This window comes from Paenibacillus polysaccharolyticus, assembly GCF_900102085.1.
Taxonomy (GTDB): domain Bacteria; phylum Bacillota; class Bacilli; order Paenibacillales; family Paenibacillaceae; genus Paenibacillus; species Paenibacillus polysaccharolyticus.
The window spans coordinates 1-203066 of record NZ_FMVM01000014.1 but is presented as its reverse complement, the minus strand read 5'-3'; the positions used below and the strand labels follow the sequence as shown (position 1 = coordinate 203066).

General features: G+C 44.9%; 159 protein-coding genes and 2 pseudogenes. 120 read left to right on the top strand and 41 right to left on the bottom strand.

The window, feature by feature from the left end; translation table 11 throughout:
* The first annotated feature begins 44 nt into the window (after positions 1-44).
* From BLQ13_RS28580 to BLQ13_RS19900, 18 genes are all read left to right on the top strand, one after another.
* The gene (locus tag BLQ13_RS28580) at positions 45-197 is read left to right on the top strand and encodes a hypothetical protein (RefSeq protein ID WP_167375797.1); all 153 of its coding nucleotides are present in this window, start codon (positions 45-47) and stop codon (positions 195-197) included.
* Positions 198-245: 48 nt separating this feature from the next.
* A complete protein-coding gene (gene purS / locus BLQ13_RS19980) occupies positions 246-491 on the top strand; it encodes a phosphoribosylformylglycinamidine synthase subunit PurS (protein WP_090923368.1) in 246 nt (81 codons plus the stop codon).
* Positions 492-495: 4 nt separating this feature from the next.
* Entirely contained in the window at positions 496-1185 is a 690-nt protein-coding gene (purQ, locus tag BLQ13_RS19975) for a phosphoribosylformylglycinamidine synthase subunit PurQ (RefSeq protein ID WP_090923362.1), read from the top strand.
* A complete protein-coding gene (purL, locus tag BLQ13_RS19970) occupies positions 1163-3406 on the top strand; it encodes a phosphoribosylformylglycinamidine synthase subunit PurL (RefSeq protein ID WP_090923360.1) in 2244 nt (747 codons plus the stop codon). Before purQ ends, purL begins: the two co-directional genes overlap by 23 nt.
* The gene (purF, locus tag BLQ13_RS19965; RefSeq protein WP_090923359.1) at positions 3391-4869 is read left to right on the top strand and encodes an amidophosphoribosyltransferase; all 1479 of its coding nucleotides are present in this window, start codon (positions 3391-3393) and stop codon (positions 4867-4869) included. Before purL ends, purF begins: the two co-directional genes overlap by 16 nt.
* 12 nt (positions 4870-4881) lie before the next feature.
* The gene (locus BLQ13_RS19960; RefSeq protein ID WP_090923357.1) at positions 4882-5325 is read left to right on the top strand and encodes an immunity 26/phosphotriesterase HocA family protein; all 444 of its coding nucleotides are present in this window, start codon (positions 4882-4884) and stop codon (positions 5323-5325) included.
* A gap of 248 nt (positions 5326-5573) precedes the next feature.
* On the top strand, positions 5574-6614 hold the full coding sequence (purM, locus tag BLQ13_RS19955) for a phosphoribosylformylglycinamidine cyclo-ligase (protein WP_090923355.1): 1041 nt from the start codon (positions 5574-5576) through the stop codon (positions 6612-6614).
* Positions 6614-7231: a phosphoribosylglycinamide formyltransferase gene (purN, locus tag BLQ13_RS19950; RefSeq protein ID WP_090923353.1), complete on the top strand. Its 618-nt coding sequence runs from the start codon at positions 6614-6616 to the stop codon at positions 7229-7231. Before purM ends, purN begins: the two co-directional genes overlap by 1 nt.
* A gap of 335 nt (positions 7232-7566) precedes the next feature.
* Positions 7567-9114, top strand: coding sequence for a bifunctional phosphoribosylaminoimidazolecarboxamide formyltransferase/IMP cyclohydrolase (gene purH, locus BLQ13_RS19945; protein WP_090923352.1), 1548 nt, complete (start codon positions 7567-7569; stop codon positions 9112-9114).
* A 223-nt stretch (positions 9115-9337) separates the two neighbouring features.
* On the top strand, positions 9338-10603 hold the full coding sequence (gene purD, locus BLQ13_RS19940; RefSeq protein WP_090923350.1) for a phosphoribosylamine--glycine ligase: 1266 nt from the start codon (positions 9338-9340) through the stop codon (positions 10601-10603).
* An 813-nt stretch (positions 10604-11416) separates the two neighbouring features.
* The gene (locus BLQ13_RS19935; RefSeq protein WP_090923349.1) at positions 11417-12754 is read left to right on the top strand and encodes a hemolysin family protein; all 1338 of its coding nucleotides are present in this window, start codon (positions 11417-11419) and stop codon (positions 12752-12754) included.
* Between the two features lie 47 nt (positions 12755-12801).
* Positions 12802-13884, top strand: coding sequence for a hemolysin family protein (locus BLQ13_RS19930; protein WP_090923348.1), 1083 nt, complete (start codon positions 12802-12804; stop codon positions 13882-13884).
* A gap of 343 nt (positions 13885-14227) precedes the next feature.
* Positions 14228-15175: a ring-cleaving dioxygenase gene (locus BLQ13_RS19925; protein ID WP_420848949.1), complete on the top strand. Its 948-nt coding sequence runs from the start codon at positions 14228-14230 to the stop codon at positions 15173-15175.
* A 14-nt stretch (positions 15176-15189) separates the two neighbouring features.
* Positions 15190-15795: an alpha/beta hydrolase gene (locus BLQ13_RS19920; RefSeq protein WP_090923416.1), complete on the top strand. Its 606-nt coding sequence runs from the start codon at positions 15190-15192 to the stop codon at positions 15793-15795.
* 328 nt (positions 15796-16123) lie between these two features.
* On the top strand, positions 16124-18424 hold the full coding sequence (locus BLQ13_RS19915) for a beta-glucosidase family protein (RefSeq protein ID WP_090923347.1): 2301 nt from the start codon (positions 16124-16126) through the stop codon (positions 18422-18424).
* Positions 18425-18688: 264 nt separating this feature from the next.
* Positions 18689-19555 carry an alpha/beta fold hydrolase gene (locus BLQ13_RS19910; protein ID WP_090923337.1) on the top strand — a complete coding sequence of 289 codons (867 nt, stop codon included), beginning with the start codon at positions 18689-18691 and terminating at the stop codon, positions 19553-19555.
* Between the two features lie 260 nt (positions 19556-19815).
* Positions 19816-21048 carry a threonine ammonia-lyase IlvA gene (gene ilvA, locus BLQ13_RS19905; protein WP_090923415.1) on the top strand — a complete coding sequence of 411 codons (1233 nt, stop codon included), beginning with the start codon at positions 19816-19818 and terminating at the stop codon, positions 21046-21048.
* 21 nt (positions 21049-21069) lie between these two features.
* Positions 21070-21675, top strand: coding sequence for a GNAT family N-acetyltransferase (locus BLQ13_RS19900; RefSeq protein ID WP_244159389.1), 606 nt, complete (start codon positions 21070-21072; stop codon positions 21673-21675).
* A gap of 595 nt (positions 21676-22270) precedes the next feature.
* Here BLQ13_RS19900 and BLQ13_RS19895 read toward each other — a convergent pair.
* Positions 22271-23245: a hypothetical protein gene (locus BLQ13_RS19895; protein WP_090923336.1), complete on the bottom strand. Its 975-nt coding sequence runs from the start codon at positions 23243-23245 to the stop codon at positions 22271-22273.
* A gap of 308 nt (positions 23246-23553) precedes the next feature.
* Between BLQ13_RS19895 and BLQ13_RS19890 the strand changes: the two genes are divergently transcribed.
* Together BLQ13_RS19890 and BLQ13_RS19885 are read left to right on the top strand one after the other, a co-directional pair.
* Complete coding sequence (locus tag BLQ13_RS19890; RefSeq protein WP_167375796.1) at positions 23554-26697, top strand: copper amine oxidase N-terminal domain-containing protein; 3144 nt, start codon at positions 23554-23556, stop codon at positions 26695-26697.
* A 248-nt stretch (positions 26698-26945) separates the two neighbouring features.
* Positions 26946-27815 carry an AraC family transcriptional regulator gene (locus BLQ13_RS19885; RefSeq protein ID WP_090923330.1) on the top strand — a complete coding sequence of 290 codons (870 nt, stop codon included), beginning with the start codon at positions 26946-26948 and terminating at the stop codon, positions 27813-27815.
* 117 nt (positions 27816-27932) lie between these two features.
* Here BLQ13_RS19885 and BLQ13_RS19880 read toward each other — a convergent pair whose 3' ends face one another.
* Complete coding sequence (locus tag BLQ13_RS19880) at positions 27933-28805, bottom strand: hypothetical protein (protein WP_090923328.1); 873 nt, start codon at positions 28803-28805, stop codon at positions 27933-27935.
* A gap of 411 nt (positions 28806-29216) precedes the next feature.
* On the opposite strand from BLQ13_RS19880, the gene BLQ13_RS19875 reads away from it, so the two are divergent.
* The 3 genes from BLQ13_RS19875 (at position 29217) to BLQ13_RS19865 (ending at position 31655) form a co-directional block, all read left to right on the top strand.
* Positions 29217-29450, top strand: coding sequence for a hypothetical protein (locus tag BLQ13_RS19875; protein ID WP_090923327.1), 234 nt, complete (start codon positions 29217-29219; stop codon positions 29448-29450).
* 474 nt (positions 29451-29924) lie between these two features.
* Complete coding sequence (locus tag BLQ13_RS19870; protein ID WP_090923326.1) at positions 29925-30755, top strand: alpha/beta hydrolase; 831 nt, start codon at positions 29925-29927, stop codon at positions 30753-30755.
* 114 nt (positions 30756-30869) lie between these two features.
* Positions 30870-31655, top strand: a complete 786-nt coding sequence (locus BLQ13_RS19865; RefSeq protein ID WP_090923325.1) for a DODA-type extradiol aromatic ring-opening family dioxygenase — start codon at positions 30870-30872, stop codon at positions 31653-31655.
* A 144-nt stretch (positions 31656-31799) separates the two neighbouring features.
* Here BLQ13_RS19865 and BLQ13_RS19860 read toward each other — a convergent pair whose 3' ends face one another.
* Together BLQ13_RS19860 and BLQ13_RS19855 are read right to left on the bottom strand one after the other, a co-directional pair.
* Positions 31800-32012, bottom strand: coding sequence for a hypothetical protein (locus tag BLQ13_RS19860; RefSeq protein ID WP_090923324.1), 213 nt, complete (start codon positions 32010-32012; stop codon positions 31800-31802).
* Between the two features lie 231 nt (positions 32013-32243).
* Complete coding sequence (locus tag BLQ13_RS19855; protein ID WP_090923322.1) at positions 32244-32783, bottom strand: DoxX family protein; 540 nt, start codon at positions 32781-32783, stop codon at positions 32244-32246.
* Between the two features lie 346 nt (positions 32784-33129).
* Between BLQ13_RS19855 and BLQ13_RS19850 the strand changes: the two genes are divergently transcribed.
* The 4 genes from BLQ13_RS19850 (at position 33130) to corA (ending at position 37460) form a co-directional block, all read left to right on the top strand.
* Positions 33130-34203 (top strand): DUF3048 domain-containing protein, encoded by a 1074-nt coding sequence (locus BLQ13_RS19850; RefSeq protein WP_090923321.1) that lies wholly within the window; start codon positions 33130-33132, stop codon positions 34201-34203.
* A 357-nt stretch (positions 34204-34560) separates the two neighbouring features.
* Positions 34561-35178 (top strand): DUF47 domain-containing protein, encoded by a 618-nt coding sequence (locus tag BLQ13_RS19845; protein WP_090923319.1) that lies wholly within the window; start codon positions 34561-34563, stop codon positions 35176-35178.
* 14 nt (positions 35179-35192) lie between these two features.
* A complete protein-coding gene (locus BLQ13_RS19840; RefSeq protein ID WP_090923317.1) occupies positions 35193-36182 on the top strand; it encodes an inorganic phosphate transporter in 990 nt (329 codons plus the stop codon).
* Positions 36183-36500: 318 nt separating this feature from the next.
* A complete protein-coding gene (corA, locus tag BLQ13_RS19835; RefSeq protein WP_090923316.1) occupies positions 36501-37460 on the top strand; it encodes a magnesium/cobalt transporter CorA in 960 nt (319 codons plus the stop codon).
* A 186-nt stretch (positions 37461-37646) separates the two neighbouring features.
* Here the strand turns inward: corA and BLQ13_RS19830 are convergent, their stop codons facing one another.
* On the bottom strand, positions 37647-38735 hold the full coding sequence (locus tag BLQ13_RS19830) for a DNA alkylation repair protein (protein ID WP_090923315.1): 1089 nt from the start codon (positions 38733-38735) through the stop codon (positions 37647-37649).
* Between the two features lie 126 nt (positions 38736-38861).
* A complete protein-coding gene (locus BLQ13_RS19825; protein WP_090923314.1) occupies positions 38862-39497 on the bottom strand; it encodes a hypothetical protein in 636 nt (211 codons plus the stop codon).
* A gap of 474 nt (positions 39498-39971) precedes the next feature.
* On the opposite strand from BLQ13_RS19825, the gene BLQ13_RS19820 reads away from it, so the two are divergent.
* Complete coding sequence (locus BLQ13_RS19820; protein ID WP_017690665.1) at positions 39972-40262, top strand: YerC/YecD family TrpR-related protein; 291 nt, start codon at positions 39972-39974, stop codon at positions 40260-40262.
* A 3-nt stretch (positions 40263-40265) separates the two neighbouring features.
* Complete coding sequence (locus BLQ13_RS19815) at positions 40266-41045, top strand: sirohydrochlorin chelatase (protein WP_090923313.1); 780 nt, start codon at positions 40266-40268, stop codon at positions 41043-41045.
* A gap of 111 nt (positions 41046-41156) precedes the next feature.
* On the opposite strand, the gene BLQ13_RS19810 is transcribed toward BLQ13_RS19815, so the two are convergent.
* Positions 41157-41855, bottom strand: a complete 699-nt coding sequence (locus tag BLQ13_RS19810) for an NPP1 family protein (RefSeq protein ID WP_244159393.1) — start codon at positions 41853-41855, stop codon at positions 41157-41159.
* A gap of 566 nt (positions 41856-42421) precedes the next feature.
* Between BLQ13_RS19810 and BLQ13_RS19805 the strand changes: the two genes are divergently transcribed.
* Both BLQ13_RS19805 and rlmD read left to right on the top strand, forming a co-directional pair.
* Positions 42422-43306: a diacylglycerol kinase gene (locus tag BLQ13_RS19805; protein ID WP_090923311.1), complete on the top strand. Its 885-nt coding sequence runs from the start codon at positions 42422-42424 to the stop codon at positions 43304-43306.
* Between the two features lie 311 nt (positions 43307-43617).
* Positions 43618-45348, top strand: coding sequence for a 23S rRNA (uracil(1939)-C(5))-methyltransferase RlmD (gene rlmD, locus BLQ13_RS19800; protein WP_090923310.1), 1731 nt, complete (start codon positions 43618-43620; stop codon positions 45346-45348).
* Positions 45349-45573: 225 nt separating this feature from the next.
* On the opposite strand, the gene BLQ13_RS19790 is transcribed toward rlmD, so the two are convergent.
* Positions 45574-46911 (bottom strand): MFS transporter, encoded by a 1338-nt coding sequence (locus BLQ13_RS19790; protein WP_090923409.1) that lies wholly within the window; start codon positions 46909-46911, stop codon positions 45574-45576.
* A gap of 525 nt (positions 46912-47436) precedes the next feature.
* Positions 47437-47591 (bottom strand): annotated as a pseudogene (locus BLQ13_RS29205) (IS256 family transposase); the annotation flags it as partial.
* A 234-nt stretch (positions 47592-47825) separates the two neighbouring features.
* Here BLQ13_RS29205 and BLQ13_RS19785 point away from each other — a divergent pair.
* The 14 genes from BLQ13_RS19785 to BLQ13_RS19720 all read left to right on the top strand — a co-directional run bounded on the left by BLQ13_RS19785 (position 47826) and on the right by BLQ13_RS19720 (position 62003).
* On the top strand, positions 47826-48065 hold the full coding sequence (locus tag BLQ13_RS19785) for a phosphopantetheine-binding protein (RefSeq protein ID WP_167375795.1): 240 nt from the start codon (positions 47826-47828) through the stop codon (positions 48063-48065).
* Positions 48062-49555: a class I adenylate-forming enzyme family protein gene (locus BLQ13_RS19780; protein WP_090923307.1), complete on the top strand. Its 1494-nt coding sequence runs from the start codon at positions 48062-48064 to the stop codon at positions 49553-49555. The genes BLQ13_RS19785 and BLQ13_RS19780 overlap by 4 nt, the downstream gene beginning before the upstream one ends.
* Before the next feature lie 49 nt (positions 49556-49604).
* A complete protein-coding gene (locus BLQ13_RS19775; RefSeq protein WP_090923306.1) occupies positions 49605-50657 on the top strand; it encodes a hypothetical protein in 1053 nt (350 codons plus the stop codon).
* Between the two features lie 513 nt (positions 50658-51170).
* Entirely contained in the window at positions 51171-51422 is a 252-nt protein-coding gene (locus BLQ13_RS19770; protein WP_090923305.1) for an acyl carrier protein, read from the top strand.
* A complete protein-coding gene (locus BLQ13_RS19765) occupies positions 51419-52777 on the top strand; it encodes an ATP-grasp domain-containing protein (RefSeq protein WP_090923304.1) in 1359 nt (452 codons plus the stop codon). The genes BLQ13_RS19770 and BLQ13_RS19765 overlap by 4 nt, the downstream gene beginning before the upstream one ends.
* 44 nt (positions 52778-52821) lie before the next feature.
* A complete protein-coding gene (locus BLQ13_RS19760) occupies positions 52822-53937 on the top strand; it encodes a UDP-glucuronosyltransferase (protein ID WP_090923408.1) in 1116 nt (371 codons plus the stop codon).
* 27 nt (positions 53938-53964) lie between these two features.
* Positions 53965-55053: a radical SAM/SPASM domain-containing protein gene (locus BLQ13_RS19755; protein WP_090923303.1), complete on the top strand. Its 1089-nt coding sequence runs from the start codon at positions 53965-53967 to the stop codon at positions 55051-55053.
* Positions 55054-55095: 42 nt separating this feature from the next.
* Positions 55096-56274: a radical SAM/SPASM domain-containing protein gene (locus BLQ13_RS19750; RefSeq protein WP_090923302.1), complete on the top strand. Its 1179-nt coding sequence runs from the start codon at positions 55096-55098 to the stop codon at positions 56272-56274.
* Positions 56275-56306: 32 nt separating this feature from the next.
* Positions 56307-57311 carry an ABC transporter ATP-binding protein gene (locus BLQ13_RS19745; protein WP_090923301.1) on the top strand — a complete coding sequence of 335 codons (1005 nt, stop codon included), beginning with the start codon at positions 56307-56309 and terminating at the stop codon, positions 57309-57311.
* The gene (locus BLQ13_RS19740) at positions 57289-58098 is read left to right on the top strand and encodes an ABC transporter permease (RefSeq protein WP_167375794.1); all 810 of its coding nucleotides are present in this window, start codon (positions 57289-57291) and stop codon (positions 58096-58098) included. Before BLQ13_RS19745 ends, BLQ13_RS19740 begins: the two co-directional genes overlap by 23 nt.
* Before the next feature lie 4 nt (positions 58099-58102).
* On the top strand, positions 58103-58915 hold the full coding sequence (locus BLQ13_RS19735) for an ABC transporter permease (RefSeq protein WP_090923295.1): 813 nt from the start codon (positions 58103-58105) through the stop codon (positions 58913-58915).
* Positions 58916-58953: 38 nt separating this feature from the next.
* The gene (locus BLQ13_RS19730; protein WP_167375793.1) at positions 58954-59802 is read left to right on the top strand and encodes an FkbM family methyltransferase; all 849 of its coding nucleotides are present in this window, start codon (positions 58954-58956) and stop codon (positions 59800-59802) included.
* Between the two features lie 5 nt (positions 59803-59807).
* Complete coding sequence (locus BLQ13_RS19725; protein ID WP_090923293.1) at positions 59808-60764, top strand: class I SAM-dependent methyltransferase; 957 nt, start codon at positions 59808-59810, stop codon at positions 60762-60764.
* A 204-nt stretch (positions 60765-60968) separates the two neighbouring features.
* On the top strand, positions 60969-62003 hold the full coding sequence (locus BLQ13_RS19720) for a hypothetical protein (RefSeq protein WP_090923292.1): 1035 nt from the start codon (positions 60969-60971) through the stop codon (positions 62001-62003).
* A gap of 156 nt (positions 62004-62159) precedes the next feature.
* Here BLQ13_RS19720 and BLQ13_RS19715 read toward each other — a convergent pair whose 3' ends face one another.
* Positions 62160-63095 carry a ketopantoate reductase family protein gene (locus tag BLQ13_RS19715; RefSeq protein WP_090923291.1) on the bottom strand — a complete coding sequence of 312 codons (936 nt, stop codon included), beginning with the start codon at positions 63093-63095 and terminating at the stop codon, positions 62160-62162.
* Between the two features lie 158 nt (positions 63096-63253).
* Between BLQ13_RS19715 and BLQ13_RS19710 the strand changes: the two genes are divergently transcribed.
* Both BLQ13_RS19710 and BLQ13_RS19705 read left to right on the top strand, forming a co-directional pair.
* Positions 63254-63829: a TetR/AcrR family transcriptional regulator gene (locus BLQ13_RS19710; protein ID WP_090923290.1), complete on the top strand. Its 576-nt coding sequence runs from the start codon at positions 63254-63256 to the stop codon at positions 63827-63829.
* Between the two features lie 83 nt (positions 63830-63912).
* Positions 63913-64614, top strand: coding sequence for a CPCC family cysteine-rich protein (locus BLQ13_RS19705; RefSeq protein WP_090923289.1), 702 nt, complete (start codon positions 63913-63915; stop codon positions 64612-64614).
* Positions 64615-64682: 68 nt separating this feature from the next.
* On the opposite strand, the gene BLQ13_RS19700 is transcribed toward BLQ13_RS19705, so the two are convergent.
* A complete protein-coding gene (locus tag BLQ13_RS19700; RefSeq protein WP_167375792.1) occupies positions 64683-65663 on the bottom strand; it encodes a serine hydrolase domain-containing protein in 981 nt (326 codons plus the stop codon).
* A gap of 268 nt (positions 65664-65931) precedes the next feature.
* On the opposite strand from BLQ13_RS19700, the gene BLQ13_RS19695 reads away from it, so the two are divergent.
* On the top strand, positions 65932-66525 hold the full coding sequence (locus BLQ13_RS19695; RefSeq protein WP_090923287.1) for an InlB B-repeat-containing protein: 594 nt from the start codon (positions 65932-65934) through the stop codon (positions 66523-66525).
* A 134-nt stretch (positions 66526-66659) separates the two neighbouring features.
* Here BLQ13_RS19695 and BLQ13_RS19690 read toward each other — a convergent pair whose 3' ends face one another.
* Positions 66660-68429, bottom strand: coding sequence for a leucine-rich repeat domain-containing protein (locus tag BLQ13_RS19690; protein WP_338060884.1), 1770 nt, complete (start codon positions 68427-68429; stop codon positions 66660-66662).
* A 376-nt stretch (positions 68430-68805) separates the two neighbouring features.
* On the opposite strand from BLQ13_RS19690, the gene BLQ13_RS19685 reads away from it, so the two are divergent.
* Positions 68806-69378, top strand: coding sequence for a TetR/AcrR family transcriptional regulator (locus tag BLQ13_RS19685; protein ID WP_090923263.1), 573 nt, complete (start codon positions 68806-68808; stop codon positions 69376-69378).
* A gap of 112 nt (positions 69379-69490) precedes the next feature.
* Positions 69491-70234: a CPBP family glutamic-type intramembrane protease gene (locus tag BLQ13_RS19680; RefSeq protein WP_090923407.1), complete on the top strand. Its 744-nt coding sequence runs from the start codon at positions 69491-69493 to the stop codon at positions 70232-70234.
* A gap of 202 nt (positions 70235-70436) precedes the next feature.
* Here the strand turns inward: BLQ13_RS19680 and BLQ13_RS19675 are convergent, their stop codons facing one another.
* Positions 70437-71321 (bottom strand): GNAT family N-acetyltransferase, encoded by an 885-nt coding sequence (locus BLQ13_RS19675; RefSeq protein ID WP_090923262.1) that lies wholly within the window; start codon positions 71319-71321, stop codon positions 70437-70439.
* A 425-nt stretch (positions 71322-71746) separates the two neighbouring features.
* On the opposite strand from BLQ13_RS19675, the gene BLQ13_RS19670 reads away from it, so the two are divergent.
* The 20 genes and pseudogenes from BLQ13_RS19670 to BLQ13_RS19580 all read left to right on the top strand — a co-directional run bounded on the left by BLQ13_RS19670 (position 71747) and on the right by BLQ13_RS19580 (position 95071).
* Positions 71747-74344 carry a hypothetical protein gene (locus BLQ13_RS19670; RefSeq protein ID WP_090923261.1) on the top strand — a complete coding sequence of 866 codons (2598 nt, stop codon included), beginning with the start codon at positions 71747-71749 and terminating at the stop codon, positions 74342-74344.
* A complete protein-coding gene (gene glf / locus BLQ13_RS19665) occupies positions 74344-75444 on the top strand; it encodes a UDP-galactopyranose mutase (RefSeq protein ID WP_090923260.1) in 1101 nt (366 codons plus the stop codon). Before BLQ13_RS19670 ends, glf begins: the two co-directional genes overlap by 1 nt.
* Before the next feature lie 64 nt (positions 75445-75508).
* Positions 75509-76819, top strand: a complete 1311-nt coding sequence (locus tag BLQ13_RS19660; protein ID WP_167375791.1) for a metallophosphoesterase family protein — start codon at positions 75509-75511, stop codon at positions 76817-76819.
* Entirely contained in the window at positions 76819-77547 is a 729-nt protein-coding gene (locus tag BLQ13_RS19655) for a glycerophosphodiester phosphodiesterase (protein WP_244159392.1), read from the top strand. Before BLQ13_RS19660 ends, BLQ13_RS19655 begins: the two co-directional genes overlap by 1 nt.
* On the top strand, positions 77537-78379 hold the full coding sequence (locus tag BLQ13_RS19650; protein ID WP_208606810.1) for a LicD family protein: 843 nt from the start codon (positions 77537-77539) through the stop codon (positions 78377-78379). Before BLQ13_RS19655 ends, BLQ13_RS19650 begins: the two co-directional genes overlap by 11 nt.
* A gap of 63 nt (positions 78380-78442) precedes the next feature.
* Complete coding sequence (locus tag BLQ13_RS19645; protein ID WP_090923257.1) at positions 78443-80008, top strand: hypothetical protein; 1566 nt, start codon at positions 78443-78445, stop codon at positions 80006-80008.
* Positions 79992-81143 (top strand): LicD family protein, encoded by a 1152-nt coding sequence (locus tag BLQ13_RS19640; protein WP_090923251.1) that lies wholly within the window; start codon positions 79992-79994, stop codon positions 81141-81143. The genes BLQ13_RS19645 and BLQ13_RS19640 overlap by 17 nt, the downstream gene beginning before the upstream one ends.
* 47 nt (positions 81144-81190) lie before the next feature.
* A complete protein-coding gene (locus BLQ13_RS19635; protein ID WP_244159387.1) occupies positions 81191-81976 on the top strand; it encodes an adenylyltransferase/cytidyltransferase family protein in 786 nt (261 codons plus the stop codon).
* A pseudogene (locus tag BLQ13_RS29200) lies at positions 81973-82344 on the top strand (adenylyltransferase/cytidyltransferase family protein); the annotation flags it as partial. The gene BLQ13_RS19635 and the pseudogene BLQ13_RS29200, both read left to right, overlap by 4 nt.
* Positions 82345-83310 carry a Gfo/Idh/MocA family protein gene (locus BLQ13_RS19630; protein WP_420848951.1) on the top strand — a complete coding sequence of 322 codons (966 nt, stop codon included), beginning with the start codon at positions 82345-82347 and terminating at the stop codon, positions 83308-83310.
* 58 nt (positions 83311-83368) lie between these two features.
* Positions 83369-84727: a glycosyltransferase family 2 protein gene (locus tag BLQ13_RS19625; protein ID WP_090923247.1), complete on the top strand. Its 1359-nt coding sequence runs from the start codon at positions 83369-83371 to the stop codon at positions 84725-84727.
* Positions 84728-84750: 23 nt separating this feature from the next.
* The gene (locus BLQ13_RS19620) at positions 84751-86091 is read left to right on the top strand and encodes a glycosyltransferase family 2 protein (RefSeq protein ID WP_090923246.1); all 1341 of its coding nucleotides are present in this window, start codon (positions 84751-84753) and stop codon (positions 86089-86091) included.
* A gap of 76 nt (positions 86092-86167) precedes the next feature.
* Complete coding sequence (locus tag BLQ13_RS19615; RefSeq protein ID WP_090923244.1) at positions 86168-87526, top strand: glycosyltransferase family 2 protein; 1359 nt, start codon at positions 86168-86170, stop codon at positions 87524-87526.
* A 45-nt stretch (positions 87527-87571) separates the two neighbouring features.
* On the top strand, positions 87572-88954 hold the full coding sequence (locus BLQ13_RS19610) for a CDP-glycerol glycerophosphotransferase family protein (RefSeq protein WP_090923242.1): 1383 nt from the start codon (positions 87572-87574) through the stop codon (positions 88952-88954).
* 3 nt (positions 88955-88957) lie between these two features.
* The gene (locus BLQ13_RS19605; protein ID WP_090923240.1) at positions 88958-90079 is read left to right on the top strand and encodes a glycosyltransferase; all 1122 of its coding nucleotides are present in this window, start codon (positions 88958-88960) and stop codon (positions 90077-90079) included.
* A gap of 80 nt (positions 90080-90159) precedes the next feature.
* Entirely contained in the window at positions 90160-90543 is a 384-nt protein-coding gene (locus BLQ13_RS19600; protein WP_090923238.1) for a hypothetical protein, read from the top strand.
* A complete protein-coding gene (locus tag BLQ13_RS19595) occupies positions 90458-91054 on the top strand; it encodes a DUF1919 domain-containing protein (protein ID WP_476739424.1) in 597 nt (198 codons plus the stop codon). Before BLQ13_RS19600 ends, BLQ13_RS19595 begins: the two co-directional genes overlap by 86 nt.
* 213 nt (positions 91055-91267) lie before the next feature.
* A complete protein-coding gene (locus BLQ13_RS19590; protein ID WP_090923234.1) occupies positions 91268-93232 on the top strand; it encodes an ABC1 kinase family protein in 1965 nt (654 codons plus the stop codon).
* 11 nt (positions 93233-93243) lie between these two features.
* Positions 93244-94095 (top strand): hypothetical protein, encoded by an 852-nt coding sequence (locus BLQ13_RS19585; RefSeq protein WP_090923232.1) that lies wholly within the window; start codon positions 93244-93246, stop codon positions 94093-94095.
* Between the two features lie 160 nt (positions 94096-94255).
* Positions 94256-95071 (top strand): VanW family protein, encoded by an 816-nt coding sequence (locus BLQ13_RS19580; RefSeq protein ID WP_090923230.1) that lies wholly within the window; start codon positions 94256-94258, stop codon positions 95069-95071.
* A 158-nt stretch (positions 95072-95229) separates the two neighbouring features.
* Here BLQ13_RS19580 and BLQ13_RS19575 read toward each other — a convergent pair whose 3' ends face one another.
* The gene (locus tag BLQ13_RS19575) at positions 95230-95436 is read right to left on the bottom strand and encodes a DUF2536 family protein (protein WP_090923228.1); all 207 of its coding nucleotides are present in this window, start codon (positions 95434-95436) and stop codon (positions 95230-95232) included.
* Between the two features lie 110 nt (positions 95437-95546).
* The gene (locus BLQ13_RS19570) at positions 95547-96020 is read right to left on the bottom strand and encodes a DinB family protein (RefSeq protein WP_090923226.1); all 474 of its coding nucleotides are present in this window, start codon (positions 96018-96020) and stop codon (positions 95547-95549) included.
* A 212-nt stretch (positions 96021-96232) separates the two neighbouring features.
* On the opposite strand from BLQ13_RS19570, the gene BLQ13_RS19565 reads away from it, so the two are divergent.
* Positions 96233-97234, top strand: coding sequence for a tRNA dihydrouridine synthase (locus BLQ13_RS19565; protein ID WP_090923224.1), 1002 nt, complete (start codon positions 96233-96235; stop codon positions 97232-97234).
* Between the two features lie 261 nt (positions 97235-97495).
* Here BLQ13_RS19565 and BLQ13_RS19560 read toward each other — a convergent pair whose 3' ends face one another.
* Both BLQ13_RS19560 and BLQ13_RS19555 read right to left on the bottom strand, forming a co-directional pair.
* Positions 97496-98182: a response regulator transcription factor gene (locus tag BLQ13_RS19560; RefSeq protein ID WP_090923222.1), complete on the bottom strand. Its 687-nt coding sequence runs from the start codon at positions 98180-98182 to the stop codon at positions 97496-97498.
* A 4-nt stretch (positions 98183-98186) separates the two neighbouring features.
* The gene (locus BLQ13_RS19555; RefSeq protein ID WP_090923220.1) at positions 98187-100337 is read right to left on the bottom strand and encodes an ATP-binding protein; all 2151 of its coding nucleotides are present in this window, start codon (positions 100335-100337) and stop codon (positions 98187-98189) included.
* A 229-nt stretch (positions 100338-100566) separates the two neighbouring features.
* On the opposite strand from BLQ13_RS19555, the gene BLQ13_RS19550 reads away from it, so the two are divergent.
* The 8 genes from BLQ13_RS19550 (at position 100567) to hemG (ending at position 110407) form a co-directional block, all read left to right on the top strand.
* Positions 100567-101136 carry an SF0329 family protein gene (locus BLQ13_RS19550; protein WP_090923218.1) on the top strand — a complete coding sequence of 190 codons (570 nt, stop codon included), beginning with the start codon at positions 100567-100569 and terminating at the stop codon, positions 101134-101136.
* A gap of 67 nt (positions 101137-101203) precedes the next feature.
* Positions 101204-102679 (top strand): Eco57I restriction-modification methylase domain-containing protein, encoded by a 1476-nt coding sequence (locus BLQ13_RS19545; protein WP_208606809.1) that lies wholly within the window; start codon positions 101204-101206, stop codon positions 102677-102679.
* A 12-nt stretch (positions 102680-102691) separates the two neighbouring features.
* The gene (locus tag BLQ13_RS19540) at positions 102692-104842 is read left to right on the top strand and encodes an ATP-binding protein (protein ID WP_090923216.1); all 2151 of its coding nucleotides are present in this window, start codon (positions 102692-102694) and stop codon (positions 104840-104842) included.
* Positions 104835-105431: a hypothetical protein gene (locus tag BLQ13_RS19535; RefSeq protein ID WP_090923214.1), complete on the top strand. Its 597-nt coding sequence runs from the start codon at positions 104835-104837 to the stop codon at positions 105429-105431. The genes BLQ13_RS19540 and BLQ13_RS19535 overlap by 8 nt, the downstream gene beginning before the upstream one ends.
* The gene (locus BLQ13_RS19530; RefSeq protein WP_090923212.1) at positions 105428-106099 is read left to right on the top strand and encodes an HNH endonuclease; all 672 of its coding nucleotides are present in this window, start codon (positions 105428-105430) and stop codon (positions 106097-106099) included. The genes BLQ13_RS19535 and BLQ13_RS19530 overlap by 4 nt, the downstream gene beginning before the upstream one ends.
* Before the next feature lie 191 nt (positions 106100-106290).
* On the top strand, positions 106291-107451 hold the full coding sequence (locus BLQ13_RS19525; protein WP_090923210.1) for a cobalamin-independent methionine synthase II family protein: 1161 nt from the start codon (positions 106291-106293) through the stop codon (positions 107449-107451).
* A 187-nt stretch (positions 107452-107638) separates the two neighbouring features.
* A complete protein-coding gene (locus BLQ13_RS19520) occupies positions 107639-108829 on the top strand; it encodes a TIGR04053 family radical SAM/SPASM domain-containing protein (protein WP_420848950.1) in 1191 nt (396 codons plus the stop codon).
* Positions 108830-108853: 24 nt separating this feature from the next.
* Positions 108854-110407: a protoporphyrinogen oxidase gene (hemG, locus tag BLQ13_RS19515; protein WP_090923207.1), complete on the top strand. Its 1554-nt coding sequence runs from the start codon at positions 108854-108856 to the stop codon at positions 110405-110407.
* 143 nt (positions 110408-110550) lie between these two features.
* Here the strand turns inward: hemG and BLQ13_RS19510 are convergent, their stop codons facing one another.
* The gene (locus BLQ13_RS19510) at positions 110551-111159 is read right to left on the bottom strand and encodes a GNAT family N-acetyltransferase (protein ID WP_090923398.1); all 609 of its coding nucleotides are present in this window, start codon (positions 111157-111159) and stop codon (positions 110551-110553) included.
* A gap of 119 nt (positions 111160-111278) precedes the next feature.
* Complete coding sequence (locus tag BLQ13_RS19505) at positions 111279-112109, bottom strand: TVP38/TMEM64 family protein (RefSeq protein ID WP_090923205.1); 831 nt, start codon at positions 112107-112109, stop codon at positions 111279-111281.
* A 159-nt stretch (positions 112110-112268) separates the two neighbouring features.
* Between BLQ13_RS19505 and BLQ13_RS19500 the strand changes: the two genes are divergently transcribed.
* The 4 genes from BLQ13_RS19500 to BLQ13_RS19485 all read left to right on the top strand — a co-directional run bounded on the left by BLQ13_RS19500 (position 112269) and on the right by BLQ13_RS19485 (position 118499).
* Positions 112269-112967, top strand: coding sequence for a response regulator transcription factor (locus tag BLQ13_RS19500; RefSeq protein ID WP_090923203.1), 699 nt, complete (start codon positions 112269-112271; stop codon positions 112965-112967).
* A 1-nt stretch (position 112968) separates the two neighbouring features.
* Entirely contained in the window at positions 112969-114285 is a 1317-nt protein-coding gene (locus BLQ13_RS19495) for a sensor histidine kinase (protein WP_244159390.1), read from the top strand.
* 177 nt (positions 114286-114462) lie between these two features.
* The gene (locus BLQ13_RS19490) at positions 114463-117843 is read left to right on the top strand and encodes a HEAT repeat domain-containing protein (protein ID WP_090923198.1); all 3381 of its coding nucleotides are present in this window, start codon (positions 114463-114465) and stop codon (positions 117841-117843) included.
* Between the two features lie 77 nt (positions 117844-117920).
* Entirely contained in the window at positions 117921-118499 is a 579-nt protein-coding gene (locus tag BLQ13_RS19485; protein ID WP_090923196.1) for a DUF4256 domain-containing protein, read from the top strand.
* Between the two features lie 125 nt (positions 118500-118624).
* Here BLQ13_RS19485 and BLQ13_RS19480 read toward each other — a convergent pair whose 3' ends face one another.
* Positions 118625-119461 (bottom strand): MerR family transcriptional regulator, encoded by an 837-nt coding sequence (locus BLQ13_RS19480; RefSeq protein ID WP_090923194.1) that lies wholly within the window; start codon positions 119459-119461, stop codon positions 118625-118627.
* 130 nt (positions 119462-119591) lie between these two features.
* Here BLQ13_RS19480 and BLQ13_RS19475 point away from each other — a divergent pair, with 130 nt between their 5' ends.
* Positions 119592-121328 (top strand): ABC transporter ATP-binding protein, encoded by a 1737-nt coding sequence (locus BLQ13_RS19475; RefSeq protein ID WP_090923192.1) that lies wholly within the window; start codon positions 119592-119594, stop codon positions 121326-121328.
* A complete protein-coding gene (locus BLQ13_RS19470; protein ID WP_090923190.1) occupies positions 121321-123138 on the top strand; it encodes an ABC transporter ATP-binding protein in 1818 nt (605 codons plus the stop codon). Before BLQ13_RS19475 ends, BLQ13_RS19470 begins: the two co-directional genes overlap by 8 nt.
* 206 nt (positions 123139-123344) lie before the next feature.
* Here the strand turns inward: BLQ13_RS19470 and BLQ13_RS19465 are convergent, their stop codons facing one another.
* A complete protein-coding gene (locus BLQ13_RS19465; protein ID WP_090923188.1) occupies positions 123345-124880 on the bottom strand; it encodes a carboxylesterase/lipase family protein in 1536 nt (511 codons plus the stop codon).
* A gap of 198 nt (positions 124881-125078) precedes the next feature.
* Between BLQ13_RS19465 and BLQ13_RS19460 the strand changes: the two genes are divergently transcribed.
* Positions 125079-125915 (top strand): AraC family transcriptional regulator, encoded by an 837-nt coding sequence (locus tag BLQ13_RS19460; RefSeq protein ID WP_090923184.1) that lies wholly within the window; start codon positions 125079-125081, stop codon positions 125913-125915.
* Here BLQ13_RS19460 and BLQ13_RS19455 read toward each other — a convergent pair.
* The 3 genes from BLQ13_RS19455 to BLQ13_RS29195 all read right to left on the bottom strand — a co-directional run bounded on the left by BLQ13_RS19455 (position 125912) and on the right by BLQ13_RS29195 (position 127750).
* Positions 125912-126115: a hypothetical protein gene (locus BLQ13_RS19455; RefSeq protein ID WP_090923182.1), complete on the bottom strand. Its 204-nt coding sequence runs from the start codon at positions 126113-126115 to the stop codon at positions 125912-125914. The two genes, BLQ13_RS19460 and BLQ13_RS19455, sit on opposite strands and share 4 nt — an antisense overlap.
* Positions 126116-127285 carry a glycoside hydrolase family 27 protein gene (locus tag BLQ13_RS19450; protein WP_208606808.1) on the bottom strand — a complete coding sequence of 390 codons (1170 nt, stop codon included), beginning with the start codon at positions 127283-127285 and terminating at the stop codon, positions 126116-126118.
* A 384-nt stretch (positions 127286-127669) separates the two neighbouring features.
* Positions 127670-127750, bottom strand: a complete 81-nt coding sequence (locus BLQ13_RS29195) for a putative holin-like toxin (protein ID WP_418792770.1) — start codon at positions 127748-127750, stop codon at positions 127670-127672.
* A gap of 204 nt (positions 127751-127954) precedes the next feature.
* Between BLQ13_RS29195 and BLQ13_RS19445 the strand changes: the two genes are divergently transcribed.
* Positions 127955-129127 carry a DUF4317 domain-containing protein gene (locus tag BLQ13_RS19445; RefSeq protein ID WP_090923180.1) on the top strand — a complete coding sequence of 391 codons (1173 nt, stop codon included), beginning with the start codon at positions 127955-127957 and terminating at the stop codon, positions 129125-129127.
* 96 nt (positions 129128-129223) lie between these two features.
* Here the strand turns inward: BLQ13_RS19445 and BLQ13_RS19440 are convergent, their stop codons facing one another.
* Both BLQ13_RS19440 and BLQ13_RS19435 read right to left on the bottom strand, forming a co-directional pair.
* Positions 129224-130342: a response regulator gene (locus tag BLQ13_RS19440; RefSeq protein ID WP_090923178.1), complete on the bottom strand. Its 1119-nt coding sequence runs from the start codon at positions 130340-130342 to the stop codon at positions 129224-129226.
* Positions 130339-133476 (bottom strand): ATP-binding protein, encoded by a 3138-nt coding sequence (locus BLQ13_RS19435; RefSeq protein ID WP_167375788.1) that lies wholly within the window; start codon positions 133474-133476, stop codon positions 130339-130341. The genes BLQ13_RS19440 and BLQ13_RS19435 overlap by 4 nt, the downstream gene beginning before the upstream one ends.
* 220 nt (positions 133477-133696) lie before the next feature.
* Here BLQ13_RS19435 and BLQ13_RS19430 point away from each other — a divergent pair, with 220 nt between their 5' ends.
* From BLQ13_RS19430 to BLQ13_RS19420, 3 genes are read left to right on the top strand one after another with little or no spacing between them, the layout of a single operon-like run.
* Positions 133697-134398, top strand: a complete 702-nt coding sequence (locus BLQ13_RS19430) for a S1 family peptidase (protein ID WP_167375787.1) — start codon at positions 133697-133699, stop codon at positions 134396-134398.
* A gap of 34 nt (positions 134399-134432) precedes the next feature.
* Positions 134433-139589, top strand: coding sequence for a hypothetical protein (locus tag BLQ13_RS19425; protein WP_090923172.1), 5157 nt, complete (start codon positions 134433-134435; stop codon positions 139587-139589).
* 21 nt (positions 139590-139610) lie between these two features.
* Positions 139611-147329 carry an S-layer homology domain-containing protein gene (locus BLQ13_RS19420; RefSeq protein ID WP_090923170.1) on the top strand — a complete coding sequence of 2573 codons (7719 nt, stop codon included), beginning with the start codon at positions 139611-139613 and terminating at the stop codon, positions 147327-147329.
* A gap of 108 nt (positions 147330-147437) precedes the next feature.
* On the opposite strand, the gene BLQ13_RS19415 is transcribed toward BLQ13_RS19420, so the two are convergent.
* Entirely contained in the window at positions 147438-148412 is a 975-nt protein-coding gene (locus BLQ13_RS19415; protein ID WP_090923168.1) for an AraC family transcriptional regulator, read from the bottom strand.
* 177 nt (positions 148413-148589) lie between these two features.
* Between BLQ13_RS19415 and BLQ13_RS19410 the strand changes: the two genes are divergently transcribed.
* The 10 genes from BLQ13_RS19410 to BLQ13_RS19365 all read left to right on the top strand — a co-directional run bounded on the left by BLQ13_RS19410 (position 148590) and on the right by BLQ13_RS19365 (position 162907).
* The gene (locus tag BLQ13_RS19410; protein WP_090923166.1) at positions 148590-149618 is read left to right on the top strand and encodes a glycoside hydrolase family 88/105 protein; all 1029 of its coding nucleotides are present in this window, start codon (positions 148590-148592) and stop codon (positions 149616-149618) included.
* Positions 149619-149620: 2 nt separating this feature from the next.
* Positions 149621-151798 (top strand): 1,3-beta-galactosyl-N-acetylhexosamine phosphorylase, encoded by a 2178-nt coding sequence (gnpA, locus tag BLQ13_RS19405; protein ID WP_244159386.1) that lies wholly within the window; start codon positions 149621-149623, stop codon positions 151796-151798.
* A gap of 436 nt (positions 151799-152234) precedes the next feature.
* Positions 152235-152942: a DNA alkylation repair protein gene (locus BLQ13_RS19400; RefSeq protein WP_090923164.1), complete on the top strand. Its 708-nt coding sequence runs from the start codon at positions 152235-152237 to the stop codon at positions 152940-152942.
* An 81-nt stretch (positions 152943-153023) separates the two neighbouring features.
* The gene (locus BLQ13_RS19395; protein WP_167375786.1) at positions 153024-154826 is read left to right on the top strand and encodes a sensor histidine kinase; all 1803 of its coding nucleotides are present in this window, start codon (positions 153024-153026) and stop codon (positions 154824-154826) included.
* Between the two features lie 11 nt (positions 154827-154837).
* A complete protein-coding gene (locus BLQ13_RS19390; protein ID WP_090923160.1) occupies positions 154838-156442 on the top strand; it encodes a response regulator transcription factor in 1605 nt (534 codons plus the stop codon).
* 152 nt (positions 156443-156594) lie between these two features.
* On the top strand, positions 156595-158268 hold the full coding sequence (locus BLQ13_RS19385; protein WP_244159385.1) for an extracellular solute-binding protein: 1674 nt from the start codon (positions 156595-156597) through the stop codon (positions 158266-158268).
* 321 nt (positions 158269-158589) lie between these two features.
* Entirely contained in the window at positions 158590-159564 is a 975-nt protein-coding gene (locus BLQ13_RS19380) for an ABC transporter permease (protein WP_186811797.1), read from the top strand.
* 15 nt (positions 159565-159579) lie between these two features.
* Complete coding sequence (locus BLQ13_RS19375) at positions 159580-160479, top strand: carbohydrate ABC transporter permease (protein WP_186375587.1); 900 nt, start codon at positions 159580-159582, stop codon at positions 160477-160479.
* Entirely contained in the window at positions 160476-162056 is a 1581-nt protein-coding gene (locus BLQ13_RS19370; RefSeq protein WP_090923157.1) for a glycoside hydrolase family 43 protein, read from the top strand. Before BLQ13_RS19375 ends, BLQ13_RS19370 begins: the two co-directional genes overlap by 4 nt.
* A gap of 26 nt (positions 162057-162082) precedes the next feature.
* Positions 162083-162907: a hypothetical protein gene (locus BLQ13_RS19365; protein ID WP_090923155.1), complete on the top strand. Its 825-nt coding sequence runs from the start codon at positions 162083-162085 to the stop codon at positions 162905-162907.
* A gap of 189 nt (positions 162908-163096) precedes the next feature.
* On the opposite strand, the gene BLQ13_RS19360 is transcribed toward BLQ13_RS19365, so the two are convergent.
* A complete protein-coding gene (locus BLQ13_RS19360) occupies positions 163097-163804 on the bottom strand; it encodes a suppressor of fused domain protein (protein WP_090923153.1) in 708 nt (235 codons plus the stop codon).
* A 132-nt stretch (positions 163805-163936) separates the two neighbouring features.
* Here BLQ13_RS19360 and BLQ13_RS19355 point away from each other — a divergent pair, with 132 nt between their 5' ends.
* From BLQ13_RS19355 to BLQ13_RS19345, 3 genes are all read left to right on the top strand, one after another.
* Positions 163937-164266 (top strand): ArsR/SmtB family transcription factor, encoded by a 330-nt coding sequence (locus BLQ13_RS19355; protein ID WP_090923150.1) that lies wholly within the window; start codon positions 163937-163939, stop codon positions 164264-164266.
* Positions 164267-164451: 185 nt separating this feature from the next.
* Complete coding sequence (locus BLQ13_RS19350) at positions 164452-166224, top strand: SulP family inorganic anion transporter (protein WP_090923148.1); 1773 nt, start codon at positions 164452-164454, stop codon at positions 166222-166224.
* Between the two features lie 75 nt (positions 166225-166299).
* Positions 166300-167340, top strand: coding sequence for a phosphotransferase (locus BLQ13_RS19345; protein ID WP_090923146.1), 1041 nt, complete (start codon positions 166300-166302; stop codon positions 167338-167340).
* A gap of 145 nt (positions 167341-167485) precedes the next feature.
* Here BLQ13_RS19345 and BLQ13_RS19340 read toward each other — a convergent pair whose 3' ends face one another.
* Positions 167486-168478 (bottom strand): DUF4003 family protein, encoded by a 993-nt coding sequence (locus BLQ13_RS19340; RefSeq protein ID WP_090923144.1) that lies wholly within the window; start codon positions 168476-168478, stop codon positions 167486-167488.
* 28 nt (positions 168479-168506) lie between these two features.
* A complete protein-coding gene (locus tag BLQ13_RS29110; protein ID WP_090923142.1) occupies positions 168507-168875 on the bottom strand; it encodes a DUF6713 family protein in 369 nt (122 codons plus the stop codon).
* A gap of 303 nt (positions 168876-169178) precedes the next feature.
* On the opposite strand from BLQ13_RS29110, the gene BLQ13_RS19330 reads away from it, so the two are divergent.
* Together BLQ13_RS19330 and BLQ13_RS19325 are read left to right on the top strand one after the other, a co-directional pair.
* A complete protein-coding gene (locus BLQ13_RS19330) occupies positions 169179-170555 on the top strand; it encodes an amino acid permease (RefSeq protein WP_090923391.1) in 1377 nt (458 codons plus the stop codon).
* Positions 170556-170731: 176 nt separating this feature from the next.
* Positions 170732-171634, top strand: coding sequence for an SDR family oxidoreductase (locus BLQ13_RS19325; protein ID WP_090923140.1), 903 nt, complete (start codon positions 170732-170734; stop codon positions 171632-171634).
* 181 nt (positions 171635-171815) lie between these two features.
* Here the strand turns inward: BLQ13_RS19325 and BLQ13_RS19320 are convergent, their stop codons facing one another.
* Positions 171816-174254, bottom strand: coding sequence for a transglutaminase domain-containing protein (locus tag BLQ13_RS19320; protein WP_090923138.1), 2439 nt, complete (start codon positions 174252-174254; stop codon positions 171816-171818).
* A gap of 325 nt (positions 174255-174579) precedes the next feature.
* Entirely contained in the window at positions 174580-175338 is a 759-nt protein-coding gene (locus tag BLQ13_RS19315) for a GNAT family N-acetyltransferase (protein WP_090923136.1), read from the bottom strand.
* Between the two features lie 163 nt (positions 175339-175501).
* Between BLQ13_RS19315 and BLQ13_RS19310 the strand changes: the two genes are divergently transcribed.
* From BLQ13_RS19310 to BLQ13_RS19300, 3 genes are all read left to right on the top strand, one after another.
* A complete protein-coding gene (locus BLQ13_RS19310) occupies positions 175502-176161 on the top strand; it encodes a M48 family metallopeptidase (protein ID WP_418792769.1) in 660 nt (219 codons plus the stop codon).
* Positions 176162-176717: 556 nt separating this feature from the next.
* Positions 176718-177089 carry an iron chaperone gene (locus BLQ13_RS19305; RefSeq protein ID WP_090923134.1) on the top strand — a complete coding sequence of 124 codons (372 nt, stop codon included), beginning with the start codon at positions 176718-176720 and terminating at the stop codon, positions 177087-177089.
* A complete protein-coding gene (locus BLQ13_RS19300) occupies positions 177086-177631 on the top strand; it encodes an isochorismatase family protein (RefSeq protein WP_090923132.1) in 546 nt (181 codons plus the stop codon). Before BLQ13_RS19305 ends, BLQ13_RS19300 begins: the two co-directional genes overlap by 4 nt.
* Before the next feature lie 111 nt (positions 177632-177742).
* Here the strand turns inward: BLQ13_RS19300 and BLQ13_RS19295 are convergent, their stop codons facing one another.
* The 3 genes from BLQ13_RS19295 to BLQ13_RS19285 form a co-directional block, all read right to left on the bottom strand.
* Positions 177743-179194 carry a CAP domain-containing protein gene (locus BLQ13_RS19295; RefSeq protein WP_090923130.1) on the bottom strand — a complete coding sequence of 484 codons (1452 nt, stop codon included), beginning with the start codon at positions 179192-179194 and terminating at the stop codon, positions 177743-177745.
* A gap of 280 nt (positions 179195-179474) precedes the next feature.
* Positions 179475-181709, bottom strand: coding sequence for an S-layer homology domain-containing protein (locus BLQ13_RS19290; protein ID WP_090923128.1), 2235 nt, complete (start codon positions 181707-181709; stop codon positions 179475-179477).
* 196 nt (positions 181710-181905) lie between these two features.
* Entirely contained in the window at positions 181906-182508 is a 603-nt protein-coding gene (locus BLQ13_RS19285) for a hypothetical protein (protein WP_090923126.1), read from the bottom strand.
* Positions 182509-182659: 151 nt separating this feature from the next.
* Here BLQ13_RS19285 and BLQ13_RS19280 point away from each other — a divergent pair, with 151 nt between their 5' ends.
* The 5 genes from BLQ13_RS19280 (at position 182660) to BLQ13_RS19260 (ending at position 186572) form a co-directional block, all read left to right on the top strand.
* Positions 182660-183238, top strand: coding sequence for an RNA polymerase sigma factor (locus tag BLQ13_RS19280; RefSeq protein ID WP_244159384.1), 579 nt, complete (start codon positions 182660-182662; stop codon positions 183236-183238).
* Positions 183207-184058 (top strand): hypothetical protein, encoded by an 852-nt coding sequence (locus BLQ13_RS19275; RefSeq protein WP_090923124.1) that lies wholly within the window; start codon positions 183207-183209, stop codon positions 184056-184058. Before BLQ13_RS19280 ends, BLQ13_RS19275 begins: the two co-directional genes overlap by 32 nt.
* The gene (locus BLQ13_RS19270) at positions 184039-184914 is read left to right on the top strand and encodes an ABC transporter ATP-binding protein (RefSeq protein ID WP_090923122.1); all 876 of its coding nucleotides are present in this window, start codon (positions 184039-184041) and stop codon (positions 184912-184914) included. The genes BLQ13_RS19275 and BLQ13_RS19270 overlap by 20 nt, the downstream gene beginning before the upstream one ends.
* Complete coding sequence (locus BLQ13_RS19265) at positions 184911-185978, top strand: ABC transporter permease subunit (RefSeq protein ID WP_090923120.1); 1068 nt, start codon at positions 184911-184913, stop codon at positions 185976-185978. The genes BLQ13_RS19270 and BLQ13_RS19265 overlap by 4 nt, the downstream gene beginning before the upstream one ends.
* A gap of 144 nt (positions 185979-186122) precedes the next feature.
* Complete coding sequence (locus BLQ13_RS19260; protein WP_090923118.1) at positions 186123-186572, top strand: SMI1/KNR4 family protein; 450 nt, start codon at positions 186123-186125, stop codon at positions 186570-186572.
* A 76-nt stretch (positions 186573-186648) separates the two neighbouring features.
* Here the strand turns inward: BLQ13_RS19260 and BLQ13_RS19255 are convergent, their stop codons facing one another.
* The 5 genes from BLQ13_RS19255 to BLQ13_RS19235 form a co-directional block, all read right to left on the bottom strand.
* Positions 186649-187887, bottom strand: a complete 1239-nt coding sequence (locus BLQ13_RS19255) for an alginate O-acetyltransferase AlgX-related protein (protein ID WP_090923116.1) — start codon at positions 187885-187887, stop codon at positions 186649-186651.
* A gap of 14 nt (positions 187888-187901) precedes the next feature.
* Positions 187902-189323: an MBOAT family O-acyltransferase gene (locus tag BLQ13_RS19250; protein WP_090923114.1), complete on the bottom strand. Its 1422-nt coding sequence runs from the start codon at positions 189321-189323 to the stop codon at positions 187902-187904.
* A 41-nt stretch (positions 189324-189364) separates the two neighbouring features.
* Positions 189365-190552 carry a carbohydrate binding domain-containing protein gene (locus BLQ13_RS19245; RefSeq protein WP_090923112.1) on the bottom strand — a complete coding sequence of 396 codons (1188 nt, stop codon included), beginning with the start codon at positions 190550-190552 and terminating at the stop codon, positions 189365-189367.
* A gap of 18 nt (positions 190553-190570) precedes the next feature.
* Positions 190571-192847 (bottom strand): glycosyltransferase, encoded by a 2277-nt coding sequence (locus BLQ13_RS19240; protein ID WP_090923110.1) that lies wholly within the window; start codon positions 192845-192847, stop codon positions 190571-190573.
* A 384-nt stretch (positions 192848-193231) separates the two neighbouring features.
* Positions 193232-193636, bottom strand: coding sequence for a CBS domain-containing protein (locus BLQ13_RS19235; RefSeq protein ID WP_090923108.1), 405 nt, complete (start codon positions 193634-193636; stop codon positions 193232-193234).
* Positions 193637-193811: 175 nt separating this feature from the next.
* Between BLQ13_RS19235 and BLQ13_RS19230 the strand changes: the two genes are divergently transcribed.
* Complete coding sequence (locus tag BLQ13_RS19230) at positions 193812-195977, top strand: penicillin-binding transpeptidase domain-containing protein (RefSeq protein WP_090923106.1); 2166 nt, start codon at positions 193812-193814, stop codon at positions 195975-195977.
* Between the two features lie 122 nt (positions 195978-196099).
* On the opposite strand, the gene BLQ13_RS19225 is transcribed toward BLQ13_RS19230, so the two are convergent.
* Positions 196100-196855: a class I SAM-dependent methyltransferase gene (locus BLQ13_RS19225; protein WP_090923104.1), complete on the bottom strand. Its 756-nt coding sequence runs from the start codon at positions 196853-196855 to the stop codon at positions 196100-196102.
* Positions 196856-197130: 275 nt separating this feature from the next.
* On the opposite strand from BLQ13_RS19225, the gene BLQ13_RS19220 reads away from it, so the two are divergent.
* The 6 genes from BLQ13_RS19220 to BLQ13_RS19195 all read left to right on the top strand — a co-directional run bounded on the left by BLQ13_RS19220 (position 197131) and on the right by BLQ13_RS19195 (position 202562).
* Positions 197131-197556 (top strand): VOC family protein, encoded by a 426-nt coding sequence (locus BLQ13_RS19220; protein WP_090923388.1) that lies wholly within the window; start codon positions 197131-197133, stop codon positions 197554-197556.
* 348 nt (positions 197557-197904) lie between these two features.
* Complete coding sequence (locus BLQ13_RS19215) at positions 197905-199113, top strand: hypothetical protein (RefSeq protein ID WP_090923102.1); 1209 nt, start codon at positions 197905-197907, stop codon at positions 199111-199113.
* A gap of 12 nt (positions 199114-199125) precedes the next feature.
* Positions 199126-200277 carry a S1C family serine protease gene (locus tag BLQ13_RS19210; RefSeq protein WP_090923101.1) on the top strand — a complete coding sequence of 384 codons (1152 nt, stop codon included), beginning with the start codon at positions 199126-199128 and terminating at the stop codon, positions 200275-200277.
* 123 nt (positions 200278-200400) lie between these two features.
* Complete coding sequence (locus BLQ13_RS19205) at positions 200401-201012, top strand: TetR/AcrR family transcriptional regulator (RefSeq protein WP_090923099.1); 612 nt, start codon at positions 200401-200403, stop codon at positions 201010-201012.
* A gap of 21 nt (positions 201013-201033) precedes the next feature.
* Positions 201034-202254: an MFS transporter gene (locus BLQ13_RS19200; RefSeq protein WP_090923097.1), complete on the top strand. Its 1221-nt coding sequence runs from the start codon at positions 201034-201036 to the stop codon at positions 202252-202254.
* Positions 202255-202394: 140 nt separating this feature from the next.
* Positions 202395-202562, top strand: a complete 168-nt coding sequence (locus tag BLQ13_RS19195) for a DUF3934 family protein (RefSeq protein WP_090923095.1) — start codon at positions 202395-202397, stop codon at positions 202560-202562.
* Positions 202563-203066: the final 504 nt, after the last annotated feature.

Sequence of the window (203066 nt, the reverse complement as noted above, 5' to 3'; positions counted from 1 at the left end):
AGGCCTTTAAAAAATAGCGCCGCAGGATCAAGCGTAGGGGTGGAATGGTTCACGAAGGAGCGAAGCGTCCGCCTTTGTTCCCGGGTTTTGACCGCGGCGCGGGCCAAAACGAATCAGAAAAACCGGGGAACAACCCGCGGCCGGAGGAACTATCCACACCGAAGCAAGCGTCCCAAGGCTACAGCAACTTTTTTTAACAGCATAAAGCATTTATCCCGTTCATTACTGAGGAGGAACATCAGATCATGATCAAAGCAACCGTATATGTCACTATTAAACAAAGCGTACTCGACCCGCAAGGCGTAGCTGTTCAAGGAGCCCTGCACTCCATGGGATTTAACGAAGTGGAAAGTGTACGGATCGGTAAAGTCATGGAACTGAATCTGGATACAACAGATCGTGTGGAAGCGGAAAAACGATTGAAAGTGATGTGTGAGAAGTTGCTCGCCAACACCGTTGTTGAAGATTACCGCTACGAATTGGAGGGTTAATCTCATGAAATTTGCAGTTCTTGTGTTCCCTGGCTCCAACTGCGACATCGACTGTTACAAGGCGGTAGAAGATGCGATTGGACAAGAGGTTGATTATGTATGGCATACGGCTACGGACTTGTCCGCGTATGATTGCATTCTGGTTCCGGGTGGTTTCTCTTACGGAGACTACCTGCGTTGCGGAGCAATTTCCCGTTTCGCACCCGTAATGAACGAAGTGGCTAAAGCTGCAGAGCAAGGCAAATATGTACTGGGCATCTGTAACGGATTCCAGATTCTGACGGAAGCAGGTCTGCTCCCGGGAGCATTGATCCGCAACACGTCCCTGAAATTCCGTTGCCATGACACGGTGCTGAAAGTGGCTAACGCAGACACACCTTTCACACGCGACTACGCACCAGGCGAAGAGATTGTTATTCCGATTGCTCACGGTGAAGGTAACTATTACTGTGACGAAGAAACACTGGCAAGTTTGCAAGCAAACAATCAGATTGTATTCACATATGGCAACAACCCGAATGGTTCCCTGGGTGATATCGCAGGGGTTTGCAACGAGGCGGGCAACGTAGTGGGCATGATGCCGCATCCAGAGCGTGCAGTGGATTCACTGTTCGGCTCGGAAGACGGCAAACGGATGTTTACATCAATTTTGAAAGCATGGAGGGATCGGCATGACGCAGCAGCTATCCGCTAAGGAGCCAACAGCAGAACAGGTCGCAGAACATAAACTATACGCACAGATGGGCGTGTCTGACAGCGAGTATGAGCTGATCTGTGAGTTCATGGGCCGCAAGCCAAACTACACGGAAATTGGTGTATTCAGCGTTATGTGGTCTGAGCACTGTGCCTACAAAAACTCCAAGCCACTCTTGCGTCGTTTCCCGACAAGTGGTCCACGTGTCCTGATGGGACCGGGTGAAGGTGCCGGAATCGTGGATATCGGTGACAACCAGGCCGTTGTTTTCAAAATTGAAAGCCATAACCACCCTTCCGCGGTAGAACCTTATCAGGGGGCGGCAACAGGTGTAGGCGGCATTATCCGTGATATTTTCTCCATGGGTGCAAGACCAGTAGCGCTTTTGAACTCCCTTCGTTTCGGTAAGCTGGAGAGCGATCGCGTAAAATATCTGTTCGAGCATGTGGTAGCGGGTATTGCGGGATACGGTAACTGTATCGGGATTCCGACCGTTGCAGGTGAAGTGATGTTTGATGAGAGTTATGAAGGCAATCCGCTCGTGAATGCGATGTGTGTGGGTCTGATCGATCATGACAAAATCCAGCGCGGTGTAGCCAAAGGTGTAGGTAACCCGGTTTATTACGTTGGCCCACCAACAGGTCGTGACGGTATTCACGGTGCAACGTTTGCATCCGTTGAGCTGACCGAAGAATCCGAGTCCCAGCGTACAGCGGTCCAAGTCGGTGATCCATTCATGGAGAAGCTGGTTATGGAATCCTGTCTGGAATTGATCGATACGGGCATCGTGCTCGGTATTCAAGATATGGGTGCAGCAGGTCTGACGTGCTCCAGTGCGGAGATGGCAAGTAAAGCAGGTAACGGTCTGGAGCTATATCTGGATCAGGTGCCGCAGCGTGAAGAAGGCATGACACCTTACGAGATGATGCTTTCGGAGTCTCAGGAGCGGATGCTGTTTGTTGTTGAGCCGAAGGATGAGGCGCAGGCGATGGAAATTTTTGAACGTTGGGGTGTCATCTGTGCCAAAGTTGGTAAAGTTACAGACGATGGTCGTCTGAAACTGATCCACCACGGCGAAGTGGTTGGCGATATGCCTGTAACGGCTTTGGTTGACGAGTGCCCGGTATATGACAAGCCATCTTCTGTACCTGCGTATTATGAAGCGAGTGCTTCCATCGACACGCTTCGTTATGACGAAGTGTCGGATCTCGGCGGTGCATTGAAACAAGTGCTGGCTTCCCCGACGGTGGCGAGTAAAAAATGGGTCTATGACCAATATGACTATATGGTGCGTACAAGCACAGCCGTTCGTCCAGGTTCGGATGCAGCAGTGGTGACGATTCGTGGCACGCGCAAAGGTCTTGCGATGACAACGGACTGTAACGGTCGTTACGTTTACCTTGATCCTGAGGTAGGTGGACGTATTGCCGTAAGTGAAGCAGCGCGTAATATCGTATGTTCCGGTGCGGAGCCGCTCGCAATTACGGATAACCTGAACTTCGGTAACCCGGAGAAACCGGATATTTTCTGGCAAATGGAAAAAGCCGTGGACGGTATGGCGGAAGCTTGCCGTGTGCTGGATACACCGGTCATCGGTGGTAACGTGAGTTTGTACAATGAAAACGCCAAAGGCTCCATCTATCCAACGCCAGTGGTCGGTATGGTAGGTCTCGTTCATGATACGGATCATATCACGACACAAGCATTCAAATCCGAAGGTGATGTCATTATCCTCCTCGGTGAAACCAAAGCGGAACTCGGCGGCAGCGAGCTGCAATACGCCGTACACGGCGTGACCGAAGGGCGTCCGCCGGAGCTGGACCTGAACACGGAGAAGGCGTTGCTCAGCACCGTGCTGGAAGCCATCCAATCCGGACTTGTTCGCTCCGCGCATGACTTGTCCGAAGGTGGTCTGGCGGTTGCACTGGCAGAGTCTTGCATCAGCGGTAACGTAGGCGCGCAAGTGAATGTAGAGACTGCACTCCGTGCAGATCATGCACTGTTCAGTGAGAGCCAATCCCGTATTCTGTTGTCGGCTTCTCCAGAGCAAGCGAGTAAACTGGAAGCTTTCGTACGTGAACGCGGAGTGCCAGCAGCTGTGATCGGACGTGTTGAAGGAAGTAACCTGACGATTGAATTGAACGGAACATCAGCCGTGAACGAACCTGTAGGAGGTTTGGCTAAGGTCTGGGAGGATGCGATTCCATGTCTCATGAACTGATGACGGAACCGTTGTGGACAGGCGATTATTATAACGAAGGGTCCGGCAAGGAAGGACTCGATAAATTAAAGGAAGAATGCGGCGTATTCGGGGTGTATCGGCACCCTGATGCGGCTTCCCTTTCTTACTACGGTCTGCATGCCCTGCAGCATCGCGGGGAAGAAAGTGCAGGCATGTGTGTAAGCGACGGCACACAGTTTAACTATCACCGCGGTATGGGACTCGTGAAAGAAGTGTTCACCAAAGATCTGATGCAGACACTCACAGGTGATATTTCGATTGGTCATGTACGTTATTCGACAAGTGGAGATAGCAAATTGACCAATGCACAGCCGCTCGTATTTAAATACCGCGATGGCGACCTAGCCGTTGCAACGAACGGCAACATCGTGAATGCACCAACGATCCGGCGTGAGCTGGAGCAGAGCGGTTCTATTTTTCAGACGACGAGCGACACTGAAGTTATTGCTCACTTGATCGCACGTTCTTCGAAAGGTCTTGTTGAGGCGGCAAAAGATGCATTCCAGCGTATCGTCGGTGGTTATGCCTTTCTGATCATGACAAATGATAAGTTGTTGGTTGCTTCTGACCCGCATGGGCTTCGTCCACTAACGATGGGTAAGCTTGGGGACGCGTACCTGTTTGCGTCTGAAACTTGTGCACTTGAGACGATCGGCGCAGAGTTGATCCGTGACATAGAGCCAGGGGAACTGCTTGTGCTGGATGCAGACGGATTACATGAAGATCGTTTCGATGATCATAAACACCGCAAGGCACTTTGTGCGATGGAATATATTTATTTTGCCCGACCTGATAGTGATATGAACGGTGCTAATCAGCATGCTGCTCGTAAACGCATGGGTAGTCGGATGGCCATTGAGGCGTTTGTGGATGCGGACTTGGTTACGGGGGTACCAGATTCCAGCATCTCGGCGGCGATTGGATACGCTGAACAGACAGGTATTCCATATGAGATGGGTATGATCAAAAATAAATACACTGGACGTACGTTTATCCAGCCAAGCCAGGAACTGCGTGAGCAGGGCGTGAAGATGAAGCTCAGCGCCGTGCGCCGTGTCGTGGAAGGTAAGCGTGTAGTGATGATCGATGACTCGATCGTACGTGGGACAACATCCCGCCGGATTGTGAATATGCTGCGTGACGCAGGGGCAACGGAAGTGCATGTGCGGATTACTTCGCCGCCATTTAAGAATCCGTGCTTCTATGGTATTGATACACCGGATAGCCGTGAGCTTATTGCATCTGCTCTGTCCGTTGAAGAGATTTGCCGTGAGATCAATGCAGACTCTCTCGCATTCCTCAGCCCGGACGGACTGATTGCTTCCATCCAGGGAGATAATCAGGACGACTACAAAGGCGGATTATGCCTGGCATGCTTCGATAATGACTATCCGACGCGTCTTGACTTCGACGGTGAAGAGAAGTTTGGCTGCAGCTGTTAGGAGGCAAGGCTTATGGGAAGAAAAAGCTATAATGAGGGCGATGTTTTTCTGATTCCAATGCATGATGGACGGTTTGCCGTGTGTCAGGTGATATGTGCACTGAGAGACCGCTTCAAAAAGGCATTTTCATTCGGCGTGATGAGCATTCAGCGTGACGAAACTGTAAGTTTGGAAGACGGCGAATTCCTTATCTATTCTTATGGCAAACGTAAGAGCAACGTGATCTTCACGTCACCCAAGTTACTGAAAGATGGAACTTGGAGCATTATTGGTAACATCCCGCTGACTCCGGCGAAAAAAGAATTGCAAGTATTCCAGTGTGCTGGTGCGGTATACAACGGTGACGAATACATTCGAATGGTTCCACCAGAAGAGTACAGTCAGTACATTACAATGGGTGTAGCGGGATTTGAATTGGTACAGATTCATCTATTAGAGATGAGTAGCAATAAATGAGTTGGAATTTTGATTTACACATAAACGGAGAGGACAGAAAAAAACCTGAAGAAGCGAAGCTAAAAGCTTTCTGAAAGAAAGCTACATCGGAAGCATAGGCTGTGCCTTTATCACCGGATTTTCCCTTTAAAAAAAGGGAATCAAAAAATCTGGGGATAACCGCTACTCTCCAGGTTATTCTGTCATCGGAGTGTACGGTGTAAATATTTTCAACTCAATTTATATAAGATACGAAGGGTGTGAGGGTTGTGTCCGAAGCATATAAAAAGGCCGGCGTCGATATCGCGGCAGGAAACGAAGCGGTTGAACGGATGAAAAAACACGTAAAGCGTACCTTTCGTCCGGAAGTGATGACGGATTTGGGTGGATTTGGTGCCCTGTTCGGATTGAACAAAGACAAATATGATGAGCCGGTATTGGTTTCCGGTACAGATGGTGTGGGAACCAAGCTGAAAATTGCTTTTGCCATGGATCGTCATGACACGATTGGTATCGACGCAGTAGCGATGTGTGTCAACGATATCGTTGTACAAGGAGCAGAGCCACTCTTTTTCTTGGACTACCTCGCTTGCGATAAGGTCATCCCGGAGAAGATTGAAGCGATCGTTGCGGGTATTGCGGAAGGCTGTCATCAGTCCGGCTGTGCGCTCATCGGCGGGGAAACAGCTGAGATGCCGGGTATGTACAGTGAAGGTGAGTATGATATCGCAGGTTTCACCGTGGGTATCGTGGACAAAGCAAAAATCATTAATGGCACAACCATCGCACCTGGGGATACGGTCATCGGCCTCGCTTCCAGCGGCGTGCACAGTAATGGATTCTCTCTAGTTCGCAGATTGCTGCTTGAAGAAGCTGGCTTGGATCTGCACTCCGAAGTGACAGAACTGGGTGGCAAACTGGGCGATGCCCTGCTGGAGCCAACGAAAATTTATGTAAAACCATTACTGTCCCTGCTGGAGAATGTCAAAGTTAAAGGGATGGCGCATATTACTGGCGGTGGATTCATCGAAAATATCCCGCGTATGCTGCCAAGCAACGTGAACGTAGATATCAATTATGGTTCATGGCCGATCCTGCCAATCTTTAATCTTTTACAGCAAAAAGGCGATGTATCGAGCCGTGATATGTTCACGACGTTTAACATGGGTATCGGACTTGTCTTGGTTGTGAACGAAGCGGATGCAGCAAAAGCATTGGAGCAACTAAAAGCTTCCGGTGAAGAGGCGTACATCATTGGCCGTGTAACTGAAGGAGATGCGCGAGTAACCTTCACGGGAGCGGATGTTTAATGACGAACTACCGCATTGCTGTATTTGCCTCAGGGACGGGGAGCAACTTTCAGTCTCTGGTTGATGCAGCACGTAATGGTGATTTGGGTGCATCGGTGGAATTACTCGTCTGTGATAAACCTGCTGCACGCGTTGTGCAGCGAGCACAGGATGCAGGAGTAGACTGCCATCTGTTTACGCCCAAAGCGTATGATTCGCGTGAAGCATACGAGGCAGAAATTATTGAAGTGCTTGAATCCAAACAGATTGATCTGGTTGTGCTGGCGGGTTATATGAGACTGCTGACCTCCGTAATGGTTGAGCGTTACGCGGGTCGACTGATCAACATTCATCCATCGCTCCTGCCAGCCTTTGCTGGCAAAGATGCGATTGGACAAGCACTTGATTATGGTGTGAAAGTGACAGGTGTAACCGTTCATTTTGTGGACGGCGGCATGGATACGGGGCCGATTATAGCCCAGCATCCTGTGCCTGTCCAACCAGGGGATACGGCGGAAACGATCAGCAAAGCTATCCATGCTGCCGAACAGCAGTTATACCCTGAAGTGGTGTCCTGGTTCGCGCAAGGCTTGGTTCAATTAAACGGACGCCACGTCACCGTTACCAAACCGGTTTGATATAAGTTGAAATTTTTTTCGCACATGAACGGAGAGAACAGAAATAAGCTGGAGAAGCGGAGCGTTCGCCTGAAAGCTTTCTGAAAGAAAGCTACATCGGAAGCATAAGCTTATTACTTGATTTTTACCATTATAAAATTGTTCAAAAAATCCAGGAATAACAGCGATCAAAAGATTATTCTGTTCTCGCAGTGGCTCAGTGTGGGAATCGTTTATCAACTTATATAACAGAAGTCGATAATTGGTACGCATTTTGTGATATTTCTCGGGAAATAAATCGGCTGTGTTTCGTCAGGAAACGCGAAGCTTATGGGATAATAAAGGAGGAGCATATTGTGAGTATCAAAAGAGCGCTGGTCAGCGTATCGGATAAAACAGGCATCGTGGACTTTTGCCGCGAGCTGTCGCAAATGGGTGTGGAGATTATTTCGACAGGAGGTACAAGTAGCCTGTTGTCGAAGGAAGGCGTACCTGTCATCGGAATTTCGGACGTAACCGGGTTCCCGGAAATTATGGACGGACGTGTCAAAACATTGCATCCGGCAGTTCACAGCGGCTTGCTTGCTGTTCGTGATAACGAAGAGCATACACGCCAAATGCAGGAGCTTGGTTTGGGTTACATCGATCTGGTTGTTGTGAACCTGTATCCTTTCCAGGAAACCATCGCTAAACCGGATGTAGCCTATGAAGATGCGATTGAGAACATCGATATTGGTGGTCCAACGATGCTTCGTTCAGCGGCTAAAAACCATGCTTTTGTTAGCGTTGTTGTTGATGCGGCCGACTACAGTCAAGTGCTGGAGGAAGTGCGCAGCGGCGGAGATACGACGCTGGAAACACGCAAACGGCTTGCGGCAAAAGTGTTCCGCCATACGGCGGCTTACGATGCACTCATCTCCGATTACCTGTCCAACGTTAATGGCGATCCATTACCAGAGCGTCTGACCGTTACTTACGAAAAGCTCCAAGATCTACGATATGGCGAAAATCCGCACCAACAAGCGGCATTCTACCGCAAACCGCTGGCTGCGCAGGATACATTGACTACAGCTGAGCAATTGCATGGTAAAGAGTTGTCTTACAATAACATCAACGATGCCAACGCAGCACTGCAGATTGTCAAAGAATTTGAAGAGCCAGCAGTCGTTGCCGTAAAACATATGAACCCTTGCGGTGTAGGAATTGGCGAAAGCATCTATGAAGCCTACAGTAAAGCTTATGCTGCTGACCCAACATCGATTTTCGGTGGCATTGTGGCAGCAAACCGCATCATCGACAGCGATACGGCGAACAAGCTGAGCGAGATTTTCCTGGAAATCGTACTCGCTCCTGATTTTACCCAAGAAGCACTGGATATCCTGACGAAAAAGAAAAATATTCGTTTGCTCAAAACAGGTGAACTGAACGCAGCTCGCAACCGTGAAAGCCAATTCGTGGTTACATCGATTGACGGTGGTATGATCGTGCAACAATCAGACGTACACTCCATTGAAGCGAGCGAGCTCAACGTGGTTACAGATCGTGCACCTTCCGAAGAAGAAATGAAACAGCTATTGTTTGGCTGGAAAGTCGTTAAACATGTGAAGTCCAACGCGATTGTACTTGCTGCGAACGACATGACGGTAGGTGTAGGTGCAGGGCAAATGAATCGTGTCGGCGCGGCCAAAATTGCAATCGAGCAAGCTGGTGATCAGGCAAAAGGCGCTGTTCTCGCTTCCGACGCATTCTTCCCAATGGGGGATACTCTTGAACTGGCAGCAAAAGCTGGCATTACAGCAGTTATTCAGCCAGGCGGCTCGATCAAAGACGAAGAGTCCATCAAAGTAGCCAACGAATATGGCATCGCTATGGTATTCACAGGCGTGCGTCATTTTAAACACTAGAACAAGTGATAAACAGATTGGAGAGTTATAGGACGAACGGAAGCATTTAAAAAATACTCTCTCATCAAAAAGTGGCAAGTGTTAAAAAGGGGTGTCACCTGTCATGCTGATGACGTATGGGGCACTCCTTTTTTCAGGAAATAGATCAATAAAAATAGATCACTTAATGTTTTTGAAGTGTAGGAACATCACAATCCAGTAAAGCGTGGAGGGAAACAGACGAATGGATATTTTGGTAGTCGGCGGCGGCGGCCGCGAACATGCAATTATCTGGGCACTGGCGAAGAGTCCAAAGGCAGGCAAGATTCATTGTGCGCCCGGGAATGCGGGGATTGCACAGTTGGCAGAGTGTCACCCGATTGCGGTACATGAATTCGATAAACTCAAAGCACTGGCAGTTGAACTAAAAGTAGACCTCGTCGTTATTGGACCAGATGATCCGCTCGCAGACGGCATTGTGGACGCATTTGACTCGACAGGAATCCCGGTCTTCGGCCCACGCCGTAATGCAGCGGAAATCGAAGGCAGCAAAACATTTATGAAGGATCTGCTACACAAATACAATATCCCTACGGCTGCATACGAGAAGTTCGACAACTACGAGCAAGCTCAGACATATTTGGACGGGCAAGCAATCCCGGTTGTTATCAAAGCGGACGGACTCGCTGCAGGTAAAGGGGTTACCGTAGCATACTCTCGTGAAGAGGCGAATCAAGCCCTTCGCAGTATTATGGTTGATAAGGTGTTTGGTGAAGCTGGAGCGAAAGTGATTGTCGAAGAATTCCTCGCCGGACAGGAAATGTCGATTCTGGCCTTTGTTGACGGTGAGACGGTTCGTCCAATGGCTGCTGCGCAGGATCATAAACCTGTGTTCGACAATGATCAGGGGCCAAATACGGGCGGCATGGGTACGTACTCCCCACTTCCACATATTCCAGCCTCCATTATTGAAGAAGCGGTGGAAACCATCATTAAGCCAACAGCGAAAGCAATGGTATCCGAGGGACGTCCATTCCGTGGTGTATTGTTTGCGGGTCTGATGATCTCCCCGGATGGCAAACCCAAAACAATTGAGTTCAACGCTCGTTTTGGAGATCCGGAGACCCAAGTCGTGTTGCCACGTCTGAAAACGGACCTGCTCGACATTTTCTGGGCAACCGTTCATGGTAAGCTGGCTGATCTGGAGATTGAATGGAGCGAAGAAGCCGCTGTATGTGTCGTGCTTGCTTCAGGCGGATATCCCGGCCCTTATGCGAAAGGTGTTGTGATTGAGGGACTGGATCAAGCCCAAGAGGGTGTTGTGTTCCATGCAGGAACAGCGCGTAATGAAGCTGGGGACTGGGTGACAAACGGTGGACGTATTCTCGGTGTTGTAGGCCTAGGTGCTGACATTGCAGAAGCAAGAGCCAAAGCATATGCTCAGGCAGAGCACATTCATTTTGAAGGCAAACATCAACGCTCCGACATTGCTGCCAAAGCTTTGGTGTAACAATTAAGCCAGCCCGTAGGATGGGTACCGCAAGGTATTTGCATCCTGCGGGCTTTTTGCGCGTATTACATATATTATGTGTAAAAAAGACAGCTACAATCCTTAACATAGCCTTGAGAGTGACAATTAGCCGCTATGCCAGTGAGCCTCTGGATCTGTTTGATACCCAAATGAAACGGGTAGTTTTTTAATAAACTGCATTATTCTATAACAGGAGGGCTGTATCAATTCGGAAGAGCCTTTTACATAAAAGCCGGAAATGTAGGTAGTCTGTCTGTAGAAAGATAGGCGATAAATCCATCTCTTAATTACAGGATCACACTGGTTAAAAAGCCAGAGGATAACATACATATAGACTATTCTGTGAACAATAGACTGTAAGCTTGTACCAAACCATGACGTGCAACTGGATGGTTTGGATCAAAACATGATATACTTTTCGGAAACAGGAATCGATACGTTGGGAGGTGGATATCTATTGGGTAGGCGATATTGTAAATTGTCCAAATGGCGAATCTAGGTGGAGTTGATTAAGGAACAATAGACAGCATGAGGGGTAACCCGTTTTGATTGAAGTCGTTTCTACACGTCATTGGCGTTATTGACTTCATCTTGGATTCCTGTTTTAGATTTACAAGGTCATTATGCGACTTATACAGAAGTGATCATGAACTGATTTTTTTATATATTTTTTAATAGTCACTGGCTCTTGGCATCATACATCAAACAGCGCATGAACAGTTAACGGCATGAACGTTAACACATCACGCTGTAACTATCTTGGAGGTGAATCCCTGACTATCGGGGAAGTCTTTGGACATAATTACCATATTAAATATCGCATTACTTATCATCTTGATTGTACTGACTGCATTTTTCGTTGCGTCGGAGTTTGCTGTTGTGAAGATTCGTACATCAAGGGTAGATCAACTGGTTGCCGAAGGCAATAAAAAGGCAGTGCTTGCTAAAAAGGTCGTCTCGGATCTGGATTATTATTTGTCCGCCTGTCAGCTAGGTATTACCGTTACAGCCCTCGGACTCGGGGCATTGGGTAAACCGACCGTGGAGAGATTATTGTATCCGGTGTTCAGCTATTTTGACGTACCTGCCTCGGCCTCGGCGATTGCTTCTTATGCGATAGCTTTTATACTCGTTACGTTTTTGCATGTCGTTGTTGGAGAGATGGCACCCAAAACGTTGGCGATTCAATTTTCCGAAAAGTTGACTTTGTTACTCTCTCCGCCGCTGTACTGGTTTGGTAAAGTCATGTATCCATTCATCTGGGCACTCAATGGTGCATCGCGTGTAATCCTGCGTGGATTCGGTGTGAAACCTGCCGGACATGATCAGGCTTATTCCGAGGATGAGATTAAGATCATTATGAACCAGAGCTATGAAGGCGATGAGAGTAATCAGACCAAGCTTTCCTATTTGGAAAATGTGTTTGTGTTCGATGAACGTGATGCCAAAGACATCATGGTTCCGCGTACCGAACTGATTACACTGAATCAGGATATGACTTATGACGATATTATTCCTATATTGGATGAGCATAACTACTCCAGATATCCCGTCATCGAGGATGGAGATAAAGACCGCATTATCGGTGTCGTGAATGTGAAGAAGATTTTGCCGGACATGGTTGCGACCCGGGCACATCAATTGAGTGAATTCGTGCGTGAGATCCCATTTGTATCGGAAGTGACATCCATTCAGGATGCGATGATCAAAATGCAACAGGAACGTGTGCATATGGCTGTCGTCGTGGATGAGTATGGCGGTACTTCGGGAATCATTACGATGGAGGATATCCTTGAAGAGCTGGTTGGCGAGATCCGGGATGAGTTCGATGCTGATGAAGTAGCGGACATTCAGGAGACCGGGGAAAACCAGTATCTAATTAGTGGCCGTGTGCTGCTGGATGAACTGGAGCGTCAATTCGGAATTATATTCGAAGGTAATGAAGAGATGGATACGGTTGCCGGATGGATTCAGTACCAGAAGGGTGTCGGTGTGGAAAAAGGAGATACCGTTGAACACGGCGACTATGTCTGGACGGTAGTGGATGCCGAAAACTATCACATCAAGCAGGTGCTGCTTGAACGTGTTAACGGTATTGAGGCCCAAGAAGCCGCCAGCGATCTGGCTTAAACATTTCAAAACTTAATGGAGGTGAATCCCTCACCTGAGGGAAATCATTGGACGGAATAATAGCCTTAAACTTATTTTTAGTAGCTGTATTTATCGGTTTGACCGCGTTTTTCGTAGGAGCCGAGTTTGCTATTTTGAAAGTGCGGATGTCCCGTATTGATCAATTGATCTCGGAAGGCAACAAAAAAGCAGTGGTCGCCAAAAAAGTAGCACATAATCTGGATTATTATCTGTCTGCCTGTCAACTGGGTATTACGATTACTGCGCTCGTACTGGGTGCTTTGGGCGAACCGACCGTAGAGAAAATGTTGCATCCGTTATTCCAGAGTCTGGAAGTGCCTGCTGCACTGTCCACCGTACTCTCTTACGCGATTGCATTGGCATTTATCACCTTCTTGCATGTCGTAATCGGCGAGCTTGCACCCAAGACACTTGCCATTCAGTTTGCTGAAAAGATGACGTTGTTGCTTGCAACACCGCTCTACTGGTTCGGTAAAATCATGAACCCGTTCATTTATGCGCTGAATGGTGCAGCACGTTTATTGCTTAGCATTTTCGGTATCAAACCGGCCGGGCATGATACGGTTCACTCCGAAGAGGAATTAAAGCTGATCATGGCGCAAAGTTATGAGAGTGGCGAGATTAACCAGACGGAGCTGGATTACCTCAAAAACATTTTTGCCTTTGATGAGCGTTTGCTTCAGGAGATCATGATTCCCCGAAATAAAATCGTTACGCTGAATAAAGAAATGCCGCTGGAACAGATTATTGAAGTGCTGAATCAGCATGAGTATACGAGGTATCCTGTCATTACAAACGGGGATGCAAACCATTTTGTCGGGTTTATTAATACCAAACAGACGTTAACGAGTGTAGCTGCGGGCAGAACGTTCAGCATGAACACGTTCATGCACCCAATGCCGAGCTTCTCGGAGCGTTCACCGATCAAGGATGTACTCGTTCAGATGCAACATAGCCGCGTGCATATCGCTTCTGTCAAAGACGAAGCTGGCGCAACGATCGGAATGGTGACCATGGAGGATATTCTCGAAGAGATTGTCGGGGATATCAAGGATGAATATGAGCATAAAGATCTGGTTAATCCACCGAAGAAATTAAAATTGGTGTAAGAATCAGAATCAGAAGTAGGCTTCATTTTGGTGAGATACACGTTATGAAAGACAGGTTCCCGTACTTCGGTTCGGGGACCTGTTTTTTTATGTGAAAAGCAGTTCAGAGCGATACGTTTTAACAAAAACAAACGAGTCTATTTAAGGTTCATTGAAGTAATATCTTAATTTTGAAATAAATGCTTGCATATTACTCGGTTATGGATTAATATGAATTTAAAGAATCTTAATTTAAAGATAAATAACGAAGCTAAAGTAAGTTAATCCTCAGAAGCAGTAAATAAAACAACCGTACAACAACCAAGATAATGAGTAATAAACGAAAACTAAGGGAGTGGAGATTATGTTCAGAACTTCAGGCATTCATCATATTACCGCTTTTGTCGACGACGCACAGAAAAATGTAGACTTCTACGCAGGGGTGCTGGGACTTAGACTGGTGAAAAAAACGATCAACTTTGATGCACCGGATGTGTATCACTTGTACTACGGCAATGAGCAAGGCGCGCCAGGTACGATCATTACGTTTTTCCCGCAGCAAAATTCAAGAAGAGGTGTGATTGGCTCAGGTCAGACCGGAGTTACCGTCTATGCGGTACCGATGGGCAGCCTGTCGTTCTGGAAAGAACGTCTTGCATCCTTCGATATTCCATATGAAAATAAAACGAGATTCGGCGAACAATATATTCGTTTCTTCGATAAAGGGGGATTGCTCCTTGAACTGGTTGAGCGCGAAGGCGGCGAGCCGAGCCAGTGGGCATTTAACGGGGTGACACCTGAGCATGCGATCAAAGGTTTTGGCGGTGCGGTATTGTACAGTCACGTGCCTGAAAAAACGATGGATGTGCTTGTCGGCAAGCTTGGCCTGGAACAGGTTGGAGAAGAGAATGGTCTGATCCGTCTGCGGGCGAGCGGTGATCTGGGACAGATCATCGATATTCAATCGACAGGTATCCAGCGCGGTATCGGTGGTGCAGGAACGGTACACCACATTGCATGGCGTGCCAAAGATTACACGGAGCATGAACAAATTCAACAGGACCTGGATCAAACGGGGTATCATCCAACACCCGTAATTGACCGTCAATACTTCAACGCGGTATATTTCCGTGAACCAGGCGGTATTTTGTTCGAGATTGCGACAGATCCTCCAGGCTTTGCACGGGATGAACCGCAAGAGACGATGGGCGAGAAATTGATGCTGCCTGAATGGTACGAACCACAGCGTGAGCAGATCGAACAATTGTTGCCACCAATTCAAGTACGGGAATGGAAAGGGGAGTCTAATTGATGAGTACAGCGACCATGAAACATATCTACAAAGCAGGTGCGCAGGCAGATGCGGCGACAATATTGTTGCTCCACGGTACAGGTGGAACGGAGAATGATCTGATCGGACTGGCAGAGATGATTGCTCCGGGGGCGGCGATTCTTGGAGTGCGAGGTAACGTTTCCGAGAATGGGATGCCACGTTTCTTCCGCCGCCTTGCAGAAGGTGTCTTTGATGAAGAGGATCTGATTGCACGGACAGCAGAGCTGGGAGCCTTTATCGATGCCGCTGCGGTGGAATATGGATTCGACCGTTCCAACGTGTATGCCCTGGGTTATTCCAATGGTGCCAACATTGCCGCAAGTTTGATGTTCCATCAGGCAGATGTATTCAAGGGAGCAATCTTGCACCATCCGATGGTGCCGCTTCGCGGACTGACACTGCCTGATCTGAAAGGACTGCCCGTGTTCATCGGTGCAGGAGAGAATGATCCAATTGTGCCAAGACGTGAAACGGAGGAACTGGCTTCCCTGCTGAGCGGGGCGGGTGCCGATGTGCATATGCATTGGGAACGTCAGGGGCATCAACTGACACGTACCGAGGCAGAAGCCGCGGCAGCATGGTATACAACACAGGTGTAATACAGGTACAGTACTTGTGGATGTATTGCATCACGAGATCTAGCACATATCGACATATATAAGAAGTTCGCAGGCAGCCTGATCGTTGAGATCGGGCTGTTTTTTCATTTTATTAATCTATATAGGATAACAGCGATTGAAGGTTATTCTGTCATCGGAGTGCACCGTGTAAAATCTTTAAGTTAACTTATTTGCCTCACGAAAAATGAGCACATCTGTTATGTAAACGTGCCAAACCGGGTAAGGATTTGAAATAGTGAGAGTCCACGCAGTATGCTTGTTATATAGCTTCGACACTACACGAATATCATGAACTGGAGGGGTTAATGTGGAACGTAACATCAAAGATTTGGTACAGCAGATGACACTGGAAGAAAAAGCGGGAATGTGCTCAGGGCTCGACTTTTGGCATCTGAAAGGGGTGGAGCGTCTCGGCATTCCATCTATTATGGTAACGGATGGTCCTCACGGATTGCGCAAACAGGATACCAGTGCAGATCACTTGGGTCTGACCGCAAGTGTGCCTGCAACCTGTTTCCCGTCTGCGGCAGGGCTGGCGAGTTCGTGGGATACCGAGCTGGCGCGTCAGGTGGGCGTGGCTTTGGGTGAAGAATGTCAGGCCGAAGATGTGGCGGTACTGCTTGGACCGGGTGTAAATATTAAACGTTCTCCCTTGGGCGGACGGAATTTTGAATACTTTTCCGAAGATCCGCTGTTATCTACTCAGATGGCTACCGCTCATATTCAGGGTGTGCAGAGTCAGGGCGTGGGTACGTCTCTCAAACACTTTGCGGTGAATAACCAGGAAGAGCGCCGTATGTCGATTGATGCGGTGGTAGACGAACGGACGCTGCGCGAGATTTATCTGGCCAGCTTCGAAGGCGCAGTGAAGGATGCACAGCCTTGGACGGTCATGTGTTCTTATAATAAAGTAAACGGTACGTATGCGGGTGAAAATGAGTGGCTGCTGACGGACATATTGAAGGATGAATGGGGCCATGAAGGTCTGGTTGTCTCGGACTGGGGTGCAGTGAATGAGCGGGCGGATGCCCTTGTAGCTGGACTGGAGCTGGAGATGCCAGCAAGCGGCGGTATTGGAGAACGTAAGGTGATCGATGCGGTAGAGAGCGGAAAGCTGCCCATGGACAAGCTGGATCTTGCGGTGGAGCGTTTGCTGACCTTAATTTTCAAAGCGGTGGATCATAAGAAAGAAGGCGCTTCGTACGATAAAGATGAACATCATCAGCTTGCACGTAAAGTGGCATCCGAGAGTATGGTTTTGTTGAAAAATGAAGCCGGGCTTCTTCCGCTAAAGCGTGAAGGTAGCGTAGCCATCATAGGTGCTTTTGCGCGTAAACCTCGCTTTCAGGGAGGGGGAAGCTCCCACATTAATCCGACCAAGGTCGATGATATTGTGGAGGAGATGACTCTTGTGGCAGGCGACGGAGTAACCATCTCGTATGCACCAGGGTACCGGATTGAAGAGGACGATGTGGATGAGACACTGTTGCAGCAGGCTGTTCAGGCTACACAAGCGGCAGATACCGCTGTGGTATTTGTTGGATTGCCGGATCGATACGAATCCGAAGGGTATGACCGTGCCCACCTGCGTCTGCCGGACAACCACATTCGTCTGATTGAAGAGGTTGCCAAGGTGCAGTCTCGTGTAGTGGTTGTGCTAAGCAACGGTTCTCCAGTGGAGATGCCTTGGCTGTCGCAGGTCCAAGCTGTGCTTGAAGCTTATCTTGGCGGACAGGCCGTAGGAGGCGCAATCGCCGATCTGCTCTACGGTGAGGTGAACCCGTCCGGTAAACTGGCAGAGACCTTCCCGGCTAAGCTTAGCCACAATCCGTCCTATCTGAACTTCCCTGGTGAGGCAGATCGTGTGGATTACCGAGAGGGGATCTTCGTCGGTTACCGTTATTATGATAAAAAAGAGCTGGACCCGCTATTCCCTTTTGGATACGGCCTCAGTTATACCACGTTTGAGTACAGCGATTTACAAGTAGATCGCACAGCGCTAACGGATCTGGACGAGGTGCAGGCACAAATACGCGTCACCAATACCGGGGAGCGTGCAGGGAAAGAGATCGTACAGTTGTACGTTAGTGATGTTGAGAGTACAGTGATTCGTCCGGATCGGGAGCTGAAAGCTTTTGCGAAGGTGGCACTGGAGGCTGGCGAGTCCAAAATAGTTCACTTCACGCTGAATAAGCGTTCGTTCGCGTATTACAACGTGGATATGAAAGACTGGCATGTCGAGACGGGGGAGTTCGATATACAGCTCGGTAGCTCTTCGCGTGATATTCGTATGCAGACTCGGGTAAGCGTAGAGTCTACTGCGACGTTCATTCCAACGTATACACGCAATAGTACCCTTGGCGATATTCAGCGCGACCCCGAGAATAAAAAGCTGATTGAGCAGGCTTTGCAGCAATTCCAGGAAGCGAGCGGTTTTGGTGGCGGTGACGATTCCGGTGATCATGATCATGTGGACATGATGAACGCGATGATGAAATATATGCCGCTACGTGCCCTTGTGGCTTTTAGCGGTGGAGCGATGACCGAGGATACGATGAATCAGTTACTGGATCAGATGAATAACAAGGATCACGGCATTCGCGGATAAGAGAATTTCATCCCGATTCTGCTTCATGACCTGTGATCTGTGAAGAAGTAATGAGGCTATGCGCGAGGAAAAGGGCGCGAGGCCGTAAGTTTTATATTGTACGTTCAGCCCCTGCAAGGCTGGGAAGGATACCCGATCCGATGATGGATCGGGTGTTCTTTTTTTACAGGGAAAAAGGTATAATTAGTAATTGATAATCATTTTCATTTAGAAGCGTGATGAGAGACGGGATACTGTGGATCAGTGGGGAGGGAAGGTGAAGCAATGGGTCATGATGCTGGATTACATACGCTGGGTTCAAGTGCATATATTCAGACCCGGGATGGCCGGAAGTTGCATTACATGTCGAAGGGTGCTGGAGAAGTGACCGTCGTTTTTGAGTCGGGGATGGGCGTTTCCAGATCTACATGGGGGCTGGTTGTGCCGACGATTGCGGAGCATGCACGTACCGTTGTGTACGACAGGGCGGGAGCGGGACGAAGTGATGTTGATTTTTCTCCACGCACGCTCGCCCGGATTGCAGAAGACCTGAATGAACTGCTAGCGGCGATGGGGCCGGGGCCGATTATTCTGGTGGGGCATAGCTGGGGAGGGCCAATTGTACGTGCAGCGGCCACTAGTAATCTGTCACGTCTGCAAGGTATCATTCTTGTTGACCCGTCGGATGAGCATTGTGAGTTATATTTTTCCCGTATGGCCAAGGTCGGTTTTGCGATAAATGGGGCACTTATTCCCGCTCTGGCTCGTGTGGGCCTGTATCGGTTTCTTGGCATCAAAGACTTTCTTAGTCAGCCTGATGACGTTGTAGCAGATCACCGCCGGGAGGACTTTACGGTACAAGCTGCTCGGACGATGGCTGCGGAGGGAAAGAATTTTTTGCAAGATTTAAAGGGGTTACAGGAGCAACCTCCCAAGCTGGGAGATCTGGAAGTTAGCATAATTTCGGGTACGTTGCCGGGCAAGGGAGAACGTAAAATCAGACCTGCCATTGTTGAAGCTCACCGTCAGACGGTGAGTAAGCTATCCAATGCGAGATGGGTAGAAGCTGCGCGTTCGGGTCATATGGTGATGTTTACAGATCCTGAAGTGATCATCAATGAGATCATGCGGATGATACACGATGCGGAGTAAGAGTAAGAGTAAGAGTAAGAGTAAGAGATAAGAAAGTGGGAAATGTGAAGTATTTGAGTACGGTCGTCATAGTGAGTAGAAGATTGTTCCTTCCGGTGCCGGGCGCAAGGATAGAGCAAAAGTGATACAATAAAAAGAAAAAGCAATGAATGACATTGCTAGACCATATAAGCGGAGTGTGGAGACAGATGAAACCAGAGAATCAAGAAACAACAGGAACGGGAGCCGGAAACGAAGGTGCTAGAAATGTCCATGTAGGCATGGAAGATATCGTACGCGCACATCATGTGCTGCGTGAAGTGATTGTCAGAACGCCGCTACAGCGGGATGCTGTACTGTCGGCTAAATATAACTGTAATGTGTATCTGAAACGGGAAGACCTTCAGGTGGTGCGTTCATTTAAAATTCGAGGGGCTTACAATATGATACGCAGTCTGACCCCTGCCGAAATGGAGAAAGGCATCGTCTGCGCCAGTGCCGGCAACCACGCACAGGGTGTAGCTTTTAGCTGTAATGCACTGGGCATTCACGGCAAAATCTTTATGCCAAGCACAACACCGAACCAGAAAGTGAAACAGGTACGACGTTTTGGCGGCGATAATGTAGAAGTTGTCCTGATCGGTGATACGTATGATGATGCGTATGCGGAAGCGATGCGGGCATGTGACGAGCAGGGCATGACCTTTATCCATCCGTTTGATTCACCGAAGATTATTGCAGGGAACGGTACAGTTGCGATGGAGATCATGGAAAGCCTTGATGAGAATGCAGACTATGTATTTGTCACCATTGGCGGCGGCGGATTAGCGGCTGGGGTAGGAACCTACATGAAAACCGTTAGTCCTGAAACACAAATCATCGGCGTTGAGCCGCTTGGAGCAGCTTCGATGAGTGAAGCAATGTTCCGCAAACAAGTGGTTACGCTGGATGATATCGATAAATTTGTGGATGGGGCAGCGGTGAAACGGGTCGGTGATTTGACTTATGACATCTGTAGCAACATCCTGAATGACATTGTGAAGGTGCCAGAAGGCAAAGCCTGCACAACCATTCTGGAATTATATAACGAAAATGCGATCGTGGTGGAGCCTGCGGGCTCGCTGGCTGTAGCTGCACTGGAGCAATACCGGGAACAGATCGCAGGCAAGACGGTGGTCTGTGTCATCAGCGGCGGTAACAATGATATCGACCGGATGCAGGAGATCAAAGAGCGTTCCCTGATCTACGAAGGTCTGAAATATTATTTCATGGTGAATTTCCCGCAACGTGCGGGAGCGCTACGTGAGTTCCTGGAGGAAGTGCTCGGTCCGAATGACGATATCGCCAGATTTGAATATACGAAAAAACATGACAAGGAAAATGGCCCTGCCTTAGTCGGCATCGAGCTCATGTACAAGGAAGACTACCAGCCACTCATCGAACGTATGAACCGCAAAGGTATCGCCTACACTGAGCTGAACAAAAACTTGAATCTGTTCAACATGTTGATCTGAGAGAGAGGTGTCTTTTTACAAGTGAAACCTACTATAGGGTCAGAGCAACAGAAGACAGTGCCTCAGATCCGACCTGCACGGAAGGAAGATGTGGATCAGATCATCCCGCTGCTGGTGCAGGCGATTGGGGATATCGCTTATGCACTTGCGGGGGAGGCGGACAATGAGCGGGCAATGGACATCTTACGTGAGTTTGTTACACAGGAAAATAACCGGATCAGTTATCAAAATATCACTGTGATGGAGCAGGACGGCCAGATTGCTGGCATGTTGGTAGCGTATGCCGGTGATGATGTGGATCGTCTGGATCAGCCGCTTCTGAATCGTCCCGGACGTGATGGGGATGAGAAATATGCTCTGGTAAAAGAAACCCGCCCTGGGGAGTATTATCTCGATACTCTTTCGGTAAGTGAGCCATTTCAGGGGCAGGGCATCGGCCGTGCACTGATGGCTGCTTTTGAGCAGCAGGGAAGAGAACTCGGGCACACGCAGGTTGCCCTGATCGTGGAGCAGGACAATGGCCGCGCCATGCAGCTCTATGAACGGCAAGGCTATGTTCAAGATGAAGTGATCCTCATCGGTGGACATGAGTATTACCATATGGTCAAAGAGCTCTCAGTTCTATAGATTGGCTGGAATGCATTCGAGCTTCGCACTCAAAAGGAGCCAACGCTTGAGTGATGGATGCTTACGTATGTAAGAGTGAGGGACATCATCTGTATCATGAACCCGTAACAACTATATTTAGTCAGTTAACAGCAGATACGCCAAAAAAGACGAAGCAACGCCGAGGGCGGTGGGTTCGTCTTTTTTTGATAAAGCGGCGGTGGAGCAATATAAGCTGACAGGCTAACGATCTCAGATGACGCTATTTGGTCGATTTCAACTCATTTAAAATTCTAACGATCAGGAGAAACGTTATTTCCCCATTTCAGACGAGAAATCATTAATTTTTGCTCATTTCAGAAGAAATAGCGTCTCTGGTGATCGTTAGATCACTGAACACCTCTAAATCGGCCAAATAAGGTCTGTGGTGATCGTTAGAATTTTTTTCATCCGTACAACCTTCTACGCGACTAGCACAAGGAACGGTGTATGAAAAATGTTGACTATTCCAAGCTTACCATTGCATGCACACATCTATTTAACCTAACTCCCTTGCTCTACCTCCAGCTTATCCAGGCCATTGGCTGATTGTTACCGTTAGATTGATCTAAAACTTTTATATACCGTACTCCGGCAGATATTCATCCCTAGATACGTTCTGTTCCAGCCATTGGTCGACAGCCTCTGTTCTTTCAAACTTGGATTCAGCGACGACATCCATGAACGCATTCAGTTTTTTCAAAAAAGCACTGTCCTCGGAAGTATTCCGCTGTAAGACAGCTTTGTACCCTTTTTGAGCATTTGGCACCATTACGTTGGTGTCGTAATCGAACAGCGGGGTATTATCGAGCCCGTAAAAGGTGTACAAGGTGTATTGATTCATCAACATCTGTACCTGGTTTTTCCGGTTAGACTTAGGAAAATCATTCAGGAACCGCTCTTGATTCAGCGCACGGTTCAGCATATCCTGATATCCGATCATGAGGCCCCCATCTTCAGAGGCGATATTGCTCGTTTCGACTGCCATGATGCGAATGTACTGTTTGATATCTTCATTTACATAAGAAGTATATTTTTCAAATGCGGCATAATTCATGATTGGATAGAGATAACCCTCGATCATCGTAAGACGATAACCGCTGTCTCTGGCCTGTTGCAGCAGTGAGCGGAGACTCGTGTCCTTGGTGCGGGACATCAGCTGGGTGAAGCTGTCATTCCATTTGTATATTTTCTGCATCTGATCCTGAACATTGGGCACAAGCATGCGATCCGTTATGGCCGTTAGCGCTTTGAAGCGGGCATTTTCCAATTGAAGCACCATCAAGGTTGCATGATAAGGAGTCACCTGGCTGATTTTAGACTCCAGATAACGGTCTGCCGCGGGCAGGCTATTTTTTTTATAGAGCATGGTCTGAAAAGATTTGTAGATTGCGGTTGAATTGGCCGATGTTACTTTGCTATCCGTAGCAGGGGCAGCAGAAGCGATGCCAGTGACTGGGGAAACCGCTGTTTGTAACAATAGAGTAATAGCCGTAGCGGTAAGCAGTGTACGCATACCTTTCTTTTTATAAAAATACAAAGATGATGTCATGGATATTAACCTCCTGTAATTTTGGAATGAACAGATAAGGATGAAAAGTAGACTTGATTCACTATTACACACAGATTAAAGCAATTGGCACTAGAAGTGGTTTCGGAATGATGACAAAATCTTCTGTTAATTTTAACCTTTACAGGTGGATGCAAGGCCAATGTTTCTGCGAAAATAATTTTGGGGAATCCGGAAACTTTTTAACGAATCGGAACGTCTTAGTTGTGCATAGGAAAATACAGGAATTATTGAATCGCACAGCTAATCTATAAGAGTGTACTAATTATAGGAGAATGGGGATAGGGTCTATGAGGAAAGCAGGAGGAAATCAAGTCAAAAAAGTGATGTCAGCACTGGCCGTATCAGCCATGCTTATGTCTGCACTGCCAACATCGGTGATGGATGCAGCTGCAAGAATCAGCATTTATATTAACGGTACTGAGGTGCCGGCGGTTCAAGCCCCTGTGATGAAGGCTGGACGTGTACTCGTTCCACTCCGGTCGATTTTTGAAGGAATTGACGCGGAAGTGCAGTTCAACAATAAAACGAAAACCATTACAGCAACCCGTGGGGATCAGGAAGTGAAATTAACACTTGGTTCCAAGGCTGCGTATATCGATGGTCAACTGAATGTGATGGATGTTCCTGCGAGTACGATTAAAGGTAGTACGATGGTACCCATTCGTTTTGTGAGCGAAGCTTTCGGGGAAAAAGTATTCTGGAACTCACGCAGCCAACGTGTTGATATTAAAACAACATCGTCTACACCGGAACCGCCGGTTGATGATACGCAGTTTTCTGCTTGGAATATTTATGGATCCGTATCTGGCAGTAACGGAGATGGCCGTGACCTGACGGTAAGCTTCACACGTGCCAAGTCAGAGAGAACAGTGTCAGCTTACAGGGTGATGCTAGTCAAAAGTGGGGATATCAACAGCTTTAAAGAATCCGTTGCTACAGCCGTATCTCCGGCGAACTACACTTCAATTACACCAAACGGCACCAATCCGAAGCTGACACTTAACGCTCAGACACGCGACGTTAACGGTGATTTGCTGAATAGCAATGAATCCTATCGATTGTATGTACTGACTGTAGGTAACAGCAACAATAACAACCAAAACTATCTAGGCTGGTCTTCACAGGTTCTGAAGCTGAACCAGGTGAAACCTTCTGTTCAAGCTGTGACGGGACTGCGCATTGCCGATGTTAGCGATAATGGCGACGGAAGGGATCTGGAGATCAACTTCACACAGCCAAGCACCAATTCGAATATTACGAGTTACCGTGCATTTGTTGTGAAGGCGAAGGACGCATCCTCATTTAACCAAGCTGCTGCGAGCAAGGTATCCAGCGCGAATTACACGATCATCAATAAAGGGAATTCCAGCACAGTCAAAAGCATACTGAACTCTTCATCGCGGGATACGTCGGGCGAGTTGATCAAAAACGGAACCGCGTATGTTGTATACATTATGTCTGTAAGTGCGAATACAGCAACAGATAGCAAGCTGTCTGCGGCTTCGTCTTCCCTGACGTTGTCCTTGAATTCAACTCCGGCTCCGGTCATTACACAAGTGAGAGACATCTCGGATTATGGAGATGGACGCGATATTCAGGTGAGCTTTAACCGTGTATCGGATGAATCGAAGGTAACGAACTATCGTGTGTTTGTTGTACGCAACTCGGTAGCCAGCAGCTTTAACTTGCCTACAGCAAGTAATCTGTCTTCCAGTTTATATTATACCGTGAACAAAACAGGTAATAACCTCGTGGTTACATTGCCATCGAATATGCGGGATACCAGCGGTTATAACATCACAAACTTGCAGGATTATCGCATCTTTGTCATGGCAGCAGGCACTCAGCAGAACAACTATACCCATGCGTTGTCAGCTTCCTCCAATGTCTTGAGACTGACCTCCAATAGCAATGCAGGTGTGGCAACGAACCTGTCTGTTACAGATATTGCGGATAACGGAAATGGAACTGACATGCGCGTGTCGTTTAGCAGAGCCAGCGATGAGTCCAATGTTTCTCACTATCGAGTATTCGTCGTACCTGCCAATAACGTAGGAAGCTTCAACCTGAACGTTGCCAATGCGTCGAACAATTATACACAAGTGAATAAAACAGGTGGTAATCTGACCGTAACACTTTCGAGTAACTCGGTTGATACCAATGGCTATAGAATTGCGAACTACAACGCTTATCGTGTATTTGTTCTGTCCGTAAATAGTAACGGTAACTGGAGTCAGAACGCACTTTCCTCATCTTCGGCTCAAATTACGCTAACACCGAATGCAACGGTTATCGCACCGACCAGTGTGAGTGCAACCGATGTTGCGGATAACGGGAATGGCAGTGATCTGCGTGTAACATTCAACCGGTCAACGGATGAGAATAATGTGAATCATTATCGTGTGTTTGTTGTGAAAAATACGGCTGTAGGAAGTTTTAATCTGAATACTGCATTGAATAACGGCTTCTACACCTATAGAAGTAAAAGTGGGAGTAATCAGGCTTTCACATTAGCAAGTGATGCTAGAGCAACGGATGGCAGCCTTATTGGTGATAATGTTGATTATCGGGTATTCGTCCTGGCGGTGAATAATAATTCATCTCAATCTAGCGCGCTGTCTTCAGCATCGCCTGTAGTTAAATTAGGTAGTGCTTCTCCTGTAATAGCAGTGGGCAGTGTAAGTGTAGCGGTTAAAAATCAGGGACAACAAGCGGGTAACGCTTCTGATGTAACCGTAAATTTTGCCAAAGCATCGAATGAAACAGGCATTGCCAAATATCGTCTGTTTATTGTCCCGGCTGATCAGGTACCTGGTTTTACGCTAAATACAGCGATGAATATTAATTATTATAATGATTTGGATAAAAGCAGTGCAGGCACTACTTTCGCATTGAGCGATGGATACCGGGATATTAATAACAGATCTATCGAGATCGGGAAAAAGTATAGAGTGTTTATTATGTCTGTATCCGACAGTACAACTCGTTCATCAAGTCTTTCAGTGGCTTCCGACGAATTTAGTATTAGTAACATAGTACAATCTGTTCAAGCAGCCGTTATTACGGGTCTACAGAAATCAAGTACTGTAACTGAAGCAATCTACAAGTTGACTTTCACCAAACCATCTAATGAAGCTGGCATTTCCTCATATCAATTGTATATTGTGAAGGGAAGAGGATCTGTTGATCCGGCTACAGCTACTTCCAGCAGTAACTATTCAGTAGGAGATCCCAAAGCGGTTGAAGTTACTTTGAATACCAATGCTAAAGATACTACAGGGGCTAGTCTTGTGGAAGGAGAAGAGTACACCGTATATATTGTGTCAGTTGCGTCTAATACAACAACCAATAGAAGTACGATCTCTAATCCATCTGAAGCATTTAAGCTCGAAAAAGCTCCAGCAGCTACACAATCAACTCCTCCGCAGTAAACTACGGCACAAAGTTAGCAATAGAATTGTAATGCTTAACTCCCTTTCCCTCCTTGGAAAGGGAGTTTTTTCTTTGCATCCGTTAATGCCGAGGAAAGGGAACCGCTCTCGGTACGACCTATGTCCCTATTTTTCCATATTTAGACAAGCTCAAATAGGTTCCTAAGGCCATTGCTGGTCTTGGATCAAACCATGGATAATAAGAGTCATAGAGCGTGACTAGCTCATGAGCCGAAAGGAAGGATGCAATGTTACCATTTCGTTTGACGGGGCAGCCGGATTCCCGGATGCCGCTATACCTGTACGGTGTGGGCACACAGGAAGAGAAAGGACTGCATCGACCGGAGGGATTTCCAGTATATCAGTTATTTTTGGCACGCGATGGTGGAGGACTGTTTAACATTTCTGGCAAAGGAACGATCATAGTGGGCTCGGGGCAACTGTTTGCTCTGGAGCCGGGCATTGCTCACGAATATACCCCGCATAAAAGAACGTGTGGAGAGCTGGGGTTTATTGGGATCGGCGGCGAATCAGCAGAATCAGTGCTTCGGACGACAGGCATCATGTGCGAAAGACCTCGCACATTAACCGGGTTTGACCTGATTTGGTCACAGATGACGGAACTGTGGAAGGGGTTGGATCAGGGCGGGATGTCGATGTGGCAAATGTCCACTTTGATTTACCAGCTGATTCTGGACTTGGCTCAGGCTATGGCTCCAGTTGGTTATGTTTCACATGTACATGGGAGTTCCGAAGCTGGTCTGGAGGGACTCAACCGGGCAATCGTTTTGATGCAGGCTCATTATCAGGACGATCTGTTATTGAAACATGTGGCCGAGGCAGTTGGTTACTCTGTGCAGCATTTGAATCGTTTATTTCATCAGCATTATGGCGTGACTGGACATCAGTATATGCAACGCTGGCGTTTACAAAAGGGACTGGAGTGGCTTAATGAACATCCTGAGGCTAGTGTGAAGGAAGCTGCGGAGAATGTAGGCATGGAAGTGAATTATTTTATTCGTATGTTCAAGCGTGAATTCGGGGAAACGCCAGGCAAAGGCATGAAACTACGCAATCAGCTCAGACTGGAGCAGGATCACCACCCCCGTCACAAATAAAATACGAATCTGCAATAAAAAAAGAGACCTGACGGTCTCTTGAATGGAATTTCTTATAAAGTAAAAGAACATCTATGTGTACCACGAAACAACCACATTCGACATTGCCTTCTTCAATCACGCCTGCTTTTTTTGCCCGAAAATAGGCCGGATTAAAGCAAGACCAACAATACCAATAACGGCGCTAACCCATGGAGCCATGTAGAACACAGGAAGTTTATCCCGAAGTGGATAACCCACAAAAAGAACAAGTACAACGATCACGATATAAATGATAATGCCTCGAACGTTAACTTTGGGCATGACATGTTTGTCTGTCCCCTGATCGTCTGGACGTTCTGCTAATCGGCGCAGCATCTCTACGAGCGCAATTCCGCCTACAGCGCTAATGATGAGAGAGAACAAGCTGATATGTTCGAAAGCCTCCGTATCGCCGTCTGTTAGGCCGAAGAATAGTCCTGCACATCCTTGAATGAACAGGACAACGGATATGGCTGCCCAGGCAATCATAACATACCATTTTGGTGTCCGTTTCACAGGTTCTGGTGTATCCGATTGATCGTCAGACTGAGCGATGCTGGATTTGATGTTCTTTTTAGAATCTCCAGCAGAACGGGCATGTTGTTTCGGATAAGCTTGATTTTTTTCGAGAGGGACACTTCCGCTACGGTTTTCCCTGCTTGAATCTTTCCCTGTGCTTGCCCCTGATTGCGCATATGTATCTGCTGAGCCTACTCCAAGTTGGGTATAAATATCTTCTTCCAGATCAGAGCCGTACAATTCGCGTGCAGATTTGTTATCTTTCTGTGCTTGTACGATGGCTTTTCCCGCAGCGAGAATCCATTCTTCCTGTGTTTTCTCGTCTGCTGGCGCTTGCCTTGCGATGGTGCTGATCTGGTTATACAATTGTACGTTGTCTGGTGTCATACGGCTCATCTCTGTGATTTGCCGATTTTGTATTTCTTTCAGCTTTTTATAGGAAATCCCCAATGCTTGCTCCCCCTGTCTCACACGTTCTGCTCTTCCATTCCATGAAGACCCTGACGATATTTTAGTATACGGGAAGGGCTCTCGTTTCGCAAAGTCATTCCTTATAAAACAACTGCTTGTGATTTACCCATAGCCCGATACAGGCTAACACAACACAAGTGCATAAGAGCACCAGTTTTCCATGATGCTGAATCCATCCGAGTAGATGTGCCATGAGTTCATTCCTTTCGGTAACAGGCTTCCGGGATAGGCGTGCCTGAGATTTTGGTTTTATTTTCCCCTGTGAAGTTGTGAATATACATGGCTTGCTTGGAAGAAGCAACGATTCTGTGAACCGTGAATAAAGAGCTGCCCAATCCATCACAATAGTAGCATTTCCAAACTGAAATGATGGATAGGAGTGTGGTTAGCATGGATAAACAATCAGATCTCACACGAAAGATGCTGCTCAACAGTAATTCCCGTGGTGCCATGGATGAAGTGGTACCGATGGAAGAGGCAGTGGAGGATACTGAGTTCGGCGAAGAGTTGAATGATGATAACTGGCAGGGAAGAAGCTTCTGGGACAACGAGGGAGCAGGTCAGCAACATGAGTGGAACGGACGTATTGAGACTCATGCGATGTTTCGCAGGAGCTATGAGTAGGATCGTGCAGATATAACGCAAGAATACAGGAATGAATCAGAAATTTTCGGAGCCCTGCTGAATATAGCGAGGCTCTTTTTTTACGGATAATGCTTACGAAAAGAGAACAGCTTTACATGACCTAAGGTGTTCATTTCTCGCGTTGACTTGGGGGTGAGGGAATGATAATATACTAATATCTTCTTAATACTCATTAAACTTATCGGATTAAATACAATTAATTAAAATACGTTGATTATATAACAAGGAACTGCTATATAATTTGAACTCTTCTTTTACACTCTAACGGAGAGGACAGAAAAAACCTGAAAAAGCGAAGCGTTCGCCTTTATCACCGGATTTTCCCCTTTGGAAAAGGGAAACAAAAAATCTGGGGATAACAGCGATTGTAAGGTTATTCTGTCATCGGAGTGGGCTGTGTAAAAACTTTAGTTCAACTTATATAACAAGGTCACCATGAAAGGGGAAATCCGTATGGAACGTCAGATCAGCATTCGTCACGGGGAAGAGGAGTTAACTGCGACCATTCACTACCCGGTTGTCAAAGATATTAAAGAGGAGACACGTCAGCAACGTGTTCCTCTGGCTGTCATCTGCCACGGTTTTGTGGGAAGCCGAATTGGAGTGGATCGGTTGTTCGTGAAGACAGCTCGTGAACTCGCGGAAGACGGATATCTGGTGCTACGTTTTGATTACATCGGTTGCGGAGAAAGCAGTGGGGAGTACGGAGCAGAAGGATTAGAGTCGATGATACTGCAGACTCGTTCTGTGCTGGATTATGCTGTGAACTGCAGTGATGTCGACCCTACACGTGTAACTCTGATCGGACATAGCTTGGGCGGAGCAGTTGCGCTGTTGACTGCTGTACGTGACAAGCGGGTTAAAAATCTTGTCATGTGGTCGGCTGTCGGTTATCCGTTCAACGATATCGTGAAGATTACGGGCAGGGATGTGTATGACGAGGGTGTGAGAGCAGGGGCTTCCGACTATCTTGGCTATAAATTTACGCCTAAATTCTTTGACTCTTTGGCGGAGCATCAACCATTCCAGGAAGCTGTGAAGTTCAGCGGAGATGTGCTGGTTGTGCACGGTACTTCCGATGAAGTCATCCCTGTGGACTATGCGTTCTTGTATCAAAAAGTGTTCTGGATGCGCCAGGAAGGGCGCTGCGACAAGGAAATCATTTTCCAGGGCAATCATACCTTCTCATCTGGTAAAGAGCGCGAACAACTGATTACACGTACGAGAGAATGGCTCGGGGAGCGTCAGAAGATTGAAGAGAACTGGCAACACTGGATGATCTAAGAGATAAAGCCTTACGACATCAATCAAAAGTCACGGGTATTAACTTGGAAAAGCGCTTGCTTCGGGGTAAAATAGAGAGGTAAGCATCCTATCCGTGTCTGGAGGTTGGCAGCGATGACATTACCTGCACTATTCATTGCGCATGGTTCTCCTACGCTGGCGTTGGAGAGCAGTGATTACACTCAATTTTTGAACGAGCTTGGAGACAGGCTGCCGGCTCCAAAGGCCATCGTTGTATTCACCGCACACTGGGACTGTCCCGAGCCTTCGGTGACGATGGATGAGTCCCATCAGACCTTGCATGATTTTTACGGATACCCTTCAGCGTTGTATACCATACAATACCCTGCAGTCGGGCAGACCGATGTCGCGAGCGAGATATGTGCGTTATTTTCCCGTAGTAACTTGCCGCATCGACCTGTTCGTGGGCGTGGACTGGATCATGGCGTATGGGTGCCACTGCTGCATATGTACCCTGAAGCAAGCATTCCAGTGATTGCTGTATCGGTGGATTCGCTACGTTCTCCGCAAGAGCAGTATGATATCGGGCGTATGCTGGAGCAACTCAGGCATGATAACGTGCTTATCATCGGCAGTGGTGGAACCGTGCATAATTTAAGAATGCTGGCACAGGATGATGAGCCACAAGACTGGGCTATCGAGTTTGATGATTGGCTCGGAGAGCGTCTAGAGCAATGGAATACCAGAGAATTGTTTCTGTATGAAAAAAAAGCTCCTCATGCGCGGACGGCCGTTCCGTCTTATGGCATGGAACATCTTGCGCCATTGTTCTACGCAATGGGCACAGCAGATATGTCTCGCACAGCGAAGCGATTATTCCAGTCGTATGCCTGCGGCACGTTAAGTTTGAATTGCTGGCAGTTTGGCGACGGCATATAACTTGGGGCAGATGAGAACAGAAATATCAATTCAGATAGCGAAATGAAGAATACAGTCGTAAGATTATAAATAAGCAAAAAGGTTCCTGCGGTCAGTTGATTGACTGCGTGGAACCTTTTTTTGGGTTTGGGTGTTCAGCGGTGATTATTTGCGAAGTTCGAACAACTCACATTCGGTACGTGAGTGATAGGCCAGTTCACTGACACTGGATTGAACAACAACGGTTCTCTCGTCAAAACGAATGATGATACCTCCAGAGTCAATCTGGTGGTTATCTTTGAATACCCGGATTTTATGTTTTAAGGTCATGGCTTCCTGAAAATCGGCGTCGGTCTCGAGACGGCGCTGCGTCGGCATAGGGATACTCCTTTGTACTGTTAGACTTTATAACCATCATAATATGGGATTCTACTGGTGAGCAAGTGTAGAGACTCGGATGCACAAAGGTTGAAGAATATGGAAGAGGGGGGGGCAATAAGAGCAGATCAGCATAGGTTGTCAGGTTCTGAACAAATGAATGAAAATCATGCAATACAAAGCCCTGCTCCAAGGGGGGAAGCAGGGCTGAGTTTCTTATATTTTTAATGATTAAGCCGTTTTCTTAGTGGGTGTAATGGTTGGTGTGTCTGTTGGCTGAATGGTTCTGTCCTTTTTGAACAATCCGCGAAGGTAAGGAAGTACCCAGTGATCCAGACCAATTTTACCAGCATTTGCACCAGCTACGACGATGAAGATTTCCAATAATACCAGTTGAGCATTCGTGCTTACTGTACCCGAGAAGAGGAACGCGAAGTTCATGACCATCGCCATCAGAGCTGCCAGCGTTGTGAAGCATCCAAGAATGAGTCCCAGACCTACCAGGAATTCACCGAGCGGGATCACGAAGTCGAATAATCCGGCATTTGGAATAGCGAACTTTTCAAGGAACGTTGCCCACCAAGCTTGAACCGCTGGATGATCGCCTGTTGCTTTTTCCAGTGCCCCAGTGAGGAACCCGCCAGCTTGGAATCCGCCGGTCAATTTGCTCCATCCGTGAGTCATCCAGTCATAACCGATATACACCCGAAGTACTGTCAAAATCCACATTGCCACTTTGTTTTCTCTAAGCCATTGATTGAAGCTGAACATATAAACCACTCCTTTTATGGAATCTAGTGTGTGTTGTTTTTGTTTTTCTAAGTGATCACCTTTGATGTCTTTATTGTATATTCCGAATGGTGTTTTGTTTGTGATTAAAATCACAATCTAGTTCAAATTTTAAGTAAGGTTTAAGAAGTTCACATTTAGGACATATTTATTTGCTTATTTCAAGATTCAAAGATAACTTGTGAGATAAGACAAGGCTTAGAAGGCGCAGACAAAACGGAAACGTTGTGATTAAATGGAAAGAAATACGTGAGATGGTTGCCTGCATGAGAGGAATATCACATGACGAGCAGAAGAAAGTCAGCCAAATCGTTCAGGAGGTCCTATATTGAAGTTATTTTCTTGGAACAAAGCTATATCAGCAGCATCAATCTGCCTTCTTACCGTTAGTCTTGTTGCTTGCCAGAATAAAGAGGTAGCCCAAATTCCCCAGCCGGAGCCCACACCTGCACCGGTTCAAGAAGAGAAGCCTGTGGAGGAGCCTGTTCATTCTGGCTTTACAGCTCCTTTCACGGGACTAGCCGTGGAGAAAGCGTCTACGCAGCGGCCACTAGCGGTCATGATCAACAATGCACCTGCCGCCCGTCCCCAATCGGGACTCAGCGCAGCCGATATTATCATTGAGGTGCTTGCCGAAGGTGGGATTACGCGGTTCATTGCTATATTTCAGAGTGAAGGTGGAGCAGAAACCGTCGGCCCAATACGTAGTATTCGTCCATACCTGATCGAGCTTGGTGAAAGTTATGACGGGGTGCTTATTCATGCCGGAGGCAGTCCGGAGGCCTATTCCATTTTACAAAAACAGCAAAAACAGCACATGGATGAGATTTCGAATGGCGGGCCTTACTTCTGGCGTTCCAAAGAACGCAAGGCGCCTCACAATCTATATACATCTGTGGACAAGCTTAGAGAAGGTACGGACAAGAAAGGGTACAGCCATGAATTCCAATCACCAGTGTACAAGTATGACGAGGCAGGAGCGACCTCCACGGGAGAGAGCGTGAAGCAGTTTGAGATCCAGTATTTATTGAATAGTTATAAAGTAACGTATGATTATGATGAAGTTAGCGGACGATATATGAGAATGGTGAACGGGAAGCCAGATGAGGATAAAGATAACGGCAGTCAGTTAGGTGCAGCCAATATCATTGTTGCTGGGGCAGACCATAAGGTGCTCGACGATGTAGGCAGGTTATCCGTAAACGTGGATCATGGCGGTGAAGCGATGCTGTTTCAGAAGGGCAAGATGATTCGCGGGCAATGGGTTAGAAAAGAGGGAGATATTATTCGTTTTGTGAAGGATGGGCGTGAAATGAATCTGGTGCCCGGGAAAACTTACATTAGCATTGTGCCGAACCATCCACAGTTTGCAGATCATGTGAAGCTGGCAGAACAAGAATAAGCCATATACAACGATTGGCACAACGAAATGAATCACTTTTGCAGGCTGAAATGAAAGAGAGCGATGAAAAGGGTTAAGATTGGTGATGATGTGTTGTCGTATCATAGCGCTTTTTATGAAAATTGTGACGGGTCACGCGTCGACTTATGTGGAGTTTTGTAAACGCAGTGTAAAATCGGAGTCTGATTTTGCCATAATTCCAAATAATTAAGATTCATTTCAGGTTAATATGAGAAGAATATAAAAAAGGATCGCAGCTTTTGTACAAACCATGAAACAAATATGATAAGATATCAAAGGTTGTCATTTCATGTTTCATCGGTTATCGGCGCAATTTCTCGAAGAGGGGATAGAGCTATGAAGATTAAGAAGAAGAAGGACATATTTTTTGAAACACTGGAGAATATGGCAGATACGGTTGTTCAAGCGGCAGATTATTTCTCCCAGCATGTTTCCAACCTTCAGGATGTAACTCTTTTTGCTAATGAAATGAAGAAGTACGAGTCGCAATGTGATGACTACGTGCACACGATCATTACAGAACTCAACAAAACATTTATCACGCCGATCGAACGCGATGATATTATGGAACTGACAACAACTCTTGATGACGTATTGGACGGCATTGAAGCTACAGCTTCCCGTTTCTATATGTACAATTTGGTGGACCCGGACGAATATATCGTTCAATTTGCAGAAATTTTGCGTCAATCGGCTTACGAAATTCAGAAGGCGATTCATTTGCTGTCCCAGAAAAAATTGCTGGCGATTCGTGAATATACGATTCGTCTGAATGATTTGGAAAACCAAGGCGACGAAGTATTGCGTAACTGTATCAAGAATCTATTCGCTACGGTGTCCGATCCGATTGAATTGATCAAGCGCAAAGAGATCTACGAACGCCTTGAAACAACAACGGATGATTGCGAGCATGTTGCGAACGTTCTTGAATCCATCATCATGCGTAATTCTTAAGGAGCCAGAGAATAATGGAAACAACGATTTGGGTATTAGGTATAGTCGTCTTCCTTGCACTGGCGTTTGACTTCATCAACGGTTTCCATGACACGGCTAATGCCATTGCCACATCGGTATCCACACGTGCACTGACGCCGCGCCGCGCCATTATTTTGGCGGCCGTGATGAATTTTGTTGGTGCGATGATGTTTACGGGTGTTGCGAAGACGATTGGGGGGAGCGTGACGGACCCCACCAAGCTTGATAACGGGATCGAGGTTGTCATCGTCACCTTGATTGCCGCGATCATCTGGAATTTGGTTACCTGGTGGTTTGGGATTCCTTCATCTTCTTCACACGCGTTAATCGGAGCGCTCGCAGGTGCAGTGCTCGTTGGAGCAGGCTCGGACAAAGTGAAATGGAGTGGATTCATTGATATCGTCGGAGGTTTGCTGTTGTCACCTCTGATTGCCTTTGCCATTGGTTATATCGTCATGACGATTCTTAAATATGTGTTTGCCAAACGCAGTCCGCACAATGTGAATAAAGGCTTCCGTACGGTACAGATCTTCACGGCTGCCCTGCAGGCATTCACTCATGGTACCAACGATGCGCAGAAAGCGATGGGGATTATTACATTTGCACTCGTAGCAGCCAAGGTACAGGATCATCTTGAAGTACCACTGTGGGTTAAAATCTCAGCAGCAACAGCTATGGCCCTGGGGACATCGGTGGGTGGTTGGAAAATCATCAAAACGATGGGGACTAAAATTTTCAAAATCGAACCAATTAACGGCTTTGCTGCCGATTTATCTGCTGCATCCGTTATTTTCACAGCAACATTGTTGCACCTTCCGGTAAGTACGACACACGCAATCACATCCGCGATTCTGGGTGTAGGTTCGGCGAAACGTTTCTCGGCTGTAAAATGGGGACTGGCTGGACGTATCATCATTACGTGGTTCATTACGATTCCAATTACCGGAGCACTTGCAGGTCTGTTGTACTGGATTATTTTCTAAATAGTTGTCAACAGAAGGGCCGGGTATCCATGGATCGGATACAGTAAGTGAAGGACGAACCTGTTCATAACGATGTGAATATCGGGATATGTGGATAAATATACAATGAGTTGAAGAAATGCCTGTGCACGAAGATGTGGACAGGCTGGATATGTGGATAGCCATCCGTGGAATGATAAACCAAAAGAAACCTTCCTGTGGATACAGGGAACTGTGGATAGGGGAAATGAGAGAAGCCAACAGGGTTGGCTTTTTTTGTTTTTCATAGTATACAATGAAATCAGAACTTCGATAAGAGACAAGGACGTGGTCTAATCCATGATTCGTACACTTGCGATTACACGGGATCATCAAGTCACGGTGAATATGCCGCTTGAACAGCTGGATTTAAACGATTATGCCTGGGTATGGGCAGATTTCAACCAGCCTACCGAAGAAGAAAGTCGGCTACTGGATACATATTTTCATTTTCACCCACTTGCCATTGAAGACTGTCTGCATGTATTGCAACGTCCCAAGCTGGATTATTATGAGAATCTGCAGTTTCTTGTGTTACATGCGCTGAATCCAGCCACGCTTGAGGCAGAAGAGGTAGATCTGTTCCTGGGACAGAACTTTTTGGTGTCATTCCATCATGGAAGATTGGAAGAAGTGGACGAAGCCTGGGACAGACTGCTGAAACACGCGCATGAGCGTACCATCTGGGCAAGAGGGCCGGTGGCGGCAGCTTATACAGTGATGGACAAACTGGTCGATCATTATTTTCCATCGCTATTTTCCATCGAGGATGAACTGGCTGAACTGGAAAATCGGGGCGGTCAGGAGTCTGTAGAAGAATTGATGAATCAGGTGTTTGACCTGCGTAGTCGACTCCTGAAGCTTAGACGCACTGTTGTCCCTATGCGGGATCTGCTCTACCGGGTCATTAATTCGCAACATGTACAGCGAACAGGGGAACATACGGCATATTTTACCGATATTTATGACCACCTGCTCAAACTGACGGATATGATCGAAGCCGATCGGGAGATGACGGCAGACTTGCGCGATAGCTATATCTCACTGAATTCGAATCGAATGAATCAGATTATGAAAACACTGACGGTCATTACGACGGTATTTATGCCACTCACTCTAATTGCAGGTATCTACGGCATGAACTTCGCCCATATGCCGGAGCTTCAGTGGAGGTATGGTTACGGTGCTGTGTTATTGCTGATGTTTGTCCTTGGAGGCTGTATGGTGGCCTGGTTTGTGAAGCGCGGCTGGTTTAAATAAACAGGATAACTTGATAATAAAGAGAAAAAGGCCGTCAGGCGAACCTTGCGGAACACGAAATCCGTTGCTCCCAAGGTTGTTTGTTGCCTGACGGCTATTCTCTGTCTATTCTTCTATCCACATGTGCATAAGTGATTCAATCATAGAGACTTGTGCATAACTAAAGTGAAATTTCCATTTCGAAGTTCAGTCTAACGTAAGCACAAAAGAAGCGGATTCCGTATTTTGCCCGTTCACAACGATCGTGAGCGTATGCAGCCCTGCGTAATATTTCCGTGTCGTAATGAGTTTGAATGATTGTTTGGTATTGACGGTACTGCGACCACTGGCATACATCTTGTCCGAGCACTTAAAGCGTTTGGGTGCCTGTTTGCCGTTAGCCTTCATATAACCAATCTCATATTCAAGCCTCAGCATCTGCGGTTCGCCGCTCGTATTCACCACATCGAATGAAAAATGAAGATCCTCTCCCGTAGCAATCTGCTCCCGATCCAGCTTCAGGTTTTCAATATGAACAGCCTCCTGCTTGTGATAGCCGAACAGGCTCAGTGCAACAGGGTGCCCCTTCTTCAGCAGCGAACGACTTGCGTGGCGGATAATCCAGTCGGTATGCGCGTTCTGACCGTACCAAGCTTGAGCTAAGTCGAGAACAAGATCAGGGTGATCCTTGGAAATATCGTTCAGATGATTCGCTACACTTTTTCGTACATAGAGGGATTCATCCTGCCTGAGTGTATGCAGAATCGGAAGCGCGGGCGTCGGATCAACGATCAAATCCCCAAGCTTGGCTCCCCATGGCAAACGAGGGCGACTGCCTTCGCTAGCAAGCCTGCGAATATGCTCGTCACTGCTTTCTGTCCATTCCATCAACTGTTTCAACGTCTTAAGCGGGTAACGCTGGATGAACGGGCGCACCGCAAATTCAGAACTTGAATAAGGTGTGAATACCTTAAGATATTTCATCGATAACTCGTAGTTTTCGGGGGCAAGTCCATTCACTTCAATGAAATCAGGCACAAAAAGGTACTCAACCCCGCGCAACTGTGGAGCTGCCTGTTCAAGGATATGTAAGGCTTGTTCGTAATCGGCGGGCAGAACATGGGTCAAAGATTCCGTAATTCGGCGTATCCTTGCCTTGAACTCCAGCGCTTCCCAGCCTTCAGCGAAAACCAGTTCGCGGAATCGCTGTGTTTGTAAATCTGGATAGAATTGATGCAACTGATTGGCGGTTCGATCAATGAGAGCAGGTGTATATTTATCTTTGAACAGTTCCATGGTCTGCCTCCTTATATGTAGTCTCTAGTATACCCCATTTTCCAGAATAAGAACATAAGTTCTTGCTTTTTAGTTGTTCAAAAAGGTTAAGGCACCCGCCTTCGTAAGGGGAGTGCCTGAATAGAGTTAACTTTTGCGTCTTTTGGGACGCGGTTTGGATGTTGCGTTTTTCCGGCGCGCTGGGGAAGAGGTGCGTTTCCGCTGTGTACCTGTCGTTTTTTTGCGGCGTTTGCGCGGGCGAGGTTTCGAGTATTCTTCATAATCAGCGTCGGCTTCGCTGCTACTGTTTTTATTTTTTCCAAAAGGCAGAATGCCCATCACCAGTTTCATCATCGGGGCCATCTGCTGAATACCGCCGACGACCTTTTGCATTTTGGCCACGCCGCTCATAATGCCGTCAATGCCGCCGAAGCGGTCAATCATGCCTTTTAACTCACCTAAGTTGGCAAGGGAAAAGCCTGAGCTGCCTGAAGAGGCAGGTGTTTGAGCCGGAACGACTGGAGTAACGGGCACGACGTCGCTTCCATAAAGTCCTCCGCTGGGTGCGCCCTGCCCATAGGGCACAAGACCGGAGGCTTCAACCTCGGCGAAGCCCGGGTAAGTCGGATGAACTCCGGGGTACATCGGCTGGATCTGGGCTTCATTGAGAGAGCGTGGCACATTTCCATACGGTGCATAAGCTGAGGTGCGAGCCTGCTGCTGGCCTTGAGGAGCCGGACGTTGTCGTGTTCCTGGCGGGCGATGATAGTAATGCTGTGGCATGAACGATCACGTTCCTTCTATATTAGATTTTTCGGAATTGCGTTCCACCGAGAAATCAATCCTGTAAAAATCATGGTACAACAAGCAGGGTGGAACTCCCTTTTGATATACTGTATGTCATTCGCGGAGAGGCGGCGTAGGCGGGTATCACGGAAAACGGGATATTTGCGGAAATGGGCGCAAGTCATGCCGGCGTTTATAAGATGGTTTTCAGGAAGAAAAATGAATTTCGGACACAAATTTGTAACAATTTACAGGTATAAAATCCTAGATAAATAATCGGAAATGTTCCCCCTAAAGGGGCGATTATCGCAGTTTTTATGCTCGTTGTCCGCCTCTGGAGGACAATAGTATGTTTTGTAAGCGGTAACATGTGTTTTTGTTCTGTAGTGCGTGAAATCGTTAACGCTTGAAATACCAACTCAGGCTAGGTACAATGGATGTACACAGTAACCGCTAGGGGATGATGATAAAATGCAGCTGAAAAAGCTAAATGATAAAAGCATTGAACAACTATTTGAGGCAATCCTGACACTTAAGGATATTGAAGAGTGTTATGTCTTTTTTGATGACCTCTGCACAGTGAACGAGATTCAATCCATGTCCCAGCGGCTGGAAGTAGCACGTATGCTTGGCAAAGGCAACACGTATAACCAGATTGAAGCAGAGACGGGCGCGAGCACGGCTACAATTTCGCGTGTTAAACGTTGTCTGAATTACGGGAACGACGGTTATAAAATGACGCTGGAACGCCTGGGGCGCTAAGTCATGAAGAAGCCGGGTGTACTCATCATTAGTCACGGTTCTCAGGAGAAAACCTGGGTGGAATCCGTCGATGACGCGATTTCCCGGTTGAATCTGCCTGATCCGTTACCCGTTGAAGCTGGATTTCTGGAATTGGTGGATGGGCGTTTAATTCAGGACGGTATTAACCGACTGGAGGCGCAAGGTGTAACCGATTTGTTGGTTGTACCGTTGTTTGTTTCCTCTGGTAGCACCCATGTGGATGAGATCGAATATGCGATTGGGGCGAAGGATGCACCTGAGCGTGAAACCGATCTTGAACCATTTGAGGTGAGGGCGCGGGTACATTTTGGCTATCCAGTAGATAATGATCCTGATATTGCAGTGATGGTATGGGACAAGGTTCGGTCATTATCAGAGCAACCTGAGCAGGAAACGATTCTGCTTGTCGGACATGGCAGTATCCACGATGGATTCCGCCAGCGTTGGGAAGCAGGGATTTCTTCGCTTGCGGAACGAGTGCAGCAAATCAGTGGAGTCGCTCATACAGACTATGCATTGCTTAATCCGGAAAGTGTATATGACAAGGCGAAATACTGGTCCGAAGAGCGTGGCAGTCGCGTCATTGTGGCACCGCTGTTTTTGAGTGCCGGTTATTTTACCCAGCATGTTATTCCAGGTCGACTTAAAGAGTTGGAATATGCATATAGTGGGGAAACGTTGTTGCCTCATCCTTTGCTTGGGCAGTGGCTGGAGCGCCAGATTCAGTTTTTGCTGAAGAAGTGTGATGAGGTTGAAGATTGAAGTCAGTTTAAGATTTAAAGATTGAAGTTATAAATAGAATCTTCTATTTGTGCATAACGTAAAACCACGCTCTAGAGCGTGGTTTTTTTGTGTGAATCCATGATCTAACCATTATCTAAACCAAGCTTTATTCAGATTGTTCGCAAAGTTGTTATCGTTAAATGGTACATTGGCGCTGCCAAAGTCCGTTGTATTCAGGGCATTACGTGCAGCTGGAGTCAGATCATCCCAACCGATTAGCGGCTGAGTTCCCCCAACTACGTTGGTTACACCAAGCTCGTGGTTGAGCGGCCAGGTGCTATTATAGGAGATTTTCGGATGATCGCCCTGCATATTGCTGTTGCTTGGTGCCACTTTGGTGAATTGCCCGTGACCTGAGTAGGCGATCGAGAGTACTTTCGGGTTGGCAACCGCCGGGTTGTCTACCCATACGACGATGCCTTCCCAATCATGCCGATGTCCAAATCCCGGAGATGGGTTGTCTTTAGGGAAGTACCATGCGTACATGATCGCCCAGACGCCATTATGCCAAGCAGAACGTGAATAGACCTGACCCAGGTTGGAGCCGCATCCGCCATTGTGTGATCCGGACGTTGCCAAACCTGCGCTGGTGTTACCTTGTGCATCAACGGCTGGGAAAGGCACGCATCCATGATAGACCTTCAGGAAAGGTTGAAAACGTTTGGCTGTGATTTGCGTGGCTGTTACGGGTGTTACTTCTTGAAAACCGACGACCTGGTCATGATTAATGACGGCTGCTTCCGCAACGGTGCCTATCGGTAAATAGGCGAGGAGGGTAACCATTAGCATCAGTACCAGTTTTTTGGTTTTTTGCATTGTGCAATTCTCCTTTGTAAACGTAGTAGAGTGAGGTCAGTTATGTATGGATGTGTTCTGTATATCCATGGTACTGGAAAAATATTGATTTAGGTTATATTTTTATATTGAGATTTGTAAATTTGCTGTATATTTTTGTCATAATATAATTAGTTGTGGACAGCAGATAGTATGGAGATTAATTCCGGTGCAAGCGGGCAGAATGGAAGATCAGTGGTTTTTTTGCAAAAGAAGATGGAAAGATCGGTTTCAAGATGACTTTGGATGTTTATTAGGGTAGGGAAGTTTTGGTATTAGGATTTATGAAAAAGTCACGGCTGGAATAGGCTAGGACATCTTTACATTTGATGATATGATAGAAGCAATAGCTTTTGGAATGGGACGTCATTCCTCTGGCATAGTTATATATAGTGTTTGGGCAGGATTAACGAAAGTTCATGGTTGTGTTAATTATAATGATGCCCCTTGGTGGACTGATGCAGCGTAAGAAGATGAGGACATTCGGACTCATGGATAATGTGGAATAGGTGGCGTATCAGATGAAAAGAGCTCGATTAATATATAATCCGACTTCAGGCCGGGAAGAAATGAAGAAACGTCTAGCTGATATTTTGCAACGTTTGGATCAAGGCGGTATTGAGGCTTCGTGTCATGCTACAACGGGGGAAGGCGATGCGACCCGGGAAGCGGAACTGGCGATTGAACGCGGATACGACATGATTATTGCTGCTGGCGGAGACGGTACGTTATATGAGGTCATTAATGGTATGGCTGAGCGGGACAATCGCCCTCCACTGGGTGTGTTTCCTCTGGGGACGACCAATGACTTTGCGCGTGCGCTCGGCATTCCGAGACAGTGGGAAGATTATGTGGATCTGGTTATTCAGCAGCAGACGCGCCCTCTGGATCTGGGCAAGGCGAACGATAGGTATTTTATCAACATCGCCGGCGGTGGATCGTTAACCGAATTGACCTATGAAGTACCGAGTCGTTTGAAAACGATGATCGGGCAACTGGCCTATTATATGAAGGGGATTGAGAAAATGGCAAGCCTGTCCCCGCAGGAATTAATCATTCGTGCGAATGGCCAGGAAGAAATTCATGATGAATTCATGCTGTTCCTCATTGCCAATACGAACTCCGTTGGCGGCTTCGAGAAGCTGGCTCCGGGGGCAACCATTGATGATGGGTTGTTCGATGTCATTGGTGTACGCAAGTGTAATCTGGCGGATATGATTCGTCTTGTTACTTTGGCGCTGCGCGGAGAGCATCTGAACGACAAAAAGGTTGTTCATTTCCAGACGGATCACATGGAAGTCAATTCACCAGGTTATGTACAACTGAATCTGGACGGTGAGCTAGGCGGCACGTTGCCTGCGACGTTTACGAATCTAAAGCATCATCTGCAGCTGTTCCATCGGTAAATAAATGTTACAATGAAATAACGTTTCTGAGATTCGTTAGAATTTTGGAACGTTATTTTTGGCGTGAAGAAGGAAATTTTTTATTAAGATTATGAAAATTACGGAACAGATCGAAACAGATGTAAAAAGATCGAAACAGATCGAAACAGATCGAAACAATTTAAAAAGCCTAGGTTACTCAATTCAGATCAGCTCAATTCGAGCGAACTCGATTCAGATCAACACAATCAACAATGCAACACAGTCAACATATTAATTTAACTCACCGTCATTGCAGGCGGTGTACTATATAAGAAAGAAGTGAATGTACGTTGTCTAATACGAACCGCAGCGGTCGTGGAAAAAACCGCCGGAATTCGGCTGCTCCTCAAGGGAAAGGGAATGCTTCAGCTTCTCGTCAGCCAAGTCAATCCATGCAATCAACTCGTCCATCTACAAGTCATTCAGGTAAAGAGGTGCGGCCACGCAGTGCATCTATTTCTGGTGTGCGCTCCAAAGGCAGAACGCGTGAATCCGCACCAATCGAAGGATTGCCCGTTAGCAAAAATGAAGAAACCGTCATTGAGATCATCGGCATGAATCATGACGGCGAGGGTGTAGGCCGTGCGGACGGTTATACACTATTTGTGCAGGGTGCTCTTCCTGGAGAAACTGTGCGCGTGCGTGTCATGAAAACCAAGAAGCAATATGGCTACGCCAAGTTGCTTGAGATTGTCAAAGCCAGTCCAGATCGTGTATCCGCACCATGTCCGATCTACGATCAATGCGGCGGGTGTCAGATTCAGCATATGAGCTACGCTGGCCAACTGGCGTGGAAACGTCAGCTTGTGATCGATAATTTGCAGCGGATCGGTAAGCTGAACGTGATGGTGGAGGATGAGACTCAGGCAAACCATTCGGAACAATCTCCATTCGATGAACAGATAGAAGAACAAACTGTGCAAACCAACGAAAGTAATCGCATTCGTTTGCGGCTTGAAGGTGTCATGAGTGAAGAAGATACAGAACACGCGATTCGTGTACTGCCAACGATGGGAATGGACGAGCCGTGGCGTTACCGGAATAAGGCACAGGTGCCGATTGGTGTAACCGAAGGTGGTTTGGTAGGTGGTTTTTATGCCAAAGGAAGTCACCGAATCATCGATATGGAGACCTGTCTTATTCAGCACGAGCACAATGACGAAGTCGTGGCGAAGGTGAAGGAGATCGGCAGCCACCTCGGCATCAGTGCATACAACGAAGAAACTGGCCGCGGCCTGCTGCGTCATGTCGTAGTAAAAAAAGCGTTCCGTACAGGCGAGATGATGCTCGTTCTGGTGACGAATGGCCGGGATATTCAACATAAAGACGAGTGGATCGGCAGTATCCGCGAAGCGATTCCTCAGGTGGCGAGCATCTGCCAGAACGTGAACAAAAAGCAGACGAACGTTATTTTCGGTGATGAGACCCGTGTTTTGTGGGGCCGAGATGTAATCTATGATTTTATCGGGGATGTGCAATTTGCAATTTCTCCGCGTTCGTTCTATCAGGTCAATCCGGTGCAGACCGAAGTGCTGTATGGAAAAACGGTAGAATACGCTGGACTGAGCGGCAAAGAAACCGTAATCGATGCGTATTGCGGCATCGGAACGATCTCTCTTTTCCTGGCGCAACATGCGGATCAAGTGTATGGGGTAGAGATTGTGCCTGAAGCCATTGAGGATGCGCGTAGCAATGCGATGCTGAACGAGATGAAGAACGTCAAGTTCGAAGTGGGTGCCTCCGAGGACGTCATCCCTCGCTGGAAGGAACAAGGCATCGAAGCTGATGTCATCGTCGTTGATCCCCCGCGCAAAGGCTGCGACCCGCGTCTGCTGGATACTATCCTTGAGATGAAGCCGGAACGTGTGGTATACGTGAGCTGTAATCCGAGTACGCTGGCACGCGATCTGCGCGTGCTGGAAGATGGAGGTTATCACACGGTGGAGGTCACTCCGGTGGATATGTTCCCGCATACGGTGCATGTGGAGTCGGTGGCGATGTTGGTTAGGATTAAAGAATAAGCAGAAGGGTTCGAGAATTTATAAAAGATTCTCGAACCCTTCTGCTTTAATTTCAATTCGATTAATGGGTCGGTGCAAGATCTCTGGAGTCAACTCCCTGAAGGATAAAAATGATTCGAGAATTTGTTTTAATTCGGTGAACACTGAAGTATTATTGTTGTTTTTCAAAGACTCTTCAATGTTGCATTCCTTTTCTATTAACTCGTTCAGTCTTACATTAGGCATTTACCCCTTTTCAGAATGAGAGGTTGAATTTTTTCTCCATGACCAGGCCACCACCGGAATAAGCAGCAGGGACATCAATCCTCCGGCAAGGGAAAGCATGGAGTAGCCAACGCCAGCCATAACCATGCCTGACAAAGCGCCGCCGGACGCGCCAGCCAGCGCAATCAGAACGTCAACCGTGCCTTGTGTCTTCGCGCGAACCTTCGGCGTTGTGGAGTCGATAATGGCTGCCGTTCCGCTAATTAGTCCAAAGTTCCAGCCTAGGCCGAGAAGCGCCAACGCTACAATAAGCAAACCCATGGATTCGCCTGGTGCAAAAGCCGCGGTTAAACCTGCCAGCAGCAGCGTAACGCCTGATGCACAGGACATAAAGGTACGGCCAAGCTTATCCACCAGCACGCCGGTCAGCAGGGAAGGCAAATACATGAATGCGATATGGATGCCAATCACCAGACCTGCATCTCCAAGCCCATGACCATGCTGCTTCATATGAACGGGCGTCATGACCATGATACCCACCATTACGATTTGGGTAAGCACCATAACCGTTGCCCCCACAATGAGTCCTTTTCGGTTATGAGAGCTCTCCGGGCGGCTTGTGTCTACCCTTGCCTGAAGACTTTTGCCGTCTTTCACTTGCGAACCTTTATTCAATCTTTCCTCTTCGTCAATCGCCTTGGCAACGATAAATGGATCAGGATGAAGAAACAGCAGCAGTACCAGGCCCGCTATCAAATATGCAACTGCCGCTAGAATAAAGGGCCCCGACAAAGCAGGAAGACCGATGGAGGTCGCCATGCGGCCAGTCGGCTCTACCAGATTGGGACCTGCCACCGCGCCAATTGTCGTAAACACCAGCGCTGTGCTGATTGCTTTGGCCCGCTGATTCGGCAGCGCCAGGTCCGTACCCGCATATCGGGCTTGCAGATTGGTTGCCGTGCCAGCTCCATAAATCAACAAAGACACAAATAGGAGCGCTATTTGATCCCAGAGCGCGGCAAACACAACGCCAGTTGCTCCAACTCCACCCGCTATAAATCCGGCAGCCAGCCCGACTCTGCGTCCAAATCGCTGTGAAAACCTTCCCACGATCAGCGCCGCCGCCGCAGAGCCTAGCGTAAACAAAGCTGCGGGAAGACCGGAAAGGCTGTCGCTGCCTAGCATGTCCTGCGCAAGCAGCGCTCCAACAGTAAGCCCGGCAGCCAGCCCCGCTCCTCCGAATATTTGTGAGACCACAACAAGCCATAACGTTTTTTTATACAGCTTCTTCTGCTTCTCTGGCGATTTTACATACTCATTTACTCTGTCAGAGCGGCTTTTTTGCCGTTTCGGAGCCATTGATGTGTGATGATTCATATGCATCCCCCTTTTCGGTACCCTTGCCGCTATCTAAATTAACTTTAATCCAATATCTGAATTATAGTGATATACGCAATCACTCTTCAATCCCTCAAAGTTGGGATAGCTATTCCAACCCTTTTAGTGATTCGATCATAGTGATCCGAGACATTTTTCATTGTAGTAGCAGGTTAGCACAATATGGTGAGCATAATAGCTTAAGTCTTTGAGCGTAGTGAGCTCTCGGTTTCTTCGAAGATTTTAATGGAAGATTGTTGTAGGTAGTGCCAAACGAAAGAAACACGATTGCATTAACCGAAGGTGATCTCCCATCAAGCAAAGACAAAATTCCTGAGGGCATCAAAGGGCTTTTTCAAAACTGTTGACAATTGGCATATATGTAATTATATTTAATATATCAATCAATTAGTGCTGTAAATCACTAGTGTAAACGCTCTCCAAGCAAAATTTTACGCAATATAATTCGATTCCGTCGAGGAAGAAAATGGAGAGGTGATGAGGGACTTAGTCCCAGTTTTGTACTAAACCTATCCATTTACGAATGATATTTCTCTTCGTTTTGTAAAGCATTTTCAGCAACGCTTCATTGCTTGGGAAAATGCTTTTTTTCTTTAGGCTTTGCGATGTTGACGATGGTAACCCTCAATTATTTCCGTCGTTGTACTCTTCGCGTCAAGCTGTTTATGTCCTGCATCGTGTCATACTCCGCCTCCAACATGAATTGCAGCATCCCTGCAAACAACTCTGTAAACAACTCTGTAAACAACTCTTTCAGTACAAATTCACCTTGTTTATCGTTATGAACTTATTCACAATCACTCTCACTTGCTCATCACGTATATGATCCTCTTTAATTAGCCTTTTTCTAAAGATTATCTAACGGGGGAAACATGATGTCTAAATCAATAGAATTGATCTTGAAAGACGAAATTTTTGCTGAGCTGGACATCGAGTATCCGGAAGACCACGATACCCGTTTGTTGGACCAAGGGATCGATTCCGTAGGCTTCGTCAAGCTTATTGTTTTAGTGGAATCGAAGTTTAACATCTCGATCCCTGATGAAGATCTGTTATTTGAGAAGTTCTCCACGGCTGGATTAATCCTTAATTATTTGACTGAGAAAACGCTATGATGACGATCATTCAGCGTCTATTTCTGGAGGCCTCTAATCGCCAAGATCATATTATCCTTGAAGATCTAAAGCAGCAATGGACTTACGGAGAGGTGATGACAGAAGCTTACTTGATTGCTTTATATATCCGCAAGAATTTTAAGCTTGAGCCTGGAAGTCATGTTGCATTATACACAAATAATGAGCCCTTGTTCATTTTTGCGGCGCTTGGCATTCAATTCTGCGGTTATGTGTTAGTACCGATTCCTTATTCGGCATCCAATACTGAAATTGAAAATATTTTAAATGCCAGTGACGCCAAATTAGTTATCAGCAAATCTGCACAGCCTGCGCATTTAAATTGTGACATTCCTTGGGTTACCGCTCAGGATGTATCGCAAGAACCCATGCCTTCGTTCGAGTCGATCTCGTTAACCAATCAGTCCGATCCCAATCAATGTGCGATTCTCCTTCCTACATCGGGCACAACCGGAAAATCTAAAATCGTTATGTTATCCCATTGGAATGTATTAACGAATGCGCTCGCACACGGCGGAAAGGTGGGGTATACGAATCAAGATTCGTTTCTGGTAACGATGCCCGTTCATTTCAGTTCTACGATTGTCACGCAATTGATTTCTTGCATGTTATATGGAACCCGAATTAAACTTATCAGCTTGCCCTTGTTGCCGCGCACCGCGTTTAAACTGTTTCAGAATAAGGCGGTCACGGCATTCTCGGCGGTGCCTACGCAATTGATGCACTTTGTTTCCGATTTCCATCAGACAAAGAACTGGGGTGCCTTTGATTCCATTGAATGTATTGTAATTAGCGGCGCGGCGACTCCCGCGAAATTGGTAGACCATCTTCAAACTATATTTCCTCATGCGGACATTATTCAAACCTATGGATTGACCGAAGCTTCTCCGCGGGTGAGCATGATGGAACGGGGAGAGCGCTACTTATCCTGTGGAACACCCATCAATGACGTTTCGATTCGTCTTGTTGACGAAGAAGAGAATGAGGTTGAAGGAGCAGCGATCGGAGAAATTTGGGTCAAGGGCCCGAATGTGATGCTCGGTTATTACAAAAACCCGGAGTTAACGAACGCTACCATTGTTGAGGGGTGGTTAAAGACAGGGGATCTGGGATATTGGAATGAATCAGGGTGTCTTATACTGACAGGTCGAAAGAAGAATATCATTATATCTGGCGGTATCAATATCTATCCGGAAGAAATCGAGGATTTTTTGTACGGCTTGAAAGAAGTGGAGGAGGTCATGGTTGTTGGTGTACACGATGATCTGTTAGGCGAGGTTCCCATCGCATTTCTAAAAGTTTTTAATGAATGCCTGATTGATATAGATGCACTGACACGACATTGCAAATTGCATTTGTCATCGTATAAAGTGCCTAGGCAATGGAGGATTATAGATAACATTCCAAAAACAAAAACAGGAAAACTGGACAGGGCAAGTACGAAGCACTTATTGCTAAATGAGATATACTGATTCGGAATCTTTAAGCCATTTAACCAAATAACCAGGGGTGAATGAAAGGTTGAAAAATTCAACTCAAACGTTAGGCAGAAAATTATTGCCGGTCAGTTATCCGATGATTACAACCTATACGCAACATGCTCATCTCTTGTCCATACTTACCCATTACGAGTGCGCTCACCCATGGATATTCAACAATTATGTCCAATTATTCATTAACAAAGATTATAAACATCATTGGGGAGATTTTTATTTCCCTGTGACTTATGAGCTGCGGCCTTCGGATTCGTGCAAATGGATTACTACCCAAAAGATACATAGAGATACTGTAACAACTAAATGGGACTCTGTTATTCATTTTATTATAGAAAATATTAATGCGAATAACTATGTCCACACCATGGTCAATTATTTCTACGTGCCCCTAAGCGATCGCTACAATAAACTTCAATTGCATCATGACATATTTGTTTACGGCTATGATTTGAATAGAGAGATATTTTATGTTTCCGATTTTTTTAAGAACGGGGTATATAGTCAGGCTGAGATATCATTTAATGATTTCAATCTAGCGTTTGACATGAATCATCTAACAACGAATCATGATTATCTAAGAGAAATGGTTTATCTGTATACATTTAATAATCAATATCAGGATAAATTCAGTGCAGATACCCTAGTGAATTCGATAAGAAATTATTTCACTAACAAAACGCCGGAGTATTGGGAGATGTTCAACTATGGGGGCGACAGGCATAATCTTGACTTCGGCATGCAAATATACACAACTCTATTTAATTATGCGAAAGAGACATCCGAACATAAGGCTATGCTTGATATAAGACCCTTTCATTTACTTTATGATCATAAGAAGATCATGACGCTAAGACTCAAGTACTTGTACGATAATCGGCATTTGATTGAATTAAATCAAGAGCATATCGATGAATTCACAGCCATTGAACTTAAAGCAAAGATCCTGGTGAATCTAGCGATTAAATATAATTTGACAAGGGATACGAGTATTTCCGAAAACTTACAAACGCTGATTACGAATATAGAAAATGAAGAATCCATATTCCTTGAACGATGGCTGAAGAAGGTAGGCAATTAGTAATGTTGCGGGAGCCAATGATGTTAATTGTGGATATCTCTTCTGCACTCGAATAGAATCCTTAACCCGAAGCCCGTGGTGAACAGGGCATATTCATGGAGGGAGTGATGCTGGGATTATAATCGTTGCGATGCAACGTATTGCGTAAGCCAAACCTTTGCTCTTGTCTTAAAGATTCCGTTTGCTGGCAGCCTAATGCCGTCTTAGGTTTCAACGATCCGCATTGCTTCAAGCGCTTTTTCCGGCACAACCACACCACAGTGAGTCCAATCACCTCAAGAATCTCTCCTAGTATTTGACCCGACATCTTGTGAATCATGCATAGAACCATTCCTATTTCGTTTGGGAGCAACGCAACGCTCACCAACCTTACGTATGAACAGTCAGTTTATTTGAAGAATCTTCCGGAAGCCACCATCGTGGACTTGGAACCGGCGATCAGTTTGCATAATGCACTCACTTGAACGATCCATTATCACCAGGGTCAATATATCCATTAAACGGGAGGTACCTATGCAGGAACAAATCATAGCGATGATAAGCGAAGTCAAGGATGACGCCCAGCTGGAGAACAGCTTGAATGGGCATTCCAGCATCATGGAAGACGGGGGGATGGACTCTTTACAGCTAATTACTTTCTTATTGAAGGTGGAGGAGAACTTCGGCATTGAAATCGATTTTGAACAATTCGACTTCGATTGCATGGAATCGGTTACAATCTTCTGCAATTATATCTCGGAGCTGCAGAAGACGGCATCTGTATGAACGATAGAGGCAAGTCCGAGCTCATTATCGGGATGTTTGACGCGGAACGCTTCTGGCGCGACCCTAATCAAGCCAAACTGCCGTCGGTTCACGATCCTGAAATGGAGAATGTCGTGATGGCCATGGATGAGCTGCTCTTCCCTTTTTGCGGGGCGCAGGATAGGCTCATTACCCGTTATCGAATGAACGCTTCTCATAAAGCGTATTTGCATGAGATCGGATTCCAATTTCTGTCCAATTCAACCGATCTTGAGAGTCCTGATGGAGGAAGCGCAGGCAGAACCGCCAATATATTCGACCTGCTCACCTCAACGGATCAAGTGGGTGACATAGATCCAGACTGGCTGAACGGCGCCCGGTTATCGCCCTTTGCGGTCATTCCGGGAGTGGACCGTGCTACTGCGCGTTTCGGGCTGGAACAGGATTGTCCAGCTGTCGAGACGGTTCAGACGGTTAATTCTAAGCTGTATTCAGCCGAATTGAACCGTCGCCTTGGGCTTCAGTGTGACAGCCAGACGGTCTATTCTCACGAAGAGTTGCTATCAAGCGGCTTGGCTCTGCTGAAACAAGGCCCCTTTCTGATCAAAGATGAGTTTGGGGTATCCGGGAAGGGGAATTTGTTAATCGAGTCGGAAGCGATTCTGCAACGGGTTACCTCTTATCTCGCCGATCAGTGCAGAAAGGGAAGAACGGTTCGGTTTATTATTGAGCCGTTTCTCCTCAAAGAGCTGGATTTCTCTTGCCAATTCCACATCGATCCGGACGGTGCGTACCGTCATGTCTCTGTGCAGCAAGTGGTCAATCACAATTTCGCGTACCAAGGCTCCTATACAGCCGATGACAGGCTACTTCATACGTTACACGAAGCAGAGTACTTTGGTGTAATGAAGCTGGTAGCCCGCGAGCTTTATCAGTCGGGTTATCACGGCGACGTATGCGTCGATTCGATGCTACTAAGAGACGGCCGTATCGTTCCGATTGTTGAGGTCAACGCAAGAAAATCAATGAGTCTGATCAAGCATTACGTTGACCGGTATCTCGAGAAGCACGATACGGCCGGCAGTATGACACATGCGACCTTACAGTTTGCAGGGGATGTATCATTTGATCAATTGCTGGAATTGCTGGACCGCGAGGGTGTTCTATATAAGCCTGATCGAGGGTTTGGCATGCTACCGTTAAGCGCGAATACACTCTTTATTAACAAGGTCGTCAGCGAGTGCAAGGGAATCCGGAATAAGCAAGTGAAGGGCAGATTGTATTATTCGCTGATCGAGGGGACAGGGGATAACGAACGATTGTCCGCGAAACTTAAGGAGGTTCTGTTGTCGTTATCCTTCAAGATCGCCCCCTGATGTATTCCGAAGTGCTTGAAACCATGGATGGAGGAAGAGAGTTTATGGGGAAGCGTAAAGTAACGATTCTATGCTCGGGTTTCGGTCTGGGGTTCTATATTCCCGGCCTGTTAGCTGCAAGCGAGTTCGGGAAAAGGGATATCAAGGCGGAAGTGCTCGTGTTCGAAAGCTTTTTGGAGCACGACAAGAGGGAGCATATTGCAGATAGCAGGACGGCTTACCACAGTAATTTCGCACTTGCCAATATTTCGGCTCGCATGCCGATGGATATCCGCAATAGTATAGATTATGCCCAGGTTGAGCTATTGCTGGAGACCTGGAAAGCGGAAGAACGCTACGAATTCATATCGCTATCCGGACACTGGATCTATATTCTGGATTTGTATAGGGAGAAGATGTTGCCGAATCCGATTCATGTAGACCTGCTCTACGTCGATTCAGATCTGGCTCCGTCCTGGAAGAGCCTGAAGAAGTTTCATCCCCGGTATGACGAGCATTATTACAATGCTTGTCTCTATGACACCGATAAGATGGCAATTCGATACGAAATCCCGGTTCTTCCTGGTACGACACTGCCTTTCGAATCAAGGAAGCGGCGGCTTGTTGTTCATGGCGGCGGTTGGGGGATGGGCACTTATCAAAGTACAATTCCAGAGCTTGCCAGTCATAACTATGGGCTTGATATTGTAGCTTACGACTGGAAGGAAGCGAAGCCCGATCCCGATCACCGATATTGGATGAACGATCCGGAATGGTGTTCTTGGGTGAAGAGCGCGAACGGTCTGCACGAATTTCCGCCATACATTGAAATAGCAGGAGAAGATACGAATTCATATACCGCTGAGGCTGATCATCATTGGTTATATGACATCGCTTCTGAGGCGATGGCTATCGTGGCCAAGCCGGGAGCGGGCACATTGATCGACTCGCTTGCCTCCGAAACGCCTCTTATTCTTCTGGAGCCGTTCGGCAGTCATGAGCTTAGCAATCTGGAATTGTGGGAGTCGCTTGGATTTGGAATACGCTACGAGAAGTGGCGAGAGATGGATTTTTCTGTAGATATCCTTAAGGAGATGCATCAAGCGATCAAGAACAGACCCGGTGAACGGACGAATTATGTGGATCACTATTGTTCAAGGGTTGCGTTAACGAAGAGCTAAGATATCAATGGCAGAAGGGGTAATGCGATGAGCTTAAGTAAATTGAGTGTTGCCAAGGATACGGTGAGCTATCCGAGATGGATCGTCTTGCAGCTGCTAGAGGAGTGCAATTTACGATGTAAGATGTGTTATGAATGGGGACTCGAAGGGCCCTACAAAAGCAAAAAAACATTAGCGCAGCTGGACCCGGAGCTGATCAAAAAGATCATTATCGAGTGCAGCCCCGGCAAGCCATATTACGATTTCTTCGGCGGCGAGCCGCTGATGTACCCTTGGCTGAGCGATATTCTCGCCATGATCAATCATTATGGAAGCATAGCGGACTTCCCCACGAACGGCACACTGCTTGAGAAGCATGCCGAGATGTTAGTCGAGACTCCGCCTAATAAGATCTGGGTGTCACTCGACGGCCCTGAGGAAATCAACGACAGGCAGAGGGGCAAAGGCGTATTCAAGAAAGTAATCAAAGGAATCGAGAAGCTCTATGAGCTCCGGCAAAGCAAAGGCAAGCAATTTCCGAAGATGGGTGTATCCTTTATCATTACACCCTTGACCTATATGTACGTCGAGGAATTTTTCTTTAAGCATATGGACTTGTCGATGTTGGACCATATCAGCATGGAAGTGCAGCTCTATGCCACGGAAGAGCAGTATGCCCAATATGTGGAGGTTCTTCGTGAGGAATTCGGCGTGCATGAAGCTCCGTATGCCAAGGGGATGGTCTGGAAAGACAATAGTTCGTTCAGCCAGATCGATATTCCCGAATTGACGAGACAGCTCAATAAAGTTAAAGAGTATTGCTTGAAAAACAGTATTGATGTGATTACCTATCCGAAGACGATAGATGAAGAAAATTTGCATAATTATTTCTCGGGACAATTCCATCAGATGGCGGATAAACGAAAACGCTGCTCCCTTCCATGGACTTATGCGGAGATTACGGCAAGAGGTGATGTTTCGCCCTGCCATGCCTTCTATGATTTGACCTTCGGCAACGTGAACGAAGAGAATTTGCTGGATATCTGGCGCAGTGACAATTACAAAGAGTATCGCGCGTATATGAAAAAAAATATGCTTCCGATTTGTACGGCTTGTTCAAGGTATTATATCTACTGATTCATGTGAATGACCTATTACGTTTAAGAAGGGTGTGTTGATATGAATCCGAAATCTGAGATTAAGCATTCTGCTAAGGATCTGCAAATATTGAAACGTACGATCAAGAATACGGTGGAAACCAAGCGGAACATGGAGAAAATAGCGGGTTACGCGACACCGTTGCCAGAGTCGGTCGGGATTAAACTGACGAACCAATGCAACTTGCGCTGCAAACATTGCTATCAATGGAATGACACCGGCTACCATCACTTCATGACACCGGAGCAGCAACGCGAACAGCTCGACTACGGGCTACTGGAGAAGCTGATCCTTGAGACGGAACCAGCCAAGTCGAGGCTCTATATCTGGGGCGGCGAGCCGCTCGTATACAGCCATTTCGACCGTTTAGCCGATTTGCTTGAAGCCCATCCTCGTGAGACGACGATCTGTACGAACGCGGTGCTGATCGAGCGAAAGCTGGACGCCTTGCTGAGAATCTCCGACAACCTGGAGCTGCTCATTGCGCTTGATGGATTCGAAGAAGAGAATGATGCGCTTCGCGGCAAAGGGGTATTCAGCAAGGCGATCGATGCGATCCGGAAGCTGGTCGAGCTGCGCAAGGAAAACCGGTTCAAGGGCAAAATTACGATCCATACCGTCGTTAACGATGGTATGACTGACAAGCTTTACGATCTGCTGGACTTTCTGGAGGGCGTCGGTGTAGATATGGTCATGGTCTGCTTCCCGTGGTACATCTCGGACGAATGCACGCAGGGAATGGACAATTACTTTGACGAGAAGTTCGACTTCCTTCCGGCGAGCGAGCACAAGGGCGAACGAAGCTGGCACGCCTTTAACTACAAGCTTGATCCGGATCGTATCCCTGCTTTGATGAGCGAGTTGGACCGGGTGAATAATCGGGTCTGGAAAATGCGTTTACGCTACCAGCCGAATCTGGATCATGACCAGATTGAAGATTTCGTGCTCGGCAAAGAGGTGAAGGGCAAAGGTACGATGAACAAGAAGTGCCTGGCTCTCTCGAACCGGATGGACATTACGCCCGACGGAACAATTATCGCATGCAAATTTTTCAAGGAGTTCGAGATCGGCAAATTACATGATACGTCTGTACAGGAATTATGGCATAGCATGACCTACAGAAGGATAAGGGAAATGATGGATGAACGACTGACACCGGCTTGTTCCAAGTGCAGTGTCTTGCATTTGCATGGTGTATAACGATACTAAATTCACATAAATGAGGTGCGCAAGTGAGTATTATCCAGATGGAGGGGTTATCCAAAAGCTTCAAGTATTACGAGAAAGAACTGGGGCTCAAAAAATCGCTCAAAAATTTAGTGAGGCGGAAATCACTGATCAAAGAAGCGGTTAGCGAAATATCCCTTGTAATCGAGCAGGGTGAGATGGTCGGATTTTTAGGCCCGAACGGTTCTGGCAAAACAACTACGCTTAAGATGCTGTCCGGCATCTTGTATCCGACAAGCGGGCAAGCGAAGGTATTGGGCTATGTCCCTTGGGAACGAAAAAAAGAATTCAAGATGCAGTTCTCAATCGTGATGGGACAGAAATCACAGTTGTGGTGGGATTTACCGGCGAACGAATCGTTGTACCTGAACAAATGCATTTATGAGGTCGAGGATAAGCCCTACAACCTTGTTCTTGATGAGCTTACGGAGATGCTTGATGTTAAAGATCTGCTTAATATTCAGGTGCGGAGACTCTCGCTGGGGGAACGGATGAAGATGGAACTTATTGCGTCGCTCATTCACCGGCCCAAGGTGATTTTCCTGGATGAGCCTACAATCGGACTCGATCTGATCTCGCAAAAACGCATTCGGGAGTTTCTGAAGGATTATAACGAGCAGACGAAGGCAACGGTCATTCTGACAAGCCACTACATGGCGGATATTGAGGATCTATGTAAACGAGCGATTATCATCAATCAGGGGAGGATCGTATACGACGGCGATCTTCGGCGTGTGAACGAGCTGTTGCATGCCAAAAAGATTATCAAGCTGCAATTTACGGATGAAGTGCCGAGGCAAGCGCTGAGCGACTATGGCACGATTACTCAACATGACGGCATGAATGCCGTCATGGAAATTGACAAGCATGACCTCCAGCGGCTTTCCAAAATGATACTGGACCGGTTCCCGATCCTCGATTTCACAGTTGAAGATATACCTGTCGAGCGAGGCATCGAAAGCTTATATCAGAAAGATGGGGTCAGACATGAAAGCCTTGCAGAAATATAAAAGGACGTACATCCTTGCGCTTCAGAACGCGATGGAGTACCGGACCGATTTCCTGATGGGCATTATCAGCGGCGGCTTTATCATACTCGTCCAATGCTTTCTCTGGACAGCTGTGTTCCGCAGTTCGCCGCAAGAGATTATTAACGGCTATACGTATTCACAGATCATCATTTATTCCGTGTTGTCCGGCGTCGTCTCCAAGCTGGTTTCTGCCGGCTTCGAGGGGGAGATCGCGAATGACATCAAGACGGGCGGACTAAGCAAATTTATCGCTCAGCCCATTCATTATTTCAGCTATCGGATATGCAATTTCTTTGGTGAGAAAACGGTTCAGACCGGGGTCGTCCTTGTCTTATTCGTCATACTGATGACCGTGTTTACTCAGATTTGGGGGTTTCAGCTTAGAGTGGGGCAGATCGTTATGTTCCTGGTTAGTATTTTGTTTGGAATGCTCATCAACTTCCTGCTTTTTTATTCGATTAGTGCGCTCGCGTTCATCATTACTGAGGTTTGGGGCGTGTATATCGCGTTCAATCAAGGCGTCTATCTGCTCAGCGGCGCCATCTTTCCGCTTAATATATTCGGAGATACGTTTGCCACAATCTCCAGCTATTTACCGTTCCAGTATGTCGTATTCTTCCCGGTTAAGATCATCCTCGGGAGCTTGGAGGTTCATGAGATCGTGAGCGGGCTCCTCTTGCAGGCCGTTTGGGTAACGGTGCTTTTGGTCATTTCCAAGTTGGCTTGGGATTCCGGGATGAAGAAATATGTAGCCGTTGGAGGTTAGATCTGTGAGTATCCGCTTGAGTGAGATTCGGAAGCACGTACGTATGTTTTTTATTTTCGCAAAGAACAGTTTGGTCGGTTATATGGAATACAAAGCGAACTTCTACTCCGGTTTGATCATGGAGACCGTATTTCTGTTTTCCAAGCTGATCTATGTCATCTTCGTTTTCCAGCTGGGGATCGAAATTAATGGAATTTCTCCTGACCAGATGATGATCTTCACCGGGACCTATACGATTATGATCGCAATCTATACCGGATTGTTTATGGATAACTTTTATAGATTTTCCGGCCATATCCGCAACGGAACGCTGGACTTGTATATGACGAAGCCGCTATCACTGCAGTTCATGATTTCATTCCGAAACGTTAACTACGCGTTCCCGATTCCGAACCTGATCGCCGGGATCACGATGATCGTAGTGGCTTGGCGGCGGCTTGGCATCGAGCCAAGTTTCATGCACGTGGCTGGATATATCGGCGTAATCTTGAGTAGCACGATCGTGACCTACTCGGTGCTTCTGCTTCCGCAAATTCTTGCTTTCTGGACAGTGAAGTCCGGTTCGATCTTTGACATAATTGATAAGTGTTGGGATTTCAACAATATGCCAATGTACATATACCCCAAATGGCTACAGAGGATAGGGCTGTATGTCGTGCCTATCTTGTTTATTACCAACATGCCGTCGATTTATTTGATCGACCGCTTGGACTTCTTCCTTGGGATATGGATTTTTGTAGCTCCTGTGATATCGCTTCTGGTCGTCAGGCTGTTCTGGAAGCTGGCTGTCAGACACTATGAGAGTGCCAGCAGTTAGAGAAATGCTAATAACAAATGGTTGAGAGGGTGAAGTGCATGAGCAAGATGGAGTTCAAGAGCTTTTCGCCGCAGACAGAGACTACTGCCAAGAAGCGGCTGCACAACGGGATCGAAATCTATCAAAACAACGAAGGCGAGACCGAGTTCCTCTACAACGAGATTTTCCAGAAGGAGATGTATTTCAAACACGGGATTACGCTCCCGGATCATGGCACGGTCATGGACGTTGGTGCGAATATCGGCATGTTCACCCTGTATGTCAGCAGCAAGAGCAATTGCAGGGTATATGCCTTTGAGCCACTGCCTCCGACGTTTAAGCTCTTGGAGATGAATACGAGCTCGCTGCCTCGCGTAATAACAGTTAACGTCGGACTTTCCAATGAGATCAAGGAAGCGGAGTTTGCCTATTTCCCCACGATGTCCACGGATTCTGTCCAGATCAGATACCGGGAGAACCACGATCAGGATCTCCGATACGGGTTAATCAACCATTACCGGGATCATTTCGACGACCCGCGCATGTTAAACCGGTTTGTGGATCAACTGATGTCGCCGAAGTTTCTGAATGAACAAATCCATCGATGTAAGCTAACTACGATCTCTGAAATGATCCATTATTACGATATGAACGCCATTGATCTGCTCAAAATCGACGTGGAAAAAAGTGAATTTGAGGTGCTGGAAGGAATAGAGCCGGAGGATTGGGGCAAAATCAGGCAAATTGTAATGGAGGTACACGGACTGGACGGAGAACAGATCAGCAGGCTTGAGAACATCTTCCGAACCAACGGCTTCAATGTTGTGATCGATTACTACGAAGACTTGAATATCCCCAATTACTTCAATGTGTACGCGTTGAATCAGATGCATATATCGGCTGGGTGATAGTCATGATACAGCATCTGCATGCAAAGTTGGTATGCTCCAGCTGTAAGGGTGTGCTTGTCCAGTCGGAGGCGTTGCTGCAATGCTGCAACTGCAACGCAGTATATACGATCGATGATCGTTATGTATCGATGCTTGACCAGCGTGAGCAGGTTACTCACCCTTCCGAATGGAACCGGAAAGAGGCTGAAATTCGGGATTATAGCGAGATTTCGGACTCCCTTGCGCTGTCCGGTATAGGCCGATTCGCCACCTTTTTAAACTATGGTTACGTCCCATACGAGAATGAGCAACATGCGGTGATCGAGCCGGGCGATGCATGGAATAGAAACTCAGTCAAGCTGCTGCTTGAGACAGTGGGCAGGACGGAGATTCGGGAGCGGCAGGTGATCGACATCGGATGCGGCAGGGGAGGGAACATAGCAGCTCTGTCTAAATATTTCAAGCCGCTGTCTATTGTCGGTCTCGACATCTGCCCGGCGAATATAGCCTATTGCAATGCCAAATCCCGAGGGGGGAAATCTTTCTATCTCGTCGGCGATGCGGAGAATATACCGTTTGCAGACGAGAGCTTCGATGTGGTGTTAAATATAGAATCCGCACATGCCTATCCGAACCGATCACAATTCTATGAAGAGGTGTACCGGATCATGAGAGTTGGCGGCGTATTTCTGTATACGGAGTTGATGCTGGGAGATCAGGTAGCGCAGAACGTCAGACTGTTAGAGGAAGCAGGCCTGTCTGTAATCCGTAATCAGGATGTGACTTCGAATGTTCTTCTATCATGTGACGAGAGTGCGAAGCAGCGTACTGGCACACAAGGGATTGCGAGCAACGCCAAAGCGAGCACGAGTATTGGAGATATTCATGATTTCATCGCATTGCCCGGCTCGAAGAAATATGAAGAGATGAAGGCTGGAACGAGGCAATACCGGATGATGAACCTTGTTAAGAGGGAATAAAGCCGTAATATCAACAATAATTTTGGGCGTGTCTGAAAACTCTGAAGGCGGCAGATTTTGCTGAATTTTCGTTCCAAGCCAGGAAGTTTTCCGCAGGCGTGCCGGGGCACGTCAAGGGAAAGTGACGTAGCAGGGGGCGAAAAGGCGGTAAAAGATGCACTTCAGTAGGTTTCAAGACACGTCCTAGTATAGGAGAAATATTGTATGGAAGAAATGATTTCCCTGGACACCTTCCAGCCCTTCGACGGCATGACAAAAATGTTTCCACATCATAATTTTCCTTATTTTAATTGCGGCTACAATTTGTGGTTAACGCTAGCCAGATATTTCAAAAAAGATGAGTTGCCGATTTTGAATAATGTCATTAGTATTTATAGATTTAATGAACAAAAAATACAAACAAGAGGATATTTCAAGTTAGAAGTGTTGGATCTTGAGGAGGGAGATCAGATCCTTGAGGCGATGGGGATCTCTATTCGTAAAAAATCTCCTGCACTAGATACGTTACAAGATGAGATCATAAGCTCTATTGCTAGTGGTCATCCGATTTCCATATTTATTGATTTATTTTATCAACGCGGGAGAGACTTTTATTATAACAAAAAACATGGACTGCACCCTGTTTTTGTCTATGGCTTCAATGTTATGAACGAGGAAATATATACGGTTGATGATATTACGGAATATAGACAATATTCTCTGCCATTTTCAGAATTTAAATCGTCATGCATGACTTCGGAACACGTAAAGATGCCAGACTACTTTTGGGAATATGCGCTAGTGCCCCCCGGTAATCATGAGATCTTGGACAATAAGAAGTCAGCAGACACAACCATCAATACATTCGTAGAAAATATGTGTAGGTATCAAAATGAAATAACGGAAAGTTTGAATAATATACTGTTGCTCGCAGAAAATTATGAGCTCATTATAAAAAATGAAACGATTATAGAAACACTGAGCAGTACGATTTATAGAAAATGTGCTGAGAAATACAGGTTAAATACTCTCTATAAGTACAACATGGATCATATCCATGCAAAACATACACTTGACCCGTTATTGGACCAAATTATTCATGACTGGAAGACAGTAAGGATCTATTCGAATAAAGCCATCATGTCCCAAAAGTTCACTGGGGAAATCATAGATAAGTGCATTGGTTTAATTAAAAAAATCTATACGAATGAAGTGCGTTTTCATAATCAATTGTTTTTAATGTTAAAGGCTTTCAGGTAAGGTGAAATCACATCTAATATTGCTAGAAATAAGCCGCATGTACCTTATTAAATAGTTGCCTAGCCCGAAGCTTCTAGCGTTCGGGCCATTGTTATTTTTACTAAAATAATATGTTTAGCGCGAAGTATTGGTTGTGGCTTCTGTTCGTCGGATGGATCAGTTGTCAATAACGTTGTGTCGTTGATTGTTTTCAAGAGTTGCAGTAAGACGGGGTAAAGATATCCCTAATTTTTTGGCTTCTTTCACAACTTCAATTACTGAAAAACCTGCTTTGGTATTGTTGTATTCAATGGAAAGTCTTGCTAAGCTGCCCTTTGCAAAGATAACCTTGTTAAAAAGCATACTGAGAAGTGGTGGTGGAATTTTAGTCAGCAGTAGAGAAATCATATCAATCTTCGCACCTCTTGCTCTAAGTACAGGTGCAATTTCCCTCATATTTTTTCCTACATTGGCGAATGAGTCACGATGATTCAGGAGTGCTGGAAAACTTCCCTGTCTCAACACTTCGGCTTCCATAGCAGCATTCATGGCAAAGTGATTCCATAGCCAATTTTGCATATCCTTTATCCAACTAATTTTAAAATGGGCACTTTCAAATAGTTCCTTGACCATGTTGTTTATTTGTTCCGTCCCTGCCCGTGGTTTTTCAAGAAATATCATTTTAAAAAAGCCGCCTCTAAGCCTATTGTCCGTGATGCCGCCTCCTGCTCCTGGGAAGCCAAAGACAACATTGTTCATAACCAAGGGTGAGATAGCTGATTTCAAATCTTGCCAAATATTGTTGAATATGAGGATAGGGGTGTTTCCTGTAACAGTCGACAGTAATTGTGCTACCTCTGGAAGTTGTTCCGTACTGACACTTACAATAATGAGATCATAATTTGGACGTATCTCCTCATGGAGTTGAACGTTCCAGCTTTCCTTTATGAACTGTTTCCCCCTTCGTGCGTCCCACATTTCAAGCTCAATATAGCCTCCGAAGGTTGCTTTTCTCCCTTTCCTAACATAGAACTCAACGGTATGCCCTGCCTTTTCCAAAGCCCAAGCATATTGGGTGGATATTAAACCTCTACCAAAGAATAAAATTCTCATATTGCCTCCCTAAAAATATATTTTAGCTCTTGTTGATGATCCAACAACGTGTTGTATAATGTTATTGTATGGATTCATTATATGGTCATCAACCATCAGATTTTTAATATCTGTCGTATCATGGGTTGAACAGATTGAACAGAAAATGGAGGGAAATCATGCATAAGCAACCTGAAATCACGGACAAAACAAGGCAGACGTTTGTAAATGTATTCTGCGATTTATATAGCCGGAAACCAATCGAAAAAATATCCATTCAAGAGATCGCTAACCAATCAGGATATAACCGCAGTACATTTTATCAATACTTTACAGATATCTATGACTTGTTGGACTGGGTTGAAGAACGTATTTTGAATTCCATTAACGAGGAAATGGCAGGCAGAGAGTTCTCTACACATACTTTCCAAGATGCACTTCAGTGCTTGGAAAATGCAGAGGACATTGCAATTCTGAAAGCTCTCTTGGGCGACTATGGCTCTGTTCATTTTGTGGAACGGCTAAAAAGGGAAATTCCCTTTGAACGATTGATTGTGGATTTTCCATCCGATGATGCTTTAGCGCCATATATCATTGAGTTTTACATATCAACATTAATATCTATGTTTCGCCTTTGGATACGAAACGGCAAAGATCTATCGTCAGAAGAGTTGGTCGGACTGATTGATAGCTTATTTACAAAGGGGATAACGCCATATCACATGTTTGGATCGGTCAATCCGCGGCGCCAATGAGGAGTATGGACGGGGCTTGTAACGTTTTAATTAAGGCTCTCGAACAAATATAGTGATAGGTGATATCAAAAGGAGCTACTAATATGAACAGATTTAATTGCCCTTGTTGTGGCTATCCCACACTGGAGGAAAGACAAGGTTGGGAGATATGTTGTTTATGTGACTGGGAAGACGATGGGCAAGATGATCCGCATGCAGATGAAGTTTGGGGCGGACCTAATCAAGACTATTCACTTGCTGAGGCCCGTGAGAACTTCAAAAAACACTACATTATGTATAGAGATAAACAAACCATTTTAAAGCAAACGGATAAAGAAGTTCAAACAAAGAAAAGATTAATTCATGCATTTGAAAAGCTTAGAACCGCAGATAATAAATCTACACAACAAATATGGCAGGAAATCGATTCCTTCGAAAAGGAACTGGATGATATTGTTCACGAAAGAGTAGAACGTTACAGCAACAACATAGAGAAGAATCAAGAGATTATAAACCGAATGGGCTCCGATAACCCTGAAACAATCGTAAATGGCTTGTTATCTCTAGCATTAAATGCGGATGATGGAGAGTTCGTACAAGAACTGATGGTGCCATATACTCGGCATAAAAATGAAAATATAAGAGGAATAGCCATTCTTTGTTTTGGCCATATCGCAAGAATACATGGGGCAGTGAATAAACAGTTGATTATTCCACTTATCCATGATGCATTAAGAGATGAGAGTTCATTGGTTAGAGGACATGCTGATTCAGCATTGGATGATATAAATATGTTTTGCAGGTAAGTAACTTGGAAATCGTAGAGAGGGGCGCTGAACCCCTCTTTTTGTTTCTATTATCGCGCTTGTTATATCTATTCTTGAAAAATCATTCTTGTGATATCATTTCTAATCCGTTCCACATTGGTCGTTGATAAATTGTTCAACATGATGATTGTAATCCTATCATCGACATAACGGACGATCTCATTTTTGAAACCAACAATACCGCCGCCATGATAGACTATTCTCCGTTTCTCATCTTCATCTATAAACCAACCATAACCGTACCCAAAGCCATGGGGAGTGAATATTTTTTTGAGGCTGTCCTTTGTGACTAATCTCTCTGTATACAATGACTGGTCCCACTTAAATAGATCTTCTGTTGTAGAATAAAGATTTCCACCACCAATGGGAAAACTCATATCAATATACGCCGCATTAACGATATCATTATCGTATTCATAGCCCTGCGCCCTGTTAGGTATAATTTTCACATGGTTATCGCAGCCTGAATTTTTCATACCCAGGGAAGAAAAGATGTGATTACTTAAAAATTGTTCATAAGTAAGTCCTGTAATCTTTTCTATAATGTATGCCAGTAAAATATAACCTGAATTACTATACTGGAACGTAGAATTTGGAACAAACTCAGGTTGTAAATCCGTGATTAAATGAACTATTTTCTCGGTTGTCGTGGGTTGCTTCATTAATTCTTTAATATTAGGGAGTTGTGTGATATTGGGAATCCCAGATGAATGTGTTAATAAATGATGCAATTGAATCTGATTACCGTATTTATATGAGGGTACGAACTTGGAGACCTGATCCAACACGCTTAATTCACCTTGCTCTTGAAGTATCATGATAGCCATTGCTGTAAACTGTTTAGTTATTGATCCAATCCTGAGCTTTGTCTCAGTTGTATCCTTCACTTGGTGCTCTCGATTGGCATAGTTATATGCACGATTAAACCATATTTTATTATCCTTGGAGATCAATACACTTCCACTGTATTCTTCGTTCTTTTCCAAAGATATAAAGAAATCATGAATTTCGCTTTCTAGAGTTCGCAATGATTCATCCTCCAAGTTCCCAATTTGTATCTTTAATCATATAGGCATTTTTTGGAAAAACAAGTCTTATCGTTTTTTCACCAGTGTGGTAAAATAGAACTAGGAGGTCTGCAGAGACCTCCTTTTTCATTTGCCATTAAAGCCATTAAACTAAGCGATCTTACCTGTGAGATTAATCCCATCTATTGAATTTTGAACTATATCATTTTATCAAAAAGTCGAGCAAAACTCAGGTATTCATTCCTAACCAGTAGTCGATCCGAAGACCGTGGTCGAAGGAAGTTTAGTTACGACCCCTGCCGAACCGGTGCGGGAAGGTTATGTGTTTGGGGGTTGGTACAGCGATGAAGGGTTGACCACCGTGTATGACTTTGCAACTCCGGTGACGGCGAATATGACGCTGCATGTAAAGTGGAAGGCTCTGTTTACGGTCAAGTTCGACGCAGGCATTGACAGGACTCCAGCGCTTCGCAAGATCGTGGTTGAGGGCGATGTGGCTCATGCACCTGACCCCTCTGAACTTCCATCCAATCCCGGAAATATCATTTACGGATGGACTAAGAATTTCTCAACTAAAATTCCTTACGATTTCGAAACACCGGTGACAGGGAACTTCACCTTGATTGCAATGTGGAGTGTTATTTATACGGTGAATTTCGAGACTAATGGTGGCTCAGCAGTGGAGACTCAGATTCTCGGCAGCAAAAATTATCTCAAAGTACCTGAACCTTCGACAAAGCCAGGATTTGTATTCGAAGGATGGTATAGAAATGAAGGTTTAACCGTTCCCTATGATTTTGAACAATTTGTCATAAACGGAAACACTACACGTACCATATACGCAAAGTGGACTAAACTCTAATAAATAGTTTGACGGAAACATGAAAAGTTAAATCAAAAGCCGATTGCTCTGAAACTCAGTGCAGTCGGCTTTTTGAATCATGTAATGATAATCACAGGAGTTTTAAAAATTTCCATTTATATCTGTACACTTGGTTAATATACCTTCACGTCCGTTCCAAGAACGGACTTGTTCTGAACCGAATTACCAGATAAATACACTTTTTTCAGACGGGGTAGATTGCTCAAGGTTTCCACATTGGAAATGGCGTTGTTCTCTAGATGGAGTTCTTCAATGGCTTGCCATTTGCTCATAAATCCAAGTGAAGCCAGGTTGCTGTCTTGCAGGGTGAAAGAACGCAGCGCAGACAGCTTGGAAAAGTAAGGCATCATCTGGTCAATTTCACTGACGGAGTCATTGTTTATACTGAAATAGGGCTCCTCCAGGATTAAATGTTCAAGCACCTTGTTCTCCGCTCCTGCCTTTTGTTTGAAATTCAACCTGCACTCCGAGCATACTAGCGATTTTACCTGCTTCAAACGAAATAAGGCATCACTTTCACTGTACAATGATGAATCATTAATGTTTAGTTTTTGTAAGCGAGATAAACTGTTCAGCGAGCTGAGTTGAGTGATTTCACTGATTTCCCAGAGGGAGAGTTGTTCCAGCTTCGGAAATTTGCCTAGGGCAGCCAGATTTAACTCCCCGCTTCCGCCACGGATTGTTAGATTAGTTGTGGAAGGTGCCTTTAGCCCGGAGAGGAAGGAGCCAGGGATTTCTACCCTTCCTGCATTGGGTAATGTCAGTGCTTCTGCATTCGCGTAATAACCGGACAACGTTAATTCCCGCAATGAGGATAGACTATTTATGGCCTTTGTTGAACTAAGCTTGCTTAAGGAAGCCAGACGCAGTTTGGTAATCGAGGTTTTACCAGCTAACGGTTCCAGACTGGAAAAGTTTAAACTCTCGATGTCCAGCTTCTGTAGAGCAGGCATATTTTGCACAAAGTCGATAGACTTTACGTTGTTTAAATAGGAAAGCTGAAGTTCTTGAAGCTGAGTTAACGCATATAACGGCTGCAAATCTGTGGTTTCACTGTAGTTGATGGATAAGGATGTCAGCCCGGTCATGGACGACAACCATCCCAGTTCATTGACAAACGTGAGTGACAGGGACTTGAGCGGCAGTTTGTTTAACAGGTGAAAATCCGTGATGGACTCATCGACATAGGTAATCGATAAAGAGTTCAGGTTAGGAAATTCCAGCAGTAAGGCTAATTCCTGATTGCTGCGAAGCTGGGTAGTCAGGTGCGTAATTTTTGATTTGTCACCAAAGTAGCCGGAAAAAGAATTAAAGGATTCGTTAAAAGCGCCACCATAGCTTTTCAGTCCAGACATATGAGCAAACGTGGTTTGATCCGTCTGGGCAATTTCATAGGTTCCCGTCAGATCGAGTGCCGTCAGTCCCGTAAAGGCTTCAAAATCTCGCTGATCAATCTCCTGTGTGTTCAATTTCTTGTCCTGAGTAACATAAGTGATCTTCTCAGCCTTTTCATCGCTGAAGGGATCGGAGAAGCTATAGGTAAACTGCCATTGGTTACTATCCAGATAATCTATGCTCAGATAGCGTACACGAGCGAGTTCCTCTTCTGTCGGCAAGGCAGATCCTTTATCAAAGATATCTCGCAAAAAGGAGAGCAGAACCTCGCTTTCCGGCATCTTGCGTACAGGCAGATTGGCTTCTGTCTTCTGAAGCGTGGAACTTGTACTGGAGTAAAGGTAAGCACCGATGGCACCCGATAGGATTAACATCAGAATTAGTAATAGCCTTACGGAGACGTTCGGCTTCGGTGCTGCTTTAGGAGGCGTCCCGTGATAATGATTAATAGTTTGGTCTACATAGTAGACATGATTTTGCTTCAACAAAAGCTCTGTCTCACAGTACGGACACTTTAAAACCTGCCCCTCCTTGTATTCAATTCTTCCGTTGCAATTGGGACAGTTTAACGGAATAAATGCCACGAATGCCTCCCCCTTCATGATGATGATTGTAAGATTTTATTGAACTGATATCTGATTTCATTATAACTTGTTTATTCTATCAAACCTTTTGTATGCCCGAATATCAACTGTGATTCTATCATAAAAGAGGAAATAGAATTTATATTTTTATACGCATATCATGCAGTACGGATTCACCTTCTTTCTCAAAAGGAATTGACGAATAGGTTGTCCAATACATATCATGTGATATATATCGAATGAAATTAATCGAACGTTCCACTTCAGAAGGAGATTACACATGGCACCCAAAAAGAAATTTACTAAAGATCAAATTATTGATGCAGCATTCGAAATTGCAAGAATAGAGGGGGTTGATGCCATTACAATTCGCAGAGTAGCAGAGAAGCTGGGAAGTTCAATTGCCCCAATTTATGTGAATTTCAAGGAGGTTGGCGAACTGCTTGAAGGTGTGTATCAGAAAACCTTTGAGGTGAGCAGACAAATACTGCTGGAGCAAAACTCCGGGCATCCGTTTCAGGATATTGGGGCGGCCAGCATTCGCTTTGCCAGAGCATATCCTGTATTGTTTCGGGATATTGTGATGCAGAAAAATGATCAAGCGAAGCACAGTGAGGAAGAAACGGGAAATCTTATACACATGATGAGAATGGACCCTGATCTGAATGGATTATCGGATGACGAACTGAAGACCATCCTGCTCAAGATGAAGACGTTTCAGGTTGGAATAAGTGTGATGGCTGCGAATGTTTTGCTGCCTGAGGATTATACAGAGGAACAGATGATTCAGCTTATGAATAGTGCGGCTCAAGATGTCATCAGCACAGCGAGGGGGAGAATAGAACAGTCATAAATGGGGGGGGATTATCGTTAACATATTAGCAGGGAGAAGAAAGTTCAGTCTGTTTGTATTCATCGCGGTGGTGTTAGCAAGCGGTTGGATTGGTGTATGGGTAGATACGAAGATGCCTGAACAACCGGAACAAAATTCGTTAGGCATGGGATTGTGGCTGGTATTGCCGGTGCTCACGATGCTCGTGCTACGAATAGTGAATAGGGATTGGAAGGATATTGGAGTGAGGTTCAATTTTAAAAGGAATATGAAATGGTATGCTGCAGCTATTGCGATCTATCCGGGCGTAGCAGTTATCGTTGTTGGTCTTGCATTTCTTATAAATAGCGCCTCTGCTTCTGATATTGAAGTAAGCACACTTCTATCCCTCGTTGGTGTATCCATTTCAGGCAGCTTTATAAAAAACATATTTGAAGAGTTTGCTTGGCGTGGATATTTAACTCCAAAACTGATTGAGCTTAAGTTTAATGACTGGACGCTTTATCTCGTGTCTGGCCTTGTATGGGCTCTATGGCATGCTGCATATTATATGGTCTTCCTTCCGAATGCTTACTTTGAAACAACCACAAGAACGAGCTTTCTCTTCTTAGGCTGTGTGTTGATGGTTGCATGGTCAATCATGTACGTTGAAATATATCGTCTTACGAAATCAGTCTGGCCGTGTGTACTCATGCATGCTGTGGAGGATGGGCTACCTACCTTGCTAATCTCAACAGCGGGAATCATTACACTAACCAAAGCAGGGGAATTTTGGCTCAGTCCAACGACAGGTGTCATTACAACAGTTTTATTCGTTGGATTCGGCTTATGGCTCAGATCGGTCCGAGTCAAGAATGAACAGCAACGAATCCTGTGACCATTAGAAAGACCTAGACAGCACATCGCCTGATTCCGGTGGTATTCAAGACACATCAAAAAGGAGCTGGAAGTGTACTATATTGTACTATCCCTGCTCCTATTTGTGTATAAAATGCTGCTCCTAAGTATTAGCAACGATTCGCTATTCCAGTCCTGACTCTATGTGTAGTAACAGTTCATGTTGCTCAGCCTATCTACCTTTATGCGATAGATGTAACTGGATGTTTAACGTGTACAGGATAGATTTGATCACCATGGGTTTTTACAAAAAGACCTTCATTGGTCAGCGTGCTTTTTAATTCCATATCTTTATTTTCATCCGGTGTAAAATGAAACGTTACTTTCTCGGTATCTGCATCAGCAATTTTATTCACAATATCTCTCATATTGATTTCGTTTAAGCTGACAACATCGAAGAGGTCGATACTGCTGTTTTCTTTCTGATAAATAACGATGACCTTTTCGTTTTCCAAATAATAAATATCATTATTAAACACATTCAAGCAATAAAACATGAATATGCCAGGAGTATGATCGGTTGAAAACCGCTTGGAAACAGGTAGTCTTTGCGATGCAAATTGCTGAATAAGGTGTAAGTCCTCTGCGTCAGTTACATCTAGTTTCCGCAGGTTCGCAGATTCTAATGGGTTAGCCGAACAATGAAAGTCTATTGAAAACAAATGTTCTTCTACAGCTTTGAACCCAAACTTGGGGTAGAAATCAAGAACGGATTCATTGGCAAAAAGGTACATGAGATCGTACTTATTTTTGTATTCCTCCAGAATTTTGTTCATTAGACTTGCAGATAGACCCTTCCCGCGGTAGTCGGGATGTGTCATCACCGTGCCAATTTGGATTGCTTTTTTCTTCTCCCCCTCGATGATCAGTTCAAGGATATTCACGGATGCATTAGCAACAATCTGATCTCCATCTACAAACGAGAAAGGGATGTATCCTTCACCCCAGCAACCATGTTGGTACCAATTTTCAAAATGGATATCAAATGTACTTGCAGCGAGCTCGAAAAAACTGTTTCGAAGTGTATCATTGTTTTTAAAATCTTTTGTAAAGATCAAATTTTGCATGGTATTTTCTCCTCTTGGATATCTAACAAGTTTATTGATACTTAACAGTTATAACTTACCATTCTACTAGATGTTATTCAGCAAAAGAGGTTAAAAACTTTCTTTTAACAACTTCATGTTAATAGTAACAACGAAAAGAATTGCCTATGGCAGTTCTTTTATACTTACTTAGTACTAAAAAAAGGGCTAAAACATGAATCTCCTCCTATTTAATTTGCACAATATACCAGGCTCAAAATGTGGGTTTACACTTCAATAATAGGAGAATTATACCGATAAAACCTATATAACATAAAATTGTTCAGCAGTGTCTAAAAATATGCAAACACTGTTTGATTTCGGTATCAGAGCTTATTTTGTTAATCTTCGGTCAGGGTCAAAATTGAAGAGTGTAGATAATATTTATACAGAGGCGGAAACTATAGATGAGAAAATACCAACAAAAGAAAATTCTTAAAATAATGAGCTCATTGTATGGAGTGATTGATGAGATTCATCAACATTTTATAAATAGAGATCTTTCAACGGTAATTAAACTTTTGATAGACTGCCAAAATGCAGTGGTACAGATCGGAGAGTTTATCGAGAAGTTAGAAGGTGATGATACACAGACGGTTAAACTACTAACAAACTACCACAAAAGTCTGTATGATGTGGCCGTAGTGATCGAAACCACTAATGTAAGATTTACCAGTCAACTTAAACAAGAACTTAACGTGATTGAAGAGAGTATTAACAATGAACTCAAGCCAAACAAAATTGAAGTTGCATTCTTTCCTTATAAGGCATCGATGTGGGATTCTCTTGAATCGATTTGGCTTGCTGCAAAAGAGGATCCAGAATGTGATGCTTACGTCGTTCCAATTCCTTATTTTGATCGACTCCCTGGTGGTGAGTTAGGAAGAGCGCATTATGAAGGCGATCAATTTCCTGAATATGTACCTATCGTAAATTGGAAAGATTATAATATGGAGCAACAACGCCCAGATATTAGCTTCATTCATAATGCCTTTGACAGTGGAAATGTAATTACTACAGTTCATCCAGATTATTATAGTAATAATTTGAATAAATATACTGAATTATTATGTTATTCTCCCTATTTTGTGACATCCAATGAGGTTGAACAACAACTCACTCTCTCAACAGGACTGGTTTATTCTGACAAAATATTTGTGCAGTCTGATCGAGTTCGTGAAGCCTATGTTAATGCCATTCAAGCATACGAAGAAGACCAAAATTGTGTGGGGGGATTCGGAAAACTGGATGAAAAGATCGTGGCATCTGGTTCTCCAAAATTTGATAAAATAATAAACTCCAGATCAGACGATTTTACACTGCCAGATGAATGGAAGAAATTCATTGTTAAATCGGATGGCTCTTGGAAAAAAATTGTGCTCTATAATACCTCGGTAGGTCCCATTCTTAAAGGAAATGAAAAATATATTGCAAAATTGCGGTCTGTATTTGATACTTTCCGCAACCATGATGATGTCGTTCTTTGGTGGCGGCCTCACCCTTTGAGTGAGGCTACTTACAGCTCCATGCGTCCGTTACTCTTTAATGAGTACACACAACTTATCCAAGAGTATAAGTTAGAGGGCTATGGAATTTATGATGATTCTGCAGATTTACATCGGGCCCTGAATCTGAGCTCTGCTTTTTACGGAGATGCTACTTCATTAATGCCAATGTACCAGTGCATGCCCAAACCTCTAATGGTTCAAAATGAAGAATTAAGTAATCATCTTACCATCGGAAGTATATGTGATACAGAGGAATATTTATATTTTCTAACATTGCATATGAATGGCTTCTTTCGATTAGACAAGAACACATGGAATGTGGAGCATATGGGGAATTTTGTGAATGATAACATGCTGGACTGGAGAGTGTATCACTCTATTCATCAGAGTGGAAATAAACTTTATTTCTCTCCGCATTCTGCGGGTGCGATCGCTGTATACGATATAACAGAGTCCGCTTTTGATTATATTGATTTACCTGCACCAAAAGATATAAACTATAACGTTCATAGTAAATTCTCGAAAATGATTGAATGCGAGAGCTCGCTTTACTTTATACCGTTACACTACCCGGGTATTGTAAAGCTCAATATGGAGGATCACAGTACAGAAATCATAGACGATTGGGTAGATTCTGCTAAAGCAATTTGTTTATCTGAACTCGGATATTTTACCAGTGGTGTCTATGACGAAGAGCGGGGCTCATTACTCTTAGCTTTTATGAATGCCGATGCAATCATGGATGTTAACATTCGTACAAAAAATACAAATATCAATATTTTAGGAAATGGGAAATATGGATATTCAGATATCATTTTAATCAATAGTGATTATTGGCTTCTATCTATTGAAAGTTCACTCGTAGTCAAATTCAACATCGATGAGTGTACACGTGTTGAATATAGATTAAATCTCGAAGGGGTAAATTCAGATGGATTTTATCCATTTCAAAAATTAGTTTACCTCAACGAATTCTTATATCTAGTACCCGTAGAGACGGAAAGAATGGTTAAGTTCGACATCGTTAATCAATCATTCTCATACGTAAATGATTTTTGCCCTGAGAGCTTGTCTAAAGATGAGGACATGATATCTGAAAATGCTCATGCTGGATACTATTATGTATCATCAAGAGCTACAGATGATATTTATGTTACAGAAAAAAATAGTAACCGATTTATTCAATTTAACCCAACTACAGGTGCTATGCGTGAAGAAAGCATTACACTTTCAAACGATTCAAGTAAAATGGACAATTTCTCAATGCATCAGCAGGTAAGAGATTTTAAAGATGCGAACAGTTGTGTTTTTTGGGAACATCCTTACTTTGCCACTCTTGAAAATCTACTGCAGATGATTTCTAAGCCTTCACTTGAGTCATGGGTATCCAAACGACTGGAGCAGCAGGCCGAATTCCAACTTGCACATATCGCACATGCTGATGGGAATGCGGGAATTGAAATCTATGAACATTCGAAGAAGGCGGTGCTGGGTTAATGAAATATGATTATTTGATTGTGGGCGCAGGACCATTTGGTGCCGTGTTTGCACACGAGGCTACAAAAAGAAACAAAAAATGTCTGGTAATTGACAAGCGCGATCATGTCGGGGGAAATATTTATACTGAGCAGGTAGAAGGGATTAATGTACACAAATACGGAGCACATATTTTTCATACCAATGACAAAGAAGTATGGGAATATGTCAATCGTTTTGCAACCTTTAACCGGTATACTAACTCGCCCATAGCGAATTATAAAGGTGAGATATACAACTTGCCATTTAATATGAATACCTTCTATCAATTATGGGGAGTTACTGATCCCGCTGAAGCAGCAGAAAGAATAGAATCACAGCGTTTAAACTGTGAAGAGCCAAAAAATCTTGAAGAACAGGCGCTCTCATTGGTTGGACGCGATATTTATGAAAAGCTGATTCAAGGCTATACAGAAAAACAATGGGGACGCAGCTGTAAAGAACTTCCGGCATTTATTATTAAACGGCTCCCCGTTCGCTTCACTTGGGATAACAACTATTTCAACGATCAATATCAAGGGATACCTGTTGGTGGGTATACGCCAATTATTGAAAAGTTGCTTGAAGGTAGCGAAGTTAGATTGAATATAGACTATTTTGAAGACAAAGAAAACTTTGATCATATGGCTACGAAGACTATTTATACAGGGATGCTTGATGAGTTCTATGACTTCAGGTTCGGGGCACTAGAGTATCGTACTTTACAATTTGACTCTGAAGTTCTCGACAAACCGAATTATCAAGGTAATGCCGTTGTGAATTATACAGATCAGGAGACACCATTCACCCGTATCATTGAACATAAGCATTTTGAATTTGGTACGCAGCCCAAAACAGTCGTTACACGTGAATATTCAAAAGAGTATGAACAAGGGGACGAGCCCTATTATCCGGTTAATAATCAGAAAAATAATACGAGCTATTTAAGTTATAAAGAACTCGCAGATCAAGAAACAAACGTCATTTTCGGCGGCAGGCTAGCTGAATATAAATATTATGATATGTGGCAAATTGTAAGAAATGCATTGGACACAGCAAGAAATGAACTGGGAGAGGTGTAGGATAGATTGACCGTGTGCCATAACGATGGCGAAGGACAAGGTAGAAAAGCGGAGGAGGAAAGCTTTGAAGAATTCATTGATGGGTCTAGCAGGGATGAAGATACGGGCAGGTGATGGCCTGCAAGAACTGGGACACCCGGAAATGCTGAGTACTCCTGTATTTTATTTCGCACAGCCTGGAGATCAGATAAGGCTTTTGGATTCAAAATTTAAGTTTAATGTCGCAACCTATGAGCCGGAGATCGAAGATCGCTGGATATACACCTATGATTATGCCCCCGAAGAGAGCTGGACGATTTATCGACAGGATCTAAACGGGGATACTTACAGACAAGATGATTACATTTTTTCAGAGTGTGTTTACTTTCGGATATGCTTGCGGAAAATGGACGGAACAGAATTCAAAAACGATGAGGATATCAATCAAATCCTTTCGTTCGAGAGAGAGCAGCCTTATCTGTATGAAATGAAGCCTTGGTTGAAGAAAGAAGTGGATCGTGTTTCTGAGCGCGTTATGAATCTTCATGAAGAGGGCGAGCTTTCCTTATTACTCTTGACGGATTCGCACTATACAGTGAATGGAACATGGGATGATACGTCTGCAGCTATCCAAAAGCTTCATCAAAAGTTGAATGTTGATGGAATTATTCACTTGGGTGACTTTACAGACGGTATGACCACACGTGAGGTGAGTCGTTATTATGTTGAAAAGATTCTCAGCGATCTAAGGAAGTGTGATGTTCCTGTATGGGCGACACTGGGGAATCATGACACGAACTATTTTAAAAATAACCCAGAGCCCTTTTCTTTGAAAGAGCAGTGCGAACTGTATCTGGGCAGAGATGAACCGCGATATGCTGTTGATTTTGCACACCAACGACTACGTTTTATTTTTCTCGATTCTTTTGATCCGAACGAAGCTCTTCGTTATGGGTACAGTGCGCCATGTATTCAGTGGGTTAAGGAACAATTGGTGAGCATACCAGAGGAATGGCAAGTTATCATCTTTTCTCATGTTGCACCTATGGGGCGTTTACAATACTGGGCAAAAGAAATGCGTGGCGAAGAAGAATTGATGGAGATACTCCATGAACATTCCAGTAAGATTATGGCTTTCATCAACGGTCACAATCATGGTGATTTAATAGATAACACAGAAGGTTTCCCAATTTTATCGATATTGAATTCAAAGTGTGAAGCTTTTACAGAATATAAGTCGCCAGGTTTTGTCACCCCTCATCGGAAATTAGAAGATTCTTCACAAGAAGCATTCGACCTTATGGTTGTCAATACAAGGAAACGGCAGATCCGTTTCGTGAGATTCGGTGCAGGTAACGATAAGATCATCTTAGATGGAAAGGCAGAGTGGCTTTAATGAAAATATGGGGTCATCGTGGGGCCTATTCTTCTGCACCGGAAAATACGCTGGAGGGTTTTAAATTGGCAGCTCAAATGGGGGCCGATGGGGTAGAACTTGATGTTCAGCTCACCAAAGATGGAGAAGTCGTTGTTATTCACGACGAAACCGTGGACCGAACCAGCAATGGTCAAGGATGGGTAAAGGACTTTACATTATCCGAGATCAAGAAGCTTAATTTTAATAAAAGGGGTCTGACTGAACCAATGTTTATGGAAGTTCCTACATTGGCAGAAGTGTTAGAATTGTTGAAGTCAACAGGATTAACCATAAATATTGAGTTAAAAACAGGAATTATTTACTATGACGGAATTGAATCTATCGCATTAAAAGTCGTTGAACAATATGGAATGTCTGACCGGATTGTGTGGTCATCATTCAACCATTACTCTATTCAGAAAATCAAACGATTGGAGTCATCTTCACGAACCGCATTGTTATGTGGTGGAGGAATTTTAGTCACAGGTGAGCAATGCGAAAAGGTTGGAGCAGAAGCAATACATCCAAGTGTGCATATGTTACGTTACCCTTCTCTGGTGGAAGATTGCAACAAGAGGGGGATACTTATCCGTCCGTGGACAGTAACGAATGATGAGGAGCTGAAGCTCGCAGAAAGTTTTGGGGTAGATTCAGTAATGGTTAATCAAATTGACTGGGCAAAGGATGTTTTGGCCTATGGAAAATGAGATGAAACTTAATCCTATGAAAAAAGGCCCACTTACTCCAGAGGATTTAAGAGCCGTTCAACGTATACAGATAGAAATGTTAGTAGAAGTAGATAGAATATGCCGTATGCACGATATTAATTATGCTATGATTGGCGGCACGATGCTTGGTGCTATCCGCCATAAAGGATATATCCCCTGGGACGATGACGCAGATATTGGTCTGCTTCGAGAAGAATATGAAAAGTTTCGTCAAGTGTGTGAAACGGATTTAGATCATAGCCGGTTTTATTTTCAAGATATGCGGGCAACTCCTGGTTATCGCTGGGGATATGGAAAGATTAGAAGGAAAGATACCTACTTCCTCAGGGAAGGACAGGCCCACATGCCTTATGAATCCGGGATTTTTATTGATATTTTCCCCTTCGACAACGTGCCTGACGGGAAAATTGCCGAGAAGTTTCACAACTTTCACTGCACCGTTATACGGAAAATCTTATGGTCGGAAGTAGGTAAAAAAACAGACCGTAACCCAGTCTTAAGAGGTGTGTACTCTCTGCTAAGCAGAATTCCACTTCAAGTAGTCTCCAATCATCTACAGCATTTTACGGATAGAGGGAATCGAAAAAAAAGCAAGCGTGTACGGACAATTACGTTTCCCGCTCCTGATAAATATAGCGAAGGCATGAAAGAATGGTTCGAGCAAACTGCTGAGTATCCATTCGAAAGCTTTAAACTCTTGGGGCATCGTAATTCTGATGCATATTTAAGACATAAATTTGGTGATTACATGGAGCTTCCTCCTGAGAGTAAACGAAAGTCGCATCCAGTTTCATCTTATAAGCTTCTTTAAAAAATGTAATATTTATCGTTTTGGCCACTCTATTATTAAATTAATTAAAAGGTAGTGTTTTCTATGTTAAGCAGCAAATTAAGAGAATACTATGAAAACTCTCCATGGAAAGATTCCGTTTTCAGTTGGTATCCTTTTGAAGAAGGAATTACCTATGAAATGGTCATGGATCCAACGGATTTATCAGTGGAAGCTTTGGCAGCTTATAAACAAAAATTGGGTGCGGATGGTCGTCTCCTCCTGGTATATGAGAATCCTTTTGCATTACGGTATTGGGCAGGTAAACGGTCGGCAGATACAGGAATGCCCTACGATACGTTATTTGGGCGAGGAGATCATCCGCTCCCGAGTAAGGCAGAGCTACAAACTCGTTTGAAGCTGGCTGGTTTTGAAGGCCAAAAGTGGTATTATCCATTAACTGACCACTATTTTACACGGGAAGTATACTCAGAAAATTACCTTCCAGATGAATTTTTGAATCAACGATTCGTTCCGTATGTAGGACAAGATATATCTTTACAATTTGATGAGCGTCCACTCTATCGAGAGGTCATTCGAGGTGGAGCATTTGAATTTATGTGTGGAGCATATTTTGTTGAGGCTCGGGTGCACAAGGAGGCCCCTCCTTGTACAGTGGATTATGCCGCAGTCACAATTTACCGTGAACCTGCTAAACGTTTTGCTACAACGGTTCGTGATGACGGTACAGTGTATAAGACGGCTCTTCACCCTAAGGGCAAAGCAAGTTTACAGAGAACCTTGCTTAACCACGAAGAACTGCTGAGTCTGGGTGTAAATGCAATCCAGATGAAGTTAGTCAATGGTACATTGGTCATGCCACGTTTGAACTTGCCTACACTATGGGATTATTGGGCCAAAAAACTCTCAGACGGAGTTTTTGATGTGGAAGAGATGATCTCACAGTTTGATCGTATTCAAGAAGCGATCATGAAGGCTGCAAAGAATGGAAAGTGCTATTGGGAGCTAGTTCCGGCAAATTGTTTTTATGACGAACGCAATGATGAGCTGCTTTTTATTGATCAGGAATACTTTTGGGAAGATGTTGTACCTGAGGTAGCCTTGACAAGGGCAGTTTTGTCACTCAACTATTCTCCGGCGTTTAGTGCAGATCCACGCAGGGATACCTGGCTTGAAATTTTGAAAACACGTTACGGAATTACAGAACGGTTTGATTGGTTATCAGAACAGGCTGAGTTACAGACATATACAGAAGTATTTGGTGACGGGACACTTCAACTTGACCGTGAGACGGAGCAGACCGAGAAGAGTATTGTGAAACAATCTCAAATCATCCACCGATATTACAGATTCCTACCTGTTATAGCCAAATTAGAGAGTATGGGGATGGAACGTCCAGCAATCTATGGGCTTGGTGCCCGGGGGATCGTTTTAAAAAAACTCTTGGATGATAGCGGATTAGCCGTGCAAACGATTTTAGATCAAAGTCTCTGTAATGTTGAAAGTCTTGAGAATAATCAAAGTCTCGGCAAAAGTGATGTTTTAATTGTAAGCCTTTATGAAGGTGAGACAGTAAAAAGTGAACTGGAACAAAAATTAACTATACCTATATTCACGCTGGGAGAATTAATTGGTGAACAAACTAAATGACTTACAAGTTATCGAACTGGATATCCTTAAAGAGTTTGCACGAGTTGCCAAACGTGAGGGTTTAACTTGGTTTTCTATGTTTGGCACACTACTTGGTGCGGTACGCCATGATGGATTTATTCCATGGGATGACGATGTTGATATTGCACTGCCGCGTAGAGAATATGAACGTTTAAGACTTTCCCAGCACTGGTTTAGTGAACCTTATTTTCTACAAACACCACAAAACGATCCAGCAGCTGCTTCTCACTTCATAAGGCTGCGGCGAAGTGATACAGCTGTCCTTGTAAACTTTCCTAATGGATACACACGTGGTGGCCATATGGGAGCCTATATCGACATCCTTCCACTTGATGATATGCCAAATGGTAGGGTTGCCAGAGATGTTCAGGATACTGTTCTTCAGATGCAAAAGCAAATGTATGCTTCGGCTGCACTTGATGAATGTGAGGGTGCTGAAATCTCTGAAGGAAAAGAATATTTTTGTTATGGTTCCGGAGGCATTTCAGGTCAATATGATGTTCTTGCAGAGCGTTATGAGCGTTTTTGCTCCAAATATTCTAACCAGCTATACTACGCACTGCCTGTTCTCGGTGGAGAATATGGTAGAAGAGTTTATGATAAAAAGTGGTTTTCTGAGAGTGTAGAAATGGATTTTGAGGACTTGAAAATTCCTGTACCTGTAGGTTACAAGGAAACCTTGATTACATCTTATCCTGGAGGATTATATGAGCCGGATTTGAAAGATCGCACCTCTAAAATGGGGAAGTCTACTGTTATAGATCTAGGACGTCCGTACAAAGATTATGTTCGTCGTTATACTGACATGTTGAATGGTATCGAAGATAAGAAGGTTTTTATTTTTGGCGCGGGCGATAGTCTTCGAATTTGGATGGAACGTTACAGTGAAGATCTGAATGTTGTTTGTGCATTTGACAATAGGAAGGATGCATGGGGGAGTTACGCATACGGTGTACCAATACATTCTCCAATCGAACTTCCTGGATTACTCGATGAGAATTCACGGCTTATTATCGCGAGTGTCTATCACCAAGAAATAGCCCAACAACTTGAGGAAATGCGGATACAGGAATACTTTGTTTTCATTGATGGCTTAAAATATAGTTCTTGCTAGTAGAGTTTAGCATTAATGTATGAACATTAGAATTGGAGGATTAAAAGTTGCTAGCATCAGAGACTAATAAACACTGGGACGTTGGGTATATCTCCGGCTCCTTTGATATGTTCCATATCGGGCATCTAAACTTAATCCGCCAAGCGAAGAGAAGGTGTAACAAGCTAATTGTCGGTGTGCTTACAGATGAGTTGGTATCCAGAAGTAAAAATAAATGGCCGACTATACCACTTCATGATCGAATGGAAATCATTGCAGCGCTTAAATATGTGGACGAGGTTGACGTTACAACTGAATTACTGCTTCATAAGCGTAATGCATTAGAAAAGTATGGATTCGATGCGATGTTTAGCGGTGATGATCATATCTCTGATGGTTGGGCTTTTGATGAAGAGGAACTTAGAACGTTAGGTGTTGATCTAGTTTTCTTTCCTTACACTAAAAAAGTATCTAGCAGCCACTTGCAGGAGATTACGCTCCCACCCAGAGCGGATCATGCTGGTAAAGCGAAAAAGATTGGTGATGGAATCCAATTTCTATTCCCCTATGATAAGGTAAATAAAAATGAGCGAATTATCATCTACGGTATTGGCAAAGTTGGTGAACAATATTACCGCCAATTGTCTGAACTGAACTTCTGCGAAATTGTTGCTTTTGCAGATACTTATGCCAAGCCTGGGGATTGTTTTGAGGGACAACGTTGTTTGACAGCTGAGGAGGTATGTTCTATGGAACAACAATATGATCGCATTGTGATCGCTTCTACAACTTATCATTCACAGATTGTATCACGTTTACGTTCATTAGGAATTGAGCCGGGGAGAATTGTATGAAAAAAGTGATAACGTACGGAACTTTTGATCTATTTCATGAAGGTCACCGCAGGTTACTTGAGCGTGCCAAAGCTCTTGGTGACTATCTCATCGTTGGTGTGACGACTGAACAATATGATATCCAGCGTGGGAAAATGAATGTTGTTGATTCTTTAATGCGTCGTATAGACAATGTGAGAAGTTGTGGTTATGCCGATGAAATCATTGTCGAGGATCATGAAAGTCAGAAGATTGGGGACGTTCAAAAGTTCAACATTGATACTTTTGTTGTCGGCTCAGATTGGCGTGGCACATTCGATTATTTAAATGAATATTGTGAAGTCATATATCTCGAAAGAACGAAGGATGTTTCTAGCACAGAACTTCGTATCGAAAGACATAGAAATATCCGACTCGGCATTGTGGGTAGCGGCCGTATCGCAGAGAGAACAATGTCTGAAGTGAAGTTTGTAAGTGGTATTACTGCTACATCTGTATTTAATCCTCGTTTAAGTAGTGCGAAAGTTTTTGCGCAGCGATTTGATCTGGCTACAGCATTTGATCATTATGAGAACTTTCTAAATGAAGTGGATGGGGTTTATATTGCTTCACCACACGAAACTCATTATGAATATACACGTCAGGCTTTGCTGGCAGGCAAGCATGTTCTTTGTGAAAAACCAATGGTGTTGAGGGAAAATGAAGCTCGTGAGTTGTATGATCTGGCACAACGGACAGGCCTTGTTCTGATGGAAGCGATCAAGACTGCATATGCTCCCAGCTTTTTGAATCTCTTGGCTATCGCTAAAAGTGGACGAATCGGGAAAATTTATGACGTTGAAGCAACATTTACAAAGCTTGTACCGAATGATCCTGGGGCTAGGGAGTATATTCCCACCGTGGGGGGGAGCTTTACGGAACTGGCCAGCTACAATCTTTTGCCGATTTTAAAGTTGTTGGGAACCAAATTTAATGATCTGCGGTTTGATTGTTTTAAAGGTCATAATGGTGTAGATATTTATACAAAAGCGTATTTCCGCTTTGATGATGCGATTGCTACAGTGAAGACAGGTATAGGTGTTAAAAGTGAGGGGCAGTTATTAGTTTCTGGTACGAAAGGCTACATTCAAGTGAAATCACCTTGGTGGCTAACAAAAACATTTGAGGTTTGTTATGAGAACTATGAGCATAATGAAAGTTTCTCTGCACCGTTTCCCGGGTTTGGGATGCGTTTTGAACTTGCTGACTTTGTTCGTAATATAAGTGAAATGTCGAGACGTAACTATAAACTCACTGCTGAGGAGTCCATAACGATGGCGAGCATTATGGAAAAGTTTTTGCATGTGACGAGGTAAGAAACCTGATTAATCTTAGTGTTGAATCAAAAAAAATATTTAAAGGAGTCAATAACATATGCAGAGTAAAGTAAGTATGATTATGCCTTGTTACAATAAAGTGAAGTATATAGGAGAAATGTTCGATTCAATTCTAGCGCAGGAATGGGATAATATTGAGCTTATCCTGGTAAACGATGGGTCAACGGATGGTACACGTGATGTAATTGCTGAGTATGAGCTCAAGTTCCGAGAGCGAGGATTCGAGGTTGTTATAGAGGATCAGAAAAATGCTGGAGTATGTGCTGCTGCGAAAGCAGGGCTAAGTCTGGCAACAGGCGATTATGTCTGCATGGTTGATAGTGACGATGAGCTTGATCCAAAATACGTTTCTTTGATGGCGGGTTGGCTTGATGAAAATGCTGACTATGATTACTGTATTTGTGGTGGTGTCCACTACACCGGGAGCGGTATAGACAAAAAGTTTGAACCCTTAAATCTAAACAAAATAAATGATGAGGAATCCTACTACACTGAGCGATATCTTCTCACAGATGTTCGTCCAACTGTATGGATATATTTATTGAGAATGGAATATTTAAGAAAATGTAATATAATCGAAAATTACTTCGTGAACACGAAGGGTTCGCATGAACCAGGTTATGTAATACCTCTCACCATAAATAATGGAAAATATAAATATTTCCCTTTACCTCTTTATCATTTTAACGCAGCTGATTTAGGACACTCGCGTTATGATACTTTTGAACCGCAGAAACAGTTCTATGATGATTATTATGAATTGTGCAAAATTGCAATAGATCGTTTACCAGATGATATAGCTGACTATGAAAGAAAAGAAAAATTATTGAATACAGCTTTGATTTCAAGAGATATAAACATACATCGTTGCGCCAAAAATCTAGCAAATGGTAATCAGTACTTGAATCAATCTTTAGAGAGCTTTATTAAAAGTGTAAATGACAGTGGGCTTATACCCTATAAATTAACAACAAAAATTATTGAAGACTTCGGCTTCCAAGTGGTAAGTCGTTTTGTTAGTAATTATTTAATTAATTACGTTTCTGAAAGAACGGATGTTCTATCTTCTATTCGAAACAATCAAGGCCGATTAGTAGGATACGGGGCTGGAAGAGTTGCAAAGCGTATATTACCAGATTTCATGAGTTATGATTTAATCCCGGATGAGATATGGGATATAAAAGCAGGTCTGGGTGAACTGTTCTATGAGGTCCCTTTAAAACAACCGGATTTTGATTCGCTCACGGAACAAGATACGATTATTATGTTGATGTACAGTAATAAAGAAGTTGAAAGTAGATTAGATCAAACAAACGTAAAGGTAGTTTATTTTCAAGATGTTCTCGATGAGTTAGTTCTCGAACGCTTTTCAGAGCAATTAGTTAAACAGAATTGAAAATTATCAGAGGGGCGGACAAAATGCATTCAAGGGTAAGTATGATTGTTCCATGTTACAATAAAGTCAAATATATCTCTGATATGCTAGATTCGGTTATTAAACAGGAATGGGATAATATAGAAGTTGTTTTGGTTAATGATGGGAGTTCCGATGGGACTAGAGAAATAATGAGTAATTATACGGAAAAGCTAGAATCTCGCGGTTATACGGTTGTCATTCTGGATCAGGAAAATCAAGGAGTAGCATCAGCAATTAAAAATGGTTTAGAACATATTTCTGGTGAATTCGTCTGTTTTCCAGATTGTGACGATATATTACACACGGAGTATGTCTCAGCCATGGTCAGCGCACTCAAATCTTTCCCGAATACGAATTGTGTAGTTTGTGATGTTGTGGGAAATGGGCGAGTATCATGGTCTCCTTCGAAAAATGAACGATCAGAAGTTACGTTACTCCAAAATGATCAACATATATTATTAAAAAAATTTATCTTAGCTTCATTCTTTCAATCAGCTTGTGTAATGATGATGCGTACATCACTTCTTAGCAAGTTAGGGATTGCTCAAAATTTTATAACTAATGTAAAAACGACTCAAGAACAGCAGATCTGGCTACCAATCTTAACTTCAGAGACGACTATTGTTCATGTTAACAGGAAACTATACACCTATGTTGAGCGTGAAATGTCAATTGAAACCTCGGTAAAGGACATACAAGCCATTTATCAATATGCGGAAGATCGATATGAATTAAGTCGGGATATTTTAACGAATTATGTTAGTTCAGCAGAAAATCTAAACTTATTCTTAAAATTATCTAGTATAGTTAAATACCATATGATTTTGGCTCGAATAAATAAATACGGATTAGATGAACACAAACCTAAAAATATTGAAGAGTATATCGAGCTTGTGAATAGCGGAGGGCTCATACCATTTAAGTTAACCACACAAATCGTAGATGAGTTCGGTTTCGGTATGGTATCCTCCGCAGTTAACTATTATTTGACCGAATATACACCTGAGAAAAGAAAAGAAGTGTTGTTTAATCGAGGAAAGCAGAATCGTCTGATAGCATATGGCGCTGGTAGAATAGCAGAGAGATTATTACCAATATTTATTAAGTTGAACTTAGTTCCAGATGAAGTATGGGATACAAAGGCATGTCCAGGTGATCATTTCCATGAGATACCTCTAATGAAACCTACTTTTGAGTCACTCACCAAAAAAGATACAATTATCCTATTTATTTATGATAAAAAAGAGGTTGAACAAACTCTGCATAAAACGGACGCAAACGTATTTTATTATCAAGATCTACTGATTGAAAGTTTTTTGGAAGCTCAATTAAATGTAAATTAACTATCGCTTTATTTCCACACGTATATTAATAACGATCTTACTATTTTGAGTTGTTTTTCGAGAAGGGAGTAGACTCATGCAGCCCAAAGTAAGTATGGTCATTTCATGCTATAACAAGGTGAAGTATATCTCTGACATGCTTGATTCCGTCGTGAACCAGAAGTGGGATAACATTGAGGTTATCCTAATTAATGATGGCAGTTCTGATGGAACTAGAGATGTGATTAGTCGATATGCGGAAAAATTAACATCCCGAGGTTATCAAGTTATAATTGTTGATCAAGAGAATCAGGGAGTGGCAGCGGCAGTTAGGAATGGTTTAAAACTGGTGACGGGTGAGTTTGTCTGTATGCCTGATTGTGACGATTTATTACATGAGGAATACGTCTCATCAATGGTTAATGCATTGGATCAATTCCCTGATGTAAACTGCGTGGTTTGTGATGAGGTAAGGAACCGATGGGATGCCGGATTTGCTCCCAATATAAACAATTCAGAGATGACTCTTGTATCAAATCATGATCAAAATTTATTAACCAAATATTTGATGAAGAAACTTACAACTTCTGTAGCAGTAATTCTGTTTAGAGCATCATTAATTACCAAATTACGGTTGATAGATCACTTTATAATTCAATTGAGCAACACTCAAGAAGAGCAATTATGGCTTCCAATTTTGGCTTCTGAGAGTTCCATCATATACTTACGGAAAACATTATATACTTATATTGTACGTAAGGACTCAATCATAACATCACAGACAGATATGAAAACAATTTATCAATATGCCGAAACTAGATGTCAATTGTCACAAAATATGTTGAGATCTTGTATAGACTCATCCGAAAAAATCGATTTTTATAGTAAGATTATTTCCTTAAATAAATATGAGTTAATATTAAGACGAATAAGACGTAATCTCCATTTGAAGAGTTATGAAAAATACAATATTGACCAATATGTAAAGGCAGTAAATGATAGCGATCTATTACCTTCTAAATTAAACGAGAAGTTTGTTGAAAAGGTTGGATTTTCTGTGGCTTTCTATGCGGTCAGCAATTATCTGATGAGTTACTCTCCTGGAAAGAAAGATACACTCACAGTCATTCATAAAGCAAAAGGTCGCTTGATCGCATATGGTGCGGGTTTTGTGGCTAAAAGTACACTAGAGGATTTTATCAAATGTAGTATTATTCCTAATGAGGTATGGGATATAAAAGCAAAACAAGACGACCATCTATTTGGTATACGCCTTGTGAAACCTGATTTTGACTCGCTCACGAAGGATGATACAGCTATTATATTCATGTATGGAAATAAAGATGTAGAATTCAAGCTGCGTGAAACCGAATGCAACGTATTTTATTTTCAAGATGTGATAAATGATTTAAGTGCTAAATATTTTCCAGAACTAATTGTGAGTAGTGATGAATAATAATAAAAATCACTTGAAACTATCAAATCAAGAAAGTGTGATTATATGAAATTCATCATTTTTGGTGCGGGATTACTTGGGAAATCCTATTATACACTGTTAAAAGATAAATACGATATTAATTGCTTTGCCGACAGCAATTCCAAAAAGCATGGAACAAAACTTTTTGATTTACCTATTATCCAACCTGGTGAAATTATCGAAAAAGGTCTGAATGTAATAATAGCCAGTAATTCTCATCTTGAAATTGCACAGCAGCTTTACGCGATGGGGATCAAGGAGTTTTATATTCCAAATAAGTACGGAACTGCTGATCTGACACGAGTAGATTTGAGTGAATATGGGACGATAAGGGAGAAGCCTAACAAAATCTGTGTTATCGGTCATTACAATGCAGGGGCTGTTTCGAATGCACTAAGTAGTAATCCATATGATGATATTGAAGTAGTGCTTGTAAAAGATTCGAAGAGAGACAAGGAATATTATTACCATTATCTTTCAAGTAGCCTTATCATCACACATAGCGGTGAACGGTGTGGTAATAAAAAATCAATAGAGTTATGGCATGGGTTCACAATAAAAACCATTTTTTACATGAATAAAGAAGAAAATGATAGAAACTTGTCTGATAGCAGGAATGAAATTTTTCAAGAAAAGTCTGCGATTTGTTCCATGTCCCATTTATATAGTATTTTCGTGGGATACTGTTTGAAGCTCGATTTTGAAAAGTTCGTTATTACGGGTTATCCACGCAATGATATGATTTTTAAATCAGATGGAAAAAGAACATTAGAAAAGTTAATGGGACCTATAAAACAACGTAAAATTCTATTTTATGCTCCCACACATAGAGATTCATTTTTAACCAGTAATGGTAATAATGCAGCTCTAATTAGTGATATGGACGGATATAACGAGAAGACATTTAATGATTTCTTAAGTAAAAATGATATCCTTTTTCTATATAAAAAGCATACTGTTCAGCTTACTCGGCCTATGTTTGATGATTCAGATCATATCAAAGAAATTACAGACGAAATGCTGCATATGAACGACATGGATCTCTACGAAATCCTAAATGGTGTGGATGGTCTGATCTCAGATTATTCATCAATTATAATAGATTTTCTGCTCACAGATAAACCTATCATCCTGACTCCGTTAGACCTTGAGGATTATAGTCAAACAAGAGGCTTAATGATGGAGCCTTACGATGCCTGGATGCCTGGAGAGATAGCCTTAGAGTACAGTCAGTTTGAGCAGGCAGTGATTGATTCGTTGTATGGTGAAGATAAGTTTAAGAAAGACAGAGAGCGTCTGAAGCGCATAACGCATAAGTATGCTGACGGTAATTCATCACAACGAGTACTTGCTCTTGCACGTGAGTTGTTAGAGCTTGAGGACACAAATGTACGGGGGAACTATTAAAAAATGAAAAAAATAAAAGTGCTACAGTTGCCAATTGCGAAAACCAGAGCTGGAATCACTCATTATTCAATGAGAAACTGGGATTACATTGATAAAACCAGATTTCAATTTGATTTTGTAACTTTTAGCAAATCCATTGATTTTGAAGATGAACTGACGAAAGATGGCTGTAAGGTGCACTACGTATCTTGTTATGCAGAAGAGAATCGAGAGCAATTTATAACAGAGTTAAGAGATATTTTATCTGAGGGTTATGATGCGATACATTTGCACACAGGACATTGGAAAAATTTTCTGGTAGAAGAGATTGCAATTGAAATGAGAATCCCCATTATTATTGTGCATGCACATAACAATATGGTTGGTATCGATGATCCAGAACTCAGACAGCAGGCTATTGATCTACATGAGCAACAGAAAAAAATGTTTATGCCCTATCATGCTACTCATTTCCTGGCCTGTGCGAAGTCAGCTGCCGATTGGCTCTACGGCCCACAAATCCCCAAAGAGAACATTCGTATACTTAAAAATGCAATTAATATAGATAAATTTTCATATAATCCAGGAGTCAGGGAAGAATATAGAGAAAGACTCGGCTTAAAGGATTCTTTTGTAATTGGACACGTTGGAAGATTTGCTTATCAGAAAAATCATGAAATGTTAATTGAGATTTTCGCAAAAGTCAGCAAAGAAATATCTAACGCGAAGTTAATGTTAATTGGAGAAGGAGAAGGGCTTGAGTCTATACAAAGTACTGTGTCCGCTCTTGGACTGCAAGACAGAGTTCTATTTCTTGGACGTCAATCAGATATCGAGGTTCCTAAACTGATGCAGGCCATGGATACTTTCTGTTTGCCATCAAGGTTTGGTGGTCTGGATCTTGTATTAGTAGAAGCACAAACTTCAGGACTGAAGTGTCTAGTGAGTGATATTATGCCGGAAGAAGCGAAAATCACAGATCATATTCAATATTTACCATTGGATGTTGAAATTTGGAATGACGCTATCATTGAATTATCTGAAGGTTATAATCGGGTGGATTGTAAAGACATTGTAGCCAATGCAGGCTACTCACTCACAAATCAAATTCATGAGCTTGAAAAAATCTATTCTGGTCAAGTTTGAATTTAGAGAATAGTGAGAAGTGTGTGTGCTTTGTCGATTGAAACTACACAGAATGATAATATGACTCGAGGAGAATTGCCTTGTCAAAATATAGATGTATAATTTGGGGAACTGGGATCGATTATGATACACATATCAATTTAATTAAATATCAGGAGTTAATTGGAGATATTGAAATTGTTGGTGTTACTTCAAATCAAGCAATTTATCAAAAGGTGGATCAAATTCCTTTCATATCGAAACAAGATTTAAGAAACATTGAGTTTGATCTACTTATTGTAGCTAGTCGGAAGTTTTTTTTAGAGATTCAGAAGGAAGCTGTATCACTTGGGATGGATCATGAGAATGTTGTAAACATTAAAATTTTCTCGTTACCTAATTTCAATATCGATAAATATATGCATATACAAAAATCTAAAATCAGCATTTTTTCGAACAATTGTTGGGGGGGGCTTAACCTATAATCGATTAGGGATGGAGAGTCATTCACCCTTTATAAATATGTTCCAGAGTGAGACAGATTATTTGAAAATATTAAGTGATCCCCAAAGATATCTAAATTACGAATTGGAGTTAGACAAATTTGTGTATTCAGATCTTTTGAAGGCAGAATACCCCGTATGTTATTTAAACGATGTGCGTTTACAATTTAATCACGATACGTCACTTGAAGATGCTATTGAAAAATGGAATAGGCGTAGGAAAAAAATTAACTGGGATAATTTATTTATTATGATGCATACAGAGAATGCGAATATCGCAGATCAATTTGTGGAGTTACCTTACAAAAATAAGGTTTGTTTTGTTCCTTTTGAAACATCTAAGGAATCTTTATTAACCATCCATTATAAAAACATGGATGAACTAAAAGAAGTTCCTTTCTGGAAAGTTGTAAATGGTTTAGCGACAGGGAATTATAAATTTTACGATCCTTTAGAATTATTGTTAGGAAATAAAAATGAGAAAAGAATTTGAGAGTATCTCTTCTAGACTAAAGAGAAAATTCTGTTCACAAGGCTGTCGAGAAAGTGTCGGCAGCCTTCTTCATGCGGTTCTCCACAAATTTGCTACCAGATGGAATTGAAATCAAGAACTATTCATGGGTAAGTGTAGCCATTGTGTATTGGTGTGTTATATTGAGGGAGCAACCATTCATTCATTACCATTACATAACAGGTGGGATGTAAGATGTTCTTTTTTGTTACATTACTCGTGTGTTTCATTGTATTCATGTTGCTGACGTCGTTCTTCAACAGGAAACATAAAGTGCTGATCTCGTTCGCCAGTGCTCTTGCGGTGAGCATGCTACTTCAGGTGTTGGAGCAATTTTATCTGAGCAGTATTTTGGTGGCAGCGTTTCTGGTGTATTTTATTATTGGAAATATCAGCACGTTCAAAAGTAACCAGTTGAAGCTGAGCTTGGCGATATTATTCAGTACATCAATTGTAACGCTCGTACTTTCTTTTACATATTTTAATCAAAAGACAGCTCCACCAGATGCCGAGATTCTTAGAGTCATGTTTATCTATTATCCGTTGCTTGTTATATTCACCGCGTGTTATGCCTATATGCTTCTTAACCTGTTTAATTTTAAAATATTGCAGGCGACCAATCCGCTCCTGTATATCTTGAATAAAGTTCGTGCCTGGCGGCGGATGATGCATATGTTCTGGAGTATTTCACGCAAAGGTTTGGCTCATTTGATTCAGCAAGATCATGCCAAACTGCCATATGTTATTGCTGAGGTACTGGATAACATGGGTGGTGTATTTGTGAAATTTGCCCAAGTGTTATCGACCAAAAAGGATATGTTACCTGCAAACTACATCCAAGCTTTCTCCAGTTTACATGATCAGGTGAAACCGCTAAGCCCACAGGAACTGAAAGCGATTATCGACACCAAAATCGGCAATATGGATGAAACATATGAATCCTTTGGCATGGAGCCCATCGCAGCGGCTTCGATTGGACAAGTTCATCTGGCGAAGCTGAAATTGGCGGGGGAGAAGGTTGTTGTCAAAATTTTAAGACCTGATGTGAAGCAGAAAATGACGGTCGATTTGGATATTTTAATCCAGTTTGTATCATGGCTATCCGAGCGCTCTGTCAAAATCAAAAGACTTGGATTAATTCAGCTTGCTGAAGGGTTCAAACAGAATTTGATCGAGGAAACGGATTTTGATATCGAAGCCTTGAATACGAATCTGATTCGCAAAGCATTCGAAGAACACAACATTCGTATCCGTGTCCCCGAAATCTATTCGGAGTATTCGACAAAACAGATTTTAACTATGGAATATATCGAAGGAACCAGCTTCACGAAAGCGGTGACAAGCGATGTTTCGGAGAGGGTGATGCACGCATTTTTGGATCAGATTCTAGTGATAGGTATCTTTCATGCAGACCCGCACCCCGGAAATCTGATGCTGACCGTTGATGGAGAGGTTGCGCTGATCGACTTTGGTTCAGTGGGCTACTTAACAGATGAAGAACGAGGTGGGATGTTAAGCTTCCTGATGGGATACAGCAGTCGAGATACGAAAGAGATGGCGGATGGTTTGACACGAGTGTGTGAGGATGGGCATTTGCTGGATGAAAAGTTGATTGAACAGCGTCTGAGCCGACTTTTGTCCGAAGCGTCTTTCTCACCAGACCCGACAAGTGTCATGATGAAACGAATGATGTCCATGATCACGGAGATGGGGATGTCATTAAAACCTACGATTGCCGGAGCATTCAGAGCCATCATTACGTTGGATGGCACGCTCTCATCTGTAGATGATACGTACTCTTTATCCGCAACCAGTCAATCTTTCGCAACTCATATGGATAAAGGACAAGTAGTCAAAGAGCGTTTAACAAAGGTCAAAGAGCAGATTACGGACTACATTCCGAAGTTATTGGAACTGCCTATTCTGAAGGACAATAAAATTATGATTGCCCGTGAGGAAAATCATTCACTGCATGATTTTATGGGCACTCTGACAGTGGGGATATTCACGGTAATCTGTATGGTCGTCATGCTTGCTAGCTTTGTGGTGCAGGGGGAAGCGATGCGATTTTTACTTGCTCCGTTATCTATATCTGGTTTTGGCGTAGGCATGATCATATTGATCATGGCTGTAATTAAACAGTTGAAACCGAAGGTGTAGGAGGATGGAGGATGAGACAGAATGGAGGCTATAGCATGTCCGTATCGATAGATAAGGCAAGGGATTTTGTATATGCTAACGGTGTGCTCTGGGAGCAAGCGTTATTTAGTTATCTTTTTGATGCCGGCTCGGTTGAACGACTGTATCAGTGCCTGCTTTGTTACAAAAATGCGGACGGCGGGTGGGGGCATGGTTTGGAACATGATATTAAATGTCCGGACTCGCATCCTCTTGCGCTGGAGTTTCTGCTGACCATGGGACGGGATATGAACCTGCCGCTGACAGAAGTATTGACGGGTACAGTGGATTGGGTTGAACGCAATCGATATGAAGATGGCTCTTTGAAGAATCCTGATTCCTTACATAAGTATCCCCATGCTTCATGGTGGAGTGGTGGCGGGCAGTCCACACCCGATTCAATTACAGGTAATTTGATTAAACAGGGGATTTGCTCCGCTTCCCTAGCTGCATTGACATCGAAATGGGCGAAGTCTAACCTCACGCTAGAGCACATTCAGGCCAATGATTGGTTGTTTATGGCGTACCACGCCCATGACTACTATCTCAATCTGGAAGATACGCCTGAGAATAGACCTTTTATAGAAGTAACAATCGACAATATTCTGAAATGTGCTCAAAGCGCAACGGAGAAAAATCAGTTCACTCTTTTCCAATTTGCTAATTCACCTGACACCAGAGTTGCTCAAGTCATGCCCAAGGATTTACTGAATAAGTTGTTAAATGATCTAGAAAACTCACAACGGGAAGATGGTGGCTGGAGTGATGAGCATGACTTGAAGCATTGGCAGGCGTATAATACGATTTTTACGTTATCGGTGCTGCGCAATTACGGAAGGTTGTAGTTCGCTTTAATCAGACCTCAAGCTTTTGAATTGGGGTCTTTTTGCTTTATTTTTTTCATCGGAAAAGCAGTTAGGCCGTAACTCTATGGAAAATGAAGACGTCATATTATAGAGGAATAAACGCCTAGCAGTAGATTGTCTACAAAGGGGGATTGAAGCCATGCGGAAACCTATTCCGAGATCCAGACTGCGACTAATGTTGGGGAAAACATATTATACTTGGCGAAGGTATGCGAGATGGCTGGTTGACGGTACTTCATTTGCAAAAACCTTCTCAGCTAAAAATCTTCCACATGTTGTATTTCATCATGAAACACCCACCCTTCGAAAGCTGAAGGACGTGGATATGTGGCTACAGCATAACAAAGAAATCAATCTGTCGATCGCGATCGGGCGACTCAATGGACTTATCCTTCAACCGGGTGAAACGATGTCCTACTGGAAGCTGATCGGCAAAACGACAGCGCGCAAAGGTTATGTTCCGGGCATGATATTATTTTATGGTGGCTTCAAACCAGGGGTTGGCGGAGGACTCTGTCAGCTCTCAAACCTTATTTACTGGATAACACTGCACACACCGCTTACTGTTGTTGAGCGACATCGACATAGTTATGATGTTTTCCCGGACTCAAACCGCACCCAACCGTTTGGCAGCGGGGCAACGTGTGCGTATAACTACCTGGATCTGATGATCTCCAATCCTACGTCAATATCCTACCAGCTTCATCTGGAGTTGAAAGATCATGTGCTGAGAGGAGAATGGCGTGAGGAAGAGAAAGTCTTATATTCTTATGAAATCTACGAGAAACAGCACCGCATTGAACAACAGCATTGGGGAGGATATGTCAGGAGTAATGTGTTACATCGGCGTATTTTTAATCCAGAGGGAGAATGGATTGATGATGAATTCATCACTGAGAATAATGCTCTTATGATGTACTCTCCATTACTAACGGAATCCGCAAAAAGTAATTAGCAGTATATTGCTCGTGACGAAGAGGGTAGTGTAATAGTCCTTTTAACTTGTAATTTGACCGGATTCTAATCCGTTATACATCACCAGCAGGTGATTCATCTTGGAAGACCTGCTGGTTGTACCTCAATTAGATTATGCATTAACTTCGCATGAACCCATTAATCTACAGCAAAATGTACCACAGCACTGTACAACATTTTGTTCCGAACGGGATCAAACGTAACTTGATGTTGAACCTGCTTCACACGTAAAAGGAGGGCTTTGTTCACGCCCATTCGTTCATCGATCGCTCGTTCCAGTTCCTGAAAGTCATAAGCTTGAAGGCATTCGACCTTGTCCTTCATGATATCTAATGAAATTTCCATATGTGATGTAGACCTCCACTTTATATGAATGTTAATAATGAGCTACCCGAGTTTCATTGTAGTTGAGCCTCTGGGGATCAGCAAGTGAAAATCAGTTAAACCGAATGTGATTATTTTATTTTAGATAAATTCATTTTGGGAGGAATGGTTCCGAGAAGTCTTGCGATTTTCGTAATTTGCCCTCGATGATGAAATTCATGGGTTGTGCAATGGGTGAAAAGCCATAATTCACTTAATTCAGCGGTTTCACTCATCCAACTGGCTTGAATGTCTGCGTCCCAATTGTCTTTGAAATGATGAAGAAATTCATCTACCAGTAAATCTGTCTTCTCGAATAATGCACGCATTTCCTTTACATCTCTGATGAATTCTGGTTTTAACTTGGGAATGGTTCGTCCAAGACCGCGAACGCCTAACCATATGCGATAACAATCCGAGACATGAACATGCAGGTTGCGGATGGATTCCCCACCTAATGCATCAATCGTTTGCGAGTAAGCTGCAGGGGACATCGTCTCACACATTTGGAAGAGGGATTCTCTTGTTCGTTTAATCATTTCATATTGATTCGTTAGTATATTCATTTTCATTAATCTCCTTTATAAGCGAATAACGATTCGCTTTTTTAATTAAAGACTAAACGTATCTACAATATCTTTATTGTATATTAATGTCAAATATTTTCAAGTTTACAGGAGAAGTATGCTTCGTTCAGGGGTGTGATATAATTGAGCTACAACTGATTCGCTATTTCGGGATAAATAATTTCCCTAGTATGTATAGAGAGGTTTTGGATATGACGAAAGACAATTTTTGGCGTGAATTGCCACGACCATTTTTTATATTGGCGCCGATGGAGGACGTGACGGATGTTGTATTTCGGCATGTGGTCAGTGAGGCGGGCAGACCGGATGTGTTTTTTACCGAGTTTGCGAATACGGAAAGTTATTGTCACCCAGAGGGCAACAAAAGTGTGCGCGGGCGGTTAACGTTTACCGAAGATGAGCAGCCGATCGTGGCGCATATTTGGGGAGACAAGCCGGAGTTTTTCCGTGAGATGAGCATTGGCATGGCAAAGGAAGGTTTCAAAGGCATCGATATTAATATGGGCTGTCCTGTAGCGAATGTAGCGGAGAATGGCAAAGGGAGCGGCTTGATCTGCCGACCAGCTCTTGCTGCAGAGATTATCCAGGCGGCAAAAGCCGGAGGCTTGCCGGTCAGCGTCAAAACAAGACTTGGTTTCACCGAGGTCGATGAATGGCGCGACTGGTTAACTCATATTTTGCAGCAAGACATCGTGAATCTGTCCATTCACCTGCGCACAAGAGAGGAAATGAGCAAGGTGGATGCCCACTGGGAGTTGATTCCCGAGATCAAAAAACTGCGGGATGAGATCGCACCGAATACACTGCTAACCATTAATGGGGATATTCTCGACCGTGAAGCTGGACTGAAACTGGCAGAGCAATACGGCGTGGACGGCATAATGATTGGACGGGGCATATTCCAAAATCCGTTTGCATTTGAGAAGGAGCCGCGTGAGCACACGACGGAAGAGTTCCTTCATCTGCTTCGGCTGCATCTGGATCTGCATGATCAATACTCGGAGCTGGAACCTCGTTCGTTCAGTCCCTTGGCACGTTTTTTCAAAATTTACGTTCGTGGATTCCGCGGTGCAAGTGAGCTGAGAGGTAACTTGATGAACGCCAAAACAACCGCTAAAGTACGTGAGTTGCTCGATGAGTTTGTAAGGAAGGAACAGGTAGAGAAGGCTGAGGTAGAGGGAAACAGCATGTAATGCCTGGATGAATGGATATTTGATTCTGAATTGCTCAAGTGGAACAGTCGCTTGGGCTTTTTAGATTTTCCGGACGGCTGGAATCTCGTTAAACCCTTACAATCCACGCAGTTTATGTCCATTTAAAATAAAAAGACGTTACTTGAATTCTTAGTCAATCACATTGACCAGAGATTCCAGTACACGCCTCATAGGTACACGAAATGTTATTAAAGACTGGCGCCAAACCAGCGAATCACTGAGCTAAAACTAACGGAATGGCTATGACGAAGCCAGCATGTATCCTGCTCCCCGAATCGTAATAATTCTCTCCGGATGGAGAGGGTCATCCTCTATCTTTTTGCGTAAATTACTGATGTGTACAGCGACCGTTCTCGTATCCTCCAGACTTTCCATGCCCCAGACAAGATTGAATAACGTATCGACCGAGATCACCCGATTCACATTCTGTGCCATATAGGACAGGAGACTGAATTCTTTTTTGGATAAAAAAATGGTTTTACTACCTATGTTGACGGACTGAGCATAGAAATCCAGTTGCAACCCTGGTAACTCCAGCAGTTGTTCCCGCCTGCTTGACGATACTCTGCGAAGATGAGCCTTGATTTTTGCCATGAGTACGCCTGGACTGAACGGCTTGGTCACATAATCGTCGCCGCCATCCGTTAATGCACTGATCTTCACCTCATCTTCCTCATGGCTGCTCAGAAACAAGATCGGCGCATCAGTGTAGCCTCTTGCGTTCCTGCACCAGTCAATGCCGTTTTCATTGGCTAGCATCACATCCAGTACAATCAAATCAGGATTAAACGATGTAAGCAGCTGCATGGCTTCTGTCCCGGTATGACTATAAGTGCAATTAAAACCTTCACGTTCGCAATACGCCTGAACAATCTCACATATATGGGGATCATCATCGACGATCATAATTTTGTACGAGTCCTTCATGTGGTCACCTTCCTGCTATTGAATAGAGCGGCAGCGATATATAAAATATCGATCCCGTCTCGCCGTCGCTGTCTGCATGAACGCTTCCCCCATGTGCCTGAACAATTTCCCTGCAAATCGCGAGTCCGAGTCCACTGCCCTCCACTTTCATGTCCGTGCTTGGCCGATCATATCGGTAATTGCGATCAAAGATTTGCTCGAGTTGATCCGGGGGAATACCCATGCCAGAGTCTTGTACACTAATGAGCACATTAGAGGGATCTTCTGTCTCATCCACGGCTAGAGCAAGACGTATGATTCCACCAGTGGAGGTGAACTTCATCGCGTTGGATACGAGATTAAACAAAGCCTGCTCTAATCTTTGCTCATCAATCTCAATGTGCGGAAAGTCAGCCCGTTGATCTTCCCCTCTGCCGATGTCCAGTGTGAAATCCAATCCTGCGTCAAGCACAACCAGCTCATATTGTTCAAAAAAACGATGTAAGAAGTCGGCTGCATGAACCGGCTCCATGTGGTATTCCACTTGTCCTGTCTCCAGATGAGACAAGAAGGACAACTCCCCGATCATATGATTAATCCGTATCGTGTTATCACGAATATACTTTAGGTACTGTTCATTGCGTTCTGGCTTCACCATGTCTTTTACCGCCTCGACATAACCAAGCATGCTGGACAGCGGCAGACGCAAATCATGTGTAATGTAGGCAAGTAGCTTCTTTCTTCCATGCTCTGAGCGGAGTAACTGCTCATACGACTTACGCAGGTCTTCGTGAGCCGCAGATAATGCATGTGTACGTTCCTTCACCAGTTGCTCCAGATTGGTATTCATATCGGTAAGCCTGTCATTCGCTTCCTGAAGCTCATGGGCAATCCGCACCTCGTTTGTTGCTGCCCTTGTAAATCTGGAAGAAAGCAGAATCAGCTGTGCAATCGTGAATATCAACAGACCTGCCGGAGAAGTATTTCCGATTGGCGACCACTCATTGAAGTATAAGAAGTCGTTAATCACCGTAACCAAAGCAACCACGGATACGAGCAGGAAAATCAGAGCTCCCTCCATATGCTGCATAGCCGCTTTGGCTAGTCCAACCATCAGATATGCCATATGAAGAACAACGACCGCACCAATCAACATTAACATTTTGGTATAGATCAGTGCAGGGGTTATGACAACAACCAGGCAGAGTAATCCCGTTACGATTCGGCTGCCAAGACGGAACCATCGTGAGACATAATTCGGGAAAATACATTCATAATACTTGGTAATGACATACCCACCAAGACAAAGAGTCAGATATTCCATTTTAAATTGCAATTCCCACGGGAAATCAGGAAAAAATTGTGTAAACATCAGCTCGCCATTCAGCATGGATCGGATGCCAAACAACAAGGTAAACAGACCAAAGTATAACGGTGCTCTGTCCTGACGGCGGAGCAAGAACAACATCAGATTATACAAGCCAATGACGAGCAGACTTGCTGTTACAAACATGTCTGTGGCAACCTTCAGTTTAGTCTGGACCGTTAATACGTTACTGCCACCTAGTTCTATTTCTTTGGTAATACCGCCACGATTATGATAGAAATTGGATACTTGCATCACGAGTTCTACCGTATCGCTCTCGGGCTGGAAGAACACCAGTTTTGTTGCCAATTGCGGTGTCATGTTACTTTTGTCCTGACCAACCCTACCTGCTTCTGCAAGCAGTTCTCCATTCACCCATAGTTTATAAGCATGGAAAATGGTAGGTAACCGCAGCGCAAGTCGCTCATTTCTGTCCTGCTCGCTAAGCTTAATAAGCAGACGAAAAGTGGCAAAGCCTTCTCCTGTCAGTTCTTGACCATCCAATCGGTAGCCTAGCCATGATCCAGGTATATTGATATATCGGTCAGACTGTCCACCCATTTCCATAAGACTTCGTATATCCTCAGGTGAAAGCAACTGATGCCAGTAGAATGTCCATTCTCCCTCTAACTGTACAGGATTTGTACGAATACGACCCTGAGTTAAATCGAGTATGCCTTGTTCGCTTTTAACGGGAGGGGAATCTGGTGCAGACATCACGGCGTAGCTTATGACCAAACCGATAACAACGACAAAAATGATGTGAAGCAAGATCGTACGAGAACTGACTCGCAGAATATCCCTGAACATGAAGTTGACCCCAATCTACAAAATTCGCTATAAATATCTGAATATCTTCATGATAGCATCAACAAAAGAAAATGTGTGATTCATGGAGATAAAAACTTCAAGAAAGACCCAGATGACTTCAAAGGTGAACTATTCTTTTGTGCTGTAGCTATTAGAGGGGCGTATCGTTGTGCTGTGCTATACTTTATGTAAATGTTCTGTTGAAGCTTTTCTGAGAATAGGAGGAACTATGTCCTGGAGTAAATTAAAACAACAATTAGAGAGTTTTCTTAGCCCCGCACTGGCCGGCACAGTAGCGTACCGGGCAACCAGTTACCGCTATTCACCGGATAAATCAGGGAGTGGTTATCTGACCGTGGATCAGAAGAATATCCTTAATATGGCGGATACGACGACACCCATACGGTGGTATCAGACCGATCAGGAGATCAAGAATGATCCCAATATCGTAATTCCTGTAAGTATGGAAGAGATTGAAGCCATTCGTAAAGAAACGAAAGGGGCTGTACCGGAAGAACGACTTGAGATCATGGTGCGAGGTAGAAAAAGCACATCTCATGCTAAGGAACTGTTAGCGGCTCAAGCCGCATTGAGCAAATCGAATTTTACGTCGGTAGCAACAACGTTTCTGGCCACTTCAATCGAGGACAATCTGGAGAGCAATGACATTCTGCTCAATATTTTGGCGCTGATCGACAGACGGGTGGGCAAAAAGCGGATTCTGAACATGTCGGATTCGATTAAAATGAAGCATTCTGCCGTGCAGTATTTTTACGAACTGCGCCGCAGGACAGTGTGAGATTTGAATCTCTTAAAAATATTATATAAATTCTTTATCTATGAAATATTTGGAGTATGAAGTAAAATTGAGAGTACTAAAGTTAATTATCTTAGGGATAACTTTTCTTAGAAATAAAAAAGGTAGGAACAAAAAAATGATAGAGAAATGTCAGGTGTTTACTCCTTCACAGAATGTTATTGAGCTTTTAGATGCTGCCGGTTATAAACGAGATCTATACGGTAAAAAAATTATTGAAAATGCTTGTGGAGATGGCAATATTCTAGTTGAGATAGTAAGGAGATATATCGAGGATTCACTGAATAACAATATAAATTTAGATAAGATAAAAGAAGGGTTGGAAGTTGATATACATGGCGCAGAGATTGATGAACAACATTATTTTAAATGTTTAGCAAATCTCGATGAAATGGCTTCTTCCTTTGGTATTCTAAATGTTAATTGGAAAATCTTGAATTTGGACTTTTTAAAGCAAAATTTTGATGGGCAATTTGATTATGTAATTGGGAATCCTCCCTATATCAATTATCGGGAACTTAATGATGAAACAAGGGCTTATCTAAGAGAGAATTTCACTTCATGCAAATTTGGGAAATTCGACTACTTCTATGCGTTTGTTGAAGCGAGCTTTAAGAGTATAAGTTCAACTGGGAAATTAGCTTATTTAATACCTAATAGTCTTTTTAAGAACGTATTTGCTCAAGAGTTGAGAGGGATAATATTACCACATTTGGTTAGAATAATAGATTATACTTCTCATAAATTGTTTTCCCAAGCACTAACTTCATCTGCAATTATCGTGTGCGACAAAAAAATAAGTTCTAAGAATTTTGAATATAAAGATATAAAAAAAGGTAGTACTACAGTAATTCAGAAAGAAACATTGGATAAGAAATGGATATTTGAAAATTATAATTTTGAATCTGAACCTAAAAGAAGATTCGGGGACTATTTTTCAGCAGCTATAAGCGTTGCTACGTTGTTTAATAAGGCATATATATTGAAAGAATTTAAGGAAGAAGAAAATCATGTGTGTGTAGGTAGATTTAGAATTGAAAATGATTTAATAAGGCGCGGCATTAGTCCTAGATCGTTAAATTCTAAGAAATCTGAACTCATTATTTTTCCGTATAAATATGTTAATAGTAAATTAGTAAGATACTCTAACGAGGATTTTAACAAGAGTTTTCCTGAGGCAACTAAATACCTATGTAATTTCTCGGAAGAATTAAGAAACAGAAAATCTGATAAAAATACGAAGTGGTTTGAATATGGGCGTTCCCAGGCTCTAGCCCATTTAAATCAACCTAAATTGCTTTTATCAACCGTTGTAACTAAAGAAGTAAAAGTGTATGAGCTAACCAAAGATTGTATTCCTTATTCAGGAATTTATATTGTTCCCAAAAAGGAGTTAACTTTAATACAAGCTAAAGAAATTTTAGAGAGTAAGGCTTTCAATGAATATGTTAGAGCTATTGGAATTAATGCAAATGGTAACTCATTGCGTATTACTGCTGTAGATATAAATAATTATCGGTTCTAAGGGAGGATTAGCATGGAAGAGCTCAAATACATTATCGAAGATAGTACGATTGCTGAGTTACTGGGAGAACAAAACTTCACTAACAAAGAGTCTGCAGTTTTGGAATTAGTGAAAAATGCTTTTGATGCTGGAGCTACTAGATTAGATATTATTTTCAAAGATAACGAATTAATTATAAGAGATGATGGAAAAGGAATGAATTATAAGGGCTTCAAACGGGATTGGATGCATATAGGTAAGAGTAATAAAAAATATGTTCTCAAAGATAGGAATAGGAAAAGTAGAGTTCTTGCAGGATCAAAGGGGGTAGGGAGATTTGCTTTGTCGCGTTTAGGAACAACTGTGCAATTACAATCGCAAGAGAGAAAATTTCTTAATAAATCTATATTTTGGAGCACTGATTGGAGTAAAAGTATTATAGAGGAAAGGGAGTTTCTTAGATTTTATGGAACTTATATAAAGATAAGTGGCTTAAGAGACAAATGGAATAAAGTTAGTATCGATAAGTTGTTGAAATACTTGTCTAGAACTTATAATGACAATCTAATGAGTATATACATTACTTTTGAAGGAGTTGTGAAATATGTTAACAGATATTTTGATGTTCCGATAATTGGACATAATTGTAGTAGTAAAATTAATATAAAGTTTAATTCCAATAAATGTGAATTGACATGTGAAGTTGATTCAGACGAGTTTAAAGATGAAGCAAGGGAATACTGTGATACTGATTTACATACGTATAAAAAAAATATTGATTGCATAAAGGAATTAGAAAGTAATAAGGAACTTGATTTAACGAGAGGAGAACTAGAAGAAGTTCTTAAAACTCTTGGGAATTTTAAAGCTGAATTTTATTTTAGCTTAAAGGAGTCTTCTTCTAACGATGTAGAGAAGTTTTTATACAAAAAAAGAGTATTAACTGATAGATATGAGAGCGGGATAGTTTTATATAGAAATTCATTTAGTATATCATCTTATGATGGAACTAAGGATTGGTTAGGTTTAGGAAAAAGGTCTAGGAAATCTCCTGCTGCAGCCTCACACCCTACGGGGGCTTGGAGAGTAAGGGAAAATCAATTGGCTGGCAAAGTGGAAATTGACAAAAGAGCGAATTTTATGTTGAAAGATTTATCAAATAGGCAGGGCTTAGATGAGAATATATATTATAGTGTATTTATTGAAATTATAGAATTAGGCATTGCTAGATTTGAAAGAAACAGACAATCAATTATACGTAAAATAAATAAAAAAAATAATGAAATTAAGCAAGAGAAAAAAGTCGTAGATTCTGTTATAAAAAATCCTTCATTAATAAGAAATTTATCTAAACAAGAAACTAACAAATTTATTTCTGAAATTATAGATTATAAAAAAGAAAATATTCAATATAAAAAAGAAATTCATACTACTGAAGAGCGTTATAAATATGATATTAGAATACTGAATGTTTTGGCTACTTCTGGTTTAAAGGCAACAGCCATTGCACATGAAATGCATAACGATAGAAATAGCATTGGAGAAAATTATAATAAAATAATTAAAGCTTTGAAAAAATATGAGATATGGGATTTTGTGAATGAAAAAGAACGAACTAAATATGCCTATGCGAATATACCAGCATTACTTGATAAAAATAAAAGAATAAATTCTAAATTAGTTTCTTTTATGGAAACTATGTTAGCAGAAGTAGAAAAAAGTAATTTTTTTGCTGGAAATCATAACATACTAGGTTTGCTTGAGGATAGAAAGACAGTATGGGAAAGAGACTATACTTGGCTAGAAATAGAATTGAATGTATTACCAGAGATTAGTTATATACTCCCAGAAGATAGTGTAAAAGTTATATTTGATAATTTAATATTAAATAGTTTACAACATAATGACGATAGTAATCGTTTATCAGTTCACATTGATGTTGAGCTCATCGATGGTCTTTTGGAGTTTTCATATAAAGATGATGGTAAAGGACTTGATTCCAAATATGTGGATGAACCTTTTAGAATTCTTGAAGTTCATGAGACTTCTAGAATAAACGGTCACGGACTGGGTATGTGGATAGTTAATAATACAGTTACAATGTCAGGTGGGAGAATTTTGGAGATCAGAGGAAACGAAGGTTTCAATATTAAATTTAATTTAGGAGGAGAATTTAATGGATAGTATAAAAATTATATATATAGATGACGATCCAGATGAGAGTATCTCTGAATATCTACAGGAGAAATATGAACACCAAGATTTCATTAAGTATTATGAGGAAGTACCCTTTAAAAGTGAGGAAGGATATGACAATCTTCTAAGTAATCCATTGATTACAGAAGCAAACATTATTTTAATTGATTCAAAGTTATTTGAAAACGGTAGTGTCGTAACGGGTAAGTTTTCTGGCGAAGAATTTAAAGTAATACTAAAGAAAATGTTTCCGTTTATAGAAGTTTTAGTTATAAGTCAGAATGAACCTAATGAGGATTATGGTACCCTTCAAAAATATAGAAGTAATCCTGATGAGACGGGGATAGAATATTATGCAAGAAATTTAAAGGGACATTTAGATGATTTGGTTGAGAATATTACAATTTATAGGAATATAGCCAATAAGTTAAGTCAGAACGATGGTATTGATAGATTTTTGATTGAGAAAATAACAGAGTCTTTAAATGGGGTCTCGCAATATGATGAATTAACCACAGAAGATATAGATCAGCTTATTTTAGCTTTTAAAGAACTGCAGAGGGAGCTAGGAGAATGATAAGAGATTATAGAAATACCATGTATTGCTCAGAACTGCGGAATGTGTCCACTAAAAAGAATGATTTAGAAGTGATAATAAAAAAAAATAATCCTAAAACAAAAATTATTTACAATAAGGTTCAGGAAGGAGGAAGTCAATATAAAAGAGCTTTCATGATGATTTATAACTTTAAATGCGCCTATTGTGGAAATTCTATAGAAAATACAAATATAACTATGTTTGAAGTCGATCATTACATATGTGAGTCATCATTTAAATCTAAAGAAATAGCGGGGAAAATGACGAACCTAATTCTGGCTTGCTATGATTGTAATCGATCTAAAAGTAGCTTCTTTATTACTGAAGAATACAGGGAAATCTTGAACCCAGACTCTCAACATATAACAAATGTGTTTAATAGAGATGACTCTTACTATATAAAGATTTCTGATGAATATAGAGATGATGAATTTGTATATTCATTTTATGAAAAGTTGAAATTTTCATATCAATCTAGGAGATTGGACTATTTATTATTAAATATACAAGGACTGTGTAGAAAAATGGAGGGTATGAATAATAATCAGCTTAGTAACATTCTCAGGAAATTACAACACAAAAGAAATCTGGCAAGTTTAAAATTAACAGCAGGAGAGGGCTCTCACACAGAAGCTCAACTAACATGAGGAATATTTAGGTATTTAGTATTTATAAATTTATTTTTAATCACAATCCAATTTTGATTTTATTACATTTGAAAATTTCTAGATTTTTTCTTGCTATAGCTTGAAGCTATAACCAGTCATACATTTTTGGTATCTCTTCTAACCCCGCTCCGCGTGATATGATAATCATATACAACGAGGAGGTTATTTACATGACTGACAAGTTCCAGATCGTAGGCAGTTTATTGCGGCCGGAAGAGCTGCTGACATATAAAACACAGATTGAACACCGGGATGATATCCAGTATCCATTCTATGAAAACTTTCAAGGATACCAGCAATGTGAGACGAAAGCGATTGAACAAGTGATCCAAAAAGAGATTGAGAACGACTTGTCCGTTATCACGGACGGCGAATTTTCCAAATCGATGTGGCATCTCGACTTTGTGTGGGGATTCGGCGGAGTGGAGCGGTATATTGCGGATCATGGGTACTTTTTCCGGGATGTGGACGGCACTTCTAAATATGAAACACGTAAAGATATCGGGCTGCGTATTACGGGGCAACTGAGCGGCAAGAATCATCATTTCATTCAACTGTTCAAACAGTTGCAAGACCAAGCGGGTGACCAGCAGACCAAACTCTGCATTCCATCGCCGTCCCATACTTTCGGTGAATTATCGTGGTCGGACAACATTGGGGGTAAGGATGCCGTATACCAGAATACACAGGAGCTGAAAGCCGGCTTGGTAAGTGCTTATAAGGAATTTGTGCAGGAGTTTGCAACTGCGGGTGGTAAAATTCTGCAAATGGATGACTGTCTCTGGGAGCTGTTTGCCGATGACAATCCGAACTCGCCTTTTACCGGAGAGCATATTAATCAAGAGGAAGTACAGGGTCTCGCCACGGAGTTTATCGATATCAACAATACGGTCATCGACTTCGGTCATAGTCTGGGTCTGAAAATGTGGACACATAACTGCCGCGGCAACTATGACTCCCGTAACATGGGCGGCGGATCGTATGTGAAGATTGCGAATCTGTTCCTGAAGCAATTGAAGTATGATCGTTTCTTCCTGGAGTGGGATGATGATCGTGCGGGTTCCATCGAAGCGCTGGAAGTGTTCAAAGACAGACCGGATACAGAAATTGTACTGGGTCTGCTGTCCTCCAAAACAAGTACGCTCGATGATGAGGAGCGCGTGGTTCGTCTGCTGGACGAAGCCTCCAAGATCATTGACAAAGATAGGCTGCTGTTGTCTCACCAATGTGGTTTTGCCTCCTGTGATGGCGGGAACGAACTGAGCGAAGCCCAGCAGTGGGCGAAGATTCATCAGGGCCAGCAAATTGCGAAGCAATACTGGGGCAACTAATTCTATAACATATAGATATTTTTATAGGGCGATCTTTTCCGAGCAGGATTCGGGAGAGGTCGCTTTTTTATTTTGCCTGATTCGTTGCCGTGTGATCGTTATGTCTGTTTTGTGATTCTTCTCACTTTCCTGACCCGACATCTGCTCTACACTTAATGGCATGTAGATAGGGGGAGAATGGATGACGATGCCACAGATCAAGGCGCAAATGCAGCAGTTAAGGCCGCAGATGAAGCCACGTGATTATACCCAATATCCGTTCATCGTGATCTGGGAAGTGACCCGGGCATGTGCACTCAAATGTGTACATTGTCGGGCAGAGGCCCAGTATCGGGCTGATCCACGTCAACTGACCACCGAACAGGGAAAAAGGCTGATAGATGATATCGCTGCTATGCAGGAACAACCGTTATTTGTTTTCACGGGGGGTGACCCGCTAATGCGGCCTGATCTGTTTGAACTGGCGGAGTATGCGATTCGGGAGAAGGGGTTACCCGTGTCCATGACGCCTAGCGCCACGCCGAAGGTCACTGAAGCGGCAATTATGCAGGCGAAGGAAGTCGGTTTATCCCGCTGGGCGTTTAGTCTGGATGGGTCAACGGCCGAGATTCATGATCATTTTCGCGGAACCAGAGGTTCTTATGATATGACGATGAGGGGCATTCGATTTTTGCAGGAAGCAGCCATTCCGATTCAAATCAACACGACCGTTTCCCGTTATAACCTCCGCGATCTGGAGGCCATCAGCCGTAAGGTGAAAGAGATGGGCGTTGTGCTGTGGAGTCTGTTTTTCCTCATTCCGACAGGCAGAGCTCAGGAGAAAGATATGATCACAGCGGAAGAGCATGAACAGGTCATGAAGTGGATGGTGCAGCTTGCTCATGAGATGCCTTACGGCGTGAAGTCAACGGAGGCGCCTCACTACAGACGGGTAATGATACAGCAACGGACAGCAGGAGCAGAACAGGCCTCAGAGCAGAACTCCAAGCAAGGCTTAGAACTTCAATCCGAGCAGAGCGCAGGAAATCATGCAGATCTTGCCAAGGGTCTCGCCAAACGCAAAGATATGCTGGGACGTGCACCGCAAGGGGTCAATGATGGGGACGGGTTTGTGTTTATCAGTCACACGGGGGACATCTATCCTAGCGGTTTCTTGCCCGTGGTGTGCGGTAATGTGAAGAATGAGTCGCTAATTGAGGTGTACCGGAATTCACCGGTGATGCAGACCTTGCGGGATAAGTCGAAATTGAACGGAAAATGTGCAGTCTGCGAGTACAAAACGATGTGTGGCGGCTCCAGAGCAAGAGCGTATGCAATGACGGGAGATTACATGGCCAGTGATCCTTCCTGTGCCTATATCCCGGCGGCGCTGCGTTAAAGTTTATATGGCGGGAAGTGTAGCATGGATAATCAACGCACGAAACAAGTTGTTATTGCTGGCGGTGGGATTACCGGATTGAGCGCAGCTTATTATATTGAACAGTTTTGCAGAGTGAATGATGTTGCAGCAGAACTTATTATTGTTGAAAAAAATGATCGATTCGGTGGACATGTGCACACCGGTAAAAGGGATGGATTCGTGATCGAACGGGGGCCCGATTCTTTTCTCGCACGCAAAACATCCATCATTGAGCTTATGCAGGAGCTCGGTATGGGTGAAGAACTCGTTGGTACGCGTCCAGGGGTGTCGCATAGCTATATCGCCTATCGGAATAAACTGCATCCGATCCCGGATGGCTTTATGCTCGGTGTGCCTACGAAGTGGAAACCCTTCGTAACAACTCGTTTATTGTCCCTTCGGGGCAAGGTGCGAGCAGCGGCAGATCTTGTTTTGCCGCGGAGGTCGAGCAGGGAGGATGAGTCCCTTGGGCAACTGCTACGCAGACGCCTTGGCGATGAAGTACTGGAGCAGATCGCCGAGCCGCTCTTGGCAGGCATATATGCTGGCAATGCGGACGGACTGAGTGTACAAGCAACGTTCCCAATGCTACAGGAAACGGAGCAAAAACACCGTAGCCTGATCGTGGGCATGCTGGGTGTGAGAAAAAGCCGCGCCCCGAAGCAAACAGTCAAGCCTACGGCTCAAACCAAAACGGAGTCTACGTCACAACCTACAACTAAATCGGCAATCCGTCCAGATTCAAAACCCGTATCACAACCAGCGGGCACGGCCACTCGAAGCATGTTTTTGAGTGCACGGGGCGGACTGGAAGGTGTGGTAACGCAACTTGAACAGACGCTTTCTTCCACAGCGCATTTGATCAGGAACACGGCAATTTCCCGTGTGTCGAAAGCAGAACAAGAGCAAGGAAAAGACACTATACGTTATACGGTTCAGTTTAACAATGGAACGACGCTTGCGGCGGATGCGGTAGTGATTGCGACTCCAGCGTATGCAGCAGCGGATATGCTTGCACATGAGCATGAGGCGATTGCAGAACACCTGCGTGCGATCCCGTATGCTTCGGTGATGAACGTCGTACTTGCTTATCGCGAGCAGGATGTGGGTGTTTCCCTGAATGCATCCGGCTTTGTTGTACCGCGCAAGGAAGAACGCAAAATTACAGCCTGCACCTGGACATCATCTAAGTGGGAGCATACAGCGCCGAAAGGTAACATTCTTTTGCGAGCATATGTGGGGAAATACGGCCGTGACCCGATGAGTCATCAGCTTACCGATGAAGAAATCATTGCTGAAGTACGCCGCGAATTACAAGAGACCATGGGGATCTCCGCAGAGCCTGTTTTTACAGAGATCAACCGATTACCGTTATCCATGCCCCAATATCAAGTCGGGCATCTAAAACGAATCGCAGAGGTTGAGAAGTTACTGGAAGATGTTATGCCTGGAGTGTACGTTGGTGGCGGAGGTTACCGCGGAATTGGCGTTCCGGATTGTATCTCTCAGGGCAAGGCTATGGCGGAGAAAGTCATTGGCACGTTGATTGGGAATTAGATAAACATAAAGAAGCGGCAGCCTGTCCCGAAATTCAATCGGGGGAAGCTGCCGCTTTTTTTATTGGCAGGGCGCTGAATTTACTTACGCTGTAACGATCGGCTCAAGGAATATATTCACACGATCCGGGGATTTGGATCACGCTATTTCGCAGTAGCCTGCTGCGCCAGCCATTCTTTTTTTAATATCGCATATTGATACGTGTTCTCGTATTTCGGCGTGCCGTCTTCATTTTTGACAAAAGAAATAAATTCAAGAAACAGCCCTTCCCTGCGCATGCCGAGTTTCTCACATAGCTTCTGAGACCGGAAGTTATCGTCTTCCACGTAAGCGTAAATTCTCCGAATTCCCTGCTCCATAAAGAGGTATTCCATGAAGGCACGAGCACTCTCACTGGCGTATCCTTTTCCCTCAAACCTCCCGTTAAAATTCCAGCCGACACTATACGTATCTGGGTCTGATTTTGAGTCTGAATTCGATTTCGAGTCCGAGTCCGAATCTGAGTCTGGATCATGGCCTTCTGTCATCCCAAACAGCTCTCCAATGATTTCATTGCTGTCTTTTAGACAAACGGCGATATGGGAGTCGTCCTTGCTTCGTTTCTCTACCTCAGCGACTGCTTCCTCAAGTGTCGACATCTGATGATCCATAAAGCAGTTCACTCGTGGATTCGCGGTATATTCGAGCAATCCGGCAGCATCCGTTGCGGCAAAATTACGTAAAATCAATCGATCCGTTACAATGTTTTGCATATATGATTCCTCCAATGATGACGGAAATAGATCATGCATATCTAATTCATATTCCGTATTTCGTATTTTGTTGTGTGTGTGTGTGATGGCATCGTACATATTCAACTCTTCTGTCATCTTTATCCTTTTTTCGGTGCCAAGTCTCTCGGCTTAACTAAAGCAGGCGCAGTTTTTGTTTTTAACGTCGTGTTGAGTCCCTTTGTCTCGTTTATCTCCTTGATCTCATTGACCTCACTGTTCTCAATAATCTCATTTGTTTGATTCGTTTTATCCGCTTTGGAGAACAGATTCATTAATTTGTCCTTGTAGATGTATCCGAATATAAATCCAACGACAGCAATAACCGATATGATGATGGCAATGGTATATTGTTGCATATGAAGGTTGGAACCTACCACGGCCGAAGCGATAATCCAGGGCAAACGTCCAATCAGCAGAATAGTGAAGAAGCGTAAAGAGCTGATGGATGTCAGCGCAGCGACAAAGACGAGCATGTCTTTGGGCAACCCGGGAACGAGGAAAAAGATAAACAAAAAGGCAGCAAATTTTCGCTCATCATGCATGAATGACATCCATTTCATATTTTGCTTCCGTAGCAGGCGCGATACAAAGTCACGACCGATAAAACGGGTAAAATAGAATGCGATCGCTGATCCTATGATCAGACCGACCGTAGTATAGAAGGAACCGAGTGCAGTACCGTAGATATATCCACCGGCAATCTGTACGACCTCTCCGGGAATAGGCGCAACGACGATCTGTAGAATTTGAAATAAAATAAACATGATTGGGCCCCAGTGTCCCGTTGAATGAATATAAGCTCTGAAATTATCCATCGACGACATGATTTTAATGATAGCTGGTGCATAATAGATCAGCAGAGCTGTGGATACGACAGCGATCAGACCCAGCAGTACTTTCATCACGATACGTTTTGAAGTTTGCGGCATAGCTGAAGACTCCTTTTTTAATTACTTTGACTATTAACAGTATAAATCGAAATCATGAAGAGATACCTACTTAACTTCTTAAGAATTCTTAAGGCGATCCTGATCCGCTGGCTCTGTCAAAACACGCAGACTATACTGGAATGAACGGAGGGATTTCGAATGAACAACAACAAGCAGATTTTAATTGCAGATGATAATAGTGAGATTCGTGAGATCGTGAAGATTTTACTAGAAAGTGAAAGCTACGAAGTCATCGAAGCCGTCGACGGCCAAGATGCGGTAGATAAAGTAACGGAAGAAACAGATCTTATTATTCTGGATATGATGATGCCCAATAAGTCTGGACTGAAGGCATGTCTGGAGATTCGTGAAAAAACGAGTGCGCCGATTCTGTTCCTGACAGCAAAAACACAGGATTCGGATAAACAACTTGCCTTTTCGTCGGGGAGCGATGACTTTTTGTCCAAGCCATTCTCGTATACCGAACTGGTGGCAAGGGTCAAAGCGCTGCTTCGCCGATATTATGTCTACCGGGGCAAAGAGAAGATCGAAGAGGCTGAGAACATTGCGGTGAAGGATCTGACCATTCACAAAGATGCCAAATCGGTGTATATCGGTGAGAAAGAAATCTCGCTCACGGATATTGAGTATCAGATTCTGTTGCTCTTGGCGTCCAAACGAAGAAAGGTTTTCTCAGCCGAAAATATCTATGAGAGCGTGTGGCAGCAGCCTTATTTTTATACTTGTAATAACACGGTAATGGTTCATATTCGTAATCTGAGAAACAAGCTGGAAGACGACCCGCAGCATCCTAAATATGTGCAGACCGTTTGGGGGAAGGGGTACAAAATTGAATAAAGTGCTCATCGGGAAAAAATTGAAGATCAAGCTGGTGCTTGCCATTATTCTCTCTCTGTTTATTGCGGTAGGTACCTTTATCGTGTTACAGGTGGTTGGGGAGACAGCGCTGGAGAGTTATCTCAGTAAATCAACGTTTAGCGAAAACAGGCAACAGGATGCGCTCGAACGATTCCAGGCCATGGTGAGCAGTGAGCACTTGTCCACACAGGATCATCAGAGGCTCTCGGAATGGATTCGCGGGGAACGGTATCTGGAGCTGTTTATGTTTGAACAGGATAAATTGATATATGCGTCCAACATACAAGCGGATTCTGCGATTAATGAAGAACTGTTAACTCAGTTCTTGCCTTCCCGTACACCGATTACAACCGTGCAGTTTACAGATAAAACAGTGCAGATCTATCTGGTTGGTTTCTATGAATATCAATACTATAATCTGCTTTTGATTTTGACGGTATTCGCAGCTTTGATTACGTTTATTGTTGCTTTCTTGCTCATGATCAATCGGAAAATATCCTATATTGGCAAGCTTGAGCGGGAGATCAAAATACTGGAAGGCGGCAATCTGGATTATAAGATTACGGTGTCTGGTAAAGACGAGCTGTCATCGCTGGCATGGAGTATCGACGAGATGCGAAAATCTTTTGTGGAACGGCTCGGTAGCGAGGAGAGGGTGAGAAGTGCGAATCGAGAGTTGATTACGGCGATTTCTCATGATTTGCGCACACCGCTCACGATTCTGCTTGGATACATGGACATCATTGAATTGGGTAAATACAAGACACAGGAGGATCTGCACCAGTATATTCACAATAGCCGAGAGAAGGCGTATCAGATCAAGATTCTATCAGATAAGCTGTTTGAGTACTTCACGGTCTCTTCTGCATCAGAGGAAGTGGATGTGGAATCCGAAATCTATGATGGGCGGGAGTTGCTTGATCAGCTTCTGGATGAGCAACTGGCCTTAATGGAAAATTTCGATGTTGAGTTGAAGCAGAAATACGGGGAACAGGCCTTTTTGATCGAGTTGAATCTTGTAGCGATCCGTCGTGTGTTTGATAATATTTTCTCGAATATAAAGAAATATGCGGATCGTTCTCATCCAGTGGATATCGATTTATCTATCGAGCAACACACTTTAATCATGACCGTTCGGAACCGGATTAAACCTGTGGACAAAACGAAGGACAGTAACGAGATCGGACTCGTCAGTTGCCAGAAAATCATCGAACAGCATAACGGAACATTGAAGATATCTGAGCAAGAGGAAACATTTATCCTACAGATCGAACTGCCCGTTATTCTCAGTAAATGAGATCGGAAGTCGTATGGTTTCAAGACACGCCCTAGGCAAAAATAATACATTTTTGCTTATTCGATGTAACTTCCAAGTGTTGGGAAGAGTTATATAAGAGAGTAGCAAAAGGGGAAAAAGTGTAAATGAAAATGAAGTGAAAGTAAGGGCCACAATGTGATTGAGGGGAGAGGCTTCATGAAGAACAATCATATTCCACTGAGTAAAACTCGGATTTTAGAAGAACTGGACTCGCTTGGTTATTCGAACCGAATGAAAGAGATTGCGCGGCTGGGACGGCATCATCTGGCTGTGGGCGCAAAAGATTACGCTACGCTTCTGATTGAGCTACTGGACAGCGGGACAGCGTACGAGGCACATCTGGCGTTAACCGGAGCTGGCGCGGTAAAGGATGCACAAGCTGTTATACATGCGTTAAATCATCCCAAGGCTGGGGTCAGGGGCCGGGCAGCCCGGATGCTCGCAGAGGTGGTCACTGATCCGGGTTATGACATTGAAACCGAGATCGTTTCGATGTCGCACCATTGTCGTCAGCAACTGTTGCGGAGCATTGTGAAGTATACCAGACAGGACTGGGCAGAACGGCTGTTGCCGGTCGTATTGGAACGTTGGGGCGCAGATGACGCTATTTTCCTGCTATCCATGTGTGGTGAAGCAACGGTTCGCACACGATTGCCACAGCTTGGATATGCAATTGATAATTGGCGAACCATAACAACCCGGAACTCGGACCTGGTCGCTGCTTACTTAGAAAATGCCTTGAATCAAGTATCGGAGAGCGACAGGTCCAGTGTGTGGTATGAGATGGGCACGGCGGTAGAGAAGCTGAGTATATTGAGACCAGCAGCAGTCCTGGAATATGCATTGTCTTATGGTCCAAAAGAACAGATTCATCCTGTGATTAAGAATCAACTGGGTATCCTGATTCGGACCGGCCCTGAGCAAGTATTTGAACTGCTCGCGAGGCAGGAGACAAGGGCATATCTGCTGAATAACGGAGTTCCGGCGGGTGTGTTGAAAAAGAGAAGATACTTCACCACTGCACAATGGACTGGACTGGTGACTATGCTTGCCGAAGCACCTTTTCAAGTGGCAAAGGTGCTGGATACGCTCGCGCCTTCAAGCCGTGAAGCGTTATTTGATGCAGCTTACCCGGTGCAGGAGCGAACGAATCGAATGTTCCCTATGGCCCTGCTCGATGTACTGCCGCATCAGTTACGCGACAAAGAAGCGGTTCGCATGCTTACCCTGCGAGAAGTCCGGGAAGACTGGGGCAGAACGTTCGAAATGACAACACGTCGTCTGATTGCACAAGTTAGAGAGACGCTGGAGCAGGCTGTTCAGGTATCGAACGCGGATGAGCGTGCTATGGCTTATTCCCGGCTGATTCAAAGCACGGCTCTGTCCCGTAGTGGGATGGAGGACACGTTACGGTTCCTGACGAGAGTGAAAAACGATCAGGACCCGGTACGTTTTATGGTAATGGCAGAACTATCGAGATGTCCGGTCACGTTGTTTAAGGAAGAGCATGTGCCACATCTGACGATCCTGGTGGACAGTGTCATTGAGGCCAGAGATACTTCGTATGGAACCAGAACGGGAGTCGAGCAATTGGCTTTTGACATGCTGCTGGAGCATGCAAGTGAACCTGGGCGTCCCTTGTTCCAATTTGCGCTTAGAGCGATCAAGCGCATGGCGATGCGTGATGGGCAGTTTATGTTATTTTCCAGAGAGTGGAACAGTCTGCCGCAGGCCGCACTCGAAACCTTATTTGATGAGATCTATGCTATAGGTGTAGAAGCGAACAAGCGGGAGAGTGACTACGTCGTTCTACAGATGGCTAGTGCATTTGGCAAAGCGATTGATCGACTGCCCAAACTGCACGACCTGCTCGAGGAATTGGTGAAGAGTAAAAAGTCAGCGGCTCAAGCCGTCAGGTACTGGCTCGCTCCCTGCAAGACCAGGGATAAACGGGTTAGGGAACTGCTGGACCTTGATCCGACATTCATCTCATTTTATGAAGTGTTTGAGCATTTACACCGGAAGCGTCAGGAGTGGCTCGATCCGTTTATCTCTGGTAAAGTCCTCAAAGGCAAGCACTTAACAGGGAAAACCATCTATCTGGTTCCAGCTTATCATGGCTTTTATCGCTGGTTGCCTCGTCAGCAACAAGTGCTGGCTTCGCTACTTGACCGCGTGGCACAAGACAACAAGCGAAACTTCTATGAGCGTGCAAATGCGATGCGGAGTTTGGCGGGCATGCCGGATTATCGTTCGAATCCATTGCTAGAGAAGCTACTAACTGATCCGGAAGTACATATCGTGGAGGCTGCCCTGCATGCTTTTTCGTTAACGGAGGAACCGGAAGACGCCCTACCTGTGTTGTTAAATAATCTGGATGGAGATCGTGCACGAGTAGCGATGTACTCCATTCCGAGGTGCGCACGCAGGGTGAGCCCGGTGTTGCTCACGTCTATGCTTTCGAGCCTGTTGGACCGGGAAAAACTCAAGATTACGGTGCGGAAAGAAGCGGTTCGGTTGCTGGGAACTTATAAAAGTAGTGAAAGTGTGACCTTACTCATCCGTGAATTTGAGAAGCCGAAGCGGCACAAGGATGTCATTATTGCCATTGGTCATGCGGCCAGGCAATGTCTGGACGACGAGCGAAGCTGGGCGATGATGAGTATCATGGCGTCCTCTTCGGATCGGGACATTGCGCGCAGTTTGCTGAATCAACGACCGGATGCCCTTCCGGTGGAAACGCGACTGCGATATTTACAGTGGATTACCGAAATTGCGGGGCATGATGACCCGATTGTATCGATGGAAGCCTTTCATGCGATGTCACGTTGGGGACATGTAAGTGCAGAGGTCATTTCACAATGTGCTGGCAAAGCACTAATCGATCTACAGGATGGTACGCGCTGGAAAGCCGCGATTCTTGCCTTGGTCACGGTTAGCAGGGACGGGAAAGTGAATGATAAGGTCGTACAAGTCATCCGGCAGTTGGCTGAAGTGGAGGCCCAGGACGACTGGAACGCAGGTAGAGAGCGGGATTTACCGCATCGTCAACGTTTGCTGGAGTTAATTGATCAGCTTGTCTCGGGTTCTATATCGGTGAGAAGGCGACTTGCTCCATTATATGCATCCATTATCAGGACTCTTCAGCATCATGAATCGCTGAAGCTCACGGCGATTCGTCTGCACCTGGCTGCAATGGATTGGAGCCAGCCGGATCAGGCGGTCGAAGGGTTACACCCTGTTATTGATATCGTTAATGCGCATCCGTATGTACTTGAATCGGTCGATCGGCAGATTAAGCGTACGGTGCTTGATGGGAAAGGATATTGGAAACCGGAGCAGCTACTCCACATCGTAGATGTGTTGAGAACGCGGACGGATATTGCTTCTTCCTGGATTGGACTATCTTTGCTCAAGGTCGCTGGTGAGGATTTACTATGGAATCAGGATTGCCGCAATCGCTTAAGAGCTTACCGACAGCATGAACAAGAAGCGGTTCGTCTGCTGGCGTTGGACAGTTGGACAATACTTGAATAACATCATAGTTTTCACTACAATCGAGTAGAATAAGTGCGCTGCACCACTATATGCTAATGAACCGGGGGAGAATGAGGATGACCATGAACTCCATTGAAAATGAAAAAGATCTGTCACCGGAACAACGTGATGAATTGTTCAAGGCATTAAAGACCCGTTTTGAAAAGAATATGAGTCGTCATTCCGATCTGGAATGGGCTAACGTAGAGGCTAAACTGGAAGCAAACCCGGACAAACTATGGTCACTGCACGAGATGGAGAAGACGGGCGGCGAACCGGATGTTGTGGAATTAGACAGTAAGACAGGCGAATATATCTTTGTAGACTGTTCACCAGAGAGTCCCAAGGGTCGCCGTAGTGTATGTTATGATCAGGCTGCGCTGGATGCACGTAAAGAGAACAAACCTAAGCATAGCGCTGTTCAAATGTGCATCGAGATGGGCATTGAGCTTTTGGATGAGACCCATTATCGTGAACTACAGCAACTGGGGAGCTTTGATCTGAAAACATCCAGCTGGGTGGTGACACCTGAACATATTAGACAGCGGGGGGGAGCTATTTTTTGCGACCGCCGTTACGATACCGTGTTTATGTACCATAACGGGGCAGAGTCCTATTACGCCGCAAGAGGTTTCCGTGGTTTGTTAAAGGTGTAAATGAAATATAGATTGGATTATGTTAGATGAAATGGGCAGTCCCAACAGGGATAGAGAGGAACAATTCGGCAGGTTGCGAATTGTTCCTTTTTTGGTTTTAATTAAGCCTAGTTAAGTTAAGTGAGTTAAGCTATATCTCCTTTGTCATTTGGCTCCTCAATATGCACCATAACCCGAACCAGATAATCCTCCGCATGTTGCAGCACAATCTCATCCTGCATGTAATCCTCGTAAGCATCACCCTTAATGACATACTGTTTCTTCTCTATATGATCAAAGATTTGCGGAAAAAACCTCTCGGTATCTCCATAGTCGGCTCTGGCATAAGAAACAAGATAATATCCCTCCGGCATATACGCCTGTTCATGATGCTCTGTTGTCATATAGCTATACATATGGGAGATCATATCTCCATCCTTGCGTAGCAGATCCGCTTTAGGAATGATAACGCCGCCGGGATAACCGAGCGGGGCATGTTCCTTGTTCAAACGTACTCGAAAATCCTCCCAAAGTTCCTCAGGGAACTCCTTTTTGGATGAGTAGATACGGCGGCTCAGCAGCAAGGGGGTTTCAGGTTGCCAGATGACATGCATTTGGCTGGTGTCGAGGTGCATGGATTGCTCTATATTTTCCGCACGTTGAATAATCATTTGCTTGGCCTGAGTCAGTTTGGCAATCTGCAACTGTAGATTCTCCTCCTGTTTGCGCAAAAGTTGAAGAGTCGTTTCTGGAGAACGCTCACCGAGATGTTGCTGAATTTCCTCCAGGGACATGCCAAGCTCTTTGAAAATATGAATAACGCCGATTGTTTCAAACTGGCTATGGCTGTAATAGCGATAACCGTTATCCGCCACATAGGCAGGCTTGAACAGACCAATGCGGTCGTAGTAAATGAGGGTTTTGCGCGAAACCTCGGACAGCTTGGAAAAAGCGCTAATGGACAACATTTCATTGGAATGCATAAGTACCTCCAGGTCGAAAATAATGGATTGACTGTATAGTTACTATACAGTTTATAATACAGCTGTTCTGACCGCCGATCTACCTTTAGATCGCAGATCAGGGTGTTTATTTTAGATGAGGAGAATGCTTATGGTCAGGAAATTACTGCAAAGTGTACGCGAATATAAAAAGGATACGTGGCTGACGCCCTTGTTTTTGCTAGGTGAAGTGGCCATGGAAGTCATTATCCCGCTGTTTATGGCTGAATTGATCGATCAGGGGATCACGGGGGGCCAGATGAATCAGGTAACCAAGTACGGCTTGATTCTGGTGTTGTTTGCCCTGGTGTCTCTGGTCTTTGGGGCGCTGGCGGGTAAACATTCTGCAATCGCAATGTCGGGATTTGGCAAAAACTTGCGTTACGACCTGTTCCGTCATGTGCAGCAGCTGTCGTACTCCAATATGGATAAATTCTCGACCTCAGGGATCGTCACCAGGCTGACTACGGATATTACGCATGTTCAAAATGCATTTCTGATGATTATCCGGATTGCCTTCCGCAGCCCGGTCATGATGATTTTTGCAACGATTATGACGTATCGTATCAGCCCGTCCATCGCGACATGGTTCGTGATTGTTATACCCGTGCTGGCAATTGGCATGATGATTATCATGAAGTATTCTTTTCCGATATTTGAGCGTGCCTTTGACAGTTACGATGATCTCAATAAAGTTGTGCAGGAAAACGTACGCGGTATCCGGGTTGTGAAATCCTATGTGCGAGAAGAGCGTGAGGTATCCAAGTTTCAGGTCGTATCCCAGCGAATATTTGCACAGATGGCTAAGGCAGAACGCATTCTGTCGTATGAACTTCCACTGATGCAAGTTGTGATGTATGCCGTGATGCTGATGATCTCATGGATTGGAGCCAAACTGGTTGTGGGCGGTAACATGACTACCGGGGAGCTTACGAGTGTATTCGCGTATTCCATGCAAATCCTGATGAGTTTGATGACGCTGGGTATTGTTGTCATTATGGTTGCCATTGCTCGGGCTTCGGCGGGAAGGATTAATGACCTGTTAAGTGAACAGCCGGACATTACCAGTCCGGAGTCACCCGTTACAGAGCTACACAACGGGGAGATCGAATTCCGCAATGTGTCCTTCCGTTACTCAGGCAAAGCCGAGAATTATGCCCTGTCTGGCATCAATCTGCAAATTTCTTCGGGACAGACGATTGGTATTATTGGAGCTGCGGGCAGTGCAAAATCTACCTTGGTACAGTTGATTCCACGTCTATATGATGCCAGTGAGGGTGAAGTGCTTGTCAGTGGTGTCAATGTGAAGGAGTACGATCTAAGTTTGCTTCGCAGCCAGGTCGCGATGGTATTGCAAAAAAACGTCCTGTTTGAAGGCACGATTAAGGAGAATCTGCGTTGGGGCAATGAACATGCTACCGATGAAGAGTTGATCGAAGCGTGCAAAGCAGCGCAGGCACATGAGTTTATTTCCACGTTTCCGGATGGATATGACACTCATTTGGCACAAGGCGGTACGAACGTTTCGGGAGGTCAGAAGCAGAGACTGTGTATTGCCAGAGCTTTGCTCAAAAAACCGAAGATTCTGATTCTGGATGACTCTACCAGCGCGGTAGATACACGGACCGACGCATTAATTCGCAACATTTTCAAAGAAAGCATACCGGATATAACCAAAATTATCATTGCCCAGCGTATTGCATCTGTGGAAGATGCCGATCAGATTGTCGTGCTGGATGAAGGCAAGATGGTAGATATCGGAACCCATGAGGAACTGCTGGGTCGAAATACAATTTATCAAGAGGCTTATTATACACAGACGAAAGGCGGTGAAGCACTGGATGGATAACATTCAATATGGCCGGACGATAAAACGTCTGCTAACCTACTTTAAATATTACAAATTCAGAACGACATTAGCGCTGATCCTGGTGCTGGTGAGTTCTGCCGTCTCTGTTGCTTCAGCGGCCTTTCTGCGATTGCTGATCGACGACTTTATTACGCCGCTACTTGGAAATCAAAATCCAGTATTTGATGCCTTGTTACAGGCTTTAATCATTCTGGCTGTGATCTATGCTGCTGGAGTCATCAGTACATTTGTCTCGAAACGGCTGATGATTACCGTCTCACAGCAGATTATGAAGAGGATTCGTGACCGCTTATTCGATCACATGCAGAAGTTGCCGATTAAATATTTTGACCGTAAAGCCCACGGAGATATTATGAGTCATTACACGAACGATGTGGATACGCTGAACATGATGCTGACGGATGGATTGCCCCAGCTGTTGTCCACTGCCGTGACAGTGGTGGTCGTTCTCGGTACGATGTTGTTTCTTGATGTGCCTTTAACGATCGTGGTTGTGCTAGGTGCACTCGCGATGCTTTGGGTTACCAAAACCGTCGGTACCAAGGCAACCGAGCATTTTTTTCAGCAACAGGAGTCTATCGGGGTTGTGGATGGATATATCGAGGAGATCATTCATGGGCAAAAGGTAGTGCAAGTGTTTGGTCGCGAGCAAAAAGCGATGGAACAATTCGCTCATCTGAATGATAAATTGTTTGACGACTCGGCGACAGCTAACAAATATTCGAATATTCTCATGCCAATCAATGAGAATCTGTCGACATTAATCTACGTGCTTGTGGCTATTGCGGGCGGAGCTATGTCCATATCGGGCTGGAACGCCGGTCTGAGTCTGGGGATTATTGCAGCTTTTTTGAGTTTATCCCGTAATTTCACAATGCCGATTGCCGAAATCTCCTCGCAGGTCAGCATGTTTGTCGTAGCTGTTGCAGGGGCTCAGCGGATATTTAACATGATGGATGAACAGCTTGAAGCAGATGAAGGCCGTGTGACCTTGGAGAAAAACAAGGATCAGGCCGGATGGGTCTGGAAACTGGAGGACGGAACAAGCGTTGTTCTGAAAGGCAAAGTGGAGTTTAAGGATGTCAGTTTTACGTATGACGGAAAGAAACAAGTGCTCCAGAATATTACGTTATATGCCAAGCCTGGACAGAAGCTTGCGTTCGTGGGTGCAACGGGTGCAGGCAAGACTACTGTAGCCAACCTGCTCAATCGTTTCTACGATATAACTGAAGGTGAGATCATCTATGATGGCATCAACATTCAGCGTATTCGCAAAGCAGATTTGCGGCGTTCCTTGGGAATTGTACTGCAGGATACCCATCTGTTCTCGGGTACGGTCGCTGAGAATATTCGCTACGGAAGGCTGGAGGCCAGTGACGATGAGGTCATTCAGGCGGCGAAGCTGTCGTATGCGGCGAGTTTTATTGAACGTCTGCCTGACGGGTATGAGACCCGGCTGGATGGTAACGGCAATGGACTGTCACAGGGACAGAGCCAGTTGCTAGCGATTGCCAGAGCAGCGATTGCGAGTCCGCCGGTCATGATTCTGGATGAAGCCACTTCATCTATCGATACACGTACCGAAGCGCTGGTTCAGAAGGGGATGGATAATCTGATGCAGGGCAGAACGGTATTTGTCATTGCCCACCGTTTGTCTACCGTGCGGAATTCCGATGCCATTATGGTGCTGGAGCATGGTAAGATCAAGGAACGTGGCGACCATGAACAGCTGTTAGCAGCGAAAGGTACGTATTATCAATTGTATACTGGAGCTTTTGAGTGGGATTAATGGGACTGATCCAGAGAGTGCTCGTAAAACAGCTAAATGGTAAGATAGAAAAAAGCGAAATATAAGATAGACAAGACCAAAAGAGCCGTGCATATTGCATGGCTCTTTTTTGTCGGACAGATACTTGCTGAAGGAAGAAGCAGATATGCGTTTAGGACGGATATTCTGAAGTTTGCTCAAGAACGATGTGGTGTACAGCAACTACATCAAACTACAGGTTCAGTCTGCTTTTTAAAATACTGTTCAATGATCAATTCAAGCACAGGTTCCGGTACGGCACGCTGTAGCTGGGCCAGATCACCAAATTCCATGCGATACGGCTGCTCGGTGCTGCTCGGAATCCAGTAGGGAAGTGGTTTACCGGTGGAGTCCAAGCCGTTGGGATCACCTGTCGCAATGAAGTTCGAGAGATAGTTACACATCTGGCGTGCCAGATCATAATGTTTACCCGTGAAAGGACGCCAGCATTTGGCGAGTGTTTCAAAAAAGAACCACAGATCGACCGAATGGAACGTGCCTGGTTGATCCCAGCCCGGAATGTCTGCGTCGAAATTATAATAATAGAGCGGTGTTTCCGACGGATGACCGCTATTAGAACGGATTACAAGCTGAATCGCATGTTCAATCATGCGCACAGAAGCCAGCTGTAAGGCATGATCCAGATCGCCAGTATCGGCTTCACATCGCTCTAAAAAGACAGGAGCATCCTCGCCAAATAGCTCTGTAGCCAGCTGTTTCAGTTCCTCCACACTGTTTACCGCAGGCCGGGTCCAGAACTCGGAGGACGTATGCCCAAGCATGACAGGAACAAGTTCACGCTTATGTTGCATGAAACGAGTGAACGGATCACCTATACAGAACTGATCATCAATGACCGTTCCCCAGAAGCTTCGATATTCCAGAATTTTATCCCGTAGTGTGACGGCATCCAGCTGTCTGGCTTCATCCAGAGAAGATACACCAAGGAAACGAAAAAATTCAACGCCTTTCTGCTCGGCATCTCGCAGCGTACTGCGAACAGCGGGTACAGGAACGTTTGGATATAACTCTGTTGCAATACCGCTCATGATGACAGCTCGCTGAAATAGGCCTTTATTTTGCGGAGAGGTCATCTGACTAAGAACACTGCCACCGCCAGCAGACTGTCCCCCAATTGTAATTTGATCCGGGTCACCGCCGAACGCGGCAATATTACGCTTCACCCAGGCTGTTCCTGCCTGCTGATCCAGATGTCCAAAATTCGCCGGTGCGTGAGGTGACTCCGCACTGATTTCTGGATGGCACAGGAAACCAAATGCATTCAAGCGGTAATTGATGGTCACGACCACAATGCCTCTGCGCGCAATGCGTTCACCGTCAAATTCCATCTCGGCCGTGTGACCGACTTGGAGCCCCCCACCAAAGTACCAGACAAAGACCGGTAGTTTCTCATCGGTTCGTTTGGCAGGTGTCCACACATTTAGATACAGACAGTCCTCATTCATCGGCAGATCAGGATCAACCGCCCATTCTCGCGTATAGATGTTATTATCATCAATGACGGTTGGTGCCTGCATGGAGGTCGGTGCAAAATCAAAGGCTTGCAGCACACCATCCCAATCGGAAGCAGGCTGTGGCGCACGCCAGCGATTCCGGCCTACAGGGGGCGCGGCGAACGGAATACCTTTAAAGCTTGTAATACGTGGATCTGCGGCAGGCAGTCCCTGAACTTGACCATTTTCGACCGTAACAGTTCTAAGCACACAACATTCTCCTCTCTGAATTGAACATCGTTCATGTATGTCGATCCAAGATGTTTGGTTGCGCTTACAAATCTGCTGGGCAATATGCCCTCTGTTTCTATCATAAGCAACTTGAAGCGTTGTTTCCAGCATCGAAATTAAACCAATAACCCCTCATAATGATATATAATGACTGGGATCACGAAAGGAGTTGCTGACGTGGACACATTATGGCGAGACGGGGGCAGGGCGAACCAGATTTTTTTTATCAGCGGCGGACACAAACCTGTAAACCTTCATCAGTGGGGACCAGGTGTACGTGACGTCTATGCGCTACACTACATCATTCGAGGGCAGGGTACACTGGAAACCGGAGGCCAGCATTATCGGCTGGGTGCCGGAGAGAGCTTTATTATTTTTCCGCAAAAAGAAATCTATTACTACCCCGACCCGGCGGACCCGTGGGAGTACGTATGGATTGAGTTCGACGGACGAGACGCAGGGCGGATCGTAGATTTGACACAACTATCGGTTAAGCACCCTGTACTGCCAGCCGCACCGGAAACGATGGAGATGTGGTTTCATTTGGCCTGGAATGCAGGTGCATCACCAAGTGAAGTATTAAGAGCGGATGCACGTTTGCAGCTGTTACTGTCCTATTACATTGAATTTTTTCCGAGCGAGAAGCAGACAGAAACCAGAGATGAGGTATGGATGGCGAAAACTTATATCGAGCAAAACTACTGGCAATCATCCTTGACGGTAGCAGAGATTGTACAGGCTGTAAATCTGGAGCGAAGTTACCTGTTCCGCAAGTTCAAGGAAGCTACAGGTGAATCGGTGTCAACGTACATAACGGCATGTCGTATCCGGCGTGCCTGCGAGCTCCTTGAGTCATCTCAATTGTCCATTCAATCCATAGCATATTCGGTAGGATATAATGATCCGCTTTATTTTTCTAGGGTATTCAAAAAGGCAACATCATACACGCCATCTGCTTATATGATGCTGCACCAGAAAAAAATAACTAGTAATACATTTACAGGTGACGTTTAGCGAAAAAGTGCACAGTTCCCGGACTCACGAAAGTAACGAATGAGCTTCTCAATCGGCTCCCGCCCGCAATTCAGCTTCACCCCAAGACAGTCGATGCAGACAAATTGCCGGGCTGTTAATGAGACTAATTTCAGATAGATGCCGACATCGTCGGAAGTGAGCGGAACCTGACAGTTGGTGCACAGCCGGCTTTGTGCCATTTATTTCACCAGTTTGGCTCGCACGACAAGACAATCATGGGCCGCTACGACGGGAGCATAACGCTCGCGGAATACACCGAGTTCCTTGTGCTCCCAGCAGTCATAGAGAGACAGGGAGTAGCCTGATGCGTAAGGCAGTCCCATATCCCAAAATTGCAGGGATAGTTCGCGCTGGCTGTCGCTCAGATTGAAGAAACCAATCGCCAGATCACCATCCGTAAGCACCTTCACGAGCATGAATACATCATCGGTATGGAACCATTGCGGCTCAGGTTTGATGCGGTAAGCTCCGCGTGCCTCTGCGTCCTGATTAATGGCAAGCAGATCGGGGTTCAGCAAAATGTCCTTGGTGACCTGATTGGCCTTGCGTACATCACATCCAATCATAAGCGGTGAACCCATCATCGACCAGAGGGAGAAATGGGTTTTGTATTCAATATCGTTGCAGCCGCCAATGCTGCCGATAAAGTCATTGTTGCTTCCGCCGTACATGCCCACGATGAGCATATCCATGTCATTGTGGCAGAAGGAGCCGGTATAGCTTTGTTTTCCGAGCTGTGAAAGGGCCAGTTCTTTGACCGAGTTCCAATTGTCGCGAATATCTCCGGTGGAGCGGTACATATGCGCCCCTGATTCACGAATCCATTCATAGACATTGTCCTCTCCCCAGTTGCAAGCGGAGAAAAGAATATTGCGACCGCAGTTTTTGAGCGCAAGACTCATGCGTTTGTATAACAATTCGCCAGAGATATGGCGCGGCTTGAAGCAGTAGTCATATTTTAAATAATCCACGCCCCACTCGGCGAATAATGCCGCATCCTGAAATTCATGCTCGAAGCTGCCTGGATACCCGGCACAAGTATGTGTTCCGACACAGGAGTACATGCCAAACTTCAAACCTTTGTCGTGAATATAATCTGCAAGCGCCTTCATTCCACTCGGGAATTTGGCAGGGTCTACGACCAGATTGCCGTCCGCATCTCGCTCCTTCAAGCTCCAGCAATCGTCAATGACAATGTACTCGTACCCGGCGTCACGATATCCTTCCGTTACAAACACATCGGCAACATCCCGAATCAATTGCTCATTGATGTCCCACGTAAACGTATTCCATGAATTCCAGCCCAGCGCAGGGGCAAATCCCATCATTGCATTGGTGTTAATACTCATGATCTGACTCGCTTCCTTCCTTGTCCTGATTCCTAAATTTTTTGAAAACAACCTAATGCCATCTTCTCCATGTTACAAATAGGGGGATTAATTATCATGTATAACTATCTGAACTTAACGGATTAAGGGCATTTCAACCATAGTCTGACGTTGCTTGGACATGGACAAATGTTGTTTAGGTTAAAAGGAGTAATCTGGGAATAATTGTGTTGTACTAATTAAAACATCAAATCACCATGTTATAATAAGGACATAAAGAGCTTATAATGCAGAAGGAGCCGTGCGCGAACACGACTCTCCATGCAATAGCCGCTTTTTAGGGCGGTGGGCTTTTAAGCAGAGGTACGAATCATTGGTAAACCGCATCCTTAGCTCAGGGGCGGTCTACTTGTCTTTATTGGACAGTATTGCTGTAATCAGCAAACCAAAGGTAAGCATCAGCATCAAGAATTCAAATACTGTCACAAGGCATCACCTCCCTTCCGGGAGATTAGCCGACCGACCATATAGCCCTTTCCATTGCCATGCGCCTGAAATGGCGTGTTTTTTGCTGTTTTACAGGGCTATGTCCTGTACAAAACCACTAACATTAAACCTCCTTCTGGCGAAGCTTTTTTTTATCGTTTATACTTGTAAAGCCAATTTACTTGAGGAGTTGTCTAACGAATCATGAATAAAAAAGAAGTCGCGCACATTCGCAAACAATTCAAGCTGGATCATGACCTGCTGAACATTTACGACATCCTGAATGTCTATATTACGAAAGAAACCAATGAAGTTTATCACTGGGAACGCCATCCGTTTGAACTGGTGGATCGGGAGAAGCAAGAGTTATACATGGGTAATTTCAAAAAATTGCTGACAGGTGAACTGGATCAGAAACTGTTCGAACTGAAGTTCCAAGAAGAAGCGGAGGAGCCAGCACAGGTGATGCTTCACCAGGCACTCGTCACAGGTGACCCGGATGAGTGGCAGGATCTGATGCTGTTGCTTGTCGATCGTATGATGGCTGATGCCAAGTATGAACGGGATATGGTGGTTACGTTTATTAAAGGGCAGTATTATCTGCCAACGAAGGCGAGAAATGAGGCAACGGAGGAAAGCGAGAAAAATGAGGTCTTTGCTCACCCCTTCATCCTGTGTAGTGTGAATTCCACGGAGAAACAGCGGAAGACGCTGCTCTTCGATTATGTAGAGCGGGAATTCAAGTACAACATCATCGTTGATCCGATCATCAAATTAAGCACGCCGGAACAGGGTTTCCTATATCCAAGCGTTACGGACAACTATTCCGACGTAAATCGTGTGCTGTACTGCACGGGCAAATCCAATTTCCCGGACCCTCATTTTGTTGAAAATGTGCTGAATGGGGAACGTTCGGTGACGGCCTTGGAGGAGCGCGCAATATTCGAGGATATCGTCAAAGAGATCACGGGTGAGCAGATGGATGCCACAACCCTGGCTCATGTATATGAAGAGATCAACCGGGTTATTGAAGTGAACGAGGAATCCCATGAGGAAGAGCCACCGAAGTTGGATTACAAAGACGTGGAACGTCTGCTTACAGCCAGCGGCGTAGAAGAACTGACCACCGAGAAGGTGGAACGTGCATTCGAAACAATCGTCGACAACAAAAACTATGAACTGAAGGCGAACAGCGTGATGCCGAAGTACACTTCCAAATCAATCAAGATTGATACCAAGGTGGCGACCATCTCGATCAGTCCGCAGGACCTCAAATATGTGAGACAAGTCAACTATCAGGGAAGACGCTGTATTATGATTGAAGTGGATGAAGATGCGGTGATTGAGGGATTCACGCTGGCTACGGAGAATCTGTAAATAAACTTCAGCTTAAACATTCAAAAAGCCCAAGCTTGCGGTCATTCCGCCAGGCTTGGGCTTTGTTGTCTTAAGGTCTGTTTGTCTCTGTCTCAGCTAAGACTGACGTAACAACAGCTGAATATCGGCTGCTGGGCGGGAGCCAAGCTCCTCGTGAAGCGATTCCTCGAGTAATTGGTATTGCCACTGGGCTTCAGTCCGCCGACCCAGCGAAAGATAGATCACGATTTTTTCACGGTGAATATCCTCCCGAATCGAATCGATCTGCAGAATTCGATCCAAATAATGCAGTGTACGCAGGGGTTGCTTTTGCTGGATATGATATTGAGCAGCCGTTTCCATCATTGTGATGAAGTCCCTCTCGAGCTGTCTTGACCATGCAAGTGCCCATTCATAATGCCGTCCTTTCAAAAGCTCACCACGATACAAGGTGTCTATTCTTTCGAACATCTCAGGTGAATAGGTTGAAGTTTGACGGATCTGGCGAAATAACGCTTCAAACTCATACAGATCACAATCGATGGAATCCCGGTCAATCCGAATCCCGTTGCGATCCTTCTGGATAAGGGGAACATCGCTGTTATCTCCAACCGCACGCCGGACGTAGTAAAGTGTTGAGTTGATATTAGTCCAGGCTTTCTGCGGACTGAGATCCTTCCATAACGTATCAGCCAGTACATCACGGCTAGTCGATTTCGCACATAAAAGAAATGCGAGTAACTCCTCTGTTTTCGGCGTTCGTAGCTTCACAGGGATGTCCACATTCGCTCCATCAAGCACGGTGAATTCGCCAAACATCCGCACAGTCAGACGTGGGGATGGGGATACCGGCTCCGATGAGATAGCTGTGTCCCGGAGAAGTTGCTGCAAGCGCTGAATCGTACGACTTACACGCTCGGCTGTCACAGGTTTGATGATATAGTCGATGACTTCTTTTTCAAAAGCCTGTACGGCATATTCCTCATATCCTGTCACCAGCACGATCGGCAGGGAGGGGTGATGCTTGCGCAATTCGCCGATCAGTTGCATCCCTGAGATTCGTGGCATGGTAATATCCAGGAAAGCAGCATCAAAACTGTGATTTGCTGCATATTCGCAAGCTTTCTCGGGATCATGGAATACTTCGCATACCTCAATGGTTCCACTTTCAGTCAAAATCCGTTTTAGTCGTTTGAGCGATAGATCCTCATCGTCTACGATGATTACTTTTATCATGTAATGTACCCCCCGTTACCCTTCATACTCTGGTGTTGAATGGGAAGATCGAGCGTAATACGGGTTCCTTCACCATCATGACTTTCCATCCGAAAATCCCTGTTATACAGCAGTTTGAGTCTGCTGGATATATTCCATAAACCGACACCTGTGCTACCATCGGCGACCTGGCGGAGCTCTTTCATTTTCTGTTTCGTCATACCTATGCCGTTGTCTTCAATGGTAAATCTGGTTTCCGTTTCGCTGAGATTGCGAATAGATAGCATCACACGGCCGCCGCCAACACGGGACATTAGACCGTGCCGAATAGCATTTTCGATCAAGGGCTGCAGAATCAGCGGCGGAATCTGCATAGTTCGATCCACATCAGCATCTACATCAATAATGACTTCGAGTCTTGATCCGAAGCGTGCCTGTTCAATGGCTACATAGGCCTCGATCATACCCAGTTCGTTCTCCAGGCTGGTTTTGGAATCCAGATGTTTGAAGTGAACACTGCCCCGCAAATAACTGGATAATTGTAAAATCAATCGTTCTGCCTCATCTGGCGCATCCACACATAATTCGGCAATGGCATTCAAGGCGTTATACAGAAAATGCGGGTTAATCTGGGACCGCAAAAAGGAAATTTCGGCATTGCGTGCAGCCTGAACAGATGTTTTCATCCGGGTTAGACCACCGATCCGTGCAAGCAATTCCTCCGACTCAAAAGGCTTGGATACAAAATCGTTGGCACCTTTCTCCAGCGCAAGCTTTAATTGATGAGCTTTATTGCCTGCGGTTAGCATGAGCACAGGGAGTTCGGAAGGGGAGAAGCGCTCCCGAATCCGATCAAGCAATTCATAACCTGATATGCCTGGCATCATGATATCGGCAATCACCAGATGCACGGCAGGAAGTTTGTCCAGCAGCATCATTACCGATTGGGAACGGGATGTAACGGCATAACTGTACCCTTCCAGCTTCAGCATACTCACGATCGTTTGCAGATTGGCTGCATCATCGTCAACCACGAGAATCCACTCATTCCGTACCCCTTGCATAATGACAGGTTCTTCATATCTCAGTGCTCGATTTCCCGAAACCGTAGGCGCCATGCTGAAAGGCGTCACGTTGGCACGTTTCTCTTTTTTACCTTCAGCCAGTGGGAACGTCAAAATAAATGTGGCGCCTTGACCCAGCGTTGATTCGGCGTGAATGGTTCCTCCGTGCATCTCAACAAGTTTGCGTGTGATGCTTAGACCAAGACCCGTGCCTCCGGCAGCCATTGGCCCCGCGTCTGCTTCCTGTTCGAAAGGCAGGAAGATATGTTCCAACTTGTGGGGGCTGATGCCGCGTCCGGTATCGGTAATGCGCAGTGTTGCTTTTCCCTGGACGAGTGTAGCGCTTATCCGGACAGAACCCTGTTCCGTGAATTTGATGGCATTACCGATCAGGTTGTGCAGAATCTGAACAAGACGATTCCCGTCTGCATAAATTGCCGGGAAATAGGCTGGGATGTCGTTGATCAGTTCCACCTTTTTGGTACCCAGCAGGAAGGAGTGCATGCGCAACACAGATTCGACATACGAGGACAGGTCTGTAGCTGAACGATGCAGTGAGATGTCCCCATGCTTCATTTTGGAATAGTCCAGCAGCTCATCCACTAGGTACGTCAAACGTCTTCCACTGCCCGTCACAATCGCCAGATTATGTGCTTGTTCATCGGTGAGCGGGCCTTCCGAACCCTTGAGCAGACTTTCACTAATATTAACGATGGCATTGAGCGGTGTTTTGAGCTCATGTGACGTGTTGGATAGAAAATCATCCTTAACCTGATCGAGCAGGAGAAGCTGATCCTTCAGAGAGCGAACCGTAAGGTAGGCTTCGAAGAGCCGCAAGACGGCTAGAAACAACATCAGGATACTGAACAATACGATACATACCTGCCCGATATTAACGTTTTCTTTGAGTGAGATCGAGAACAGGTTGATGTCCAGACAGTACAGCGTGATACAGAGCATGGCTGCGTACCATAGAAAGCTTGATAACCGTTCTCCCTTCTCGCTGAGCACAAACCGCAAAGCACATTGCACCAGAAGCCATAGCAGAATCAACGTGTATAGTCCGATAACATAAGGTGCGGTTAACACGTAGACGGAGATAGGAAAGAGTACGAGCAAACTGACATATGCGCCAAAAATAAATAGGGTTACAGAGGTAACTACCCCCGAGAACATGCCTGTCCTGAAACGGTAGAAATAAAAGATCAACAAGCCGAGACAGGCAACGGAGCAAAAATCTTTTAATTTATATAACGTACTAAATGAAAGATCTGTGCTTGCTGCTGCCAATACTCGTTCACTGATCATGCCATTGTAGAGGGCGTACAGTAGGCATACCAGGCCGAGCAGTAGCAGAGAGTCATCCCGGTTTCGATATAGCGCAGATCCCAAATAACTGATGAGAAAAATGATGGATATGGTAGCCAGTACAGCCATAGTTGCCAGTTCAATGGCCGTGCGGTTCTGATGGCTTTTTAGCATGGCAGCCTGTTCTCCAAAAAAAAGCGGGCCCGAGATGCCTGCATTCGGATAGTCATAGTTGGCGACTCGAACCAGTATTTCAATATCACCGCCATGATACGGGAAAAATGCGATTTGTGGTGAATTGCCTGCCTGGTATCCTGCATTTTTTTCCACGGCTTGTCCGTCTTCCATCAGTTTGGTGCCATTGACGTAAATTTCGCTGGCAAAGCGAATGTTGCTTTTCTTGATGGCAAGAGTGCCTTCAACGGGTGTATTTTTTAGGACAAGCCGGTATGTAGCAAAACCGTAGGACGGTAATCGTTGATCCCCTATCTGAACGGGTCCCCAAGTACCAGGAACCTCTGCATAAGCATCAGGAGACGCCGGTGATCCTTGTTGTTTTTGATCCGCGATATGAGCTGAAGCCGGCAGTAGCTTCTTCCAATAAAATTCCCATTCACCGTCCAGCCTGATGCGATTCTCAAGCTTCGGGTTCCAGGTGGATAGATCCAGAATGCCCTGACGTGCATGGAGCGCGGCGGCTTGCGGTTCTCTAGCCGTGGATAGAACCAGTAGCGTAACAGCAAGTATCAATGTGAGAACAACACCTGAAATTCGTATGAACACGTTTTGCTGCTCCTTTGGGAGATTACCAATCATCTCTAGTATTCTATCGGCATTGTAGCGGATATCCCCAGGGGGTGCAATTGAATTTCGACAATATTCTTTGTTTATTTTTTGTTTATTGTAATCCTGTATAATTCGGGTGCGTGATATGTCGAAAGAACTGAATAAAAGCACCAAAAGACCTATCTTTACGCAACTATGGACTTATGGAGTGGAGAGCATGGAGAAAAAAATCACAACATGTTGTTTGCGGAACTTAATGGTCGTTGTAACTGTCTTGCTGCTTATGGTTGTGAGTGTGAGCGGGTATAGAGAACCTTCGATTGCTCATGCGGAAGGTAGCGGACAAGCCAAGACAGTTTCAGGAGCCGAAAAGGTCTATTCATCGGCGGCCCAAGCGGTTTTCTATCTGAAAGCGTATCGAAAGGACGGTACACTAAAAACCGTAGGCAGTGGTTTCCTGATTGGAAACGGGAAGGCGCTCACGGCAGCACATGTTGTGAAGGACGCGGTTGCGTATGAGGCGGTGTTCGAAGATGGCTCTGTGCAGAAACTTCTGGTTCTTGGTGCTGACGAAGATACCGATGTGGCGCTACTGTCTGTAAAAGATATTGCAAAACGTCCGGTACTTGCTTTGTCTGATGACAAACCTTCCGCAAGACATGGGGAGCGGTCGTTTGCGATTGGTTATCCGCTCAAGGATGGCAAGATCATCACAGAGGGCATCGTTAATGCTCCAACGGCTGAGGTGAATGATGTGATGCGCTTGCTGACTTCAGCACAAGTATCACCAGGCATGTCAGGGGGCCCATTGCTCAACGAAGAGGGACGTATCATCGGATTAATCTCCGGCTCATTTCGCACCATGAATGGCATTCATATTTGTGTGACGGTAGAAGATATACGCAAGCTTTTGGAGTAATCGAATACATAACGGGGAAAAGGGGAATTTCTGCATGTTCAAAAAGTTAGGAATCTGCTTGCTAGCCGTACTGCTTACGCTAACATCGGTTAGTTGGCCACAGATGGGCACGGTTTTCGCAGCAGCAGGCTACCAGGATATTTGGATACCAAACGGTGGCGGAAAAATCATAAATCAGAAAGATATGTCCTCCTGGAACAACAAGATTAAAAATTCGGATGCGAACAGCTTTGGTATCTTTGCTGGGGGCGCGCCGGGAACATCGTATGAGAAGGGGCTTGTGAAAGCGCTGAGTGCAGATCATGTAAGAATGGCTAGTCTCGGTGTCTTTAATCTCAAATTATCGGTAGCTTCCAATCCTACGCTGAAACGATTGGCTGAAGGAGGGCAGGCTAGAATGCTGTTTAGAATTGGAGCTATTGATTCCTTTTTGGGAGCGAATGCGGTCTCAATAACAGTCAATGGAGCATCACAGTTTAACAGTGTAAACCATGTTTCAGTAAATTCGCCCTGGGTTGCCTTCGGCCCTAACGATACGATTGAAATTAGTATTGCATTTATTGAAGGTGCCAGCGACATCGAGCTTTATTTCGCGGACATCACACCGCCTACATATAGTGGCAACACATTCACACATAACGGTTCGGTTCGGTTCAATGCCGATCCGGCTGTGCAGAAGAATGAATTGTTCCTGAAGCAGGGAAGTTTCATGAATCTGGCGCTGAATTTTAGTGAGCCTGTATTCCCTTGGGACGCAGAGAATGCTTCGGAACGAGTTGATGGCAAATTCAGCTTCATGCGAACCGAACTGTTCAGCAATCCGGGTGGAGACGGATTTGAACCTTCTACTTACTATCTGACAAGTGCAGACGGTAAGTACGGCAATTTTGCGGGTGGCTGGCTGGATAAGAACACCGATGCACGTTCTACTTTTAATTTCCGTTATCAGGCTGCGCTGAACGATAGTACGGGTAATATTCCAATTGACCCGAAACGTCTCAGTGCACCATCGGAGGCAGATCGCCCAACCTTTCTGGAACGAATGAATGCGGCTGGTTTCGTCGATGGGGCGGGCAATCCGGTTGCATCCTTTAACGGAATCGGGACGATTCCCTTTGCGGACAACGCACAGCCCGGCGGTACATTCCGTACCATTATCGACGCACGTGTACCCCAGTACTCTGCATCCCGCAATGGCGTGCAGCCAGAGATACTGACAGGACTAGTTCTGAACAAGGGCGATGTCGTTGATTTTACGGTGTATCTCAACGAGCAGGTCATCAGTGCATTTAAACCGACCGAGGATACCAGACTCAAGTTTGCTAACGGATTGACAGCAGCCTATGTCAGTGGTCAGAACACCAATACATGGACATTCCGCATGACTGTGCCAGATGGAAAAAGTATTGAAACATCGCTGCTGGAGACCGCTGCACTGGAGCATGCCAGCAATCCTGGAGACGGGAAGGCACTAACCGATTACGCTGGTAACGTGCTCGTTGAACCGGTCAAGAAGATCGCTTGGGCGGATCTGTCTGTGGACAATACGGCACCTGAAGTGAATTTTGTTTACGAAAACCAGGATGGAGAAGTTATTCCCGAAGGTCAGTACGTGGGGGATGGTTCATTTACCATTCAGGCGTTTGACCCGGATCTGAACGGTCAGCCGAGCAAAGGTTTGTTCCGTCCAGGCAGTGGTTCTGGATTGGTGTACTACATGCTGAATCAGAGCCAGGCCGATCCTTTTGCAGGGAAAAATGATCACTTTGCAGCCGTGAAACGATACTCGCTCGCACAGAAGCAGCCATCGGACGAACTGTACTCTTCAGGATATGAAGGCGTAACACTGTCAGCGGGCCAGAACGGTACCAAAGTGGAGCTACCAAATAACGGCACACCCCTGAACGGGAACTGGTACTTGCATACATGGACGGCGGACATGACTTGGGATTCGGCCCGTCAGCGGATGCAATATGACAAAGGGAGCACAGAACGTGCAGCCTATCTTGCCCAGCATCCCGATGCAACACCTTCGGAGCTGGAGGAATATTATCGCTCAAATATACTGCCAAACCTTTCGGATTACGGCAATGTTGCGCAATGGCCGCTGTCTGATTACATGCAGGATGATTCCAACTGGTCTTATCATGTAGGTCTTCTCAAGATCGACAACGATGATCCGAATGTCGAGATCAGCAATGTGGTAGACAACCATTCGGACAATGTGAAGATCACCGTGAAGGCGGTCGACCCGACATCTTCTATTAAGAATGATAAGGTTCAATACCAGTTTGTGGCGGTAGGCAAAAATGTGGCTGATTCCGGCTGGCAGGACGCCGCATTGAATGCGGCAGGCGAAGCTGAAATATCAACCCTGAAAGACCCGGCGATTACCAAAGGCGGTCGTTATGAGCTGCATGTCAAAGCACAAGATGTCGCGGGCCATTCGGCAACGGCTGAACCCAAGGCGGTGGATGTGCTCGTCATTTCTACCAAATTCAAAGCTTACCCAGGTACGTATGCGATCAATGATGGACCGGACTTTACGGTCGCGGGTGTTCCAATTGACACCATTGAATACCAATACACACAAAGCTCCGAGCGCCCTGCGGGCAACAGCAAATGGACAACTTTTGAAAACGCACCGAAAGAAACGAAACTGGGCGATGTAGCTGCCGACAAGTACAGCTTCCCTGCCAACCATACGCTGAATGGCACATGGTACGCCCATGTACGAATCAAACAGCAGGATACAGGACGGTATTACTACTATTATCAGGAATACAAGTTTGATCATTTGCCTCCGAATGTAAAATTTGGTTCTGAAGGTTACTTGTATCCGATGCCGGAGCAATCCGTGCAGATCGATGTATCCGATACACTGGTTGACTTCGCCGGGGTGGCTACGAAGAACATTCGTTACCAGTGGATCAAGGTAATTGAGGGACAAGAAGAGAAGGAACCGGACCCGGATGGGAAAGGATGGAGCACATCTCCTGCCGATCGCCTTATTACCCTTCAGGTAGATAACAAAAAGGACAGCGGAAACTATCGCCTGTATGTACACGCTAGCGATAGTCTGGGGAACAGCAAAACGTTCCATACCACTGGTGTATTCTCCGTCTTTTATTTGAGCAGTGAGCCGCCTGTGGGCAGCGCACGTTTGATTCGGACCGAAGGTCCGGGGGATGACGGATATACAGCGATTATGGAATTAACCGTAGATGTGCCAGCACAGGAAGGGTATTTCTACTCGGTTTCCACGAATGGAGGAGACAACTGGAGTACTTGGCTACCTTATACGAACTATGTGGGTGTTCCGGTAGACACCGAAGATCCTGGACAGTTGAAATCCAAGGTTCGTGTGAAATTCAAAGGATTCTATGACAACATCAGTGAAATCGTAACACCTGAAATCCAGATTCAGAACGCACCGGCTTATGCGCTTGCTTCCCTGGAGCAGATTATGCCTGTTCGCGGCGGAGAGAAAGTTCAGGATGGCGGGCAAAACGAAGGCCAGGACATCGTATTTGATCTGGTGGATGGCAAGACCGTGAAGCCAACGGGCAGTAACCCGGAAATGCCGGAGACGCTGGAGGCGAACAAACGTTTCAAGATTTACCGGAACGGAAGTTATTCTTTTACCGTCAAGGATGGCAGCAGTACGGCAACCGTATTTATCGTCGTTTCCAACTTTGATGATACGCCGCCAGTGGTGAATGTGAAGTATTCCACCATTGCTGCGACGAATGGAACGGTTAAAGTGAGTCTGAAATCCAGTGAACCGATTCGGATCACCAATCTGCCGACATCGTACAAAAACTTCAAAGAAAACGGCGAATTTACATTTGAGTACGAAGATGCGGTTGGTTTCACTGGAAGTATAACCGCTACAGTGACCAATATTGATACAACACCGCCAGAAGCGGATATTACGCTACATTACAATCATCCAGATCTCAAAGCGCTAATCCGTTATGGCAGCGGTACGGCTGTGGTGGACAGTGCAGGGGACGGTTATAACGCGAGCGGGGAATTTACTCATTTTGCAGTCCCGACAACAAGCAATGTGATTGCATCAAATCTGATCGTAGCTCAGGTATTGCCGAAGGCAGGACAGGTTCCGGACTATCAGATAGTTTCGAACAGTGCGGGCACCAATCAATCCTCGATTGTGATGACTTCGGGCAGCAAAGCACGTTTCACATTGGCGGATGCCGCCGGGAACAGCGCGAAGATTGAATCTGAAGCGATCTCAACACTGGTCGGTTCTATCCCTGCTGTAGATGAAGTGACGATGGTTCGGGTGGATAACGACGGACAAGTCATCGATGGTAGCAAGCTTGTGCAGATTGGGGATCAGGCTTATTCCAAAGGTAAGGTACGTGTAGGTCTGGCGATGCCAGCATCGGCAATTGAGGGCAATGTTATCTATGCTGGAGCAACACCGGTAACAAGTTTTAGCGCCGAGTACGCAACCAATGGCGAACATTCCATCTTGCTCTCAGATCTGCTTGGTAACAAGAGAGAGGTTAAATTCACGATCGAGGGTCTGGATAATACGGCGCCAACGATTCGATTGAATAAAGCCTCCACAACGCTGTTGCAAAATAAACCAGGCTTTGACCTGGCAGCGGATCTGGGTGGTTGGGTCGTGAGTGACAATCTATCTTCCGCAGAGAACATTCAGGTGACGGCTGCAGAATACGTACTGGAGGGTGGGAAATACGTAGACAAACCGCTGAACCTGACGGTTACGGGAAAACACACCCTGCGTTACACCGCCAAGGATCAGCTCGGTAACGTAAGTTACGCCCTGCAAACGGTATTTGTTCGTTCAAGTGACGGCATGTTTGTGACAGCGAACGGGTTGCCACTGTCGGATACTGAATCGGAAACTGCGATCGTAAATACGGGAGTTATTACGTTTAATGTGAGTAACTTCCGCACAGTTGGCTCCGTGGGCGGAACCAAGCTGGAGAATGAACTTGGCACTTACGACGTGTATTATTTCCCGGGACTGGTGCGGGAAGGACAGCTGAAGTACATCGCGACCAAAGTAACATACAAGGATCTGGTCAGCAAAGACTTCAAAGTAACACTGCCCAAAGCGGGATGGTACACCATCGTAGTTCAAAATTCAGAGCGCGAACGCGTCTACTCCACACTGCTCGTTAACCGGGCCAATTAGAGAAACGGAAGGGGTTCACCCATGCGACGGAAGAATATCATACGGATGATTGCGGCGATGATGGCTGCAGTAATGCTGATCAGCATGTTGCCGCTCCATATTGCTGCCGCTGCGGTTTCTGCTGCGGGAACAACATCGATCAAGAACGGATTCATTAAAGTAACTGTGGATAACGCAAGCGGCCGCTTCAGTATTCGTACGGAAGACGGACAACCTATCCGTAAAAAAGACAACGGAGTAGACATGATCTTTGGTGGAGATAATCCGGAGACTTCATTTACAACGTTTAAGATTAACGGAGTTGATTTGATCTTCGGTAATCCCTATAAAATGGCACCGAACTGGACCTCGGAGGTAACCCCTCCGAAGGTTGTTACAGGAAATGATGGTACACAAAGTGTCGTTACCGTGTGGACCGTTCAAGGAATTCGGATCAGCCAGATTATTACCTTGTTACTGAAAGAAGACAAGGATCAGGGCGGTAACGCACGCGTCCAGTACGTTGTGGAAAATACAACGAATGCCAAAGTGGAAATTGGCTCTCGGGTATTGCTCGACACATCGGTTGGAGGCAATGACGGACCCGCTTTTCAGATTGGGCAGAACTACTCGGTTCCGCTGACGGTAGAGCGCAAGCTGGTACATGAGCCCGAGAAGCTTGGGTATAACAAAAACGTGGACGAGCAGACCTATAACCTGCACAAACTGCCAGCCTACTGGGTTATGCGGGACAAGCTGGAACCGGGCAATCCGTCTGCAACGAACGTGATTGCCTACGGTTTCAACAACTTGTTTGAGGGTGGCATCAACATTGTCGACGAGATGATCGTTGGACATTGGGCTAACCTCGCCGGCACAAAATGGGATTATGAACCCGACGAGAATTTGGATTATACCCAGGATACGAATAAATATGGCACAGCTGATACAGCTGTAGCTTATTATTGGGAACCTGATGCGGTACAAGCGGGCGGTCAGCATACGTATGAGCTTGTATACGGATTGGGCGAGATTGTATCACCGGAGAAAGTGTTCGACGTGCGATTCCTTGATCCAACACAGAAGCTGGAGACCAACGAGGATGAGACAGGTTACGTGCGTGACGGTGTGTTTGAAGTCAACACCGAGATCGAGAATCTGGAAATGTTCAGCATGAACCATAGCCAGATTGATGTTACGTTGACCCTGGAGAACGGTTTGAACTTTGTGGACGAGGATGGCAAGGAACTGAACACACGAAGCCAGAAGCTCACGTTCCGCAAAGACGTTCCACCGGAGCAAGCTGCGCAAGGTGTGGAATATATTCCATATAAACCGGGCGAAGTAGTTGCAGCCAAGTGGCGGGTCAAGGGTACAGGCAAAGCCTGGCCTTCAACACGCCAATACATGGTGACGGTGAGTAGCCCGGAAACGGAGAAAAAGCTGGAGACAACGATCAGTGAGAGCAAACAGCTCCCTGAATCGGAGATTCGTGCGATCTATGAATCGTCACGAGCCGGTTTTATTTTCCTGCCACCCGTTGGCGAGCTTCGCAAAACGCTGGTGTACGCTTTGTCACCGGAGGAAACGTTCAGTAAGGATGAGAAGTACATCACGCTGAATGTGTCCAACATTGCGGCATACAATGTCGGTAACGCAGCGACATCAACCGCAGCTAATTTTGATATGTATCTTGTCAATGTGAAGAACGGGGATCGTTACAAGGTTCCAGTGACTCGCTCCGTGACAACCCAACCGCTCGGAAATGGATTTGCTGGAGATATCAAGCTGGTCTATCGCGGTGGTGAAAAGGTGAATCCAGATGGTACAACACTGGAAGTACTCCATGATTCCGTTCTCCCGCTTGGGGAGTACACTGTACAGCTCGATTACAAGGACAAAACGATTCCCGAGCTGGCGGAAGCACTCAGCTTCACAACAAGTCAGACGTTTGCTGTAACGGACAACGAAGAGAATCGGGTTCGTCAGGCAGGTATTCTCGCTGTATATAAAACCAAACTGGATTTGAGTGCAGGTGCGCGTGACAAAGCAGCTTTTGCAGATGTGCTGCCATGGACATATGGCAATCTGACGGATGCACAGTTCAAAACCAGACTTGATCAGGACAGAGCAAGGTTTGTGGCAGCGAAACAGGAGATGGTCGCTGCTTCACGCAAACTTGACCCTGCACTGGATATTGCTGGAGCATTGGATGCATCAGGAACACCCGTATATGCAGTGGAAACGTTTGAGGATGAGAAAGCGTTCGAAACGTTCAAAGATGGACTGGACGAAGATGCAGAGCAGGAAGTTGTGCTCGAAGTGCGCGGTAAAATCGTGCAGTCCGGTACGGGGGCGAGCGCCCAATACACCGTTCAATCGGATACCGAACCGGCAATTCTGAACCAAAGTGTTGCCTACAAGGGTAAAGATCTGACGATCTCCACCGGGAAATTCCCGCTTGCTGATCGGCTGAGAGGGAGTACGGACACGCCGTTCTTGCAGGCGCTCTTCGTAGGCGGAGACGGTACGTTAAGTGTCGCGAACAGCGGTTTTGTCTTTCATTCCGGTGAATGGACCGTCGATTTCTATAACGGATTCGACAAGTCGCTTGGAACCGAATCGAAATTGAGCGAAGAAGAGCAAGCATGGGAAGAGGGGCGTAACCCGGAAGACCCGACGTTGAACGGTACGTTGACGTGGGCGAACGGTATGATCGGTGATGCGCTCAATCCTTATCGCACACTGCTTGTATCGTATGTATATTTTAATAAACATACGTTGTTCACCACGCCATCCTTCTCGCTGAACGGGTTTGGCTTGAAGCTGAATGATTTCATATTGAGACAGGATGGCGTTTCTTTTGGCGGTGCGATAAAAATGTTTATCGTCGATGGTGAAGTGAAGAACGTCATGTTCAACAAATCGGGGTTTGTAGGGATCGAATCCGCATTGAAGTTCCAACTGGATAACAGCATTGGTTTGTTCAAGCCAGGCTCGGAAGACAGCATCAAAGGCGGCATTGATGTTACGCATTATAAAGACCCGAATAAATACGGTGTGATGAACTCCTACGGGGTTAACTTTGAAGCCAAGCTGGAGAACTTGTTCTCGATCAGTGCAGAGCTTGCTTTCAAGCGTGTTCCAGATGGACGGATTATTCCTGACGTCATTGCGTTTGGATCAGACCTTCCTGATCCGGGAATTCGTATTAATCCGGCTACGAAAATCTCAAGTTTGCGCGGAGCGGTTCGTGAACTTGCGATGACCATCGCTGGCGGGACAGAGCGTTTGCCGCTCACCCTTGAAGCAGGCATCGACATGGAGATTGGTCAGAAACCTGCCGTTTTCTCGGGTAGCGTGGACCTGACCTTGAAAGCAACAGGTTTCAAAGTAGTCGGCAAACTGGGTTTTGGCGAAGGCAGCAAAGTGATTCCAATGTTGACTGAAGCGCTGATCCAGACACAGTGGGTGAGTCCGATGTTTATTCGTGCCCGTGCGCAGATTGATGTCGGCGGCTGGGATGTAATTGTGGGTAGTGCCAGTCTGTTTATCGGTGAGAATCTGGAAAAGGGCCGCGTTGATTTTGAAGGCATGGTCAGCTCCAAAATACAGGTGCCGCGTTCGGTGCCGGTTGTCGGCGGCATGGGCTTTGGTGTCCGGGCGGGAGCCAACAACGACCAGTTGTGGGCAGGCATCTCGCTGTTGTTCCTGACGCTGGGCATCAAGTATTATTGGGGCGGCGGGATATCGTTTATGACGGATGGCTCAGCCTTGGACAACGAAGCACTCGCACATCTGGCGATTAACGACCCAGAGCAGGGGCCACGTCTGTTACAGATCGGTACCGGCATTAAAACGCTGGCAACCTCATGGGAAAATGAAGAGCCTGAGCGTTACGAAATTCGATACACTGCCATTGAAGATGGCATCGATATGATTGAAGACAGCTCCCAGAACCTCGGTATTGGCGGCATCCGTACGTCCAATGGAGGCAAGACTCATGTGATCCCGATGAACGGAGTGACAGGGGATGCTTTGCTGGAAGTGGAGTATTTTACAACGACCAGACCAACGCTGAACCTTAAACGGGCTGACGGAAGTACGTACAACATCGTATTTGGTGAAGCAACTGACAAGAATGCAACCGCATTTGAACAGATCATTAAAGCTCCAAAAGAAGGTGATCTCAAGGGGGACGGCACAACCGTAACCAAGAAGGAAGAACAACAAAGCACGGACGTGCGCCGCGTTTATATTGCGATTCCGCAAGAGGATGCAAAAACAGGCAGTTGGACACTAACCTCCAGTCAATCTGTTAAATCCAAACTGATGAATATTCCGGTACTCCCCGAACTGAGTTCCACGGCTCTGGAAGTGAATGTGCAAGATGCGGATCAATTCACAGCACGCTGGACGGTGGACAATGCTTCAGCAGGGGATACTGTGGACCTGTATCTATCCTCTGACCGTCTGCAAGCCGCAGTGACACCGGATGAGAAGGTTGATCCAGGCATCATGATCGCCAAAGGCATTGAAATCGAGAGTGCTGACATTGATGCAGATGGTCGTGCCTCTGGTGAGATGACCTTTGACGTGAAGAATATCGCTTATTTGGGTGGAGCCGATCTTCGTGGTTTGCTGCAACAAGGTAAATATTATTTGCGAACTGAGCTTAAGACGGATATGGCGTTCTCTGTCCTGTCGTCTGAAGAGGCCTATACGCTTGTCGATCCACTGGCTCCAGTGGCCGTGCCATCTGTAGAAACCAGAAGCATTGGTAACGGCATGTTCGAGCTTGCTTTCCCGGCAATGTCTAAAACTGCTGCGGAAGAAGCCGACGAGTTCACGTATATCGTGACTGCATCGGATGAACAAGGACAATTGTATGATCCGTTTGGTGAGGAAGGGTACAATGAATCCGATTTGAAAGCTTCGCTGAAGGATGGCAAATATTATGTGACTGTCGGTGGCTGGAATGCACTGGGTACCCCTAAACTGGGACCGGATGGCAAGGTGCTCCGCAATGCAGACGGTACCATTGTGATGGATGATGACGCGAATAAGACGGAAGATAAGAGCGCTCGTCATTCCGGACTGGAGCCAGGTAAAACGTATCGCATGGGCGTTACGGTTGCGCGTAAACCTGCCTCGGATGACAAAGGCAACCTGCGTCTGTCCACCACGACGTACAGTGATGGAAAACTTTTGCCTGTTCCGACAGGACCGGTACTCTCGCTGAACAATAAACAAGTGGTGAATAACAAAGTAGAAGTAGTGACCGGTTCAAATGAAGTAACAGTGAGCGCGGCTTCGAATCAACCTAACGTGGTTGTAGAGGCTTCTACAGATGATGGCGTGCTGGGAACGTACAACCTGAGCACGACGGACAAGATGAAATTTAACTTTGCAGTGGATGGCGTGTATGCCGTTCAGCTCAAGGCGAGAAACACCAGTACAGGGGACATATCGGTAACGATGCTATATATCACCGTGGATACCACAGCTCCAATGATCTATCTGGATTCACCTTTACAGGGGGAACGTGCACAAGGCAGCATAGCGATCGTGCAAGGGACGACTATGACCGATGCCGAGATTATTGTAACAGATGCGGATAGTGACAAAACATTGGCACAGTTTAAGCCTGACGAAAATGGAGATTTCAAACATGAAGTTCCATTGGACAGCAGTCGTTTGAAAACCCGTTTGCGGATCAAAACGGAGGATGCTGCTGGCAATGTCAACTCAGCCGTCGTTGAGGTGTTGAACGGAGATTTCAAACTGCCACGCAGATTGAAAATGGTGATGCCTGAAGGACTTGTTGCAGGCGGAGAGCAAGCACCGGTCCAGACCTATGTGGAGTACATAGATGGCACACGCGAGCTTGTAGACAGCAGCAAAATGACATATAGCATCATTAACGGGGACGCGAATGCATCCTTGGAACAGGGTGGAATGATCACCGGTAAACGTGTCGGGGCTTCACTGATCCAGGCAGATTATAACTGGCAGGGTACCGAACTGAGCACCATGGATGTGGTCTCTGTCGAGGCACCGAAGACGGGAACGGCACCACCGGATTACATGGATACGATTAAAGCATCAACGATTGGCACAGGCAAAAAAGGAGAGACACGTGTGGCGATCAGCGCAGCCGGACACAAAGGAAACATGGCTGGCAGTGAACTGGCGTACCGTATCTTTACGAGTCAAACACAGGCGATACTGCCTACGTTTGAGCAGGATATCAGCGGATGGAGCACATTGCCTGCTGATAAAATCATTAAAGCCAAACCAGGTGAATGGGTGGTCATCGCCAAACGTACGGTCAAAGAACCTAAGCTTGTCACGGCAGCTTCCGCAGCTGTGAAAGTCAATGAACGGATCTCGGCGGATGCAGATGTAACGCCAACAGGGAACCATAAACCACCTGCATCCAATATACCTTCAGGCCCATTAACAGTGGGTGGTATTGTGATTGACAGTAAAGCCGCAGGCCGTGACCTCAAGGCTCCACTGGAACTGAATGGGGTGAAGCAAGAAGGCCTGTTACTGGTGGATGTTACACCGGGAGCTAACGGTCCAACGGTTATCGCTCATCCGGTAAGGGAGGCTTTATTGGAAGCTGCGAAGCAAGATCAGCGAATTCGTCTGCATGTAACGGGTCAGATGGAGAAGCTGCGTTTTGATCTCGATGCCGACCTTATTAAACAGCTCGCTGCCAAAAACATTTCGATGGATCTGGAGAGCGATTGGGGGAGCTATCGACTGAACTGGAAATCACTCGATATGCAGGCACTGGAAGCATCGTTCCCTGGACAGAAGGGCGAGGATATCAAAGTTAGTATGAATGTCGGTAAGCCTGAAGCGATTTACGAACAACAAGCTGCCAAACTGGCGAAGGATGGTCGCATCGTTCCGAGAGGAACGCCTGTAGCCTTTGATATGATCGCAAGTGATGGAAGCAAAACCGTTGAAATTAACAAACTTTTGAGTATGACAACGAAAGAACTGAATTTGCCTCAAGGTGAGGATGGGCGTTCGGTTTCCACAGTTGTTGTACTTGAAGCGGACGGCAGTCTGCGTCATGTACCGACGCGTTTTGAAGTCAGAGAAGGACGTATGATCGCGATGGCAAACAGTATGACTAACAGTGTGTATCTGCCTGTTCATTATGAAACGTCGTTCCGTGATATGAAAAATCACTGGGCAGCTGAGGCTGTAAAAGATCTGGCATCACGTCTTGTTTTAAACGGGGTATCCGCTACAAACTTCGAGCCTGCACGCAGCATGACACGTGCCGAACTTGCAGCACTGATGGTAAGAGCATTGGGTCTGAAGCCGGGTACGGATGCAGCTCAGGGTGCAGTTGCTCCATTCACAGACGTACATGCGAAGGACTGGTATAACGATGTCGTGACAACGGCGACAACCTATGGCCTGATGACAGGATATAGTGGTAACCGGTTTGGGCCGCAGGATGTGATGACACGCGAGCAAGTGATGGTGATGCTGATTCGTGCCTATGAAATGGCAGGACATACAGCACCGGCAGCAAGCAGTGCTGTCAGCGCACTTGAAGGGTACACCGATGGTTCCAGCTTGTCTGGATGGGCCAAAGACAGTGCTGCGCAAGCAGTGAAGCTTGGACTCATTCAAGGCAAGTCGGCAACGAAGCTTGAGCCGAAGGCTCCGGTAACACGTGCCGAGATGGCTACCCTGGTCCGCAGATTGCTTGTAGAACTGGATTTGCTGTAAGTAATGGCGGCAACAAGAAACAGCAACAATACAGCAGTGCAACAGTCATAAGAACAAATTCAAAAATCCCGGAAGTCTGCAATGACTTTCGGGATTTTTTTATGTAGTTTAGACCCAGCCTGTAAATGCCAAAATAGATGCTTTGGCTGATTGGGCTTCCATGTGAGTACCTGTGCGCCAAGCCTTCGGCGACTCACCCATTAATCTGGCGAAGCAACGGTTGAAGCTGGAAATGGACCTGAACCCGACTTGCTCAGAGATCGAGAGCACCGAGGCATCGGTACTTTTTAATCGTTTGCAAGCCTCTTCTACGCGTGTACTGTTTAGAAAATCAAGAGGGGTCGTACCCATAATCTCATGGAACTTGCGGCGAAAATGGGTGGTGCTTAGATGACACAGTTCTGCAAGCTCATCAATCGTCACCGGCATCATGTAATTCCTCGTGATAAATTCCAGGGCAGGGGATATAACCAGATCAGGCTGACGGCTCTGCCTTTCCGTTTCCCGCATCTGTTCTAGTTCCAGCTTCTGCTCTCGGCTAAGCCCGTTCTCATCGCTCGCATGAATTCGTAGCAACTCAATATACAGCGACATTAATAATCCATACGCACTCTCTCGATAGAATGGGGTTTGCCGCTGGATTTCCTCTACAATCGATGTGGCCAGCATATACACCTTCGGATATTGATCTTTATGTAACACACAACGACCTGCTTGAATAGCTCGGAGATTGGGCTCCATGTTACTCTGCGGTGTTTTTAATGAATGCTGGAACAGTTCCTCTGGCGAAAAAAAGAGATAGGCCCACCTGCTTGCCGTATTAGGTGAACTGTATGTCGTATGGGGCAGGTAACGAGGTAGGAATGTAACATCTCCGGCTCGAAAAGGAACGTTTTCTCCCTTGATCTCCATTACACCTCCATCGGAGTAACAGATGCCAATCTCCATATGATTATGGAAGTGTAGGTGCTCACTCTTCATATCAGAGATTTTCCAGCGTTCCCCGCTGAGTAGCAGAACAGGAAAGTCTATGGGCAGGCTGTAATGGCGGTATTCAATGACAGGTTTTTTCGGTTTGGGCATGTCCGGCTGCTCCTATTCGTCGGATTATAAATGATCGAAATTGCGCAGTTTTGTTACGAATATGCTTAGATGCAAACTATTTTACTGCGTACAATGAAATAAGTAAAGCGTTTACATCACAAGACGGTCACTTCTTAAACTCAATTTGAGGAGTGTGCGCAGGAGAGGGGAATTTCAATGCTGCAAGTGAAATACGACCGTGAACAAATTTTAAACGTTATTCAGAACGTAACGAGAAAAACACTGGATATGGATTTGACTTGGGATTGGCCCTGCGGCGTAGCCTATTACGGAGTAGCGAGAGCTTACCAAACGACAGGTGATCCGGAGATTTTGGACAGGCTGGTGAAGTGGGCGGATGAATATATAGAGCTAGGCTTGCCAAGCTGGACGGTGAATACATGTGCAATGGGACATGTATTGATCACGTTATACGAAGAGACAGGCGATCAGAAGTATTGGGATACCGTCATGAGTAAAGTGGATTATTTGCAAAATCATGCGCTCCGCTTTGGCGATCGGGTGTTACAGCACACGGTATCAACAGCGAATGATTTTCCTGAACAGGCCTGGGCAGATACGCTGTTTATGGCGGCTTTTTTCCTGCTCCGAGTGGGTAGCAAGCTGAAGGACGAAGCGATGATTCAGGATGCGCTGAATCAGTATTACTGGCATATCAAATACCTGCAAGATCCAAGCACCGGCCTGTGGTATCACGGTTATAACAACGTGAACAAGGATCACATGTCCGGCTTTTACTGGGGACGAGCGAATGCATGGGGAGCTTATACGATGTCACAGGTCAAACCGCAACTCAAAGAGTGGTACTTGTATCCGCAATGTATGGACGTTGAATGTTCCTTGCGTGATCAGCTTGCGGCTATCAAGTTGCTGCAGACGGAAGATGGCTTATGGCGTACCGTGCTGGATGATGCGGAATCTTATGAGGAAGTTTCCGCATCATGCGGTATTGCAGCGGCTATGATTAATAACGGCAACCCATTGCATACGAAATATGTACAAAAGGCCCTTAGCGGTATTTTGCACCATATCAGCGAGGATGGACGTGTACTCGGGGTCTCCGGCGGAACAGCTGTGATGAAGGATCGCGATGGGTACCGCAACATTCCGAAAGACTGGATTCAAGGATGGGGTCAGGGACTGGCACTGGCATTTCTGTCGGATATGTTACGACAAGGAGAGTGAACATGTTGCCGAAATCAACCAAAGGCTCTTTCACGTTACCAGGAGAATCCGGTTATGAAGCACTGACGCTGGAGCTGGCTGAGCGGTGGGGAGCCGATGTGATCAGAGATAGTGACGGGACAAAGTTGTCGGGTGAGATCATTCAGGCCGGATACGGCATTTATTCGACGATCTGTATCATTCGGGATCATAATGAGTGGGCATCAAGGAATAAGGATAAGCTCCAGCAATGTTTTCTTATTACTCAGCCGAAGGTAGCCGTTCAGGATTATATCTCCATCTATCTGATGGAGGACTTTTTTGCCGAACAATTCAAGGTGAACGATTCGAAGGAAGCGTTGAAGTATTGGCAGGTGTACGACCGGACGACCGGACAGGAAGTACCGAGAACACAGTGGAATTACGAAAGAGAATCCGGCAACGTAGTCATTACTGGCATCACCCCTTGGCATAAATACACGGTAAGTTTCATGGTCTATCGTATCTGGGAAGAAATATCTATGTATAATCACACAACCAACAACTGGGACAAAGAACACCTGATGCAGATCGACCCCATCTATGCAGACACGCAAACGTATCTATTGGATTGGATGGAAAAATGGTGCCTTGCTCACCCCGAAACAACGGTTGTTCGATTCACGTCGCTCTTTTATAATTTTGCCTGGATTTGGGGCAGTGATGAGCGCAACCGCCATCTGTTCTCGGATTGGGGCTCTTACGATTTCACGGTTAGTTCAAGAGGGCTTGATTTATTTGCGGAAAAATATGGCTATGCACTCACCGCAGAAGATTTTGTGAATGGCGGAAAGTACCAGGTCAGCCATATGCCTGCGGGGCAGCGCAAGCTGGACTGGATGGCATTTATCAATGATTTTGTCATTGATTTTGGCAGAAAATTGATTGATATCGTGCATCAGCATGGCAAGCTGGCTTATGTATTTTACGATGACAGCTGGGTAGGCATGGAGCCTTACAACGACCGCTTTGAAGAGTTTGGCTTCGATGGCATGATCAAATGTGTGTTCTCTGGCTATGAGGCCAGAATGTGTTCGGGCGTCAAGGCTGAAACACATGAAATTCGCCTGCATCCCTATCTGTTCCCCGTTGGGTTAGGTGGATTACCTACCTTTAAGGAGGGTGGGAACCCAACGCTTGATGCCAAAAATTACTGGATCAACATTCGGCGCGCGTTATTGCGCGAGAAAATCGACCGGATTGGCCTGGGCGGATACCTGCATTTGGTAGAGACTTATCCTGATTTTGTGGAATATATCGAGAAGGTCGCAGACGAGTTCAGGGAGATCAAAGCATTGCACCAGGCAGGCAAACCTGCGCAGCTTCAAACGCGTGTGGCTGTGCTTCATAGCTGGGGCCGATTGAGATCCTGGACGTTGTCGGGACATTTTCATGAGACTTACATGCATGACTTGATTCATGTGAATGAGGCGTTAGCCGGGTTGCCGGTTGATGTACGCTTTATCGATTTTGAAGATATTCGCCAAGGCGTGCTGAACGAGGTGGATGTCGTCATTAATGCTGGAAGAGCCGGTTCTGCATGGAGCGGTGGCGAGCACTGGAATGACACGACGTGTGTGGATCAGCTCACCCGTTGGGTGCACGAAGGAGGCACATTTATTGGCATCAACCAGCCGTCGGCTGTGGAAGGTTATGATACCTTTTTCCGAATGGCTCATGTGCTTGGGGTGGATGAGGATACAGGTGCGCGTGTAGTGCATGGAAAATGGGCCTATGACGTGCAGGATCGGCATGAGCTTGTGCCAGAAGGTGCAACAGTGAAAGGCAAGCCGCAACGTTATCTGACCGATGGAACGGCCGAGGTGGTGCTGGAAACGGAAGGGAACATTGCACTGTCTGTACATGCGTTTGGCAAAGGAAAGGGAATCTATCTGTCTTCGTTCGAATTCAACTGGGCGAATGCCAGACTGCTGCTGAATCTGATCCGCTTTGCAGGTAATGAGCAACACAATACCAAGTATATTACGGATAATGTGTATACCGAGTGTGCGTATTATCCCGAGAGCGGCAAGCTGGTTGTAATCAACAACAGTGATCAGGCGCAGACGACGACGATTGACACGGAACAGGGGATGCAGAGGTTTGATATCGCACCATTTGATACAATGATTACCCAGATTGGAGCGCAGGCTTCGGTATAATATCAGCTACTTTCCATATTGTACTGTTATCGAATCGACCTTGGAAATGATTAGTTCCCACACAAAAAAGCTCATGACCTGTAGCACATACGCTATAAGTCTTGGGCTTTTTGTGGCACAAACAAATTTATTATGATGCCATACGTTACATGTATGGACATACGGCCTGATGTGCTAGACTAATGAAAAGTTATGTCAAAACTTGAAGCTATGTATAGCGCGAGTTGATTTTAATTACTATGAGACTAAACGGATTCAGTTTACACTTTAACGGAGAGGACAGAAAAAAACTGAAAAAGCGAAGCGGTCGCCTTTATCACCGGATTTTTCCATTGAAAGAGAGAATTGAAAAAAATCTGGGGATAACAGCGATTAGAAGGATTTTCTGTCATCGGAGTGTCCGTGTAAACTTAATCCTTCCAAAGGAGCTGCTCACATGAATGTAAACGAGGTTATGCAAGAGCTTGAGGCTCTGGGCAAAGAACGTACAAAAAAGATCTATATATCCAACGGTGCGCATGAACCCTTGTTTGGAGTTGCGACAGGGGCGATGAAACCGATGGCGAAGCAGATCAAGAAAAATCAGCCGCTTGCTGAGCAATTGTATGCAACAGGCAACTATGATGCCATGTACTTTGCAGGTGTGATTGCTGACCCGAAAGTGATGACCCACGCCGATTTTGATCGCTGGATGGATGCGGCGTATTTCTATATGGTGTCCGATTATATCGTTGCTGTAACTTTAGCGGAGACGGATATTGCCCAGGAGGTTGCAGACACCTGGATTGCGAGCAGAGAAGAGTTGCGAATGTCCGGCGGATGGAGTTGTTACTGCTGGCTTTTGGGCAGCCGCAAGGATACCGAGTTTGAGGAAAGTAAACTTAGACAGATGCTTGAGCAGGTAGAACAAACGATTCACAGCGCGCCTGAACGGGCCAAAATAGCCATGAATCTATTTATCTATACGGTCGCCATGTCTTACGTTCCGTTGCATGAGCTAGCGGTGGAAACGGCCAAAAGGGTTGGCCCACTTGAAGTGGGTCTGGACAAGCCGAAAAGCAAGCAGATCAGTGCTTCCGACAATATTCAAAAGGCACTGGACCGCAATCAGCTTGGTTTTAAACGCAAATATGTAAGATGTTAGTCCGAAACGTGTATTCCATTATCACCATGGCTCGTTATAATGGTGGTAATGGATGACACGGGTGGGGGAGACAACAACGACATGAAACGCAAGTTAAAGTGTAAGCGTATTCAGTTACTGGATGATTGGAGTCTTAGAACGAAGTTATACATAATGTTTATTTTTTGTGTGCTGGTTCCTGTGGTGGCAACTAATGCCGTGTTTTATCAAAGCATCAAAGGACAGATTGAAGCCAAAGAACAGAGCCGGATCAACGAAATGCAGCAACGGATTCGCTTTAATCTTCGGAACAGCTTGGATAACAGCCTGTACGTATCCAATTTTTTATATACGGATGCTACGCTGAATCGGTTTATGGAGTCCAAATACAACAATCAGGAAGACTATTATTTTGCATATTATGATATGCTGAGCGGCAACAATCTGGTTCGGTATTATTACAGTTATCAGCAAGTGAATCAGGTGACGTTTTATGTAGATAACGATACGTTTGTAAATGGCGGTAACTTTATCAAGCTGAATGATGAGATTCGAAAAAGTGAATGGTATCAGGCGCTCATGAACACAGATGATCAGATGATGATTTATTCCTATTTTGACAAGCAGCAAGCAGAGATGTCGCAAACTCAAGGTGGCCGTAAGGTTAGTCTGATACGCAAACTCAATTATTTCGGGAAACAACAGGTGGAAAAAGTATTGAAGGTAGATCTCGACTACGCCTTCATTAACAAATCGTTCAAAAATGAGGGAGCGGGCGGCAAAATCTATATCGTTTCGAATGACCGGATTATTTTCTCCAATGATGCCCAGATGAATCAGGCAAGGAAGCCGTTCCATCTCATGTCCGCCATGGGGAAGGATGAAGGGCAATCCACAGAATTGATTCCTGTCGTATCGGAAAATTGGCAGATTATTGTGCGTGGAGAGAAGCTGGATTTTCTGACGGAGATCGTGGATTCCAGATTCAATCTGCTTCTGCTGATTATTGTTAATCTGCTGGTACCAACACTACTTATCTGGCTTATTTCCAGATCCCTTGTTCACAGGGTAGGCCGAATTGCAACGCATTTGGATCAAGTTAAACAGGAAAAATTTGAAGTGATTGTAGAACCTGCGGGCAAGGATGAGATCGGTAGCTTAACCCATAGTTACAATACGATGGTCATCAAAATCAGGAATCTGATCGAGATCGTATTTAAAGGGCAGGTCGAACGGCAGGCGCTTGAACTTTCCAAGAAACAGGCTGAATTAAAGGCGCTACAGAGTCAGGTCAATCCACACTTTATGTTTAATACACTAGAAACCATTCGCATGCGGAGTCTGATCAAGGATGAACATGAGACCTCTGATATCATTCAGAAGCTGGCGTTGCTGCTCAGGCAAACGATTAATTGGGGCAATGATCTCGTAAGCATTCAAGATGAGATTCGTTTTGTCGAAAGTTATCTGGTGATCCAGCAATATCGGTTTGGCGAGAAGTTACAGTTCGTTATTGACGTTACCGATGCTGAGATATTGGAGATGAAGATTCCGAAGCTGACCGTGTTAACGTTTGTCGAAAACGCTTGTATCCATGGTATTGAAGGTGGCTTGAATGATGGAGTCGTGGAAGTCAGATTCCAGAAGTATAACGAGCAACTACATATTGTGATCCAAGATACTGGAGTTGGCATGGAGAAGGACAAACTGGAACTCATTCGAACGATGTTGCTTGATCCGAGTCTGGAACGGCTTAGCGAACTGAGCAGCATTGGAGTGATGAATGCATATATTCGGCTTCGAATGTATTTCGATGAACGTGTGCAAGTAAGCATTGACAGTGAAAGGTACAAGGGGACTACGATTCGCATACAAATTCCGCTTGTACAAGCATCTCAGGGATAAGGAGCGAGAATATGATCAACGTGCTGATTGTGGACGATGAGCCATTTATTCGCCAAGGACTGATTTTGCTGATCGATTGGAATTCACTTGGGTTTCAAGTTTGTGGTCAGGCCTCTAATGGGGTACAGGCACTCGAATGTATCCGAACAATGCGGCCCGACCTCGTCATATCCGACATTAAAATGCCGGAAATGGATGGCATGCAACTCGCGAAAATCATCTACGAACAATACGGCGGCGAGATGAAGATGGTGTTACTTAGCGGTTTCTATGAGTTTGAGTACGCCAAACAAGCGATCAAATATCAGGTGAACGATTATATACTTAAACCGATTGTGAAGGAGGAGTTGTTGCAAGTGCTGGAGGCCTTCCGCAAGGCTTTCATGGAAAGAACGGAAGAAAAGCGGCATCAGGAAAAACAGGAACATATCGTTATGACTCAACAGGTGCAATCGATTTTGCTTGGAACGGCAGATGAAGATACACTCGCCAGTATCCAGGTCTCATATGGGGATGTAATGACGAAGTTGCGATGCTTGATGATTGAAACGGAATCGGAGCGAGAACAACAGCAGAACGATGGGAGTCTGCTCGTGGAAGCCCATATCAATCAGAATCATGCAGGCTATGTCCTGAAATCTTTTACAGGTGAGAAAAACCGAGTGCTGCATATTGTGACCGACCTGTTGCTGAAGCGTGAGGCATTATCACTGGAACAATACGTCACAAGGCTGTATACAGAGCTAAGTCAGATACAGGGTGCATCCATAGCCATCTATGTCGGCAAGGAAGTGCACAGGCTGGAGGAACTGCACGAGTCCTATTATTCTTGCGGTAAGATTAAAAGTTTACGTTTCTTTAGTGCGTACGGGCCGATTTATTATTTTGAACATATGGACACAAGTGTATTCACCAATCAACCAGCCGGACGGGAGAAACAGCTCTTTGACGGACTGATTCAAGCGATCGAGGAGCAACAGACTGAAGATATACGCGGTCATGCGCAGGCCATTTTTCAATTTTTTCTGGAGCAGCGCATTGAGCCGGGCATCGTGGGCATTCATCTTCATTATTTGGCGTACACGTTGCTTGGATTGGTGAACAGGGACGATACGGATCTGAATTCAGATGAGGAATGGATGCAGTCCACATTTCTGCAGACGAACTATGCCATGCTGTCCATGGAAGAGAATATCGAGAATCTCTGCGACTTTTCATACACATGTGCGGAGAAGCTGAAAGAGCGTCAGAAGTGGAATGCAATGGGTGTACTGGCGCGAGTCGAGGCTTACATTCATGAGCACTATATGGAAAATGTCAGCTTGAAGCTGCTTGGAGAGCATTTTTTCATGAATAGCGCCTATCTGGGCCAGATTTTCAAAAAGCATTATGGCGTGAGTTTCAGTGATTACCTGAATCAGATTCGTATTGACGAGGCCATTCGATTGTTACGCAGAACGGATTATAGAGTCTATGAGATTGCAACGAAGGTCGGGTATCGGGACTCCGATTATTTCATTAACCGGTTTGAGAAAATCAGGGGAGAGACGCCTGCCCAGTATCGAAAAAGGGCACAAACGATGCATAACTCGGATTCATCATCCTGCGCGCCTTGAGGGGGAGTAGGATTTTTTGTATATCTGGAATTATTGGGATGAGGTCTATAATTTGTCCCGTTGAGGAGTGCAAGTAACAATGATAATTTTAAATCAACCTTTGGAAAGCGCTTTCTAAAGAGTGTCTCTCAACATACTTCGCTGGAGGGGTCATGATGAAAAAGGATGTCAGAAAAAGATTAAGGCAACTCGTTCTACTCACGTTGATGTTTACGGTTGTGCTCGCCGGTTGTACGCCGGGGTCATCCAAAACGGAAGAGAAGACGGCAGACGGCAAAGAACTGAAGCAGTTTTCCGCATTTTTTGCTGTACCAGGCAAGCTCGCACCTGATGATAACCGCGTAATGAAGGCTATTGAGGAAAAGACAGGCGTGCGTGTCACGATGGATTGGCTCACAGGTCAGACCGCCAAAGAACGAATTGGAGTAATGATTGCAGGCGGAGAGTATCCGGATTTTATTGATGGCAGTGATGGTACACAGCAATTAGTATCTGCCGGTGCGCTTGTGCCACTCGAAGACTACATCGACAAATATCCGAATATCAAAAACTATCTCGGTGACAATTGGAAGAAAATGAAGAATTCAACGGATGGTCATATCTACTTCATTCCGCAATTCGGAAATTTACAGGGTGAGTCCATGAAAGTATCCCATGATGGTGAAGCGTTCTGGATTCAAAAAGCGGTGCTGGAGTGGGCGAACTATCCAACAATCAAAACGCTGGATCAATATTTCGATTTGATTGAAAAGTACAAAGCAGCAAATCCAACGATTAATGGTCAGCCAACGATTGGTTTTGAGATCATCTCTTACGACTGGCGTTACTTCGCACTGGAGAACCCGCCGTTGTTCCTGGCAGGCTACCCGAACGAAGGTGCCGCTATTATCGACAAGGCTACGTTAACAGCGAAAAACTACAATACGATTCCGGAAGCCAAGGCTTATTTTAAAAAGATCAATGAGGTCTACAACAAAGGGCTCGTCGACAATGAAACGTTCACAGCCAACTACGATCAGTACATTTCCAAAATTTCAACGGGACGCGTACTGGGAATGGTCGACCAGGGATGGCAGTTCCTCGACGCAGAGGCTTCTCTGGTCAAACAAAAGCTGTATGAAAGAACGTATGTACCACTGTCCATTACGTTGTCCGAAGATGTAAAAGGACGTTATCAGCATAAGCCGATTCTGAACGTCAACGGCGGACTAGCGATCACGAAGAGCTGTAAAGATGTTGAAGGAGCGCTTCAATACATTAATGATCTGCTTGATCCGGAGACGGAAGTTCTGAGAACGTGGGGACAGAAAGATGTAGATTATCAGGTGGATGACAAAGGCGTATTCTCCCGTAACGAGGAGCAACGTGCCAATTTGAAAGATCCGGACTGGGTACTCGCCAACACTGGAAGCCCGCTGGTATATTTCCCTCACCATGAAGGCATGACAGCAGACGGTAAAAACGCGATGGACCCGAAAGAACAGCCTGAAGAATACCTTGCTACATTGAATGACATTGATAAAAAAGTGCTCAAGGCTTACGGATACACTAAATTCACGGATTTTCTGGAACCAGCAGAAGAGAATGAACCATGGTTCCCGATCTACACGTTCAATTTTGAACCGAATAAACCAGAAACGATTGCCAGACAGAAGATGGACGATGTGAAACGCAAATGGTTGCCTAAAGTGATCATGACCTCACCAGCAGAGTTCGATCAGGCGTGGGAAGAATATCAATCCACACTGAAAGAAAGTGCAGATATCAAAGCCTATGAGGATGCACTGACCGAAGAGGTGCGCAGACGTGTAGAGCTGTGGGGTTAAACAGGTGAAACAGATGCAAGTAGTAAGACAGATTATACGATAAGAAGCAAGATAAGCAATACGATAAGCCTTACGAAAAGTACTGCGGTAAGAGAAATATGACAAATAGCATGATAAGTGGTGTGAAGAGTAATACGACTAGTAAGAAATCAATATCAGTAATCAATAGCTAGGTTTAAGGCAGAGAGGCTATGGGATATCCTGTAGCCTTTCTTAATCCACACATAAACGTGTAACCATTGGACAGGAATGGATTCGAAATCATCCGAATCCCGGTTCGGATGATATAGATAAAACTCGTAATCAAGGAGAGAGAAAAGCATGGCTAAAAAGGAGCTACAGTCCTCGGTCAACACCAGTCATATCCCTTCGGGAAAGAGCTGGATCGGGTATAACTTGTCCAGAATGAAAAGTCAGCGCCAATTGATGTGGATGTCATTCCCCTTCATTGCGTTTATTGCTATTTTTGCGTATGGGCCTTTATGGGGCTGGCTCATGGCTTTTCAAAACTATAGACCAGGCCTTGGTTTTATGGAGCAGGATTGGGCAGGACTGGATCATTTCCGAACGTTATTTACAGACCCGACTTTCTTGCGTGTCATTCGCAATACACTGGCGATGAGTCTGATCAGTCTGTTTCTTGGATTTGTCGGTTCAATTGGTCTGGCACTCTTGCTTAACGAACTACGGCTGGTTTTATTTAAACGTGTCGTGCAGACCGTTTCTTATCTTCCGCACTTTCTATCGTGGATCATCGTGACAGGCATTGTTGCGAATGTATTGTCGACGGAAAACGGGATTGTGAATGTGCTGATGACCAAGCTGGGGCTGATTGATGCGCCGATTAATTTCTTTGCCGAACCCAAATACTTCTGGGGCATCGTTGGTCTGTCGAGCATGTGGAAAGAGATTGGATGGGGCACGATTATCTATCTCGCATCCATGGCTTCCATTAATCCAAGTCTGTATGAGGCAGCATCCATTGATGGAGCCGGTCGTTTCCGTAAAATGTGGAATGTCACACTTCCGAGTATCAAACCAACCATCATTATCCTGCTGATTATCAACGTCGGTAACGTACTGAATGCAGGCTTTGAGATTCAATATTTGCTGGGGAACGGACTGGTGCAGGATGTATCCGAGACGATTGATATCTTTGTTCTAAAATACGGGATTAATCTTGGAAACTACTCACTTGCCACCGCGGCAGGAATCTTCAAAAGTGTGGTCAGTCTAGTGCTCATCTTTATCGCCAACGGGATTGCCAAATCTCTTGGTGAAGAGCGGTTGATATGATAAGGGGGCAGCGCTGTGAATCGAATTAGCGGAAAACGAAGCCTGGGTGACTCAATTTTCTCTATCACCAATGGCATATTTATGTTGCTTGTTATGGTTGTTACGTTATATCCTTTTTTAAACACCATTGCCGTATCTTTCAATAACGGTCTGGATACGATTCGCGGGGGAATCTATCTCTGGCCGAGAGAGTGGACGCTGCAAAACTATGTTTCTGTGTTCCAAAATCCACATCTGACCCAAGCGGCATTTATTTCAGTTGCCAGAACGGTCATTGGAACCGTGGTACAGCTCTTCTGTACAGCCATGCTGGCTTATGTACTGAGCCGTAAGGAATACATGTTCAACAAGTTTGTAACGACACTCTTTGTGATTACGATGTATTTCAGCGGCGGCTTGATTCCTGGATACATGCTGATCAAACAAGTGGGGCTACTGAACAGCTTCTGGGTTTACATTATTCCCGGACTCATCGGGGTATTCAACATGATTGTCATCCGTACCTATATTCAGGGGTTATCCGAAGGGCTGATTGAATCGGCGAAAATGGATGGTGCAGGAGATTTCCGCATCTTTATGCGCATTGTGCTTCCGCTCTCTAAGCCGGTGCTGGCTACGGTGGCTCTCTTTATTGCTGTAGGTCAGTGGAACTCCTGGTTTGACTCCATGCTCTATACGGCAGGTAACCGCAATTTGACCACCTTGCAATATGAACTGATGAAGCTGTTATCTTCGGCAACGTCACAAGGGGGAACGGTCAATGTGGATCAATACAAAAATGTGACGAATATGGTCACCCCCGTATCCATTCGGGCAGCCATCACCATTGTGACAGCCATGCCTATTGTCGTGCTTTATCCATTCTTGCAAAAATATTTTGTCACTGGACTCACCATTGGAGGGGTAAAAGAATGAACAATGTTAATCAAGGCGAGCAATGCACGTTTAACAATCCGATCATGCCAGGATTTTATCCAGATCCGTCTGTCTGCCGGGTAGGGGAAGATTTTTATCTGGTCACATCCACGTTTGCCTATTTTCCTGGCGTTCCGATCTTTCACAGCCGTGATCTGGTTCATTGGAAACAGATCGGCAATGTGCTGGATCGTGAGTCTCAGCTTAATCTGGAGGGCGCAGGGCATTCGCAGGGGATCTTTGCACCGACGCTTCGGCATCATGATGGACTCTTTTATATGATCACAACGAATGTATCTCATGGTGGGAACTTTGTTGTAACCGCTACCGATCCAGCTGGGCCATGGTCTGATCCTTATTTTATTGAAGGTGCGGAAGGTATCGATCCAACCATATTCTTCGATGAAGACGGCAAAGCATACTATTTAGGTACACGGCCTTGCTCGGAAGGCGTCCGTTACAACGGAAACTGGGAAGTATGGCTTCGTGAACTGGATTTGGGTAGCATGAAGCTGGTCGGAGACAGCTATGTTCTGTGGCGTGGGGCGATGGTAGATGTGATTTGGCCGGAAGGACCGCATCTGTACAAAATGGGTGAGTATTATTACCTGATGATTGCCGAAGGTGGCACAGGTCTGAACCATGCGGTTACGATTGCACGTAGCAACAGTCTGACCGAAGGTTACGTCGGCAATCCGAATAATCCGATTATTACGCATCGTCATATGGGCAAGCATTATCCGGTTATTAATGTTGGACATGCTGACCTGGTACAGGCACCTAACGGTCAATGGTTCATGGTGATGCTGGCTTCCAGACCATATGGTGGGGCTTTCAGTAATCTTGGTCGTGAGACATTCATTGCTTCAGTGGAATGGGAAGATGGCTGGCCTGTCGTCAAACAAGGGCTGGGCAAACTGGAGGAGCAGGGGGTATTGAATCTGCCAGCAGTACCTGTGGAACCAGATCTGCGCTGTGAAAATTTTGACAATGATGAATTGGGCCTGCAGTGGATGTTCCTGCGTAATCCTCAGGAGAACCTGTACTCGTTGACTGAACGCAAAGGTTACCTGCGCTTGAAGCTGAAACCGCAAACATTGAAGGAACTTGAGAATTCCAGCTTTGTCTGTGTACGGCAGCGGCATATGGATTATGTTGCAGCGACTGCGATGGAATTTGTGCCGCAACATGAATATGAGACGGCGGGTCTGGTGGTTATCCAGAATGACCAGTATCACGTGCGAATCGAACGTGCATGTGAAGGTGAGCAGCAGGTGCTGCGGGTAATGACGTGGCTTGGTGGTGAGGAATCACAGGTTGGCCAAGTTGTGCTGGATGGAGAAACTCCGCGTGTTTACATTAAAATGGTGGCGCTAGGACAACAACTCAGCTTCTACTACAGTACAGATGGAAGTAAGTATCATCTGGTTGCAGGACAAGTGAATACGACCAGCTTAAGCACGGAAGTGGCTGGTGGTTTTGTTGGGTGCTGTATCGGCATGTTTAGTAGCAGTAATGGTAAGTCTTCTGATCAGGTTGCCGACTTTGACTGGTTCGAATACGGTTCGTACAATTAAACTCTCATTGAAGGAGAGATTGTATAATGAAAGCTGCAAAAACCATCCTGTCGAGTATATTAGCGATAGGAGTCATGACAACTTTGTCTGGGGTCTCTCAAGTATCAGCTGATCAGGGTAGTAAGATGACATCATTAACTTCTGTAAAATCTGCATCGGTAGAACCCGATTTGTATCAAGAAGTTCCCAAATTCCAAAAAACGTTAAGTAAGAACAAAGTGATCTGGAATGGGAAAAATATTGAATTAATCGCAAACATCGTAGCGGAAGAAAACGTCCCTGCATCAGAATCCAAAGTAATTCGTTCTATTGTCATTTCTAAAGGAAAGATGAAACAGACAATAAAAGCCGATGATTTGGGAGAAAAATGGCATGAAATAATACGTATTGTTGATTCAAATTCAGGTAATTGGGTGGCTGTGCAGGCAGCAAAAAGTGCCGGTAATGCTGTCATTCTTGTGAACCTGAAGACAGGTGAATCCACGAATTTACATGATCGCCTTGCAGAGGAAGGTAAGAAAGGCGTAGAGAGTATCCCTTCACTTAACTGGTCACCTGTGGAGGATAAGCTCGCGATTTCATACGGGAATACAGAGAAGAGTTCACTAGCCATATACGATGCGAAGAAAGGTACTTTTGAGTATATACCGCGTACAACAAACTATATCAGTACAGGGGTTATCCTTTGGCACAAAAACGGGAAATCGTTTGATTACATTAGTGAGTACCCTTCCGATCAAATGAGTCTTTTTAGATATAATACAGCAGCCAAAAAGGTTAAACCGATCAAAAAAATGACTCGAAAAGAATTTCAACAGTTTATGAAGCTGGACCAACAGGTCCAGGATTAATTAAGAAAATAAAATGGTTTAGGCGGCCTTAATCCTTTAATGAATGGGGAGTAAGGCCGTTTAATGCTTTCTGTAAGCGTTCGTAACTGCATAAACCATGCATTCCTTCATGTCTTCTGAAGCCTTTTCATGAATTTGTATTCAAGTCGTGCTCAGTAGGGATTGCAGAGGACTGTCCAATGATTAATGCTACGCATTCCCGCAGGTATTGACCCGGTTTACATCCAAAATTTCGTTCACATCATGTGCTTCAAATTGATCAAGCAGAGCGTCCAAGCCATACTCCAGCTTGTGTTCAAGCTCCTCCAGATAAATGGGAAGGATCGCATAGAAGTGCACAGTTTGCCCACCCCCCATGTCCAGTGTGAGGAAATCCTCTTCAACCTCAAGTGGAGGCAACACGATTAAGGCGCACATATCTGTATTGTTGGAAAATGGCGTTGCCGGGTCGCCATTGGGTACTGTATGACCCCAACTCAGCCAGGTATCATAGTCATGTGGCAGTCGAGCCATCGTTTTCAACCATCGGATCGGCCAGTAATTATCGGATTCTTCTAATAGAGGCCAATCCGGAGGTAAACATATCATCAGTTCTGCATACTCATAGTCCTCTGCATCTTCAGGCGTATTCATTGGCAAGGCACTCATACCTGTGGTATACAACGTATAATAATTACGTTCAGGTGTTGGACGAATGATATGGACATCGATATGAACTCTATCGGACACCAGCTCATGGAACACAGAGTCGGCTTCACCAAGATATGTATCCGCGTGTTTCTCAATCCGCTGCAGCCATTCGGTTGTTGCATAAGAAGTAGATTGCCACTCGCGATCCAAATCTTTATGACGAATAATAGGAACGCCAGAAGGCGAATATTCAGATGAATTAGACATGTTTACTGCTCCTTTGCACCAAATAATGTATTCGCTTTTTCATCATATCATATCGTGTGAATGGAAGCCCTCACTTCGTTCTATGGTATGATAGGGTCAGGTTGATGAGTTCGATTGAAGGAGCAAAAGGGTATGAATCAGAACGTACAACAGTTCAAAGCCGATTTCTTCAAAGCACTGGCACATCCGTTGCGAATTCGCATTCTGGAACTGCTGAGTGAAGGAGATAAAAGCGTCAATGAACTGCAAAGCATTCTTGGAACGGAAGGATCTGCGGTATCCCAGCAACTGGCTGTGTTGCGTAGCAAAAATGTAGTACAGGGCATGAAAGAAGGTACTACAGTCACCTACTCCCTTCGTGATCCGCTGATTAAGGAACTGCTTGCCGTTGCCAAGCAGATTTTTGATAACCATCTAGTCGATGCGATTTCAATGCTTGAGGATATGCGTAAAGACAGCTGACACAGGAAACAAGAGCAACCGGAAGTTTGAACGGGAGCTCTTGTTTTGATGTTTGCAAGATCAGGTAGCGGAAGCACGAATTTTATAGGACTGTGATATTTGCGATTGACAGAGCATATATCAAGGAGTAGTGTTCACTTTATATTCAAATATTCAAATATATGAAGAAAAGAAGGTCATGGAGCATGAGAGGCATCGGGAGATATGCGGGGTATCGAATAGCTGATTTTCGCAAGGATCTGATATCGGGGCTGATTGTAGGTATTATTGCGATTCCTCTGGGTATGGCTTTTGCCATCGCCTCTGGAGTCAAGCCGGAATATGGATTGTATACCACCATTATTGCAGGTATTTTGATTTCACTGCTGGGCGGTTCCAAATTTCAGATCGGTGGGCCGACAGGGGCATTTATTCCAATTCTTTTTGCTATAGTCATGCAGTATGGTTATGAAAATTTGCTTATTGCTGGCATGATGGCTGGACTGATGCTCATTGTTATGGGGATATTCAAACTCGGAGCATTAATTAAATTCATTCCAAGACCCGTGACGATTGGCTTTACAGCAGGCATCGCTGTTTTGATTTTTAGTGGACAGATCGTTAATGTGCTGGGACTTACGGGTGTCACGAAACATGAGGATTTCTACTCCAATATGAAAGAGATCGGGATGCACATCGGGACGATTAATATATACAGTTTGCTGACAGCGGGGGTGTGCCTGGCTGTTCTTCTGCTTGTGCCGAAGTTTGCACCCAAAGTGCCTGCTTCCCTGCTGGGTCTGATATGCTCGACCGTTGTTGCAGCCGTCTTCTTCAAAGATCAGGTGGCTACGATTGGCTCATCTTTCGGTACTATTCCTGGAACCTTACCTGGATTCCACTTGCCGGAGATCACATGGGAGCGTATCGTGAATCTGCTGCAACCTGCTTTTGTCATTGCTATGCTCGGTGGTATTGAATCGCTGTTGTCCGCCGTTGTCGCTGATGGTATGACGGGCAGCCGCCATAACAGCAACCGGGAACTGATCGGGCAGGGAGTTGCCAACCTTGTCACACCATTGTTCGGTGGAATCCCGGCGACAGGAGCCATTGCTCGTACAGCAACAAATATTAAATCGGGTGCAGTGTCTCCATTGTCAGGTGTCATTCATGGTGTTGTGGTTCTGCTTGTTTTGGTTCTGTTTGCACCGTATGCATCCCATATTCCGCTTGCCAGCATGGCGCCGGTTCTGATGTTGGTAGCCTGGAATATGAGTGAACGAAAATCCTTTGCTTATGTACTGCGAACCAGAACGGGGGATTCGCTTGTACTGCTTTTGACCTTTCTTCTTACTGTATTCACGAGCCTTACGACTGCGGTGGAGGTGGGGTTGATTCTGGCAGTCATTCTATTTGTGAAACGAATGAGCGAGATGCTGAAAGTGGCCAAGGTACTGCCTGATCCGGATCATAAACATGAGAAGGTCATGGCTCACATGGTACGGGAGGGACATGATTGTCCACAGATCAGCCTGTACACGATCGAAGGGCCATTATTTTTTGGTGCAGCGGATATGTTTGAAAAATCGGTTATGGATTCACTTCCGGAGCGTCCAGGTATGCTCTTATTGCGCATGGGGAAAGTTCCATTTATAGATACAACAGGAGAGGCTAACCTGGCTAGTTTAATCAAGCATTTTGAACGTTCTGGTGGGATCGTACTGGTGTCGGGACTTCAGGAGCAACCGCTGGAAATGCTGAAACGAACAGGTTTGTTGGAACGGTTAGATTCGGCACATCGGTTTGAACATACGGGAGAAGCTATAACCTATGCATTAAGGCATCTGAACCAAGAGAAGTGTAAGGGATGCAAACATTTGGCGTTTCGTGAGTGTGCGGCTTTGTCTGGTTGTGGGTTGGAGTCTAGGCCTGAGCAGCAGCAAAAGTGGAAAGTTGTGACCGCTAAAGCCGCTCCTTAATAAATGTTCCAATAAATACCTTTATGATATATATTAAGTATATTAATGATATATCAGACAGGAAGGAACTTGACTATGTTTAATCATGCAACGGCTTTACGTTCGGTGCTCAGTCCGGCATATCTGGAGTGGGCATTACAAGCACATTATGATATCGGAACGTGGCAGGAATGCAGGTTTTGGCTGCGAGGTTTGAATGATACTTACCGCTTATGCACAAGCACAGGAACTTATATATTGCGTATATATCGTACCGAGGTGGCGGAAGCAGATGTTCGTTATGAACTGAGTGTTCTGACTGCACTAAAAGAAGGTCTCAGTTCAAGTGCGCATACAGAGGTGGGAGACTTTATCCCAACGAAAGATCAGACCGGGTATACAATGCTTGATGCGGCTGAAGGAAAGCGGGCAGCTGTGATCTTTCACTATATTGAAGGGACAGAAAATAATCTGGAAGATGAGGGTTCCTGCTACGCTTTTGGCCGGTCTGCTGCTGAACTGCACCAAGCTATGGATGGGATTAAGTTGGAACAGGAGCGAGAACTTGCTTCAGCATCAGTAACGGAGTTGGAGTCAGTACATGCAAGGTTTAAGCTGGATACGAAATTTCTCATCGATGAGCCACTGGAGCGAATCATTCGTTACATTGGAGAAAGTCATAAGGAAACAGCATTTTTGCAAACGTTTACCACCGTGTTAAAAGAAAAGATTTCTACCATCTCCAGTTCAGGTCTGGACTACGGCTTATGTCATGGAGATATGCATGGAAACAACAATGTGTTTGAGCAGCAAGAACACTTCATCCATTATGATTTCGAATGGGCTGCTATGGGATGGCGTGCGTATGATCTGGCTCAAGTGAAAATTCGGAAACGGCAGTCGGGTGATGCGGAGAAGAAGCAGCAGTTATGGGATGCGTTGATGAAAGGATATCGATCCGTTCGGAGCTTTACAGATGCAGATGAACAGGCGGTCGACTTGTTAATTATCGCTCGCAGGTTCTGGGTGATGGGTCTGGATGTGGCCTTTATTGATAGTGATATGGGCGCGCTGGATTATGGCGAAGATTGGTTGAATGACTTTATTGAGGAGTTTCGTGATACAGGTATTGTATAGGGGACTAATTCATATGAAATAAAAAGTAACTGTTCTTAAAAAACGATTATGCAGGTTTACTCGCATAATCGTTTTTTATTTACTTGTTGGTGCTTAATATGATCAATTAATATAGCAATATTCAATTTTGCGCTACCGATATCAACTATGATTGCGTGGAAGAGGCAGCAGTCGTGGCTGCAGCAGCGGCTGCTGCCGACATGGCGGCTTGCTGAGCGACGATAATGTTGGTAATCGTTGTAGACATGGAAGATGTAAGGATCTCATTCTGTAAACTCTCCACATGTTGAAGTGCAGTCAATGCAGATGAGAACAGCAGCAACTCCTGTTTGTTTATAGACCACGCCCCAAAACCATTTTGAGTTCTTAACCAATCATATGTCTCAATAACCTGATCTACCAGCAAGTCGATCTCTGCTGGCAATAGCGCAAAGAGTGCGAGTGAAGGCAGTGTGTACGTTTTATCCATGCGAAGATTCCTTGAACGGAAAGCCTCGCTTAAAGCCAGCAAACGTTCACTGACCTGAGATCCGCCATCCCCGATAACGAGAATTTGTGTTAAGGTCTGCACGCTGTTTTTCGCGGAAAAATGAGGTTTTAACTCCCGATAGAGCTGCTCCATATGCGCGACAGCAGTGTCCACATCCAGATTCGACAGGGCTAACATCGCTGTGAAAATATAGTCATCATGTCCTGTGAGGAAGGGATGCTCTTTTTTCATACGGTCATAGAATGCTTTGGCACGTTCCACGGTATGCTGATATTGATCAGGCGGCACTTGAGCAGCGATCTGATAGGCAGCCATCACCAGGTAATCGGAGTTGCGGAACTTGATTTGTTTCATCAAGTCATGGACTTGAATCGTATGTTGCAGTCTAGTAAGTTGATCCGTTGTCAGAGAAAGCATAGCTGCAAAATGAAAGGAAGAAGGGCCCCTAAATGCAGAGAAACGTTTGGTGTGCTGCTTCATCAAGTCGTTGCTTTGTTGAATGGCTTCTGGATCTATACTTGTATTCTCCACTACATATAGCAACGCCGCCAAACGGCGCATGATGGGGTTCTGCCATTTGAATGGTTTCTTGAGCATCAGGGTGTTAGAAACGAATAATTCGGCTTTTTCCAGCAGTTTTGGTTGCATGTGCAACCCTCCTAATAATTAGTAATGTTTATTTCAACATAAGGAATAATAAATGAATCAGTGCAATGCATCCCATTGGATAGATCAACGTTCTGGAGAACCTATTTTTAAATTCGTTCTGAGGATGCTTTTCGAAAAAGAAGTGTAACACGGTATGTATGATAAAAAAAACATCTAGTACCCAGAATGTTATGGTCTGATAGGAGCTGAAAAGAAGTGAGAAGATGATCGTATACAGTGGAAGATGAATCCATGTGAAATATGTATATGCTTTTTCTGCTTCCATATCTTTGAATACGATAAACAATTTCCATTCGGATCGTCGGATCGCATCCATTTCATGCAGTAGAAACAGGGAAAGGTTAAACAGAAATAAGATCAATAACAAGCTTGGCATCATTATCCTCCTCATTTAATTTTCATGGATCGGTTGGGAAAGTCATTAAAAATCATACGTGATTCACACTGGAAAAGTTCCGGTAACATGTACATAGGCGCTACTCATATCACAAAGAAATAATTGAAGATTTGAGCAATTTTTGACATATGTACCTGTAGGTGCTTACTTCCTCATAATCCATATTGTATTTCTGCTTCACATCTCGTACAATTTGATGAAGTAATTCTGCATTGCGTTAATGTGAGCGGATTGAAATGGAATGATAATTGGAAGCTGTTTATGAGAAAAGGGGAGAATCACTTGGAATCAAAGGAACTATCGAGAGGGCTGAAACCCCGCCATGTTGAGCTGATTGCGCTGGGCGGTACGATTGGTGTGGGGTTGTTCATGGGATCGGCAAGCACGATCAAATGGGCAGGTCCGTCCGTATTACTGGCCTATTTACTGGCCGGGATTATTATCTTTTTTGTTATGCGTATTATGGGTGAGATGTTGATTCAGGAGCCGGTGACCGGTTCGTTTGCAACATTTGCTCACAAATATATTGGTCCGCTTGCCGGGTTCCTCACAGCCTGGAGCTATTGGTTCCTATGGGTTACGGTGGGCATGGCGGAAGTTACGGCAATCGGGATTTATGTGGGGTACTGGTTCCCGGATATTCCACAATGGATTCCTGCGCTCATCGGGGTATTCATTATTGCGGCTGCCAATCTGGCAGCAGTTAAGTTCTATGGCGAATTCGAGTTCTGGTTTGCGATGATCAAGGTAACCGCAATTGTGGCTATGATTGTTATCGGAACAGGTCTTATTTTCTTCGGATGGGGTAATGGAGGACAACCGATCGGTTTGTCTAATCTGATTAGTCATGGAGGCTTCTTCCCGGGAGGCATCAAAGGATTCCTGTTTGCACTATGTATCGTAACAGCTGCTTATCAGGGCGTTGAAATGGTCGGAATTACGGCCGGAGAAGCAGAAAATCCGAAACATACACTTCGCAAAGCGATCAAAAATATTGTGTGGCGTATTCTCATTTTCTACGTAGGTGCGATATTTGTGATCGTTACGTTGTATCCGTGGAACGAGGTAGGAGAGACCGGAAGTCCATTCGTGCTCACCTTTGCCAAAGTCGGCATTGTTGCAGCGGCAGGAATTATTAACTTCGTGGTGCTGACAGCAGCGATGTCGGGATGTAACAGCGGGATCTACAGCGCAGGACGGATGTTATACACACTGGCAGAGAACGGACAAGCACCGGCTTTTTTCAAAAAGCTGTCCAAAGGCGGGGTTCCCCGCAACAGTATCGTAGTGACCATCTCTCTTCTTCTGATCGGGGTTGTACTTAACTATCTGATGCCGGATTCGAAGCTGTTCCTGTACATTTACAGCGCAAGCGTATTGCCAGGAATGGTGCCTTGGTTTGCACTGGCGTTCAGTCAGTTCAGATTCAGAAAGCGTTGGGGGCAGGACCTTGCCGAGCATAACTTCAAGTCGAAATGGTTCCCCATCAGCAATTACATTATTATTGTGTATCTTATTCTGGTCATTATCGGTATGGCCTTTAACCCGGATACACGTCTGCCGCTGATTGTGGGTGCAACGTTTATGGCGATTGTAGTGGTTGGTTATTACGTATTTGGCATCGGCGGGCGTCAGTCCAAAGCTAACGATTCCAAATAAAAGGCAACAATGATGACGCACTTCTTGAACATACCCTGTGACTCGCAAAGAGTCCGTATGTTGAAGGAGTGCTTTTTTCAGTTTAAATACCGGGCAACTCGGTTACAAAGGAAAGAGTGAACCTTTACACAGATGAAATTCACAACACATATATTTGAACCGAGGAGGAACCAAACATGGCTACGCAAAATCAGCATTCGATTCAAGATCCAACGACACAATATCCGAAGGCAACGAAAGAGTGGAAGCAACAGCAGGATGAGCCGGGATTGCAGCGTGAGATGACTCCTGTTCCAGATTGCGGTGAAAAAACGTATAAAGGAAGCGGGCGTCTCACTGGTCGTAAAGCGGTCGTTACCGGTGCAGATAGCGGGATTGGCCGAGCGGTGGCAATCGCCTATGCACGTGAAGGTGCGGACGTTGTACTTTCCTATCTGCCGGAAGAGGAAGCAGATGCCAAGGAAGTGGTGCAACTGATTGAGGAAGCTGGCCGAAGAGCTATTGCCATTCCAGGCGATTTGAAGGATGAGAAATACTGTGAACAGTTGATTGAAACGGCAGTCAAAGAACTCGGTGGCCTTGATATTCTTGCTAATGTGGCGGGGAAGCAGCAGTTTGTCGAGCAGATTGCAGACCTGACGACAGAACAATTCGATGCAACGTTTAAAACGAATGTATATTCCATGTTCTGGCTCAATAAAGCAGCAATTAAACATATGAAAGCAGGCGGTTCGATTATCAACACATCGTCGATTCAGGCGTATAAACCGTCTCCAATTTTGCTGGATTATGCAACAACAAAAGCTTCGATCAATACGTTCAGCAAAGCGCTCGCACAGCAGGTAGGGAGCAAAGGTATTCGGGTGAATGTTGTCGCGCCAGGTCCAGTTTGGACACCGCTACAGATTGTTGGTGGACAACCTGTAGAGAAACTGGCTGAATTCGGAAACAACACACCGCTAGGCCGGGCAGGACAGCCTGCCGAGATGGCTCCAGCATACGTATTCCTGGCGAGTCAGGAATCCAGTTATGTAAGCGGAGAGACATTGAATGCCAATGGTGGTACGGTTAGTCCGTAATCGATTCATTCACGGGATTATGAATAGAGGTTTTCTATTGGCAGCCACATCACTTGTTTCAATTGTTACGTTATATTGTCATTAAAAAGGGAGAAAGCAGTCGTTCAGCTGCTTTCTCCCTTTTGCATGTCCCGAGGTAAACTCCAGACATTAATGATATTCATGAAGCAATGAATGCGTATTATTTCTGTTCTGACTTCGTTTCCAATAATACATAGCTACCCAAGGTGGCAAGCTGCGCGTTATCCAGCAGGGCTTCATTTACGGCAGTCAATGCTTCACCTGCTGCTGTCATCAGTTCATCGGAGTCAACCGGTGAGGCAAAACGAAGAATGACAGAGGTCTCGCCTTTTTTCAGATGTGTTTCGGCCTTGCTTTTGTATTCACTAATGGAATCGACTTCAAGGTCGTTCTGCACATAATAATCGTTGGCGTCACTTTCGCCTTTGAACAACCCGAGTTCGGAATCGAGCCAGTAGTCCTTGTCTGCTACCGTCTTCTGACTTGCAGCCGTCTCATCATTGGCATTGTACAAGAAATAAGGAATACCAGAGTTCGTCAGGTTATTGGTTGCATCCACATTTAACCACTCGTTTCCGATTTTCACCTTGTTCCATGCATGCGGTACACCGCTAGAGGTTCCTGTAACCACAATGCTCTCCAAGCCGGACAGATCCGAAAGCAGCTTGTATACCGAAGCATAACTTGCACATACACCTACTCCTTTAACAAGAATACCGTATGTGGTGAATGAATCGTTAAACTGTGCATCCACGTGCTTAAAGTTATTTTGCTCTGCATTTTCAAGCGCAGCATCATCATATTTCGCATTATCATTCAAATAATCGTAGATGGCTTTGCGTTTCTCATCATCGCTCATGCCTTGTTTGATGATTGAAGCAACGACATCTTTGCCTTTGGCAATAATCTCATTTTGTTTCTTCTGGATATCTGCGGCCGTTTCGTTGTAATGAATTGAAAGGGTCAGTGTGCCATAGTTATATTCGAAGCCTTCTACCCCAAGAATCAGTGGATTCTGGTACATGACTTTCAAGACAACATCCGAGAGTGTTGTGAAATTCTGAGCTTCAGGAAAAGCTTTCAGGGAGATACTGTCCTGAGCGGCAATCATATTTTTAGCCAGAACTTCTTCCAGCGCAGAATCTGCATTCATAAAATCATTACCAGTAGCTGGCTCGGGCACGATCTCCTGATTACCTTGTTCTACATTTTGCTCGGTATTGGACTTCTGCTCGTCGACAAGGTTTTGCTGGGATTCTGTGTCTGGAACTGCACCTGTATCTATCTCTGGAGAAGATGTCACTTTCGAAGAATCGCTTCCAGATTCGCTTGCCGTTTGATCGGTAGCTTCTTCGCTGGTAGTTTCATTGTTGTTAATAATCGTTGGTACATCCGGTGCAGGTACATAAGGTGTATTATTTTTAGGCTCAACGAATCCATTACTGGAGTCTGCCACACGTTGCTGTGTAAGCTTATCTAGATCTTCCTGAGTGACATTCTCTACGCGGACGTAATTTTTAAGTGCTGTTCCTTTGACGTGAAAAGGAATGACGGTTTCATTGAAAGGTGAAATTTCAACATTCGCCGTATCATAAACAAGCGTTTCACGTGCCAAGGAGCCGTCATTGTACTCTACCGTTATTTTCTGTGGCAGGTCGTTAACGCTTTTCAATTTGTCTCGATAAAAATCTTCTTTTAGTGCGGATGGTAACTGGGAGGCTAGTGGGGCTGTGGCGATTCCGTTACTAAAGTTCGATTCTTTGCCTTCCCCGAGCGCAGTAACATAATATTCTCCCTGAATACCGGAATTCTGATGTGTTGTAACAATGTCATTATAAATACCGAGGCCGCCTCTGCCGTCTTTCATAAAATCATTAAAGGTCGTCTCGGTTATGGTTGCAATAACCAAAGGTGTACTTTCGCTATAGGCGTTCTCGGCACCTTGAAGAGCAAGATTATTAGGATCGAAAATTCGATTTCGGTCGATACGTTTATAAATTTTATATTGGGTGGCACCTTCAACTTTGTCCCATGCAAGCGTTAACCGTCTGTCTTTGTCGATAACATACCTCAATTTAGGTACGGGCAACTCCGATTTCACTGTAAATGGGATGATAAGTGGTTGATCAAGCAACGTGGGTTTCTCGGCATCCGGATCATAGTTGAGGCGAAGATAATAGATTGGAGCTCCGCCCCAACCGCTACTTCCTTTGGTTTTCATTGCTTCAGAGCTTAACACGCCCCAGCTCAAGGGTTTAATCGATACGCTGCCATCATTAATTTCTGGAAGAGCATATACCTTACTTGCTTTTAGTGCTTTAATATCGGTATGTACGGAGATAACATCGTCTGAAGATAAGTTTAATTTTCTAAGATCACTTCTGAACTTAAACGTAAATTCTTCATCCTGCGCCACATTATACATAGGCATAATTGTTTTTTCCGAGGCTGTGCCATACTTTTCTTTCAAACTTAAAATGCTGGAGCCTTGCTTGGGTTCGGTTGATTTGTTATCCGTGGGGCTACTTTCCTGATTATTACTCTGGCAACCAGCCAGAAGCAGGGTGAGGGCGAACATTATAAAAAATAGTCGTTTCATGGTACACCGCTTTCTACTTATTCTGGGTATAACTTATTTTCAATCCTCTTACAATGCGAACCTCCTATTAATTTCCTAATACTTTTGATAGTTTATGGTCATATCTACTTATTGTCAAGGTAGGTGTAGGGGGGGGCATAGGTAGAAAAGTACAACTTTTTTATACAGTCAAATCTATAGGTTAGGCATAGAAAAACAAATGGAAACATGCAGATAAATCTCAACAATTGAGCAGTGGAGGAGAAAATAGAAATAGCCTTTCTTCATATATAAGAGAGGCTTGTTTTAGCTTTAGTAGAAATCACTCCACATGCTAAAGAACGTTCTATGTATAATTCTTAACCCGGTACCAATACGAATAGGCGTCGGTATATTCCAATTTTGCATATAGTCGCCGTGCCGCTGCATTGCCCTCGACCACTTGCAGATAACTTGAAGTAGCACCATGGCTTTTTCCCCAATGCAACAAATGCAAAATCATCTGCTCTGCCAGACTGCGGTTACGGTAGTCCGGATCTGTAATGATGTCATGCAGTCCAATGAATCCACGTTCAACCACACCTAGCCCACAGGCCACTATACAGCCGTCAACAGACAGTGTGATGAATCCCGTCATTGCGCGGACATTGAATAACATCTGTGTCATGGTTGTCCGAAACTCTTCACTGACCGCATTTAAACGGCAAAAATGATCTAACCATTCCTTCGTTAACTGCTCATTGATGTGTGCCTCCAAATGTTCAGGAACTTTCAGATCCTTCAGATCTCGAAGTTGTACAAGCGTTTTATCTACAACGACATAACCTTTATCTTGTAAAAGTTGATCCAATTCTTCGGGTTGAACGAACGGTGTCATTTTGAAAATGGTATTTAATTGGTTCGAGCTGTAGATATTCTCACATGCCTTGATCTTTTCATGCACATCCAGAGTAGAAGGGTAGAGCGGTTGAACGGAGTTGGCGCGTTTGGAATATCCTTCGGCAAAACGTAGCACCCAACCGTCATACAATGAGGTTGATAAAGGTTGCCAGTGGTTGAGCGTTAATTCTTCAATCAGACGAAGTTTGTTTTCTGTTGCATACATGTGGCTTATCCTCCTCACATAGGATATAGACGATATAATATCGAATTAAATAATAATACATGATAATGTATAAAAATTCAATATAGATTGTTCGGATGTTATTCCTCTGAATGGTATAATCGATAAAGAGATCAATTTGTGGAATGGAGTACAAATAAACATGATTAACATAGAGATTCAGGGACACATGATTACATGTCATATCGAATTCGGTAAACGAAAAAAAGCCTCGATTACCATGGAACTGCCCTACATGGTCACCATTAAGGCTCCGAATGGCACGAGTGAGGAAGTGATCCGGCAACTGGTTATGCATCATGGAACTGAGATTGTACAAAAATCAGCTCGCATGCAGCAAGTCCTGGATGGTCCCCAAGCTAAGGAATATGAGAATGAGGGTAAGGGGGCATTTTTGCTCTTTGGCAAAGCCCATGCCTTGCATCAATTAATTCCGGTGGAGGGGTTAACAGAAGAAGAACTGCGTGCGAATTTGAAAAAGTTTTATTTTGCAGAATGCAAACGCATGATTGGGCAGCGAATTATACGTTATCAGCAGGAACTGAAGGTGAAGCCGAAGTCTATTGATATCGTAGATTCTCCTACGAAATGGGGGAGCTGTAGCTGGGACAAAAAGTTGACGTTTAATTACCGCCTTGCCATGGCGCCACCAGAGGTCATTGATTACGTTATCATCCATGAGCTGTGCCATATTCATCATATGAATCATGATCGCTCGTTCTGGCGGCGGGTAGGTAGTATTATGCCGGATTACAAGGACAAAGAAGATTATCTGATGCGTAATGGAAGGGCCATGACGTTGTAGAGTCCAATTAATTTGAAACAAAACAGGCTGAGGTTGCTGTCATTAGACATAAAGTACTCCTAATCCACATAAAATATTATCAAACATTCAACATTAATGTGGTTGTAAGTTCTACAGATGTTTAATAAAATGAAAGTAAGAAAAAATAAGAGTAGCCACGCCAATGGCTACTCCTGCACAGCATTTTGTGGTGTGATCACCTCAGAGTGGTGCATATATGACCGAAGTGACCCGCAACCTGGCGAGCAACCTGTGGCGGGTCACTTCTTTCTACGATCAATATAAGTTAACAATGCAAGAATGAACATTGCGAACACGAGTACGTCGTTGAAAGTGAAGTTCATATGATCACCTCCTTTCTCAGGAGATGATCAATACCCACCACAAATTGGCTGTACAATTTAAATTATACCAGTATAAAGGCACTCAGACGAGCGTCTTTTTTTGTTAGAATCTTTTCAACTTCAGCAGAAGAATATAGTCTGATGTAGTACAATAGAGCCAATATTACTCGCCGCGAACGACACTGAAACATACGTGGTGGAAGGAGCACAAGATGGATCAAAACGGACAGCACTCGGAACTAGTGAATGAATATATTGCTGTATTTCCAGCGGATGTGCAACTAAAATTACAGAGGTTACGGCAGATCATTCAGGAAGCGGCTCCGCTCGCTGAAGAAAAGATTAGTTACAAAATGCCTACATATGCGCAGCACGGGAATCTGGTTCATTTTGCCGCATACACAAAACATATCGGGTTCTATCCTGCACCCAGCGGTATTCTGGCATTCAAGGAACAACTCTCCAGGTTTAAGGGCGCGAAGGGTTCCGTTCAGTTCCCACTTGATGAGCCATTGCCGGAGGAACTAATTCGCCAGATTGTTGAATTCAGAGTGGAGGAGAATGTAGAGAGGAGTCAGAAATGAAAAAATGCCTAATTGTACTTGATGTCCAGCGAGGACTTACCATTCAACGAGATGTATCGGCAACCGTATCAAAGATCGAATCGGTCATGGCCACTTTTGAGAGGAAGAATTGGCCCATTGTTTTTACTAAACATGTGGATGAGCAGGATGAAGAATCCTCACTCTACCGTGGGAAAGCAGATTATCTGGAGATTGTTGTGGATACGAAGCAACATCTGGTTTTGGAAAAGAACAAGCCGAGTGCTTTCAGTAATAGCAAATTGGAAAAATGGCTATGCGATCAGCAGGTTGAGCACGTATTCATTGTGGGCTTTAACATGGAGTATTGTTGTCTTTTTACAGCAATTACTGCTGAACATGAGGGATTTAAAGTAACGCTGATTGAAGATGCATCCGGTACGGTGAATACAGAAGAGACGTATGAAATGGAGGGACTGGATATACCTGATTTTATTGGTTCGATTCTCAATTGGTCGGGTTGCATAGAAGTTTTATATACAGATGAATTTAGTGAAGTGTACTCCCAAGGAGTTGAAAAGTAGTATTTCTCTATAATATGGATGCCACTTCATTTCTGGTTAACAAAACATAAAAAAATCCGTATGAAGACTCATCCGGATTTTTTTATGTTTCTTGCTGATCTCTCACTGTTTCTACTCAAAATAATAGGTAACATCGGAGTTGCTGGCCGCAGGGATCAGATACATAAAGTAGGGACTCACCTGTAGGTAGATGTTCAGATCAGACACACCGAGACTGCGAACCGTTAGATTGAAACGGCCATCTGCACCCACTGTTACGGTTTCCGTACGAATATGTTTTTCTTCTGGTGACGGTCCATGAATCTGAAAGGAGAACGTTTGACCCGCATAGGCCGTAAGTGTTCCTCGTACGTTCAAGGTGCGCTCCGCTGTATATTCGAATTGTACATGACGATCATCAAGAATTACCTCATTACCGGTCTCCGGTTCCTGAGGCTGTGTTCCGGGATCTTGGGGCTGCGTTCCAGGATTCTCTGGATCGGTCACAGGTTCCTCTGCGGACGGGCTAATCGTGAAAAATTGAGTTTGATAACCGATGTCTGCGTTGGAACCATCTTTTTTCTTCAATCCGGTAATTCGAACGGTAAACGTATCTCCATCCTTCAATGCGTTTAAGTTATCTGGACGGAAGATGATAGCATAGCTATATCCATATCCATCGGTATTGACGTTGAAAAACGCTTTGGCAGGATCACTGCTGGCAGGAGCTTTCCCACCGAAATTCCAGGTTTTCTGATCTGACGTTCGTGTAAGTTCTACCTGAACCTCCGAAGTTGAAGGTTTTGCAAAAACATCCGGGTTCAACTGTGCAGACCAGGCCTGCGATACATTGAAAGCTTCAATCGGAAAAGCGCCTTTGTTTGGATACAGGTTGTAATTGTAGCGCAGCTTTCCTGCCCGACTGGTATCCATCACCTGCATGGTGCTAAAATGACTTGCATAATTTTTGTTGTCCCGGGATGCGATTCCGAAGCCAACTTTTTTCAACTGCGGACTCAGAATCCAGCGACGGTGACCTAGTGCGCCAATGTTACTTGCGTCGGAGTCGTCCATATACGCTTCCACACTTTTAACAGCCAGATTGCCGGCAGCGCCATAGGAAGCATATAAATTGGAACTGGAGGCTGATTTGGCACCCAAGTCAAAAAAATCTTTTGGCATATCGGCAGGTCGAGCCGGAAAATGGCTTAGAGGACCTGTAGAGACAAGAACTGCACCGTGTTGAGCCTGAACGTTAAGCGAAGCATCCAGCACAAGATCGCCTTCCAGTCCCGAAAGGTAACGATAGAAGTTGGCCGCATTTAGTGCCTGTTGCAGAGAAGATTCACTTAATACGCCAGCAAAATAAGGTGCTGTGGTGGAAGGGGTTTGGATATATGTAGCGGGTTGATCCTTGTTCGACATCCATTGCGTCCATTTTTGATTAATTTCTTGCTGACTTCGCTCAGGCAACAAGCTGTCGACGGGGGCAGCTAAGGTCTGCTGTGCACCGAGTAGTACGAACATTAGACCAGCTAGAGGAAGCGTAAGCAGAGTGCGAATAACCTTTTTCCGAATAAACATCTTCTAATCTCCTTCTACTTCTAAAATGTAAATAATATACTTTCATTGTGTTTTATCGACAGTAGAGGATGTATTAGTTAGTTGATTCTAATAAAATGAACCTTTTGTACCATTGGATGAAGTTATGCGTAAATGAACAGTTGATTCCATGAAAAAAGCACCTCTCGAAACGTACAAGCCGGATAACGATCTCCCATGCTTGCTTGTTCGTAAGGTGCTGTTGAAGTTTAACCCGAACCCGAAGTCTAATGCTGGTTTAACGATGCTCTTATTAACGTTCTTAATTCTCAGTGTATTCGTTAATAGCCATTTTCCCTTCCTCTACACGAATGAAGTAGGAGTAATCTTCTCTTACATTCAAGTAAAGGTTGAGGTGTTTGGTGTTTTGTTCATTTACCTTGACCGTCAGTTTGAAGCTTCCGTCTGCATCCAGCGTTATGTTTTCGGTCTGAATAGGCAGTACTTCTGGCGCCGGTCCGTTGATATCAATTGGAATGGTGTGACCGGCATAGGCTTTAAACGTACCTCGCAAAGTCAAGGTGTGATCCACCGTATATTCGGCCTGAACTGTACCATCCGGGAGGTTTCCTTGTTTCTCATTGTCGCCTGTTGCGGTGACTTGTTCAGGTCTACCCCAAGGCTGAAATCCTTTTCCCTTCAAGTTCCTCAGAAATACAACAGCTTCTGCGCGTGTAAATAATTCCTTGCCGGCATAACCTTCGACAGTAGTGGATGTTTTACCAGAGGAGTATCCCATGTTCAGCAAATACTGAATATTGTCCTCATCTTTAACATAGTTTCTACCGCCAAGACTGGCGACAATAATAGCAACCTCTGTTCTATTCAGCGCATGATTGCGTAGCTTAGGGTTTCGAATGCTCGCCTCTAGAGGTAGATTGAGTCTGGATGCATAGGTATAGTAACGATCACTCCAGTTCGCACCCGGAGCATCGGTCTTATCCATATACCGCAGGTATTTGGAGTTGGCATACATATTAAACAGCATGGAAAGAAACTCAGCTTCGCTCACCTGATCATTGGGTCTGAACGTGTCATTATCCCCGCTAACCATGTTTTGCTGTACGGCCCACAGAATATCATTCTTGGCCCAATGATTCTGAATGTCAGTATATGAAGGCATTTTCTTTATCGTAACCGAGACGACCGTTTCTTTCCCTCCAAAACGGATATGTAGCTCGGCTTTCCCAGCCTTTGTTCCAGTGATTTGACCATTACGGATCACCAATTTATTCGACGATGTCGTATAGGTCAGGTTGGAATATGGGGTGTAGGAAGTGCCATCTCCAAGAATAGCCGTGACCAAAGGGATATCTGCAGCTTCTCCAACTCGTAAGGTAACATCAGACTTTACAGGTGTAATCTTGGTTAAAGTCGGATCCTGCCTTCCGTCCACATGAAAGAAACGTGTAGTATAGGAGATTTCAGCGGGAGAACCGTCTTTCTTTTGCAAACCTGTAATATGTACTTGGAAGGTATCACTGTTTTTCAACAACTGCACATCGTCAGGACGAAAAATAATAGCGCTGTTATCGCCGAAATTGGATGTCTCTACATTAAAATAGGCCTGCTCAAACCAGCGTTTGTTTGAGGGGTCTACATTGTAGTATTCGAAAGGGAAAGGGAATTCCGTGTTCTCTTGCTGGTTAAACGTCCATTTCCGCTGATCAGAGGTTCGGATCATTTCGACGTGAACCTTTTCCAATTCAGGTTTTGCGAACACGTCATTATTTAATTGAACGGACCAGGGCTGCAGGGCACCGAAGGCTTCGATCGGGAAGGCACCTTGATTGGGAAACAGGCTGTAGTTATAAGGTATAACCTGAGTTCTGCTTTGATCAAAAACCTGCATGGCACTATAATAATGAGTTTGTTCTTCCTCTTGATGGGCAGCCAGTCCAAATCCGATTCGTTGTAACTTCGGGCTTAAAATCCAGCGGCGATGACCTACCCGATCAATATTGGATGCATGCGAGTCATTCATGTAGCCCTTGATGCTTCCAGCCAGTACATTGAATTTGTCATTGCTGGTGACATGCAGGTTAGATGAGGAAGCTGAGGTGTAGCCTTTATCAAAAAAATCCTTCGGCATATCTGCCGGTTGTTCAGGGGAATGGCTAAGTTGCCCTTCGGTGGAGACAACAACAGCTCCGTGCTGGGCTTGCATATTCAAAGCCGGATCGAGTACCAGGTCTCCAGACATGCCTGCGATAAAGCGATAGAAGTTGGCAGCATTCAGACCTTGCTCCAGATATCTCTCATTGAGCAGTCCGGCAGAATAAGGGAAAACGGTGGAAGGTGTTTCGGTAAACATAGAGAGCGTTTGATCAACCCTCATCCACTCATTCCACTTTTGGTCGATTTCTTGCTGACTACGCTCGGGAAGCAAGCTATCGATCTGTTCTGCATGAGCGGTCTGCGTTCCGCCCAGAAGCAATAACAGGCCAGCGAGTGAAAGTGTAAACAGGGAACTGATTTTCATTTTTGTACCCATCATAAACCTTTAAAACTCCTCTCATCTTCAGTACACACCCAAAGGGATACGCAAATGTAACTTTATATATATGTTATCGTCTGTTTCGTTGATTTTGCTTAGGGTGAATCCAGAATGAAAGGATTAAAAAAGAACACAGGCTACCCTTAGACACGGGATAACGTATGTTCTTCTTTTATAACTTTCATCTTCAATTCCTTCAGTCCAGATTCAGATCGAAATCCGGCTGGCACATATAATCAATGGGATATAGGTCATCTCGTGCTGATATCAATGCGCGGAAGTGAAGATACAGATTGTTCGGTTGCTCCACAACGCCACCTGCTCGAAAAGGGACAAGCTCAGCCACAACGAAGACATCTTCTGCATTCGTACAGCGGAAAATAACATTGTTCGGATTAATAACCTCTTCCATATAACTGTAGGTCATCACATGAAAGGACTGGCCGCGCCAGTTCGTCTGAATGACCCGGTACGATTGGGTTCGAATCAGATCGATGTAACGTTCCAGTGGGAAGGTATGCTCAAACTGTGTAATATAACCTTTTTGATCCACATCGATCGTAAATTCAACATCGTAGCTTTCGTGAAACTCTTCCTGATATGTACCTTTCATAATCTTCATCATATCAAAGTGTGATCCAAATTCCGGATCGGTCACATAGGGAATAGAAATCAGTCCAGAATCAACATACTGTGAAATTTGACTTGTCGTGGATGGGGGCTGGTTATGCTTGGTTGGTCTCAGATCAATGGAACCGATCATACTTCCGGGAAAACCTGGGCTGCAGCTTATTCGCATAGTCATCTCCTTCGAGTTGTATTCTTGTATTTAAGACGTAGATGCAGGAGGAAAGTTTCATCATCGTATAGAGAATGTGGATACATAGAAAATCAATTTTGATCTTTTTTAGTCCAAGCATCGTTATCTAGATTGAGGGGGTGAGGGGACGTTGACAGATGAAGAGTTGATTCGAGAGATTCAAGAAGGAAGCCGAGCTGCGATGGAAGTGCTGGTTAAACGTCACTATAAATCGGTGTTCGCATATATCTATCGCAAAACAGGAGAATATCATACGGCTTATGATCTGACTCAGGAGGTTTTCATTAAGATGATGAAATCTCTGAAAAGCTATCAGAATACAGGGAAGTTCGAGCATTGGCTTCTAAAAATTGCAGTAAACCATTGTCTGGACTATTTCCGTGGACGGGAGTATAAGCAACAGCATAGGGAGACGGAACTAACGGAAGAAGCGTTCCCTTCCAGTGAACATCATAACGTCTGGGACATTTTCCAAAAAAGAAACCAGAACGAACAAGTCAGACAAGCCGTGCTAAGTTTGCCGGAGCATCAGCGGGATGCTGTTATTTTGAATTATTACAACGGATTGAAGATTCGTGAAGTTGCTGAAGCAACGGGAACCAGTGAATCAACGGCTAAGTCACGGATACGTTTAGGAATTTCGAAGCTGAAAGAGATGATTACAGGGGGTGATCGGCATGAAACACCAACATACAAACGGAACAAATAAAGCTCACTTCGAAACAGAGATTGATATAGATGATTATAGTGAAATTGCCTCACAACTAAATCAGTATCCGGTTGAATTCCCCTCGGAAGCAGAGATCAACAGAACCATTCTTGAGCTGAGTGCATATATGCCTGAACCCGAAGGTGCTAAGCAGAACTGGGCTTCCAGAAGCTTGACCCAGGAATTGTTCCAGGTGGTCAGAGGGGAAATGGTCATTTTTCATAAATCCTATTGGTTAGCATGTGCGGTGCTTCTGCTACTTGGATTCTGGCTAGGGCGTCAACATTCCATGGATTCAACCTTAATTGTACTTTTCTTAGTGCCCATACCCTTTGTACTCGGATTGCTCGAGGTGTTCAAAGGCCGGGATTTGGGACTGATGGAGATGGAACTGACTTGTAAAATGACCGCACAACAGCTAATGCTCGCACGATTGATCGTTGTACTCTCGGGTAATATCGTTTTTGTATTTTTACTAATGTTACTGGTGTCTAACGAAACAGGAGACTTGTTGACATGGAAGTCTGCTGGACTGCTGTATACACAGTTGCTCATCTCAGCGGGGACAAGTTTGTGGCTTGCGATGCGTGTAAGAGGTGGAACCGCCGTCAGCCTTTTTTTGATTTTTTGGTTTGCGTTAGTACAGTTTGTGCTTACTCTTAAGGAAGTTAAGGCATTCATAGAGACCATTCAACCCTCATGGCTAGCCGTTATTGCTTTCGTTGGGGCGGGACTGTTGATCCGTCAAACCTATCAGATGGTGAGGAAGTATACATCACAGACAGAAAGAGGGTATTCCTTTGATACTGACCATAGATAATGTGTCCAAAAAGTACAAAGATAAATGGGTGGTTGAATCATTCTCGCTGGAATTGTCCAATCAAGGAGTCTATGGTTTGCTTGGGCCGAATGGAGCTGGAAAAACAACGTTGCTGCGAATGCTTGTGGATATCTCCGAGCCTACATCGGGACGGATTAAGTTGGATGGAAAACCGATTCAACATATGGGTGAGCAATATCGAAGTATACTCGGATACATGCCGCAACGCTTGGGATTTTACAACCGGTTTAGTGCGTCTAAATTTCTAATGTATATGTGCTCCTTGAAAGGACTGAGCGGAAGTCAGGCCAAAGTTCGTGTGCAGGAAACGTTAGCGTTGGTCGGCTTGGAAAACAAGGCGCGGGATAAAATCGGTACGTTCTCTGGAGGCATGAAACAGCGATTAGGCATCGCTCAAGCCTTGCTGAATGATCCACAGATTCTCATTTTGGATGAGCCTACAGTTGGCCTCGATCCCAAGGAGCGGATTCGATTCCGGAATATGATCGGCGAGCTCGGAAGGGAGCGTCTTGTTCTGCTGTCTACGCACATCATCTCGGATTTGGAGTTTTCATGTAAAAGGTTGATTCTGATGAATGAAGGCAAGCTGATACTGCATGATACACCGAAAGCAATTATGACGAGTATGCAAGATAGGGTGTGGAAAGCACCCATATTGGAATCACAGCTTACAGAACTGAATAGAAGATTCAAACTAAGCAGCCTCTCCTATTCACCAGAAGGTATAACCGCCCGGATCTTGTCCAAAGAAAAACCGATCCCGGAAGCTGTGCCCGAATCACCCAGACTCGAAGATGTATACATGCACTTTTTTGGGGAGGAGGCTGAATCATGATTCAGTTAATCCGGTATGAATTCGTTAAAATCATGATGCGTAAAAGTATCGCTTTAACCTTCGCTATCTTCCTTATGTTTCTAGTCGCTTATTCGTTTGTCCAACATGTTGGCTTATCTGATGCTTCCGAGGATTACAGGCCGTATGAAGGTCCCATAACACAGGAAAAAGCAAACCTAGCCAGAGATCATATGCAGATTATAGGTTTGAACAATGAGTATATTTACCCGAATGGTGTTTTCTATGACATCTTAAATTTCTCGCCAGAAACGAAAAATAACTATACAAGTTATGATGAGAATGGTCAGATCCGAACGCGAACCGTAGATGTAACCGACATTCACTACAATAAACCTTGGGGCTATTTACTTGAATATATCGATCAGTTTGGTACCGTGTTTATGATCATCTTTATTCTGCTGGGACTGGCTCCGGTATTTGCGAATGAATATGCACTGGGTACCGCATCCTTGCTACGCAGCAGCAAACGGGGCAAAAGCAAACTTGTAACGGCCAAATTATTAGCTTCTATGATCTACATTGTGGTGTGTGTTATTGTGTTTGCCGGCGTGAATTTGCAAGTGTATTGGTTGCGATTCGGTCATTTGGCTGGCGCGGATACACCCATTCAAAGTGTAGCAATGTATTTTGACACATTTTATTACGAATTCTCACCTTACCGATTTACGGCACTTCAATACTATATCGTTCAGTTATTGACTCATGCAGCTGGCAGCCTTGTGTTTGGGTGTATCGTATTACTGGTATCGGTTCTCAGTTCTACACCGTTTATTGCTGTTTCGGTGAGCGCTGCGATCGTAGGCCTTCCTTACCTGGCATATGATGTGTTAAATCTGAACTCTGGATGGATGAGGTGGCTGGAAAGTTTTCAATTAAGCACGATGATCAGAGTGACAAGACTTTTCAAATACGATGTTCATTATTCAGTATTGGGGCTAAACCTGTCTTATTTTACGTTATACATGGCTGTAATAAGCCTTTTTACCATTGGTGTTGTTGTGTTTACCTATCGCACCTTCCGCCTGCGTGAAGTATTCTCTTGAACATTTCTGATTCCCTCCTGAGATCATCAAGATTGTCCCGAGTCATTTGTGCAGTCCTCTATAATCGTGCTACTCTTTCAATAGGGTGAAGTTAAAGTTACGATGAAATATTAACGACGTATAACATAAATTAGGGGGCTCGACATGTTATCCACTAAAGTCATTGAACATTGCCGCGTAAAAGGCTGGTGGCATGAAGACGTGCCGGCTGAGTACGAGAAAGCACTGAATAAGTTGGACATTGATCTGAACTCGGATTTTGCACAATTCTACCTTCATGCAGAGGATGGACCAACATTCTATAATCGGCATCAGGAGCTCTACCAGATCTGCTGGGTGATCGAGAATACCGTATACCTGCAGGATATGCATATATCGCAACTTACACTGGGGCTACCAGAGGCATATATTCCGCTGGACAGCTTTGAAGGGGAAGGTGGATTTTTCTATAATCGCCAGACCGGCGAGGTTGTGCTGGTTGAACTGGGGGAGTCCATCGAACGTTTCCTGGATGGAGAGAGCAAGCCGCAATGGGCGGATTTCAATGCCTTTCTGGAGTGGTATTTCGGTTTGGCGGAAGTGACCACACTGTAACAGTAAAAGGGTACTCCCGCGGCTATGAAGGCCAAGGCAGTACCCTTTTGCATGTTCCAACTTGATGAACGATATTTTACTTAGAGCTGGTGAATGGACCTTCTACGTTGTTCTTCCCGTAAGGGAAAAACTCATCGACGAGATCTTGAGGTGAGATCGATACGAAGACATGATCCAGTTCGGTCTTTTTCGCAAAATCTATAATGTCACCCGGATAATACCTTGGATCAATCAGATACACATCCGAGACAACCGTCGAGAGAAAAGAAATCATAGGTACGGCGAGGGAGTCCTTGATAAACATGACCTTGAGTCCGTTTGGATTGTCTTTATTCGTCACATGTACGATTCCCTGATTGCCATACAGATACGTAAAGTATTTGTCCGCCGTCAGGTCGTAGGGAGCACCCTTCACATTCAGGGGATATGTCGTAAGCAACGCGTCCTCAAATCGACCATTTAAGGTAGCTTCCGTCTCACCTGTTTTAAAATAAAAAGAATAGTTGGTTTTGAATTTAGGATAAATCAGGTCAAAATCATCATCGCCGGCGTACAATTTCCCGGTTTTGCGGCCTTGTGAGCCGATAAAGAAATCCTTATAAGGGATTACATTGTAGTTATTCATGTCTGTAAAATAATGCTCGGGATCGAGCGGCTTATGGTACAGCCCGTCCAGATGTTGAACCAGCTGGCCGAAGGCCCAGAAGGCCGTTTTGATTTTCCAGTGATGATCGGTTGTGAAAAACAAATCCTTCGCCGGTATGCCGCTCTCCAATAATCCTTCGCGCAGATCCAACGTGTCGACTCCGCTCTGCTTCAGATGATCCAGAAAACCATCGGCCGTTTCGTTATTGTAGTTATAAGGGATGCCTTCCGGGAATGTTGTATAGCCACGTACATATTTGTCAGGTGTCATGACATACGTAAGCTTGGTTTTTGACCCCAATTGTGCACCTAGCTCGGCAACCCGATCAGAAAGTTCTTTCGTATCCGTTGGCCCCGTGGCGAAATACGTATAGTGAAGCTTACCCTCCGTATCTTTGACGACCTCGAAGTTGTTCTCTTCGTTCTTCCACATGAGTGACTGCAAGTATCCGTAGGCTTCCACGAATCCAAACTTTTCAAGAACGTGCTCATTAATATCTGCATCCAGTTCGTTGATGATACCTTTGGCATTGGAGAAGCGGTAGTCCGCTGACGCCAGTGTTTTTTTCAAGGGCTCGAAAGAATGAATCATATTCAAGATCGAGAACGTGGCGAGCGCAAGAATGAAGAGGAAGGCGGTCATTCTCTTTTTGGCAAAAAAGTTATGCATATGAAATCCTTCTCTCAGAAATTAAAATATATGAACGGGTTGTATGTTCCTTTGACCAAATAGGATACACATACAAGGAACAGAGCAATAATGGTCACAGGGTAAAGCAGTTCAAGCGGTTTACCGAAGCGTACACCATCCACCATCCATTTGTTCATCCGTAAGGCAAGTGGTGTGGAGAACAGAATGCCTAGAATGAAGAAAAGGGCATATTCCTTCATGAACATCCAGGTCGTATCACTCCAGAACCCGTTACCATACAGTCCGAACATATTGCCAAGGTAGTTGCCAGCCTGTAACAAGTCCGGTGAACGGAAAATCACCCATCCAATAACTACGATAAACATGGCATAGAAATGTCGGAGCGGAGCATACCGTGTGCTCTTATCCAGGTTGAATATTTTCTCCAGTGCAATGAACGCGAAGTTGATTAAACCCCAGATCACAAATGTCCATTCTGCCCCGTGCCAGATGCCCGTCAGACCCCAGACAATCAGCAGATTGCGGATCATTTTATCCTTGTTGCTAACGCGTGATCCTCCCAGCGGGAAGTAGACATATTCCTTGAACCAGGTGCCGAGCGAGATGTGCCAGCGGCGCCAAAATTCGGTGATGGAGCGTGAGATATACGGATACCGGAAGTTTTCTTCAAACTTGAAACCAAACATAAGCGCGAGTCCAATCGCCATATCCGAATAACCCGAGAAGTCGAAATAAATCTGCAATGTATAGGCAATCGCTCCCAGCCAAGCCAGACTTGAAGCGATATCGCCTGTTCCGCCCATGCTGAATGCATGATCGGCCACAATGGCCATGCTGTTAGATAACAGCACTTTTTTACTCAAACCCACAATAAACCGGCAACAGCCGACCGCGAACTTGTCCCAGCTTTCCTTCCGATGCATCATCTGATCCGCAATCATGTTGTAACGCAGAATGGGCCCAGCTACAAGCTGAGGGAAGAAGGAAATATAGAGGGCGACATAAAACGGATTTTTCTGCACATTTCCATGTCCGCGGTACACGTCAATGACGTAGGAGATCGCATGGAAGGTGAAAAAGGAAATGCCGAGCGGCAACGCAATATGCGGAATGCTGAAGCCAAAGCCTGTACTTTCATTGACAATGCGCAGGGCAAACGCCAGGTATTTATAAACAAACAGCATACCCAGATTGGCAACTAGCATCACGGTGATAACGGTATAAGCGGCAGTGCGCCGATCCCGGTACTTGTCCACGAGCAGTGCGAAAACGTAATTCAGTGCGATGGAGACCAGCATAACCAGCACAAAGCGTGGTTCACCCCATGCGTAGAAGAACAGGCTTGCCACAAGCAACAACATATTTTTCAGCGTCACAGAAAACCGCAATATATAATACAGCCCGAGCACAAGCGGCAAGAAATAAAATAAGAAGACTACACTGGAAAAGAGCACTGCCTTTCCTCCTTGATGATGTTAATGATGAAATAAAAAAGCTACATTTTAAATATCCGCTTGGACCTGCGATGATTCATCGAACGTGGTTTCCCCGCTTGTGAGCCGTGCTGAAGTTTGCGCCACAGCCAATATGGAATAACCACCGCGAGTCCAATCAGAAGAAGGCCGATTCGGATCATCCATTCCATCCATGGTTGTAACCATACGGTGGAAGGTTCAAGGACTTTGGGAACCTGATCAGGTGAGGGGATGAAACGAGGCGTTCCATCCGCTTCCTTCATCTGCATCGCCGTGGAACGATCAAGTTTAACGGTATAATCGAGATTCCACTTTTGATCCACCAGCGCTCGAATAGTCACCGAATCGGTTATTGCGGCGTCCGTTCCAATGGTTAGTAGGCCACCCGTTGTGATTGTTACACCCTGTACAGGATGAGCAAGCTGGAAATTCACTTCTACTTCTGGCGTTTCCAAAGCTTTCGATGCTGTCGCCTGCAGGCCACTAACGATATACGTTGCAACCGATTCACCGGCCACCGGTTTCACGACTCGTTCATCACCTTTGATCATTACAGAAGATAATTGGTTTTCTGCAACAGCTTCTTTCCTAGGTACCAGTTTGATATTTCCAACGCGGTAATTCAGCTGTGCGTTCTCAGTCGTGGTCATTGTGATTCCCCAGCTCAGCATTTTCTCTGGTGTGACACGGCCAACCGTAGCTGCATGATTTCGAACCATGAGGCTGGAAAAGGGAACACGAACCTCCCCCTCAAACCCGGGCTCCAGTCTTATCAACCCATCTACGGGATGAACCAGCTTCGGTTCTTTGGTTGCTTTGGGAATGAGGATGACATTGCGTTGATCCGCTACCGTTAGTGCCGATTGATCCTTTCGTGTAATGACAACGTTTAGTGGCAGCGTCTGATCGGAATCACTGCGAATCGAGAACCTTAATTCGCTGTAGCCTGACCAGTCCCTGTTTTGCAGCTCATACACATAGGCGGAGTAATAGCCCTTTTGTAGTTCCTGTGTCGAGGTGTTAATCTGTAAGCTGCCGTTACGATTCAGCTTGGACTGCACTTTGGCTCCATTATTCCATACCTTTATAGAACTCTCGCTCCACTGCATCTGATCCGGCTGAGCCGAAGCAGTAGCAGTGATGAGGTATAAGCTTGATAAACCTGTGAGGATTGCGACAAGCAGCCATTGCTGCCATTTCGTACTCATGCGTTCTGTGCCTCCATGTTATAAATAGGCCATCTCGTCGAGTTCATCACTCGAGATGAAGCTTTTATTCTGTACTGGGCGTTTTGGTTTGTCTGCCTCGGTATACGCCACATTCCATTGTTTCAGAAGAGCTTCCAGTTCAGGCATTTGTCCATTTCGGGCAATGTCTTGAATATTTCTGATCCGGTACAGAATGCCATGTTTGCTTCGCATCGACTTTACCCACATACAGTCAAGAACGAGTCCCTCGGCAAGCGGCAAACGAAGCTCATAGACCATTTCCTGCCGTGATATGTTCAAAAGCAAAAATTCATAGTTAAAGTCCATCAGCATAACGGTTCCATATTCGGGTGTGTCCAGTTCATGGTTCAGCGGAATGCGTGCCAGCTTGCGGTTGGACATGAGGCCCACTTGTCCGCGTTTTACAAAATTCAGACGGATGTCCTCAAATGTACTGATATCTTTATCCAGCTTCTGCGGAAGCGTAGGCTCGCGGTCATACACAATATGTAACAACTGACGCTGATCCTGTTCTGTAATCTCGTGCACTTTAAATGCATACTTCCACTTATTACCGTATGAAGTTACGTGAGTTACCTTGGCTGTAAACTCGCTTGAATAATGATCCGTTACCAGACGTACAGCAAATTCGGCTTCGCTCGGGATGTATCTCGGTGTATCCAGTACGATGGCGATCCCGCCTTCCGAAATATCATGCGTAACCGTGGACAGCGTTTCACCTTCAGTCGTTAGTGTACAGTCCACAGCAGCCAGAATACGCTCATAGTTGCGGAACACTTTACGTCCGCTGAGGAAAAAGATCGACATCATAATGTTGTAGAAATTAATCAACAGCCAGTATAGAACAACGAGAAATCCAATGGTGCCCTGACTAAATGTCCAGTGAATGCAGTTGACGATGCCGATTATAGAGAGCACAGCCAAGATCAGATGCGGAATGATCTGTTTGAGCTGGTAGCTACGATCGTTATGAGCACCGTCTTTACGAGTCACTGCAAATTTATTCATGGTGATGCCCAGTGTTTCCAGAATGACCGCAGGTAGCAGTGATGGAAAAAGAATAGTTTCGTATACATTCGTCCATTTCGTAGTTCGAATATTACCTGACAACATACGCAGACACATATTCGTTAATAGATACATCGGTAGCCAGAACACGAGAATTTCCAAAATGGTACACTTCACCACGAGCACACCGAACACAGCAAACAGAATGGGTGACATGATATACAGCACTCGTTTAAGACCGGAATACCAATAGGTTATAGAAGAGATATAATTCAGTCTTTGGGCAAACGTAAGTCCGCGCTTGAACAAAATATTCATTTTTCTTCCCGTTTGAATACATCCGCGTGCCCAGCGTTGGCGTTGTTTGATCAGGCTTTTCAGATCACCGGGAGCAAGTCCGGAAGCAAGTACTTTATTGGTGGCAAAACAGCGATACCCTTTGCTCTGCATTTCAATGCCAGTGGCAAAATCCTCTGTAATGGAACCAGTATAGAAACCACCCACATCTTCGAGTGCCTGCCTCGAAAGTACCGTGTTGGTTCCGCCGTAGATAACGGAGTTGGACTTGTTCCGCCCGACCTGCACATCGCGATAGAAGTAGTCCTGTTCATTCGGAATTCGAGCTTCGGAATACAGATTATATTGAAACTGATCGGGATTATAGAAGCTTTGCGGAGTTTGAACGAAGCCGATCTTTTCTCCTGTCAGAAAATAAGGCACGCAGGACGTCAGAAAATCATGCTTCGGAATCATATCGGCATCAAACGTGGCGATTAGAGGGGAGGAAGTATGTTTCATGGCGTTGTTCAAGTTTCCAGCTTTGGCGTGGATGTGCTCTGTCCGGGTCAGATAGTTAATCCCCATATGATCAGCCAGTTCTCGCATCTCGGGACGATTGGAGTCGTCACACAGGTAGATATGTACTTTGGAGCGGTCCGGGTAATCCATATTGAGACAGCCGTTAATCGTTTTGAAAAGCAAGGATGCAGGTTCGTTATATGTAGCTATAAAAACATCAACGTCAGGATACAATGACTCATCAACGACAGGAAGTTCAGGATATTCAAGCCGGGTCATGTTATAAAAATGCACAGCGAGTTCAAACATACCAATGAGTTCGACAATCAGGAGGGCAAGACCGGCGGTCACGGCAAGCGGGCCATGGCCGAAAGGAATGGTGAAGAAGGTACGCCATATGACGTAAATACAAGACATGATCACCGTTGCGGTAACCAGCATTTTTTTGCGTGTGCTTAAACGATTCAAGGTGCATACCTCTCTCTATAATTGGTGAAAGTAATCAACGTTCATCAAGTCTAACCATATGTCTATCGTACAATAGCGTTCTGAACGAATTCTGAACAAAAGAAATGAATGAAATTGTGTATTAATCCATTATATGTGATGGAAACGACATGTTTTGGTGTTTAAATACAGTCTGGTAATGACGAAATATGTCGAATCATGAAGATTATTGTATTTATTTCATGCGAAATTAGCAACATTTTTATTTTAAGTCCATAATGTGGAAATTGTTACGTTAGTGGAATGATTACATAAAAAAGACGAGCCTATGGGCTCGCCTTTTTTGGTTGATCTTTTGCAGATACCGTAATCTCACTGTAGCACTTCCATGCTACCCGAGATTTATTAATCGGATATGTTGCGGGTGTAATATTCAATGATATCCTTACGACGAATGATTCCAAGAAAGACCCGATCTATATCCACCACGGGCACAAAGTTTTGGTCTGCCGCAAGAGTCAGCATATCCTCCATCTCTGCTTCGATGTACACGCACTCATTATAGACACGATGGCTAATCTCATCGACCTGCACTTGGTCCATATTATCAAATGTTAATCCAGGCGTATTACGCATTTTCCATAACAGATCACCTTCGGACAGAGTAGCAACATATTTTCCATCCGGATCAATTACGGGAATGGCGGTGTAGTGGTGCGATTCCAACTGCTCAATAGCATCTTTCATGGAAGCGGTAGACTCGATATAGGCCACTTCGGCTTTTGGGAGTAAAAAATAGCTGATTTCCATCATCGGGCTCCTTTTCAGCCTTTTGCATCGCAAAAAAGCTTTAGTATGTAATTCACTATTCTTATTTAAACATATTATGTGAGCTTAAGGCTATTTTTAATGACAAATTCATCAGATTTGTCACATTGTTTAATCGGCGCAGGAAATTTATAGTATAGAGTAGAGGTGATGTGACATGAAATCGAAACGTAAATTATTATATGGACTCTTGCCGATTCTATTTGCAGGCGGTATTGGAATGTATCTTTATATGCAGAATAGCAAACCGGAGGAACCGAAACCGCAGACAACGGTGAATCAGTACATAGAGCATTTACAAAAGAAAGAGTTCGGCCAGCTGTATTCGTTGATGTCACCTGCTTCGTTGACCGAGGCAGGCATGTCCAAGGAACAGTTTATTGAGAAATACAATGCAATCTACTCGGGTATGCAGGTCTCTGCTGTTAAAGCTGAGCTGACAGCAGCGAATACGACAGGAACGGAAGCTGACTCTGGCGCTCAAACAACAGGGACTGAAAGTGGAACCGAGACTAAGGTTGAATCACAAGCAACAACGGACAAAGAGGGGACGAATCAGGCAGAACAATCCGCTAGTAACCCTGATCTCTACCAGACCGATTATGATCTACACCTGACCACCTTTTTAGGTGAAGTCAACGAGACACATACGCTTAATTTAGTTCGACAGGAGCTGGAGGACGGGAGCAAAGTCTGGCAGATTAACTGGAAGCCGTCCCTGATCCTCAGTGACATGGTGAAAGGTAGCAAAGTTCGGGTGAAGACGTTATTCCCGAATCGAGGGGATATTGTAGATCGTGACGGGTTGCCGCTTGCAACCCAGGGCACAATGAATGAGTGGGGCATCGTACCCGAGAAGCTCGGAGAGAACCCGGATCAGATGATTGCACGCATCGCGAAACATTACAAGGTGTCCGTAGAAGCCATTCAGAAGACACTTGGTCAGACATGGGTGAAACCGGAATTTTTTGTGCCAATGGGCTCGACAGAGGAATTTGATGTACCTTCTTCTCTTAGCGGAGTTGCTCTGCAAAGTAAGGAAATTCGGTATTACCCGCTTGGTGAAGCAGCGGCACATCTGATCGGATATGTGCGTAAGGCCACGAAGGAAGACCTGGACAAAGATACCGAAGGGTATTACCGTGCGGAAGATTGGATCGGCAAAGCTGGACTGGAACAGTCTATGGAGAAGCAGCTACGCGGAGAGCGTGGCGGTTTAATTGAAATTACGGATGAAGCGGGCAACACGCGTTCCGAATTGATCCGCAAAGATGCAGTCGACGGTAAGGATGTGCAACTAACCATCAGCTCCGCACAGCAGCAAAGATTGTATCAGACGCTGGCGGGTGGCGGCGATGCCGGAGCGATGGTGATGATGAATCCGAAGGACGGAAATATGCTTGCTATGGTGAGTGCGCCTTCCTACAATCCGAATAAAATGGTTACCGGTCTGACGCAGGCCGAGTGGGATGCCTATTCGGCGAACGAGAAGCTTCCTTTTATCAACCGAGTAACGACACGATATGCTCCCGGCTCAACCTTCAAGGCGATTACTGCGGCTGCGGGGTTGATGGAGAAGGTGACCACACCGGACAAAACCCATGAAATTTTTGGTTTGCAATGGCGGAAGAATGATAGCTGGGGCGGATATTACGTCAAGCGGGTGAAAAGCCTGAGTCCCGTAAATATGGTGGATGCCCTCGTATACTCCGACAATATTTATTTTGCAATGGAAGCGACGGAGATGGGGAGTGCCAAGTTTATCGAGGGCATTCAAAAGTTCGGGTTTGGTGACAATTTCGGGCTGGATGAACTCTATTTGAAACCTAGTCAGTATGCAAATGAGGCGCACAGGGATCTTTCTTCCGAGGTGCTGCTAGCCGACACTTCGTATGGTCAAGGTGAGATGTTAATGTCACCGATTCATCTTGCTACTGCGTTTACGCCGTTTGTGAATGAAGGCAAGCTGGTGAAACCTGTATTGATTGTTGGAAAAGAGACCCCTGATCCTGAGGTGATTATCACACCGGATGTAGCCAATACCGTTACTGACGCACTGAAACAGGTGGTGTCTCGTCAAGGCGGAACGGCACATGCCCTCAGCTCGATTGCTGGCGGTCTTGCAGGCAAGACAGGAACGGCCGAACTGAAAGCGAAGAAGGGTGAGCAAGGTCAGGAGAACGGATTTTTCGTTACCTTTGATACCGAATCACCGTCGTTCCTGTTGGCAGCCGTAATCGAAGAGGTGAACGGGCGCGGTGGCAGCCATTATGTGGTGGATCGCTTGAAACCATTCTTGGAGAAACTTCAGCTTGAGCCGTGACTATGAAATCTGGCAACGATAAGAAATAACCAAAAAACGCGTTCTTGGCTTGAACCATACAGGTCGCCAAGACGCGTTTTTCATTTTACTTTATATACTAAAATTTCATAATGGATTTCAGATCATTTTCTGGCTGTAATCATGAATCGCGCCGAGTTGGTGCGAATCCCTTTCTCGTCGCGGTGATCCTGAACAAATTGTTCAAAGATATCCAGGTCGGACGCGAGTTCTCCAAATTGAGGAACGATAGGTGTGTGTGTCAGCAGGAACAAGAGATCCTCAGGTGTAGCGTAATACTCGGTTACATTATATTCACGGACCTCGATGTGCTGGAAACCTGCATGTTGCAGCTCTTGTTTGTATTTTTCCAAGAGTGTTCCGGGCTCTATGCCGAGATGTTGTCCACGTCCAAATGCTTGCTTTACATTCAATTTATCGTGCTCGCTGACCTGCTGGGTCAGGAATACGCCATCCTCTGCGAGAACGTTGTACACTTCTGACGCGGAGAATGCGGAATGTCTGCAAGAAACGATATTGAAGAATGACTTTGGAAACTGTAAGTTGTCCGCATCCATCTGAGTGAATCGCACATTGGAGCATTTTTTAGTTCGCTTTAAATTTCGCTGAGCTGTCTCGATCATTCCATGAGCCAAATCGATGCCGACAAGCAGATGAGCATGTTCAGCAATGGCGAGCACGGCTTCGCCTCCACCTGTGCCGATGTCCAGCAGCAGATCGGATGTTTGTGTGCAACGAGTCACCTCATCATAGAAGTCCCAGTCGGTGGGTTCAGAGATCACCTTCATCGTGCTGAAATCCCATCCATTTTGTTGACCGACACGTTCATAAAATGTGTTGTAATCCCACTGTTTTTTCATATTAATTCTTCCTCCAGTATGTGATGTGTTATTTAGGATTTGTTGTTTTCAATCATCGTTCATCTACACATCGAACAGGCTCAAAAGGACAGAGCTACCCCTTGGTAGCTGGTACGCGTTTTGATCCAGCCCGACATTTAATTACTTCGAACGATTGGAAACAACATCCCTTTCACCTCACATGTTGGAATAGCCCCATTATACATAATTGACAGCGCATACGCGAGGTGATATTTTGGGGTGGAATCTATTCTAGGAATCCGAGGTGATCAATGGTGGCTGTTCGTGCTAATCAGATTTTTGTCAACTTGCCAGTCCAGGATTTGAAGAGATCGGTTGATTTCTTTACGAAAGTAGGGTTTGAATTCAATGCCCAGTTTACGGACGATAAGGCTACCTGTATGATTGTCGGAGAAAATATCTTTGCCATGCTTCTGGTGGAGGAACGTTTCCAATCCTTTATCACGAAAACAATCGCGAACGCGGCTGAGACAACAGAAGTGATCGTTGCTTTATCTGTTGCTTCCCGTGAAGAAGTGGATGCGATTGTACAAGCTGCCCTTGATGCCGGAGCGAAGCAATATAACGAACCTCAAGATCATGGATTCATGTATGGACGGAGTTTTCAAGACCTGGACAACCATCTATGGGAAGTCTCTTATATCAATTTGAGCGCGTTCCCTTCGAACCAGCCCGAATAGATCAGCATGAATTGTGCCCTCTAACTATCGCTGAATGGATAAATAAACGAAACTAAATAGATCCGCATCAGATGGACTTGCGGAATATACATGAAGGCCTTCCTTGAAAACAGGAAGGTCTTTTTTTAGTCTACAAAATAAATGATCAGCATGAATCCCTCTTACATATCTTATTTTTTGGTCAGGAATATATGGTGCATTTTACCTTTTTGCTATATGATAAATGTCGATTCACCCCGAGATTAGGCAACACATATTCTGGAGTGATATCAAGTAACAGAACGACAACAGAAAAACAAAAGATAACATATATCTAAATTTACATACGTTTAGGCTGGAGGGATCAGGATGTATTGTCACATATGCGGCACGAAAAATAGTTCTGGGGAAGACCACTGTCAGAAGTGTGGAACCCGATTGAAACAAGATAGCTCCACAGAGGAGCAAATCTGGTCGGAGCCATCAGGACTGGAGCCACGTAATGCATCTGCAACCGGAACGGTGAGCAAGCGCAAGAGCAGTCCATTTGTATGGATTATCCCACTGCTACTTGCAGCAATTATGGGGGCGTTGTTAGCGTATTATTATAATCAAGAGAATCTGATTAACGCTCATGTGAAGACACTGCATCTTGAGGCAGAGAAGGCTGCACTGGACGGGAAATATTCAGAAGCTCTGGATTTGCTGGACAAAGCTCTCGCTCAAAGACCGAATGTAGGAGCACTCGTTCAGGATCGTAAAATTACAGAGCAAGCGAACAACTTACTAAAACAAATGGACGAAGCCGCGAATCTGCTCAAAACAGGTAAGCTGTCGGAAGCGGACAAAATGATTCAAACCGCGGCTAAAACATTAAACGAACGCCAAGAGCCGGTGTTTGATAAGGTAAGGTCAGCGTTGAACAATCGAAAGGTGACCCTGGCTGTTTTGAAAGTGAAAAAGGAAATTGATCAGTTAACAACCGTCGAGGCACTCGCTGAAAAACTCAAAACGATCTCCAAGCTGAACGGTAAGGAAGCCGAAGTTGTGAAAAAGCAGATTACCGATAAGCTGGCAGGTATCAGTTATAAGCAGGCGGAGCAGCAAGTGAAGAAGCGTGATTTTACAGCAGCACTGCAAACCGTGGACAACGGATTATCTTATGCGCCTGAGGATCAGAAGCTGACCAAATACCGGGATGAAGTGTTGCGTGAGAAGAAAGCTTTTGAGCAGGCAGAGGAAGAACGGATTCGACTTGCAGAACAGCAAGCAGCTGAAGAAGAACTTCGCAATCGTACAGGGGCTGTATACGTAACGGATCTGTCTGCTAAGCTGGATGAGTATGGAGACTTGTATATCAGCGGGTCGGTGTTTAATCAGGGAACACGCCCTATATCATCCGTGGCGCTTATCGTTAGCATTAATGCCTCCAACGGCGATTACATCGGTGAGACAGATGTTTATGTATACCCAGCTATATTGGATGTAGGCGAAGAAGGATATTTTGAAACCTACTATTATGGGGTATATGAAGCCGCGAATGTGACAGTTACGAATGCATCATGGTATGTGGAGTAGGAGGACGACAAAATGAGCAAACGTGTATGGGGAACGATCATTTCCAGTGCAATAATTATTGGTGCTGGTGCTGGAGGCGTATTCTGGATTCACCAGCATACAGCAGATGAGATGGCGCTAGCTCCCAAACTGGCTGTGGCTTCCTCGAAACAGGTGGATCAACCCAAAGTAAAAACAACATCTAAAACCACAGAAAAGAAAACGCGTAAACAGATTATTGAAGATAGTCAGCGAAAAGTAGTTACGATTGAAAGTAGCGATGGTCTGGGCTCAGGCTTCTTATATAATAACAAGGGCGATGTCATCACTAATGCGCATGTCGTCGAGGGTTCCAAAGAAGTGACGATTCGCACCTTGGATCATCAGGAATATCGGGGTACAGTGATTGGTTTTGGCGAAGAGACGGATGTTGCTGTTGTCAGAGTCCCTGATCTTGTGAAAATGGAACCTCTGCCTATTGCGTCAGCTAAAGCGGAGGTTGGTGATGAAATTCTGGCACTCGGTAGTCCGCTTGGTTTTGAGAATACGGTGACTACCGGTATTATTAGCGGACTTGACCGCAGCTTTGAAATCCCGCCTTATATTTATACCAACTTGTATCAGATATCTGCTCCGATTACTAACGGTAACAGCGGCGGTCCGCTGATTAACGCGGAAACGGGAGAAGTGCTGGGTATTAATTCGACGGTGGTTAAACAGGAAGGTGGACTAGGGTTCAGCATTCCTATCACCAGTGTGTTGAAGCAGGTGCAACAATGGTCAGAGCGCTCACCTGATACCAAAGGGGCACAAACGGTAAGGGACTCATCTTCGCAGACGTCGTCCGCTGCTTTATCTGAAGCGGAAGCACTGGTTGCTGATTTTTACAACTACCTGAACATGAGTGATTATGTATCTGCCTATGCGTTGCTCGGAAGTGATTGGCAGAAGGGCACAAGTTACGCTAAATTTCGTGAAGGCTATACGTATACGAGCTATGTTAGTGTGGAGAAAATTTCGTCTGCGAGTACGAGTAAGGAAGAGATGGAAGTGAGCGGTGTGATCGCTGCCGAGGAGCGCAAGGATGGGGAATACGTAACGACTCAATATAACGTGACATATCAGGTCGGATACGAGAATGGCCAATTAAAGATATTACATGGACAGGGTAAAAAGAAGAAATAAATGGATTCGTGAATAAAAGGAGGGCTTGCCACATGGCGGGTTCTCCTTTTTATATTGCGGATTAAACATATATTTGCTAGAATACAGAACGAATGTTCAGTATATAAGAATGGAGTGAAGTGAGTGAGTTTAAATAAAAAGCAGCTCCAGTCCGAGCAGACCAAGAAAAAACTTGCGGATGCATCCAAAGCCCTTTTTGTACAAAAAGGATATAAAGCAACGTCTATTGAGGACATCGTCGCGGCGACTGGAAGTAGCAAGGGAAATATATATTATCATTTCAAAAGCAAAGAAGGGCTCTTCCTCTATCTCATTGATGAATGGGATCGGGAGTGGGAAGCAAGCTGGAAATCAAAAGTTCATCTGTATCACACTTCCACCGAGAAAATCTATGGCCTGGCGGAACAGCTTATTATGGATGATATCAACCATCCTTTAACAAAAGCGGCTGATGAGTTCTTCACTGGAGAGAAAAAAGAGAATGATATTGAAGAACGAATCGCAGTATTGTTTGAGCGGCACATCCAATTCAATAAGCAGCTGATTCAAGAAGGAATAGACAGCGGGGAGTTCAATGATCAGAATGTAGAGCATCTTGCGTTGATTTTGGAAAGTACCATTATAGGGCTTAGTCAAATGTCGCGTAAGCTGGAACCGGGCGAGGCTCTTGCGTTGTATCGTCAGGCCGCCAGTGTATTTCTTCACGGGATTGCCAAGGATAAACAGCATAATTAGACAACGATGGAGGATGGAATCATGGCTTTACTGACACGTAACAGGGGCGCGTTGCTGCTGTTGATGTTGAATATTTTTCTCGTATTTATGGGCATTGGTCTGGTTGTGCCGATCATGCCTGCTTACATGAACTTGCTTCATATTACGGGCTTTACGATGGGACTTCTGTTCGCGGCGTTCTCTTTCACACAGTTTTTGTTCTCTCCAGCAGCAGGTCGTTGGTCAGACCAGTGGGGACGCAAAAAGATTATCGTATTCGGGATGCTGATCTTTGCGGTATCAGAATTTATGTTCGGTGCGGTGAATGCGCCTTATCTGCTCTTCGCAGCCCGAATGTTGGGCGGTATTGGCGCGGCGTTGATCTTTCCTGCGGTTATGGCCTATACGGCTGATATCACAACGGAAGAAGAGCGCGGTAAAGGCATGGGGCTTATTAATGCGGCGATCACAACAGGTTTTATCATCGGGCCAGGAATCGGCGGTTATATTGCCGAGTTCGGAATACGGGTTCCTTTTTATGCGGCAGGGGTTGCGGGTTTGCTGGCTGCAATCATTACACTGATTATCTTGCCTGAATCCGAGCGTAGCGCGAGTGAGCAGACTACACCTGAAACTAGCGGGGCAAAAGTAAAAGCACCAGGTATGGTATCTCAGCTTATCAACTCTTACCGGGAACCTTACTTTTTCAGTCTAATCATCGTATTTGTCATGGCTTTTGGTTTGGCTAACTACGAGACGGTATTCTCCCTGTTTGTGGATCACAAGTTTGGTTTCACGACCAAAGATATTGCGTTTATCATTACATTTGGTTCCATTGCTGGAGCAGTTGTGCAAGTATCCCTGATTGGCTGGTTGCTGAACACATTTGGGGAAAAGAAGGTTATTACGGTATGTTTGCTGTTTGTCTCCGTGTTTGTATTACTAACCTTATTCGTTCACACGTACTGGTTAATCGTTGTTGTAACGTTTATCGTCTTCTTGGGAATGGATATTTTACGCCCTGCAATCAGTACGCAGATGTCCAAGCTCGCTGAAGAACAACAGGGGTTTGTGGCTGGGCTGAATTCCGCGTATACAAGTCTGGGCAACATCGCTGGACCCATCGTAGCTGGAGCGTTGTTTGATGTGAATATTAACTATCCGTATGTATCGGCTGCGGCGGTGCTTGGCATCTGTTTCTTATTATCCTTACGTGTGCTAAGAAGTGTTAAATCGGTACAAGAGCCAAAGGTTCAAGTGTAATTCTTCTAAATATAAAACGTGAACACTTCAAGTTTGGTATAATAAGAAATGCTGGAAGTGAACCACATGGGCTGAGTTACATTGGAACATTACCGAGGAAGATCATTTTTAGACATAGACAGGATTAATGGAGTGATAACATGAGCAAAGCAAAAGGTAAGGGCGGCACAGGCCGCGGAACGGGCAAAAAAGGTTGGAATCGCTGGCAAGCCAGTGCCAACCGAGCGAAGAGTGCTCCTAAGCCTTATAAAAGCAAGGGAACCAAGAATAAGGAAAGCGCTGAGTCTGCTACGGATAAGTCCAACTAAATGGACAGGGGAAGAGGCGGAGTGGAACCAAGTGCGTAGTTTTTCAGAGAAACAGCAGTTTTTGGATGTGGTATTCATATCTGAAGAACTGTTGTTTTTTTTTATGAAGGCATAAGGGAAGGGGGATTAATGGATCAGACATTTAAGAAAGTTCTAAATATATAGAGAGGTAAATATTAAGGTGCACTGCTTTGTTTAGTTCTTAAGGTAAGGATCTGGTATCATAAGGCAATGTGACTTTAAAAACAAAGTGTTTTTATATTGAATAAACAACACCTCAAAATTTAATCCTAAATATGGAAAATTAAATTTAATAAATAATGCTTTACATGTGGTGGCGATACATGGTATATTCTTATTCCGGCCAAGAAAACACAGCTTATACGGTGCGGCAAGCAAATGAAAACAAGCTTCGAAAGAAACTTAAAAAAAGAACTTGCAAAGTTGGTTCGGACATGATATTATATAAGAGTTGCTGAAACGAACTGGTTTCGGTAGCGAGAA

Bases quoted from the DNA above. Each gene is read 5' to 3' on its own strand.
- BLQ13_RS28580 (WP_167375797.1), top strand. From the start codon at position 45: ATGGTTCACGAAGGAGCGAAGCGTCCGCCTTTGTTCCCGGGTTTTGAC.
- purS (WP_090923368.1), top strand. From the start codon at position 246: ATGATCAAAGCAACCGTATATGTCACTATTAAACAAAGCGTACTCGAC.
- purQ (WP_090923362.1), top strand. From the start codon at position 496: ATGAAATTTGCAGTTCTTGTGTTCCCTGGCTCCAACTGCGACATCGAC.
- purL (WP_090923360.1), top strand. From the start codon at position 1,163: ATGACGCAGCAGCTATCCGCTAAGGAGCCAACAGCAGAACAGGTCGCA.
- purF (WP_090923359.1), top strand. From the start codon at position 3,391: ATGTCTCATGAACTGATGACGGAACCGTTGTGGACAGGCGATTATTAT.
- BLQ13_RS19960 (WP_090923357.1), top strand. From the start codon at position 4,882: ATGGGAAGAAAAAGCTATAATGAGGGCGATGTTTTTCTGATTCCAATG.
- purN (WP_090923353.1), top strand. From the start codon at position 6,614: ATGACGAACTACCGCATTGCTGTATTTGCCTCAGGGACGGGGAGCAAC.
- purD (WP_090923350.1), top strand. From the start codon at position 9,338: ATGGATATTTTGGTAGTCGGCGGCGGCGGCCGCGAACATGCAATTATC.
- BLQ13_RS19925 (WP_420848949.1), top strand. From the start codon at position 14,228: ATGTTCAGAACTTCAGGCATTCATCATATTACCGCTTTTGTCGACGAC.
- BLQ13_RS19920 (WP_090923416.1), top strand. From the start codon at position 15,190: ATGAAACATATCTACAAAGCAGGTGCGCAGGCAGATGCGGCGACAATA.
- BLQ13_RS19910 (WP_090923337.1), top strand. From the start codon at position 18,689: ATGGGTCATGATGCTGGATTACATACGCTGGGTTCAAGTGCATATATT.
- ilvA (WP_090923415.1), top strand. From the start codon at position 19,816: ATGGAAGATATCGTACGCGCACATCATGTGCTGCGTGAAGTGATTGTC.
- BLQ13_RS19895 (WP_090923336.1), bottom strand. From the start codon at position 23,245: ATGACATCATCTTTGTATTTTTATAAAAAGAAAGGTATGCGTACACTG.
- BLQ13_RS19890 (WP_167375796.1), top strand. From the start codon at position 23,554: ATGAGGAAAGCAGGAGGAAATCAAGTCAAAAAAGTGATGTCAGCACTG.
- BLQ13_RS19885 (WP_090923330.1), top strand. From the start codon at position 26,946: ATGTTACCATTTCGTTTGACGGGGCAGCCGGATTCCCGGATGCCGCTA.
- BLQ13_RS19875 (WP_090923327.1), top strand. From the start codon at position 29,217: ATGGATAAACAATCAGATCTCACACGAAAGATGCTGCTCAACAGTAAT.
- BLQ13_RS19870 (WP_090923326.1), top strand. From the start codon at position 29,925: ATGGAACGTCAGATCAGCATTCGTCACGGGGAAGAGGAGTTAACTGCG.
- BLQ13_RS19865 (WP_090923325.1), top strand. From the start codon at position 30,870: ATGACATTACCTGCACTATTCATTGCGCATGGTTCTCCTACGCTGGCG.
- BLQ13_RS19860 (WP_090923324.1), bottom strand. From the start codon at position 32,012: ATGCCGACGCAGCGCCGTCTCGAGACCGACGCCGATTTTCAGGAAGCC.
- BLQ13_RS19855 (WP_090923322.1), bottom strand. From the start codon at position 32,783: ATGTTCAGCTTCAATCAATGGCTTAGAGAAAACAAAGTGGCAATGTGG.
- BLQ13_RS19845 (WP_090923319.1), top strand. From the start codon at position 34,561: ATGAAGATTAAGAAGAAGAAGGACATATTTTTTGAAACACTGGAGAAT.
- BLQ13_RS19840 (WP_090923317.1), top strand. From the start codon at position 35,193: ATGGAAACAACGATTTGGGTATTAGGTATAGTCGTCTTCCTTGCACTG.
- corA (WP_090923316.1), top strand. From the start codon at position 36,501: ATGATTCGTACACTTGCGATTACACGGGATCATCAAGTCACGGTGAAT.
- BLQ13_RS19830 (WP_090923315.1), bottom strand. From the start codon at position 38,735: ATGGAACTGTTCAAAGATAAATATACACCTGCTCTCATTGATCGAACC.
- BLQ13_RS19825 (WP_090923314.1), bottom strand. From the start codon at position 39,497: ATGCCACAGCATTACTATCATCGCCCGCCAGGAACACGACAACGTCCG.
- BLQ13_RS19820 (WP_017690665.1), top strand. From the start codon at position 39,972: ATGCAGCTGAAAAAGCTAAATGATAAAAGCATTGAACAACTATTTGAG.
- BLQ13_RS19815 (WP_090923313.1), top strand. From the start codon at position 40,266: ATGAAGAAGCCGGGTGTACTCATCATTAGTCACGGTTCTCAGGAGAAA.
- BLQ13_RS19810 (WP_244159393.1), bottom strand. From the start codon at position 41,855: ATGCTAATGGTTACCCTCCTCGCCTATTTACCGATAGGCACCGTTGCG.
- BLQ13_RS19805 (WP_090923311.1), top strand. From the start codon at position 42,422: ATGAAAAGAGCTCGATTAATATATAATCCGACTTCAGGCCGGGAAGAA.
- BLQ13_RS19790 (WP_090923409.1), bottom strand. From the start codon at position 46,911: ATGGCTCCGAAACGGCAAAAAAGCCGCTCTGACAGAGTAAATGAGTAT.
- BLQ13_RS19785 (WP_167375795.1), top strand. From the start codon at position 47,826: ATGTCTAAATCAATAGAATTGATCTTGAAAGACGAAATTTTTGCTGAG.
- BLQ13_RS19780 (WP_090923307.1), top strand. From the start codon at position 48,062: ATGATGACGATCATTCAGCGTCTATTTCTGGAGGCCTCTAATCGCCAA.
- BLQ13_RS19770 (WP_090923305.1), top strand. From the start codon at position 51,171: ATGCAGGAACAAATCATAGCGATGATAAGCGAAGTCAAGGATGACGCC.
- BLQ13_RS19765 (WP_090923304.1), top strand. From the start codon at position 51,419: ATGAACGATAGAGGCAAGTCCGAGCTCATTATCGGGATGTTTGACGCG.
- BLQ13_RS19760 (WP_090923408.1), top strand. From the start codon at position 52,822: ATGGGGAAGCGTAAAGTAACGATTCTATGCTCGGGTTTCGGTCTGGGG.
- BLQ13_RS19755 (WP_090923303.1), top strand. From the start codon at position 53,965: ATGAGCTTAAGTAAATTGAGTGTTGCCAAGGATACGGTGAGCTATCCG.
- BLQ13_RS19750 (WP_090923302.1), top strand. From the start codon at position 55,096: ATGAATCCGAAATCTGAGATTAAGCATTCTGCTAAGGATCTGCAAATA.
- BLQ13_RS19740 (WP_167375794.1), top strand. From the start codon at position 57,289: ATGAAAGCCTTGCAGAAATATAAAAGGACGTACATCCTTGCGCTTCAG.
- BLQ13_RS19730 (WP_167375793.1), top strand. From the start codon at position 58,954: ATGAGCAAGATGGAGTTCAAGAGCTTTTCGCCGCAGACAGAGACTACT.
- BLQ13_RS19725 (WP_090923293.1), top strand. From the start codon at position 59,808: ATGATACAGCATCTGCATGCAAAGTTGGTATGCTCCAGCTGTAAGGGT.
- BLQ13_RS19720 (WP_090923292.1), top strand. From the start codon at position 60,969: ATGGAAGAAATGATTTCCCTGGACACCTTCCAGCCCTTCGACGGCATG.
- BLQ13_RS19715 (WP_090923291.1), bottom strand. From the start codon at position 63,095: ATGAGAATTTTATTCTTTGGTAGAGGTTTAATATCCACCCAATATGCT.
- BLQ13_RS19710 (WP_090923290.1), top strand. From the start codon at position 63,254: ATGCATAAGCAACCTGAAATCACGGACAAAACAAGGCAGACGTTTGTA.
- BLQ13_RS19705 (WP_090923289.1), top strand. From the start codon at position 63,913: ATGAACAGATTTAATTGCCCTTGTTGTGGCTATCCCACACTGGAGGAA.
- BLQ13_RS19685 (WP_090923263.1), top strand. From the start codon at position 68,806: ATGGCACCCAAAAAGAAATTTACTAAAGATCAAATTATTGATGCAGCA.
- BLQ13_RS19680 (WP_090923407.1), top strand. From the start codon at position 69,491: ATGCCTGAACAACCGGAACAAAATTCGTTAGGCATGGGATTGTGGCTG.
- BLQ13_RS19675 (WP_090923262.1), bottom strand. From the start codon at position 71,321: ATGCAAAATTTGATCTTTACAAAAGATTTTAAAAACAATGATACACTT.
- BLQ13_RS19670 (WP_090923261.1), top strand. From the start codon at position 71,747: ATGAGAAAATACCAACAAAAGAAAATTCTTAAAATAATGAGCTCATTG.
- glf (WP_090923260.1), top strand. From the start codon at position 74,344: ATGAAATATGATTATTTGATTGTGGGCGCAGGACCATTTGGTGCCGTG.
- BLQ13_RS19655 (WP_244159392.1), top strand. From the start codon at position 76,819: ATGAAAATATGGGGTCATCGTGGGGCCTATTCTTCTGCACCGGAAAAT.
- BLQ13_RS19650 (WP_208606810.1), top strand. From the start codon at position 77,537: ATGGAAAATGAGATGAAACTTAATCCTATGAAAAAAGGCCCACTTACT.
- BLQ13_RS19645 (WP_090923257.1), top strand. From the start codon at position 78,443: ATGTTAAGCAGCAAATTAAGAGAATACTATGAAAACTCTCCATGGAAA.
- BLQ13_RS19625 (WP_090923247.1), top strand. From the start codon at position 83,369: ATGCAGAGTAAAGTAAGTATGATTATGCCTTGTTACAATAAAGTGAAG.
- BLQ13_RS19620 (WP_090923246.1), top strand. From the start codon at position 84,751: ATGCATTCAAGGGTAAGTATGATTGTTCCATGTTACAATAAAGTCAAA.
- BLQ13_RS19615 (WP_090923244.1), top strand. From the start codon at position 86,168: ATGCAGCCCAAAGTAAGTATGGTCATTTCATGCTATAACAAGGTGAAG.
- BLQ13_RS19610 (WP_090923242.1), top strand. From the start codon at position 87,572: ATGAAATTCATCATTTTTGGTGCGGGATTACTTGGGAAATCCTATTAT.
- BLQ13_RS19605 (WP_090923240.1), top strand. From the start codon at position 88,958: ATGAAAAAAATAAAAGTGCTACAGTTGCCAATTGCGAAAACCAGAGCT.
- BLQ13_RS19590 (WP_090923234.1), top strand. From the start codon at position 91,268: ATGTTCTTTTTTGTTACATTACTCGTGTGTTTCATTGTATTCATGTTG.
- BLQ13_RS19585 (WP_090923232.1), top strand. From the start codon at position 93,244: ATGAGACAGAATGGAGGCTATAGCATGTCCGTATCGATAGATAAGGCA.
- BLQ13_RS19580 (WP_090923230.1), top strand. From the start codon at position 94,256: ATGCGGAAACCTATTCCGAGATCCAGACTGCGACTAATGTTGGGGAAA.
- BLQ13_RS19575 (WP_090923228.1), bottom strand. From the start codon at position 95,436: ATGGAAATTTCATTAGATATCATGAAGGACAAGGTCGAATGCCTTCAA.
- BLQ13_RS19570 (WP_090923226.1), bottom strand. From the start codon at position 96,020: ATGAATATACTAACGAATCAATATGAAATGATTAAACGAACAAGAGAA.
- BLQ13_RS19565 (WP_090923224.1), top strand. From the start codon at position 96,233: ATGACGAAAGACAATTTTTGGCGTGAATTGCCACGACCATTTTTTATA.
- BLQ13_RS19560 (WP_090923222.1), bottom strand. From the start codon at position 98,182: ATGAAGGACTCGTACAAAATTATGATCGTCGATGATGATCCCCATATA.
- BLQ13_RS19555 (WP_090923220.1), bottom strand. From the start codon at position 100,337: ATGTTCAGGGATATTCTGCGAGTCAGTTCTCGTACGATCTTGCTTCAC.
- BLQ13_RS19550 (WP_090923218.1), top strand. From the start codon at position 100,567: ATGTCCTGGAGTAAATTAAAACAACAATTAGAGAGTTTTCTTAGCCCC.
- BLQ13_RS19540 (WP_090923216.1), top strand. From the start codon at position 102,692: ATGGAAGAGCTCAAATACATTATCGAAGATAGTACGATTGCTGAGTTA.
- BLQ13_RS19535 (WP_090923214.1), top strand. From the start codon at position 104,835: ATGGATAGTATAAAAATTATATATATAGATGACGATCCAGATGAGAGT.
- BLQ13_RS19530 (WP_090923212.1), top strand. From the start codon at position 105,428: ATGATAAGAGATTATAGAAATACCATGTATTGCTCAGAACTGCGGAAT.
- BLQ13_RS19525 (WP_090923210.1), top strand. From the start codon at position 106,291: ATGACTGACAAGTTCCAGATCGTAGGCAGTTTATTGCGGCCGGAAGAG.
- BLQ13_RS19520 (WP_420848950.1), top strand. From the start codon at position 107,639: ATGCCACAGATCAAGGCGCAAATGCAGCAGTTAAGGCCGCAGATGAAG.
- hemG (WP_090923207.1), top strand. From the start codon at position 108,854: ATGGATAATCAACGCACGAAACAAGTTGTTATTGCTGGCGGTGGGATT.
- BLQ13_RS19510 (WP_090923398.1), bottom strand. From the start codon at position 111,159: ATGCAAAACATTGTAACGGATCGATTGATTTTACGTAATTTTGCCGCA.
- BLQ13_RS19505 (WP_090923205.1), bottom strand. From the start codon at position 112,109: ATGCCGCAAACTTCAAAACGTATCGTGATGAAAGTACTGCTGGGTCTG.
- BLQ13_RS19500 (WP_090923203.1), top strand. From the start codon at position 112,269: ATGAACAACAACAAGCAGATTTTAATTGCAGATGATAATAGTGAGATT.
- BLQ13_RS19490 (WP_090923198.1), top strand. From the start codon at position 114,463: ATGAAGAACAATCATATTCCACTGAGTAAAACTCGGATTTTAGAAGAA.
- BLQ13_RS19485 (WP_090923196.1), top strand. From the start codon at position 117,921: ATGACCATGAACTCCATTGAAAATGAAAAAGATCTGTCACCGGAACAA.
- BLQ13_RS19480 (WP_090923194.1), bottom strand. From the start codon at position 119,461: ATGCATTCCAATGAAATGTTGTCCATTAGCGCTTTTTCCAAGCTGTCC.
- BLQ13_RS19475 (WP_090923192.1), top strand. From the start codon at position 119,592: ATGGTCAGGAAATTACTGCAAAGTGTACGCGAATATAAAAAGGATACG.
- BLQ13_RS19470 (WP_090923190.1), top strand. From the start codon at position 121,321: ATGGATAACATTCAATATGGCCGGACGATAAAACGTCTGCTAACCTAC.
- BLQ13_RS19455 (WP_090923182.1), bottom strand. From the start codon at position 126,115: ATGGCACAAAGCCGGCTGTGCACCAACTGTCAGGTTCCGCTCACTTCC.
- BLQ13_RS19450 (WP_208606808.1), bottom strand. From the start codon at position 127,285: ATGAGTATTAACACCAATGCAATGATGGGATTTGCCCCTGCGCTGGGC.
- BLQ13_RS19445 (WP_090923180.1), top strand. From the start codon at position 127,955: ATGAATAAAAAAGAAGTCGCGCACATTCGCAAACAATTCAAGCTGGAT.
- BLQ13_RS19440 (WP_090923178.1), bottom strand. From the start codon at position 130,342: ATGATAAAAGTAATCATCGTAGACGATGAGGATCTATCGCTCAAACGA.
- BLQ13_RS19430 (WP_167375787.1), top strand. From the start codon at position 133,697: ATGGAGAAAAAAATCACAACATGTTGTTTGCGGAACTTAATGGTCGTT.
- BLQ13_RS19425 (WP_090923172.1), top strand. From the start codon at position 134,433: ATGTTCAAAAAGTTAGGAATCTGCTTGCTAGCCGTACTGCTTACGCTA.
- BLQ13_RS19420 (WP_090923170.1), top strand. From the start codon at position 139,611: ATGCGACGGAAGAATATCATACGGATGATTGCGGCGATGATGGCTGCA.
- BLQ13_RS19415 (WP_090923168.1), bottom strand. From the start codon at position 148,412: ATGCCCAAACCGAAAAAACCTGTCATTGAATACCGCCATTACAGCCTG.
- BLQ13_RS19410 (WP_090923166.1), top strand. From the start codon at position 148,590: ATGCTGCAAGTGAAATACGACCGTGAACAAATTTTAAACGTTATTCAG.
- gnpA (WP_244159386.1), top strand. From the start codon at position 149,621: ATGTTGCCGAAATCAACCAAAGGCTCTTTCACGTTACCAGGAGAATCC.
- BLQ13_RS19400 (WP_090923164.1), top strand. From the start codon at position 152,235: ATGAATGTAAACGAGGTTATGCAAGAGCTTGAGGCTCTGGGCAAAGAA.
- BLQ13_RS19395 (WP_167375786.1), top strand. From the start codon at position 153,024: ATGAAACGCAAGTTAAAGTGTAAGCGTATTCAGTTACTGGATGATTGG.
- BLQ13_RS19390 (WP_090923160.1), top strand. From the start codon at position 154,838: ATGATCAACGTGCTGATTGTGGACGATGAGCCATTTATTCGCCAAGGA.
- BLQ13_RS19385 (WP_244159385.1), top strand. From the start codon at position 156,595: ATGATGAAAAAGGATGTCAGAAAAAGATTAAGGCAACTCGTTCTACTC.
- BLQ13_RS19380 (WP_186811797.1), top strand. From the start codon at position 158,590: ATGGCTAAAAAGGAGCTACAGTCCTCGGTCAACACCAGTCATATCCCT.
- BLQ13_RS19370 (WP_090923157.1), top strand. From the start codon at position 160,476: ATGAACAATGTTAATCAAGGCGAGCAATGCACGTTTAACAATCCGATC.
- BLQ13_RS19365 (WP_090923155.1), top strand. From the start codon at position 162,083: ATGAAAGCTGCAAAAACCATCCTGTCGAGTATATTAGCGATAGGAGTC.
- BLQ13_RS19360 (WP_090923153.1), bottom strand. From the start codon at position 163,804: ATGTCTAATTCATCTGAATATTCGCCTTCTGGCGTTCCTATTATTCGT.
- BLQ13_RS19355 (WP_090923150.1), top strand. From the start codon at position 163,937: ATGAATCAGAACGTACAACAGTTCAAAGCCGATTTCTTCAAAGCACTG.
- BLQ13_RS19350 (WP_090923148.1), top strand. From the start codon at position 164,452: ATGAGAGGCATCGGGAGATATGCGGGGTATCGAATAGCTGATTTTCGC.
- BLQ13_RS19345 (WP_090923146.1), top strand. From the start codon at position 166,300: ATGTTTAATCATGCAACGGCTTTACGTTCGGTGCTCAGTCCGGCATAT.
- BLQ13_RS19340 (WP_090923144.1), bottom strand. From the start codon at position 168,478: ATGCAACCAAAACTGCTGGAAAAAGCCGAATTATTCGTTTCTAACACC.
- BLQ13_RS29110 (WP_090923142.1), bottom strand. From the start codon at position 168,875: ATGCCAAGCTTGTTATTGATCTTATTTCTGTTTAACCTTTCCCTGTTT.
- BLQ13_RS19325 (WP_090923140.1), top strand. From the start codon at position 170,732: ATGGCTACGCAAAATCAGCATTCGATTCAAGATCCAACGACACAATAT.
- BLQ13_RS19320 (WP_090923138.1), bottom strand. From the start codon at position 174,254: ATGAAACGACTATTTTTTATAATGTTCGCCCTCACCCTGCTTCTGGCT.
- BLQ13_RS19315 (WP_090923136.1), bottom strand. From the start codon at position 175,338: ATGTATGCAACAGAAAACAAACTTCGTCTGATTGAAGAATTAACGCTC.
- BLQ13_RS19305 (WP_090923134.1), top strand. From the start codon at position 176,718: ATGGATCAAAACGGACAGCACTCGGAACTAGTGAATGAATATATTGCT.
- BLQ13_RS19300 (WP_090923132.1), top strand. From the start codon at position 177,086: ATGAAAAAATGCCTAATTGTACTTGATGTCCAGCGAGGACTTACCATT.
- BLQ13_RS19295 (WP_090923130.1), bottom strand. From the start codon at position 179,194: ATGTTTATTCGGAAAAAGGTTATTCGCACTCTGCTTACGCTTCCTCTA.
- BLQ13_RS19290 (WP_090923128.1), bottom strand. From the start codon at position 181,709: ATGATGGGTACAAAAATGAAAATCAGTTCCCTGTTTACACTTTCACTC.
- BLQ13_RS19285 (WP_090923126.1), bottom strand. From the start codon at position 182,508: ATGCGAATAAGCTGCAGCCCAGGTTTTCCCGGAAGTATGATCGGTTCC.
- BLQ13_RS19275 (WP_090923124.1), top strand. From the start codon at position 183,207: ATGAAACACCAACATACAAACGGAACAAATAAAGCTCACTTCGAAACA.
- BLQ13_RS19265 (WP_090923120.1), top strand. From the start codon at position 184,911: ATGATTCAGTTAATCCGGTATGAATTCGTTAAAATCATGATGCGTAAA.
- BLQ13_RS19260 (WP_090923118.1), top strand. From the start codon at position 186,123: ATGTTATCCACTAAAGTCATTGAACATTGCCGCGTAAAAGGCTGGTGG.
- BLQ13_RS19255 (WP_090923116.1), bottom strand. From the start codon at position 187,887: ATGCATAACTTTTTTGCCAAAAAGAGAATGACCGCCTTCCTCTTCATT.
- BLQ13_RS19245 (WP_090923112.1), bottom strand. From the start codon at position 190,552: ATGAGTACGAAATGGCAGCAATGGCTGCTTGTCGCAATCCTCACAGGT.
- BLQ13_RS19235 (WP_090923108.1), bottom strand. From the start codon at position 193,636: ATGGAAATCAGCTATTTTTTACTCCCAAAAGCCGAAGTGGCCTATATC.
- BLQ13_RS19230 (WP_090923106.1), top strand. From the start codon at position 193,812: ATGAAATCGAAACGTAAATTATTATATGGACTCTTGCCGATTCTATTT.
- BLQ13_RS19225 (WP_090923104.1), bottom strand. From the start codon at position 196,855: ATGAAAAAACAGTGGGATTACAACACATTTTATGAACGTGTCGGTCAA.
- BLQ13_RS19215 (WP_090923102.1), top strand. From the start codon at position 197,905: ATGTATTGTCACATATGCGGCACGAAAAATAGTTCTGGGGAAGACCAC.
- BLQ13_RS19210 (WP_090923101.1), top strand. From the start codon at position 199,126: ATGAGCAAACGTGTATGGGGAACGATCATTTCCAGTGCAATAATTATT.
- BLQ13_RS19200 (WP_090923097.1), top strand. From the start codon at position 201,034: ATGGCTTTACTGACACGTAACAGGGGCGCGTTGCTGCTGTTGATGTTG.
- BLQ13_RS19195 (WP_090923095.1), top strand. From the start codon at position 202,395: ATGAGCAAAGCAAAAGGTAAGGGCGGCACAGGCCGCGGAACGGGCAAA.